A 229,441-nucleotide genomic window follows, 5' to 3' on the forward strand; every position below is an offset into this window, starting at 1 on the left:
GATATCTCGGCTCACTCGTCCAGACAATCAGTCCAGACGAGTGCACCAATTATCTTGTCAATGCAGGATACGCTTCAAACAAAACATGAAACGCTCTAAGGCTGACGCGGCGGCGTTGGAGTTACAACGATCCATCAACGATCTTGGCTGCAAGGGTGCCGTTCTTTTCGGACGGGTCGGCAACAAAAATCTGGATCATCCGATCTTCGAGCCGACTTTTGCCTGTGCGGCGGAGCTCAATATCCCGCTCATGATCCACCCGCAAATTCCGCAGACGAGCGTGCGCAACTCCTATTATACGGGCTTCGGTGCTCCCGTCGATCTCGCTCTGTCCTCTTTCGCGCTTGGATGGCATTTCGAGGCGGGTGTCCAGTTCGTGCGCCTGATCCTGGGAGGGGTTTTCGACCGCTATCCAACCCTTCAGGTGATCCTGGGCCATTGGGGCGAGCTGGTGCTTTTCTATCTTGAACGGCTCGTCATGCTTGACCGGGTGTCCGAGCTCCAGCGGCCGTTCATCGAGTATGTTCGAAACAATCTCTATCTCACCGCCAGCGGAATGTTCAGCCCGTCCTACTTGCAACAGGCCATCGATACTGTCGGGATTGATCGAATCCTATTCTCGACCGACTACCCGTACCAATACCGTCCAGGAGGCGACGCACGCCGTTTCATAGACGGCCTGGACCTAGACGATCCCAGCAAAGCGAAGTTCGCTTATCGAAACTGGGAGAACCTAACCGCAAGGCGTGTCGAGGTTCGGCCACCATCGCATCCAGGTATTTGTGGCGAGCGGTAATATGGAGGCGTTCGTATCGATGCAAGTACCTAGCCAAGCCATACTGAGCTGGAGCAAAAGTTACCGGCAGAGCTTCTGATCTAGCTACTGAGGCAGCGGCGGCCCCGGTTATTCCAGCCGGATAAGGCCTGGGCTTCGCTCGCCATGCTGTCACACAGGAATTTATAATAAATGGGTCGTTGGTTCCAATCTCATCAAGAACCCAGGATTTGCGGCTCTTCCGTCGCGAGGAGCGACGTCTCAATCAATGCGAATGCCGCCTCGGCGTCAAACGCGGGCTCCCAATCTCCGGCCGCGCCGTCGATGGTTCAGCCAAGATCGACGTTCATGGCGAAGTCCCAGGTGCCAGCGCCGTTTCTGGCCAGGCCGATCATCATCAGGCCGAGCGCTTCCAGCGTCTGGGCCATGTGCAAACCGCCAATGTCAAACGGACGCAGCCCGAGACTTTCGAGGAAGATGGAGACGCGCGCCTTCGCCTTCGCGTCGTCGGCCGCGATGAATGCGTCGAGGTGCCCACCCTTGGCCAGCACGTGACCGAAGATGGTGTTGAACGCCTTCACGATAGGCGCGCCGGCAGGCAGGCCCTTGGCGATCTCCTGCGCACCAGAACTGCCGTGCGGGGTGACGAGGCCCGAAAGATCGGAGGCAACGGGGTTGGTGATGTCGCTAATCACCTTGCCGTCAAGCGAGTCCCCGTAATCGGCGACTACCGCTGCGGCGCTGGTGTAAGGCACGGCCAGGATGACGATGTCCCCGGCCGGGGCCACGCCATAAGTCCCTGTCGCTCCTCCGGCTCCAATCTGCTTGGCGAGCGCCGGCGCCTTGGCGAGATCTCGGCTGACCACCTCGACGGTATGTGCGGCCCTGGCGGCAAGGCCGCCGATTGCCGCGGCCATGCCGCCGGATCCGATGATGCTGATAGTGCTCATGTACGATTCCTCAATCGAACTTGACCAAGTCCTTAAAGATCAGTTGACCCCAGCTATTGCCGCGCGCCTGAACGAGCAGTCCACCTTCCGAAAGGCCGCCAAGATTGATCGGCGAGAAGCCGAGTTGTTCGGCAAGCGCAGCAATCTCCGCTATCGCGCCGTCGTCGTCGCTTGCCAGGAACACCACTCTCCTGCCACCATGTACAGCCGGATCTTGGTCAAGGACGGCGGCAGCCAGATGATTGAAACCCTTGACCAGTCTTCCACCAGAAAAGGCCTGCGCGACGAATTTGGACGACGGCTGCCCTCCCAGTTTCTCAGGGGGCACGCCGTAGGCATTGGTCACATCGACGATCGTCTTCCCATGCCACGTGGGCAATGCCTTCGCGACATCCGGATGCTGCTCGAAGCGGACAGCCAAAAAGATGACGTCTGCCTTGACGGCGTCCGCCAGGGTTGTGGGGATGATTTCCGGTCCGATTGCCGCAGCTTCGGATGCAAAGCTTGCCGGGTCGCGTGTGGCTGCAACGGATACTTCCATGCCCTTGCGGGCGAACGCCCTGGCAATAGCGTGGCCGATCTTGCCGAAGCCGATAATTGCATAGCTCATGATATTCTCCTTCGAATGTTCGGAGCGGTCAGAGTTTATAGCCGCCGCTTGCTTCAATCGTCTGGCCCGTCACCCAATGGCCGTCATCGGAAGCCAGGAACGCCACGACGGCAGCAATTTCCGAAGGCTCGCCAAAGCGTCCCAATGCGATTTCAGCTTCGACCGTCTTGACGAGTTCGGGGTTTTCCCGGATGGCTGCGTTCACGTCCGTTCGCGTGTAGCCGGGCGCGACGGCGTTCGCGGTAATTCCGCGCGGCCCGAGTTCGGCCGCCAGCGCATGGGTGAGGTTGTTGATCGCCGCTTTGGCCATCGAGTAGACGGGCGCGGCCGTCACGGGCTTCGTGGCGGCGGCGGAAGAGATGTTGATGATGCATCCGCCATCGGCGAGACGATCCAGAGCCGCCTGAACGATGAAGAAGGGCGCGCGGGCATAGACCGCGATCAGGGTGTCCCAACTGTCCGGCGTCGCGTCCTTGAAGCCAACCCAGCCGGAGTTGCCGGCGTTGTTGACCAGAATGTCGAGAGCTTTGCTTCCCTTCCGCTTGGTGAACTCGTCGTCGAGTCTCTCGAATAAGGTCGGCACGGTCGCCGGGTCAACGAGGTCCGCGTGGATCGTGAATGCAGTGCCTCCAGCATTCTCGATGGCCGCCACCACCTCGTCCGCGCCAGATTTGGAGGCGTTGTAGGTTAGCGCGACCGTCGCACCATCCTTTGCAAGACGTTCGGCGATGGCGCGGCCAATGCCCCGCGATGCCCCGGTAACGAGAGCGGTTTTTCCTTCAAGGGGTTGTGGCATATCATTTCCTTCCGTGGATGTGTGCGTAATGGGATTACTGAGGTGACCGGCGGGGCTTGGCGCGTCAGAGTTGCGCAAGGCCGCCGTCGACGGCGACTTCGCTGGCGGTCATGAAGCTGCTGTCCGGTGAGGCAAGAAACGCAGCTACCGCTCCGATCTCCGCCGGATCGGCCATGCGCTGGAGCGGTGTCATCACGGCAAAGGCCTTCTGGCCTTCCTCGCCAAGCGCCTCTTTCGCAAGGTCGGTCGCCGTCGCCCCGGGCGACAGCACGTTTACGCGGATGCCGGTGCCCTTCAGGTCCTCGGCCCAGGTCCGCGCGAGATTGCGCACCGCTGCCTTGCTGGCGCTGTAGGCACTGAATGCCGGGGCGCCCGTGGTGCCGGCGCTCGATCCGGTCAGGATGATCGAACCGCCCTGGCTCATCAGCGGTAGCGCCTTCTGGACCGTGAAGATCGTGCCTTTCACGTTGGTGTCGAAAGTCTCGTCAATGTGTTCGGCAGTGATCTTGCCGAGCGGAAGCGGGCTGCCCGCCCCGGCATTGGCGAAGACGATGTCGAGGGTTCCGCGCTCCGCCTTTACCGCCGCATAGAGCCGATCCAGATCCGCTTCGTCGGAAACCGAGCCTTTCACCGCGCGGGCATTCGGCCCGAGATCGGCCACGGCGGCGTCGAGCGCTTCCCGCCGGCGGCCGAAAATGAACACGAAGGCGCCTTCTTCGATGAACCGCTTTGCCGCGGCGAGGCCGATGCCGGTCGCGCCACCCGTAATGACTGCAATCTTACCCTCAAGCTTTCCCATGACTTCTCCTTCTGTCCTGTCGGACAGCGCCTGTTGTCATTTGCGCCCACAGACGCTATCTAGTGGATCACTGATCCGCTTCATAAACGGATCGCCGATCCACATATATGGATCACTGATCCATTTAACAAGGTAATCCATGCGAGCCGACGCAGAAAAAAATCGCAGCCAAATTCTCACCGTCGCGCGTGACGTTGTCGCCGAGCATGGTGTGGACGCGTCGATGCGTGACATTGCCCGCCGGGCCGGAGTTGGGCTAGCCACGCTGCTTCGTCATTTCCCGACGCGGGAGGCGTTGTTCGAGGCGCTGCTGTGTACTCATCTGGACGCACTGACGCGGAGGGCAGCCGAACTCGAACGGTCGACTTCGGCCGACGAAGCACTTCTCTCCTGGTTTCGAGAATTGGTGGAATTCACCCAAAGCTCTAGGGGCGTTGTCGCCATGATGGCGGCCGCTCACACGAACCCCGACTCCGCTCTTTATGCTTCGTGCGCAGCGGTGCACTCGGCAGGGGCGCGACTACTGCTGCGCGCCCAGGCCGAGGGAACAGCGCGCGCCGATATGAATGGGGACGACCTGTTCGCCCTGATAACGGCTCTCGGCTGGGCGGTCGATCAACCTTCATTCGCGCCGCGCGCGGATCATCTCGTTCACCTCGTGACGAGCGCCCTTCTGACAGATTGGCCTCGCAACGCCGTCAAGAAGGCAACAGTTTGAACAAGGTCTGCGCATTTTTCCTGGAATTGTTCTAGGCAACGAAGCGGACTACGCCGCTGTCCGCGCAAAGCTGTCTCTTGGTTGCGAAAGCCTGAAGCAGCTGCCCAAATGCCATGAATGCGGCCGCCAACCCGCATAATTTCTAGTGATCGGAAGGGGAGTGGACGTCTGCACCGCTTCATACGGCGAAGGCCCGATAATACTTGCGGGAAGGATTGCTTTCGCGTCGCGCTAGAAAAACTGCCTTTGGATCTTCGGGTTTCGACACGATCATTTCCGCGACGGGACTGGTGCCCGGTAACGCCAATTTTCGGAGCGAGCAAATGTCGATCAATCGCCGCCACTTCAACCAATTGCTGCTCCTTGGAGGCGCAGGTCTTGCCTTGGGAGGCGTCCCGTCATGGGCAAGTGCGGCGGAAACGCCGGTGAGCGGCGGAACCCTGAATTGGGCCTATTATCCCGATCCGACGGCGCTGATTGCGATCAATACCTCTTCCGGTACGGGGCAGGCGATCGGGCCGAAGATCAACGAGGGGCTGCTCGATTTCGACTATGATCTCAATCCAAAGCCGCTTCTGGCGACATCATGGTCCGTCAGTGGTGATGGCCTTCGCTACACATTTGCGCTTCGCAAGGATGTCAAATGGCATGACGGCAAGGACTTTACCTCCGAGGATGTCAAGTTCACCATCTTTCGCCTCAAGGAAGCGCATCCGCGCGGGCGCATTACGTTTCAGAACGTCACATCGGTCGAAACGCCCGATCCGCTTACTGCTGTCATCGTTCTGTCCAAGCCGGCTCCTTATCTGCTCTCCGCACTCGGCAGTTCGGAATCGCCGATCGTGCCGAAGCATGTCTACGAGACCTTCAAGCCGACAGAGCAGCCGACCCTTGCCCAGACCATCGGCACCGGTCCCTTCATCCTCAAGGAATGGGTGCCTGGAAGCCATCTGATCTTCGACCGTAATCCGAATTATTGGGACGCGCCGAAACCCTATCTCGACCGGGTCGTTCTGCGCGTCATCCTCGATCCGGCAGCAAGGGCCGCAGCACTTGAGACGGGAGAGATCGACATTGGCGCGAACCCGGTGCCGCTTTCGGATATCGAGCGGTTGAAGGCCAATGCCAACCTGGTCGTCGATACCACGACTTATGCCTATTCCGGGCCACAGCAGCAGCTGTTCTTCAATTATGAGAACGAAATTCTCAAGAAGAAGGATGTGCGGCTTGCGATCGCCCATGCGATCGACCTGCAGAAGCTCGTGGACATCGCTCTGTTCGGCTATGCGCAGGTTTCTCCGAGCCCGATCAGCACAGCCTTACCGAAATGGTATGATCCGAGCATCAAGGCGAGAGAACATGATCCCAAGCTTGCCAACAAGCTGCTCGACGATGCCGGCTATCCGCGCGGCGCCAATGGCACGCGCTTTAAACTGCGGCTTGCCTATAATTCATTCCTCCAGCCGTCCTATGCCGACTTCATCAAGCAGTCGCTTGCTGCGGTCGGCATCGACGCCGAAATCCTGAAGCTCGATCTCGCCACCTTCCTGAAGACGGTCTACACGGATCGCGCCTGGGATCTGGTCATCGAATCCCTGTCCAACACGTTTGATCCGACGCTTGGCGTGCAGCGCGCCTATTGGTCGAAGAACTTCAAGATCGGCCTGGTGTTCTCCAATGCCAGCCATTATTCCAATCCGGAGGTCGATGCGGTTCTTGAAGCCGCCGCGGTCGAGCCGGACGAGGGCAAGCGCCGGCAGCTCTGGTACAAGTTCCAGCACATCATTCATGATGATGTCGTCTCCGTCGATCTGGTGGCGGCAGGCGCGCAGATCGTTGCCAACAAGCGGGTGAAGAATTTCGCACCCGGTGCGCAGGGTATCAACAACAGTTTCGGCCAGATATGGCTGAGCCCGAATGCCTGAACGGGTTGGATAGGCTATTCTTTGCCGATTAAGGAGCCGGCTTATCCAAGCCGGCTCAATGCGTTCCTTGCCGCAATCGTGCGGATCATATGGCTTTGCGGCGCATGCGAGCGGGCGGTGATCGCATCGCGATGATGGCGCTCCAGCTGGAAATCGCGATTGAGGCCCGGATTGCCGGCGAGCTCGAGCGCAAGACTGGTGACCGCGACGGCGTTGTCGATGACGACATGGCGAACATGCATGCCGTCCATGCCGATCGGTCTTCCGGCATCGACATCTTCTCCAAGCGAGCGCAGTAGCCGGGCGTTCGTTGCAAGTCGAACCTCTATCTCGCCCAAGCCATCCTGGATGCGCGGTACCGTCGCGATCGGAGTACCAAGGCTCGCGGGCGTGTGGCTCCTGGCGAAGGCGAGAACGCGGTCGCGGGCAGCGCTGGCGACGCCGTGATAGACCGCACCGAGCAGGCCAAAGAAGAAGGCGGCGGCGTGTTCGTTGCGGCGGATCGGTTCCGTCGCGGGCTGTGACTCGATGATATCGTCAATCGGGATCGATACGTCCTCGAGAATGATGTCGTCGCTCGCCGTGGCATGCATGCCGGCCGCATTCCAGCTCTTCTCGATCCGAAAGCCGGCGGCATCGGTCGGCACCAGAAACGAGGCAAGGCGCGGTTCCTCCTCGTCCGTGACGGCAAGAAGCGACACCCATTTCAGCACGGGAATGCCGGTGACGTAGCTCTTATGGCCTGAGATGCGCCAGCGATCGCCGTCGCGGCGCGCAATGGTTTCCGGCAGGGCACCATGGGCGGGCGAACCGATGCGCGGTTCGGCCTGCGCATTGTTGATCAGCGCCACACCCTTTTTGTTTGCCAGAAGCACGCGCTCGGCCAGATGCCGGGGCCATTTGCCAAGGCGGCGGATGGTAAAATGCGAGGTGTAGTGCATGGCAAGCACCAGCGCGGTCGAGGGTTCACCACGGGCGATCTCGCTGATGACAGCCTGTGCCGATGTCAGGCCCCCGCCGTGACCGCCATGGTCTCGGTCGCTGACGAGGCCGAGCAGGCCGGCCTCGAAAAGCCGGTCGAAATTCTCGAAAGGGAAGGCACCCGTTGCATCGTGATGCGCGGCGGTCCGGGAAAAATCCTCGGCAAGGTTTTTCGCCTTGACGATCAAATCATCAATGGTCTCTGTCATCTCGTTACAACGTGGTTCAGGCGACGGCGCGTTCGGCAAAGCCGTCGAGATGGCGACGGTCCACCCATTCGCCAATGTCGAAATCGCCGGCCAGGAAACCGAAGTCACGCAGGAAGTTCTTGTAGTGCTCGACGGCGTCAACCAGATCCGGCTCCAGTCCCAGGCCAAGATGGCGATGGATATCCGGACCGTTGGCGGCAAGGACCTGTTCTTCGGTCGCTCCGGATTCACGCGCCACGAAGCGGCGGGTTTCTTCCGGATGAGCTTCCGCCCAGGCGCTTGCCTTGAAGATCGCTTCGATCAGCTTGCGCACGAGATCGGGCCGTTCTTCCGCCAGCAGTTCGTCGACCGTCAGCACCCGCGGCGAGCCCGAATTGATGCGGATCTTTGGGTCCGGATGGAAGCCGAATTCGGCAACCTGCACCGCGCCGATGAGATTGGCGACGTTGATCCCGGCGGTTCCCTTGACATAGATCGCGTCCACCTCGCGGCGCAACAGCGCTGCGATCTCCTCGCCATAGGCCTGCCTGCGCTTGAGGCCGAAAAGGGATGGGCCTTCCTGGCTCGCGAGCACGGAATCGGCGAGCGCGATCTCGACAATCTCGACATCGTCTTTGGACAGGCCCTCGAGCGAGAGCGCTGAGATCAGCCCCTTGAGCGCCGTGGCGCGCATGAAGTCGACGATCCCCTCCGGGCGGCGGGCAATGCCGAAACGGCGACCCTTGAGATCCCTGGTCGTCTTGATGCCGGTTTCCGGCAGCGTGATGATTGCCTGAAACTCGTCCGTCCATGTAATGCCGACAAGGCGTGTGCGGCGGCCTTCGGAGCGGGCGCGAATGGGCGGCACATTGCCGCCATGGCGGAAGGACCAGTCGAGCGTGTGGTTGAAATGGCTCTGGCGGATATTCCTGTCAGGAGAGTCGATGATGGATTTCAAGGTGACGCCTTCGCTGCGAAAGCCGTCTTCGAGATAGCCGAGCTGTGCGGCCAGTCCCACAGGCGTCGGGACGGGGCAGCGCGTGTACCAGATTTCGGAAATGGCATTGCTGGTCATGATCGTTCCTATCAGTGGCGCAGGCCGGCCTGTTTCATCAGCGGCAGGACTTCCTCGCCGAAGAATTCCAGATCGTCGCGGAAATCGAAGAAGCTGAGCTGCAAGCCGTCGATACCGGCCGCCTTCAGCTTGACGAACTGGTCGACCACCTGTTCCGGCGAGCCGATGACGCGAATATTGCCGCCGATGAAGCGATAGGGATCCTGTGCGTCGCGGCCCTTCCAGGCATGGGCATCGGAATCCAGCGACTGGAAGCCCTTACGGGAACGCTGGTCGGCATGGGCGACGATCCGATCGGCGAGTTCCCATGCCTCCTTCTCGGTCGGACGGCAAATGACCATCGGATTGAGCAGGGTGCGCACGCTGCGTCCGACATCGGCGGCGGCATCCTTCACCCTCTTGCTATGAGCCGGCAGGGAGGCGAGGGCGCTGTCGATGTCCGCGCCGGTCGGGCTGGTAATGAAGACGATATCGGAGTAGCGGCCGGCAAAGGCTATGCCTGCATCGGATCCGGTGGCATTGACGAGGATCGGCCGGCCGAAATTCGGTTTCGGTGTCACGTAGCCGCCGCCGAGCTTCCAGCTGCTTTCGCCTTCGAAGGAGTAGTTCTCGTCGTCGCTCCACAGCCGCTGCACGACCTCGAGAAATTCTGCGGCCAGCTCATAGCGCCTGTCATGCTCGATGCGTTGCCAGCCGAACATTTCGTGCTCGACGGCCCTATGGCCGGTGACGACATTGATGCCCCAGCGGCCGCCGGTGATGTGATCGAGCGTGGCGCCGAACTTGGCAAGGTGCAGAGGATGCCAGGGGCCGTAGAGAACATGCATCGTCGAGATGAGCATGATCTTCTTGGTGAGGCCTGCAAGTGCTGCGGTCGAAACGAAACTGTCGAGTGCGTGGCCGTCGAAGACGCCGCCATAGCCGCCCTTGGGAAGCCATTGCGACAGCGCGAACACCAGATCGAAACCCAGTTCCTCCGCGCGCAGCGTCAGCGCCTTGTTATAGTCGAAGCGCCAGTCGGTCGAGCGCTCCAGGGTCGATTGCGTCCAGCCTCCAGCCTGGATCGGCAGAAAAAGGCCGAGCAGAACCGGCTGCTTCAGAGCCTGCGATAGCGGGCTATCGGGAAAATCGGTCGGCGCGGCGAATTTTGGCAGGCCCACGATGGAGCCGGGACGGTGCTGGATGGACATGGCGTTCCCTTGCTTTCGGTCTTCAGGCGGTTGCGATGTAGGCGTAGGCAAGGCTGCCGGCGATGCCCTCGCCGCCGAGCGTGTGATCGGCAATACGCTTGTTGTAGATGGTCAGTTCCGGCTGGCTGACGATGTCGAGAGCTGGCAGATCCTCGACGAGGATCGTCTGGATCTCGCGCCATTGCTCGACCCGCTTCTGGGGATCGACTTCGATGGCGGCGGCCTCGAGAAGGGCGTCGACCTTGGGGTTGCTATAGGCGGAGCCATTGGAGAAGGGCACGCCTGGCTTGAAGTTCTTGCTCCAATAAAGCCGCTGCACACCGACCGTGGGATCAAAAAGATTGCTCATTCCTTCATAGGCGAAATCGAAATCGCGATCGGTGTAGATGCGCTTGGTGTAGGTGGCGAAATCCTGGGCACGCACCGTCACCTCGACGCCGACCTTGGCGAGCGCCTGGCGGATATACTCCGAGCCGCGGCTGTAGGGTTCGCCGCTTGGCACATAATCGAGATTGAGACGAAACCGCACGCCGTCCGATCCGCGTGGATAACCGGCCTCGTCGAGCAACTTTTCCGCCGCGGCAAGGTCGATCGGATAGGTCTTGAGATCGGCGACATACCATTTCGTCAGGTTGGGATTGATCGGGCCGGGGATCGCTTCGCCATAGCCATAATTGATGGTGTTGCGGATCACCTTGCGGTCGATGACATGCGCGAAGGCCTGTCGGACGCGAATATCCTTGAAAACCGGCCTTTCCAGGTTGAATTCGATACGGCTGACGCCGTTCGCATATTGATAGCCCCGTGTATCGAAGGCGAGGCTCGCCACGCTCTTGAGGCGGTCGAGATCGCTGAGCGGAATGGGGGTCGATGGCGCTAGATCGATCTCGCCGGTCTCGATCGCGATCGAGCGGGCGGCAGCGTCGGGAATGAAGCGGACGATCAGTTGGTCGAGGTAGGGACGGGGCTGGTCCCAATAATCGGGATTGCGCTCATAAACGATATGGCTGCCCCGCACCCACTCCTTGAACTTGAAGGGGCCTGTGCCGACCGGCGCCAGATTGACGGGATTTTCGGCGACCTTCGTACCTTCATAGAGATGGCGGGGAACGATTGGCGATTCCGATGCGGCGAGCGCGGTAATCAGATAGGGGGCGGGCTTGGAGAGGACCAGGATCGCGGTTAGAGGATCGGGTGTTTCGATCTCGACGAGGTTCAGGAAGGTGTTGCGCCCGCGCGGGTGGACATCTTTGAGCGTCTTGATCGAGAAGACGACGTCATCGGCGGTAAAAGGCTTGCCGTCGTGCCATTTGACGCCCTCGCGCAGCTTGAAGGTGTAGCGTAGCCCGTCATCGCTGACGGCCCATTGTTTGGCGAGGAGCGGCTGCGGATTGAGATCGAAATCATAGGTCAGCAGCCCCTCTGTCACCTTCGGCGAAACATAGACCGAGTTGAAGGCCGTATGGGCGATCGTCGTCAGGACCGGCGGTTCGGCCGAAAGCAGAAGCGTCGCGGTGCCGCCACGCGATGGAGCCGCATGGACGGTTGTTCCCGCCACGGCGATTGCACCGAGCGCTGCCGACGAGAGCAGGAAACTCCGACGTGTAATTATAGAAAGCCTGGTCATCTGAAGTTGCCTCGTCTGTCTAAGGTGGCGTTGCCGAGCCTGAACGGTTGCTGGTTTTATGTTCTCTAAGGAAGCGGTTCTCGTAGGTTGCTTTGTTGCCTTGCGCTCACTTCTTGGGAAAATTTATGCAAAAATTGCACGTAATAGCAAATATATTCTAATTTATCTTGTCGATTTGAGAAATTTCAGAAATATCTACCGATATCGATTTGACAAAACCTACAGATTTAGTCAACTACTATTGCGATGCAGCGCTTGAAATTTCGGTGGCGCTGCCGAGGAGTTTCGATGTCGGCTTACATGCGGATAGGACGAACGCTACGCCGGACGGCCGTGCAGGCAGTGCCGACGATGCTTGGCATCGTCATCCTGAATTTCTTCCTGCTCAAGCTGGCGCCTGGAGATGCGGCCGATGTCATGGCAGCCGAAGCCGGTTCGGCAACGGTCGAGACGATGGCGGCGCTGCGCGAGCGCTTCGGCCTGGACAATCCGATCCTCGTGCAGCTTGCGAATTATTTGTACAATCTCGCGCATTTCAGTCTCGGCTTTTCGCCGCGCTACGGCATGCCTGTCGCCGACCTAATCGGCCAGCGATTGCCGGGTACCCTGACCCTGATGGTGGCCGCGCTCGCCGCCGCGATTGCGATCGGCCTGATCCTCGGGTCGCTGATGGCAACATTTGCCGGGCGGCTGCCGGATCGGTTGATCTCGATCGTGTCGCTCCTCTTCTATTCGATCCCGGGTTTCTGGATCGGGCTGATGTTGATCCTGCTGTTTTCCGTCAAGCTCGGCTGGCTGCCGAGCGGCGGCGACAGCACCATCGGTTCGCGGCTCACCGGCCTGCCGGCGTTACTCGACCGGGCGCGCTACATGGTGCTGCCGGCCATATCGCTTGCTCTCTTCTACCTCGCGATCTATGCAAGATTGACGCGCGCCGCCATGCTTGAGGTCAAGTCGCAGGATTTCGTGCGCACGGCGCGGGCAAAGGGCGTTTCTCCGTTCAAGCTGACGACACGGCATGTGTTGCGCAACGCGCTGATCCCGATCACGACCATGGCTGGGATGCACTTCGGCGGTATGCTCGGCGGCGCCGTCGTCGTCGAGACAGTCTATAGCTGGCCCGGCCTCGGACGGTTGGCTTTCGAGGCCGTCATGGCCCGCGACTTCAGCGTTTTGCTTGGCATCCTGTTGCTCTCGTCACTTCTCGTCATCATTGCCAACGCTGCTGTGGATCTTCTGCAAGCATGGCTCGACCCGCGGATCGGAGCAAACCGATGAAAGCGCAAGAACTCAAGATCTATGCGGACACGGCGCGCGATTTCAGTGCCGAGGAGCCCGAAACGGCGGCAAGGGTCACACCCGTTCCCGAACGCCGTTGGACCCACATCCATGCGCCCGATGCCCGCACGACGGCTGTTTCGGCCCCGCGCTGGCAGGGGCGTCAGCGTGAGCTCAGGATCTTTCTTTCCAACCCCAACGCGCTCTTCGGCATTGCCGTTCTGGCTGCCATCGTGTTTGCGGCCCTGCTTGCGCCGATCCTCTATCCTGGCGATCCCCTGGAGATGGTGGCGCGACCCTTCCTTTGGCCGGGGCAAAATCCCGCCTATCCGTTGGGAACGGATTCCATGGGACGTGATGTGCTGGCTGGCATTCTTCATGGTGCCCAGATCTCGCTGACCGTCGGCATTGCCGCGACCCTGCTCGGCCTTGGCGCCGGCGTGACGGTCGGCGCGCTTGCCGGCTATTTCGGCGGCATGGTCGATGACCTCCTCGTCAAGCTCATCGAGATCTTCCAGACCATGCCGAGTTTCGTCCTGCTTGTCGTGCTGGTGGCGATCGCACAGCCGACCACGACGACGGTGACGGTTGCGATTGCACTCGTCAGCTGGCCGACGGTTGCGCGTCTGACACGCGCCGAGTTTCGCGGCATAAAGGAGAAAGACTATGTTCTCGCTGCCCGCAGCCTCGGCTTCGGCCACGCCCGCATCATTTTTCGGGAAATCCTTCCGAATGCTTTGCCGCCGCTAATCGTCACATCGTCCGTCATGGTGGCGAGCGCGATCCTGATGGAATCGGCGCTGTCCTTCATGGGGCTTGGCGATCCCAATCGCGTCTCCTGGGGTTCGATGATCGGCGCGGGGCGCGATGTCATCCGCACCGCCTGGTATCTCACCGCCCTGCCGGGTCTTGCCATCGTCTTCACGGTGCTCTCGCTAAATCTCATTGGCGATGGCCTGAACGATGCCCTTAACCCGCGTTTTTCGGAGGAGCGTCGATGACGGGACTTCTCGACGTCCGCGATTTTTCGGTCGGCTTCGGTAGCGCCCAGCCGGTTAAGGGCGTGAGTTTCACTGCCGCAGCCGGCGAGATGCTGGCTGTTGTCGGCGAGTCGGGCTCGGGCAAGTCGCTGACCGCGCTTGGCCTGATGGGGCTCCTGCCTCGGCATGCGAAGACGGCGGGCGAAATCCTGTTCGACGGCCGCGACCTCCTGAAATTGCGCGAACGGGAGATGCGGAGCATTCGCGGGCACGACATCGCCATGATTTTTCAGGAGCCGATGACGTCTCTCAATCCCGTACTGACGATCGGCAACCAGATCGTCGAAGTCCTGCGCATTCATGAAAAACTGAGTGGTAAGCAGGCGCGCCAGCGCGCGATCGATCTGCTGGATCTCGTCAGCATTCCAGAGGCGGCCAAACGTATCGACGACTATCCGCACCAGCTTTCAGGCGGCATGCGTCAGCGCGTCATGATCGCCATTGCGGTTGCCTGCAATCCGCGGCTTCTGATCGCCGATGAGGCGACCACGGCGCTCGATGTCACGATCCAGGCACAGGTGCTGCAATTGCTCGATCGCCTGCGCAGCCAGCTCAACATGGCGGTCATCCTCATCACGCACGACCTTGGCATCGTCGCGCAATGGGCTGACCGTGTCGTCGTGATGTATGCGGGGCGAAAGGTCGAGCAGGGCCTGCCCGGTGCCTTGTTCGAAACGCCGTATCACCCCTATACGCAGGGGCTGCTTGCGGCTTCGCCGCGATTGAAGGCCGACTATCACTATCGCGATGGTCCGTTGACTGAAATTCGCGGCTCGATCGTTTCGGCAACCGGCGAACAGGGCTGTTCGTTTCGACCGCGCTGTCCGGTGGCGCGAGCGGCCTGCGGGCAGTCCGTGCCGGCACTTGTCGCAGTTTCGGCCAGCCGCGAAGTGGCCTGCCCCTATGTTCCAGTCCTTGTGGAGAGAGCCCATGTCGTTTCTGTCGGTCGATAGGCTTTCCACGCATTATCCGGCTGCGGTCGGAACGGTGCGGGCCGTGGATGACGTATCGCTCGAGATCCTCGAGGGCGAGACCGTAGCGCTGGTCGGTGAATCCGGCTGCGGCAAGTCGACGCTTGGCAAATCCCTGATGCGCCTCGTCGATCCCACCTCCGGCCGGGTCACCTTCAAGGGGCGCGATGTCGCTGCGATGTCGGGCAAGGAATTGCAGGCGATCCGCCGGCATATTCAGATGATCTTCCAGGACCCGTTCGCATCGCTCAACCCGCGCCAGACGATCCGCGCGATCCTGACGGCGCCGCTCGCCGTCCATGGCATCGGTGATCGCAAGAGCCGTGACGCCATTGCCGCTTCGATGATTGCCCATGTCGGCCTGCCCTCGGATTCACTCGACCGCTATCCGCACGAGTTCTCCGGCGGCCAGCGCCAGCGCATCGGGATTGCCCGGGCTTTGATCCTGCAGCCTGAGCTTGTCATCTGCGACGAGCCCGTATCCGCGCTCGATCTGTCGATCCAGGCACAGATCCTCAATCTTCTCGTCGAGATGAAGACGGAGCTTTCGCTCTCCTATCTCTTTATCTCCCACGACCTGTCGGTCGTGCGCTATTTCGCCGATCGCGTGCTGGTCATGTATCTCGGGCGCATCGTCGAAAGCGCGCCGACGGCAAGGCTCTGGAGCGATGCCAAGCATCCCTATACGCGAGCGCTGCTTGCCGCCGTGCCCGATCCGTCGCGGCGCAAGCAGGCGGCACCGATCTCCGGCGATCTGCCGAGCCCGCACAACCCGCCGTCCGGCTGTCGTTTTCATACGCGCTGCCCGCTCGCAACAGACATCTGCCGGAGCGATGATCCGGTCTATCGGCAAATGGGCAGCGGCCACACCGTCGCCTGCCATCACGCACAATGAAATGGAGAAATGACATGGTCGATTATCGTTATCTCGGGCGCAGCGCGCTAAAGGTATCGCCTCTCACCCTTGGGACGATGATGTTCGGCGGCCCGACGCCCGACGACGTCGCCTTCCGCATCATCGACAAGGCTCGCGATCAGGGCGTCAATTTCATCGACACCGCCGATGTCTATCATGATGGCAAGTCGGAAGAGGTGGTCGGTCGCGGCATCAAGGCAAGCCGCGATCATTGGGTGCTTGCGACGAAGTTCGTCAACTCGCACAAGAAGGGTCCCAATCTCGGCGGCCATTCCCGTAAATGGGTGATCGAGACGGTCGAAAATTCGCTGCGCCGCCTCAACACCGACTATATCGACATCCTCTATTTCCATCGTGCCGTCTTCGACGCGCCGCTGGAGGAGCCAGTGCGTGCGATTGCCGATCTCATCCGCGCCGGCAAGCTGCGCTATTTCGGCGTCTCGAACTTCCGCGGCTGGCGCATCGCGGAAATTTCGCATCTTGCCGACCAGCTCGGCATCGATCGCCCGGTCGCAAGCCAGCCGCTCTACAATATCGTCAACCGCACGGCCGAGGCCGAGCAGCTTCCGGCCGCTCATCATTATGGTCTCGGCGTCGTCTCCTATTCGCCGCTGGCGCGCGGCGTGTTGACCGGCAAGTATGAGCCGGGCAAGGAGCCGGCTGCCGATAGCCGCGCCGGCCGTGGCGACAAGCGCATCCTTGAGACCGAATGGCGTCCGGAATCGATCGCCATCGCCCAGGAAATCGCTGCGCATGCCGCCGCCAAGAAGGTGACCCCGACCGAATTCGCCATCGCCTGGGTGCTGAACAACAAGCTGATCACCTCGGCGATCACCGGCCCGCGCACCGAAGAGCACTGGGATGGCTATGTGAGAGCCCTCGATGTCAAGCTGACCGCCGAGGACGAGGCCCTGGTCGATCGCCTGGTCACGACAGGGCATCCGTCCACGCCGGGCTTCAATGATCCGAGCCATCCTGTCGAAGGCCGGGTTCCGGTAAGTGTTGCCGGCGATGCCGGAAATGTCGTGCCGCTTGCTCGCGCCGTGGCCTGATCATCAAGCCCAAGGCCCTGCTTGAGCGGGGCCTTTCCCTTCCAGCGCAAAGAGCCTCTTCATGCCCATAGCAGCTTCATCAGCCGTGCCCTCCGTACCCGTTGAAACCAATCGGGCGACGTTGCTTGCAAGAATACCCGATCTTGCCGCGGAGATCGCAAAAGGCGCTGCGCGTCGAGACCTCGAACGCGAGCTGCCCCATGAGGCTTTCAAGCTGTTCAAGGAGGCCGGCCTTGGCGCGTTGCGCATACCGACGGCGCTTGGCGGCCCGGGTGGATCGGTGCTCGATTATATCGAGATGGTGATGACGCTCGGTGCGGCCGATTCCAATGTTGCCCACGCGCTCCGCAGCCATTTCAATTTCACGGAAGCGCTGCTGCTCAATCCGAACAGTTCGCTCGATCGCACGCAGCTTGCTCGCGTCCTTGGCGGCAGGCTTTTCGGCGGCGCCCACACGGAACAGGGAACGAAACGCCCTGGCGAGGTCACGACGCGGCTCACGAAGACAGGCGAGAGTTACAGGCTCAACGGGCGCAAATGGTATGCGACCGGCACGGCATTCGCCGATTTCGCCTCCTTCAGCGCCAAGGATGATGAAGACCAGCTCGTCAGCGTGCTTTTGCCGGTCGACCGTAAGGGGATCAGCATCCTCGACGATTGGGACGGCATGGGTCAGCGTCTGACGGCAAGCGGCGGCGTGCTGCTCGACGACGTGGAAGTGCTGCCGCACGAGATTTCGAGGCGCGGGCTGAACACGCTGATCGGCAGGCACACGTCCACACTGCGCCAGCTTCATCTCGCCGCATCGATGGCGGGTGCGGTCCGCGGCGCACTGGCAGAAGGCACCGAATATGTACGCAGACAGGCGCGCTCGGCGGCTCACAGTGCCGCCGAGACGGCCAATGCCGATCCTTTCGTCCAGAAAATATTGGGTGAGATCGCGGCAAACTCTTTTGCCGTCGATACGCTGATCCGCGAGAGCGCCCGCGCGCTCGATCGGACGGCTGCCGCTTTTGCGGGCGATGATCCGCAGATCTTGGAGACGGCTTTGGTCGAAAGCGCGCTGACGACGGCGCGCACCCAGATCGTCGCATCGCAGCTCGCACTGGCTGCCGCGACCAATGTCTTCGAGCTCGGCGGCGGTTCGGCGACATCGCGGCATCTCAACCTCGATCGCCACTGGCGCAACATCCGCACGGTGCTCAACCACAATCCTCTTCTGCACAAGGCCCGGGTTGTGGGTGACTATTACATCAACGGCACCACGACGCATCTGGAAGAAGGCAAGGTCTTCTGAGCCATGCACATAGACCTGCATTCCCATCATTCCGTCGTCATCGTCGGCGGCGGCTTTGCCGGCGCATTAACGGCGATCAAGCTGCTCGACAAGACGGAGGTGCCGCTTTCGATCACGATATTGGAACCCCGCGAGGAGCTTGGGCGTGGCGTCGCCTATAGCACGACCGAGGTCGTGCATCTCGTCAATGGCCCCGCCGGCACCTTTTCGCTTCATCCGGAAGAGCCCGACCATCTGGTTCATTGGCTGGCGGAGAACGCGTCGCGTTACGGCTGGACGCCGCCTGCCGATATCGCAAGCAGTTTTCCGCCGCGCTACCTTTATGGAACCTATGTCCGCGATGAGCTGCGCCGGGCGATATCGACAGCGCGTTCCGGATCGACAGTCCGGCATGTCAGGGCTGCAGCGAGCAGCCTGACGTCCGCTCCGCACAGGGTGGAGATCACGACAAGTGAAGGCGAGACTATCGAAGCGGACGAGGTGGTTCTGGCCCTCGGCGTCTTCCAGCCCGATCTCGCGCGACAGGAAGCATCCGTCACCCGTCATCCCGGTTTTGCGGCATCTCCGTGGGATGCCGCAGCCCTCGACCGCCTGGTGGAAGCAGACGAGATCTTGCTCATCGGCTCGAGCCTGTCGATGGTCGATGCGGTCGCGAGCATGGAAGCGCGAGGCTTCCAGGGCCACTATCAGGTCATATCCAGGCGTGGCCAGTTCATAGAGGATCGGCGCAATGCCGCACTGGAGCGTGATTTCCTCGCGGAGAGACCGCTGCCGACCACCGCGCGGTCCTTACTCTCGATCGTCAAGGCCGAACGTCGCGCACTGGCGGCCGAGGCCAAGGATTGGCAGGCGTTGCCGCTCGCCATCCGTCCTTACATTTTGCCGTTGTGGCAAAAGGCTGACGATGCCGAGAGATTACGGTTTGCCCGTCACCTGCGGGCATTCTGGGATGTTACGGCGCATCGCGCCGTACCTGACAGCTATCGTGCCGTCTCCAAGGCGATTGCCGAAGACCGGCTCCGGCACCGGCACGCGCGATTGCTTTCTATGAAGCCGGCCGGCCGTTCGATCGCGGCGACATTGAAAACGCGCTCGGGTACCGAGTCCCATTCTTTCGGCGGCGTCATCGACTGCCGTGGCCACCAGCTGCATGACTGGCGACGCATTTCCGATCCCTTCGTCAGGAGCCTCATCGAAAGCGGAGAGGTTCGCCCGCACAGCACCGGCTTCGGCATCGATGCCACGGAGCAAGGCGATGTCATTTCGGAAGAGGGGCGCGTTCATCGCAACATCAGCGCCATCGGTCATCCGCTGCGTGGTGTTGCCTGGGAGTCAAGCTCGATCTCGGAACAGCGGGTGCAAGCGATTGCGCTCGCCGATCGGATTCTCGGCAAACTGACACCGCTTGCCCTTGCCGCCTCATAAACCGGCATAAAAGAGGGGGGCGCCGCATCGCCCCCTTCAAGCAGAACGGGCTGCTTCTTGGTGTCAGCCTTCACCCTCCTTGATATAGACATCGGCGAAATTCGACTGCACGCCTTCCGCGCCGATCGTGTGGTTTTTGACGCGCTTGTTGAAGACCGTGACGTTTTCGAGTGAGATCAGATTGATGACGGGCAGCTCGCCGGCGATGATCTTCTGGAAGTCGTTGAATTCCTGCTTGCGCTTTGCCTCGTCGACTTCGATCGAGGCGGCCTTGAGCAGCCGGTCGACCTCCGGATTCTGATAGTGGCTGGCATTGGAGAAGGGCAATCCGAGCTTGAAGTTCTTCGACCAGTAGATGCGCTGCACGCCGAGCGTCGGATCGAACTGGTTGCCGAGATATTCCGCCGTGAGATCGAAGGCGCGCTCGGTATAGACCTTCTGGATGTAGGTGGAGAAGTCGTAGGAATCGATCCTCGCATCGATGCCGATGCGCGCAAGGTTCTGCTTCAGATATTCGGCAACGCGCTTGAAGCCTTCATTGTAGGAATTGTGCGTCAGGCGAAGTGAGAAACGGTTGCCGCTGCCGTTTCGCTTGTATCCGGCTTCGTCAAGCAATTGCTCGGCCGCCTTGAGATCGAAGGCATAGGGCTTGATCGCGGTATTCAGATATTGCGGCAGGAAGGTGCTGATAGGAGTTGGCGAGACGTGGCCATAGCCATACCAGACCGTATTGAGGATGACGTTGAGGTCGATCGCATGCGCGATCGCGCGACGCACGCGAACATCCTTCAGATATTCATTGTCGAGGTTGAGGATGAGTTGTGTCTGGTCGCCCTTCGTCTCGTAGCCGCGGGAATCGATGCCGATATTCGGCAGCGCCTTGATGCGCTCGAGATCGGCGAGCGGAATGGGATTATCGCTGCCAAGATCGAATTCACCGGTTTCGAAGCCGGCTGCTCGAGCGGCACCATCGGGCACGAAGCGAACCACGACCTGGTCGAGGTAGGGTTTGCCGGCATCCCAATAATCGGGATTGCGTTCCAGGATGATATGCGAGCCGCGCACCCACTCCCGGAAGACGAAGGGACCGGTGCCGATAGGGGCGCCACCGTTCGGATTGGTCGGAACATCGGCGATCTTGACGCCTTCATAGATGTGTTTCGGCACGATCGGAGATTCGGCCGCATAGAGCGCTTTCAGGAGGTAAGGTGCTGGCTTGGAGAGACGGAATATCGCCGTCAGCGGGTCCGGCGTGTCGACCGCGATGACATTGGCAAACGTGCCTCGTCCGCGCGGATGAACCTGCTTGAGGAGTTCGATCGAATAGGCGACGTCGGCCGAGGTGAAGGGCTTGCCGTCGTGCCATTTGACGTTGGGTCTGAGTTTGAACGTATAGGTGAGACCGTCTGAGGCCACCGACCATTCGGTCGCGAGCTGCGGCTTCGGCACGAGACCGAAATCGTAGGTGAGCAGACCCTCGGTGATCTTCGGGCTGATCTTCTGCGTACCGCCGGCGGTATGAGCGAGTGCCAGGATGGTCGGCGGTTCGGGCTCGACGATGAAATTAAGCGTGCCGCCGCGCGGCGGTGTTTCGGCTGCACGCGCCGCAACGGTTGGCAGAAAGGTTGCTGCGGTCGAGAGCAGAAGCAGTTGATTGAAACGGCGGCGGTTGATGGTCATTCGCTTTCCTTGCCGGCTGAACGGATCGGTCCTTCGGTGAACCGCTGGCGGAGATGTCCGCGATCGGCGCATCTTCGGGTGCCCGGCCTGCAAAACGGAAGAATGTTTTTCTAATCGCCCGAGAAAGAAAAGCTTCGCCAGATGCCTCCGAAACGGGCCGGTCAAATCTTTTGTCTATTAAAAATATAGACTATTTTGCATTTTTAGTTTTTGCTTCCCGCATCCCGGCTAGGCATGGAAGAAAATATCCATCCGCTTGCCGGTAAACGCAAAGCTCGTTCTCGTCTTGAGATGGCCGATTGTGCTGCAATCGGCTTATGAACACGATTGCCGACACACGGAGAAAATCCATTCAGCCGACCTTGGCGCGACTGCCGCCATTGACCTCGCTGCGCGCTTTCGTGGCGACCGCGCGGCATCTGAGTTTCCTTGGCGCTGCTGAGGAATTGCACGTCACCTCGGCCGCCGTCGGCCAGCAGATCCGGCTTCTGGAGGACTATCTGGGGCAGTCCCTGTTTCACAGGGTCCGTGGTCAACTCCAGTTGACGGCCGCCGGCCTGGCACTCGTACCCGGACTGACAAACGCATTCGATGTGGTTCTGGCGACGATGACGCAATTCATCGCCAGCGATCACGATCTTCCGATCCGCGTATCGGTCGCGCCATCCTTCGCCAGCAAATGGCTGATCCCGAGATTGGAGGGTCTGAGGCAAGCAGCTCCCGGCTTGGAGATTCTGGTCGATGCCTCGACGCATTTGACCGATCTGAATACAGGCGACACGGATTGCGCCATCCGGTATGGCAGCGGCGTTTATCCCGGCCTTGTCGTCGATCACCTTTTTTCCGAGGCTGTGGTGCCGATCTGCAGCCCCGATTTTGCCGAGCGGCATTGGCTATGGAACGGCCCACAGGCGATCGAAGGCGTGCCTCTGCTGCACGAGGATGGCGCGGAGCATGATCATTCCTGCCCGGATTGGAATGGCTGGCTGCGGGCTGAAGGATTATCCCTGCGTTTGCCGCAGGGCGGCTTCCGTCTCAATCAATCATCGCTCGTCATCGATGCCGCGCTGACAGGGCAGGGACTTGGTCTCGGAAAAATCCGTTTGGCGGAGGCCGAACTGAAGGCCGGGCGTCTTGTCGCGCCGTTCGGCGGCTCACAAGCCGTGAACTTTTCCTATTTCTTCGTCACGACGCCCGCCAAGGAGTGTCTGATGCGCGTCGAATTGTTCCGCAACTGGCTTCAGGCGGAGGTCAAGGCCCTGCGGACAATCGGCGACATCCTGTCGCGCAACACATTGCGCAGGCTCGACATTGCCGCCGCCGAATAGCCGGCCGATTATTTCAGCCTGAAGCCGAGGCGGCGGGCCGCCACGCCGAGAAGGTGTCGTCCCTTCAGGGCTTCGACGGATCCGATCCTGTTTTTCACCTGCACCGTCCAATCAATGCGCGGCATGCGCTGTTCGGTCTGAAAATCCTGCAGGACGGTATTGTAATGCCGCAGGTCCTCCGACCGTCGGCGGTGATCATAGCGTTCATGGTGCAGTACCGTCGTTTGCGGCAGCCGCGGCTTGACGGCGGCCGATGTGGCGGGATCGGGGTAGCCAACCGTCAGGCCGAAAACCGGAAACACGCCTTCCGGCAATTCCAGTTCGCGCGCTACGGTTTCGGGATCGTTGCGGATGGCACCGATATAGCAGGTGCCGAGGCCCTGCGATTCCAGGGAAACGACGGCATTTTGCGCCGCGAGTGCAGCGTCGATGACACCGAGCAGGAAGCTTTCGACATAGTCGAGGCCATCGGCAGCAGACCCCTGATCCGCCGCGATGCGGCGTGGCCTCGAAAGATCCGCAAGCCAGATCAGCAAGAGCGGCGCCTGTGTGATCTGCCTCTGTGTTCCGGCAACGGCGTTCAGCTTTTCCTTGCGCGTATCGTCCCTGACGGCAATGACGCTCCAGGCTTGGAGGTTGGATGAGCTCGGTGCCGATTGGGCCGCGGCGATCGCGAGGTGGAGGATGTCATCCGGAATGGGCTTGGGCAGATAGTCGCGCACGCTACGGTGGGAGAGTAGCGTCTCGATCGTCTCGTTCCAGTCGGCGCCGATATGATGGCTGTTGCGATAGCGCTCGTTGACGAGAGCGGCGAGCCTGTCATCCTCCGGAAGCCTTGCGGTCGTAGCTGACGTCATGCTGTTTCTCCTTTATTCGGCGGCAATGGCATAAGGGTTGGCCGGCCGGGAAAGGCCGAGATGGTCCCGTAGGGTCCGGCTCGCATAGTCTTTCCTGAACAGGCCGCGGCGACGTAGGATGGGCACCACCTCGTCCACGAAGACCTCCAGGCCGTGCGGCAACACATCGGGCATCAGGTTGAAGCCATCGGCAGCGCCTGCCTTGAACCATTTTTCGATATCATCGGCAATTGCGTCGGGCGTGCCGACGATGGTGCGATGTCCGGTCCCGCCATTCAAGGCGCGGATGAGACCGCGCACGGTCAGTTTCTCGCGCTGCGCCAGGGCGAGGGTGGCGCGAAAGAAAGTGTGGCCACCATCGGCGGGCAGGGGAATATCATCCGGCAGGGGCTCATCGAGTTTCAGTCTGCCTGGATCGACCTGCAGAACGCCGGATAGGCGCGCAAGGCTATATTCCAGCGGAATGAGTTCGCGCAGTTCCTCCTGTCGCCGCCTGGCTTCCGCCTCGGTGCTGCCGATGATGGTGGCGAGACCGGCGAGCACCAAAATGCTGTCCGGAGCGCGGCCATAGCGAGCGCCTCTCGTTCGGAGGTCGCGCGCGTAATCGAGCGACTCCTCCAGGGATTGCGAAGCGGAGAACACCGCCTCGGCGTGCCGGGCTGCCAACTCCCGCCCATCATCCGAGGCGCCGGCCTGCACGATGACGGGATGTCCTTGCGGCGGGCGCGGGACGTTGTGGGGGCCATGAACGGAGAAATGTTTGCCGCGATGGGCAATCGCATGGACCTTGCTGGTGTCAACGAACCGCCCGCTTTCGACATCGCCTATGAAGGCGTCTTCCTCCCAGCTGTCCCACAGGGCCTTGACGACCGATGTAAATTCCTCCGCGCGCTCATAACGGCTTTGATGCGCGACCGGCTTTTCCAGGCCGAAATTCCGGCTTTGCGAGAGATCGGCGCTGGTGACGATGTTCCAGCCGACGCGGCCGCCGCTCGCATGGTCGAGGGTCGCGAAGCGGCGGGCGATATTATAGGGCTCGTTATAGGTAGTGGAAGCCGTGGCGATCAGGCCGATATGCTGGGTATGGGCGGCAACCGAGGCCAGCACGATGGTCGGCTCGAGAGATGTCAGCGGCCGGAAATCGACGCGATCGGAAATGGCGGCCTGATCGGCAAGAAAGATCGCGTCGAAAGTGCCGCGCTCGGCGATCCGGGCGACATTAATGTAGTGATTGATATCGAAGGATGCGCGCGGGTCGCTTCCCTGCATGCGCCAGGCAGCCGGCGAAAAACCGGAATGCAGGATGTTGATGTTGAGATGGAGTTCGCGTTTCCTGGTCACTGGAATATCCCCGGTTCTGGAAACTCGCCGTCCAGGAACCATGTTCCGACATTGCGGGTCTTGTATTCGGCGGGATTGTGCAGCGTGTGGATACGGACATTGCGCCAGAAGCGGTCGAACCCCAGCGGCCTGACGGCCGACCGTGCACCCATGACCTCGAAGATTTCGCTTGTGACCTCAAGGGCGACGCGGCCTGCAAGCACATTGGCTGAGGCGACTGTGATTGCCGCCTCGCCGCGCTCCTCTGCAGTGAGATCCTGCCCTTTCGCATAGACCGCATCGACGGCTGCAAGCGCCCGATCGGCAAGCGCCGTTGCCGCCTGTACCTTGATCCACAGCTCGCCATACTGTCTCTTGATCCACGGATCGTCGGAATGACGCTCGACGCCGGAATAAATCCAAGGGCGGGATTTCGTGACGGTATAGTCACGCGCCGCCGCTAATGCCCCTTGCGCGGAACCGACGAAGACGTTGAGAAGGACGCTCTGCTGCTGCAGGGGTGCCAACAGGGCGATCGGAACCTGCGGCCTGTCAGGCAGGATCTCACTCCCGTCGATCTCGACATTCTTGTAGAGGACACGGCCGCTTCCGGTCTGCCGCTGGCCGATCCCGTCCCAATCGTCGGTGATGGTGATGCCTTTGCGGTCAGCCGGAATATAGGCAAAGCTCCGCTTGTTTGTCGTCTCGTCTTCCCAAGCGACCGTCAGATAGTCGGCGACATGCGAGCCGGAGGCGAACGGCCTGAAACCGTTGAGAATGACCTTCCCATTTTCCTGCCGTCCGAAGAGGCTCTTGGAAAAGCTGTTCGTCGTATTGCCCCAGAACCAGCGACCCGCGGCCGAGCGGCGCAGAATGTCCTGGGATCGTTCATCGTGGAGCGTGGTAACGGCGTTTTGCAGCGGGCTGAAATGATAGCCGTAGAGATGACCGAGCGAGCCGTCCACCTTGGCGAACTCACGCACGATGCGCATGGCAGTGGAGTAGGGTTCGCCTGCACCGCCGAATTCCTTCGGAATCACCAGATTGACGAGGCCGCTTTCCTTCAGGAGCTTGATCTGCGCCTCGGGCCTACCGCCAGCTTGATCTCTCTCGATGGCATCCCGGGCGAATATGTCCCGCAATTCGACGGCCTTGGCGAGATAGGGATTCGATTTATCGGCCTCGAAGAGAGAGGGCAGAGGGTGGGGTGGCTCGAAGCCGTCGGGTTTTATGGTCATGACCCCTCGTCTCTAATGTAGGCGCGGAAAGCCGTGCCGTTCGGCAAGCAGCTCAAGGATGCGATCAGTCGAATTGACGAAGCGTGTTCCGTTCCAGTCACCGGCATCATCAGGCGGGTTTTCCGCGAGAATGAGAAGCGGCAGCGACTGGTTTTCCTCGCCGGCAACATCGATCACCTTTTGCCGCGGTCGCAGGAAGGCAACCCTTTCGACATCAATGGCGGATGCTAGGTCGGGGAACGAGGCGAGCAGTCCCTCGATCGCGTTGCAATAGGGGCAGACGAAGCTGACGCCGGGATGTTTCGGATCGGCAAAGCCGGGTGAAATGAGGAACAGTTTGTCACGAGCCACTTGGTCTTCTCCTATTCTGCTGCGACCGCATTGCCCGCGGAAAAACGATTGGCCGGACGCTTGAGCCCGAGATTTTCGCGCAGCGTCGTGCCTTCATATTCGGTGCGGAACAGGCTGCGGCGGCGCAGCTCCGGCACGACAAGCGTGATGAAATCGGCAAGTCCGCCGGGCATGATCGGCGCCATGATGTTGAAACCATCGGCGCCGTAGTTTTCGAAGCGTTCTTCCATCACGTCGGCGATCTGCGTCGGCGTCCCCACCACCTGCCAATGACCGCGGGCGCCGGCAATGCGAAGATAGAGTTGACGGATGGTCAGGTTTTCTCGGCGCGCGAGATCGAGCACCAGTTCCTGGCGGCTCTTGCCGGCATTGGTGACCGGCGGCTCGGGCGGCACCAGGCCGTCAAGCGGATAGGAACTGAGATCGACGCCGGTCAATTGCGAGAGGAGGTTAAGACCCACTTCCGGCTGGATGAGGTTCTGCAAGGCCTGGAATTTGTCTTCGGCTTCCGCCTCGCTTCGCCCGACGACAGGAAAGATTCCCGGCAGAATCTTCAAGTCGTCGGGCGAACGGCCATATTTGCCAAGCCGGCCCTTGACGTCGGCATAGAAGGCTTTTGCCTCGTCAAGCGTAATTTGTGCGGCGAAGATCGCCTCGGCGGTGCGCGCGGCCAGTTCCTTACCGGGCACGGAGGCCCCGGCTTGGACCACGACCGGGCGCCCCTGCGGCGAGCGCGGAATGTTCAGCGGCCCGCGCACCTTGAAGTGGCGCCCCTTGTGGTCGAGCCGATGCAGTTTTTCGGGATCGAAATAGCGGCCGCTCTCACGATCGCGAATAAAGGCATCGTCCTCCCAGCTGTCCCAGAGACCGAGCACGACGTCGGCGAATTCCTCAGCTCGGTCGTAGCGGTCGGCATGCAGGACCTGTGCGTCATGGCCGAAGTTGAAGGCGGCGTCCGGATCGGAAGAGGTCACGAGGTTCCAGCCGGCGCGGCCGCCGCTTAGACGGTCCAGCGAGCCGAACTGGCGCGCAAGGTTGAAGGGATCGGAAAAGCTTGTCGAGGCGGTGGCGATCAGGCCGATATTGCGGGTGACGCTGGCAAGGGCCGAGAGCAGCGTGATCGGCTCGAACGGATAGATGCCGCTATGCGCCTTCCGGCTTGCCGCATCAAGGTCCTTCAGACGAGCAGCAACACCGTCGGCAAAGAAGATGGTATCGAACTTGGCGGCCTCGGCGAGTTTCGCGAGTTCCAGATAGTTCTCGAACTCGGTCCCGACTGATGCCTCGGGATGCCGCCAGGCGGCGACATGGTGGCCGGTGAAGAGCAGGAAGGCGCCGAGCTTGATCTGATCCTTGCGTCTAGCCATGGGATGTCCTTTCAGCGATACATAGCCGGAACGGGGAATTCACCGGTCAGCAGCCATGTGCCGAGCGTGCGCTTCTTGTATTCGGCAGGATTGTGCAGTGTGTGGGTGCGCACGTTGCGCCAGAAGCGATCGAAACCGTTTGCAGTCGTTGCCGAGCGTGAGCCCATTACCTCGAAAATCTCGCTGGAGACGGCGAGCCCGACCTCACCGGCATAGAGGTTTGCCGTGGCGATATTGATAGCGGCAGCGCCACGATCTTCATGCGTCAGGCCCGGTCCCTGGTTGAAGGCCTCGTCGAGGCTGCGTGCGGCTTTGTCGGCAAGCTCGGTGGCTGCGAGCGTGCGGATGTAGAGATCGCCATACTGCCGCTTGATCCAGGGATCGTCGGTGTGTTTGTCGACACCTGAATAGATCCAGGGTCGGGACGATGCCGTCGTATAGGTCCGGCCTTCCTCCAGCGCTCCCTGTGCGCTGCCGACGAAGACGTTGAGCAGGACGCTTTGCTGCAGCAGGGACGTCAGCGACGTGTAAGGGGTCAGCGGAACCGCCGGAGAGCTGATAAGCTCGTCGTCGGCGATCTCGAGATTATGAAAACTCACCGTGCCGCTACCGGTCTGGCGCTGGCCGATGCCATCCCAATCATCTTCGATGACGATACCCTGGCGATCGGCTGGCACGGCCGCCGTCAGGCGCTCGCCCTCGGCATTTTCGAAGGAGATCTGAATGTAGTCTGATATGTGGGAGCCTGAGGAGAAGGGGCGCTTGCCGTTGATGAGCCAGCCATTGTCGATGCGCCGTCCCGATGATGTTTTCGACATGGCGTTGCCGGAATTGCCCCAGACGAAATTGCCCGCCGCGGAGGCTCTGAGCAGCCGCTCCCGCTGTACATCCGACCCCCGAAACAATACGAGGTTCAGGGGAAGGTGGTGGTAGCCGAAGAGATGTGCGAGCGAGCCGTCAGTGCGGGCAAATTCCCGCACGACCCGCAGGATGGAGAGCCAGGAAGCGCCGCGACCGCCATATCGGGTCGGGATCTGCGCCGAAGGCAATCCGCTCTCCTTCAGCAGGCGGATCTGTTCGGTCGGCCTGCCACCCAATCTGTCGCGCTCGACCGCGTCGCGGTCGAACGCCCGCCGGAGCTCGACGGCTTTTGCGACGAGGGGATCGAATGTGTCTGATGGGAAAGACATGTCTGCTCCACGCCCATGGATTTGAACGGCGCATCGCCGCTTTGAGGCATGAAGGGTTCGGTGATTGCAGACCCAAGTCCAGCAATATCTATTTGATCCGGTGGGAAGAAATTCTTTCCCTCTCTATCGGAAAAACTTGGGCGACCGCAATTTCCAGCCGTTACGAACAGTTGCCGTGAAACGATCTCCGCCGGTTCGGCATGTCGCGTGACGAACAAATCCGAACTGGCGGCGGTAAATAGAATATAATTTCTATAGATTATAATCTTTAACGTTTAGCCTCCTTCCGCAGCGATGATGGAGAAGACGATGGCGGGCAGACAAAGGCAATTGAAGCTCGGGGCTTTCCTTTATCCGACCGGGCACCACATTTCCGCCTGGCGGCATCCGTTGACGCAGGCTGATGCCGGTTCCAACTTCGTCCATTATGTCGAGCTTGCGCAAATCGCCGAAGCGGCCAAATTCGATCTGATCTTCCTGGCTGATGGTGTTGGTACCCGCGGAGACGATACCGAGGCGTTGCAGCGTACAGCGCAGCGCTATGTCGCGCAATTCGAGCCGATCACATTGCTCTCGGCACTGGCGGCGGTGACGAAGAATATCGGCTTCGTGGCGACCGCCTCGACGTCCTTTAACGAGCCCTATCATATCGCCCGCAAATTCGCCTCCCTCGACCATATCAGCGGCGGCCGCGCTGGCTGGAATCTGGTGACCTCCTCCAGCGATCATGAAGCGCATAATTTCGGCAGGGACGAACATTATGCCCATGCCGAGCGCTACGAACGGGCTGAAGAATTCGCGGATGTCGTTCTTGGCCTTTGGGACACCTGGGAGGAGGACGCTTTCCCCCGCAATAAGCAAAGCGGCATCTATTATGATCCGCAAAAGCAGCACATCCTCAATCACAAGGGTAAGCACTTCAAGGTGCGAGGGCCTCTGAACGTGTCGCGCACGCCGCAGGGCCACCCGGTGCTCGTGCAGGCGGGCTCGTCCGAGCCTGGAAGAGAGCTTGCCGCGCGCACCGCGGAAGTCGTCTTCACCGCTCATCAGACCATCGAAGATGCGAGAGCCTTCTACGCGGATATCAAAGGCCGCCTTGCGAAATACGGCAGGGACCGGGATGACCTCAAGATCATGCCCGGCATCTTCCCGGTCGTCGGCAGAACGCGCGGGGAAGCGCAGCAAAAATTCGCCGAACTGCAGGATCTTGTCCATCCGGTGGTCGGCCTTTCCCTGCTGAATGGCATGGCAAGCGGTGTCGATCTCTCCCAATATCCGCTCGACGGTCCCATTCCGGCTCTGCCTGAGACCAATGGCAGCAAGAGCCGCCAGAAATTGCTGCTCGATCTCGCCAGGCGCGAAAACTTGACGATCCGGGAACTTTATCTCCGCATCGCCGGCGCGCGCGGGCATTGGCAGATCGTCGGAACCCCGACTGAAATTGCCGATCAGATGGAGGAGTGGTTCAAGACGGGTGCTGCCGACGGCTTCAATGTCATGCCGCCGCAGCTGCCGACCGGTCTTTATGATTTCGTCGAGCATGTATTGCCGGAACTGCGGCGCCGCGGCCTTTTCCGTAGCGATTACGAAGGTTCGACGCTGCGGGAAAATCTCGGATTGAGAGTGCCTCTACATCCGGCGCGGCATGCCGTTGCTGCGGAGTAATCGGCTATGGGCAATTCCCTGCATCTCCAAATCAGCCACGTCACCCGCCAGTTCAAGGTGAATGGCGAGATATTGACCGCGCTGGACGATGTCAGCCTCGATATCGCCGAGGGCGAGTTTGTCACCATCGTCGGGGCGAGCGGCTGCGGAAAGTCGACGCTTTTGCGCCTCGGTGCCGGCCTTGATCTTCCGACATCAGGATTCGTTGGTCACGCGGGGCGGCCCGTCAAGGAGCCGAGTCTCGACCGTGGCATCGTCTTTCAGGAGCCGAGGCTTTTCCCCTGGCTGACCGTCGCCCGCAATATTGCGCTCGGGCTGGAGAATTCCGGGCTGCCCAAGGCAGAGAAGAACAGGCTCGTCGAATCTCACCTCGAACTTGTCGGGCTTTCCGGTTTCGCCAAAGCCTATCCGCACCAGCTTTCCGGCGGGATGGCGCAGCGCGCCGGCATCGCGCGCGGATTGGTCAACCGTCCCAATGCTTTATTTCTCGATGAACCTTTCGGAGCGCTTGACGCCATCACAAAGGCAAGGCTGCAGGACGAGTTGCAGACGATCTGGGCGAAGGAACGCATCACCATGGTTCTGGTGACGCATGATGTCGAGGAAGCCGTCTATCTTGGCGATCGCGTCGTCGTCATGTCACCCCGGCCGGGTCGTATCCGTGACATCGTTCCGGTGGACCTGCCGCGCCCGCGTGATCGCACGTCTCCCCAGCTGGTCGAAATCCGCAATCGGGTTCTCGAGAGCCTCAACGCCACGACGTCAACGCCTCGCCCGCCATCGAGCATTGCAAGTCCGGCGGTTGAAACCCGGCCTGCCGTCGTCGCCGCAGAATAATCACGGAGCAACAGATGAAACTGTCCATTATTTCCCGCTTGGTCGCCGGTGCGGCGGTCGCCCTGAGCTTGTTATCCGCCTCGGCCTGGGCGCAGGATCCCCTCGTCATTCACGTCGGCTACGCCGCGATTGGCGTCGACAACAAACCCTATGCCGAGGGAACGTCGGCTGCGACGGCTCGCGCCGGCGAATTTCTGGAAAAGGAATTTGCCAACGATCCGAACGTCAAGATCGAATGGACCTTCTTCAAGGGCGCTGGCCCGGCGGTCAATGAAGGCTTCGCCAACGACCAGCTCGACTTTGCCTATCAGGGCGATCTTCCCGCACTGATCGGGCGGGCAACCGGCCTGAAGACGAAGTTTCTGCTGGCGAGCGGCGCGCGCAAGCCGCTCTATCTTGCCGTCGCCAAGGGATCCGGCATCAAGACGATCGAGGATCTGAAGGGCCGCAAGGTCGCGCTGCAGCGAGGCACCAACGGCCACCTCTCCGCAATCAAGATCTTGCAGGCACATGGGCTGACCGAGCGTGACATCCAGGTCGTCAATCTGGATACTGCCGGCACCGTTGCGGCCCTGACCAGCAAGGATATCGATGCCGCCTTCGGCGACACGCAGCTCATCAATCTGGCGGCGAAGGACAGCGCCGACATCATCTATACGACGAAGGGCGACGATCCGCGCTTCGGGCGCAATGCCGGCGTCATCGGCCGTGAAGCTTTCATCGAAGCCCATCCGGAGATCACCCAGCGTGTCGTCGACGCTTTCGTCAAGGCGGCGCAATGGTCGTCGGAAGAGCAGAACCGCGCAGCCCTTTTCGAACTCTGGCACAAGTCCGGCACGCCCGTTCCGATCCTGGAGGAATATTTCCGCAACGATACGCTCACCTATCGCAACTCGCCGCTGATCGATGATCTCCTAGTCTCGCAGTACAAGGAGCAGGCGATCAAGAGCAAGGAATACGGGCTGATCCGCCGCGATGTGGATCTTAACGGCTGGTTCGAACCGAAATATCTCAACAATGCGCTGGAAAAGCTCAGGCTGACGAAATTCTGGCAGCCCTATGGTGCCGACGGAAAGCCGGTTGCCTCCTGATCGGAGACGCGATCAAGACAGGGAGGCTGGCGTGAGCGCTGTTGTCGAAACTACCGGTCGAGCCGGCTTGCCGCTATCATCGGCAAGGCTCCAGCGCTTTGCCGTCCTCGTGACCGGCTTGATCTTTCCGTTTGGCCTGTTTGGCCTCTGGTGGGTTGCCTCCGCCAGAGGCTGGCTGCCGGAGCAGATCCTGCCGCCGCCGGCCTATGTCTATCAGACCGGCCGCGACATGATCCTGAGCGGCGAGCTTCTCTATCATACCGGAGTGAGCCTTGGCCGTGTCGTCATCGGCTTTGCCATAGGTGCCGGGCTCGGCCTGTTGCTCGGCATCGCCATGGGGCTTTCCGAAACGGTCGAGGACTATGTAAAGCCGCTCTTCCTCGCCTTCGCCCAAATCCCGACGCTCGGATGGATTCCGCTCTTGATGCTGCTTGTCGGCATCGAAGAAACCCTGAAGATCATCATCATCGCCAAGGGCGCCATCGTGCCGATGACGATGAATACGCTCGCCGGAATCCGCGGCGTCTCGCCGAAATATCTCGAGGTCGGCAGAGCGCTGCGCTTCAGCCGCTGGCAAACCCTGCGTCTGATCGTGCTGCCGGCTGCCGTTCCCTCTATATTCACCGGTATCCGTTATGGCCTTACCCATTCCTGGACATCGCTTGTCGGTGTCGAGTTGCTCGCCTCTTCCGAAGGGCTCGGCTATCTTCTGGTCTGGGGGCGGCAGATGTTCTGGCTCGATACCGTCATCGTCGCGATGATTGCCATCGGGCTTGTCGGCTTCGTCATGGACAAGGGGCTGGATCGCACTGAACTGCTGATCCAGCGGTGGAAGCGGCAGGAGCTTTGACAATGGCAAGAGCAAGCCCTTTCGTACGTTTCCGGAGAGGCATAACGTTGCCGATCCTTCTCCTTGTGGCCTGGGAGGTTTCAAGCCGGACGGGTCTTGTGGATGCGCGCTTTCTGCCGTCGCTGGAGGATGTCGTCGGCACGGCCAAACGTGAGCTGATCGACAATGATCTTGTGGGCGAACTGGGTTTCAGCCTGATGCGCAATATTGCCGGCTTCCTGATTGGGTGCGTGCTCGGTGTCGCTTTTGCGAGCCTGCTGGCGCTCTCGCGGATTGCCGACCGGCTGATCATGCCGACCTTCAACGGACTGAAGCAGATCTCCCTTCTCGCCTGGATACCGCTGATCTCGGTCTGGTTCGGCTTTGGCGAACAGGCGAAGATCGTCTTCGTCGCGCTCGCCGCCTTCATTCCTATCGTTCTCAATACCTATGACGGCATGCGCGAGGTCCCGGCCGAACTGCTCGAGGTCGCAAGGGCGCTAAGGTTCAATGCGCGGCAGAAGGCATTGCGGATCTATATTCCGGCGGCAATGCCATCGATCGCAACCGGCGTCCATCTGGGCCTCATCTATGCCTGGCTGGCGACGGTCGGTGCAGAATATTTCCTGGCTGTCGGCCCGGGCATCGGCGGGCTGGTCATCGCCGGTCGGGAGCGGTTCGACATGGCGCTCGTCATGGTCGGCGTTTTCGTGCTCGGCTTCGTCGGCTTCACCCTAAACCGTCTCGCTTATGCGCTTGAAGCTTATTTGTTGCGCTGGCGGCCTAAGCAGACCGCCTAGGCTGCAAATCTCATGCTCGATGTATCAAGCGGCTAAACCCGCTTGCTCGGTTACTTCTATCGGAACCGTTCCCGGTCTTGTCCCTGCCAGACAAGTTTAATCGTCCGATGCTGACGCAATGGCTGGCAGGATCACAGTTCCTACGGCTTTTGTCTTGCTTGCCCTCGGGCTTCGGACAAGACACATGCCGGCGGACGCCATGAAAACTCTGGCGTCCGCAAACTTCGAGAACTAGGCATCGATGATGTAGACGATCGTGAATGTCGAAGGATCGACGATGACGATTCGCCCGTCTGCAAGGACGAAGAAACGATACGCCTTGTATTGCGGAACGATCTGGACGATGCGCGGCGGCAGTGGCTCCAGCTGAATCTTCCGGGGAATGGCTGAGCCTACCGATACCGAGAAATCCGTCTCGCGAACGGGAGCGACATGGACTTCTTTAACCACCTGCCGGATCTGTGTTTGTTGCTCGACAGATACCTGGACTTGCGAGCCGCTCTGCGTATTTGTTTTTGTCGTTGTTTTGCTTCCCGTCTCACTTCCGGTCGTGTCTGTTTGCTGATCCTGCTTCGTGCTGTTGGTGGATTTCATATTGCCGCCCGAGCTTCCCGTAGAACCCGCTTTGTTGGTATCTGTACCACCTTGACCTGTCCCTTGCTCATTGTTCGAGCTGTTGGTGCTGCGGGATTGCGGAGATGCTGAGTTTTTGTTCGATCCTCCCTTGGCACCATTGTCCTGTTGGGTTTGAGCCCCGGATTGGCCTCCTGTCTGGTCTGTTGATCCGGTACCTGTCGAGCTGCCGCTCTGGCTGCCATTCGACTTCGAATCCTGCTTGCCCGGCGTAGATTGAGCCGGTGCCTGGCCGGAGGAACCATCTGAATTTCCCTTCAAGTCTTTGGTGGATGTTCCGGACTGTGGCTGTTGCTCGCTGGTCGATGGCTTGCTGTCGCGCGCTGTGCCGTTCTTGGGGATGACCTGGGTATCCTGCGCGCTTACGGGTGTGATCGCTGCGAAGGAAACACCGATTGAAAGGGCCGTCATCAGGACGGCAAGTCTATTGGTCGTCTTCATGATTTTCTCTCTTCTTGCTGTTGAGTACATAACGGCGTGTCTCTGCCGCTATAGGACGAACAAGGTGACGGGCCCCATGTTCCGGCATTGGACTTCAGTCGCACGAGCATGCGACTGAAGGCTCGGTCGTTAGTTTCCAACATGCTGCAGCTATTATCTACGGTGGCGAAGCCCTCTCGGGCTGTGTCGGCATGGTGCAACTTTTGATCACTCCAAGCGGGCTCTTCGGAGGAACTTTGCAACGCGATCGGCATTCCCTTCTTTGTTGTTTGCGTTCTGAAACAGTCTGAAACCCCTTTTGAAGGAGGTCCCTGTGATCAAACCCCTAATTCTATTCGGTCTTGCGCTGATGCCGACAGCGGTTTTCGCACAGTCGGCCGATCTTGAGGCAACCTGCAAAATCGTAGCTAAGAACTTCTTCCTGTCGGATAGCCTTGCAATCGGCGCTATCCAATCCTTTCCGGAACTGAAGCCGCCTGGTGTGCGCATGGCCTATTCCACCCGTCAGGGAACGTCTCCCGCGGAAATGACCGACACTTTCGAATGTGAATTCGACAAGCCTGACAAACCCCATAATCTCGCTAAGTTCTGCGTATCAACCACTTGCTATACGCCCAACGAGAGCGATGCGGACCGCAAGCGACGGTTCGAGGAAATGCGCGTTCTCTTGCAGCGGGCAGAAAAATAGTCGTGTGAACGGTGAAAGAATGCAGCACGGCGGGGAAAGGGCTCGACGAGTTCGCTCTAACGAAAGCTCGAGGTTGGATGGACTTCGCTTGCAGCCTTGGCAAGAACCGCGGCGGAACATTCGGATTGCGGTGCCGTTTTGCCGTAAGAGGACAATCATGACACAACAATTGTGGAGCAAGCCAATCACCGTCGAGACGCGCAAACCCGGTCAGCGCCTGACGATCGCTAACACGGAGACTGCCACCTACTACTTGCTGCGGAACTGGCCGGCAAAGTCGCATGGAATCGCCTTCAAGAATGCGAAGCGAATGTTGATCAGCGCCCACGAAGGTCACGTGGAGGCGCTCGTAGCAAGAGCCGCATTCCTCGCTGCGCTTGAAGAAAGCGGAATCCAAATATTTGAAGCATGATGGGCGACTCGCGATCGATCCGACTTTGAACCTTGCTGGCAGCCATATTCTCAGCGGCCATTCGCTCCTTTAGGCTACACGAAAGAGCACGTGTTGTTCACGGTGCTACCGGACTGACAATCAGGCAAACGTCTGTCAATCCGAAAGGCGCTGCTTTCCATGAGCCAAGTTGCCTTTTGGTGCAGGCCTTTGGTCATCCAAGAGGCGCAGAAGAAGGTTCCGCCTTTTCCCGCGTTGGGCAAGATCAATGTCGCTGACAAGCATTGCGCCACCCTCGCGTCGCTCCAGCGTGATCTTGCGGCTATGGAAGGCCTCCAGCTCAGCTCTGTGGCCGACGCTGATGATGGTGACCTTCGGCAGTTCGCGGATCACCATCTCCATCATCTTGTCCTGGCTCTTTTCATCGAGCGCCGATGTCGCCTCATCCAGGACGATGATATCGGGATTGTGTAGCAGAAGACGTGCGAATGCGAGCCTCTGTTTCTCGCCGCCCGACAGTGTCTGGTCCCATGGCGCTTCTTCCTCAATTCTGTCATTGAGATAGTCAAGGCCGACCTTCTCAAGGGCCGCTTTGATCTCATCCAGGGTCCAGTCCTCGGCCGCTCGGGGATAGGCGACGGCGCGGCGAAGTGTGCCGGATGGGATATAGGGTCGCTGTGGCAACATGAACAATCGGCTATCGGGATGAAAATTGACGCTGCCATGGCCCCAGGGCCAAAGACCGGAAATTGCCCGTACGAGTGTGCTTTTGCCCGTGCCGGATTCTCCGGCGACCAACACACGTTCACCGGGATCTATCTCGACCTCCGTTTCCTTGACCACGGAGGTACCGTCGTCGAGCGTGACGGAGAGGTCGTTTAGGCGCAACATCGCCTTGCCTTCGGTTTCCCCATGCTTGATGCGTCCAAGGGAGTCGCTCTTTTCGGCGCGCTCCAAGCCGTCAAGGGACGTCATGAGTGAGGCGACGCGATGTGCCGAGGCATTCCAGTCGGCAAGCCGCGGATAGTTGTCCACCAGCCATCCGAACGCGCTCTGGACGATGGCGAAGGCAGAGGCAGACTGCATCACTTGACCGAGCGTCATGCTGCCTTCGAGGAATTTCGGTGCGCAAAGCAGGACCGGCACGACGGGCGCGATCAGCATCGATCCCTGCGAGATAAGCGTCGTGCGCATGTATTGGTGCGCCAGCCGCGCCCATTGCTTCAGCACATTGCCAAAAGTTCTTTCGAGGTCATTACGCTCCTCCTCTTCGCCGCCGAGCAATGCGATGCTCTCGCCGTTTTCGCGCACATGTGTCAGCGTATAGCGAAATTCGGCTTCCACCTGATTCTTAACCTCGGAAATCTCGACAAAGTGCCGGCCGATGACTGCCATCGAGGTGGATGTGACCACAGCATAGAGAACCGCGGTGACCACAAGAAAGCCGGGAATTGTGATGACCGAACCAGCGATCTGGAACGTCAGGGCCCCGCCGATCGTCCACAGGACCACGATGAAGGTCGATGCTGACACGAACGCGGAAATGACGCCGGCCAGGAAATCGACCGGGGACTCGGTAGCGATCCGCAAATCCTCGGAGAGGCGCGCCTCGGGGTTCTTGTGGCCTTCACCGCCGATCAGATTCAGCTGATAATAACGGCCGTTCGCGAGCCAGCGAGCGATGAGCCCGTTCGTCAGCCAGGACCGCCATCGCCTCTGGATCATCATGCGAATGTAGACTTGCACCGTAACAAGGGCGACACTTCCGAGCACCAGCGGCAGAAATACTGCACTCAGGACATAAACGGTGTGGGCGTTGCGTTGCTCAATGGCGTCAAAAATCGCGCGGTTCCAGATATTAATGCCATACTGGATGCAGACGTTCAGGCCGATAAGCGCAAGTAGCCCAATCGTGCACGGCCACGCAAAGCCGTCTCCGCGGCGACTCCAGTAGCCACGGGCGCTGATCCAGAAACGTGCAAGCAAGTACCCTTTGCGTGCCCGTTCTGCCTCCTCAGGCGTCATGTTCGGATCGGGTTCAATGATATTTGCTGGTGGCTCGACATCAACGGTCGGGGCTTTCTCCTGGCGCGATCTCTCACGCCCAGGCGACTTGGCGCCATCGACCGATTTCGGATTGGGTTTAGCGTCGGTCATAAGCACGACAACGGACTAAAATTCAAAAAGTTTCACAATATGAATGTCGTCGATGGTGGAGGCCATGTGTCGGGAAAATAAGGCAGCCGTTGCGCGAACCATCGTCAAGTAACGGCAGGTACATATAAAAGCATAAGTGGTGTGATTACTTTATCTTATCCTCGAAGAATGAAAGTTCACTCTCGGCGCTGGAAGAATGTACCCCATGGGTGGATCGCGCGCCCTTACCCCGTATTATCAGGCGCTATCGCGCAGATCGTAGCGCCAATGATGAGATGGCTTGAGGGAACCCGTCCATCGTAAATGGCGTTTCAATGTCAGGAGGAATTCATCATGTGCCCGCAAAAGCCAATCACAGCTTCGCTTTTCGCACCCGCGCTTGGGCTGCCGAATCCGATACAATACTACCCCGAGCAATCGCCCCGTCTTCCCGCTTCAGAGAGCGAAAAAGAAGCGTATGAGGAGGGAGTCAAGGCGGGGAAATGCGAAGCCGAGAACAGAAAGAACCCTTATCCTGACAACAGCGAACAGGCCAAGGCCTACGAGCACGGTTATCTCGATGGTCAGAAAATCCGGTCGTAGCCACACGGCTTTTGAATGAAATGTCATAGAGCCGCGTCGGACGACGATCGATGCGATGGGCGGCGGTGAAAGCGCTCCGTACGCCCGGCTTTTCCAATGACTACGTCTTCTGATAGTGGGAACATAAGGGGTCTCTGCTTGTTGGACCGCCACGCGCTTTGATGGCGCGCGACAAGTGGAGACGGATCATGGCAAAGACAGTTGGCGACTTTATCGTGCAGCGCCTTTATGATTGGGGCGTGCGGCGCATCTTCGGCTATCCCGGAGATGGCATCAACGGTCTCTTCGGGGCCTTGAACCGGGCCGAGGGAAAGATTGAATTCATTCAGGCTCGTCACGAGGAGATGGCCGCCTTCATGGCATCGGCCTATGCCAAATTTTCGGGCGAGCTTGGCGTTTGCGTCGCGACGTCTGGACCGGGTGCCACGCATCTGGTGACCGGGCTCTATGATGCACGGTTGGATCATCAGCCTGTATTGGCGCTTGTCGGCCAGCAGGCTCGTCGGGCGCTCGGCGGTCACTATCAACAGGAAGTCGATCTCGCATCGCTCTTCAAGGATGTTGCAGGCAACTTCGTCCATCAGGCATCGGCTCCCGCGCAGGTACGCCATCTGGTCGATCGTGCCGCGCGCATCGCGCTGGCGAACAAGACGGTCACCGCCGTCATCCTGCCGAACGACCTGCAGGAGATGCCCTATGAGACGCCGCCGCGCAAGCATGGCTCCGTCATGTCGGGCGTCGGCTATGTAGCTCCGAGAACCGTGCCGCACGAGATCGATCTGAAGCGCGCCGCTTCGGTCCTGAATGCGGGAAAAAAGGTTGCGATGCTGGTCGGTGCCGGTGCGCTCGGCGCAAGCGAAGAGCTGATCGCGGTCGCGGACCGGCTAGGAGCAGGAGTGGCGAAAGCCTTGCTCGGCAAGGCCGCCCTACCGGATGATCTGGCGTGGGTCACCGGCTCCATCGGCCTTCTGGGTACCGAACCGTCCTGGGACCTGATGCGAGACTGCGATACCCTGCTGGTCGTCGGATCCGGTTTTCCCTATTCGGAGTTCCTGCCCGAAGAAGGCGATGCAAAAGGGGTCCAGATCGATATCCGGCCTGACATGCTTTCCCTGCGTTATCCCATGGAGGTCAATCTTGTCGGCGACGCCCGGGAGACTTTGCAGGCACTGCTGCCGCTTCTCAAGCAGAAGCAGGATCTCTCCTGGCGCAAGGAGATCGAGACTAATGTCGGCGAGTGGTGGCGAACGCTGGAGGCGAGGGCGCACGCGGAAGCCAATCCGGTCAACCCGCAGCGTGTCGTCTGGGAGCTTTCGCCGCGCCTGCCCGACGGTGTCATCGTCACGAGCGATTCCGGCTCGTGCGCCAATTGGTACGCGCGTGATTTGCGCATGCGCCGCGGCATGATGGCGTCTTTGTCCGGCGGTCTCGCATCCATGGGGGCGGCGGTGCCCTATGCGATCGCCGCGAAAGTCGCGCACCCTGATCGGCCAATCGTCGCTTTGGTCGGTGATGGCGCCATGCAGATGAACAACATGGCGGAGTTGATCACCGTGACGAAATACTGGCGCAAATGGTCCGACCCGCGCATGGTCATCTGCGTCTTCAACAATGAGGATCTCAACCAGGTAACTTGGGAGCAACGCGTCATGGAAGGCGATCCCAAATTCGATGCCTCGCAGCGGATTCCCGATGTCCCCTATCATCGCTTCGCCGATATGATCGGCCTTCAGGGCATTTTCGTCGACCGACCGGAGGCGCTTGGCGCCGCTTGGGATGAAGCGCTTGCCGCCAATCGGCCTGTCGTGCTCGAGGTCAAGACAGATCCCGAAGTCCCGCCGATACCGCCGCACCTGACTTTCGAGCAGATGCGCAACCTGACCGCCGCCCTGCTGAAAGGGGATCCTGAAGAAAGCGGTGTGGTCAAAGGGACGCTGAGACAGGCGCTGAGTGCCATCCTTCCCGGTCGCGCCAAATAGGTGAACGACAACAGGCAAATGGCGGCCGCGATGAGATGCTGCGGGAACCAATGTGGGGAAGGGTGGTTTGGATCGATATCAATCGATCAAGCAGGTTCCGAGAGATGTGAGCATGGCCCGAGACGGCGAGGTGCTCCGGACGCAGCGACAGGCGACAATGTCAGGAGGTGTGAGGTGGAAACCTATCATAAATATCGCAAGAACGACGTGCCGCCAGGCTCCATCGTCATCAAGTTCTACCATTCCGGCGATCAGATCCGAGGATTCCTGCGCAAGGTGATGTCGCCGGGGGAAGATGACACGATTTTTCCGGGTGAGGAAATGGAGCCAGATGACGCCTTTCGGGCCGCTCGCAACAAGATGTCCGATGAACTTATGCGGCCCATCTATGTCGAACTGTCGGAAGGCGTGAATTGGAATCCGGCCTGGGGGCGGCTTGAATAAGCATGATGCCGCCGCATACTCTTCCTTATGGGCTCTTTTGCCAGACCAGGCCACGATACCGGCTGAGCCGCTGCGCATCGGCCGGCGCCCGCACCTTCACATCATTATCGAAATAGACATAGACATCGCGGCCACGTCGTGACCGCTTCAGCGGCTTCAGGACACGATTGGCATTGTCCGGCTCGCGCCCATGCGCCCAATCGTCGATGCGCTCCGCCCATATGCTCAACGCTTCGTCATCATAGCCGCTGACATATAGCTCCTCCGAACCATGCAGACGGCAATAGACAAAGTCCGCGGTGACATCCATCAGCAACGGCCATTCGACGGTATCGGCGCAAACGAGCCCGATTCGATGTTTCCGCAAGAGTTCAATGAAGTCGGCGTGCACGAAGCTCTCATTGCGGATTTCGAATGCATGCCGGATCGGTCTCCTTTTGTCCGCTATCAACCAATCTCGACCGTTCAAGCGCTCATCATGCCGCTTGGCCAGAGAAAGTGCTTCATCCGTGTCCTTTGGCAGCATGTGAATGAAATTGGAGAACAGTTCTCGATCGAACCGCAGCCGGGGAGGAAACTGCCAGAGGATGGGACCGAGCTTTGCTCCCAGCCGCAATAGGCCGGAAGCCATGAAATTGGCAAGCGGCACCTCGATATCGCGAAGCCTTCGCAAATGGGTTATGTAGCGTGATCCCTTGACCGCAAAAACGAAGTCATCCGGAGTTGCGTCTCGCCATCTTGCGAAGGTCTCGGGTGTCTGTAGGCTATAAAATGTACCGTTGATTTCGATGGATGGAAATTGCGAGGAGGCGTAGGACAACTCGTTTTTCTGAGCCAAGCCCTTCGGATAGAAAACGCCGCGCCAGGGCGGGTAGGTCCAGCCGGAAATTCCGATGCGGATCGTTCCAGTTTTTACCATGTTTCATACCGCGTCCGGATCGGCTTGCCTGTGCAAGAGACGATGTCGGAATTCACTGTCTATCGGTCCTATCATGTAACGTTGATGGACGGCAGGAACGACATGACCTCGTTGCGTTGCCTTGGTGCCAGGCTTTCGATCTCCCTTTTCCAAAAGGTTTCAGCTTCAGGCGGATCAGCCTCCCAGCTGTTGGTCGACAGGATGTTGTCATCCATTACCAGAAGTCTTTTTCCACCGAGTCTTAGATATTCCTCGGCAAGTTCCTGGGCGCCGTTCATCATGATTTTTCTCCTTGATCGTGCTGCCTGCTGCCGGTGACCCACACCACGGACACCGACAGCCAGGAGGCGTGCGAAATGCGGGTAGCAATCCCGATTTCACACGCCGCTATTATTGCGGGCAATTCTTGCTGGACGTGCTGTCGCTCGACTGGCTATTGCTTTGCGTATCCGTGCCTTGCGTCGTGTTCTTGCCGGTTTTCATGGCATTGCAGTCCTGGGACTGGCCGTTGGAATTTGGAGTGCCATTGGTTCCAGTCGTATTGCTATTGGCGCCTCCATTTCCGTTGGAGGTGCCATCGTTCTGCGAACCGGTGCCGGCGCCGTTACCACTTCCGGAACCCCCCGTGCCTGTTCCGCCGGAGCCTGATTGCTGAGCCATGGCTGCCGTGGCCATGCCGATCGAAAGGGCACAGACTGCGATCATTCTCGTCAACATTGGTATTTCCTTTCTTTAGCTTTGCTGCCTTCCAACTCGAACGGCGGGCAGTTGTTTCCGGATTTTCCAATATTTGCTCGCCGAAATCAGATCAGGGGTGTCGGGATAACCGGTGGACACCGCTGGCCGCCGATGGAGGCGGTCGGCGATGTCAAGAGAGATTGCCATCAGGCGAGCATGCGGATACGGGGCTCGCGGTCCCAATAGCGCTTGGGCGCGGCACTCAGGAATGAGGCGAGATCCACGACGCCGGCGTCTGGTTGAATGGCCGCCTTGTCGAGCAGTACCTTGGCGGCAGCGTCATGACCGATCGCCTTTAGATGTCCGAAAGCATCCATCACCCATTGTACGGCTGCCGCCTCGTTGAGGAGCGAGGCTGCGCCGTCCTTCGAGAGGATGACGGCAACGGCATCGAAGAGCTGCGAAGGCGAACCAAGGAGCTGTCCGTCGGCACGGATCGTATTTCCGTCGGAAAGCTTCGTCTCCCCAACCTTGGGAGCGACGATAAAGGGCCTCGCCTTGGCGTCGTTCAGGGCGCCGACGAGATCGGAGATCGCCTTGGCGTCGCTTCCGCCGGCGATCAATATGCCGATCTGCCGTCCTTCCAGCGTCTCCTTCATGTTTTTATGAATGGAAAGAGCGGCGGATGCGTCGAGATCGATCGGTTCACGCGCCGGCAAATTCCTGGTCGGGTTGACGAGCCCGAGACCCGCGGCGACCCTGTTGGCGAGCCCTGTATCGACATTCATGAGGTTTCCGACCATGCGGGGTGGCACGTGCTGAAGCTGCACCTTCGATAATTCGAAGACGAAGGCTGATGCGATGTGAGCCTGTTCCGATGGTGTCTGGGATTTCCAGAAAAGACGCGCCTGGCTGTAATGATCGGCGAAGAGTTCACCGCGCACGCGCAGCTTGTCGCCCTGTTCTTCCTTCCCAGCCTGATGCTCGTAGGTGCGGAAACCCGTCACCGGACATTCGCGCGGGCCGCCGGTTTCGCTGTTCTCGCTGAGGCTATTCGGTTCGTAGTTCGCGCGGCCTTTCGGTATTTGCATTTGCATCTGCCCGTCACGCTGGAAGTTCATGACGGGACATTTGGGTGCATTGATCGGCAGCTGATGGAAGTTTGCGGTCCCGAGGCGGGATTTCTGCGTGTCGAGATAGCTGAAGAGTCGACCCTGCAGCAAGGGATCATTCGTGAAATCGACGCCGGGGACGATGTTTGCCGGGCAGAACGCCACTTGTTCGGTCTCCGCGAAGAAATTGTCCGGATTGCGATCGAGAACCAGTCGCCCGACGATCTTTACCGGCAGTACCTCTTCCGGGATAATCTTCGTGGCATCGAGGACGTCGTAGGGAAGGCTTTCGGCAAAGGCATCGTCGAAGAGCTGAAGGCCAAGTTCCCATTCCGGAAAATGCCCGGCCGCGATCGCCTCGAAAAGATCACGGCGATGGTAGTCGTTATCGGCCGCCTGCAGCTTCAATGCCTCATCCCAGACAAGCGATTGGATGCCGAGCTTCGGCTTCCAGTGGAATTTCACGAATGTGGATTTGCCGGCATCGTTGACGAAGCGGAATGTGTGGACGCCGAAGCCTTGCATCATGCGCGGTGAGCGCGGAATGGCACGATCGGACATCGCCCACATCAGCATATGCGTGGATTCCGGCATCAGCGACGCCCAGTCCCAGAACGTATCATGGGCGGTAGCCGCCTGCGGATACGCGCGGTCAGCTTCCATCTTCACGGCATGCACAAGATCGGGAAATTTCATGGCATCCTGAATGAAGAAGACGGGGATGTTGTTGCCGACAAGGTCCCAGTTGCCCTGCTTGGTATAGAATTTCACCGCGAAGCCGCGCACGTCACGCGGCGTATCCACCGAGCCGGCACCGCCGGCAACCGTCGAAAAGCGGACGAAGACCGGCGTCTTTTCACCCTTGCGCTGAAACAGATCGGCGCTGGTTACATCGGACAGCGATTCATAGAGCTCGAAGAAGCCGTGCGCGGCCGAACCTCGCGCATGCACGATCCGTTCGGGAATGCGCTCATGGTCGAAATGGAAGATCTTCTCCCGCAGGACGAAATCTTCAAGCAGCGTCGGGCCGCGGACGCCGGACTTCAGGCTGTTCTGATTGTCCGACACCCGGATGCCCTGATTGGTGGTCAGATGCTCCGCATTGCCATGAGAGCCGCTTTCGGGAATATGCTGGTGCGTCTCACCGCCTTCGCCGCGCGAGGTTTCGAAGCTCGTGTCCTTCGCCATGATATTCTCCTTCTGCCGTTGGAACTGCTGATCGAACCTTGTTCGGCCGGCAATGTTCCGATTGGCTGGAGGTGGCGGCTGGTGGTCTCAAAGTTTGATCAGCGCGATGCCGAGATCCTCTTGATGCCGGCGCTGCAATTCCGCCGGTGTTTCGACAATGGTCGCTTCCAAGGTCGGATGCACGATACCGTCGAGGAAGTGGCCGCCGCGTGTCGAGCCATCCTTCAGGCCGAGGACGGCATGAAGATGGAGGCTCGCTCCGCCATCCTCGCCTGTCGCAATATCGCCGATCAGGCTCAGCACCTCGCATTGCTCGGTAATAGGGATCTTGCGGTAGCTTCGCTCGCTGAAGTCGAACCAGCCGACAGTCGCCCGTTCAAATGCGCCGATTGCGGTGACCGAAGCAGCCTTCAGATCCTGATCCGTGGCGAAGCGCGCGAGCGTCGAGAATGCTTCCTCATTCGCATCGAGCACGACGACATAAGTCTTGAGGCCGTTCCGCAGGTCAACTTTCTTGAAATTCATCGTACTCGTCTCCCTTTCAATCCTGTGCCGGCTGGCCGTTGGAGGCGGACACGCCACCATCGACGGCGATGTTGGCGCCGGTAACGAAGCTTGCATCGTCGCTTGCCAGAAAGGCGATGACGGCCGCAACCTCTTCCGGCTCGCAGACACGACCGAGTGGAATGCGCTCCTTGAACTTGGCAACGAGGGCTTCGTCCTTAAGCATGTCTTCCGTCATGCCGGTGCGCGTGAGGCTCGGGCACACGGCATTGACGCGAATTCCCTTTCGTCCGAGATCGAGCGCCAGGGCGCGGGTCAGATTGACGATGGCGCCCTTGGCGGCGTTGTAGGGGCTCATACCCCAATCGCCGCCGGTGCCGGAGACAGAGGCAGTGGTGATGATCGACCCCTTGGTCTTTTCAAGATGCGGGATGGCTGCTCGGCAACCGAAAAACACGCCATCCAGATCGGTCGCGATGACGGCATGCCATCGTTCATCGGAAATGTCAGCGGGCGCGCCACCCTCGTGGATGCCCGCATTGTTAACGATGACATCAAGGCGACCGAACCGTTCCACCACTGCCGAAACCATCGCGGCAACCGCGGAAGATGCCGATACATCCACCACCTGCTTGAGGCTGCGTTCGGTTGGCAAATCCGCAACGACCTTTTCCAGCGCTTCCGTACGGCGATCGACGAGGGCGACATTCGCGCCTTCCTGGGAAAACCGTCGCGCTGTCGCCTCTCCCATTCCCGATGCCGCACCCGTTACGATGACGACCTTTTCTTCGAAGCGATGCATCGGGCTGTCCTTTCAAAATCGGTGAAACGGGATCTATCGAAACTTAAAGCGCGTCGCGATCTTTCAGATCCGCTTACCGCGCTTTAGGTCGTTGATTTTGCGCATGTCGTTATCGCAAAATCGCTACACACTTTTGCGCGACATGCTCTAGGCTCCGATAGGAACCATTACCGGACTTGAATGTTCCTGGACGCATCCCGCAGATAATGTGCCGTCGATGGAACCGAAAGCGAGTGAGGAGGTTTGGAGTGACAATGCAATCATTACCGGAAGAACATCATGACACATCCACAACCGCCATTTTCGCCGCAGCAACAGCCCATGCCCGGCTATACCGCTGCCATGCATCCCGCGCCCGATCATGGGGAGGCGACCTATCGCGGATCGGGAAAGCTTAATGGCAAAAAGGCTGTCATCACCGGCGGCGACAGCGGCATTGGCCGCGCTGTCGCAATCGCCTTTGCCCGCGAGGGCGCCGATGTTCTGATCGCCTATCTGAGCGAAGATGACGATGCTTACGAAACCAGAAAATGGGTTGAGGAGGCCGGCCGCAAAGCGGTATTGATGGCCGGCGATATTCAGGATCCCAAACATTGTCGCGATATCATCGACAAGGCCGTCGCCGAACTCGGAGGGATCGATATTCTTGTCAACAATGCTGCGCATCAGGCGAGCTTTCAAGATATCGGCGATATTACTGACGAGGAATGGGAATTGACCTTCAAGGTCAATATCCATGCCATGTTCTATCTGACCAAAGCGGCCGTACCGCACATGAAGCCGGGTAGCGCCATCATCAATACGGCGTCCATCAACTCGGATACTCCAAACCCGACATTGCTTGCCTATGCCACCACCAAAGGGGCTATCCAGAATTTTACCGCAGGGCTGGCGCAATTGCTCGCGGAAAAAGGCATTCGCGCCAATGCCGTCGCGCCCGGACCCATTTGGACTCCATTGATCCCTTCGACGATGGCGTCGGAAGCGGTCGAGAATTTTGGAAAGCAAGTGCCGATGAAGCGGCCGGGTCAACCGGCTGAGCTGGCAACGGCTTATGTCATGCTTGCCGATCCGCTCTCCAGCTATGTTTCCGGCACGACCGTCGCGGTTACCGGGGGCAAGCCTCTCCTTTGACTTCAGCGCATTTGCGCGGGATGTCAGCGAACGGCGCTCATTCGCGGAACATTCTGGGCTGAAGTTGGTTGGATCCGGGCGGCCAATGTCGGAACGGCCGCGAGATAAATCGCCCGCAGCTTCTGGCAAAGCAATGACAGGAGAAGATGATGAGCAGCAAACCACCACCGGTTCCCGAGGAAAATCGAAGCGACAAAGGTGTTGGTGACCACGCCAAACCATCGATATCCGATCCCCATAAGCCTGACATGACGGTAGATCCAGACAAGAAAGGCCAGCAGGGAAATAGCAGGATCAATACCAGTCACCAGGGGCATCAACAGGATCGATAGGGAGGTGCCAATGTCCACATCGACCAAAACACCGGCTAGTATTCGCCAAGGCGGCCCGGGAGCATCCCATGAAAATGCCAAGGCGCCCTTGAACATTCCAAAGCCGCCGGCCGAGCCCGATAAGCGGGACCGCAGCAAGGTTTCCGGCGGCGGCGGCGAACGAGATCGCCATCATAGCCATGATCCCAAGCGGAAAGGTGGCCACGCGGCAAGTTGAGGCTGAATTTCCGCTCGTGTCGAAAAGCCGAGCGGAAAGCCCGAAGCAGTCCTCAAGGTCCCAAATGTTTGCCTGGAACAAAACAAATCGATAAATGTTTGGCCGGTGCTCTCAGGAATATTGGAGACACCGCCATGGTCGCTCAAGACCTTCACGCTGCGCACCCTCTTCCGCCCCGCCCTCTTCACTCGCTCATCATTCCAATCCCGATGGTTTGCTTCCTTGGCACATTGGCGACGGATGTGGCCTATTGGGGAACCGCTGAAATGATGTGGGCGGATGCATCTGCATGGCTGCTTACGGTTGGCTTGTTATTCGGCTTGCTTGCTGTCATTGCCATGATAGTCGATGCACTTGGCAGACGCCTTTCCTCGATGCGCGGACCGGTCTGGCTATATTCGATCTGTAACGCTCTTATCTTCGTCTTGTCGTTCTTCAACGCGCTGGTCCATAGCCGTGATGCGTGGACTTCAGTCGTTCCGACCGGCCTTATTCTTTCATCCGTGGTGGTCGTTCTCGTCCTTTTTAGCGGCTGGATAAGGCGAGCATTGATCTATCGCAGAGGGCCGGGAGCCGAGAGATGAAGAGCACGATAGGTAAGTCGACTGTGCCGTCCTCCTTTACCGCACTTATCTGCGGCACGGCCCTCATTCTCTCCGGCTGCAATCAGAACGAACAGGATCCGAAGGATCAGGTCGGACCAAACCCGACATTGCCGGCCCAGACGCAATATCTCATCCCGCCGATGCATGTCGCCAAAGTGATCGGCTGGCAGAACGGCGATAAGCCGAAGGTTCCGGACGGGTTGCAAATCAAGGCGCTCGCAACGGGATTGAAACACCCGCGCTCAGTTTATGTGCTACCGAATGGCGATGTTCTTGCTGTGGAATCTGTTGCGCCGCCTGCGGCATCGATCAAGCGGCCCAAGGACCTGATCATGGGCTGGATCGAGTCGATGGCGACATCTGCCGGCAACAATGAAGGAAGCAACCGTATAACCTTGTTGCGTGATGCCGACGGGGATGGGGTTGCGGAAACGAAGAGCGTTTTTCTCGATCATCTCGACTCCCCTTTCGGTGTCGCTCTTGTCGGTAGCGACCTTTATGTCGCGGAGACGGACAAGATCATGCGTTACCCATACAAGACGGGCGAGACGAGCATCCCCGATCCGGGAACGAAACTTACCGATTTGCCAGGCGGACCCATCGATCACCATTGGACCAAGAGTCTGGTGGCGAGCCCCGATGGGACGCTGCTTTATGTCGGTGTCGGGTCGAACAGCAATATCACGGAAAACGGCATACAGGCTGAAATGGATCGCGCCTCCATCTGGGAGGTCGATAGGGGAACGGGCCGCCATCGCATTTTCGCGGATGGGTTGAGAAATCCGAATGGTCTTTCCTGGGAGCCGCAAACGCACGCCCTCTGGGCAGTCGTCAATGAGCGCGACGAACTCGGTCCCAATCTCGTGCCGGACTATATGACTTCCGTGAAGGAGGGTGGCTTCTATGGTTGGCCATACAGCTATTTTGGCAAGAACATCGATCCCAGGGTCATGCCGCAGAGACCAGACCTAGTAGCGAAGGCAATCGTTCCGGATTACGCGCTGAGTTCGCATGTCGCGCCCTTAGGGATGGTCTTCTATACCGGCACCAATTTGCCGGAAGCGTATCGTGGAGGGGCCTTCGTCGGTGAGCATGGGAGCTGGAATCGGCACCAATTCAACGGTTACAAGGTGGTCTTCGTCCCATTCGCAGACGGCCGGCCCAAAGGTCTTCCGCAGGACATTGTGACCGGCTTTTTAAATGGCGACAACGAGGCGAGGGGACGGCCGGTAGGTTTGGCAGTCGACAAGCTTGGCGCTCTGCTGATTGCCGATGACGTAGGCAACACGGTTTGGCGCGTTACCTCGGCAGCGCCATGACCCGTTCCCAACACCGTCGAAAAACGGTGCCTAACCATGTTCCGTGCCATATCGGCGGATTGAGAGGCGCGTTGAAGCGCCAGCATAAGTCTCGCTCATCATAGCAAAGCCGCCCTCACCAAAGTCAATTTGCGTGCATCATGATGTGTTCATTCGGTTTCAAGTCGGATGTGGCTGACTTAATCAGCCACCATCGCGCTTCATTCTTTTCCGCACGGCTTTGCGATGTCTGCTGATGGCCTGCGCCTTTTCCCGGATACGCCGTTGGGACGGTTTTTCGTAGGCCCGTCGTTCCTTCATTTCACGAAACAGGCCTTCGCGCTGCATCTTTCGTTTCAGAACTCGGATTGCTTGTTCGACATTGTTGTCTCTTACCAGAACCTGCATTTTGTTCTCCTCATTATTGGTGATGAATTGCAAGCGTCAGCCGAGTTGTTCGGCGATCAGCTTCCGAAGCTCCTCGCGGGTGAGCAAACAGGGATAGGGTTTCCAGTTCTTGTCGGGGAGCTGGTTGATGGGTTGATCGCATTCGCGCGGTTTCACCGCCGCGAGCGCGTCGATTGTGTTTGATTTTTTCAACAAAATCTCCTGCGCCGGCCATTAAGCCAGCGCTCATGTCAATGGATGACGGAAGCGCCCGTCACGTCATCGGACGGAGGGCAAAGAACGGGCCGCCAAATGGGTCGGGCGATTAAGGCCTGGACCAGCCATTGCAATGCAACGGGCGAGCGGAACCGCATATCTCATGGCGGTAAATGGGTATCGAATCCCGATGTTACAAGGGACAAAATCTTCGGAGCGTCGAGGGCATATGGAGGCCGCGTATCACGCATCGGGGGGAATATGGGAATCGACACCGGTTGTTTTCAGATTGTTGCGAACCTTGACGACACCAGGCGTAGACAGCCCGAGCGCTTCCGCCTGTTCGGCAGCCGCCTGCGTTTCGACACTGCCTTCCAATGTTACGATGCCGCCATCGGCATGAACCTCGATGCTGTCTGCATCGATTTCTTCGCTCTCGATGAATCGTTCGGTAATGGCCGCTTCCAGTTCATCGTTATCGATGCGGCTGGGTGGCAACGGCCCCAGCGTGTGGGCCGTGTCTTCCTCAAGCCCGTTCGTGTCTGCGTTGTCTCCGATCAGGCCAGAGGGAGTATCTTCGTCAAAATTCGCTGGAGTGGTGCCGTATTCTCGATTTTCCGGTTCGGTCGAACCCAATGCACTTTCGTCGGAATATGGCCATCCTTCGCGGGTATCGCGATCCTGATAGTCGCGATAATCCTCTTCTCGCGACAGCGCTTTCTTCTTTCGAAACTGTGTCATAACCAATCTCCTTCGCTCTAGCTCAAGAAACACAATCAGCTCCGATTCTGCTTCTCGGGTGCCTATCCGGCTTCGCCGATCCGCTAGTGGTGCTTGAAGTATTGCACTTCGCGCTCATGCTTTTCGGCCGCCTCGCGGGTCTTGAATGTCCCGAGATTCTTGCGCTTGTGTGTCTTCGGATCGAGCTTGCGTGAGTAGAGACGATATTCGCCCGATTTCAGTTTGCGGATCATGAGGGCTTCTCCTTTTGCTATGGATATAACCCCCGTCGGCAGCCCTGGTTCCGATCGTACCAAGCCGCGATAAAGCCCATCCGAACGAAGAACGTCCGTATCGAGGAAGGAAATCTTTCCGCGCCTCATTCGTCCGCGCTATTTCTCTGCCAAAATACGCGAACCTTTGTCGCTTGGCGTGGCCTTCGGAACTGCCGTGAACTGCCTTACCAGCCATAGCTGAAGGTAGCGCCACTGCCATTATCCCCATCCTGCACCACGTCGGTTTCCGTGTTTCGCCCATACTGGAAAATGCCATAGGCATTGTTGTTGCCGTTCTGTCGCAAGGTTGCGGAATGACCATTGCCCTGCTGCTGGATGAAGCCGAGATTGCCTCGGCCGGTCTGGGCGATGCCAGCCGCATTACCCCGGCCCAGCTGCCGAATGTCGGCGTCTTTCAGACCGCGGTAGAGTGAATAGACGCGCAATCCGGTCGAGAAAAGATCTGAATCCTCGGCATTATCAGGCACAAGGTTGAACGAGATCCGCCCGCCCGCATAGGCCGGCGCGGACAAGGCGACTTGTCCCAGGCTCCCGACAAGAAGAGTGACAGTAAGGATTTTAAACACGTTGCGGGTCATCCTGATCTCCATAGGCCGGCTGCTTTAGCCGATGACCAACTTTCGCACTTTTAAGCTGAACCCAGTCGAAATTGCCCGTTCAGTTGTCGTTCAGTCGTCGAGGGTAATTCCAGGAAAAATGCGCAGCGGTTTCCCGTCCGGAATTGCGTGAAACCAAAGAGATAGAGGGTCCAGAGGCTCCGTGGAAAAACTGAACTACTCTAAACCTGATCGAAAGCAAAAGGGCGCCAGAAACCGGCGCCCTTTTAAAGGGATTTGCAGAGTGTGGAGACCGATTAATCGTCGCCGACCTGCTTCGTGCATCTGAAACTCTTATCCCCGATCACAATATCCAATGTTGCCTTGTATGCGGCTCCTTTGGAGCCGAGCGAGACGGAGCTGAGGATTGCCGCATGCCCCGCTATGGCATCAAAATCGCCACTCTGGTTGATCGTGGAACTTCCACCATCTCCTGATTTCTCGACACGGAACGTGTAAGCCCCGCCAACGTGCTTGTCGGCGTGGACGAGCGCATCCAGTCTCACCATACCTGCTCCAGGCGTGGCTTTGATTTCGCAAAGCCCCGCATCGTCAGATTGGTTGGCAGTCGTCATGGCCGCAACGGCGCCGACGGGAAGCAGGACCAGCGCGAGGATCGTCATAAGACGGCGCGGATGTTTGATGCTATTTGGCATGGGTCATCTCCCCAAATGGTCTGCGGTTGCGTTTCTGACTTCTTTCAGGTTATCGCGCAGCTGCTTACGGGCAGGCCTGGACGAAGGCGGCGACATTGCCGTTGCCGCCCTGGCTGACATTGGCGCTGCAGCCATGGCCGACCTGGACGCCAGCCGCGATGTTGCCATTGCCGTCCTGGGTAAGGATGGTCGTGTGGTTGGAGCCAAACTGGCCGATGCCGGCTATGTTGCGGTCACCGTTTTGATAGGTGGCGCCGTAATTGTCATTGCCTTCCTGGCCGACAGCCGAAAGGTTATGGCGACCATATTGATGGCCGACAATGCGGTTGTAGCCACCGTTCTGGTAGGTTCTGATGCGGTTTCCGTACCCTTCCTGTGCACCACCGGCAGAGTTCGACCAGCCATATTGTTCGATACGCACATCGTTGGCCATGGCGGGGGCTGCAGCGGTGAGGCCGACGAGAGCGACGAGTGCGGTTGCAATGAAAGACGTGCGGATCATGACTGTGTCTCCTCAGGCGGATAAGACCGCGGTTGAACGTCTTTCTTTTAGACGCCGCCTTCGGAACAGAAGCTGAAAGCATCATTCAGCCCGGGTTCATTCGCAGAGATCGGTGCCAGCCCCTCACAATTGACCTAGCCTATCATTCAAAGATGGCGGGCTGATCTCCAATGCCATCAAAACCGTTTAGCGGCGCTGCCGGGCGCGCAGTCCATCAATGTAAAAATCGAGATGCCTGTGCGCGAGCGCGCGCTCCTCGCTCGAAGGCAACCCAACTGCGAGTGGTCGAGCAAAGCGGATCAAGGCGAATATGATATCGCGATCAGAGAGATCGCTGCGGAGCGTGCCGTCCTGGGTGGCGCGGCTGACGATAGACTTCATGAGCCTGCCGGCTCGGGCGAGAAGATCGGGCCAGTCTCGCGTCTCCAAAAGGGGGTGAATGATGTTGACCACACCAATCCCATTATCCAACGCCATGTGCATGTATTGGCGCAGGACATCGCCCTCGTCAGGAGCGGTTCCAACCAATGCCTCTCCAGCACTGATGCTTCTTTCCAACACGCAGCGGACGACGGCATGAAGAAGTGACTGCTGGTCGGGAAAGTGCCTGTATAGGGTTCCTATGCCGACGCCGGCGCGCTCTGCTATGGCGTCACGCGAGGGTTCACCGCCGACTTTCAGAATCAGTTCGACCGTTACATCTATCAGTCGTTGTCGATTTTTTTGCGCATCCGCCCGCATCGGGTTTCACATCTTCGATCGTCTTGATACTGCCATAAACGGAGTATATTCCTCCGTTTCTGATGTCAAGATTCCAGCTGACGAGTCCGCTCATGAAAGTGACAGTTCGCCTCTCTGAGGTTGACCGGAATCAAGCTTCGTTGGTCGGTGGGAAGGCCGCGAACCTTGGGGAGCTGGCAAAAGTCGAGGGCGTAGTCGTTCCGGCCGGCCTTTGCGTAACAACGGATGTATTTTCTGCGGTCCTTGCGGGCTCGCCCGAGGTTGGCGCCGCTATAGGCCGGCTCGATCTTGCGCTGGGTGGCGAAGGCGCTACCAATGCCGTCTTGTGTGCTGAAGTCCGCCTACTGATCGAGCGGTTGACGGTTCCCAAGTCGGTCGTGGCCTCGATTTCCGCGTTGCTGGCCGAGGGCGGAGGGGCTGCGGCTTGGGCTGTTCGCTCGAGCGCGACGGCTGAAGATATGCCAACCGCCTCCTTTGCCGGCCAGCATGAGAGCTATCTCAGCCTATGCGGCATTGGCGCTATCGTGGATGCCGTGCGCCGCTGCTGGGCCTCTCTCTTCACCGAGCGAGCGGTAACTTATCGTCGGCACAACGGAATCGGCCATGGTGGTATCAAGATGGCCGTCATCGTGCAGCAAATGGTGTCGGCCGATGCCTCGGGCGTAATGTTCACGGCCGACCCCGTGTCGGGAGACAGAACGATCGTCGCGATCGAAGCCTGTGCCGGAAGCGGCGAGGCGCTCGTCTCGGGTTCCGTCATTCCGCAAGGCTTCAGGCTTCGGGGCGCGCAGGTCGTCGAGACGGCGGCAGGCGATTGCGCCATACTGGCTGCCGAAGAGGCGCGGGATCTCGCTGCCGTCGGTCGACGCATCCAGGCGCATTTCGGCTGTCCCCAGGACATCGAGTGGTGCCTGTCCGATGGTGCGTTTCAAATTGTTCAAAGCAGGCCGATCACCACCTTGTTCCCGGTCCCGCCCCATGACGACGGCAAGCGACATGTCTACCTGTCGGTGGGCCATCAGCAAATGATGACCGACGCGATACGGCCGCTCGGCCTGTCCTTCTGGCAGAGGCTTGCGGCCCGTCCCATGCACGAGGCAGGCGGCCGCCTGTTCGTCGATGTCACCGAGCAACTTGCCTCCCCCGCCAGTCGCGCGGCTCTGATGGTTATGCTTAACCGGGATCCACTCATCCGCAGTGCGGTCGATGCGCTGCTGGAGCGAGGATTTGTCGCCACGCGTCCCGAACAAGACGCAAATGCCTCGGCATCCGCGCCCAAGGCTGTAGGTGAGAAGAATACCGCGACCAATCTCGACCCCGCAATCGTAGGCAAACTGATCGCGCAAAGCGAGATGGCGGTCGAGGAGGCACGGCTACATCTCGCGGCGAAATCCGGCAACGAGCTGTTCGACCTCATCGCTGACGATCTTGCCGCGCTGAAACGGCAACTGACCGCGCCGCAAAGCACCCAGGTTCTCATGGCCGGCATCGAGGCGATGTGGTGGCTGAACGACCACATCGCCGAGTGGCTTGGCGAAACGGGCGTGGCCGACACGCTCTCGCAGTCGGTCGACAACAACATAACCTCGCGGATGGGTCTCGATCTTCTCGATGTCGCCGACGCAATCCGACCTCATGCCGACGCCGTCTCATTCCTGCGGCAGTTTGACGGGAGTGCCCCCCTTTCGGATCTCGTAAAGGTCGACGGCGGCCCGGAAGCATTCGAAGCGATCGATGGCTACCTTGCCAAATATGGCATGCGCTGTGCGGGCGAGATCGACATCACCCGAACCCGCTGGCGGGAAAAGCCCGCGGTTCTCGTCCCGATGATTCTGGCCAACATCGACCGCTTCCAACCCGGTGAAGCCAAGCGGCGCTTCGATGCCGGTCTCGCCCGAGCGAAGGCTGCGGAGCAGGACCTTTTATCGCGCTTACGTGCCCTCTCGAATGGTGAGGCGAAGGCTGCGAAGACCAAGGATGCAATCGATCGAATGCGGGCCTTCATCGGTTACCGCGAATACCCGAAATACGGATGGGTCTGCCGCCTCGACCTTCATAAGCAAGCAATGCTGAGAGAGGCGCAGAAACTTGTCGATAGCGGAGTGCTGAACCGGACGAGCGATATCTTCTATCTCCGTTTTGACGAACTACGCGAGGTTGTCCGGACGGGGCAGGCCGATCATGATCTCATCCTTGCGCGCCGTGCCGAGTTTGCGGCTTACGAGCGGCTTGCTTCGCCGCGCGTGCTCACCTCGGATGGTGAAGCGCTTTTTGGCGACTTTAAACGTGATGACCTTCCCGCGAAAGCGCTTCCAGGGCTGCCTGTTTCGGCGGGGAGCGTCGAGGGGCGCGCCAGAATCATCCGCGACTTGGCCGCGGCCGATATTGAGGCCGGAGATATTCTCGTCACCGCCTATACCGATCCAAGCTGGACCCCGTTATTCGTAAGCATAGCCGGGCTGGTGACCGAAGCCGGTGGACAGATGAGCCATGGCGCTGTCATCGCGCGCGAATACGGCTTGCCCGCCGTCGTTGCGGTCCAGGATGCGACCCGGCGCATTCTGGACGGTCAGAGGATCCGCGTTGACGGGACGAATGGCGTGATCACCATACTGACATCCGCCTGAGCAGGCCGCAGACTTCCAACAGCGGTCCGGCAGCAGTGGAGGCTCACTTGGTGCGTACCTCAAGCGCGGCTGACGTCAGGCGACTCTGCTCATAAAGCCAATCGCAGAATTCTCGAGGCCCTGGCCTGACATCATCATTGCGGAAAAGCGCAAAGTGCCAGTCGGGACCGTCAAGCACGTGGTCGAAGGGTGCCACCAATGCACCCGATCGGACCAGGGGTTCGAAGAAGCCGAGCGGTACGAGCGCCACGCCTTCGCCCGCGCAGGCCGCATTCACATTCAGGTCATGGTTCGGATATTCCACGCGGGTGAAGTTCAACTCCGGCGGGACGCTCCCTGTTGCGCTCAGAAACCATCTTTCCCAGTCCGGATGCGGCAACAGCGGCAGAGTTGCGAGCGTCTCGGGGACTTGAGGTTCCAGCAGCGCCGCAAGCGATGGAGCCAGAAGCGGGGTCAGCTGCACAGGAAACAACCGAAAGCCCTCCAGGCCCGGCCAGCTCCCGGCTCCGGTGCGAATAGCAACGTCGAAGTCTGACGGATCACGAATATCGGCCGAAACGTCGAGTTCGATTTCGCAGCGCTGATAGCTCGAAAGGCGCGGCGCGAGCCAACGAGTTGCTAGCGTGGGAGGCGCGGTTACCCGCAGGGGAGGAGATGCTGCCTCGAAAGCGGCCAAGGCGGAGTGAATTTCATCCATACCGCGCCGCACGCCCTTTGCAAGGAGGATGGCTTTCGGCGTGGGCACCACGCGTGGTCCTCGCCGAATGAAGAGTGGTTCACCCAGTTCGTCCTCAAGTGTTCGAATGCGCAGGCTCACCGCGGCGGGGGTAAGAAACAAGCGTTCGGCCGCACGGGCAAAACTGCCGGAAACGACGCAGATCTCGAGGACTTTCAGAGATTCCAGTGAAGGGCGCATATGTAGTTTCGCTTATGATGATAGCAAGTAATGCCCGTTTTTGCTCCAAGATTATAGCGAGTTTAATACTCGCCAGAAATGGAGGCGATCGCGCGTTCCATAAATGGGAGTGCCTCATGGAGCTGCAATCGCGTCCTCTATTTACTCTTTATCTCGAGCTTCATCCTACGATCGATATCGGGCCATGTCCCGCAGGCGCGCGCCGCATTTTTCCGGTATCGGGCGGCCACTTCGAAGGAGCGCGTCTGAAGGGCAAGGTCTCACCGTTGATCGGCTCGGATCTTCTTGTCACCCGCCAGGACGGAACATTTCAGCAAGATGTGCGGGTTCTGCTCGAGGCTCAAGATGGCGCCCATATTCTCATGACCTATCGTGGTGTTCGCCACGCGTCGGTCGAAGTTTCCGAGCGTTTGGGGCGCGGCGAATCTGTCGACCCTTCGGAATATTATCTACGAACGACGCCGTATTTCGAGACTGCCTCGCCCACATATGCGTGGATCAATGCGATCGTCTGCGTTGGAAAGGGCGGCCGCTTTCCAGGCGGCGTCAAATACGAGCTCTTCGAGATTCTCTGACGAACAGAAAAACGGTCGGGAGCGAGGTTTCTTCACGAGAATGGGATCTTTTGTTTCAAAGCTGGTTTGGCTGCGGAGACTTCCGGTGTGCGTGCGATCGCGGTTCAGGGCGTGTGTGGGTGAACCCGCTGATCTCAGCTTCCAGTGGATCTTTCGGCGATCGCGTAACGCCCTCCTCATGGAGGCTGTGTTTTCACCGTCTGGGGCAATGACGGGCCATTGCGTCGCTTCCCTTCAAGAGCCCGTGCATCATAGCAATCACTCGCTTTGAAAAAGAACAAGGTGGCCAAAACTGGCCGCCTTGTTCTTTTGGCTTGCAATCGGTCAAAGACCGACGCCCGCCCCTGAAATTAGAACTCTTCCCAGGATGCCGCTGCACCGGAACCAACGAATGCGCCGGCGATCTTGGAGCGCAGCGAGCGTGCCGGCGAGGCGGCAGGGCGGGATCGCTCCGTCGCAGCTGCCGGCCGCGCATGGCTGCGGCCGTTTTGCAGATCGAATTGTCCGAGCAGCTCGTTCAGGGCCGTCACTTCCTTGGCAAGGCTGTAGCTTGCCGCGGTGGATTCCTCGACCATGGCGGCATTCTGCTGCGTTCCCTGATCGATGCTGTTGACGGCTGTGCTGATCTCCTGCAGGCCGGTCGCCTGCTCGCGGGCGGCCTCGACGATCGCTCGCACGTTGCGGTCGATTTCTTCGACTTCCTTGACGATCTGCTGCAGCGATTGCCCTGTCTTGGTAACGAGATTGACGCCGCTGTCGACCTGCTGGCCCGATGTCGAAATCAGCGCCTTGATCTCCTTGGCGGCCGTGGCGGAGCGCTGCGCAAGCTCCCGGACTTCCTGTGCGACGACGGCAAAGCCCTTGCCCGCTTCGCCCGCACGCGCTGCCTCGACGCCTGCATTGAGAGCAAGCAGGTTCGTCTGGAAGGCTATATCGTCGATGACGCCGATGATGTTGGAAATTTCGCCCGAGGATTTCGAGATCGCCTCCATTGCTGAAATCGCTTCCTGCATGACTTCGCCGGATTTTTCGGCGCCGATGCGCGCTCGTCCGACGAGCGAGCTTGCCTCCTCCGCGCGCCGGGTGGAATCCTTGACGGTCGTGGTGATCTCCTCGAGTGCGGCCGCCGTCTCCTCGACAGAGGCCGCCTGCTGCTCGGTGCGCTTGGAGAGATCATCGGCTGCAGACCGGATCTGGCTGGCACCGGCGGCAATGGCCTGACCTCCCTGGCCAACGGAGCGCAGCGTTTCCTCCAGCTTCGCCATCGAGGCATTGAAGTCCGCCCTCAGGCGGTCGAGGTGATCGACGAAGGGCTGTTCGATGCGATAGACCAGATTGCCATTCGAAAGCTCGGCCAGACCGCTTGCAAGGCCATCGACGGCAAATTGCGTGTCCGCCGCATCCTTGGCTTTCTGTGCTTCGCGTTCAAGCCTTTCCCGTTCGGAGAGACTACGATTGGCGCTCGCCTCCTGTTCGAGTCTTATCCGCTCGATGGCATGGTCGCGGAAGATGGAGACGGCCGCAGCCATCTGACCGACTTCGTCTTTGCGCCCAATGCCGACGATCTGCTCATCGGTATTGCCGTCGGCGAGGGATACCATGCGCGCCCGCAGCCGTTCGATCGGGGCCGCGATGCCGCGCGTCGACACGAGAATGGCGATCGCAATGGCGGCGGCAAAGAGAACGCCAAGCGCGACCAGAGCATTTGTAATGGTGCTGCTCGCGTGTTCCGCCAGCATGTCACTCTTGTCATTGATGTTCTTATTGAACGTATCAAGCCACTGGCGAACTGAGACTACCTCGTCATCGATCATCGGATCCACCTGCTTCAAGAGCTTGGCGGCGGTGTCGTTGTCATCGATCAGACCGGCTTTTACGGCTTGATCCGTAAGGACGATGATATCATTGGCCCTCGAGGCCAGCTTTTCCACGGCATCCGCTTCAGCAGGAATCAACCGTTTAACGTTCGCGAAACGCTGCAGAAGAATTTGCTTATTCTCCTCATAGTCCTTCGAAAACTTCGTCGTCTGCGGATCCTTGGCTGGATATTGCAGGATCTGATAGGCATTGTAACTCATGGCGGTCAAGCGCTGGCTGGCCCTCGACATTTCCACCGCAGCCGCTTCATTCTTGGCAATAAAATTCGAGTAGGTGGCAACCGTGTTCCTATACTGGCTCGATACGACAAGGACACCTGCGATCCCGATCAGACAGATCGGAATGATGATGGAGAGCACTTTCGTGCGGATCTTGGCGTTCTGGAGAAATGACATGGTGGCTCATTGGTTTTTAGCGAGCTGGCAGCTGCCCACACGATGAAAATGAATATAGGCCTGCGATTGTCTGCTCTGAAGATCGGAAACATCGCAGGTAAGGAGCATTCTGCTCGACGCATTTGGCGCTGCAATGCCAATGAAGTCAGATATGTCTGAGAAAATAATTAACGACAACCAGAACTGCGCGATTTTTATTAAATAATTCAACGGCTTGGTCTGTAACTGCAAATTGCATGATGCAAGAATGTCTGCCAATCAATAGTAGATTCCTGACCGCAAGGACGCGTATCTGTGTGCAACATACCGCGCAGAATGGCAGGCTTGCATAGAAATGCAGTCTTTGATTGCGGTCATTGCGCAAAGAAGCGAATAAACTGCAATCGCCGCCTTGCATAAGCGCATGCGTTACGATCTTCGACCCAAGGCCGCCTTGGCACGATGTGATGTACAAGAACGCTCGTAGGGCGGATTTTCCATATCCCAGCCCGCATGCATGCGAAGCCCTGCGGCCCGCCTCCCTTGGATCAAGATCAATGTGGCTCGCCGCTATGAAAATCTGTGTTCCTTGCCGGTCAAAGGCGTGGCGAATAAAGCCTCGCCAATCTGGATCGGCCGATCGCCGTCGGTGCGTGCGACAAGCGATATCAGTTCGGGAACATCAAGATGAACGACCGTGTCGGCGCCGAGCCGCTCGATGTGGCGCACGCGCCCTTGCCATTTTCCTTCCGTTGCGGAAAGTGCGATATGTTCCGGCCGGATTCCGTAAGTCCGGCACCCCTCTCTGGCAGCGACTTCGCCGTCAAACAGGTTCATCTTCGGCGATCCGATGAAGCCCGCAACGAAAGGCGTGGCCGGGTTATGATAAAGACCCATCGGCGTTCCGATCTGTTCGATCCGGCCACCATTCAGCACGACGATCTTGTCTGCCATCGTCATCGCCTCGACCTGATCATGGGTGACATAGATCATCGTTGCCCCGAGCTTGGCATGAAGTTCGGTCAATTCCATCCGCATCTGCGACCGCAAGGATGCATCGAGATTGGAGAGGGGTTCGTCAAACAGGAAAACCTTTGGATTGCGAATGATCGCCCGGCCGATCGCAACACGTTGCCGTTGACCGCCGGATAGCGCCTTCGGCTTTCGGTCCAGCAGATGCGACAGCTGGAGAATATCGGCAGTCTGCCGAACCTTTTCCTGAATCTCAGCCTTGGGGCGCTTGGCGAGCGAAAGACCGAAGCCGATGTTTTCGCTGACCGTCAGATGCGGATAGAGCGCGTAGGACTGAAACACCATCGCGATGCCGCGCTCCGAAGGCTCGGCGTCCCTCACGTCCTTGCCGTCGATGGAGATCCTGCCCGAGGTCGAGGTTTCCAATCCCGCGATCATGCGCAGAAGGGTGGATTTTCCGCAGCCGGAGGGGCCGACGAAGACACAGAATTCCCCAGCTTCGACGGTCAGATCGACACCATTCATCACGGTCAAACTGCCGAAGTCCTTGCGGATATTTTGAAGAACGACACTTGTCATGGCTCATCCCTTTACTGCGCCGGCCGTCATGCCTGCCACGATCTGCCTATTGAAGAACACGAAGACGATGAGCGGCGGGATCGTCACCAATAGAATATTCATGAACAGAAGATTGTACTGCGTTTGAAACTGTCCCTGGAAATTATAGAGTGTCAGCTGCACTGTTACGTTTTCTCTGCCCGGCAGGTAATAAAGAGGGTTCGTGAAGTCGTTGAAGATGGCGATCGACTGCACGACGATGATGGTCACGGTCACCGGCTTCAGCAATGGCAGCACGACGCGAAAGAAGATCTGCAGCGGCTTTGCTCCATCGATGATTGCCGCTTCGTCGAGATCTCGCGGGATTGTTGCGATGAAGCTACGGAACATGAGGACGGTAAAACCAAGGCCATAGGCAACCTGAATAAGTATCATTCCCGAGATGGACTTGAACAGGCCGATCGACTGTAAAACCCAGATGGTCGGTACAACGGCAGGGGGAATCATGAGACCGGCGAGAACACAGCCGTATATGATTCTATTCCAGCCGGATGGACGACGCTGCAAGATATAGCCGACCATGGCACCAAGCAGAACAAGCAGTGAAACGGCGGCGACAGTGATGATGGTCGAATTGAAATATGCCAGAAGAAGCATATAATTGCGGGTTTGAATAACCTCGATGAAATTCTGCAGCAGGCGCCATTCCTGAGGCAGGGTAAAAGTCAACGACGCGGCATCCTGCTTTGTCTTGGCGGCAGTTATGAAAATGAACAGGAAGGGCAAGACGAATATCAAGCCACAGGCAACCAGGGACGCTATGCCGATATAAAGCTGACGGCGGGTCAAAGATCCACCTCCTTGCGGTTAAACCAGGCTGTTATCGGTAGAATGATCGCAGCGATGAGGACGAACAGGATGACATTGCCGGCTGTCGACAAGCCATAAAATCCGGCCTGGTACTGTTTGTAGATAACGCTTGCCAGCACATCCGACGAGAAACCAGGCCCGCCGCGCGTCATTGCCCAGATCAGGTCGAAGCTGCGCAGCCCACCGATCAACGATAAGGTCATGACGGTAATTGTTGCCGGTTTCACCAGTGGAACGGTGACACGGAAAAACATCTGGCGGCGTGTCGCACCGTCGATCCTGGCGGCTTCATAATAGTCGGGGCTGATCGAGGCGAGACCGGCGATATAGATGACGGTTGCGAGACCAATGCCCTTCCAGAGATCGACGAAGACAATCGAATAGAGCGCCAGAGCGGGATCCGTCAGCCAGCCTGGTCCGTGAATGCCCATGGCAGCGAGCGTTATGTTGATCAGGCCGCGGGTCGGATGCATCAATACGGAAAAGGTGATGCCGACGCCGATCGTCGATACGAGAACCGGAAAGAAGATCACGGTGCGCAGCAGACCCTGCGCCCAGATGCCCGAAGTCAAAAGAACCGCCAGCAGCAGACCCAGGATCGTCTTTGTAGCGGAGGTCGTCACCGCATAGATGATCGTATTGATCAGGCCCTGGATCAGAAATGGTTCCTGGAAGAACTGGCGATAATTGTCCAGGCCGATGAACTGGGTGGTAAAGAGATCCCAGCGTGTCAGGCTGAACCAGAAAGAGGCGGCAGTCGGCAGCAGAAAGAGAACTGTGAATATCACGGCTGCCGGCAGGACGAACCAATAGGGATAGGGTGATTTACGTGTGGCCATGGAGCTACCTTGGACCCCTACCCGGACCGATGCCGGGCAGGGGATCGGCTGGGAGGTTACCAGTTGGGCAGCCCAAGTTGTTTGGCCTGCTTTTCGACATCCTGATCATAGAGCGCCGCGGCGTCCTTCGCGGAGCGAATTCCGGTCCCGACTTCGACGGTGATTTGCTCCAGGGCTGGCCCTTTGACCGGTGATAGAAACTCCAATGCCGGGGTCGCATGCCCCTCCGTTTCGAAATAGGGCAACATGTCGGAAACGACGGGCGGAATATCCTTCGGCAACTCGCATCCCCTGACGAGATAGGGGCCGGAGGAAACTACCTTGGCCATCAGGTCGCAGGCTTCTTTGGAGCCGACCCAATCGACGAATTTCTTGGCCTCCTCGACATGTTCCGATTTCGCGGAGACATAGAGTGCGGCAGGCATCCAGACGGTGAGACCGTTCTTGGCCGCATCTGCTCCGGGGAGTGCAAAGAAGCCGAGGTCTTTCAGATTGTCTGGAAAATTCTGCTGTATGTTTCCAATGCCGAAAGTGAGGTTTGGATAGTGCGCGGCCTCGCCCGTGGCGACCATGCGCATGCCGTCGTCGAAGGTTGCCGCGCCGAAATCGGCGTTGAAAAATCCGCCTTTTGCGACCTCTTCCAGATGTTCGAACCCCCGCAAGGCAACGGGCGTATCGGCGTATTTCTGCTTGTTGGCGGTGTAGTTGGCGGCAAAATCCGGGATCTCCGCCTGAACATTGTGGAAATCGGCGAGCACGAAAAGCTGCGACGTCCAGGTCGTGCCGTAGGTTTGCGCGATCGCCACCTTGCCGGCCGCCTTGATCTTCTGGTTGTTGGCCATGAAATCCGCCCAGGTCTTGGGCGGAGTAAGGCCGAGCTCGGCATAGATCTTGCGATTGTAGAAGATTCCGCCCCCCATGGCCGGGCCGAACGGGATGCCGCGAACGTGGCCATCCGGGCCCGTGACGACCCTCTTGAAACTATCGAGAATTCCGGCTTCGGAGGCGAGGTCGCTGAGGTCAGCCATTGTTCGCTCCGGCTTCAAGGCCTGGAATAGCGAGCCGGCGTTGTATTGAAAAATATCGGCCATTTCGCCGGTTGCAAGGCGTGTCTTGATGATGTTGTCGCCTTCCGATCCGCCGGCACGCTGTTCGACATCGAAGCTCACGTCCGGATGCTTTTCCATATAGGCCTTGGAGACGGCATCGAATGACGCGATGGATTCGGGGTTGGTGTCAATCAGGACGCTGAGCGTCACGTCGGCATGTGCGACGCCCGCCGTCAGCGACATTGAAATTGCCGCGAGGACGCACTTCATCATTCTCATAGTCATTTCCTCCTCCTGAAGACCGGAATGAATTGAGCTGTCTGCTTGCGGGATGAGATGCCGCAAGCTGTATCAGATGGCAAAGCTGATCGTATGTTCCCCCTTGCTCAGTTTGAGTTGTCTGCCTGGTTCGATCTCGGCGCCATCCACCTTCAACGATTTTCGATTTTCTCCCGCTGCCAGGCGGGCCGTTATACCTTCCGGCAGCAATAGACGGCATGTGACGGTTTCTTCCTTCACCGCCCATGCGGTCTCTATGCGGCCGAACCGTGTGTCATGCCAGGCCGAGACCGGCGATAGTGCCGGCAGGATGGCAGGGTCGAATGAGATTTCTTCGAAGCCTGGCGCGTCCTCCAGCGGCTTGATTCCAGCCACATCCTCAAAGAGCCATTGGCATACGGCTCCATAGGCATAGTGATTGTAGCTGTTCATGTCTGGATCGTAGATCGTGCCGTCCTCGGCAAGCGCGTCCCATCGCTCCCATATCGATGTCGCACCTTGATCAACCTGGTATAGCCAGCCCGGCACCTTGCGATTGAGGAACATCTTTTCGGCAAGGTCATGCATGCCGAGCCGCGTGAGAGCCGGAAGCAGCGCCGGGGTTCCTATGAAGCCAGTGCCGATGACACCGTCGGTTTCTTCGGCCACGCGTCGAAAATAGGCGCGGGCGGCCTTTTCATACTCCGGTGGAACAAGCCCATATAGAAAGGCCAGCGCCCATGATGTCTGATCGTTGTGCGCAATACGGCCTGATGGCGTAAAGAATTCGGTCGCGAAGGCGGCCCGGATCTCTTCCGTGCGAGCTTCCATGCGCTCCGCCTCGCCACGGTCACCCAGGATGCGGGCGATCTTTGCCGTCAACTGGGTAGAAATGAAATGATAGAGGGTCGCTGCGCAATCATCCGCAACCGTAGGCCGTGGCTTACGATTGTCGCCAATGGGCTGCAGCCAGTCGCCGAAGGTGAAGCCATTCGCTCCCCAGACGGCCGGGGGGCGAATGATCGGTCCGTTGGAAATGCCCCACAAGTAGTCGAGCCAGCGCTGCATGGCCGGGAAGCATTCCCTAAGCACGCCGGTATCGCCATAGTGGAGATAAAGCTGCCAGGGGATGATGACGATGGCGTCTCCCCAGCCGGTCGATCCCGCCCAGTCGCCTCGGCTATCGATCGGGTGAAGCCGTGTCGGGTCCGGCGAGAAATGCGGGATTGCCCCATTGGCACGCTGATCATGCATGACATCGCGGAGGAATTTCCGTAGGAAGGATTGGCTGTCTGCCAGCCAGCACGCCGTCCCGGCGAAAACCTGCGCATCGCCGGTCCAGCCCAATCGTTCATCGCGCTGGGGGCAGTCTGTCGGCACTTCGATGAAGTTGGAGCGCTGCGACCAGATGGTGTTTTCGACAAGGCGGTTGACCGCCCCGACGCCGCAGTTGAAACCGCCGGCCGCCACGGGAACGGATGATATCGGGACCATGGCGATGCCGACCAGTTCAGCCCGGCCGGTGATGTGGACGCGCGCATAGCGGAAGCCCATGAAGGTGAAGAGCGGCGCATAGACCTCTTCTCCTTCGCCGGCGAGCGTATAGATGAGTTCGGCGCGCGCGCTGCGATAGTTGCGATTGTCGAAAAATCGCCCCGGACCGAGCACTTCTGAATGTTCGATGCGAAGCTTGGCACCTTTCTCACCTTTCACGCGGATGCGGATATAGGCGCCGGCATTCTGGCCGAAATCGTAGACGTTGCTGCCGCCGTCCTCGATCCAGCTGTCGATCGGTGTATGCTCGGGGAGTTCCTTGACGGCGCCCGTCTCGTGCGGAACGAGCAATCCCTTGTCGAAGGCGAGAACGTCGACGCCATGGCTATCCTGCGGCGTGATGCGGGCGTCGTAATCCTCTCCATAGTAGATGCCGTTGCGGGTGACCGGTGTGAAACCGCTCTTCCAGCTGTCGTCCGTCTTCAAGAGCAGTTCGCCGTCGGCGTTCAGCTCCGCAATCGCTGCCGCCCGTTCGCCCCAGCAATTGAAGACCGGGTTAAGTGCCCACATCAGCTGGCTGCGGTACCATCCATCCCCCAGCCAGATCTCGATGCGGTTTTCGCCGGTGCGCAGATGCTCGGTAACGTCGTAGGTCTGGTAGGCGATCCGGTCATCGTAGCAGGTCCAGCCCGGCGTGAGCAGATCGTCGCCCACGCGCCGGCCGTTGATGAAGGCGCGATAGAGCCCCAGCGCAGAAATGCGCAGCGTCGCTTCGGTTGGCAATTTTTCCAGCGTGAATTGCCGGGAGACGAATGTTCCCGCGGTTCCCTGACCGGCATCGCACGCCGGCGCGATCATCGATGCAGCAAATTGGAGTGCGGAATCGACACAGGTCTTGGCCACGGCGGGGCCGTGGTCTGAGCGAATTGTCATTGCATGCCTCCTCAGCCGCCTGTCCTCCGGCGGGATACGATTTTGTGTATCGTTCTATGTATATCATTCTACACAATCGATTGCGGCGCAAGAGTTTTGTGCCTATAATTTGCCCAGATCGGGGATTGAGACAGTTTATGACGAAAAATCAGATCGTTAACGCGGCGCAGGAGAGGGTAACCATCCGGCATGTGGCAGAAGATGCAGGTGTGTCTGTTGCGGCGGTATCGAAAGTCTTGCGCAATGCTTATGGCGTCAGCGACAGCCTGAGAGGCAGGGTCGAAGCCTCGATCGAAAAGCTTCGCTATCGCCCATCGGTTGCCGCGCGAGCGATGCGTGGGCGGACGCAGACCGTTGGTGTTCTGGTGATCGAACTATCGAACCCGTTCCTTCCAGGCGTGATCGAGGAGGCCAATGCCGCCCTGTCGGAAAATGGCTTCAAGGCATTGATCGGCATTGGGCGTTCCGCGAGCTCGATCGAAGCGTCAATGATCGAATCGATGATCGACAACCGGATGGATGGGGTCGTGATCATCGCCCCGCGCATATCCGGCAAGATTCTGGAGCGCTATGCGCGGCAGATTCCGATCGTGGTCATCGCGCATCACGAGCCGCATGCCGAAACCTATGACACCGTCAATTCGGACGATCGCCGAGGCGGATATCTGGCTGTCGAGGCCGCCCTGCATGCAGGCTATAGGGATATCGCCATGCTGAGCTATGACCTCCTGGATTCGCCGGCGACCATCGTTGCCGTACAGCGCGAAGAGGGCTACCTCGATGCCATGAAGCAGGCCGGGCTTGAGGGACGCATCATCCGGCTGCCGCCGGTCGCTGTCGATCGCGAGCGGGCGATCCGGAATTTCCTCGATTCAAAGGACCGGCCGCGCGCAGTTTTCGTATGGTCCGATCTCGATGCCGTCCCCTTGCTCAATGCGGCGCGGACAAGCGCAATTCGCGTGCCTGAAGATCTTGCGATCATCGGCTACGACAACTCTCCGATGGCCGCCATACCGCTTGTCGGCCTGACGAGCGTCGATCAAAATCAGATGCAGCTCGGGCGGACGGCTGCGGAGGTGCTGCTCAGCAGGATCGATGGCCGGCGCGACGCCAGACATTTGCTGATCGAGCCCCGCGTGGAATTACGCGGCAGCACTTGACGCGTAATCCGGACAAAAAGGCAGAACGACGGGCCTGGCCGCGTCCGGCTCCCCTGTTTCGGCATGGGTACAGCCGGATTTTCGCTCCAGCCGGATAGCTGGTTTTGTTGCGGTGGCGAAAAAGCACTGGGGAGTATCAGAAGATGCAAGGCAGACGGTTCGCAGGAAACATCCAACTGAAATGAACCTATGCGATCAGCGGTCTTCGGTCGTCCCCAAGCACAGGTTTGGCCGCGAAGCGAGGAAATCGATGAAGGTTCGAACCTTTGCGGAAAGGTATTTCCTGCTGGGATAGACCGCATGCAGCGTGGCATCGAATGTCACGGCTTTCGGCAGCACCATCTCCAATCGGCCATCAGAGATATCGTTTTGCGCCATCCACATCGGCAGAAAAACCAGCCCCATGCCCTCAAGCGCTGCCAGATGCAGCATGATCTCGTTTTCGCTTTGCATGACGGGACGGAAGTTCACGGTCTGAGTGCCGTCCTGCCCGGCGACGGCTATGCTGCCATTCGCGTTCATGCCGCTATAGGCCAGCAGCGCGTGACCATTGAGATCAGCGAGCTCTCTCGGACGGCCTGTACGGGACAGATAGGCCGGAGATCCGACGAGATGAAAAGCAACGCGCGTTAACGGTCGGGCGATGAGATTGGGATCGAGCCGCTCGGGGGAAGTCGCCCGCAGGGCGAGGTCGAAGCCCTCATCAACCAGATTGACGATCCGACCGCTGAGATCCATGTCGAAGCGCACGTCGGGATAGCGCTGGTGGTATTCGGCGATCATCCGGGCGACGAGCGTGTTCGCTGCCCATACCGGTGCGCTGAGCCGCAAAGTTCCACGCGGCATGACCGTGACGTTGCTGACGGCCGCTTCCACCTCGTCCAGTCCATCGAGCATCTGCCGGGCTTGATTGAAATAGAGCATGCCGCTTTCCGTCATGCTGACATGCCGGCTGGTTCGATTCAGCAGCCGGGTTCCCAGCCGGTTCTCAAGGTGCATCACATGTTTGCTCGCCATTGCCGGCGAGAGGCCAAGCCGATCCGCCGCCGCTGTAAAGCTCTTGAACTCCGCCACTGCGCAAAAGACCCGCAAGCTCGTTAGCGTATCCATCGATCATCAACTCACAGGAAATGTTTCTTCAATATAAGCTGTATTGATCAATAAATGAGAAAAGTTAGTTTGGCCAGATACACGACCGGCCTCCATCATTCTCTCCGGTCTCGAGTTGGATGATGGGTGCCCCGCGACAAGGATGAACACGTGAACAAGCTTCGTCTTCCGACCTACTTCATCAGTCACGGCGGTGGCCCCTGGCCCTACATGAGTGGTGAATTCCGCAATAATTTCGACAAGCTCGAACAGTCTCTGATCGAGATGCGTGCCGAGCTGGGGAATACGGTCCGGGCGATCCTGGTTGTCTCGGGCCATTGGGAAGAGAAGGGCTTCTCCATATCCTCAGGAGCCCATCCTGGGATGGTCTACGACTATCATGGCTTTCCGGAGTATCTCTATCATATCAAATACGGCGCTCCGGGCGAACCCGAGCTTGCCAAGCGGGTACAGGCTTTGCTGCATGCGCGCGGGATCGAGGCCGGGCTCGATCCGACCCGCGGCTTCGACCACGGGACTTTCAGCATTCTGAAACCGCTTTATCCGGAGGAAAGCGTTCCGGTCGTTCAGCTGTCTCTGGATGCCGGATACGATCCGGCCTTGCATCTCGAGGTTGGGCGTGCGCTGGCGTCGCTGCGCGACGAGGGCGTGCTGATCATCGGAAGCGGCCTCAGCTATCACAATCTGCCCGCCATGCGCGGGAAGGAGGGCTACGAGCCGTCCCGTCAGTTCGACGCCTGGCTCCAGCAGACGCTGATCCACTCATCACCCTATGAGCGCGCAAAGCTTTTGCTCGAATGGGAACGGGCCCCTTCGGCCCGCGCAGCGCATCCGCGCGAGGATCATCTCATTCCGTTGATGGTGGCCGTGGGTGCCGCAAGCGACGAGCCCGGCGCCGTCACCTACCATCAGACTGATTTCGCCGGCGGGCTGACGGCATCCAGCTTCCGTTTCGGCGACGCCCCCTCAGGCCGATGATGGCGCTCTGGAAGGAAAATTTCGAACTCAAAGGCACAGCCGCCTGATGATCTGGCGGCCATTCAGGAGAAATACCATGTTGAATACCACGAAATGGACCCCTCATGTTCTTGCGATCCTGCGGATCGTGACCGCATTGCTGTTCCTCGAACATGCGACCATGAAATTCTTCCAGTTCCCGGCAGCGATTCCGGGCGTGACCTATCCATTGCCGGCCATCATGCTTGCTGCCGGCGCAATCGAGATCGTCACCGGATTGCTGATGACCGTCGGCCTCTTCACGCGCATCGCCGCTTTCGTCGCTTCGGGCGAAATGGCAGCCGCTTACTGGATGGCGCATGCTCCGCAGGGCTTCTGGCCGGCACTCAATATGGGTGAGGCAGCGATCATGTTCTGCTTCATCTTCTTGTTCATCGCCTTTGCCGGTGCCGGTAGCTGGGCTTTGGACAATATCCTGCGTCCGTCTTCGAAGCAGATGTCGCTGATTGAGGGCGCATAAGGCACATGCGCTCTCGTCTTGAGACGAGAGCGCATCGCTAAGGCCGAGCCCTGACAACTGGTAAAGCCGTAGCTGCCGATAAGACTGGGCCTTCGTTCCGAGCGTTGCAGTCGTTCCGCGGCAGGGCTGACTTGCGTGAGACCAGTTGAGGCGGTCAGCGACGCGTTGAGCAGGCCATATTGTGGCTTGCAGCCCCCGGTTTATGCGGAGCTTTGTTACTAGGCCGATTCCCGTAGCATGAGGTCAGCGGACAATAAAAATCGCGCAGGCGAGGTCTCTTCGACTCGATCCTCGCTCTCGTCATTGTCGCCGAGCATGCTGAGAAGCATATCAACTGCCCGCCTGCCGATTTCGCTGACATTCTGCGCGACCGTCGTGATCGGCGGACAGGCGTATCGCGACAGGGGATGATCGTCATGCCCGGCAATGCGGATGTCGGACGTCGCGCCATGTCCAACTTTGAGGCCCATCTTGTAGGCAGCGGCGATCGCACCGAATGCAATTCGGTCGTTTGCGCAAAGGATGGTTTTCGTCGGCAATCGTTTCAGGTCGACGAGGCGCGTCATCTCGTCGAACCCGAATCTTTCGAAATCCCACGTTCGGATTTTTGTCGAAGGCAGGATGTGCGGTGTCAACGCGAATCGCGTCATCGCGTTGACATAGGCGGCTTCGCGCGTACGCGCGTTCGTGTTCACATCGGGCATGCCGAGATAGCTCGGAGGCTCGCCTGAACGGCATAGATAATCGACGATTAGTCCAAAGCTTTGCTGGTTATCGGTACCGACGAAAGCGGACGTGTCATCCAATGGCGAATCCACATAAACAAGCGGAACGCTTCTGCCGTATTCTGCCAGAGTTTGCTGGTGGGACTCCACGCCGAGCGGTGCGATGATCGCGCCGGCCACGTTCAACGATTTGAGGGTGCGGATCGCCCTGTCTTCAAGGTCGGGCTGCCCATCCGTCGACAAGACAAGCGGAAAGAACCCCGCCTCTGTCGCCAGCGCTTCGATCCTTCGGGTGAGCGCCATATAAAACTGGTCGACCGAGTTTGGAATCACGATCCCGACGATATTGGTCCGGCGCCGATTGAGGTTGACCGCAAAGAGGTTTGGCCGAAATCCCGATTTCTTGAGCGCAACTTCGATAGTCTCGCGCGTTTTCTTTCGGACTGAATTCGGATCGTTGAAGTATTTGGAGACCGTGGGGCGAGAAAGGCCGACAAATTCCGAAAAGTCCTCCATTGTCTTGATCGGTTTCGGCACGATGTTGTCTCCAGACTCTATAGAAAAGTGTCTATCCGACTCTTTATCGAGGGAAAAGAGAGTTCCTCCGCCAGGGAGGAACCGAGGTTATTCCGCGGCAAATTGCACCTTCATCGTGGGCGTAGCGCCGCTCTTGGTGAAAAAGGGCAATACCTCCTTGAGCGGAAGCCGATGGGAGATCAGGCGTGCCATCGTGCCGTTGTCCTTGCGAAGCAAATCAAGGGCTGCAGGCAGGTTCTGATTCAATGAGTGCGAGCCGGCAATCGTCAACTGACGCCGAAAGATGTCGAAGGGCGATATCGAGACCCGGACACCCGGCGCGCACACGCCGAACACCAAGATCGCACCGCCGTCCTGTGCAAATTCCGGCATATTCTCCACGACGGTTGGAACACCCGTCGCATCGGCAACAAGATCGAAAGATCGTTTACGGCCTTCGAGTTCAGGGGACGCAGGGTGCAGGGCCTCCAATCCCAGCTCGCTGGCAAAGCTCAGACGGCTTTCATCGATATCGGCAACGACGACGTCGCTGACGCCCTGCGCCCTGATCGACAGAGCAAGCAGAAGCCCGATCGGACCGCCGCCGAATATCAGAGCGTTTTCCGCGCGCCGTACTCCGGTTGTCAGGCCGATATTGCCGAGCCCGTTGAGGACGCAGGCGAGCGGCTCGGCCAAAGCCGCGACATCGAATGAAAGATCGCCGATATCGTGCAGATGAGACACTCTGACGATGCTGTATTCGGCAAAACCGCCATCTTGCGTGACGCCGTAAGCCTCCAGCTCCTTGCAGAGATTTGTCAGTCCCTTGCGGCACAGACTACAGGTGCCGCAGGGCAGGTTGGGGTCGACGGCGACCCTCGCACCCGGCCGCAAGCCCGTGACGTCTTCGGCGACCGCCTCGACCAGGCCTGCATATTCATGGCCGGGTATCAGCGGAAAGCACCCTTCGCCGTAGCGGCCGTGGAGAACGTCGATATCCGTGTGGCAAAGTCCGCCAGCCTTCACGCGGATGAGGGCATGTCCCGGCGCCAAAACGGGCAACGGCATATCGGCCAGCCCCGCGACGCCCTTTTCCGTGAAGCATATTGCTTTCATGTCGGATCCCTCAGCTCATCCAGTTGCCGCCATCGACATTGTAGGTCTGTGCGAGAATGTAATCGCTGTCCGAGGATGCAAGAAACACTGCAAGACCCTTGATATCGTCGGGCGTTGCGAACCGTCCGATCGGAACGGACTTGGCGACGGTAGCTTTCTTCTCGCCCGGCTTCAGGCCTTCCCATTTCGCGAAATGGGCATCAACGATATCCCAGTGCTCGCCATCGACCACGCCAGGTGCAATGGCGTTTACGTTGATGCCGTATTTCACCAGGCCCAAGGCCGCCGATTGCGTTGCCGAGATGATGGCTGCCTTGGATGCGCAATAGAGCAGCACCAATGCTTCCCCGCGCCGCCCGGCCTGGCTTGCCATATTGATGATCTTGCCGCCGCGGCCGCGGCCAATCATGACATTCGAAACGGCCTTCATCATGAAGAGAGGACCCTTCAGATTGATCGAAAAGACCTTCTCGTAACTGGCCTCGGTGATCTCGTTGATGGGAGCCATGTCGAAGATGGCGGCATTATTCACCAGAATGTCGATACCGCCATAGGCCTGGTCGATCTCCTTGACGACAGCGTCGATGGCATGGAGATCGGTGACGTCGAGTTTCATCACCTTTGCGTTCGGCCCGAGGTTTCTGGCCGCCTCGGATGCTCTTTCGATATTGATATCGACGATGACGACTTTCGCGCCTTCCTTGATATAGGCCTCCGCAAAGCCAAGCCCGATACCACGCGCACCGCCTGTAATGAGTGCGACCTTGTCTTTCAGCTTCATGATATTCCTCCCTGACAGAGCTTGCGCCTAATGCGCAACGTTGGTGGTGATATAGGGGCTTCGAACTTGTGCAGCGCGATGCCGTTTCATTGAAAAGATGGCCGTCTCCGCCGAATGAATTCACGCGAAATCGTTGTCATCGAAAACCTCTTCGCCGTGCCTCGGGCGCCGGACGACAGCGGTCGGAGGACGCGATTGGGAAGGAAGGCAAGCCGGAATTCCGACAGCCGACGCTGCCGGAACCCTCCGGGAGGAGGCCCGCGGTCGCGACACCGCGGGCGAGCCGGCTACCTCACTTGGGGTAGCCGGCCTTCTTCATCTCGCGCTCGACCTGCTTCTGGGCATTGTCGAGAGCGGCATTGACGGTTTGCTGGCCCGCAAGCGCCGACGCGATCTGTTGACCGACGATCGTTCCGATCCCCTGGAATTCCGGGATCGCGACAAACTGGACGCCGGTGTAGGGAACCGGATCCTTGGTCGGATGTGCCGGGTCGGCGGATAGGATGGCCTTCTCGACGGTGGCGGCAAATGGCGCAGCTTTCTGATATTCAGGCAGATCGTAGGTGGATTTGCGAGTGCCGGGCGGAACGGCAACCCAGCCCTCCTTCTCGCCGACCATCTTCACATATTGTTTGGAAGTGGCCCACTTGATGAAGGATTTTGCCGCCTCTTCCTTGGTGGAAGAGGTTGGTATCGCGAGGTTCCACGACCATGACCAGCTCGATCCGTTCGGGGTCACGTTGACCGGAGCGCGCGTGAAGGCGATCTTGTCGGCCACCTGGCTCTGCTTGGGATCATAGACGCGACCGGCTGCGGAAGTAGCGTCGATCCACATGGCGCAATGACCGGTCGAGAACAGGGCCTGGTTCTCGTTGAAGCCGTTTGAAGTCACGCCGGGAGGGCCGTCCTTCTTCATGAGGTCGACGTAATCGCTGATGGCCTTCTTCCACGGTTCGGAATTGATCTGCGGCTTCCAGTGCATGTCGAACCAGCGGCCGCCATAGGTGTTGATCATGGTTCCGAGGAAAGCCATGTTCTCGCCCCAGCCCGGCTTGCCGCGTAGGCAAAGGCCATATTGCCCCTTGGACTTGTCGGTGAGCTTGTCCGCAAACTCCTTGATCTGATCATAGGTCGGCTGATCGGGCATCTTGAGACCCGCAGCGTCGAACAGGTCCTTGCGATAGAGGGTAAACGAGCTTTCGGTGTAGAACGGTATGGCATAGAGCTTGCCGTCGACAGTCAGGCCGGATTTGATGGGCGCAAGCAGGTCACCATAGTCATAATCATCGCCGAGATCGTCGATCGGCTGAAGCCAACCCTTCTTGCCCCAGATCGGCGCCTCATAGCCGCCGATGGTCATGATGTCGTATTGGCCGCCCTTCGTCGCGATGTCCGTCGTCAGCTTCTGGCGGAGCACGTTTTCTTCGAGAACGACCCAGTTGAGCTTGTTGCCCGTCTGTTTTTCCCACTCGGGAGAAAGCTTTTGCATGATGATCATATCGCCATTGTTGACGGTGGCGATGGTCAATTCCTCAGCCTGAGCCAAACCTGCGGCCAGCGTGCAGCCGGCCGCCGAAGACAGCATTACAGCAAGAATCCTCTTCATCGTCTCGCTCCTCCTTACGAGCGTTGGCGCACAAGATTACGTGCGTAAATATTAAATTCTCCAGCGTGGGCTCAGAGTCAATCGATAATTATTGACAGGGAATGATGCGCTTTGGCGATATATCACTAAGCAATTGAAAATAAAACCTATTATCATCAATTTCATATCAATGTGCCTGTTTGCGATTAAAATACGCACTTTCACAGAAATTTTCATGCGTAAACTTATGATTGACGCGAGCCTTTGGAAGACGTACCTGCTCAATGCAGCAGGGAGGATGAGCACGATGACGGTTCACAATGGGCGCATAGCCCCGGAAAGCTTCGGCCCGACGATCACGGTCGGGGAGGTACTCGTCGAGATCATGGCGAGCACCACCGGGTCCGGATTCAAGGAGCCTCAGGCGCTCATCGGCCCGTTTCCGAGTGGCGCACCGGCAATATTCATCGATCAGGTCGCTCGCCTCGGCGGCGCGGCAGGCATCATCGCAACGGTAGGGGCCGACGATTTCGGCGCTGTGAACATAGAACGCCTCACGCAGGACGGCGTGGACACGTCGGCCATATCCATCTCGCCCGATCGACCGACCGGAAGTGCGTTCGTCCGCTATCGCGACGACGGATCGAGGGACTTCATATTCAACATCATGCATTCGGCGGCGGGCTCGATAACCCTCAACCGCTCGGCGGAAATCTTGATTGCGAAGGCCGGACACGTGCATGTGATGGGATCCGCATTTGCAATTCCAGGGGCAGATAAGGTTATCGATGCCGCCATCAGTTCGGTTCGTTTGCGCGGCGGATCGGTTTCATTCGATCCGAACGTCCGCAAGGAACTCCTCGGGTCGGGAAATTTCCAGCGTCAGTTCGAAACCATGATCCAGAATGCGGATCTTCTGCTGCCGTCCGGCGAAGAGCTTTTTGTGGCCGCGGGAACGGACGGGGAGGCCGCGGCCATCAGGGCGCTACAGGCCCGTGGTGTCGGCGAAATTGTATTGAAACGCGGCGAGAAGGGAGCGACCTTCTTCGGGGCCTCGGACGCGAGATATGATTTCCATGGGTTCGAAGTTGATGAAGTCGATCCAACCGGCGCAGGAGATGCCTTTGGCGCGACTTATTTGACGTCGCGCCGGCAAGGCCTTGGCCCGGAAGTCTCCTTGGAGCGGGCCGCCGCAGCTGGGGCTTATAACGTGACCCGGATGGGCCCTATGACCGGTCTGCCCGACATCGCACAGCTTGACTTTTTCCTGTCCACCAATCCACGGAGAGCGGCATGAACCTCTTCCTCAAAAGCCTTGCAGATGCGCGCCGCGCGGGCAAGCCGGTCGGAATTACGTCGGTGTGCTCGGCGCACCCGCTCGTGCTTGAAGCGACGATGTCGCTGGCTCGGCGGGAGGGCGGTCCCGTCCTGATAGAGGCTACCTGCAACCAGGTTAACCAGTTCGGCGGCTATACCGGAAAAACGCCGGCGGATTTCGCCGGAGATGTTCTCGCGCTCGCCGAGGCCAACGGAGTGGCGACTTCCGACGTCATCCTCGGTGGCGATCATCTCGGACCAAATCCCTGGCGGCGAGAGAGCGCCTCCGCGGCGATGGCCAAAGCCGAGGCCATGGTGGCTGACTATGTGAAAGCGGGCTTCACCAAAATCCATCTCGACGCATCCATGGCATGCGCCGATGACCCATCCGCCCTCGACGATGCGATCGTGGCTCAAAGGGCGGCAAGGCTTGCCAAAATTGCCGAGCAGGCTGCGCGGGAAGTGGGCACCAAGCCGCTCTACGTGCTGGGGACGGAAGTCCCGGTGCCGGGAGGCGCGGACCACGCGCTCGACGTCGTCGAACCGACCGGGGCGGAAGCCGCCAGGGCCACTATCGAGATCCATCGCGAGATTTTCGCAAGAGAGGGGCTGGCGGAGGCATTCGACAGATGCATTGCCTTCGTCGTTCAGCCGGGCGTAGAGTTCGGCAATGAAAACGTGGTTAGCTACAGACCTGAGCTCGCGAGGAAACTGACCAGCGTGCTCGATCATGAAGTGGGTCTGGTTTTCGAAGCGCATTCGACAGACTACCAGTCGGAAGGTGCGCTGACCGCGCTGGTGCGCGATGGATTTCCAATTCTGAAGGTTGGGCCTGGATTGACGTTTGCGCTGCGAGAAAGCCTCTTCGCGCTCGATTTGATCGCAACGGAACTTGACCCGGACTATGACCGTAATCTTGCCGTCACCATGGAGCGCCTAATGTTGAAGCATACAGGCGACTGGGCGGGACATTACCGTGGCAGCGACGAGGCTATCCGGCTTCAACTTCGCTACAGCTACAGTGACAGAATCCGTTATTACTGGGGTTATCCGGAAGCTGTCAGCGCCGTTCAAAAGCTCACCGATACACTTCATGGCCGTGAAATCCCGCCGACGCTGGCAAGCCAGTTCCTCGGGCGGATGGCAGACAGGATCGCCGCGAAGGACAGTGTAGGCGCGATCGCCAAGACGTTTGTCGGCGATGTCCTCGAAACGTACGGCCGTGCGTGTCGGCAAGTCGGCTGAGTGATCCGGAAATGGCTCTCTTGATCAATCCCGCCTAATCGGTCACCGGCTCGCCGAGCGTATGCATCAGGCGGTTTGCCCAGCCGAAGATGGCTGACGACAGGACGAGGTCGAGGGATTCCAATTCAGAGAAGCCGACATCGGCCAGTGCCTGCGCATCGGCTTTCGTAGCTTCGGGCGGCGTTGGCGAGAGGCGTGCGGAAAAGTCGAAGATCGCCTGCAGGTGCTCGTCGAGTTCCGCATCGAGGCCGTCCGCGAAGATTGCCTCGATCACGTCGGTTCTTTTGGTCTGGCTGATGAACCGGGAGGCGTGAACCGCGGCGCAGTAGACGCAGCGGTTGACGACGGATGCGGCCGTCGCGCCCAGTTCTCGCTCGCTCGAAGCAAGCCCGTCCTTTCCGTACATGATCAGATTGAACAGGGGAGAGCGGACGGTGAGCGATTCCGGATCGTGCGCAAGCGTCAGAACATAGGGTGAAATGCCTTTGTTGGACGGCGTTACCTGCATGGCCGCGCGCTGTTCCTCGGTCGCAGTCTCCAGGTCGACCGGAACGACATAGGGCTGCCAACGCGGAATTTTGGTGGTGAAAGCGTGGACGACTTCGCTCATTGTCTTGCTCCGATCAGTGCCAATCCCGCGATGACGCGCACCTGGTAGTTCACGAAGGCCGCCAGTTCGGAGAGCCGGACGATGTCGGCATCGGTCACGCCGCTGGCGCGCAATGCTTCTATGTTCGCGCGGGTTGCCTCCCTTGGTGCGACGGTCAGCCGGTCAGCGTGACGAACGATCTCGGCGACGCGTGGGTCCTGCGCCGTCGTGCCCGGTGCGGAGAGCGGGGCAATCGCGGGTTCGCCCGCCCGTTCCACGAGAGCATCATAGTGGCGCGCGAGCGCCTCGTTTTGATTTTGCCGGGCCATGCGGGCGGCAAGCGCTGCCCGAAGTCCATAGGAGAGACCGCCGGGATCACGCGGCAGCAGCACGGCGTCATGGGCTGCTTCGCTCAGGCGCAGGATCTCCGCGCGCTTTTCCATGGCTTCGGCGAGCGCCGAGCCAGGCTTCACGGAGACTAGGGTTTCGATGAGTGTCAAAACAGGCTCCTCGGTGCGTCTGTGGGATAGCATCTAGGTAGGCGCGACATGTCATTATGTCAAATAATAATGAATGAGCGATCTTGATGAGAAATAATTATCTAATTCCGATCGTCAAGTGAGAATTCCTATGCTTTACTCACATTAAGAGGAGTGTTTCATGTCATTTATGCATTCTAACTCTTTCGATATTCGGCAACTTGAAGCCTTCGCAGCCGTGATTTCCGCAGGCAGCGTGACCGGGGCAGCGCGCCTGCTGGGCCGATCTCAACCGGCGGTCACCAGGCTCATCCAGGATCTGGAAGCCGATATCGGCTATGCGCTCCTGCATCGAAGCGGTCCGCGGATCACGCCGACCTCGCGGGGGGTGCTGTTTCATTCCGAGGTCGAGCGTCATCTCGCCAGCCTCACACATATCCGCGAGCGTGCCGAGGCGATCGGTCGTGATGAGCCCCCCACGCTGACGATCGCGGCCACGCCTTCGCTTGCTGCGGGCGTTCTGCCGCAGGCGCTTGCGGCTGTTGCCCCGGATCTGATCCCACGTCATCTGCATGTGCAGGCGCTTGCGGCCGAAAACGTCGTTCAGGCCGTGCTCGCCCGCTCGGCGGATTTCGGGATTGCAAGCCTGCCGCTCGAACATCCCGGCCTCGAAATACACTGGATCGCGGAGGCGCCATGTGTCGTCGCTATCGGCGCGAAGGATCCGCTTGCCGACCGCGACGTGGTGCGTCTTGCCGATCTCGCCGGCCGCCGCATTATCACCCTGGCAAACCCATATCGCTTGCGTCACCGGGTCGATGAGGCGCTGGAACGGGCAGGGATTTCGCCGGACCGGATCATCGACGTCAATGCGTCACTGACAGCGCTTTCGTTGGTGCGGGCCGGGCTTGGGGTTGGCATCGTCGAGCCGGCGACCGTGGTCGGCGTGCCGCTTGACGGTGTCGTGATGCGCGTGCTCGATCATACCATCCCCTTCCTGTTCGGTGCGATATCGCCCGCCGCGCTGCCGCTCACTTCGACGATCACCGCGGTGATCGAGGCGGCGCGCGCGGTGGCTTTGGCGATGCCCGGCTGCCGCCTGTTCGACTCGAGCGGTGCGGAAGCTCTGGCCGATACCGTTTACGGGCAAACTCCGCGACCCGAGGGAGCGCCGATATGAGCGACCTTTCCATCTTGCCGGACGGTCTCGATGCTCTTGAGGCGCGGCTGCGGCAGGATCTCGCCTGGCTGGAACTGCCGGCCAGATCCTGGGTGCCGCCGCGCGTGGTCGGTGGTCAGCCTGTCGTCGATGTCGTCATCATTGGTGCAGGCATGGCCGGGCTTGTTGCGTCCGGTATGCTGAAGCGTCTCGGGGTCGCCAACCATCTCGTCCTCGACAAGGCGACTGCTGGTCAGGAAGGGCCGTGGGTCACCTTCGCCCGGATGCGAACGCTGCGTTCTCCGAAGCAGCTCACCGGTCCGGCGATGGGGCTGCCCGCTCTGACGTTTCGTGCCTATTACGAAGCGCGTTTCGGCCACGAGGCGTGGGTCGAGCTTGACCGCGCGCCGCGTGAGACGTGGATGGAATATCTGATCTGGTACCGCAAGGTGCTTGAGCTTCCCGTCCGCAACGGTGTGACGGTCGATGCGATCCTCCCACGCGAGGACGGAATGCTTGATCTTGTCTGCATCAAGGATGGCCTCAAGGAGACGATCATTGCGCGTCATGCGGTGTTGGCGACCGGCCGCGATGGTCTGGGCGGCCCGTTCGTGCCTGATGTCGCAAAAAGCATCGGCCGCAAGTGCTGGGCGCATACCGCTGACGATATCGATTTCGCGATGCTGCGCGGCAAGCGGATTGGCGTGATTGGTGCCGGCGCCTCGGCGATGGACAATGCCGCGACCGCTCTCGAAGCCGGTGCGGCGCGCCTCGACATGTTCGTGCGCCGCAGGGAGCTGCCGCGGATCAACAAGTTCACTGGCATCGGCAGCCAGGGCGTCGTGCACGGATTTGCCGGCCTTCCCGATGAGTGGAAGTGGCGCTTCCTCAATTATGCCATGGGCCAGCAGACGCCGCCGCCGCGGCCGAGCGTCTTGCGCGTCAGTTCCTTCCCGCAAGCCCATCTCCATCTTGAGAGCCCGATCAGCGGGCTGGAGCAGGAAGGCGACCACGTCATCGTGACGACGCCAAGGACCAGCTATCCCGTCGACTTTCTGATCTTTGGAACGGGCTTCAAGATCGACCTGAGCAATCGACCGGAGCTTGCCGCCTTCGACCCCCATATACGCCTGTGGCGCGATCGCTTCCCGGTGCCGGCGGGAATGCCGAACGCCGAACTCGAAGGATCCCCCGATCTCGGAGAGGCGTTCGAGTTCCTCGAAAGGGAGCCGGGCTCGTGCCCGACGCTGGCAAAGATCCACTGCTTCAATTTTCCGGCGACACTCAGTCACGGCAAGCTCACCGGCGACATCCCGGCAATCAGCGAAGGCGCCGACCGCCTGGCGCGTGGCATTGTCCGCGCCCTTTTCGTCGCCGACCGCGAGACGCACTTTGAAAACCTTCAGGCTTTCGACACGCCGGAACTCCTCGGTGACGAGTGGGCAGACGACGATACCGAAGAGCCTTCCGACCTATCCTCCGAAAGGACCTGAGACACGAAATGCTTGAGATCAAGAACCTAAAGCTGTCCTACGGAAGCACGCAGATCCTGAATGGCGTCGACCTGTCGGTGAAACGCGGCGACGTGGTATCGATCATCGGCCCGAGCGGCACCGGCAAGACCACGCTTTTGAAGTGCATCAACCATCTGGCCAAGCCGTCCTCCGGCTCGATCGCGTTCGATGGCATCCGCATGGATTACGGACGCCCCGACAAGGCGGCGGTGCAGGCGATCCGTCTTCGCACGGCGATGGTTTTCCAGCAGTTCAACGTCTTCAAGAACATGACGGTCATCCAGAACGTCATGGACCCGCTTGTCGTCGTTCAGCGAAAGCCGAAGGAAGAAGCCCGAGCGATCGCCCTTAAGGAGCTTGAACGCGTCGGTCTTGCCGACAAGCTCGACAATTATCCCTCCCAGCTCTCAGGCGGTCAGCTCCAGCGGACCGGCATCGCCCGCGCCCTGGCGGTCAAGCCGGACGTGATGCTGTTCGACGAGCCGACCTCGTCGCTCGATCCTGAACTCGTGAACGAGGTTCTGAAGGTGATCAAGGATGTGACATCCTCGGGCATCACCTCGCTCCTCGTTACCCACGAGATGCAGTTCGCCAAGAACATCTCGAACCGCATCGTCTTCATGGACCGCGGGGTCGTCGCAGCCGACGGAAGCCCTGCCGAAATCTTTGACACACCCTCCAACCCGCGCCTCGCTCAGTTTCTCAATTCCGAACGCGCGATCCAGTAGAAAGGATGCCTGAAATGACTTCCATGAGTTCAATCTCGCGCCGTGGCCTCGGTCTCGCCGTAGCAGGCGTCGCGATCGCCTTTGCAACCGCCTCGTTCGCCGAGGAGGTCCGCACGATCAAGATCGCCACCGCTGCCGAATCGAAACCGCTCTCCTGGGGCGCGATCGGCGTCGAGCCGCAGGGCTACGAACCCGACGTGCTGAAGGCGATCAACGCGAAGCTGCCCCAATATAAGTTCGTCATGGAAGGTGCAGCCGACATCGCGCAGGAAACCGGCCTTGCGACCGGCAAGTACGACATCGCGACGGGCGGCTATTACCGCGCACCCGCCCGTGAAAAGCAGTTCCTCATTCCCGACGCGCCGATCGGTGCGAGCCTGATCAAGATTTACAGCCGCAAGGATAGCGGCATCAACGAGATGAAGGATCTGGTCGGCAAGAAGATCGTGCCCGTCACCGCCGGCGGCGGCATCTACAAGTTTGCCACGGCATGGCAGGAGCAGAACCCGACCTACAAGATCGAGATCACCGCCTCAAGCGCCGGCGTTCCCTATCCGGACCGGTTGAAGGAAGTGCAGAACGGCAAGTACGATGCGCTCGTACTGCCATCCAACCTTGGCGAGCAGACCGTGATCGACCAGCAGAAGCTCGACATCAAGACAAGCGAGCCGGTCGCGATCAATGAGACCTTTGTCCTGATCCATCGCTCCGAGGAGAATAAGGCCCTCGCCGATGGCATCGACAAGGCTCTGAAGGAGCTCAAGGCCGACGGCACGCTTGCCAAGCTCTCGCAGAAGTGGTTCGGCGAGGACATCACGACGTACATGAAGTAACGCCGCCCTCCGGTCCCGGCGATCAGGCCAAAGACTGAAAGAAGGAGTGTTCCGAAGTGGACCTTTCCGTAATGATCCCAGAGCTGCTTTCGGCCCTGCCGCTGACGCTCGCGATCACGTTCACGGCCATGATCGCCGGCTTCGTGCTGGCGTTGATTGCGACGACATTTCGGGTTCGCAGGATCCCGGTGATCAGCCAATTGGCGGATCTCTACGTATCCTACGCCCGCAGCGTGCCTGTCGTCCTTCAATTGTTCGTCGCCTTCTACGGGCTTCCCGTGCTTGTGGGTGCGTTCGGCGTCGCGGACTTCGTGTCTCCGACCATCGCCGCGATGCTGGGCTTGAGCCTCTATCACGGCGGCTATCTGTCCGAGGTCATGCGGCCGGCCTATCTCGCCGTCGAACGTGGCCAGCATGATGCGGCGGACAGTCTCGGCTATACGTTCCGCCAGAAGCTCACGCGTGTTCTCGGCCCGCAGGCGGTTCACATCGCGCTCCCCGGCTACGGCAACTCGATCATCTACCTGATCCATAACGTCGCGCTCGTCATGTATATCGGCGCGGCTGACGTCATGGCGACCGCCCACCTTGTGATGGAGCGCGACTACAATCAGTACCAGTTCGAAACATACCTCGTGCTGGCGGTGCTCTATTCGCTGCTTTGCCTGGTCGCTTGGTCCGTCGTCCGCTTTTTCGAGCTTCGTTCCGCGAGATTTTCTCCAGGCGCGAAGCGCGGCAGAACCACCCTGATGGCAAGTGGCTGATCGAAGGAGTTGCTACATGTTCGATATCGACGTTCTTCTCCCCGATCTTTGGGACATACTGGGTGCAGTACCCCTCACGCTTGCGATGGCGCTTGCGATCTTCGTCCTCTCGACGATCATCGGCAGCCTGTTCGCCATGGTCGAATATCGGCGGATCCCTGTCCTGCGCCAGCTTGTCGTCGCCTATAAGGTCGCGTTCAAGGGCGTGCCGATGGTCGTGGTGATCTTCCTCGCCTATTATGGCCTTCCCTCGACCCTGCAATTCCTGACATCGCTGGTTGGCGTGGACTATAACGGCCATTCGACGCCAAACTGGGTCACGCTCATCGTCGCCCTGACTGCTTGCGTCGCCGCCTTCCAGGCGGAAGTCGTCAAAGGTGCGCTGAACTCCTTCGACACCGGGCAGGCCGATGCGGCCTATTCGCTCGGCTACAAGAAGAGCCAGCTCTTCCGCCGGGTCATGCTTCCACAGGTCATCGTCGCCGCGATACCGGATCTTGCCAATTCCTTCATGGTCATCATGAAGGCGCTTTCCCTGGGGTTCGCCATCGAGGTGGTCGATATCTTCGCGCAGTCGCAGCTGACCGCCGCGCTGAACTTCTACTATCTCGAGGCCTTCCTGGTCGCGGTCGTGATCTACATGGTAATAGCCTATGCCGTAACCCAGATCGCGGACAGGACGGAGCGGGCGCTCAGGGTGCGGACTTGAGCTCGACCCCAATGCTTCCGCCCTTGCAGGCCGAGACAGCATCCATCGGCTGATCGCCTTTGAAAACCGCAGCCAGGGATGAGCGCCCGCTCTGTGCACTCTTTTCCCTCGCGATCCTCTTTTTTGGAAATTCATTTCTCCTCTTTCTCATTAGTCCACTTAATTTATAGACAAAGGTCTAATTGGAGAGAGTGGTAATGAGCATCGAAAAGTCCGATAGCGGTCTGGGAAGACGGGATTTGTTGAAATTATCCGCAGCGGCCGGAGTTGCCGTCGCCGGCGCTTCCCTGATCGGGCAGAAGCCAGTCTTCGCCGGCGACGGAGAACTGTCTCTGAAAGGCAAGCGCATCGCCATCAGCGCGACCGGAACCGACCACTTCTTCGACCTGCAGGCCTATAATGCCCAGATCGAAGAGGTGAAGCGCCTCGGCGGCGAGCCGATCGCCGTGGACGCAGGCCGCAATGACGGCAAGCTGGTCTCGCAGTTGCAGACGCTGATTGCCCAGAAGCCGGATGCGATCGTTCAGATCCTCGGTACGCTGAGCGTCATCGACCCCTGGCTGAAGAAGGCGCGCGATGCCGGCATTCCGGTTCTGACCGTCGACGTCGGCTCGACCAATTCGATCAACAATACCACCTCCGACAACTGGGGCATCGGTAAGGACCTGGCGCTGCAGCTCGTCTCCGATATCGGCGGCGAAGGCAATATCGTCGTCTTCAACGGCTTTTATGGCGTGACGCCCTGCGCGATCCGCTACGACCAGCTGGTCAATGTCGTCAAATATTTCCCGAAGGTGAAGATCCTCCAGCCGGAACTGCGCGACGTCATCCCGAACACCGTACAGGACGCTTTCACCCAGATCACCGCGATTCTGAACAAATATCCGGAAAAGGGATCGATCAAGGCGATCTGGTCGGCATGGGACATCCCGCAGCTCGGCGCGACCCAGGCGCTTGCCGCTGCCGGCCGTACCGAAATCCGCACCTACGGCGTCGACGGCAGCCCCGAAGTGCTGCAGCTCATCGCCGATCCGAAATCGCCCGCCGGCGCCGATGTCGCTCAACAGCCGGCAGAAATCGGCCGCACTGCCATCCGCAATGTCGCGAAGCTGCTTGCCGGTCAGACGCTGCCGCGCGAGACCTACGTTCCAGCCCTTCTGGCCAACAAGGCCAATGTCGGCGAGGTCACCAAGAAGCTCGGTATTGGCTGATAGTCCGCGCCGGGCGATGCTGCCATGGCTGGATCGCCCGGAATATGTCCGCTGGAGACCGAGATGAGCGCTATTTCTTTCAAACAGCCCGTGACGGCAAAAGACGACATCGTCCGCTTCGAAGGCATCGTTAAGCGCTTCGGCGGAGCGCAGGCGCTGGCGGGTGCGTCACTGAGCGTCAGGCGTGGAACCATCCATGGTCTCGTCGGCCAGAACGGCGCAGGCAAATCGACACTGATCAAGCTGCTCGCCGGTCTTCACCAGCCGGATGACGGGCGGATCGAGATCGAGGGGCAAGCTTTCGACAGGCTGACCCCGCATCTCGCAGAAGAGCTCGGTATTCATTTCATTCATCAGGATCGCCTGCTCGTGCCGACTTTTACGGTCGGCGAAGCCCTGTTTCTCGGCCGGGAGCCGCGCATACCAGGCACGCCATTTCTCGATCGCCGGCTGATGCAGCGCCGTGCATCCGATATCCTCAACGATTATTTCGGCGTCCGGTTGCCGAATAGCGCGCTGGTCAGCGAATTGTCGACGGCCGAAAAGCAGATCGTGCAGATCACCCGCGCGCTTCTCAACCAGCCTAAGGTGCTCGTCTTCGACGAGCCGACGGCGGCATTGGTGCGTCGCGAGGCCGATATCCTCTTCCGCTTGATCCGTCGTCTGCGCGATGAAGGCGTGACCATCATTTACATCTCGCATTACCTGAACGAAATCGAGGAACTCTGCGACCACGTCACCGTGCTGCGTAACGGGCTGGACGTCGCTTCGCTGCCGATCGGGGATACATCGGCTGCAGCGATCGCGCGGCTGATGGTCGAGCGCGACATCAAGGACATGTTTCCGAAGCCGGTGGTCGCACTCGGCGACGAAATCCTCAAGGTCGAACAGCTTTCGGCGCCAGGAAAATACGAGGATGTCAGCTTCACGCTTCGCCGCGGCGAGGTGCTGGGTCTCACCGGTCTGCTCGGCTCCGGGGCAAAGGAGCTGGTCCGCGCCCTCTTCGGTCTCGATAGGCCGGCCTCCGGTCGTATCGAAATCGGCGGCAAGGCCACCCGTTTCGCCAATCCCAGCCACGCGACAGACCACAGGATCGCCCTGGTGCCCGAAGATAGGCGCCGCCACGGCGTCGCGCTCGACCTCAGTGTTGGGGAAAATATCAGTCTTTCCAGTCTCGATCGCTTCACGCGCCTCGGCTTTCTCGACCGCAAGGGCGAAAGGCGCGAAATCGATGCTCTGATTGAACGGCTGCAGGTGAAGACCAGCGGGCGTAATGCCTTGCTCCGCACGCTTTCAGGCGGCAATCAGCAGAAGGTGGCGATTGCCAAATGGCTCAGTCGCCATTCCGAGGTCTATCTCCTCGACGAGCCGACGGTCGGCGTCGACATCGGCTCTAAGGTCGAGATCTATACGCTGATCGGCGAACTGGCGGCGCGGGGCGCCGGTATCATAGTCCTCTCTTCGGACCTGTCGGAACTCATTGGCATCACGGATCGCATCCTTGTGCTCTTCCGTGGCCGGGTGGTCCGGGAATTCATATCGTCGGAGACGACGGCGGATGCTGTGCTCGCTGAAGCGACAGGATCGTCGGAAGGGCAGCGCCATGTCGGCTGAAGTAGAGTTTGCGCCTTCCGGATTTTCGACCGTAGAAGGGCCTGCCCGGCCGACCGGCAGTGTCGCGGCCGCGGCATTGCGCTTCGGGTCGCTGATCGCCTTTGCGGCCATTCTGATCGTCTTTTCGCTGACAGCGCCTTATTTCCTCAGCATCGGCAATATCGGCAATGTGCTCGGCCAATCAGCCATCTCAGGCGTGCTCGCGATCGGACTGACGATCGTCCTCATCGCCGGCGGCTCCAATGTCGTCACCGGCGGCATCGACCTGTCGCTCGCCGCCAATATGGGCCTCAGCGCCGCCGTCTATGCCAGCCTGACGCAACTCGGTTTTGGAGACGCCACGGCGATCATGGCATCGATCCTGACTGGTACACTGATCGGCGCGGTCAATGCCATCGCCGTCGTCTATGCCGGTATCGTGCCGCTGCTCGCCACGCTTGCCGTCATGAACGTCGTTGCCGGCCTGGAACTGGTGCTGACGGGGAATACCGTCCTTCCGGCTTCCACGCCGTTCCTTTCGGCGCTTTCTGCTTCGGACGCCTTCGGCATGCCGATCCTTGCCTATGTGCTCATCGGCTTCACGGCAATTGCAACGGCGATTGTGCAATATACGCCGCTTGGTCTCCGCCTTTATGCCGTCGGCGAGTTTCAGGATGCTGCGCGCGCCGCCGGACTGCCGCTTCGTCGCCTGCTTGCCGGTGCATTTGTCGCCAGCGGCCTATCCGGCGGCATCGCCGGTATCCTCTCTGTTTCCTACCTGAGCGGCAGCACGACGGGCTCCGGCGAGATGCTGTTGCCTGTTGTTGTCACCGCTTTGCTCGGTTCGGTCTTTTCGCGCCGGCTAGTTCCGACCGTGACTGGAACGTTGCTCTCAGCTTTGCTGGTCGGCTTCCTCACCAATGGTTTTCAGCTGCTCAATATTTCGAGCACGCTGGTCAGCGGCGTTCAGGGTCTGCTCATTCTCGTCGTGGTCTCGGCGACCACCCTGTTGCGCCGGCGGGAGGCCTGAACATGTCGCTCCACACTTCCGCACACGCCACGGCTGGCTTGCCGCGCCTGATTGCGGGCCACCTCGTGCGCTACGGGTTGATCCTCGCCTTGGTTGCGGTCTTTGCCGCCTTTTCCCTGATCACGCCGACATTCCTGACCCTTGCCAACCTGCAGAGCATCCTGGTCAACAATTTCACGCTGCTTGCCATCGTTTCCATTGCCATGACCTTTGCCGTTGGATCCGGTGGCATCGATCTTTCGGTGGGGACGGCGATGGATTTCGCAAGTTTTGCCTTCGTCTCGCTCGTCCTTGCCGGGCAGCCGGTGGCACTTGCGGCGTTTGCCGGATTGGGAGCCGGGGCGCTCGTGGGCGCCTTCAATGCGCTGTTGATCTCAGGGATCGGCGTATCGCCGTTCCTTGCGACGCTCGGCACGCTGTTCATCGGCCGCAGCATCCAGCAACTGCTGACCAATGGCGGCAATCCCGTCTATCTGCCTCCGAACGGCGTGCCGGAGGCTTTCCGTTTCCTTGGCCACGGTACGATCTGGGGTTTCCCTGTGCCGCTTGCAACCGCCATCGTCATCATCGCGATCGCTGCGGTTATTTTTGCCCGCACGCGCTTCGGCCGCATCATCCTGTCAATCGGTATCCAGCCGGGCGTCGTACGCTATTCCGGCATTGCGGCTCCCGCCTATATAGCGGCCACCTTCGTACTGGTTGGGTTGATCGCAGCCGTCGCCGGCCTCATTCTGACTGCGACCGTCACCGTCTATATCCCATCTTCCGGCAATGCATTTCTGCTGAACGCCATCGGTGCAACCTTCATCGGTACGACGCTCAGCCCGCTCGGGCGGCCGAACGTTGCTGGCACCGTGCTGGGTGTGCTGCTGCTCAGTATCGTGGCCAATGGGCTCTTACTGACCGATCTGAATTTCTATTGGCAGCAAGTCGGTACGGGAACACTGATCTTTGCCGTGCTCGCTCTGAGTTTCATCAACCGGCAAGCAGCTGGCCGCGCGTAAGGCGGGCCGTTGAGGATTATGGAAATCCGGCCCATCCGACCGCTGCCTCCGCCGGAGCAGTGTTCAGCAACAGGTTTCCCTCGCCGGATCGTACGAAAAAAGGCCCCGGAGGGCCCTTCTGATTTCGCATGCGGAAAATCAGCGCTGGAGATTGACCAGCACGTCCAGCAGGTCGGAGCCCGTCTGGAAGACCTTGGAGTTGGCGGTATAGCTCTTCTGCGCCTGGATCATGTCGGTGAGTTGGCCCGCCAGATCGACGTTCGAAGCTTCCAGCGAGTTCGACTGGATATAGCCAAGGCCGTTGCTGTTGGCGAAACTGGTGACCGTTACGCCGGAGTCGGCATTGGCCTGATAAACGTTGCCGCTCATCAGCGTCAGCTTATCTGGGCTTGCAACGGTTGCGAGCGGGATCTGGTAGATCGCCTTCGGATCACCTTTAGCATAGTTCGCGTAGACGACGCCGTTCTTGTCGATGGTAACGCCGGTGACCGCCGCTGCCGCCTGCCCATTGGTCGAGCCGGTCGAGGCGAAATCAGAGGCCTTCTGCGTCATCTTACTCAGATCCATGGCGATCGATCCAGCGGTCGTCGGATCGGTGATCGTAAAGCTGCCGCCACTTAGCATATTGCCGCTTGTATCGAACGTCATCGTGCTTGTCGCAACAGGGCCGGATGAGTAAGGGAAGGATGAACCGGTACCCGTCGCGGCGTCGGCGTTGCGGTAGACGGCGACTTCCCATGTACCAGAGGTCGCCGGGGAGGCCGCGACCGGCGGGGTAGCAGTGGGATCAGCGGCGACCGCAGGCTTGGCATCCGCCGTCTTGGTATAATAGATGTCATACATGACGGTATTGCCGAGCTTGTCGTAGCCGACAACCGAGCTTTTCTGGGTATTGGCGGTTGTTGTCGCTTTGTTGGCGCTCGGCAATGTTTCGGTGGAGCTGGGTACAACAACCGTCGCGTTCGAATTGAGATTGCCCGTGAAGCTGCCTGAGGTCGAAGGGGAGTTGGCAAGGCCGCTCTGGTTGACGTTGATCGGCACCAGGCCGTCGAAGCCGTTGACGACGACAGCCGGCGCTCCCGAAGCATAGGAGTAGCCCATCAGCGTATAGCCAGCGGAATTCACGAGGTTGCCGTTTGCATCCGGCGTAAAGTCGCCTGCGCGGGTCAGAACGGTCTTGCCGTCGGCGCCCTGCACGACGAAGAAGCCGGCGCCCTGGATCGACAAGTCGCTGCTCGACGAGGTGGAGACTGTATCGCCCTGCTGCGAGACCGAATAGCTGACGTTGGTTTCGACGCTGCCGGAGTTATAGTTGCCGCCGCCCGAAGGGAGAATCAACGACGAAAAGCTGGTGGTCGCCGACTTGTAGCCCGTTGTATTGACGTTCGCGATGTTGTCCGACACGGTGCTAAGCTTATTTGCCTGCGCGTTCATGCCGGAAACTGCCGTTTTCATGCTACCAAAGATGCTCATTGGTTCCTCGCACGTTGCTGATGCCGGGATGGTAGCGATAATGACTTGTGTGAAGCTGGCTTTTTGGCGCGCGCTGCCGGTTTGAATCAGTCCAAAACATTCGAGGCTCCTTGAGCCGAGCCATAGGCGGGCGTGCGCTTCAAGCCCTCTTGAGGCGTTCTCTGAAAGCAAGCAGGATCAGACCGGCCACGGACGCAAAAGCCGCGCCGGCGACAAAGGTGCTGTCAGGCCCGATCCATTCCCAGAGTCCACCGGCAAGGATGCTGGCGCCCAATAGCGCAACTCCGGAAACGAGATTGAAGACTCCGAAAGCCGTTCCCCGCAGATTGCTCGGAGAGGCGTCCGCAACCAGTGTTGCAAAGATCCCTTGCGTGAAGCCCATATGCAAGCCCCAGAGCAACACGCCAAGAGCCAGACCGGGTAGCCCAGGAACGAAAGCCAGCGTCAGATCAGCTGCGACCAGGAGCCCGACACCGATCAAGAGCAAGGTGACGCGATCGACCCGGTCGGCAAGAACTCCGACCGGGTATGCGGATATCGAATAGATGAAATTCATGCCGATCAGCACAAGCGGAATTAGCATGACGGGCAGATCGAGGCTCTGGGCATCGAGCAACAGAAAGGCTTCGCTGAAGCGCGCAAGCGTGAAAATCGCCGCTACCCCGGTCACAAGCCAATATGTGCTTGGAAGACGCAGGAGATCGGATTTTCGTAACGGGAATGTCGGGCTCTTATCGCTGGGCGCTTTTGAAGGTTCCTTGACGAAGAAAAGAATGAGGCCGACCGCAACAAAGGCGGGGATGACGGCAATCCAGAAAACCGTGCCGAACTGGTCCGAAGTCCACCACATGAGCAGCAGCGCGATCGCTGGGCCGAGGAAGGCGCCGACCGTATCTAAGGATTGCCGCAGTCCGAAGCTTGCGCCGCGAACTTCGGGAGGCGAAATATCTGCAATCAGGGCATCTCGCGGAGCACCGCGAATGCCCTTGCCGATACGGTCGATAAAACGTGCTGCTACAAGCCAGCCGATCGACGGCGCAACCGGAAAAATCGGCTTGGTCAGTGCAGCCATCCCATATCCCAGAAGGACCAACAGTTTTCGCTTGCCGAGCCAATCGCTTATGGCCCCGGAGAATACTTTCGTGATCGCGGCGGTGGCTTCCGCGATGCCCTCGATGATGCCGACGGAAAGCGTCGAGGCCCCCAGAACGGTCACCATATAGACAGGAAGCAGGGCGTGGATCATCTCGGAGGAAATGTCCATAAAAAGCGAGACGAAGCCCAGCGCCCAGACGCCACCGGGTATGGCTGGTACCGGTCGACGGCTTTTCGCGTTGACATCGACCATTGGCGGATCCTTTCGGCGCATCTTGTTCAGCCGGTTTTATTCTCTTCGTTGGCTTCGAAAACCTGGCGCGCATAATCGTCGAGCAGGGCCTCGCACATCTTGAGCTTTTCGGCAGCCGACGTTGCTAATTGCGCCCCGTAGAAATCGAGCTTCTTGATCCGCTCGAACCACTCCTGAAGCTTCCTAAGGTCCGTGTCTTCTTCTTCGAGTTCGGCATAGGTGAACTTCTGTTTCGATATCTCCTTTGCGATTTCCTTCTCGAAATCGTCGCAGCGTCCGATGAATTCCTGGTAGAGTTCAGCACGATCCGCATTGAAGCGTTCGATCACTTTGTTGAGTTGGGCGTCATCGAGCGGTGCCGAATCCAGCAACACGGATTCGCCACCCATCTCGGAGATATCGAGTTCCGACATCTTCAGCCGTCGCAGGTTTTCATCGGTGCGGGGGAGGAGGCAAACCCCATTCTGGAGATAGATAGCTCCCAAGCCCTTGAGGCGCCGCCACAATGCGACCCTTCGAGCTGCAGGCTCCGAAGGCACCTTGTAGGTGAGCAGTATCCATTGGCCCAAAACGTTTTTCTTTATTGTTACGGTCGTTACATTTGTCCATACCATATCGGCCATGAAATGGAACTTCAATCGGGCGCGCTTTTTCCGCAGCCAGAGTTTCTCATCTGCGACGAGCCCACCTTAGCTCTTGGTGACGACCAATCTGACCTGACCTGCTGAAATTCCGCGGCGCGCGGTCGGCTGCGCCGGCGTCGCGGGATTTTGTTGACTTCATGGCTGACGCCTCGAGCAAGCGTTCCAAACCAGGGTTTCAGCTTTACGTCAGCCAACGAAGCTATTTCTCAAAAGCGACACGCTGCGGCTGTATGCCAGTGTTGTCAGTTTTGGAGAGTTGAATTTGAATCTTGTTGTTAGGCGCTCGTCTTCTGGGGTGCCCGTTTCCGGATACGAGTCTGGCGGCTTCACCTATCGCCGCGATATCGACGGCCTGCGCGCCCTGGCGATCATTCCGGTCGTTCTCTATCACGCGGGCATCCCCGGCTTCCGCGGCGGTTTTGTCGGCGTCGATGTGTTTTTCGTCATTTCCGGCTTCCTGATGGCATCGCTGATCTCCAAGGAAATCGCGAAGGGCGAATTCAGTCTCGTCCGATTCTATGAGAGCCGTATCCGGCGGATTTTTCCGGCATTGTTCGCTGTCCTGGCCACGTCTTCGGTCGCGGCATGGTTCCTGCTGATGCCGGCCGAATTCGCCTATTTCGCGCGCAGCTTGAAAGCGGCGGCCCTGTTCACATCGAATATCCAATTCGACAAGGAGAGCGGATACTTCGATATCGGCGCGCAGATGAAACCGCTGCTGCACACATGGTCCTTGGCCGTCGAGGAGCAGTTCTACATTCTGTTTCCCTTGCTGCTGTTGGTTCTCAGCCGATTTGCCCAACGGTATATAGCACCGATCCTGGCTGGATTGCTGGCCGTGTCGTTCGTGGCGAGCACGTGGACGCTGTTCCGGTCGCAGCCCGACGCATTTTATCTGCTGCAATTTCGTGGCTGGGAGCTGCTCCTTGGAGCGCTGCTGGCCCTCGGTGTCCTGCCGGTGCCAAAGCAATCCAGGGTGCGAGCCGGATTGGCCTCCGCCGGCGTGCTTTTGATCGCGATTGCCGTCTTCGGGTTTAGCGAGCAGACGCTCTTTCCCGGCCCGGCAGCTCTGCTACCCTGTCTTGGTGCGGCACTGGTGATCCACGCGCGAGACGAGCTCGGGCCAGCGAGCAGAGTTCTGCAATCACAGCCGATGGTCTTCGTCGGGTTGATCTCCTACTCGCTTTATCTCTGGCATTGGCCGCTCATCGTCTTCAGCCGGGAGGTGACAGGACGAGAGCTTTCGCCGATGCAGGGCAGCCTGATCGCGCTGGCGTCGCTCGCCATGGCCATCATCTCATGGCGCTTCATCGAGCGGCCGTTCCGTGGACACGGCAGCCTCGTAAAGCGCTCGCCGTTATTTGCCGGGGCACTGACCGTCGTGATCGCCGCTGCCGTAATGGGAGACTATGTCGCCCATCACGGCGGCATACCCGGTCGACTGCCAGCGGATGTGCAGCGGGTTTATGCTTCCACTTACGATCAGAGCCGCTTCAGCCTGCCGCCGTGCTTTGCGGAATCCGACACGGCGGCGCGTTCGGCTGCGGATATTCGTGCAGGCAAGCTTTGTCCGCTCGGGCCGGAGGACGTAGCGAAACCCGCCTTTCTCGTTTGGGGCGATTCCCATTCCGGCGCCATGGCGCCTGCCATCGATGCGGCGGCGAAACAGGTTGGGATCAGCGGTCTCTTCGCAGGCCATTCCTCGTGCCCGCCTTTGCCAGAGGTTCAGCTCACGCCGCGCGGCGATACCGAACTCTGCGGTGATTTCAACGGCGCGGTGCACGACCTGATTAAGGCCCAGCATATTCCACTGGTTTTCCTGGTGGCCTATTGGCCCAAATATGTCCACGATGCCGAAATGCCCAATGAGGGGCCGTATTTCGACCCTTCCGTACCGCCCCCGTTGGAGGATAGATCGGCGTTGGTCGTCCAATCGATGGACCGCCTGATTGCCGAGCTGACCAAACAGGGAACCAAGGTCGTGCTGGTCTCGGATGTCCCTGAAATGGGACGCTATATGCCCGAGGCCGTCGCCAAGGCGATGATGCAAGGCACGTCAACGGAGGTTGCTCCCCCATTGGAGTATATCAAGAAGAGGCAGGCGCTCTCACATGTGATCCTGAGCCGTGTGGCTGCAAAATATGGTGCAACGATCATCGATCCGCTGCCAGCCATCTGCAGCAGCGATCGTTGCGATGCCGTGCGAAACGGTCTGCCGCTCTATAAGGATGCCGATCATCTCACGGCGGCGTTCGCACCGACCCTGAGCTCGCTCTACGTCCCCGTACTGTCCGAAGCTCGTCAATTGCTGGGGGCGGCCGGTTCCAGTCATTAATCGTCAATTACTTATCCTCGTCTCGATTGACAGGCTAGAATTCCATCCAGGCTAAATGACATAGCGATATTACCTTGCTGACGTTCATGAGTTCCGCCGTCCGAAGCGCCTGCCGTAGGCTGCACAACGATCATGCGGCGCCTTTCGCCGAAAATCGATTGTCAATTATCCTGACTTTGGATCGGTTACTTGCGCAAAGGATCGCAGTTTCTACCGGTTGAAATCTCGATCTACTTCGAACATCCAATGGCGCATATGATCGAGCAAAAGTGCGATGTCATATCGCCATTCCAGCATTAGAAGCTTCAAGTCCATCCTGCCGCGTCGAAGATGCAAGTCAAGCGCGTGCCTGAGATCCATAAGTTCGTCGGAGGTTGGCGAATGCTGCAGGGTGTTCTTGGGCTTGGCACCACGGGCCAGACGCTTGGCAAACAGTTCCAAATCCAATGTTGTATCTCGGGTCGTCTCCATCATGACTAATCCTCCAAGCTGCAAATTATATCGTAATACGATATAATTCAACAGCACGGCAGATTTTTGTCGGCGCGGGATTTAACTCATACTGGCGCTACGGGCCAGCGCGAACCGGTAGGATCGCATCGGCAGCCTCACCGGAAAAAGGGTTGGCTGCCGTAGTACGCGATGCAACCCGTTGCCGATGACATTGGCGCGCAGGTCAGAGATCGCCACTCCTTGGGGAAAAGGCCATGAAATCCAGGTTGTTCGAATGTTGGTTTTGGCGCTACGCCAGCGAAGTCATAGACTTGTCGCCAGCGCTTCCATCCAGATCGCGACCGCTGCTGCACCACCGTCTTGGGTGCCGAGAGCTCTTTCGCCGAGATAGCTCGCGCGGCCGAGTTTCGGTACCATATCCGCCGTGCGGCGGGCGCCTTCGGCTGCGGCTGCGGCCGCCTGCTTCCAGGCTTCGGCGGCGGGCACCTTGATGCCGGCTGCCTCGAGCGCTCTTAAGGCCGGGTCGAGTGCATCGAGCATGGTGCGGTCGCCCGGCTTTGCTCCACCGATCTCGCTAATGGCAGCGATACCGATCGCGAGGGCGGTGCGAAAATCTTCAGGCGAGAAGCGATTACTCTCGCCGAGATGGCGCCCAGCTCGCGTCAACGCGATCGCATAGAAAGGCCCGGAGCTTCCGGCGATCGCCCGTCGCAGCGCATTGCCGATTGCGACCAGAGCGTTGGCGGGGTTGATCCAGGCGCTTTCGGGGAGTGCGCGAATGGCTTCGGCGCCACGAAGCATGCTCGCGCCGAGATCGCCGTCGCCGGCCTTGCTGTCGAGTTCGGTCAGATGGGTTTCGGACACTTCCAGCGCATCACAGACGGCAAAGCCGATGCGGCGCAAGTCGTGAGGGGCGAACCGGCCCGCATCGCCGAGCGGGGCTTCGTTCTCCGGTATGTTCGGCACCCGCACGATATGGGGTGCTTCCGAGATCGCGCCGCCCCGCGGCCATGCGGTTGCAGATGTCTCGGCATCCAGCAGTTCGATATCGCCCTCATTCAGATCCAGGAGTGAAATCGAGCAACCCGGCATTTCGAGCGCCGTCAGGAAATTGCCGCTCCATGCTCGTTCGATCCCGAGGCCACGCGAACGCAGCGATGCGATCGCGCAACGGGCGACGACTGCCAGCTCCATGGGCGGCGTTGCTCCGAGACCATTGATGAGCAATGCGACCCTTGAGCCTGAAGCAAGCTGCATGTCCGTGACGATTTGACCGATGATCCTGTCCGTGATGGCGTCTGCGGGTAGATGCTTCGTGCGCTCGACGCCCTTTTCGCCGTGGATGCCGAGGCCAAGTTCGATTTCATCATCGGCCAGCGTGAAACCGGCCTTGCCGGCGGCCGGTACGATGCAGGCGCCGAGCGCAACGCCCATCGTGCCGAGGCGCGATGCCGCCGACTGAGCGATGGCGGCAACCTCCTTCAGGCTCTTTCCGCTCGCTGCGGCTGCGCCCGCGATCTTGTGGACCAGCACCGTTCCGGCGATGCCGCGGCGGCGGTCGCGCGGTACGAGACCGGAAAGTGCCACATCATCCGCCACGACGACAAGCTCGGTCGGGATACCCTCGATGGCGGCGAGTTCTCCGGCAAGGCCGAAATTCAAGCGGTCGCCGGTATAGTTCTTCACGATCAGAAGTGCGCCTGCTGGGCCGGCACTGGCGCGGATGGCAGCAAGCACGGCGTCGACGCTCGGCGAGGTGAAGACTTCGCCGGTAACGGCCGCAGTCAACATGCCAGGTCCGACATATCCGGCATGGGCCGGCTCATGTCCGGCACCGCCACCCGAGATCAGGGCGACCGGCCGGTCCGCGATCACGGGCAGGTCGGCGCGCAGCACGACATTCTCCTTGTCGAGCAGCGCAAGGCCGGGTGCGAGAGCGACAATGCCCTCCAGCATTTCCCGCACCACGTCAGCGGGTCGATTGATGAGCTTCTTCATTGTCCTTCATCCTATTGCTGCTTGCACAGAAACGCTTCCAGTCGCTTCGCGCCTTCCTCGATGAGCGCAGGATCAACGGCAAAACACACACGCGGGAATTCTTTCCCGCCCGGCCCGAAAGCCGAGCCGGGTGCGATCCCCGCGCCTGCCTCCTCCAGGATCCTGCGCGCCATATCATAGTCACTATTCATGCCGTGAATGGAGAAGAAGAAATAAAAACTTCCGCCAGGCCAAAAGACGCGCACATTCGGCAGTCTATCGAGTGTCGAGCAGATGATTTCGCGCCCGCGCGTCGATCGAGCGATGCACACGGCTTTGCTGATCGCTATTGTGCCAGCATATCCGTGAGCGCATGCCGCATGGATTCGCTCGAAATGCCGAAGAGACCGCCATAGGGAAGATCAAGATCCAGAATGACAAACATGACGCTTGCCACCGACACGATGGCGACGGCGACGATGGAACCCGTGAGCGGGTTTCTGGGAGCTTGAAGACCAAAGCTTAGGAATACCAGCATGAGCCAGAAGATCAGGACACCGAGAAAGGGTGCTGAAAGCGCGCCGTGCGCGTCCTCGATCACGGTCCATCGCGCTGCCAGGAGATTGCCGAAGAGCTGATTGCAACGGGTCACGAGCAGATGATGCAAGGCATCGGTTGGCTGCTCGCGGGCGATGCCGAGACCGATATTGTTGAGAATTGCTCCAAGAGCAGGCGCTTCGCCAGTCAAAGGCAATTTTGATATGTCAGGATATGTCACCTCTGTTGGAACTGGCTCACCCGGCCATGTGCTGGCGATGACGGCGGTTGTGTAGCTGCGCAGAAGTCGTCGCTCATTATCCAATGCCGGTCCGTAATTCCTCAGACAGCGGTCCATCTCTGCCAGACTTGCGGCGTAGCGGTTGCGATCGTGAGACGCCGTTGTGAATGCGTTCAGTTCCGATGCCAGAAGCAAGCTCATGACGAGGGCGGCAAAAGTGACAAGAAGGGCTGTGACGACGCGGAGGAAGTCTATCGTCTCGTTGCCGCGATGTGGGGCAGGTAATCTCGCACGCAATATCGAACCGGCCGCGGCACTAAACACTAGGAGAACAAACAAAGCCAGCGTCCACACCGCTTCGCGCTGCATCGAAAAATGCTCCTGCTGCATGGCCGTTGATTATGTCATGTATCTCGAGAAAGCGGGAGGATAAAAGCTCCGTGATCTTTCATGGGTGTTCGCTTGGCCCGGCAACCCGGTATCCTTTGCAGCTGGGCAGCTTTGAATCAGCTATCGTATGCAAGTCGGCAGAATGGATCAGGTGCATACCGCGATGCAAACGGACAGCCAGATCAAGGCGACCCCCAATGCCAATGCGCGCCTGGCTCCGACAACTTTCTCGGCCTCTTCTTCCGCTACGGGCGTCGTTACGATCCAGGGCACGGAACCGAGAGCCGCAAATCCGATAATGGCCAAGGCCACAACGAAATAATCGGATATGCGCCAGGGCCCTTGGTCATACACTCCCCAGTAGCCCAGAAAGGCCATTCCCACCGCAAACATCGTCGCGGACGCGGAGCAAAGCCCCGTAACGGAGCCCGCAGGTGCTCGCAACTTGCTTTTTTCCGGTGTTGACCCGTTCATAACGCCATATCCACGACGGCAAGTCGCCTTTCCGCATATATGTCAGGAATTGAGCGCGACGTGAAGCGATTGAAATCACCAACGGCCAGATTGCAGAATGGCGCTGGTCGTGTTCGATCTCCGACCTGCAGTTCGTGTACAGCGACTTCGGGAGCCTGCATCATTTCAGGCCCCTTCCACTCTTTATCTCTTCACACCTTATCCGGATCGGGAGTGAGCGGTGGGTGCGGGCGGGACGTCGGCGCCCGCACCCTTCTCCTCGGCCGGTCTCTTGGTCCGGAGGAGGGACAGTACAAAGACGAAAAAGACCGGGACGAAGAAGACGGCAAGGACCGTCGCGGAAATCATGCCGCCGAGGACGCCGGTGCCGATCGCGTTCTGGCTGGCGGCACTGGGACCCGTTGCAATCGCCAGCGGCACGACGCCGAGCGTGAAGGCAAGCGATGTCATCGCGATCGGGCGGAAGCGGACTCGGGCTGCCTCGGTCGCCGAGTCCAATAGGGACTTGCCATGTGCGTAATAATCCCTTGCGAACTCGACGATCAGGATGGCGTTCTTCGCCGACAGACCAATGATCGCAATAAGTCCGACCTTGAAATAAAGATCGTTCGGCATGTCGCGCAGCATCGCCGCCAGCACGCAGCCGATAATGCCGAGCGGCACGACGAGCATGACCGATAGCGGGATCGACCAGCTCTCATAGAGGCCTGCCAGCAGCAGGAAGACGAAGAGGATACTGAAGGCGAAGAGGACCGGCGCCTGGTTGCCGGAGGCGATTTCCTCGCGCGACTGGCCGGACCACTCGTAGCCGAAGCCGTCGGGAAGTTCGGATGCGAGGCGTTCCATCTCGGCAATGGCGGCCCCCGAGGACTTGCCGGCTGCTGCTTCCCCGGTAATGCGGATCGTCGGAAAGCCATTGTAGCCGACGATCTGCGGATCGCCCTTGCGCCAGTCAGCGGTCGCAAACGACGAGAGCGGCACCATTCCGCCGGTGGTGTTGCGGACGTTCAGCTTCATCAGGTCTTCAACCTGCATGCGGCTGCGGCCGTCAGCCTGCACGATGACCTGCTGCATGCGGCCCGCGTTCGGATAGTCATTGATATAGGAAGAGCCGAGGTTCGCGGTGATCGCATCGTTGATGTCGGTGAAGCCGACGCCGAAGGTGTTCGCCTTCTCGCGGTCGATCGCAAGGATGATCTGCGCCGCTTCCTGCATGCCCTCGACGCGGACGTTGGTCACCGCACTGCTCTTGGCCGCTTTTGCCATCAGCTCTTCCGCCGCTTGCTTGAGCGCTTTCTGTCCGCGCCCGGCGCGGTCCTGTAGCCTGAAGGAGAAACCGTTCGTCGTGCCGAAACCTTCTATTGGCGGCGGCGAAAGGGCATAGGAGGTAGCATCCTTCAATCCGGCGAGCTGTGCGTTGACGCGCGCAGCGATTTCCGGCACCGAACTGCCCGCAGGCCGGACGGCCCAGTCCTTGAGCGTCACGAAGGCGATGGCCGAGTTCGGGCCATTTCCGGAGAAGCTGAAACCCTGGACGGCAAAGACGTTTTCAACGGCCGGTTCGGCCTTGAAAATCGCCTCGATCTGCTTCAGCGACGCGATCGTACGGTTGGCGCTCGCCTCCGTCGGTCCCTGGATGTCGACGATCAGGATGCCCTGGTCTTCTTCCGGCACGAAGGAGCCGGGCAGGTTGACGAAGAGGTAGCCGAGGCCGATGACGAGCGCGAGATAGACGCCCATCATGCGTCCTGACCGGCGTGCAAGGCCGGCCGTGGTCCTGGCGTAGCCCGCCGTCATTCCGTCGAACTTGCGATTGAACCAGCCGCCGAGACCTTTCTTCTCATGGTGATTTCCGTCGATCGGCTTCAGGAAAGTGGCACAGAGCGCCGGCGTCAGCGACAGCGCCAGGAAGGCAGAGAACATGATCGAGACGACCATGGTCAGCGAGAACTGGCGGTAGATGATGCCGGAAGCACCTGGGAAGAATGCCATCGGAATGAAGACGCAGGACAGCACCAGCGTGATGCCGAGGATGGCGCCGGTGATCTGCTTCATTGCCTTCTGCGTCGCGACTTTCGGCGGCAAACCCTCTTCGGCCATGATGCGCTCGACATTCTCGACCACGACGATCGCATCGTCGACAAGGATACCGATCGCCAGAACCATGGCAAACATCGTCAATACGTTGATGGAGAACCCCGTCACATACATGATGGCGCAGGTTCCGAGCAGTGCGACAGGCACGACGAGCGTCGGGATGAGCGTATAGCGGAAATTCTGCAGGAAGACGAACATCACGATGAAGACAAGGACGATCGCCTCGATCAGCGTGTGCACGACCTTCTCGATCGAAGCATTGACGAAGGGGCTGGTGTCATAGGGTATCGAATACTCGACGCCCTTCGGGAAGAACTTTGACAGCTCGTCCATCTTCGCCTTGACGGCCCCCGAGACGGCGACGGCGTTGCCGGTCGAGGAAAGCTGGATGGCAAGGCCGGCGCTCGGATTGCCGTTGAGCCGGCTTGCGGTCGAATAGGTTTCCGCGCCATCCTCGACTCGGGCGACGTCGCGCAGGCGCACGGTCGAGCCATCGGGATTGGCACGGAGGATGATGTCACCGAATTGCTTCGCACTGTTGAGTTGGCCTTCGACGATCACGGTCGCGGTCAGATCCTGGCTGACCGGATTGGGCGCGGCTCCGATCTGACCGGCTGCGACCTGCGCGTTCTGGGCGGCGATCGCCGCGCTGATGTCGGCCGCCGTCAGATGGAGGCCGACCATCTTGTCCGGGTCGATCCAGACGCGCAGTGCCCGCTGCGAGGCGAAAACCTGAGCCCGGCCGACGCCCGGCAAACGACGCAGCTCTCCGAGGACATTGCGGTTGATGTAGTCGCCGAGCGCGATCTCATCCATCTTGCCGTCGGTCGAGGTCAGGGCCGCGATCAGCAGGAAGCCGGCGCTGGCTTCCTCGACCTGAATGCCTTGCGTGCGGACCGTCTGCGGCAGCCGCGCCTCGATGCGTCGCACCGCATTTTGCACGTCGACGGTCGCCTTGCCGATATCTGTGCCGGAGACGAAGGTGGCGTTGATGCTCACCGAGCCGGAATTGTCGGAGGTCGATTCGAAATAGGCGATGCCATGGACGCCGTTCAGCTCCTCCTCGATCAGCCGGGTCACGCCCTGATAGATTTCCTGCGGGGAGGCGCCGGGGTAGGAGGCGGAAATGGAGAGCTGCGGCGGAGCGACGGCGGGATATTGTGCGACCGGCAATAGGGGGATCGTAATGATGCCCGCGATCATGATGAAGAGTGCAAAGACCCATGCGAGGACGGGTCGCCTGATAAAGAACTGTGCCATGATTTGGTTACTTTGCGGCCTGGTCTGAGGTGTTCGGCTCGGCATTTTGCGGTGTCCATGGTTCGGCGACGACCTTGCCACCGGGCGTGACCTTCTGGACCCCGTCGGCAATGATGGTTTCGCCGTCGTTCAGGCCGGAAACAACGATCCACTCGGTGCTCAGAGATGCGCCGAGAACGATGGTGCGCACCTGCGCCGTTTGGTCGGCGGCGACCACGAGAATCTGAGGGTTGCCTTGGGCGTCCCTCATCACCGCCCTTTGCGGAATGGTGATGCCGCTCTTCTGGACTGCCTGCTCGATGCGCACGCGGACATACATGCCCGGCAGGAGATCGCCATCGGGATTGGGAAATTCCGCACGCAATGTGACCTGTCCCGTGTTGGGGTCCACATTCGCGTTCGAAAACAGGAGCTTGCCTGGCTTGGAATAGCTCTTTCCACCGTCGAACACGAGCTCGACGGATGCCTGCCCGGGTGCCGGGCTCTGCAGCTTGCCTTCGCTGACGGCACGCTTCAGCGCCAAGAGGTCCTGCGCGGATTGTGTGAAATCGGCATAGACCGGATCGATCTGCTGGATGAGCGCGAGGTTGGATGCGCCCTCGGCTGTCACGAGCGTTCCCTCGGTCACCAGAGCGCCGCCGATGATGCCGGTGATGGGCGCTCTGACCTTAGTATAGTCCAGATTGATTTCAGCTTCGTCGAGGGCGGCTTGCTGAGCCGCGACATCGGCGTCGGCCTGTGCAAGATTGACGGCGGCTGTATCATAGTCGACGGCGGTCGAGACGTTGCGCTCACGGAGCGAGCGCTGCCGCTCAAGTTGCTGCCTGGCATTGGCCTGTACGGCTTTGGCTTTCTGCAAGGCCGCCTTGGCGCTCGCCACCCGCACCTGAAACAGCTTCGGATCGATCCGGTAGAGGACGTCGCCCTGATGCACCAGGCTGCCCTGTTGAAAAACGCGCTCCTGGAGAATGCCTGAGACCCGAGCACGCACTTCGGAGATCCTTGTCGCGGCGATGCGTCCGGGGAGCTCGCTCATGACGGGTACCGGATGCGCCTTGATTTCCAGGACGCCGACCGCGGGCGGGGGCATTTCGCCGCTCTCCTGGGCACCAGCGTGGCTGGAAACCAGCACAAGCATTGCCATTGCCGCCAATATCGCCTTCCCGCAAGGCAGTTCGAATGCAGATCGCATAGATGTATTCCCAATTGACCGTGGAGCGAGGAGATCGCCGCTCCGCGTCCCGACGAGGTGAACCCATTCGAAAGGGGCCGCTTCAACGCCGCGCGCGAATGGCACTTTCGTCCGAGCCTAAGCAAACATTGGGATTGTTGGCCTTCGGTCGACGTTTTGTGGAGGTTTTATGGAGGAGGGCGGAGGAATGTTGACGCGCGGGCCCTGTCTGACGTTTCTATCCGGTAAAGGAGCCTTGGATGGAAAATGCACTGATATTGATCGTCGAGGACGAGCCGGAGATCTCCGATATTCTCGAACGCTATTTTGAGCGCGAGGGGTTTCGCGTGCTGACGGCCTCGGATGGCGAGATCGGGCTTTCCCATCACCAGCGGCTGCGGCCCGATCTCGTCGTCCTCGACGTCAAGCTGCCGAAACTCGACGGCCATACCGTGCTTGCCACCATCCGCCAAAGAGGCGATACGCCTGTCATCATGGTCACGGCGCTTGCCGACGATCTCGACAAGCTGCATGGGTTGCGTTCCGGCGCCGACGACTATGTGGTGAAGCCGTTTAACCCGGTCGAGGTGGTCGCCCGGGCGCGGGCGGTTTTGCGGCGGGCGATGGGAAGTGCTGCGAACAAGGTGCTGCGCGTCGGCAGGCTTGCAATCGATCCGATCGCGCACATGGCTGTCGTCGAAAATGGCGAAAGCCGCATGCCGCTGAACCTCACCCGAACCGAATTCCGCATCCTCGAATATATGGCGGGGTTCCCGAACAGGGCTTTCGAACGTGGCGAGATCGTCGATGCCTGCCTTCCCGAAGGTGATGCACTCGACCGCACCGTGGACAGCCACATGAGCAAACTTCGCCGCAAGCTCGATGCCGCCGGTGTCGGCGACCTCCTCAATGGTGTCCGGGGAGTGGGTTACCGCCTTGGCGATTTCGGTTAGCAACAGCCTTAACAGGCAGATCATCTGGTCGACGACGATCGTCGCCTTCGTCGCCCTGTCGGTGATGTTTTTCGGGTTCCTGATCTACGGCTATGTCTACGAATGGCTGTTCAATGACTCCGCTCCGCCGGACGATTGGGCCGTCAGCGATTTCGTCGTGCTCGGCATCAACGTGGCGATCGGCCAGGCCGTCGGCGCTTATGTCGGATGGCGGCTCGCCAGGCGCCTGGTCAAGCCCTTGACGGCCGTGACCGAGGCTGCCCGCCTCATTGCGGATGGAGACTTTGCAGGCCGGGCGACGGGCGAAGGCAATTTCGGCGAAGCGGACCGCCTGATCAACGATTTCAACCGGATGGCGGAAGAGCTGCAAAGAGCGGAAAAGGAGCTCCAATATTCGAATTCGGCTATCGCGCATGAATTGCGCACGCCGCTGACGATCTTGCGCGGCCGCATGCAGGGGCTGGCGGATGGGGTGTTCGAGCCAAGCCAGGAGGTATTCCGCGGATTGATCGGTCATATCGATGCGCTGACCCGCATCGTCGACGATCTGAAGACGCTTTCGCTAATGAATGCCGGGCGCATGGAGCTGCAGCAATCGCGTTTCGACGTTAGTGAAGAAATCGGAGACATAATCGATTCCGTTGGGCCCTCGCTTGCCAGCCTCAGCATCAGGGTCGAAACCGACTTGCAGAAGATGGTTGTGATTGCCGACCGGGCGCGTATCCGGCAGGCGGTGCTTGCGCTCATCGACAATGTCGCACGCTATGCTCCGGGCTCGACGCTGCGTGTAGCCTCACAGGAGGCCAGCAGCCTGTGCGTCATTATGGTTTCCGATGACGGCCCCGGCATGACGGCTGCGGAAAGCGAACGGGCCTTCGAGCGGTTCTGGAGGGCCGACGATGCGAGAACGCGAAGAGGCGGTGGGTCAGGCCTCGGTCTTGCCGTTGTGAAGGCGATCGCCGAGGCGCATGGCGGCCATGCCACGATCGACAGCCGCAAAGGCGGAGGCACGACCGTCGTGCTGACTATCCCGCGCTGCTGAGATCGTGTGGATGGCGGCAAACAACTGTTCCAGGGCATTGCGACATTCTCATGCGCTGAGAATTCGCCGCAACACTTCTGCCAATTCGGTTGTGCCCCGGCGGATTTCACCCACATCTTTTTCAACGTCTATTCGGCCCGCATTATGGGCGGTATAAAGTTCAACCAGGAGTCGCCCATAGTCTTCGGAAAGCCCCGCCCGCATGAGTGCGGCCTGCCACTCGGTCTCGGGAAGCGGCTGGGCAAGGACATCGCGACCGGTCAGCGAACCAATGGCTGCCGCAACATCGTTCGGCGTATAGCGCCGAGGGCCTTCGGCATGAACAATCCTTAGAGCGACGCCCTGCTTTTCCAGAAGCAGTTCGGCAGCAATCGAGCCCACGTCATGGGCGGAGATCGTCGGAAGAAGCTTGGTCAGCGGATGGTAGAAGCTCGGCAATCGGCCGCTCTCTGCCGCTACCTTTGCCAGACGCGCCCAGTTTTCCATGTGTTCGGCCGACCGCAGCAGGATAAGTCTTCTGGCCTCCAGCTGACGCAGCCGCGCTTCGAGGGCGTGGAAGATTAAGGTGACGCCGGTGCCAGAGCTATGCTGCGCGCCATAGTCGGAGATGGCGAGAATGGTTTGCGGTTTGGCAGCTGCCAGGGCCTCGCCAAGGCAATCGACCAGTCGTCTCATGCGGGAATTTGCCTGCGGGGCGCGAACATCGACCGGGCAGATGATCTGGACGGCGCTTGCCCCTTCGAATGCTGATGTCAGCGCCCGATGGTCATGCACATCGGCAACGGCGATCTCGCAGCCGAGATCCGAAAAAGCCTGTGCTTTCGATCCATCGCGCAGAATTGCGCGGACGGGAACGTTGGCCTCGCGCAGGGCGGCGATAGTCGTGCGGCCAACCTTGCCGGTGGCGCCCAGAATTGCATGCATTGCATCTTCTCCTGTCGATTTTCCTGCAGCCTAGCCAAGTATGCTCGCCGCATCGCACAGGTCCGGATGGTCAATTGCAGGTTCGGACGACAATCGAAGTCATGAATGCATCCGGCTCAGCATGCCGGGGGTGAGGCCGAGGATGCGCCGCATCCAGTGCGTCATGTGGCTCTGATGGGCAAACCCCGTCGCCAAAGCGATTTCAGCGAGCGCCATGTCGGTAGAGAGAATGAGCAATCTTGCGCGCTCGACCCGGCGTGTCAGCACATAGTGATGAACCGGCATGCCGAAAGTGGCGCGAAAGAGTGGCTTCAAATGCGATACGCTGAGGCCGACCGTCGCGGCGAGATCGGCAAGAGACAGCGACCGATCGATATGGGCTTCGATAAAATCCACCAGGCGTCGCTGATGGCGGTTTGTCAAAGTGGCCCCTGTCGCGGCTGTCCCGACCGAAGTCTGTTCGCTGCCTTCCACAAGACGGATCGCCAGCGCCAATCCCAGCGCTTCCGCATAGGTTCTGTCCGACGCAACGGACGACTCGATTTCGGCCTTGATCGCCCAGGCGATCGATTCGAGCCGGGGATCCCGAAGCTGGAATTTCGGCGCCAGAGAAACGGTATCCGGATTTCTGCCGAGTGCTTCCGCGGCCGATTGAAGGAGTTCGTGCTGGATATTCAGGCGCAGAATAGTGCAGTCCTCGTCATCCTCCCACCAGCCATCCAGCCCGGCAGGAACGATGTCGATATCGCCATGCGCCTGACGACGCCGGTGCTGGCGGCCGTCGCATTCACAAAAAGCATTCACGGCCCGCCCGAAATGAATGCCGAGCCGATGCGTCTGCGATCCCGGCACATGGGTGCGGCCAGCTTGAATAAGAAGGAGGTTCGCCTCCAAGCCTTTCCAGCCACGATCTTTGCTGGAGAGAAGCGTCGTGGCGGCACTGTTGAACTGGTCCATGATTGCGCGCTTCTGCCAAATCTATCGCCCGGATTGGAGGCGACCTCGATCAGAGGATTATACGGAGACCGGCGTCTCGGGTCGAGCCAATCTTCCCTGGTGTGCCATAGCCTCAAGATGTAGATCGTCGACTGTTGAAGTTCGTAGCGTATCTCGTAGTGGCCGATGAGAAGCCGCCGGACCTCGCGTGGCTCGAATTCGAACAGCCTTTCTCCAATTCGCGGATTGGCCAGCAGAACGGTCGGCGCCTTGGTCAGAAACTGCACTGGGCGAACAGCCGCCGGCTTGTTAACAGCGGTCAGAAATTCATGCAGGCGAGTGAAGCCGGATAGCGCCTTGCTGGTCCATTTTGCTTCCATCAGGGTGGGGCCGGCAATGGATCGTCAGTGCTTAAACTATCGACCCATGCCTGCACGGCCTGATGGTCGATCACATTGCCATCGTCGACGTCGGAGAGAGCTTCGCGGGTCAGACGCTCGCGCTCTTCCTCCTGGTCGAGCCACGCGGTCAGAGCCTGCTTCATGATCCAGCCGCGGGAACGCTCGAGCCTCTCGGCCATCAAATCGAGTTTTTCGGCCAGCGAAAGCGGTACATGCGCAGTCAAGACTTTGGTCGCCGAGTTTGCCACACGATCATCCTTTCTGAGAGGGCTCCAGATCTTGGAATGAACGGGCAAAGGACGCGGCCTACTTATGAACCCGCGTCCAACACTGCCAGTCGAACGTCACTTCCAGCTCGTATAGTCCGAGGCAGTGCAGCCGAAGGGGGCGCGTTGATCACCGAAGCGCTTCTTCAACTGATCGCAGCCCCAGCGGTTGAGAGGCGCCGGCATCATATTGTTGAGGTCCATGGCGGGCGAGGTGAACTGCGAGCCGGCGCTGGTCACATACCAGACCCAGTAGCCGAAAATACCGGCGATGAAGAGAAGTATGATCAGGAAAACCCTGCCGAGCCGCGTCATGATGGACGGCCCTTTCTTCCCTTGAGCAATGAGTTCCGGCGGCTGGCCGCCAAGTTCTGCCGTCAGCGGCGCGAGAATGCTTGCGCGTTCTTCCGCCGTCATGTCGATCCGCTCCAGTCGGCTATCCAAAAGCACCGGGAGAGCCGTATTTCCGTGCCAGACGGCGAGCGCCACGGCCTTGCCGTCCTTTGCACCGACGACCAGAGGTTCCTGTCCTGGCTGGAAGTTCGTATGGGCCGCTCGTCCGGTTTTTCTTCCGGCGATCTTGTCGGTATAGGTCACCGTCAGCCGCTTGCCTCGGCGCTGGAAGGCTGTGATTTCCACCGGGACCGGCTCGAGCTGTGCAGCCGTGTGCAGTTGCCCGCGGACACGCCAGACACGCAGGATCTGGAAAATCATCGCGATGCAGGCGCCGCCAAGAAGGGCGACGAAGACGGCAAGCGTTATGATCCGGTTCCAGAGCATATCCAGCCCGAGGCTGAGGGTCGCCAAGTCCGGATGGTCGCCGGAGATGACGAGGTCCGTGTCATAGTCACCGGCGTGGATGTCGACGAACATGATCTCGACATCCCTGTCGTAGGTCTGGCCATTGTAGGCGTAGTTGAGGCGCGCCTCGCAGGTTGTGAAGAAGCCCTTCCGGGTCGAGCATTTTCCATCGCGGATATCGCCGTTGACGAGCTTGACGGGATTTTGGCTGATCGTCCAATCCCTCAATATGCCCGGCGCTTCGGAAATAGCCATGAAAACGGTCAGGCCGATCAGGATCGGCAGCGAGAAATAGACGGCCTTCGGCATTGTAATAAGGCTTTGAGCAAGCCTCAGGGCTCTTTCGGGAAGTTTGATCGTCGGGAATGTCATTGTTCTGCCCTGAAACTCCGAATGGTTGCGTAGACAGCCGCAAGGCGAGGAGCGAAGCATATGCTTCGCAAAATCCTGGGGGTATTTGGCGCCCACAGCTGAAGCGCGAGGAAATAGACACTCAACCCGTCAGCTCAATACCCGGTTGTAGGCCATTCGACGATTTCATGGTGATGCCCACAGCAAACCTGCATGGGTGTGACTTTTTTGTACCGCAACTTTGACCGGTGCAGGCGAGCCCGTTTAAAGCGCGTCGCGATCTTTCAGATTTGCTTCTCGCGCTCGAGATTTTTGATCTCGGGCATATAGTTGTGACGCCGAATGAACTGATCGAGCGACTGGAGCGCTACAGCGGTATCGCGTTAAAGAAGGCTTTTGCCATTCCGGATTTCGACCGCGAGATCAAGTGGCACCCCAAATATGCCCGGCAGAACGGTATTCACGTTTCCCGACCTTCATGATCGACGGGCTGGTGCAGGCCGATATGAGCAGCGGCGATGATGTCGAAGCCTGGGTGTTTCCACCTCGTGAAAGAGAGAGGGCAAGGCGCCGATGTCCCCACCTCGGCGCCTTGCCCCTTTTAGGTTGCCCTCAATCTTCTACGTTCGGCAGCAGGATCGTCAAAAGTCCGATCAGCGGCAGGAAGGCGCAAAGCTCGAAGACGAACTCGATGCTGGTGTGGTCGGCTAGGACGCCGAGCGCTGCGGCTCCGATGCCGCCCATGCCGAAGGCGAAGCCGAAGAACAGGCCGGACACCATGCCGACGCGGCCGGGCAGCAATTCCTGCGCGTAGACGACGATCGCGGAAAAGGCCGATGCAATGACCGTGCCGATGATCGCGCTGAGGATGATCGTCGTTTCGAGATTGGCGTGAGGCAAGACGATGGTGAAGGGCAGGATGCCAAGGATGGAGGCCCAGATAACTTTCTTTCGGCCGATGCGGTCGCCCACGGGGCCGCCGACTATCGTGCCGACGGCGACCGCGGCGAAGAATACGAACTGGCAGAGCTGAGCCGTTCGTTCCGTCACGCCGAACCGAGCCATCAGATAGAAATTATAGTAGCTGGTGAAGCTTGCCAGATAGAAATATTTCGAAAAGATCAACGCGATCAGGACGGCGATGGCAAGACCGACGCGGGCACGTGACAGGCTCAGCGCCTTATGAGGCTTGCCGGATTTTGCCGGGGCGCGCAGATGGCTGCCATTCAGCTGATACCAGCGGCCGAGGCCGCCGAGAATAAGAATGCCGGCAAAAGCCAGGCTCGCAAGCGCCGCCATTCCATGCTGACCATGCGGCAGGATGAAGAAAGCTGCGAGCAGCGGGCCGAGTGAGGTGCCGAAATTGCCGCCGACCTGGAACAGGGACTGGGCGAAGCCGTGCTTTCCGCCCGATGCCAGGCGGGCGATGCGAGATGCTTCCGGATGGAAGATCGAGGAGCCGAAGCCGAGCAGTATCGCGCCCATCAATAGTGTTGGGTAATTGGGCGCCAAGCCGAGCGTGATCATGCCGGCGCAGCTGCAGATCATGCCGAACGGCAACGAATAGGGCTGAGGCCGTCCGTCCGTGTACCAGCCGACGAAGGGTTGGAGGATCGAGGCCGTGATCTGGTAGACGAATGTCAGCACGCCGAGCTGAGCGAAGCTCAAGTCAAAGCCGGTCTTGAGCACCGGATAGCTTGCCGGCAGCAATGCCTGCGTGACGTCGTTGATGAAATGGCCGAGGCTCGCCACCATAATGACTGGATATATCGTCGTAGCCGCACGGGGCGGATTCATCACCTGGCTCATGACCGTCACTTTTCAATGTTCTGTCGCGCTGATATTAGAAAACAAAATTGCCCGCTACCGCGACAGGGCGTAATTCTTACGAGACTGGGCCAGAATGGTCAGGAACAGCCGCATAGATCCGTTCATCGATGTCGATCGTCCCCTCATTGCCCTCGGCAATGAATATGGCGACGGCCACCGCGTCGAACCGCATCAGCATCGCCGTGCCCAACTGCTCTACGGTTTTTCCGGCGTAGTGGTCGTGACCACGCCTGACGGCACGCTCGTCATGCCGCCGGAGCGTGGTATGTGGATCCCTCCGGGTGTGATCCATAGCGTGCGCATGCTCGGCAAGGTCAGCATGCGCAGTCTCTATATTGAGCCGGAAGCGATCAAGACGATGCCGGATCACTGTCAGGTGGTCGAAATCTCGCCCTTGCTGCGCACGCTTATTGCCGAAGCCGTCGATATTCCGGTGGATTACGACGTCAATGATCGGGCCGGCGCTTTGATGGCATTGCTTCTGCACGAACTGGCAAGGTTGAGGCCGCTGCCATTGTCCCTGCCGATCCCGCGCAACAGCGCGCTGGCTCAGAAATGCCAGGATTTCCTCAGGCGGCCGGCAACGCATGATACGATCGATCTGTGGGCCAGCCACATGCGCATGAGCCGTCGCGCATTTACCCGCATGTTTCGCCTGGAGACGGGGCTGAGTTTCGTCAAATGGCGCGAGCAGGCCTGCCTGCATGCCGCGCTTCCGCGGCTTGTTGCCGGCGTGCCAGTGACGACGATCGCGATTGACCTTGGCTACAAGAACCCGGCCGCCTTCACGACCATGTTCAAGCGCGCCTTCGGTTATTCGCCACGCGAAATGGCGCGCCAGCACGCGGGACGCGACTCCGCTGTTGCAAGCCCCGGCCATGAACATCATGTCGCGTCGAGATAGGGCTTCAATGGCATGTCGTCGTGCCTGGGCACCGTCTGCCGTTCGATCATGTGGTGGATGACGGGCGGGCGGTCGCCGCGATGCAATCTGTCTAGGTGTTCGGCGACCTCGACGTCGGCATGCGTCTGGCGTTGGCTGTGGCGAACATAATCGATCCAGGTCGGCAGATGGTAGCTTTCCGTCCAGGTGTTCGGTTTTTCCAGATCGCGTAACAGCGACCATTGCTTTGCCCCGTCGCGGATTCTCATCCGGCGACGCTGGGCCATGACGGCTAGAAATTCCGCCACATCCTCCTGATCGATGTCGTAGTCCACCATGACCAGGATGGGGCCGCTTCTGGAACGCAGGTCGAGCTGCAGTTGTGGTTCGCTGAAGGTGTTCGTCGGATCGAGATTGAGGGATTCGAAATCCGGCTGGCGCAGCAGCAGGCCAAGCAGGCCGCCTATTGCCAGGCCGACGCTTGCGATGAAAAGCGCGCCCGTGACGCCGTGAGCGTCCGCCAGTTCGCCCCAGAGCCAGCTTCCGACCGCCATGCCGCCAAAGGTGGCGGTCTGATAGAGCGACAGAGCGCGGCCGACCACCCAGCGCGGCGTGGAGAGCTGAACCGTGACATTGAAGAGCGAGAAGGCCTGCACCCAGGCGACGCCGGCCGGCATGAGAATAAGACAGCTCAGCCATACCTGGTTGCTTAGCGCAAGCAACAAGCAGCTCACCGCCAATGTGAAGAAGGCACCGCGGATCACCCATTCATTGCTCAGTATATCGCGGATGCGGCCGATCAGCATCGCGCCGCAGATGGCACCGAAGCCGAAGAAGCCGAGCATGATGCCGTAGGTGATCGCCGTGCCGTGGACATGATCGCGCGCAACGAGAGGCAGGAGCGCCAGGATAACGATTGCCGTCAAGCCGAAGACGAAGCTGCGGCACATGACCTTGAGAAGGTTCGGCGACATCAGCACATAGCGAAAGCCTGCCGACATGGCACTGCCGAACGGCTCGCGCGGCAGCGTATCGCGGGCGGGCGCGGTCTTCCAGCGCCATAGGGTGATGATGAGGGCGAAGTAACAGAAGACATTGAAGAGGAACGCAAAGGCGGCACCGGCCGCCGCGACGATGACGCCGCCAATGGCAGGCCCGATGCTGCGCATCAGGTTGTAGCTCATACTGTTCAGCGCGACCGCACCCGGCAGGTGCTCGCGTGGCACGACATCGCCCATCGACGCCTGCCACGACGGATTGTGAAGCGCGCCGCCGCAGCCGATCAGGAAGGTGAAGCAGAGCAAAAGCCACGGGGTCAGCGCATTGCTGTAAGACAAGATCGCCAGCGTCGCCGAGACCGAGAGCATCAGCGTCTGCGCAATCAGCATGATCCGCCTGCGGTCGTAATTGTCAGCCAGCGCTCCGGCCGCAAGCGAGAAGATCATGACGGGCAGGGTGGTGGAGGACTGAACGAGTGCCACCATGCCATGTGATGTCGCAAGGCTGGTCATCAGCCACGCGGCACCGACGCCTTCGACCAATCCGCCGAGATTGGAAATGAGCGTTGCCGACCAGAGAGAGCGGAAAGTCTTCGACTGGAACGCGACGAGCGGAGAGGGTCTATTGGGCATGTCGGCTTTTCTTCGCAGGATTATCTCGATCGGCGATGCAGCGAGCTCGCTCAAAGCGTGTGCGCAGCCGAGTCGAAATCGAGCCTATAGTGATTTGCTAACTTTCGAAACGATTTTGGAATAATATTCTCGCCAATAAAGGCGGAATTCAGCAGTTGCATGAGGGAAGCCTCGGACTGCAAAAGCTGCAAAGCACGATTTTCACTCGAGCAACGCGCCAATTCGATCGGGGTCGGGAGAAACGAAGATGATCGCGGCCTTCCCGGAAACATCCTTCGCAGAAACAAATCCGTTTTCGCCGAACTGATCTGGAAAACGGCTGTCGACAGAATTGTGCCTGTTGTCGCCCAGCACGAAATAATGACCAACGGGTACTTCGAATGGACCTGCTTCGTCCTGGCCGGCGACCGCTTGATCCGTCATCGAGGTTCTGTAGCGTCGTCCTTCCGGGGTCGTCTCCTCAAGAATTCTAGCCGTCTTGCCGAAGAGATCCGTCATAGTGCGATCCGTCGGCGCCACCGCGAAGGCCTTGCCGTCGACGAAAACCGTGCCGTCGCGCAATTCCACTTTTTCACTGGGAAGGCCGATCAGCCGCTTGACGTACAAGACCGCCTTATCCGGAGAGGCGTAGTGCCCGCTGGAAAAGACGATGATGTCGCCGCGCTTGGGCGCGGTGTCTCTATAGGGCTTCATCATCAAGACTTCTTTTTCCTGGATGCTCGGCGCCATGGAAGATGCAGGCATCGTTCGCATGGACATGCCGCAGAAATCGCGCCGGAATCCGGCAGCGTCGCAATCAGCTGGAGCCACAGCCGATAGAGCTCTGGCTGCCTTACCCGCCAGCTCCTGCATCTCGGCCGGATCTGTCTTCCACAGACCAGCCTTCGCAAGAAGAAGCGGATAGGCTGGGCCGATAAATCGCATGAACTCTTGTTCGCGCGCATCATCGACCGCTATAGCTTCTCCCGCGATGAGGAGAGCCGACAATCCTGCTACCAGCACACTACCGCGAAAAGAGAAACTCACATTGTCCTCGCAAGTCACGAACCGAACATGAAGCGTCAAGATTGCGCATGGGGCGGCAAAGGCAAGGGTGAAATGATATCGAGCGCGCGCTCACCAGCGTAGTTTCGAAAATGACAATCCATTCGGAGGCAGTGAAGGTGCCGCCGGCCTTGCCAAACCTGCAATCGATCGATGCTGCACGATCAACACAAAGGAATTGCTGCTACCCGCCTTCCAATCCAATTGGGTAGCTCACCTAAATCTACGGTAGATGCTAATATTCTAATTACCGGTCTGAATGCCACCCTCGGGCCGGACAGTGCAGCGTCCGACGACTGCCCCCATCCTTTGTCGTCGGACGCACCCTTCAGTATTGGCATCAGCTTTGAACGGCAGGTCGCTTTCCGCTAGGACGTGTCACTCACCCCTCAGGTCAATGTCGCGCAGTCGGCGATGGGCTAGTATTGCCCGTCCGCAGAATCAGCGTCTGCAGCCTTCTCAGAACTTTTGTCTCTGCCAGGTTTGGGGCTTCGACCGTTTGGGGCTCCGCTGGTATCGCTGTTCTTCCGGTTGATCATGGCGCGGAATTCTGCTTCCGGGACAGGCGGGCTGAAGTAATAGCCCTGGCTCTCCGAGCAACCGGCCTTGATGACCATGTCGAGCTGGGTCTGCGTCTCGACGCCCTCCGCCGTGGTCAGCATCTGGAGATTGCGACCGAGCGTAGCGATGGACTGGACGATGGCAAAGCTGTCGGGCCGGTTTTCCAGATCGCGCACGAAACTGCGATCGATTTTCAACTTATCGAAGGGGAAGCGCTGCAGATAGTTCAGCGAAGAATAGCCGGTGCCGAAATCGTCAAGCGCGACGGTCAAGCCAAGCGAACGCAACCGGTTCAGGACCTCGATGTTCGCGGCATTGTCCCGCAAGAGTACCGACTCGGTGATTTCCAGTTCCAGCCGCCGCGCATCGAATTCGGTAAATTCCAGCACGTTCTTGACCATATCGACCAGATCCGCCTGACGGAACTGAACCGGAGAGAGGTTGACTGAGACGCGCACGTCCTCGGGCCAGTTAAGGGCATCTTCGCATGCCTGTTGCAGCACCCATTTGCCGAGCGTGTCGATGAAGCCGGTTTCCTCTGCCAGCGGGATGAATTCGGCCGGCGGGATTAGCCCGCGCTCTGGATGGCGCCAGCGCACCAGTGCCTCACTGGCAACGATCTTGCGGGTCTTGTGCGAAATCTGCGGTTGATAGTGAACCTCGAATTGCCCAAGCTTGATGCCGTGACGCATATCGGCCTCCAGAATGCGCCGGTTCTGGAGATCCTCTTCCATCTGCGGGGAGAAGATGCGGTAGACTCCCTTACCGTCGGCCTTGGCCTGGTATAGTGCCAAGTCGGCATTCTTCATCAGCTGGCCGGTATCACCGCCAGCGCGCGGTGCGACTGCGATGCCGATGCAGGTGCTGACAACGATCTCGTTGCCATCGATGCGGTAAGGCCGGCTGATGCTGGCAATGAGGCGCTCCGACAGATCGCGGGCACTGTCGAGTGTGGAATCCAGACACCGGTGCAGCACGGCAAATTCATCGCCGCCCAATCGCGCCACGATGTCATGTTGTGATGCGGTGTTGCGCAGCCGCCTGGCGACCTTGCGCAGCAACACGTCGCCGACAGGGTGGCCCAGCGTGTCGTTGACTTCCTTGAAGCGATCGAGATCGAGATAGAGTATGGTGAATAATTGGCCGCCGGCCGCCAATCCGCGCAATGCGTGACCGACGCTTTCCCAGAATAGCAATCGATTGGGCATGTCGGTCAGCGCGTCGTGATGAGCCATATGCACCACACGATCCTGCGCGCGATGACGCTCGCTGACATCCTCGAAAGTGCAAACCCAGCCGCCTTCACCCGTAGGCTCGTGCGATACGGCCAGCACCATGCCGTTCGCGAGATGATGGATATGGTCGCTGAGCACGGCGATGTCGTTCCGGACACGAGCCTTATCGCCGACAATGCCGCGCGGCCCCGTGGTTGACAATCCAGGAGGCAGCAATTCGGGCGCGATGAGATCAGCCAAGGGAGTGCCTATCCGAGCCCGGACTTCGTCCAGACCGAACAGCGCCAGGAAACGGGGATTATGAACGATGACGCGATATTGGTCGTCGAGCAGGCAGAGACCGAGCGACATGGCCTCCATTGCAGCATCGAACCGGGCATTCTGGATCGCCAGGGTCTGCTCCTTGGCCTGCAGGATCTTCTGCGCCCGGCCCAGAAGGCCATTGTGAATGAGCAGCAGCAGAATCAGCAGGCAACCGCCGATGAGCATGCCGACGGTGACCCAGGTCAGGGCCAATTGCAGCCCGAGGAGACCGCGCCGATCTTCGGCAATGCGCGCCGAGTACCACATGTTGCTGTCGCTGGAGAGCCGCGCCAGCTTCGGATAGATCGGCTCCAGAATCGCCAGGATCCGCGCCGGCGTACCGGGCACTGAAAGCTGGCTAAGCAGTGGCCGGGTCTGGTTGAGCGCCTCTTCGAGGTCGTCGAGGGTCTCGCCGATATGCGGGTTGGATTGTACGAACTTCTCGACCCCGTTCGACCGAAGGGTCTTGAGGCGATTGACGACGATATCGAAGCGCAGCCTGACTTCGTGGGCATCGACCTGGCCATCGTTCATGCCGATGGCACTGACGCGCTGTTCGAGCCTGGTGAACTCACTCGGAGCTTGGGCTATCGTCCAGGTGATATTGCCCAAGCCGACATCTTGTAGTGCGGTCTGGCGCTGGAAGACCAAGGCGGAAATATAGATCGCCGAGGTGATGAAACCCAGGATCACAATGATCAGCGCTGTGCGGAGGTAGCGCATGCGGTCCGGGGCTATTTCACGGAGATTGCCTTGACCTGCCAGACAGCACGACCGTGATAGGGCTGTCCCTGCAGGATGGGGTTGCTGTCGAATGGATACATCACAAAGAACGGGCCCTGATCGTCGATAGGCATGTATGCCCCATTGCGCTTGACGGCGAGGATCGTGCCGAACTTGGTGAAATCGCTGGTCGGGATATCGACGCTATAATCATTGAGGGCAATGACCGTGGCCGTCGCACCTTGGGCCTTGGCCTTTTCAAGCAACAGCGCCATCGGCACGCCTTCGAAGTTGACGACACCGGCATTCCAGGGCGTCGAAGTCTTGATCGACACGAGGCCCATCGCCTCAAGCTGATTGCGATCGAACGTCACCGAGCCCGAGGAACCGGTAATCGTCACCGACGGCACGTCCTGTGCCAGGGCGGGCGCGACGAACGCAGCAAGGACTGCAAAAATAATTGAGGCAAGAAGACGCATTGAGGGTCCGATGCTTTCGGGTATGGGCCTTGCCCGTTCTATCTCCAGCCTGCACAACTGGCTGTTAAAGATCGGTTAAGTTCCACAGGGCAATGGAAACAAACTTAACAGCTCAAGATTGGGCGTAGCATTTATCGGAACTCACTGATCTATTTCCAGGTCGGTAAGCTCCGGCTTGCGTGCCGCTGATCTGCACTTTTGCTATGAAGTCGACGAGTGCCGATATGGATTTTCCCGGCAGCTTCGGCAGTTGTAAGGATACTGCGATTTCACCCCCCTATTCATCATACCGAAGACACGCGATGACCAGATCAAAAAATTGACTGGCGCAACAGCGCTTTCTCCTTGCTACTCCTCGATAGTGAGCAAGTGCAACAAATTCATGATAGTTTCGATCCCCTGCTTGCCCGCAACGGTTGGCCTTGCCGGCAAGAAAAATAGTCAGCTTTTTGATGAACTCATACGCTTTCCAACCGCGCCGCTCAATACAGAATGCGTCACGCCATCGGCTGCGTATTCTCCCACTCGCTCGATCGGCAGGCGGAGATGATCCTATTGCAGCAGGATGGCGCGGAAGTCGTTGACATTCGTGCCGGTCGGACCGCTGACGAAGAGGTCATCGAGAGCTGCGAAGGCCGACCAGCTGTCGTTACGATCAAGGAATTCGGACGCATTTTTTTCGAGCTCGGCGAGCCGCGAAATTGTGGCGCCATCGGCAAAAGCGCCGGCATTGTCCTCGGAACCGTCGATACCGTCCGTGTCGGCGGCGAGCGCTGAAATGCCCTCCTGGCCGGAAATGGCGCAGGCGAAGGACAGGAGGAACTCGCTGTTGCGGCCACCTTTGCCCTTGCCCTTGATCGTTACCGTGGTTTCCCCGCCAGATAGAAGAAGCATGGGGTCTTGCGACGCCAGACCCCGCTGCAGGATCTTGGCTACGATCGCCGCATGCTGGCGACCGACCTCCGATGCTTCGCCCTCGATGGCATCGGACAGCACGATGGTCTCGACGCCGGCCTTGCGGGCGACATCGGCAGCGGCATCCAGTGCGATGGCCGCCGAAGCAACGAGCTTCACCTGGTTGCCGGCGAAACGAGGGTCTGAGGGTAGGGGTGGTTCGTCCCTGTCATCTTCGAGATGACGCATCACCGCGTCAGGCAAAACGAGACTATAATGTTCTATGATCGCAAGTGCATTGGCGCGGGTCGTCTCGTCGGGAATGGTCGGGCCGGAGGCGACCAGGGCGGGGTTGTCGCCGGGAATATCGGAAACGACGAGGGAGACGACCTTTGCCGGATGGGCAAGGGCCGCCAGCCGCCCTCCCTTGATGCGCGAGATCTGTTTGCGCACGGCATTCATAGCATCGATCGGCGCGCCGGAGGCAAGCAAGGCCCGATTGACGGCGATCTCATCGGCAAGCGTGAGATCGCCGGCCGGCGCCGGCAACAGTGCCGAGCCGCCGCCGCAAATAAGGGCGACGACCAGATCGTCTTCGTTAAGACCGCTGACAGCTGCCATCAACCGCTTCGCTGCGAGCCGTCCGCTTTCATCCGGGACAGGGTGAGCGGCTTCGAGAACTTCGATACGCTCGCAGGCAACGGCATAGCCGTAACGCGTAACAACGACACCGGAGAGCGGTGCATCCCAGAGACGCTCAAAGGCGCGTGCCATCTGTGCCGCCCCCTTGCCGGCACCGACCACCACCGTCCGACCCCTAGGCTTTTCCGGCAAATGAGCGGCCAGCGCCTTGTCCGGATCGGCGGCAGCGACCGCCGTATAGAACAGCTTTTCCAGAAAGGCGCGGGGATCGGCGATATCAGGCATCGGGTCTCTCACATCTTACGCGACGGGATGGTTCGCCATGCGCTCCAGCGCCTTGACGAGACCGGAATGATCAAGCCCGCTATCGCCATTGGCGGCGCATTGGTTGAAAAGCTCCTGCGTTGCCGCTGTGTTCGGCAGCGACACGCCAAGCGCCTTGGCACCCTGGAGCGCAAGGTTCAGATCCTTCTGATGCAGCGAGATGCGGAATCCCGGTTCGAAGGTGCGCTTGATCATCCGTTCGCCATGCACTTCGAGGATGCGCGAGGAGGCAAAGCCGCCCATGAGGGCCGAGCGCACGCGCGCCGGATCGGCACCGGCCTTGGAGGCGAAGACAAGTGCCTCGGACACGGCCTCGATCGTCAACGCGACGATGATCTGGTTGGCGACCTTGGTGACCTGGCCGTCGCCGCAATCACCGACGAGCGTGATATTCTTGCCCATCAGCTGGAAAAGCGGCAGCGCCCGCTCGAAGCTGGCTTCAGAACCGCCGGCCATGATGGAGAGCGAGGCGTTCTTAGCCCCGACTTCGCCACCGGAGACGGGCGCGTCCATATATTCGGCGCCGGTCTCGCGAACTCTCCTGGCGAACTCCTTGGTCTCGATCGGCGAGATCGAGCTCATGTCGATAACGAGTTTGCCTTTCGAAAGGCCGTAGGCAACGCCGTTCTCGCCGAAGAGTACATCCTTGACCTCGGGGGTATCCGGCAGCATCAGGATGATGATGTCGACGGTTTCGGCCAGCGCCTTCGGTGTTTCGACGAATTGCAGGCCGTTGTCGAGCAGCTCCTGGCGCGGTGGTATCGAAAACTTTGATGTGACGACGATGTGGCCGGCATTTTGCAGGTGGCGCGCCATGGGGGTTCCCATGATGCCGAGGCCGATGAATCCGATATGTGCCATGCTGTTTAGCTCCTGATATTGAGAATGGCGGCGCTTCCGGCGTGGCGGCCGGCTGCGGCAAACCAGCCGAGCCCCGCCGCAGTCGTGGTTCGCGGCTTGTATTCACAGCCGATCCAGCCGTCGTAGCCGAGCGCATCGAGCGTTTCGAAGATAAAGGGGTAGGCGATCTCGCCGGTGCCCGGTTCGTTGCGGCCGGGATTGTCGGCAAGCTGCACGTGGGCAATCTGCGCTTGATGCTTCTTGAAGGTGCCGATCAGCTCGCCCTCCGTACGTTGCTGATGATAGAGGTCGTACTGAATGAACAGGTTGTCGCTGCCGACTTCGGCGATGATCGAAGCGGCTTGGCCCGGCGTGTTAAGGTAGAACCCCGGAATGTCGAACCGGTTGATCGGCTCGATCAGCAGACGAATCCCGTGCTTGCCAAGCTCTTCCGCCGCATATTTGAGGCTGACGACGAAGGTTGTCCGCAGCACTTCATCGGGCATGCCGGCCGGCGCGATGCCTGAGAGGCAGTTGACCTGGCGGCAGCCGAGCGTCATCGCATAGTCGATCGCCGAGGCAACACCGCGGCGGAATTCGTCGATACGATCGGGCAGGATCGCGATCCCTCGCTCGCCGCCGGCCCAGTCGCCGGCGGGCAGGTTGTGCAGCACCTGGGTCAGGCCATGACGATCGAGTTCGGTGCGCAGCGCTTCCTTCGCAAAATCATAGGGAAACAGATATTCGACGCCCTCGAAGCCCGCCTTGGCGGCCAGCGCGAAGCGATCCAGAAACGGTGCCTCCGTGAAAAGCATGGTGAGATTGGCCGCGAACTTCGGCATGTTATTTCTCCTTCAGTCCAGCAGAGCAAGGATTGCGGTTGGGGCATCCTCGCCACGTTCGGCAAGCTCCTCGAACTCGACGACCGCATTGATGTCGGCGCCCATGGCGATATTGGTGACGCGCTCCAGGATGAACTCGATGACGACGGGAACCTGATGCTCCGCCATCAGCTGCTTTGCTGTCGTGAACGCTTCCTGGAATTCGTTCGGGCTGCGCACCCGGATCGCCTTGCAGCCAAGCCCTTCGGCAACGGCGACATGGTCGACGCCATAGCCAGGTTCGGTATTGTCCGTGGCATTGATGTTGTCGAAGGCGAGGCTGACCTCGAAATCCATGTTGAAGCCGCGCTGAGCCTGGCGGATGAGGCCGAGATAGGAATTGTTCACGACCACATGCAGATAAGGAAGCTTGTGCTGCGCCCCGACCGCAAGTTCCTCGATGAGGAACTGGAAGTCGTAGTCGCCCGATAGCGCAACGATCGAGCGATCCGGATCGGCGGCGCGCACGCCAAGGGCTGCGGGCAGGGTCCAGCCGAGCGGGCCGGCCTGGCCGCAATTGATCCAGTTGCGCGGCTTGTAGACATGCAGGAACTGTGCGCCGGCGATCTGGCTGAGCCCAATGGTCGAGACATAACAGGTATCGCGATCGAAGGCCTTGTTCATCTCCTCGTAGACGCGCTGCGGCTTCAATGGCGTCTGGTCGAAATGCGTCTTGCGCAGCATGGTGCGCTTGCGGTCGCGGCATTCCTCCGCCCAGGCCGACCAGTCGCGCAGCTTGCCTTCGGTCTTCCATTCCGTCGCAACGTCGAGGAAGAGCTTCAGCGCGGCACCGGCATCCGAGACGATACCGAAATCAGGAGCGAAGACACGGCCGATCTGGGTTGGCTCGATATCGACATGAACGAAGGTGCGACCCTCGGTGTAGGTCGAGACATTGCCGGTATGGCGGTTTGCCCAGCGATTGCCGATGCCGAGGACGAAATCGGAGGCAAGCAGCGTCGCATTGCCATAGCGATGCGAGGTCTGCAGCCCGCACATGCCGGCCATCAGCGGGTGGTCGTCCGGGATCGTGCCCCAGCCCATCAGCGTCGGAATGACCGGAATGCCGGTGATCTCGGCAAATTCCACCAGCAGGTCGGAAGCATCGGCATTGATGATGCCGCCGCCTGCGACGATCAACGGCCGCTCGGCCGCATTCAGCATGGCAAGCGCCTTTTCGGCCTGTGCCCGCGTCGCCGAGGGCTTATAGGGGGCGAGCGGCGCATAGGTTTCGATGTCGAACTCGATTTCTGCGAGCTGAACGTCAACGGGCAGATCGATGAGAACCGGGCCAGGGCGACCCGAGCGCATCGTATGGAATGCCTTCTGGAAGACGTAAGGGACGAGCGCCGGCTCCATGACGGTCACGGCCCATTTGGTAACCGGGGCCGCGATCTTGGCGATATCGACAGCCTGGAAATCCTCCTTGTCGAGGCGCGCGCGCGGCGCCTGGCCGGTGATGCAGAGGATCGGGATCGAATCGGCAGAGGCCGAATAAAGGCCGGTGATCATGTCGGTGCCTGCAGGCCCAGACGTTCCGATACACACACCGATATTGCCCGCGCGGGCACGGGTGTAGCCCTCGGCCATATGGCTTGCACCTTCGACATGACGGGCCAGCACATGGCGGATAGAGCCGCGCGCTTTCATCGCCGAGTAGAAGGGGTTGATCGCAGCACCGGGAACACCGAAGGCGCAATTGACGCCTTCCTTTTCCAGAACCAGCACTGCGGCATCGACTGCACGCATCTTCGCCATGGGATTTCCTCCGTTTCTGGATCGAAGGTACCGCATAGGTGAACGAGTGCAATCTTAAAATGGAAATCAATCCCATCATATGGAAATAAACATTTTCAACGAATCTGGAACAATCGAGGCTAAGCGGATATGTCATGAAGCCAATCATGGCGCGCTAGCTGCGCGGTGCGCCTTCAGTCAAAAGTGAGCGTCATGGCGGAAAATCGGGAAAAGACGAGGGGCAGACCAGGCCGGAAACCGGCGGAGAATGCTGCAGCCTCGTCCGTGCAGGTGCTCGATCGCAGCCTGAAGCTGCTGGAGCTGGTGGCCGAAGCCGATGGCGCGGTTCTGACCGATCTCGCCGACAGATCGGCCATGGCGCCCTCCACCGTTCACCGGCTGCTGACCTCTCTCGCCCAGCACGGTATGGTGGCGCATGACGATGAGACCGGCGCCTGGACGATCGGGGTGAAAGCCTTCGAGATCGGAACGGCCTACTTACGCTTCCGTAAGCTTAGCACAATCAGCCGGCCTTTCCTCAAGCAATTGATGGAGGATAGCGGCGAGACCGCCAATATCGCCATCGAGGAAGATGGCGACGTCGTCTTCATCTCCCAGGCGGAAAGCCATGCGCCGATGCGCGCCTTCTTCCGCCCGGGCCGGCGCGGGCCGATCCATGCTTCGGGTATCGGCAAGGCGATCCTTTCCACCTGGTCGGACAGCCAGATAGAGGCTTTGCTCAAAGGGCGGTCGTTGCAGCATTTCACCGATAAGACCCGCGATACGCTGCCCATGCTGCTCGCGGATATGGCCGAGATCCGTTTGCGCGGCTGGTCGATCGACGATGAGGAACATACGCTCGGCATGCGATGCGTGGCGGCGCCGATCTTCGATGAATATGGCGAGGCTGTTGCTGGCATCTCGATTTCAGGCCCGGCTGTGCGGCTGCCGGATGAAAGGGTTGCTGCGCTTGGTCCTGCTGTGCGGGCCGCGGCGGAAGAATTGACGAAGGCGATGGGCGGACGCTCGAAGCGGGCTTGAACGTCTTCGCCGCCGTCTCCTATTCGGAGACGACGGCGCTGCCGGTCCGCCACATTTATTGGTTAGGCGAGCTGCAATTGCTCGCGTACGATCGTGTCTGCTTTCTTGCCCTTGGTCTTCATCGCCTTGCCGGCGACATAGACTTCGGCAATGCAACGATCATCGCCCATGGTCTGCAGGATAAAGAGTTCCTCGGCCAGCGCCGTGGCGGTGCGCATGCGAAATTCCATCGCCGACCTGGCGCTGGAATCAAGCACGACGATATCGGCATCCGCACCCGCATGGAGCGAGCCGATCTTTGTTTCCAAACCGAGCGCCAGGGCGTTGCCGCGCGTCATGCGATAGAAGGAATTAAACGGCGTCAGCCGCTGTCCCTGCAGGTGCAGCACCTTGTAGGCCTCGTCCATCGTTTCCAGCATGGAGAAGCTGGTGCCGGCGCCGACATCCGTGGCAACCGACCAGCGCGCGCCAAGCCTGTCAAACTCCGCGGCGTTGAAGAGCCCGGAGCCGAGGAAGAGGTTGGAGGTGGGGCAGAAGACGCCGACCGCGCCAGTTTCGGCGAGCACCGCGACTTCCCGTTCGCTCATATGGATGCAATGGCCGAGCAGCATGCGGTCGTTGAGCAGGCCGTAACGGGCATAGATATCCGTATAGTCCTTCGCCTCGGGATAGAGAGAGGTGGCAAAGGCGATCTCATCGCGATTTTCGGAGAGGTGCGTCTGGACGTAGCAGTCCGGATGCTCGGCGACGAGTGCCTTGCTCATCTCCATCTGCTCAGGCGTCGAGGTGATGGCAAAGCGCGGGCTGATCGCATAGTGGCCGCGGCCGCGGCCATGCCATTTCTCGATCAGCCGCTTGGTCTCGTCGTAGCCGCGCTGCGGCGTATCGCGCAGTGCATCCGGCGCATTGCGATCCATCATGACCTTGCCGCCGATCATCAACATGCCGCGCGCTTCAGCGGCAGCAAAATACGCATCGACGCTTTCCGGGTGCACCGAACAATAGGCGACGGCCGTCGTCGTGCCGTTCGACAGGAGTTCGTCCATGAAGCGGTCGGCGACTTCGGCCGCATGGGCGGCGCGGGCGAACTTCTGCTCCTCGACGAAAATATAAGTATTCAGCCATTCGAGCAGCTGCGCGCCATAGGAGGCGATCGCCTGCGTCTGCGGGAAATGCAGGTGCGTGTCGATGAAGCCCGGCAGGATGAGGTTCGGGCGATGGTCCGCGATCCGGATACCGGCATTGGCCAGCTTGCGAATGTCGCCATAGGAGCCGATTTCCACGATCTTGCCATCGCGAACGAAGACAGCGCCGTCCTCGATATAGTGATAGGACGCGGCATCATCGATGCCTTGCGGCTCGGCAAGGAAGGTCAGCACTCGGCCACGGATCAGGATCTCACTCATTGGGTCTTCTCCCCATTGATGGCACTTTCGTACCAGGAGACGAGCAGGCGGCGCTCCTCGTCGGTAATGTGCGAGGCGTTGGCCGGCGGCATGGCGTGGCTGCGGCCGGCCTGCAGGTAGATCTCGCGCGCATGGGCGGCGATATCGCGATCGGTCTCGAACATCACCCCCTTCGGCGGAGCGAGGATGCCCTCCCAGCTCGGCTCCTTCGCATGGCACATGGAGCAGCGACCCATCACGGTATCGCGGACCTTTGGGAAATCCTGTGCCGTGATGAAGGGCTGCTGGATGGCAGAGACCTTCGTTGTGGGTTCGCCCGTCAAGATCTTCGGCACTGTGGAAAGCCACATGATGATGATGAACAGCACGACGGTGGCAAGCCAGGTCCAGGTCGGGTTGCCGGCATTGGCGTGGCGGGTGTTGAACCAGTGGCGGATTGTGACGCCCATCAGGAAGACGAGCGAGGCGATGATCCAGTTGAACTGCGTGCCGAAGGCCAGCGGATAGTGGTTCGACAGCATCAGAAACAGCACCGGCAGCGTCAGGTAGTTGTTGTGGGTTGACCGCTGTTTGGCGATCCTGCCGTATTTCGCATCTGGCGTACGCCCGGCAAGCAGGTCTGCGACGACGATCTTCTGGTTCGGAATGATGATGAAGAAGACGTTGGCCGACATGATCGTCGCGGTGAAGGCGCCGAGATGCAGGAAGGCGGCACGGCCGGTAAAGAGATGGGTATAGCCCCAGGCCACCGCCACCAGAATGAAATAGAGCGCCACCATCAGCCGCGTATTGTCGTTGCCGAAGGGCGATTTGCAGATCAGGTCGTATAGGAGCCAGCCACCGGCAATCGAGCAGAGCGAAATGGCGATCGCCACCGGCTTGGAGACGTCAAGCACCGCCGGATCGATCATGTAGAGGTCGGCGCCGGCATAATAGACGAGACAGAGCATGCCGAAGCCCGACAGCCAGGTGACGTAGCTTTCCCATTTGAACCAGACGAGGTGGTCCGGCATATTGGCCGGCGCCACGAGATACTTCTGGATATGGTAGAAGCCGCCGCCGTGGACCTGCCACTCCTCGCCATAGGCTCCCGGCGGCAGTGCCGGATGCTTTTTGAGGCCTAGGTCAAGTGCTACGAAATAGAATGACGAGCCAATCCAGGCGATGGCGGTAATGACGTGCAACCAGCGGACGGCAAAAGTCAGCCAGTCCCAGGCGATGGCATATTCATACATGGGAACTCCCTCCCGCTCTTCATGGGCCCGATCTCTATTGGGAGTGTTTGCCATTGCTCGATTTTCTCGAAAATCCCGGTTAATCCGCCAACACTTTCAAAAAAATCTATAAGATGACCCCTGGTTTGTTCCGCGTGCCGATGTGGTAGAAAGGTGCCATGTCCTATCTCGATAATGTCCGTGTCTTCGTTCGCGTGGTCGAACTTGGTACCCTTTCGGCGGCGGGGCGCGACCAGCGCGTCACGCCTGCGGTTGCGAGCAACCGCATCAAGGAACTCGAGCGCCATCTCGGCGTGCGCCTCTTCAACCGCACGACGCGTAAGCTGTCGCCGACCGAACATGGCCGCGTCTTCTACGAAAAGGCAGTGAAGATCATCGAGGCCGTCAATGAGGCGGAAGCGGCGATTGCCGATCTCTCACGCAATCCTAAGGGTTCGCTGAGGATCACTGCGCCGCTCGGCATCGGCCGTCGGCTGATCGCCTCGGGCATTCCGGAGTTTCATGACAAATATCCGGATATCGAGGTACGCGTCCGCCTGTCAGATCACAATGTCGATATCCTTGCCGAGGGTGTCGACGTCGCATTCAAGCTCGGCGTCTTGGAAGATTCCAACCTGCGCATGCGTGGCATCCTCAATTGCGAACGCGTGCTGTGCGCATCGCCAACCTATCTGGCGCAGCGTGGCGTGCCGCCGACCGCGGACGCTTTGATCGCCGACAAGCATGACTGTCTTCTGCTGCGCTATCCGGGATCGAAGGAATATTATTGGACACTGATGACGGCGGAAGGCCATCGCAAGTTCGAGGTCGCAGGCCCCTATGACAGCGACGACGGCGATGTGCTGACCCAATGGGCGCTGGAAGACCGGGGCATCATCAACAAGCCGCTGTTCGAGGTAAAGGGCTATCTGAAGGAAGGGCGATTGGTAGAGATCCTGAAGGAGAGCCCTCCGGCCCCGGTGCAGCTTGCGGCCATCTATCCGCACAAGCGTTTCCAGGATCCAAAGGTCCGGCTGATGATCGATTTCATGGCCGAGCGCTGTCAGCGGCTGATTGGCAAGCTGCTCGAGGACGAGCCGGCGGCTGCGGCCTCGTGATCCGAAGGCGACGGATTGATCTCCGCTTGAATTAAGCCAATAAAATCATATATGACTATCGGTGGTCATATGGAGAGGCGGCATGAAGGAAATCCAGCTCAAGGATGCAAAGGCGACGCTTTCCGCTGTAGTTGATCAAGCCGTGGCCGGCGAGCCGACGGTTATCACCCGCCATGGCCGCAAGGAAGCGGTGCTGGTTTCCTTCGAGGAATGGCAACGGGTTTCCAAGGTACCGGACTTCGCCGATCTGCTTTTGGCCTTCCCCGGCGAGCCGGCGGATATTCCCGAACGATCGCGAAAGCCCGCCCGTGCATCGCGTGAAGACGGCGTTTGATCTTGTATCTTCTGGATACCAATATCGTATCGGCCGATGCGCCGACCAAACGCCACGTCGGCGTCGACGAATTCACGGCCTGGCTGCGTGCGAATAGCGACCGGCTTTATCTTTCGGCCATCACCATCGCTGAGATTGAGGCCGGCATCGCCAGAGCGACAAGAATCGAGGCGACGACGAAAGCAGGGCACCTACGCCGCTGGCTCGCGGCGGTCGAACATTTCTATGCCGGCCGTATTCTGCCCTTCGGCATCGAAGAGGCGAGACATGCCGGCCCGATGCTTGATAAGGCGCGGGCTCACGACCCGGGTTTTGAAGACATTGCCATTGCCGCGACTGCCGTTGCACATGGCCTGACCGTTCTGACGGCCAATGAGCGTCATTTCGCGCCGCTTGGCGTGCCGTTCGCCAATCCCTTCAAGCAGTTGCCCGTTATCCGATAGCAGGTTTTGCTGTGGCCGGCTGGGCTGCAGCCGTCCAGGTCAGCGCCGCGGTCAGGATCTCTGCGGCCGCAAGCGTTGCGATAACCGTGGGACGCTTGTCTTTCACCGCCGTCCCGCCGATCGGGCATATCAGGCGATCGAAAAGCTCTGCCTGGCCGCTTTCGCGCGACAGCCAGTTGCGGAAGGTGGCGCGCTTGGTCTTGGAGCCGATCATGCCGACATAGGCGGCATCCGAACGCTTGAGCGCTTCTGCTGCAATCAGGAAATCGAGCGCGTGGTCATGGGTGAGGATGACGAAGCTGCTGCCGGCCGGCGCATCGCGCACGACAGCCTCGGGCATGGCCGTGAGACAGGTCTCGACGCCCGGCACGGTACTGGCGACGAGCTCTTCCTCTCGCGTATCGACAAGCACTACGCGCAACGGCGCTAGCGAAAGTGCCAGGGCGAGTGCATCACCGACATGGCCCGCTCCGAAAACATAGACATGCGGTCGCGCGGCCATTTCCCGGTCGCTGCGGGCGATGAGGTCGTTTACAAGGTCAGGATTGAGCGCTGTAAAGGCGAGGCCGACCCGACCGCCGCAGCATTGGCCGATCTCCGGACCGAGCGGTACGCTCATCGGCTCAGCCGCGAAACCCGAGCGTAACGCCCGACGCGCCTGATCGATCGCCATATATTCGAGTTGCCCGCCGCCGATCGTTGCAAAAATCGCTCGTTCGGACACCAGCATCCAGGCATCGGTATCGCGTGGCGCCGAACCTGCGACACCCGTGACCTCGACGAGCATCGACATCGGCTCCCGACGCAGGAAATCGCGGATGTCTTCGCGGGCAGGCATTACCTTCACTCCTTTTGCGCAGCCTTGAGGCGCTCGATTGCCATCAGCACCCGCTCGGGCGTTGCCGGCGCGTCGAGACGCGGGCAGATCTTGTGGTCGGCGACGCTCGCCACGGCATCCGATAGAGCGTGCAGAACGGCAAGGCCAAGCGGCAGCGGCGGCTCGCCGACCGCCTTGGATCGATGGATCGTCGGCTCATAGGCCTCCGACCAATCGGTCAGCGCTACATTGAAAATCTTCGGGCGGTCGGATGCAAGCGGGATCTTGTAGGTCGAGGGCGCATGAGTGCGCAGCCACCCCTTGTTATCCCACCAAAGCTCTTCCGTCGTCAGCCAGCCCATGCCCTGAATAAAGCCACCCTCGACCTGGCCGATATCGATGGCCTTGTTGAGCGAGCGGCCGGTATCGTGGAGGATATCTGTGCGTTCAACGACATATTCGCCCGTCAGCGTATCGATCGATACTTCCGAGCAGGCAGCACCATAGGCATAGTAGTAGAAGGCATGGCCGCGGCCGGCCTTGCGATCCCAATTGATCTTCGGCGTCTTGTAGAAGCCGGCGGCCGAAAGCTGGACCCGCGCCATATAGGCCTTCTTGATGAGCTCCGGGAAGGACATCTCGATGTCGCCGATGCGTACGCGGTTGGGCAGGAAGAGAACCTTATCACGCGGCACCTGATGGCTTTCCGCCGCAAAGGCGATCAGCCGGTCTTTGATCTGGCGCGCGGCGTTCTGCGCCGCCATGCCGTTCAGGTCCGCACCTGAGGAGGCCGCAGTCGGCGAGGTGTTGGGGACCTTGGCCGTCGTCGTTGCGGTGATCTTCACCCGGTCGAGATCGATCTGGAATTCCTCCGCCACGACCTGCGCCACCTTCAGATGCAGGCCTTGCCCCATCTCCGTGCCGCCATGATTCATGTGCACGGAACCGTCGCTATAGACATGCACCAGCGCGCCGGCCTGGTTCGATTCCGTCTTGGTGAAGGAAATGCCGAATTTCACCGGGGTCAGCGCGATGCCGCGCTTGACGATGCGGCTCTCCGCATTGAACTCGGCAATTGCCTTTCGGCGCCCGGCATAATCCGCGCTTTCCTCAAGCTCCGCGACGATGCGCTGGATGATGCAATCCTCGACCTTCTGGTGATAAGGGGTGAGGTTGCGTTCGCCTTGAACGCCCATCGCATCATAGAAATTCAGCTTGCGGATTTCGAGCGGATCCTTGCCGACGGCGAAGGCCACCTCGTCGATGACACGTTCGGCGCCGACCATGCCCTGCGGGCCACCGAAGCCGCGGAAGGCCGTGTTGGAAACCGTATTGGTATAAAGCGGCGCCGACTTCGCATGAATATGCGGGAAGAAATAGGCATTGTCGCAGTGAAACAGTGCGCGATCGCCGACGGGGCCTGAAAGGTCGGCAGAGAAGCCGGCGCGCAGCGCGAAGGTGTAGTCCACGGCGAGGATGCGGCCTTCATCGTCGAAGCCGACATCGTAATCGATGGCAAAATCATGCCGCTTGCCGGTCGCCACCATATCTTCGTCGCGGTCGAGCCGGACCTTGACGGCGCGCTTCAGCTTCTTGGCGGCGATCGCTGCAATGGCGGCGCACTGGTTCGCCTGGGTTTCCTTGCCACCGAAGCCGCCACCCATGCGCCGAACCTCGATCGTGACAGCATTGCTCGGCACGCCGAGGGCGTGAGCGACCATGTGCTGCGTCTCGCTCGGACCCTGCGTTGAGCAATAGACCACGACCTCGTCGTCTTCGCCGGGGACGGCAAGCGAGACCTGGCCTTCGAGATAGAAATGGTCCTGGCCGCCGAGCCGCATGCGGCCCGTCACGCGACGCGGAGCATTTGCAAGGGCAGACGCCGCGTCGCCTCGCTTCAGCGTCAGCGGCGTGACGACCTGCCTATGGGTGGAAACATCGAGATCCCAGATGTCGATATCAGCAGGCAATTCCTCGTACTCGATCTTTGCCAGCCTTGCGGCGCGGCGAGCCTGCTCGCGTGTTTCGGCGATCACGCAGAAAATCGGCTGGCCGTGAAACTCGACCTTGCCGGCGGCAAGCACCGGGTCGTCGTTCATGTAGGAGGGAGAGATGTCGTTGACGCCAGGCACGTCCTCATGGGTGAGCACGGCGACGACGCCGGGAGCGGCCTGCACGGCTGAGAGATCGACGGATTTCAGGATGCCGTGCGCGACGGTGGACAGGCCGAGACCGGCGTGAAGCGTACCGGTTGGTTCCGTTATGTCGTCGATATAAACGGCCGTACCGGAGACGTGCTTATGAGCGGAGTCATGACGAGGGCTGGTATGAACCCCGCCGACGATGGTTTCGGGCTTGAGATCGGAAGCGTGTTTGTTCATGGCTTATGCAGCCTCATATCTGGACACCTGAGCCGGTGCCACGCTGGAGGTCGTTTCCAGATAGAAACGCAAGAGAAGATTCTTCGCGGCGAGCGCCCGATACTCTGCCGTGGCGCGCATATCGGTCAGCGGCGCATAGTCCTCAGCGTATTTTTCCATCGCCGCTTCCACCGCTGCCTCGTTCCAAGGCTGTCCGAGCAGTGCTTTTTCAACTGTGAAGGCCCGTTTTGGCGTTGCCGCCATGCCGCCATAGGCGATCCGGATTTCTGCAACCGTCCCGTCGGCGGCAAGTGCCAGCCAGAAGGCGCCGAGCGTTGCGGTAATGTCCTCATCCCGACGCTTTGTCACCTTGTAGACCGCGAATTTCTCGTCTGCCGCTGGAACTGGAATATGCACTGCCTCGACGAACTCGCCCGGCTGGCGGTCCTGTTTGCCATAGGCAATGAAGAAGTCTTCAAGCGGGATGGTGCGCCGGACGGCGCCCTTGCGTAAGGTCAGCGATGCGTTGAGCGCGATCAAGGCCGGCGGCGTATCGCCGATCGGCGAACCGTTGGCGATATTGCCGCCGATCGTTCCCATATTGCGCACCTGCTGGCCGCCGATGCGGGTAATCAACGGCCCGAGCGCCGGGATATGTTGCGACAGCGTCGCGATCGCCTCCGAATAGGTGGCGCCGGCGCCGATGGTGACGAGCCCGTCTTTCACTGTGATTGATTTCAACTCCTGCAGCCCGGCAATGAAGATGACCGGCGTGATGTCGCGCATGTGCTTGGTGACCCAGAGGCCGACATCGGTGGAGCCGGCGACTACGGTTGCCGTCGGCGATGCCTCCAGAACCGAAGCGAAATCATCAAGGTTCGCCGGCACGATCAGGCGATGGCGACCCTCGCCGATTTCGACACGAGCACCATCGGCAAGAGCCTTCAGCCGCGCGATTATGGTGTCGCGCTCGACAAGCAGGGGATCGTTCTGCGTACCGCCATAGTTGGAGATTGCGCGGGCCGCGCGCAGGATCGGCTCATAGCCGGTGCAGCGACAGAGATTGCCCTGGAGCGCCGTTTCGATCTGCTGATCCGTCGGGTTCGGCGTCTGCATCCAAAGTCCGTAGAGCGACATGACGAAACCTGGCGTGCAGAAACCGCATTGCGAACCGTGAAAGTCGACCATCGCCTGCTGCACTGGATGTAGGTGCTCTTCGCTCGAGGCGAGATGCTCGACGGTGACGACATGGCAGCCGTCGAGGGAACCGAGGAAGCGGATGCAGGCGTTGACGCTCTCATAGAGGAGGCTGCCCGCAGGCATCAGCCGCCCTACAAGCACCGTGCAGGCGCCGCAGTCACCCTCGGCGCAGCCTTCCTTGGTGCCCTTCAGCGAGCGGGAGAGGCGCAGCCAGTCGAGCAGCGTCTGGTCCGGCGCGACGTCGTTAAGGACAATGTCCCGGCCGTTGAGAATGAAACGAAGTTCGGAGCGGATTCTTGCAGCGGTCATCGGTCAGCTCCCGCGATAGGTGGAGTAGCTGTAGGGCGAGAGGAGGAGCGGCACGTGGTAATGGGCGCCTACGTCGGCAAGACCGAAACGGATCGGGATGATGTCGAGAAACATCGGGCCATCCGATGTGCGGCCGAGATAGTCGCCGGCATGAAAGCGCAGCTCGTAGGTGCCGGCCTTCATGGTTTCGCCTGATAGCAGCGGCGCATCGCAGCGACCGTCGTCGTTGGTCTCGGTAGACTTCAGGAGGTGCAAAGCATCGCCCTCGATCCGGTAGAGTTCGATGCGCAGGCCCCGGGCGGGCTTGCCAAGCGCCGTATCCAATACATGGGTCGTGAGCCGTCCGGCTCCTGGCGAATGAGACTGCATATTCTTCTCCCGAACCTAGCGCTCCTGTCTCCACTATCCGCCAGGCCCATTCCCATGAAAAGCAGCTGTAACGTTCGAGACTTTCAAATTTTCCAGGGGGAATGGCGCGTGCGATTTGCGGTTAGACATTGGGTATCGAAAACGTTTGGAGGAACGTTTCATACGATGTCGCGGCGGGACCGATGAGCTCGGCCTGCGCACTTCGCATGCACCGAGCGGCGAAATGCGTGCCGATATTGCGATATGCATTTCATGAAAAGGCAGGTTTCCGACGGTCTCGCTGCATGGCGGAAGTGATGAGTGCGCCGATTTTCGGCTGGCCCTGATGGGTATCGGGTCGACGCGCTTGGCTGCAGAAACGCCTTGCCGCAGCTAGCGGGAAACCGATGTCGCGGTCTTCGCGATCATCATCGGCAGTGATCGACCATGGAAATAGCCGCCGCGTGCCGACTGTCGGAGTGCGAGCCGCGCTCCGGTCGATTTCCGCCGTCCGCACCGCGGGTCAGGCATCGAACTCACGCGAACATATCGTCGATCGAGGAAAAGGTGACTTCGGAGAATGGAAACGGGAGACCATGAATGAAAGTGATCGAAATTCAACCACTGACGAGAGCCGCATTCGCGCCTTTCGGCGATGTGATCGAAATGGAGGGTGCACACAGCTTTCCCATCAATGCCGGCAAATGCGTTCGCTACCATGACCTCGCAAAGGTCGAAGCGATCGGCGAGGAGGCACACACGATGATCAGCTGGCTGCGCGGCGAGCCCTATGCACTGCCGCTGGAACTGAAGATGGTCGAGCGGCATCCTCTGGGCAGCCAGGCCTTCGTTCCGCTGTCCAGCCATCCGTTCCTCGTCGTTGCGGCGCACCAGACTGACAATGGGCCGAGCGAGCCCGTGGCCTTCCGCACCAGGCCCGGACAGGGTGTCAACATCTGGCGGAATGTCTGGCACGGTATTCTGACGCCCCTCGACGGCCTCTCCGACTTCATCGTCGTCGATCGTGGCGGCAAGGGGATCAATCTCGAGGAGCATTTTTATAAAGAGACGTTTCTCATCCGCTGAAAGGAGCTGGGACCGGTTCAGATATTGGAAGGGGCGCTGCCATCGCAACGCCCCTTATTTGCTAGGGTAAATTCCCGTTTTCACCAGCCGGCAAATGCAGAAAGATCGGGTCGACTAAGAGAATGACCCGATCTTGCATTTATACCTGTGTCAATCCGCGAAGAAGGCGAAGCGCACGACAAACAGGGCGGCGACAATCTGCGTTGCCGGATGCAGCATCGACCAACGGCCGGTGAAGACCTTCACGGCGACATAGGTGATGAAGCCGAAGGCAAGGCCGTTGGCGATCGAGTAAGTGAAGGGCATGGCAAGCGCGGTGATTGCCGCCGGTGCGGCTTCGGTCAGGTCATCCCATTCGATCTCGGTCAGCTCGCGCATCATCAGGCCGGCGACATAGAGCAGCGCTGGGGCCGTCGCATAGGCAGGAACGGAGGCTGCGAGCGGCGAGAAGAAGAGAGCTGCGATGAAGAGGGCGGCGATGGCGATCGCGGTCAGGCCCGTACGGCCGCCGGCCTGGACGCCGGAAGCGCTTTCCACGAAGGCTGTCGTGCTGCTGGTGCCCATCAGCGAGCCGGCGACGATGGCGGCGCTATCGGCGAGCAAAGCCCTGCTCAAGCGGTTCGGCTTTCCGTCCTGGATCAGGTTCGCCCGCTTGGCGATACCGATCAGCGTCCCGGTGGCGTCGAAGACTTCGACTAGCACGAAGACGAGGATGATATGAACCAGACCGCCATGGAGAGCGCCGACGATGTCGAGCTGCAGGAAGGTCGGCATGATGGATGGTGGTGCCGAAACGATGCCATGAAACTCGCTGACGCCGAAGATCCAGGAGAGGATGGTAACGCTGAGAATGCCGATGAGGATAGACCCCCTGACCTTCAGTGCGTCGAGAACGGCGATGACGAAGAAGCCGAAGATTGCGAGAAGTGGGCCGGTCTGCTTCAGGTCGCCGAGGCCGACGAGCGTTGCCTTGTTGGCGACGACGATGCCGGCGCTCTTCAGCGCGATGATCGCCAGGAAGAGGCCGATACCGGCAGCAATCGCGCTTCTGAGCGAATGCGGAATGCCGGCGATCAGCCAGCTGCGCACGCCTGTCACCGTCAATAGGACGAAGATGGAACCCGAAATGAAGACCGCGCCGAGCGCCTGCTGCCAGGTAAAGCCGAGAGCCGAAACCACGGTGAAAGCGAAGAAGGCATTGAGCCCCATGCCAGGTGCCATGCCGATCGGCCAATTGGCGACGAGGCCCATGACGATCGAACCGAGCGCGGCTGCAAGACAGGTGGCGACAAAGACCGCGTTGCGATCCATGCCGGTCGTCGACAGAATGTCGGGATTGACGAAGATGATATAGGACATCGTCAGGAACGTCGTCACGCCGGCGATGAGTTCGGTGCGCACGGACGTGCCGTGTTCACTCAATTTGAAAAGTCGTTCAAGCATTGTTCCTCCCTAAGCGTTCCCGACGCTCGTGAAATCATGGGGCTTGCCTCGCATCTCCTCCAGATGCGGGCCGCGAGAAGCGGCTTTCGACGCTTCGTGGCGAGGGGGGATTGTGCGCTTTTAATGGCTTTGCGCGCTAGAGCCGGATTTCCCCGCAATTCGCGAAAGACCTTCTAGATTTTCAAGCTATTTCGGCGCGAATTTCTTCTGAGTTGGGCGCCGTTATTGGGTGGCCGAAGCCATCGCTCTGTCCTCCGCAATCGCTCGATGCAGCTGAGGTAAGGAGATACGCATGATATCTATCGCGGCAAGGTGACAAAGCCAAACTATTTCCGTCGTATGGCCAAACCTGCCCATACGGCGGCAGTGGAGTGACGCGGCAAGCCTCCATATCTAAAATGGAGGCCGACCGAAATTGTAAGTTCCAATCCGAACGGAGCGCCTGATCATATTTGTCCGGCGCGATATTGATCGGCAATGTTCCTGCATGCGCGGATGGTCAGGGCCATCACGGTCAGCGTTGTGCCGGCAATGCCGCTGCCCGGAAAGGCGGAAGCATCCGTCACGAGCAAGTTGGGTATGTCCCAGCTCTGGTTATGGGCGTTGAGGACAGATTCCTGGCTCGATGTCCCCATGCGGGCACCGCCGGTTTCATGGATGGCGGCGCCCATGCACATGGTCTTGCGGAACCATGTGCGGAACATGAAACGGCTGAACGGATCGGCATTGGGAAAGGCACCCCGGCCCATTTCCCTAAGGCCAGTAGGCGAGCCGATGAATTCTAGTTCACCGCCGACGCCACGCACCATGTCGATCAGTACCTCTTCCTGCCGGCGCAGCAGGGTATGTTCCTCCTCGCCCATGGCGCATCGGATATGGGGGACAGGAATCCCCCAGGCATCCTTGCGCCCTGTATCGAGCGTGATGCGATTGTCGGCATAGGGCAGCATGCGGCCAAAGCCGAAGAAGGCCAGCCGCGAAGGCTCGTCATCCGGTGTCGGCGCTCGGCCGATGCTTCCCTGATAGTCGAAATCGTCGCGGCCTGCGTCGCCTTCTCCAAAGCGCGGCACGAAGATGCCGCCGGAGGGATTGTAGAAGGGGTCCACAGGCGCGGAATCGTCTGCCGCCCATCCCTTTGCCTTGGAGAAGGAGCCGAAGGCAAGGCATGGCAGCTGGTCCATGAAATAGCGCCCGAGTGCGCCCGAGCTGTTGCCAAGGCCATGTGGGTGGCGAGCGCTGGACGAATTGAGAAGCAGCCGCACGCTTTCGATCGGCGACGCCGAGAGCACGACGATGGCGGCGCGGGCGATTTCGACCTTGCCGGTCGCGCGCTCGATGAACTCGGCTCCCGTCGCCCGGCCGCCGGCATCGTCGGTGGTGATACGACGCACGATGGCATCATGGCGGATCGCCAGCCGCCCGGTCGCCAACGCCTCGCGCAGTGGCTTCGGCGTCCGTTCGGCATCGGGTGCGATATAGCGCCAGGAAACGACGTGACGCTTCGGCCAGCGTTCTTCGACTTCCGTCTTGAAGATTTCTTCGGCCGGCGTCAGCTTAGCCGGATGGGCATAGACACCGTCCGGCAATGTCTCTACGCCATCCTCGTTGCCATAAAGGCCAAGGCTCGTTTCGACCTCGGCATAAAAAGGCGCGAGCTCGTCATAGGAAACCGGCCAGTCGACGCCCTTGCCGGTCTTTGAGCGGATCTTGAAATCATCGTCGGTCCAGCGCAGCAGCACCCGGCCGAAACTGTGCAGGCGACCGCCGCCCTGGCGGCCGCGTATCCATAGGAACGGTGCATCCTTCGGCGTCGTATAGGGGTTCTTGCGATCGTTGACGAAGAAATGGCTGAAGCGCTCGGTAAAGAAGGCGGCGCGCGCCTGGATGGGCTGGCCGTTCAGCGTGGCGCGTGCGCGCTCCCAGATATTGATGCTGCTGGCCGGCGCCTTCTTGCGATCCGGGTCGAAATCTTTCTGGGTCACCGCCGGCCCCGCTTCGAGCAGCAATACGGACAACCCTTGGGCGGTCAATTCCTTGGCGGCGAAGGAGCCGGCGGCGCCGGAACCGATCACCAGCGCGTCATAGACAGTCTGAGACATAAATAATTTCCGTAAGCTGTAGAGGTGGTCTTAGAGGCGGGTGCCATCGGCGCCGAAGAGGGAGGCTTTGGCGATATCGAGGCCGGGCGTGATCGCCGTACCCGGCTGCAGGGCGGCATCTCCCATGATGCGATAGGAGAGGCTTTGGCCTCCCCAGTCGAACCACAGCACGGTGTCGGCGCCCATCGGTTCAACGACCGAGACGGTGCCGGGAATCGTAGGCCAACCCACGTCCGCGCCATTCGGCGCGATATGCTCCGGCCGGATGCCAAGCGTCGCGGGACCTGTCTTGGGGGCGCTGAGGAAAGAATAGCCCGCTAGATCGATGGCAAGCCCGTTGCTTTCGAAGACCGGTGCATTCGCCTTAAAAACAATTTCGCCCTCGATGAAGTTCATCGCCGGCGCGCCGATGAAGCCGGCAACGAAGAGATTGGTCGGGCGATGGTAGATTTCCGACGGGCTGGCGAGCTGCTGGATCACGCCGTCCTTCATGATGGCGATGCGATCGGCAAGGGTCAGTGCCTCGACCTGATCATGCGTGACATAGATCATCGTGTTGCCGAGGCTCTGATGCAGCTTCTTGATCTCGACGCGCAACTCGTTGCGCAGCTTGGCATCGAGATTGGAGAGCGGCTCGTCGAACAGGAAGACGTTGACCTCGCGCACAAGGGCGCGGCCGATTGCGACACGCTGGCGCTGGCCGCCCGACAGTTCCGAAGGCCGGCGATCGAGCAGCTTGTCGAGGTGCAGAAGCGAAGCCGTGCGGGCGATACGCGCCTCGATCTCGGCTTTGGGAAGACCCGCCACGCGCAGGCCGAAGGAGAGATTCTTGCGTACCGACATGCGGGGATAGAGCGCATAGGATTGGAAGACCATGGCGATGCCGCGATCCTTCGGTTCGGCCCAGGTGACGTTCTTGTCCGATATCCAGATTTCGCCGTCGCTGATGTCCTGCAGGCCGGCAATGGAGTTGAGCAGGGTCGATTTCCCGCAGCCGGATGGTCCGAGCAGCACGAGAAATTCGCGCGGAGCGATGTCGATCGACATCTTGTCGATGACGGTGTGATCGCCATAGGCGATCTTGAGGTCCTTGACCGAGACGGCAGGCTGCATGGCATTACCCCTTGACGGCGCCGGCAGCGACACCACGCAGGAACCAGCGGCCGGAGAAGAAATAGATGGCGAGCGGAACGACGGCGGTCAGAATGGTGGCGGCCATGTTCACATTGTAGGCGCGCTCGCCCATGGTGGTGTTGACGATGTTGTTGAGCTGCACCGTCATCGGCAGATTGTCGCGCCCGGCAAAGACCAGGCCGATCAGGAAGTCGTTCCAGATGCCGGTAAACTGGAAGATCGAGGCGACCACGATCATCGGAATAGACATCGGCAGCATGATCTCGAGGAAGATCCGCCAGAAGCCGGCGCCGTCGACGCGGGCTGCCTTGCAGAGCTCCTCGGGAATGGCGACGAAGTAGTTGCGAAACAGCAGCGTCACCAGCGGCAGGCCGAAGATCACGTGAACGAGGACCACGCCTGCCACCGAATTATAAAGGCTGAGATTGGCGAGCAGCCGCACCAGCGGATAGAGGAAGATCTGGTAGGGGATGAGGCCGCCGGCCATCAGAAGCCCGAACAGCAGGCTCGAGCCTCTCGGCCGCCAGAAGGAGAGGGCATAGCCATTGATCGCGCCGATAAAGACGGAGATAGCTACGGCCGGCACGGTGATCTTGACCGAATTCCAGAAGCCGATGCGCACGCCCAGGCATTGCGTGCCCATGCAGGCGCCCGACCAGGCCGTCTTCCAGGCGGTGAAGTCGATAGTGTCAGGCAAGGCGAAGATGCGGCCCTGGCGGATCTCTTCCATCGTCTTCAGCGAGGTGACCAGCATCGTATAGAGCGGCAGCAGGAAGAACAGCGCAGACAGGATAAGGAAGGCATAGAGCCCGACCTGGCCCGTCGTCAGCCGCGATGGCTTGCGGCCGCGGGGATGAAGAGCCGCCATCAATGTGCTCCCCTTCTGGCGCGCATGTGGAGCGCATAGCGAAATGGGGCGACGGCCATGACGACCGAAAGCACGAGCACGGTGGCGCCGGCACTTGCAAGGCCGAGGTTCTGGCGCTCGAAGAGATTGTCCATGATGAATTTTGCCGGCACTTCGGTCGAATTGCCGGGGCCGCCGCCGGTCTGCGCGACGATGAGGTCATAGGTCTTGATCACGCCCATGGAGAGCAGCATGCCCGACGCGGCAAGCGCCGGCCCAAGCTGCGGCAGGATGATCGAGGTATAGATGCGCCAGACCGGAATGCCGTCGATCTGAGCCGCTTTCCATTGTTCCTCGCCGATCCCGCGCATGCCTGACAGTGCGATGACCATGACGAGACCAGCACCCTGCCAGACACCGGCAAAGACCACCGTGTAGATCGCCATGTCGCGATTGACGATCCAGTCGAAGACGAAGCTTTGCCAGCCGAGCGCCCTGACGGTCGCCTGAATGCCGAAGGTCGGGTTCAGCATCCACTGCCAGATGAGGCCGGTGACCACGAAGGACATGGCATAGGGATAAAGAAAAATCGTGCGAAATACGCTTTCGAAGCGAACCTTGCGATCGAGCGCAGCGGCGAGCACGAAGCCGAGAGCAAGGCAGCCGGCGACATAGAGAACGCCGAAGATCAGCACATTTTCCAACGATGCCAGCCATCGCGATGTCCGAAACAGCTTGGCATATTGGGCAAAGCCGACATAGTTGGACGACGGGAAGATGGTCGAATCCGTGAAAGACAGGCGCACCGACCAGACCATGGTGCCGATATAGACGAAGATCGCGGCAATCCATGTCGGCAGCAGAGCAAAGGTCGCAGCAAGGGGACGTCTGCGCTTGGTTTGCATAGGCAAACTTTCTCGAAAGATGGGCGGAGCCGATCGACAATTCCAGCGATCGGCTCGCTGGAAGGTCTATTCGAAGATCGCGAAGAACTTCTCCGCGCCTGAGGCGCTGCCCTCGGACGGATTGGTCCAGAACTCGTCGACGAAGTCGTTGAGGGCGCCAGCCTGCTGCGGCGAAAGGATCAGAGCCTGATCCGGTACGATCTTGCCGGCACTCATCAGCTCAAGGCCTTTTTGCGCGCAGACGTCGAGCTTCGATTTGTCGACGTCGGTACGCATCGGCACCGAGCCCTTCTTCAGCGAGAATTCGACCTGCACGGCCGGATCCATGGCGACCTCGGCGAGCAGGACTTGCCCCTTTTGTGCGGCCGCGCCGGCGATTTTCGGGAAGGAGAAGGAGTCGGCGACATAAACCATGCCCGGCGATTGCGGCACAAGCATACAGCCATAGTCCTTGCCCAGCTCCTTGCCGGCGGCGACGAATTCGCCCTTGGCCCAGTCACCCATGAACTGCACGCCGGCTTTGCCGGTGATGACCATGGCAGTCGCGTCGTTCCAGTTGCGGCCCGCAGCACCCTCGTCGACATAGGCGCGGAGCTTGCCGAGAATATCGAGCGTCTTCTTCACGCCCGACGTCGAGGCGTCGCCCTTGTCCTTGTCGACATAGATCTTGAGGAAGCCGTCAATGCCGACCTGGGTCAGCAGGATCATGTTGAAGACCTTGGATTCTTGCCAGGATTGACCGCCCCAGGCGACGGGCTGAATGCCTGATGCCTTTAGCTTGTCGAGGGCCGAGAAGAATTCGTCCCAGCTCTTCGGTTCGTCGGTAAGGCCAGCCTTGGCAAAAGCATCCTTGGAATAGAACACCCAGCTCTCGCCATGGGCGCCGGTCGGAGAGAGATAGACCTTGCCGTCATAGGAGATGAGATCGTAGATTGATTTCGGCAGGACATCGGCCCATTTGCCGGCTTTCGCCACATCGTCGATCGGGTTCATAAGTCCCTGATTGACGAAATCGGTGTTGGCAAGGCCGAGCACGGCCTGCTTGGCAGTCGGCGGGTCGCCTGCGACCAGACGGTTCTGGAAAGCGGCATCGGCCGCTCCGAAACCGGCGATAGAGGAGTCTTTCCAGGTGCCGCCGCGCTTTTCGAACTCCTGTTTGACGACGCCGAGGGCTGCAGCTTCGCTGCCTGATGTCCAGGAGGTCATCACCTCGGCTTCCGGCTTATCTTCCGCATGGGCAGGAATGGAGGCCGCAAGGAGTGCGGCTCCCATCAATAGCAATTTCACTGTATCTTTCATCGTTCCACCTCTTCATGAAAGCCCTCTTGGCGGGGCTATTCGTTTTCGGATTGTTGGTATCAGCGATAGATCGGCAAGAGCGCCTGTCTGACCAGCGTCAGGCCGTTGGCGATATCGCCGACCGGATCGGGCGCTGCATCCAGCTCGAGAATGGCCCAGCCTTCATAGCCACGGTCGCGCAGTAGTCTGGCCCAGCCCGGCCAATCGACCCGGCCGAGACCGAAGCCGCAGAAATAGGGGCGATGGCGGTCATGGATATGCTCATCGATGACGGTATCGGCGGGCATCGGACCCAGCGCATCCTTCCAATGAGCGATGATGACGCGCTCATGGTGACGATCGACAAGCTGCAGCGGATTGGAGCCCGCAACGATGATATGCGCCGTATCCGGGCACATATGCACGTAGGCGGGATCGGTCAGCAGCATCAGCAGATCGACATCACGCGCTGCCGCGAAGATCGAATGCGCCTCGGTGTGGAGAGCGAGCCGCACACCCTCGGCGTAGAGAGCGGCACCGAGACGATTGAGGAAATCGGCAATCTTGCGCGCCTGCTCGAAATCGAAGAACCGCGCCGGCTGAGCGCCGAGCGTCTGGCGAAGCGGCGCACCGATGACCATGATATCGCTGCCGCAGGCCTTGAGGAACTCGGCATATTTTTCGGCTTTGTCGATGATGGCGGCCTGTGCGGATGCCTCGGTGAAATCGCCGGCGGCTTCTAGTTCTGCAAAGAAGCCGCTCGCAAGCGTCAGCCCGCGGCTGGAAAGCTCTGCGGCAAACTTCTCGACCGAACCATAGGTCTTCGTCGCATCCTGCCAGTTGAAGGGCGAGAAGGTCAGCTCCACACCGGTGACGCCGGAGGCTTGCACCGCATCGAGTATCTTGTCCCAGAAGGCGCGGGGCTCGTTGCGCGATAGCGCGATGATGCCGTCATAATCCTCTACGCCCCAAAATCCGGGGTGGAAAAAGGTGACGAGATCGACACCAAAGCGCAGCCGTTCCGTAGAGGTCATGAGACTATCCGTTCTTAAGGCACGAAAAATCGCTCGCGGAACCATGATCCACGGCAAATAATCCATAATGATTTCAATGCACTGCGATTGGCAAACGTTTGCCGTGCCTGAATAGTAGACAAGTCGCTTTTTTATGCAAGCGATTTTTGGCAAACGTTTGCTAAGCAGTCGGGATTGCCGTAGCATTGCGTGTAAGAGGAATGGGGATGGACACCAAAAAGTGAAGAATAACAAGGATCTGCCGGCAGAAGAGCATTCCGGCCCCCTGATGGCGGATGTCGCTCGGCTGGCAGGCGTCGCAATCTCCACGGTGAGCCGGGCGCTCGCCAATCCCGGTCGGGTGAACCAGAAGACGCGCGCCAAGATCGATGCCGCCGCCAAGCAGCTCGGCTATACGCCCAATGCCATGGCGAGGGGGCTTCGTGTCGGCAAGTCCAACGTCGTCATGATCATTCTGCCGGGCTCGCTCTATTACGGTGTCTCGCAGGTCATTCCATTGGTTCTGCAGGGGATAAACCGCTCGTTGAGCCAGAATGGCTACCATCTGATGATTGCCAACCTCGATCGTGACGAGGCTTCGGAACGCCATATCCTCGATCTGGCTTTTGGTGGCACGGTGCGTGGTGCCATCATTCTCTCTTCGGATCTTCCGGTCGATGGCAGCCGCTCGTTTAAGGATTCGGCTCTACCTGTCGTCTCGCTTCTGTACGATATGAGCCATGCCGCCCTGCCGAGCGTCGTGACCAATGATCGGCAGGCCGTTCGCGAGGCCACGGCCGAATTGGTTGCTCTCGGCCACCGGCGTTTCCTTTATCTTGCCGGTCCGGAGGGCAATTATCACGACAGAGAACGCTATCTGGGTGCCGTTGAAGCGCTTGCCGCTGCGGGTCTGCCGGAGGCGGCGATCGTCAGGTCCGGCGGCAGCCTCGACTATCAGCATGGTTTCCAGATCGGCGTCGCTGCGGCGGCGGAATTTGCCGATCTCATCTTGAAGCCGACGGCCGTCATTGCCACGAGCGACGACATGGCGATCTCCTTCATGAGCTGCGTTCAACGCATGGGTTGGAAAATTCCGACCGACCTTTCCATCGTGTCCTTCGACGGCGCTCCAGTCTGTGAATATTCGCTGCCGCCGCTGTCGACCATCGAACAGCCTGTCGAGGAAATGGGTCAGATGGCCGTGAGCTTGCTGATGGAACGGATCGATGCGCCGGATAAGGCAGCGGCCCTGCGTCACGTCATCGAAAGCAAGCTCATTCGGCGCGAAAGCTTTGGTCCGGCGCCGTCAAATGTTTAGGGACGGCATTGCATCGCTCTCATCGCCTTCATCCCGTCCGAGCGACGAGCGGAACAGTCTCGGCGTTGTTCCGGTCCGCCGTTTGAAGATGTCGTAGAACCGGCTGCTGGAGCCGAAGCCGCAATCATAGGCGATCTGCAGGACCGGGCTGTTGGTTTCGGCGAGCTGCTGCATCGCCCGGGCCAGGCGATAACGCGTCAGATATTCGTTGACCGAGATGCCCAATACGCTGTGAAAGATCTTGTTGGCCGTGCTGGGATGGATGCCGGCGAGCCCGGCCAGCATCGGCAGGCTTACCGGTTCGCAATACCGGGTATGGATAAGGTCGGTCAATGTTTCGGTGCGCTGCACGGCAATACTGGCGGCCGGTGCCGAGCGCCGTCGGGCAAAGTCATGATCGTCGTCGGGAGCATCGAGAACGAAACGCCGTATTCTGAGCTTGACTTCGTCGAGGATCAGCCGACGCCGAGCCATGTCGCCGTGCTCCCAGTCGGCCACCCATTGCGGCAGGAGCACTGCGTCGGCGGGGTAGGGGCGGCTATCGGCCGAAAACCGTCCCTGCATGATCGCCTGCCGCACGTTGCGATCGATCGGCAAACTCAGGAAGTCGACGAGCGGAAGATAGATGCAGATGAGCGGAGCATTGGAGGTGACCGCAATCGTCTTGTGCGGAATGGCGGCCCAGAACAGCACCAGCCGCCCCGCTTCCACCTGCTCCTGCCTTCCGTTGAAAATATAGGTCATCTGCCCTTCCATGAGGAAGTTCAGCTCGACATGGCCGTGCCAATGCGCAGCGCTCATGGCATCGGCGATGTGCCGCTCGATCAGAAAGCCGCCGGCGGATGTGATGAGAGCTTCGCGCTCGACGGAATTGCTAGGTTTCGGCATGGGACCATCTGGTAGCGCGAATCCGGGAATAATTTCATTGATAGCAGGAGGAAATTCCGAATTGAAAGAGGCATGAGGTTCAAAGCCATTCCATGCGGAGATCCCTTCATGCCAAAGATCTGCCTGATCGGTGCCGGCAGCACCGTCTTTGCCCAGAATATTCTGGGCGACGTCCTTTCCAGTCAAGGTGGTGGCGACTACGTCATCAGCCTCTTCGACATCGATCCGGAGCGCCTGAAAACATCTGAAATCGTTGCACGGCGCATCTGCGAGGCGCTTCATCTCGACAAGGTGCACGTCGAGGCGACGCTCGACCGCAGGCAGGCGCTGCGGGGTTCGGATTTCGTCATTCTGATGATGCAGGTCGGCGGCTATAAGCCGGCCACGGTGACGGATTTCGATGTCCCGAAACGGTACGGGCTCCGGCAGACCATTGCCGATACGCTCGGAATCGGCGGCATCTTCCGCGGGCTTCGCACCATTCCGGTTCTCGAAGCGATCTGCCGCGACATGGAAGAAGTCTGCCCGAATGCCTTGCTCATGCAATACGTCAACCCAATGGCGATCAATTGCTGGGCGATCAAGGAGATTGCTCCGAGCATCCGGACCGTTGGTCTCTGCCACAGCGTGCAGCACACGGCCGCCCATCTTGCCGATTGCCTTGGCGAGGATGTCGCCGACATCAATTATCTCTCGGCCGGCATCAACCATATCGCCTTCTTTCTCAAATATGAAAAACTGCACGCCGACGGCAGCCGCGAAGACCTCTATCCGCGTCTGCGCGCTCTGGCCGAAGAACGACGGATTCCCGCTGACGATCAGGTGCGTTTCGACGTTCTGAAAAGACTTGGCCACTTCGTCACGGAATCGAGCGAGCATTTCTCGGAATATACATCCTGGTATATCAAGGAAGGCCGCAACGATCTGATCGAGCGGCTCAATATTCCCCTGGATGAATATATCCGCCGTTGCGAGGTCCAGATCGCCGAGTGGCACGAGTTGCGCCGCGACCTTGAAGGCGGCAAGCCGATCGATGTCTGCCGGAGCAATGAATATGCGGCCGGTATCATTCACGCGGCAGTCACCGGCCGGCCCGCGCTGATCTACGGAAATGTCCCGAACAACGGACTGATCCAAAATCTGTCTGACGAGTGCATTGTCGAAGTTCCATGCCATGTCGATCACAACGGCGTTCAGCCCATGCGCATCGGGCGGATGCCTTCGCAGCTCGCCGCCGTAATGAACTTGAGTATTTCCGTGCAAGGACTGACGGTCGAGGCGGCACTGGCGAAGAAACGGGATCGCATCTATCAGGCAGCCCTACTTGATCCGCACACCTCGGCGGAGCTGTCACCCGATCAAATATGGACGCTTGTTGACGATATGATTGAGCAGCACGGCAATCTTTTGCCCGCCTACCACTAGCCCACCACGTCTTGAGCGACGGTAATTGATGAGCGCGGTCTCTTCGAGAGAAGAGGCCGCGCGTTTGCATTTTAGGTTCAAGACGAATCGGAAATTAAATCAAAAAAAATCAGAATTATGATTGACATTGATCTTTTTGAGTGGAAACTTGAGCGAAATAGAAGCCTTCATGGGACAGGAGTTTTCGTTGAGCCAAGCTGGAGGAGTCAAAGTCGATCGTCTCGACGCTATTCGCAGCCATCTGTATGCGAATGGATTTTCGACCATTCAGGCGCTCGCGGATGCCATCGGTGCTTCCTTGGCAACGGTGCGCAGGGACTTGCAGGTTCTCGAGCGGGAAGGCGCCATCGACCGCGTGCATGGCGGCGCCCGGATCGCCGAGGGATCGTCAGTGGAGCTTGCCTTTCAGGAGCGGGCCAAGCGGCATCTGTCGGCCAAGCGCGTGATCGCAACGGCTGCCTACGATTTGCTGGCGCCGCGCACGGCCATTTTTCTCGATGCTGGTACGACGGTTCTGCAACTGGCACGGCTCATCCGTCTGAACCCGATGCCGCTTCGTATCTTCACCAATGGCCTGACGGTGGCGCAGGAATTCCTCAACATCCCCAATCTGGAAGTCGTCTTGCTCGGTGGCCAGCTTCGCAGTGAAAATGCTTCACTCGTCGGGCCGCAGGCCGAAGCGATGCTTGAGAGCATCTGGTTCGATCAACTCTTCCTCGGCGCAAGCGCCATCAGTCCGGATGGCGCGATCTATAGTGTCGACAGCGCCGAAGCGAGCCTCAACAGATGCATGCTCAGCCGGTCGGCGCACCGCTTCGTGCTCGCCGATTCCTCGAAGTTCGGCACGATGGCGACCTATAAGGTCGCCCCCTTGAGTGCAGCGAAGGTGATTACCGATGCGGGCCTTTCCGCGCATTGGCGCGGCGAGCTCGTCAATCTCGGCGTCGAGACGACGATCGCGGACCTCGGAGCGCCGGAATGAGCGACGAGCTGATCCTCGGCATCGATGGTGGCGGCAGCAAGGTGCTGGCGGCACTTGCCGACAGAGCCGGCAACGTGCTGCTTATGTCGCGCAGCGGCGGCGTCAATCCGATGGATAATCCGAACTGGCGGCGCGAACTGGATCTTGCGCTGCGCCCCTTCCTGGAGCGGGAGCAGCCGGCCGCCGTCGCTGCCGCGCTGCCGGCCTATGGCGAAGTGGCACACCTGTCGGAACAGCAGCGCGAGGCGATCGAAAGCAGCTTCCCCAAGGCCAAGCGGCATATTCTCAACGATGTCGATGCGGCTCATCTTGGTGCCTTTGCCGGCAAGCCCGGTATTCTCATCCTGTCCGGGACGGGTTCCATGGCCTGGGCACGCAACAGCGCTGGCGCATCTGCGCGCGTCGGCGGATGGGGCGATGTCATCGGCGACGAGGGCAGCAGCTATTGGATCGGACGGGCAGCTCTCAGCCTCGTCAGCCAGAGCCTCGACGGGCGGGCAGGTCCGACCGCGCTGGCGAAGGCCGTGTTCGAATTCCTGAACCTCGACAGCATCGACCCGGTCAATGCGTTGGGAGGATGGGTGAGCGAACTCGAAAACCCTCGCGCCAAGATCGCTGGCCTATCGATTCTCGTCGATCGCGTTGCGCGCTCTGGTGACCGAGCAGCGAAACAACTGATCGAACAGGCCGCATCCGAACTGGCAAAGCATGTTGAAGCCATAGCGCCGCATTGCGATCCGGCGGCAGACTGGACCTATGCCGGCGGAACATTTGCAAGCCGCGCCCTGCTTGCCGCGCTCGAGCGGCACATCGGCCGTCCAGCCGTGAGCCCGAAGCTTCCTCCCATCGGCGGCGCCCTTCTGGCGGCCGCCTGTTTTCTCGACTGGCCGGTGGATGACGGCTGGATCACGCAAATCGCCGCGACGGCAAAGACCGCAGCGGTGCATTCAGGTGAAGCAGACCTCAATAACAAGGAAAGAAGGGAACATGCGTAAATTTACTTTGCCATTCGTCGCTTTGGCGGCGCTCGTTGCCGCCGTTCCGGCTCTCGCTCAGGATGCGAAACCGCTTGCCGGACAATCGATTACGGTGCTGATGCCTTCGCCGCAGGCACCGAACATTCCCGGCGACTTCGAAGCCGAGACCGGCATTCACGTCAATATGCAGACACTCTCTTGGGACGATATCCGCCCGAAGCTCGTCACCTCGCTGATCGCAGGCACAGCACCGGCCGATGTCACCGAGTTCGATTGGTCGTGGACGGGCCAGTTCAGCGCCGCGGACTGGTATCTGCCGCTCAACGACGTGATCGATGCCGATACGGTCAAGGATATCGGCGTCTCCAAGATCTTCACGGTCAACGGCAATCTGCTCGGCGTGCCCTATACCAACGACTTCCGCGTCATGCTGATCAACAAGAAGCATTTCGCCGATGCGGGCATCACGACAATGCCGAAGACACTCGATGAGCTTGTCGCCGCCGCCAAGCAGATCAAGGAAAAGAAGATCGCGACCTATCCGATCGGCCTGCCGCTTTCGGCGACCGAAGGCGCGTCGACCAGCTGGTATCTGCTGACGAAAGCCTTTGGCGGCGAACTGTTCGACAAGGATTTCAAGCCGCTCTTCGTCTCGAAGGATTCCGCCGGCTACAAGGCGCTGGCCTTTGAATTGATGCTGCTGAAGGAAGGTCTCGTCGATCCCGCCTCCACCGGCCTCAAGGACAGCCAGATTAATGAGAGCATGTTTGCCCAGGGTGTGACCAGCATCATGATCTCAGGCGAGCCGGGCAGGATCGGTCAGATGAACGATCCCAAGCAGTCGAAAGTGGCAGGTCAGATCGAGGCGATCCTGGTGCCGACCGCAAGCGGCGAGACCCGCAGCTTCGGCCTTCCCGAAGCGCTCGCAATCCCCCGCGTTTCGCAGAACAGGGAAGCCGCCATCGCCTTCATCAAATGGTTCACGAGCAAGGACTTCCAGAAGAAGAACGCGGCCAATGGCGCATTGCCGACCCGCACATCGGCGCTTTCCGAACTCAATGCCGCCGGCCAATTGCTGAGCGGTGACACGCTTGTCGCGCAGTCGAAGACCGTCGAGCCTCTGTTTCCGCAGGGTACACCCCCTTGGTATCCGGAATTCTCAAGCGCGGTAAATACGGCCATCAATAGTGCGGCGAAGGGCCAGGTCACCGTCGATCAGGCCATGCAGAACATCGCCGAAGCGGCAAAGCAGGCATCGGCGCAATGACAATCGCAGTCTCTGCCGGTGGCAGGAGCAGGCGTGGTGCCGGCGTCAAGGCCGACACCATGCTGGGTATCCTGCTGGTTTCGCCGATCCTGATCACGATGGCGGCTCTTGTCTTCTACCCGATCGGAAGAACGGTGTGGGACAGCCTGCACAGGGTCAATCCGATGCAGGCGGGAACGCCCTTTGTCGGGCTGGAAAACTACACGCGCATGCTCTCCGACGGGCAATTGGGCACGACCTGGGTCAATACGTTTCTCTACGTTGTACTCGCAGTCGTGGCCGAGACGGTGTTCGGCGTGCTTGCCGCCGCCCTCATCAATCAGGTCAAGGTCGGCCGGCAATGGCTGCTCGCGGCCGTGGTCCTGCCCTGGGCGCTGCCCGGTGTCGTCAATGCGGTGATCTGGCTCTGGATCTACCAACCCGGTGCGGGATTGCTGAACGGCATTCTCTCGGCGGCAGGCTTGCCTTTCGAGAACCATGTCTGGTTCAACGATCGCACTAGCGCCATCATCGCAGTCACGGTGGTTCACGTCTGGCGCATGATGCCCCTGACCGTCGTCATCGTGCTGGCCGCCATGCAGAGCATTCCCGCTCATCTCTATGAGGCCGCGCGCATCGATGGCGCAACGCGCACACAGATGTTCGCCCTTGTTACGCTTCCGCTGGTGCGCAGCGCCATTGCCGTTGCCATGACCAACGCGACCGTCAATGCATTCAACCTCTTCGACGAGGCCTGGGTCTTGGCGGGTTCCAGCCTCGAGACGCGGCCGGTTCTCGTCCAGATCTATCTCGAGACCTTCCAGAACCTGCGCTTCTCCTATGGCATGGCCTTGTCTCTCGTGATCACGTTGGTCTCGCTGCTGGTCTCGCTTGTCTATGTCCTGCGCGTCTATCGCAACACCCGGTTTGACTGATGAAACAGAGCCTTTCCTATCGTTTGTTGATCTGGGCCGGCGTTGCGGTTCTCTTGATCTGGTCGCTCGGGCCGATCTATTGGACGCTCGCAAGCTCCATCACGCCGACCGAGGATTTCTCGGCCCGACCCATCCATTTCTTTCCGCAGCATTTCACGCTGGATCATTTCTCGCGCCTCTTCGGCATCGATATTGCCAGGATCGGCGGAGTCCAGGTCTGGTCGCAGTTTCGCGCTGCACTGATCAACAGTATCGTAACTTCGGTGGCTGCAACACTTCTTTGCGTGGCTATCTCTGCGCTCGGCGCCTATGCCTTCACGCGGATCCAGTTTCCCGGCCGTGGCTTTCTGTTTGCCGCCGTCGTCGCGACGCTCGCAATTCCCGGTTATGCGGTGCTCATTCCGCTTTATCGGATCATGATCAGCCTGCATCTGGTCGACACCTATGTGGGCGTGGCGCTGATCTATGTCTCGGCTTACCTGCCCCTATCACTCTGGCTGTTGCGGAGCGTCTTCGAGGCGTTGCCGATCGCGCTTGAAGAGGCGGCACAGCTCGATGGCGCCGGCAGGCTCTACATCTTCTTCAACATCGTTCTGCCGCTCGCCGGTCCCGGCCTGACGGCAGCGGCAATTCTGACCTTTCTTGGCGCATGGGGGCAGTATCTCGTCCCGCTCATCTTCTCGCCACAGGCGACAAAGCCCCTGACGGTACTGATCCCGGAATTCGTCACTAAGAACTTCATCGACTATGGGCTGATCACGGCAAGCGGATCGATTGCCATCATCATTCCCGCCCTGGTCGTCATCTTTCTCAATCGATACCTCGTCAGCGGTCTGCTGGCCGGATCGGTCAAGTAAATCGGAGCTAGTATGAATACGACGGAAAAGGTGATCTTCGAGCAATTTCCTTATTGGGAAAAGGCGATCGGACCGGTCTCCGCCCCGCATGATGCCGAACTGACGGTTTTTCTGGGCTGCGGCACATCCTACAATCTCGCTTTGTCGCTTGCGGCTCACGCCAATCTTGCCGGCTATCCGGCGATTGCCGCGCCGGGTGCGGAATGGCTGAACCGGCCGGCCGCCTTCTGGCCGCGCTGGCAGAAGGTCCATCTGGTGGCCCTTTCGCGCAGCGGGGAGACGACGGAAACCGTTGCCGCTGCCAAGGCAAGCCGCAAAGCCGGCGTTTTCGTCACCGCCATCACGGTCGAGCCTGAAAGCTCGCTTGCTAGGAATTGCGACCGGCTGATCGAAGCGGCGACCCACAGCGATGAGGGCATCGTCATGACGGTCTCGGCGAGCCTCATGCTGCTTCTGGGCATGCAGATGGTCGGCGTGGAGATCCCGCCATCGATCGCCCAATCCGCACGCCGTCTGGTCGATCAGCTCGATGCGGCTCTTCCGAAGATCATCGAAGGTCGGTCGCATTTCGTTTTCCTCGGCAGCGGACCGCTCTACGGCATTGCCCTGGAAGGCGCCTTGAAGTTGATGGAGATGAGCCAGATCATCACGCAGGGCTTTCATCCCCTGGAATACCGGCACGGACCGATCAGCCTCGTCGATGGCAACACGGCGGTCGTCATGCTCTACAGTGCCGATCAGAAGGCTGCGGAAGTGTTGCTGGTCGAGGAGCTACGGCAAAAGGGTGCGGCCGTCATCGGCTTTGGCGGCCCAGGCGATCTGGAACTCGTTGTCGATTGCGATCCGGCACTCGCGGGCCTCTGCGCGCTGCCGGCTCTGCAGATCCTCGGCGAACGTGCAGCGCAGTCGAAGGGTGTCGATACGGTATCGCCCCGCCACCTGACCAAGGTCGTGATGCTCGGATGAACGCCTTCGTCGAACACAATCGTGGCATTGCGCTGAAGAAGCTTCTCGGCGATCGCGTCAGGGCACTGCCGCGCGGGATCACATCGGTCTGCTCCGCGCATCCGCTCGTTATCGAGGCGGCACTGAGGCGTGCGGCCTTAGATGAGGCGCTCGCGCTGATCGAAGCGACCTGCAATCAGGTCAATCAGGATGGTGGCTATACCGGAATGACGCCACGCGACTTCCGCCGTTTCGTCGAAGACATAGCCGCCGCAGTCGGCTTTCCTGTCGACCGCATCATCCTTGGCGGCGACCATCTTGGGCCGAACCCGTGGAGGAAGCTGCCCGCAGAGGAAGCGATGGCGAAGGCCGAGGCGATGATTGCGGCCTATGTCGAAGCAGGTTTCGAAAAGATCCACCTCGATACATCGATGGGCTGCGCCGGCGAGCCCATAGCGTTGGCCGACGAGCTGACGGCGGAACGCGCCGCGCGGCTTGCCCGCGTGGCGGAACAGGCTGCTCTTCGCTCCGGCCGCCGGCCACCCGTCTATATTATCGGAACCGAAGTGCCGCCGCCGGGCGGCGCCACCCATGCCCTCGACGAGCTTGAGGTGACGCGACCCGAGGCGGCGATAAACACACTGGCAGTGCATCGTGCCGCCTTCGCCAAGGCCGGTGTCGAAGGCGCTCTGGAGCGGGTGATCGCCATTGTCGTCCAGCCCGGCGTCGAGTTCGGCAATGCCAATGTCGTCCTTTACAGACCGGATCGTGCGGATGGTTTGGTTGGCGCTCTCGACCAGATGCCCGGCTTGCTCTTCGAGGCGCATTCGACGGACTATCAGCCTGAGGACGCGCTTGCCGCCCTCGTGGAGGGCGGTTTCGCGATCCTCAAGGTCGGGCCAGGCCTGACCTTTGCCCTGCGTGAGGCGCTCTATGGCCTCGATGCTATCGCGTCGGTTCTCGCCGGAAGGGTTCTGTCTGATGCGATCTATGCGACGATGGAGGCCGTCATGCTCGAAAGTCCGGGTCATTGGAATTCCCATTATGGCGGCTCGGCTGAGGAACAGCGCTTGCAGCGCCATTTTAGCTATAGCGACCGCATGCGCTATTATTGGCCGAACGAGAAGGCCGCCGCGGCAGTCGAGGCTCTGCTTGCGCGCTTCGAGGGCGATATTCCGGAAACGCTCATCAGCCAATATCTCGGCCGGGTCTATCCGGCAGTGGTCGCGAAGAAGGTTCTGCCTCGGGCGCGTGATCTCTGTATTGCGGCGATCGACGCGGCCCTGGAACCTTATTCTGCAGCCACGATCGCATAGGTCACCTTGGCGCGCTGCCCGGCCCTGGTGGTCGGCAAGGGCGTTGGCGATCAGACACACGCTTTTCTAATTGGAGATCATAATGGCATCGGTCAGCGTGACGAGTGTCCGCAAGAGCTACGGTCACTTCGAAGTTCTGCATGGGGTGGATATCGATATCGAGGACGGCGAATTCGTCATTCTCGTCGGCCCTTCGGGCTGCGGAAAATCGACACTTCTTCGCATGATCGCCGGACTGGAGGAGATCAGCGGCGGTGATGTCGCGATCGGCGGCCGGGTGGTCAACGATGTCGAACCCAAGAGCCGTGACATCGCCATGGTGTTCCAATCCTACGCGCTCTATCCGCATATGACCGTCGAGGCGAATATGGGCTTTTCGCTTCGATTGGCCAAGGCGCCGAAGGAAGAGATCCGGCAGCGCGTGCGCGATGCGGCGCAGATCCTCGGTCTCGAAAACCTGCTCGACCGCTATCCGCGCAACCTGTCCGGCGGCCAGCGCCAGCGTGTCGCCATGGGCCGTGCGATCGTGCGTCAACCGCAGGTGTTTCTTTTCGACGAGCCGCTATCCAACCTGGATGCAAAGCTGCGCGTACAGATGCGCTCCGAAATCAAGCAGCTGCATCAGCGCCTGCGTACGACCACCATCTACGTCACTCACGACCAGATCGAAGCCATGACGATGGCGGACCGGATCGTCGTCATGCGTGACGGCTATGTCGAGCAGATCGGCTCGCCTCTGGACCTGTACGACCGGCCCGCCAACCTCTTCGTTGCCGGCTTCATCGGCTCCCCTGGGATGAACCTTATCCGCGGCAAGATCAGCAGTACCGGCCCGCTGGAATTCGTCGCCGACGGCGGAGCGCGCCTTCCGTTGCCCGCGGGGCTCGAAGTCGCGCGCGGCGCAGAGATTGTCTACGGCATACGGCCCGAAAATATTGCCATAGGCGAGGGCGGCATCGATGCCGAAGTCGTCGTGGTGGAGCCCACCGGTGCAGAGACCCTGATCGTCTCGCGTATCGGGTCCGACGATCTCGTCATAGCGTTGCGCGAACGGGTCAGCACGCGGGCTGGCGGCCGTCTTTCGTTGATACCTGACCTTGGGCGGCTGCATCTTTTCGACGGGGCGACTGACCGGCGGCTGGAGTAAGCTCATTCGCCATTGCTCGCCGCCACCAGCCTCAAAGTCGGTTTGCGTTGCAGCATCCGAGGGCAGGCGACCCGATCGGTGGTAGCGAGAAGACTTTGGTTTCAGTCGGCAGCCAGCCAGGCTTTAATCCCTGTGAGGCTATGAAAGTCGTCGACTGCACGCACTCTTACCCCAGGTAGCGCGAGACCTGCCATCTCCGCCAGGGCTCGACCCGGCCCCAGTTCGAGGATCGTCGTTGCGCCACGTTCGGCCAAGGCTTCGATCACGCTTGCCCAATCGATCCTCTCGGCCAGTTGCCGCGCAAGCCCCCCGCGGGCGCGTTCCGGATCGACAACAAGCGTGGCACCGTTGGCAGTCATGAGGCGCAGCGCCGGGCGACTCATGACGGCCGAAGCGAGAGTTTTGTCAAACGGTGCCACCGCACCGGCGAGCCGCGGTGTATGGGAGGCGACATGCACCGGCATCGGCGCAGCACGTGCCGCACCTTCTTCCAGCGCGGCGGTGCATAGGGCATCGATCGATTGCCTGGCGCCGCCGAGGATGAACAGGAGAACGGGGTTCACGATGGCGATGGCGCAGTGGAAACGATCGGCAAGCTCCTGCGCCGCCGCCATTGGCAAACCACGCACATAGCCAAGCCCGTCATCCGGCCCACCGGCAGCGTCCATTTCCCGCGCCCGCTGATCGACCAGCCTCAAAGTGTCCATGGGCGACCAGATCCCAGCCACCCCCCACGCCGCCATTTCACCGACGCTGTAACCGGCCACCATCGTTTCGCTTGGCGCGCCGGCCGGGAAAAGGGCGCGAGCAATCGCAAGCGCACGCGTCACGCACAGGATCTGACCTTCGCGGTTTGCGTGCAACGCGGCTTCGGGTACGGTCCGGCAGAATTCCGTTGGGTGCGTCCCCAGCACAGCGGTCGCGGCTTCGAAAACGAGCTGTGCTTCGGATTCTGCCGCCAGCAGCCGGAACATTTCCCGGCTCTGGTGACCTTGGCCCGAACACAGCAGCGCAAGGGTCACGATTCCAACACCTCGGTAAACAGCGCCATGGCAAGGAGATCGGCGCAACCGCCCGGGCTGAGATTGCGCGCCACGAACGCCTGGTGAATAGCCTTGGCATCCCATCGCCAGTTCGCGCGCGCGACCCCGCCATCAGCCAGGAAGGCGCGGGCCTTCTCACGCGCGAAATTCAACCCTTCCGGGCCGGCGCGATAAAGCAGATTGCTGTCGTCGACCACCGCGATCAGAGCCATGCAGGCATGAACCCTTGCGGCTTCTTCGTCACCCGTGGCCAGGCGACGCCCTTCGGCAAGCGCCGGACGGGCGATATCGTAGACGCATGGCATACCGGCGGCCGCCTCGGCCCGCGCACCGCCGACCTGGTAGCGTCGCGCCACGATGCCGCCGTGACTGTCGTGCTCCGGCGCCTTTTTGAGGATGTCGCGTCCCCAACGCTGTGCGACAAGGGTGCCGAGCGGTGCCTGCCAGGCACAGGTCGCCGCCAGGCCGGCCGCCGCCGCCAGCAGGCCGAGGCCGAAGATGGCGCCGCGATGGGTATTCACCCCTGCCGTCGCATCCCGCATTGCCTTTTCCGCCTCAATGCCGATTTGCCGCAGGCGATCCATGCCCATGTCCATGGCGCCGGCCTCGGCAAGCGCGATGAAGAATGGCTCCAGCGTCCGGGCGCTCAGGCGCAGAAGATCCGCATCCATATCGGCATGAGCGCCGTTGTCGATATGGCTGACCAATCCAGGCTTGGGCCAGGTCTCTACCTCCAGGATCAGCGCTTGTGCGGCATACCGCCCGATCAGCCCGGGATCGCAATGCTTGACGATGACAGGGCATCGTTCAGCCAGCAACGGAAACGTCATGCAAAGAGCGCCTCCCGCGCAATCAAGGCCGATCCGATATGGGATTTGATCAAGATCTCCGGATTTCCCGACAGCCATTCCCGCCACTGGACGGCCGTGCCGGAAGGCGTGATCAATTCGGCGTCGATCCGCATCGGCGCGCATTCGGCAATATCATTCAGCAACGCCGTTACTTGCATCGCATCGGCGTCCGAGCGGCACTCGACCAGAAGATCGAGATCGGAAGTATCGGTCAGATAGGAGAGGCCGGTCAGGTATTGCCAAGCCAAACTTCCGAAACAGCGACAAGAGGGGGCTGACTCCAGAAGCGCGCCAATGGCCGGGCCCCATTGCGCCGGCGCCGCGGGCAGCGCATCCCTTAATAGAGGAGGAGGTGTGGTCCGTATCACGGCAGCGGGCGGACAGGCGAGGGCAAGCCGTTTGCGTCCCATGCCCGGAGGAAGAGGCAGCCCCAGGGGCACGATGTCCGCCGCGTCGCTGCAGGTCCGACGACGGAAGATTGCTGGTCGCCCCAACGCCGCCCAAGCCATCAGATCGGGCTCCATTTCGCCCTTGATCTGTCCATGGAGCAGGCCCGGCCAGGCTTCGGAGCGCACATAGGCAAGATCGTGGCGGCGGAGGGCGGCAACATCAACCATGGAGCAAAGCCAGCCGTTCTACTTCGGCCGCAATCATGGCAGCCTTTAGTCGGCCGCCCCGATCAGCGCCCCATTGCGCGCGTAGATCACGCGAAACAGGCTTGGTAAGAAGTGCGGCAAGTTGAGCGTTCAAGGAGGTGGCCGGATCCCAGACTTCCGCTATCGCGCCGGTTGCAAGCAGATTATCGAGGCCGGGCGCGAAAACGGGCGTCGTCTCGGCCTTTTCCTTCAGGGTGGTGAGCGGCAGCTTGGTCACCCTAGCCATGGATGGTAGGTCCATGACTTCGGGCCAGGCCGTGGGCAAAGCAACAAGCGATCCGCAGGCCAGCGCGGTAGCGATAAAGGCGCCGGCAGCGCTGCCGCCATAGAGAAGGCCGATCGTACGGTGTCCCGCATGCTCAGCCTGCCACAGGGCCTTTGCTAAATGCGCCAGTGCCTCGCTGAGACCCAGCAGTTCATCACGCCGGCTCATGCGTTGACTGCCGGAGTCGACCAGGAACAATAGGGGCGAGCTGTCCGGCCGCCGCGCGACTGACAGGATATGCCCGGCCAGCGCTATCGCCTCATCGACGCCTGGATAGGTCTTGTCGGTAACGCCGATCAGATCGATCCGGTTTTGTTGGTCCAACCGGCCCCAGCCGGTAACGAGCCCATCCGCCTGCGTTATCTCATGGCCGGCGGGAAAGAGTGAGGACAGGATATCAGCGAGCTGCATCGGCGTTCTCCCGATGGATATTGGCTGTGGTGAGGAACGCCCCGATGTCCCGCTCCGGTATTTGCCCGGGGTCGTCAACATGCAGCCGCGCCCATATCTCGATGGCATCATGGGCATCGCCAAAATGGCGCAATCGATGTTCGAGCCGCGTCTGTTCTGCTTGCAGCACCGTCAGGTCCAAAGTGGCTGGCCGTTGCAGCGCGGCAATCGCACCGGCCCGGAAGGCGGCGATATCGTCTTCGACGAAGACATCAACCCCGCCAATGAGGTAGCGATGCTTGCCGCCCATGGTTCGCCAGACGAGTGCCCGATCGCGCGAGTCGAATTCTTCCACGCCTTTGTTCGTCTCGATGACCTCCGGCCCGGACACGGATAAACGACCCTGCTCGGAAATGACGAGCGCCGAACAGCAGCCGGCAATCAGGCTGCCGCCGCCATAGCAGCCCGCCCGGCCGCCAAGAAGACCGATGACGCGCACACTCTCGGATCGCGCGTCCAGTACGGCACGCATGATCTCGGAGATTGCCAATTCACCGGCATTGGCTTCCTGGAGGCGCACGCCGCCCGTGTCGAAGAGAATGACGATATCCCGCCGCATCTTAGCTGCAGCATGCAGCAGGCCCGTCAGCTTGGCCCCGTGCACCTCGCCGATGGCGCCGCCCATGAAGCGCCCTTCCTGGGCGGCCACCAGTACGGGGCGGCCGTCGATGCGGCCGGCTCCGACGATGATGCCATCGTCGAACTGCCGGGGCAAATCGAAGAGTGAAAGGTGAGGGCTCGTCTCCCGTCGTTCCGGGCCCAGGAATTCGGTGAAGCTGTCGGCATCGAGCAGATGCAGCAGCCGGCCACGGGCAGATTCTTCATACCAGCTTCGGCGCAGCGTGCGGGGATCGGTCATTCTGGCTTCTCCATCAGCCGCACGCCCTGGGCCAGGCGTAGCGCCACCATGTCCGGCCGGGCGCCGCCGTCATTGATCGTGATGCGCAGACCGCCGGCAGCAGCGCGCGCCGCGAAATCCTCGGTGACTGCCGCCCAAAGCTCGGCGAAACCATGGGCCGGCGTCGCGATCTCGATGACGCAACGGCCGGGCGCCTCCCGCCGTTCAAGCAATATCTCGAGGTTGCCCGAAGCGACGACGCCCACCAGAGCCACGGCGCGGGTTCCGCCGGTCTGCGTCGATTTCAATTCGTAAAGCAGATTTTCCATGACGGTGGCCTACCAATTGCGGAACCGGGAAGGCGGCCTGTACAGGCCGCCGGAGGCAAGCATCAGATCCTTGATGGAATGCGCAGCCAGCAGGCTGCGATCGGCATCCAAGGGATCAATTCCAAGGTCTTCGGGACGCTGGATGACTTTGCGCTGACGTAGGTGCTCCACCATCTTGCGGTCTCGGGCACGGCCGACTTCGGTGTAACCGGCAACGCCGCGGATCGCCTGTTCCCGCTCTTGCCCGTCATGGCACAGCAGCAGATTGGCGATCCCCTCTTCCGTCACGATATGGGTCACGTCATCACCGTAAACCATCACGGGGGCCAGATCGAGCTGCAGCTTGTCGGCCAGATCCAGGGCGGCCAGACGCTCGACGAACATCGGCACCATGCCATCGCCGAAGGTTTCGCCGATCTGGACGACCAGTTTGCGGCCCCGGCGCAGGGCAGGGGTAGCTGCGGCGGGGTCGGCTTCGCGGCCCGCACGCAGCCAGGCTTCGCTCGGATGGCGCCGGCCCCGCGCGTCCGATCCCATATTGGGGGCGCCGCCAAAGCCGGCGACCCTGCTGCCGGTCACGGTCGAACTGTTGCCGGAAAGGTCGATCTGCAGCGTCGAGCCGATGAACATGTCGCAGGCATAGAGGCCGGCGGTCTGGCAGAAGGCGCGATTGGAACGCAGCGAGCCGTCAGGCCCGGTGAAAAAAATGTCGGGGCGGGCCCGCATATAGTCTTCCATGCCCACTTCGGAGCCGAAGCAATGGATCTGCTCCACCCATCCGGCCTCGATGGCGGGGATCAGAGTGGGATGAGGGTTCAGTGCCCAGTGCGTGCAGACCCTGCCCTTCAATCCCAGTCGTTCGCCATAGGTCGGCAGCAGCAGTTCGATGGCCGCGGTGTTGAAGCCGATCCCATGGTTCAGACGACGCACGCCATAGGGCACATACAGCCCCTTGATCGCCAGCATTGCCGTCAGGATTTGCGTTTCGGTAATCGCCGCCGGATCGCGCGTGAACAGTGGCTCCACATAGAAGGGCCGCTTGGCATCCACGACGAAATGAACCTGGTCGGCGGGAATGTCGACGCGCGGCACGCGATCGACGATCTCGCCCACCTGGGCGACGACCAGTCCCTTGCCGAAGCTTGTGGCTTCCACGACCGTTGGCGTGTCTTCCGTATTCGGCCCGGTGTAGAGATTTCCCGCCTTGTCCGCGCTGACCGCGGCGATCAGCGCGACTTGTGGCGTCAGATCAATAAAGTAGCGGGCGAAGAGTTCCAGATAGGTGTGGACCGCACCCAGTTCGATCTGGCCGCCGAACATCATACGCGCGATGCGGGCCGACTGCGGGCCGGAATAAGAAAAATCGAGCCGCCGGGCAACGCCGCTTTCGAAAATATCGAGATGCTCCGGCAAGACCACACCCGATTGCACCATATGCAGGTCGTGTATCTTCGCGACATCGACCTTGGACAGCGCCTTGGCCAACAGGTCGGCCTGCTTCTGATTGTCACCTTCGAGGCAAACACGATCTCCAGGCTTCATGATCGCTTCCAGAAAGGCGACGAGCTGCTGCGGGTCGACGAGCTTGCCGGCGGAGAAGCGCTGGCCGGCTTCGAGACGCGCCAGCCTGTCGCGACCTTTTGTATTCCAATCAAGCATTTGATTGCCCTTTGTATGCGCAGGAGCGTGTTCCTGGAAATATAATGTACACACAATTGCGAAAACAGCAACAACGTGTATTTTAAAATCGTCGTGCGGTTTATCTGTATGCATTGGAGGAGGAAAAATGTTGAGCTTGTATTTCTATGGAAGCGCATGCGGGGAGGATCGCTCATGATGATCTCCGGTGTCGCAATGCTTGCCCTTTGCACCCTCTTGGGGAGCATTCTCGGTGATCTCCTGGGGGTGGCGCTTGGCGTGAAGGCGAATGTCGGCGGTGTCGGCATTGCCATGATCCTGCTCATCGCCACGCGGCTTTGGCTGAGCAGGCGGGGCTTGTTGACGCTGCCGCTCAAACTCGGTGTCGAGTTCTGGGGCGCCCTCTACATTCCAATCGTCGTTGCCATGGCCGCTCAACAGAATGTGCTGGTGGCCGCGCGCAGCGGTCCGCTGGTGCTGATCGCCGGCATCGTGACGGTGTTCGTTTGTTTCGCGACCGTCGCCCTGATGAGCCGCATCGGCGAGAGAGGCGAAACGATGGACGAAATCGAAGCGAAGGCCAGGGGTGAGCTTGCCACCTCCGGCAATCCGGTCTGAGGGAGGCCGCGCCATGGAGATCTTGAAGCATGACTTGACCGCCAACAGCCTCCTCACCGCATTTGCGATCGTTGGATTGGTCATGTGGCTGTCCAATGCCATCTCGAAACATGTCCTGTTTGGCCGCGTCCACGGCTCGGCCATAGCAATCGTCCTGGGGCTTGCTGCGGCCTTTGCTGCAGGTCTGTGGACCGGGGGCGAGAAGGGGGTGGTGGATATTCCCATCCTCAGTGGCATCGGTCTGATGGGCGGAGCCATGCTGCGCGATTTCGCCATCGTCGCCACGGCCTTTGAGGTTGATGTCGGCCAAGCACGCAAAGCTGGCGCTGTCGGTGCGCTTGCCCTGGGCCTCGGCACCGTTCTTCCGTTCATTGTCGGCTCGTTGCTGGCGGTCGCTTTCGGTTACACGGACGCCGTATCCATAACGACGATCGGCGCCGGTGCCGTTACCTACATCGTGGGACCTGTCACAGGAGCAGCTCTGGGCGCAAGCTCGGCCGTGATCGCGCTGTCGATTGCGACCGGTGTTTTCAAGGCAGTCCTTGTCATGGTCGGAACCCCGATCGTGGCCAAGGCGATCGGTCTCGACAATCCCCGCAGCGCCATGGTGTTCGGTGGCCTGATGGGAACCGTCAGCGGCGTGTCCGGCGGCTTGGCGGCGACCGATCGCCGTCTCGTCCCCTATGGCGCACTGACGGCCACCTTTCATACGGGGCTGGGCTGCCTCGTTGCGCCTTCGATCCTCTACCTTGCCGTACGGGCGATTGCCGGCGGCTGAAACAATATGGGAAGCCCGTCGAACCGGTGCAGGAGAAGGCTCTTAGACGCCGCATCCTGCACGGGAACGCCAGACACGATTCGGCGCGCTCGGCGATACCTCAACACTTGCCGATCCGGCTGTTGTCGATGACCTTCTCGCCAACAGGCAAAACAGGCCGGATGCGGCGTGATGCTTCATATCGATTGCTATCTGTCGAATTGGATGGTGTAAAACTGAATTGTTGCCCGCCAAATCGGAAACAAGGTTTGAAATGACGGAATTTGACGAAGCTGGATCGATCGGTCAGCGCATTAAACTTGTGCTGATGGATGAGATTTCCTCCGGCGCCATAAGGCCCGGCACAAGCCTGGACGAGGCAACGCTCAGCAGCCGCTTCGGCGCATCCCGCACGCCGGTAAGGGACGCTCTCCGTCAACTGGAGGCGATCGGCCTGGTCGAGATTCGCCCGCGGCGAGGCGCAACCGTCCTGCCGCTGACCTTGCCGCGGCTGATGGAGATGTTCGAAGTGACCGCCGAGATGGAATGCATGTGCGTCCGTCTGGCGACCCATCGGATAACGGGCGTGGAGCGCGCGGTTCTGACCGAAATTCATGAGCGTTCCGAACTCGCGGCGAAGGCAGACGACTTCGAACAGTATGACAAGCTCAATTTGTCCTTCCACGAAACGCTGTATCGCGGTGCGCATAATGAATTTCTGTTTGATGAATTGATGAGGCTGCGGGCCAGACTTCTGCCGTTCCGCAGGACTCAGCTGCGGCAACCGAAGCGATTGACGGCTTCATTCCTTGAGCACGAGGCGATACTGCGCGCCATGATCCGGGGCGATGCGACGGAAGCAGCCCTGGTCATGCGCGAGCACATGCTGAATGCGGCTCTGGCATTGGCGCGCTATATGGAAATCGACGAGGCAGCCGAATGAACAGCCAAACGATTCCACCGTCGCGTAAGCTGTCCGGATCTCAGGATGCATCCGGCAGGCTGCTCAATCTATCCCAATCTGATCCCGCCCTAAAAGCTCGGGTCAATCACAGGAATTGCTACCGCCGCAGCTGGTTGATTTTAGCGGACTGAGCAGCATCCGAAGCACTTCCCAGTCTGCTGTGGCTCGTCGGCCTTCGAGGTATTTCGAGCGTAATGGTAAGGCCGCTGGCAGCGGGCAGTGACGCAAACACGCGACCGCCATGGCGCTCGATCGCCTGCCGGGCAATTGCAAGACCAAGACCGTATCCGTCTCCGGTCACGGCGTCGTTGCCGCGTGAAAAGGGCTGAAAGATGCGCTCCAGCTCGTCTCGCCTGACGCCCGGTCCCTGATCGGCGACGCGAACAGTGAGGACGCCGTCCTTTATCTCGCAAAGCACGGCTACGTGTGAGCGGGTATCCGTATATTTGACCGCGTTTCGCACGACATTTTCCAGCGCCCTGTAGATCAATTCCCCCTCGACTTCAGCCGGGAATGCGCCGCCGATGCTGGTGGTGATCGAAACATCGCGAGTCTGGGCCTCGAACGTCGCATCGGCCAGGATTTCGTTCAGGAGTTCGATGACATCGAGGGATTGGGTTTTCAACGGCATGCTTGAGGTGGCGGTCAGCCGGGCAAGTGTCAGGATTTCACCCACCAGCACATCAAGGCGCTCGACCTCCCGGTCCATACGGTCCAGCATGGCATCGAGTTTCGCGGGGCTCTGCCGCAGGACCCCTACGGCGGCCTGCAGGCGGGACAATGGCGAGCGCAATTCGTGAGACACATCGTGAAACAGCTGCTGCTGTGCGTCCTGAAGCTCCTGCAATCGCGCGGCGCTGGCATCGAAGTCATGCGCGAGCGCCGTGACCTCGTCCGTTCGTCCCGCCATCTTGTCGCCGATGCGGAAGTCGAAGCGGCCATTTGCAAGCGCGCTCAGGCCGTTTCGCAGATGCACGACAGGGCGGATGAGATATCGGGCGAGTGCACCGGCCGCGATCGTGCTCGAAATCAGGATCGTGAGCCACGGCAATATGGGAGCAAGGTTTTCAAAGGTGAAACTCATCGGCGTCGCTGCGAAAATTCGGTAGCAACTCCCGTCCTTCAAAACCGATCGTGTGTCCGCCGCGTTCTCCTGGGGGCATATATTGGCGTTCGCGGTCGTCGACACGGAAAGGCCAATCGGTTGCGTTTTTTCGCTGGTGAACACGAAACGTCTGGCGGCGTCCTCGCCATCCTCGGTCAGGATGTTTGCAGCAAGGTTGACGAGGAGCGCCCGCCTGTCCTGTTCCAGCTCACGTGCGAAGGGGACCGCCTGAATGAGCTTGACTGTAATTATCACGGCGCCCACGGTTGCTGCGAGCGTCAGCCAGATGATCGTGAAGAACTTCCAGAAGAGTTTTGGCATGGTCAATCCACGAGCAGTTGATAGCCCAAGCCTCGCACGGACTGGATCCAGGATTGCCCGTCCTCTCGCAGGCCGAGTTTCTGACGAACGCTGCTGATATGAACATCGATGCGGCGATCGAAGGGCGTAAGCGGCTTTCCGAACGCCTGCTTGGAAATGTCCTGCTTTGACACCAGCTGGCCGGCGTTGCGAGCAAGGACTTCCAGCAGACCGAACTCCGTGCCGGTCAACTCGAGCGGCTCGCCGCACCATTCGGCGCTTCTTTTGCCCGGATGGATCACGAGCCGACCTGCTTTTACGGCGTCAATCGACGCAGCTGCCGGCTGATGCGTCCGCCGCAAGATCGCACGCAGCCTCGCCGCAAGTTCGCCCGGCGAGCACGGCTTCGGGACATAATCGTCGGCACCAAGGTTCAGACCGGATATCCTGTCGATGTCATCGCCTCTTGCCGTCAGCATCAGCACGGGGATCTGGCTGAGCTTGCGGATACGCTGCAGAACCTCGATCCCGTTCATCCGGGGCATCATGATATCGAGGACGATGATGTCGACCGTATTTGCCGCGGCGGCCGCAATAGCCGCGCGCCCATCCGTGTCGGTTGCGACATCATATCCTTCCTCGGTGAGATATTCCTGCAAAAGCATCGTTAGCTCGACATCATCGTCGATGAGAAGAACCTTGCTCATTCATCCTGTCCATCGTTCATATCGGCAACGCATACAGTATAAAGGCGGTGCTCAGGCCAAGTTTTACATAACTTAACACTCACTTGACCGCACTTAACATTCGTTCGGCTACTGATTGACGCCGATGAGCTGTGATCGATTGCTCGATCGGAACAGCTCGCGCTCCTGTCAGGAATCGCAAGGAATGCATTGTTGAAAAAGCCGTCCATAGGATTCGCAGCCGCGTTCGTCGCGGCTGCGCTTCTCCTTTCCCTTCCCTTCCGAAATGCCGCGGCGGAACAGGCCGCAGCGCCCGCTCTTACCGTTTCCCTCGCCGCACCAGAGCTGCGGAGCTGGCCTGAAACCGTCCCGGCGAGCGGCTGGCTGAAATCATGGCAGGACGCAATCATAGCCTCGGAAACGAGTGGCCTGCGCATCACGGACGTTCTGGTCGATGTCGGATCCGTGGTGAAGAAGGGACAGACGCTGGCGCGGCTATCGCAGGACAGTGTTCTGGCCGAGCTTCGCAAACAGGAAGCTGCTGTGGCGACGGCCAAGGCTAGTCTTGCCAAAGCCACGGCCAATGCGGATCGGGCGCGGCAGCTTCGCACATCCGGTGCCTTGTCGGCCGAGAAGATCACCGAATATTTCGCTGACGAGCAGACCGCAACCGCAAGCCTTGCATCCGAGGAAGCGGCGCTCGACAGCGAAAAGATCAAGCTTGGGCAAACGACGATTACCGCCGTGGACGATGGCTTGATAACCTCGCGTTCAGCCGATCTCGGTGCGGTCGTCTCCACCGGCACCGAGTTGTTTCGCATGGTTCGCCAGCAGCGTGTCGAATGGCAGGCGGAAGTGTCGGCACGCTACCTTCCTAGCATTTCGGAAGGCTTGAAGGCCATCATCAACGGCCCTGACGGTCGCCGGATCGAGGGCAGGGTACGGCTGGTCGGGCCATCGGTGAGCACCGATACCAGCCGCGCAACCATCTATGTCGCGCTACCCACAGATATGCAGCCGCGGATCGGATTCTACGTCACGGGCAGCATAGAGCTGCGGACGACGCCGGCCATGACTGTTCCTGAAACGGCGATCGTTTTCCGTGACGGGCTCAATTACGTTTTCACGGCCAGCGATGACAGCCGGGTGCGGCGGATACGGGTGGAAACAGGCCGTCGCAACAATGGCGAGGTCGAGATCGTGTCCGGCCTGGACCGGTCTGCAAAGGTCGTAACGTCGGGCGGCGCGTTCCTGTCGGACAATGATCTTGTCAAGATTGCGGAGACGAACTGATGAATTTCTCAGCATGGTCTATTCGTAATCCCGTGCCGGCGATTTTGCTGTTCGTGATGCTTGGCTTCGGTGGACTCTGGGCATTCAAGCAGCTGGCGATCCAGAACTTCCCGGACATGGATCTTCCGACCATAAATATCTCCGCTACGCTCGATGGTGCTGCACCGACGCAGCTCGAGACGGAAGTCGCCCGCACCATCGAGGACAGTCTTGCCACGCTGAGCTATCTCGATCACATCACGACGACGATCACCGACGGCACCGTATCGATCAAGGTCTCCTTCAAACTGGACAAGGACAGCGAGGCGGCTCTCAACGAGGTCCGCAATGCCGTCGATAGCGTCAAAGCAGATTTGCCGGCGCAAATGGAGACGCCGAGTGTCACAAAGAGCACCGTCCAAAGCTCCGCGCTAGTCACCTATGCCGTCCGCTCGACCAATCTTAACGAGACCGAGTTGTCCTGGTTCGTCGACAACGATCTGACCAAGGCGCTGCTATCGGTGCCGGGGGTCGGTCAGGTCAACCGTATTGGCGGCATAGATCGTGAAGTTCATGTGGATCTCGATCCATCGACCATGGCATCGCTCGGGGTTACCGCGGCGACCGTGTCGTCGCAGCTCAAGGCCGTGCAGGCCGATACGTCGGGCGGTCTTGGCGAAATCGGGGAAGCGCGGCAGACCCTGCGAACGCTTGGAAACCTCCCGTCCGTCGAAGCGCTGAGGGCGCTTAGGATTCCGTTGGCAAACGGGCAAGCCGTGCGTCTCGACGATATCGCATCGGTCAGGGACAGTTTTGCGTCTCGAACGTCGATGGCCTATCTCGATGGCAAACCGATCGTGGCGGTCGAGATCAAGCGCTCGAAAGGCTTTTCAGATAGCGGGGTCGCTGCAGCTGTTGATGTGGCGATAAAGAAATTCACCGCAGCTCATTCCAATGTGCAAATCGATCAGGCCTATAGCACGATCGGACCGATCATGGAGAATTACCATGGCTCGATGCACATGCTCTACGAGGGCGCCATCCTCGCGATCGTCGTTGTCTGGATTTTCCTTCGGGATTGGCGCGCGACAATTCTGTCGGCGGTGGCGCTGCCCTTGTCGGTGATTCCGACATTTCTCGCCATGTATTTTGCCGGTTTCAGCCTCAACATCATCACGCTGCTTGCCCTATCATTGGTGGTCGGTATCCTCGTGGACGATGCCATCGTCGAAATCGAAAACATTGCCCGCCATCTGCAAATGGGCAAGCGGCCGATCGATGCCGCGATGGAGGCCGCCAACGAAATTGGCCTCGCCGTCATCGCAACCACCTTTACGCTCGTTGCGGTCTTCCTGCCGACGGCTTTCATGGGCGGTATTCCGGGGCTTCTGTTCCGGCAGTTCGGGATTACCGCTGCGGTCGCGGTCCTTGCCTCTCTTGTCGTCGCTCGCCTGCTGACGCCTATGATGGCGGCCTATTTCATGAAGGCCTATCCATCCGAGGAGAAGGACGGCCGCATCATGCGCACCTATATGAGGATCGCGAAGGCTGCCCTGAATTACAGAAAGACCACCGTTGCGATAACGGTTGTCATCGTCGGGCTTTCGCTTTCGACCATTCCCTTCCTGAAGTCCGGTTTCCTGCCCGCTTCGGATGACGCCCGTACGCAGATCACGCTGACGATGCAACCCGGCTCCACCATCCAGCAGACCGCTGCAATGACCCGCAAGGCCGCCGATATTGTTGGCGAGCTGCCTGATGTCACGCATGTCTTCTCCTCGGTTGGTTCTTCATCTTCCGGTGGCGGGATCGACAGCAGTTCCACGAGTGATGTCGCCTCCTCGACGATCGTGGTCGTCCTGACGCCGATCTCCGAGCGGGATCGAAAACAGTCGGAAATCGAGAACAATATCCGGCAGGCACTGTCGGCCCTTCCGGGAGTACGTGTGGAGGTTGGCAGTGGTGGTAATGGCACCAAGCTCGAAATCACTCTTGCCGGTGATGACGCCGGCGTGCTCGACAGCGCGGGCACGGCGCTGGAGGAACAGCTTCGCACGCTTCGGGGGATCGGCGCGGTCACATCGACGGCGGCCAGACAAGCCCCTGAAATCCAGATTACGCCCGATTTTGCACGCGCCGCCGCGCTCGGCATAACGTCCAACGCGATCGCCAGCGCCGTACGCGTGGCGACGAACGGGGAGTATTCCTCAGATCTGCCGAAGCTCACCTTGCCGCAGCGTCAGATCCCGATCGTCGTTCGTTTCTCGCCGGAAACGCGCACCAATCTCGACGATATTAGGAATATGCGTGTGGTGGGGACGAATGGCAGCGTCGATCTCGGATCGATAGCCGACATCCGCATCGGTGGCAGTCCCTCGGAGATCGACCGGATCGACCGCATGCGCAATGTCACGGTTTCCGTCGAGCTCAACGGCCGCATTCTGGGCGACGTCAACCGCGAGGCGCAGGCATTGCCGGCGCTCAAGCATCTGCCGCAGGGTGTCACGCTGGTGGAGCAGGGGGAGTTGCAGCGCAGCTCGGAGCTGTTTCAGAGTTTCGGCCTTGCCATGGCGATCGGCATCTTCTGCATCTATGCGGTCCTCGTCCTGTTGTTCCACGATTTCCTGCAGCCGCTCACGCTTCTGATGGCCCTGCCGCTCTCGCTTGGAGGTGCGCTGTTGCCACTGGTGCTGACGGGAATCAGCTTCTCGATGGCGGCCGTCATCGGGTTGCTTATGCTGATGGGCGTGGTGACGAAGAATTCCATCCTGCTGATCGAATATGCGATCATGTCGCGACGGCAAGGCATGTCCAGGTTCGACGCGCTTATCGATGCATGTCACAAGCGCGCGCGGCCGATTGTCATGACAACCGTTGCCATGGCGTCGGGCATGCTTCCCGTCGCCCTCAGCCTGACGGGCGGCGATTCAAGCTTCCGTCAGCCGATGGCGATCGTCGTGATCGGCGGCGTGACGATGTCGACGCTGCTCAGCCTCATCGTCATCCCCGTCATTTTCACCTTCGTCGATGACCTGGAAACAGTCCTGAAGCGGCTCCTGCGTCGGATCGGCCTATCCCCCGAAAGTGCCACAGAAGCTCCTGCGCCCGTGGACCGCGGAGCCGTTGCATTCCGGCCCGATCATGCACGGCGCGGACATGGTCATGGCTGACCGTCGCTTCCGGAGAACCGCGGCTTGAGCCGCGGTCTTCGGCAGTTCTTGGCGATCATCAGTTTGAGCGTCGGCAATGACCGCGATAGCCGGATTGGCGATAGAGGAAATTCATGAGTTTAACGATCGTCCCCGATATCTTGGTCGTTGATAACGACGACAAGATTCGCCACCTTCTGAGCGAACACCTTGGCGACCAAGGCTTCCGCGTCAGGACGGCAAGCAATCTTCATGGGTGCAGGGAGATTCTTGCTCGGTGTCCTCCCGATCTCATAATTTTGGAGGTCATGCTGCCCGACGGATCGGGTCTCGATCTCTGCCGCGATTTGCAGAACCATCACAGTCGGGTTCCCGTCATCTTGTTGACAGTGCTGAAGGAGGACATCGATCGTATCCTCGGCCTCGAGATCGGCGCCGACGATTATCTCTGCAAGCCGTTCAATCCTCGCGAGTTGACGGCGCGCATCCGTGCCGTGTTGCGTCGCATGAATTTTAGAGCGCCACCGGCGTCTCAGGCGAAGTGTTTTCAGTTTGCGGACATCATACTTGATCCGCAGCGTAGCCGGATAACAAGGAGCAACGGCGAGCCGATCGCGCTGACCGGAGCCGAATTTGATCTTCTCAGGGCCTTTCTGGAGCGTCCCGGCCGGCTGCTGTCGCGTGATCAACTGCTCGACCTGACACAGAGACGTGACCGCGATCCAGCCGACCGCTCGATCGATGTTCTGATCAGCCGGCTGCGCCGCAAGCTCGGCGAAACGGCCGACGAGCCGATATTCAGAACGATCCGCAATGGCGGTTATCAGCTGACGGTCGCGGTAGCCGCGATCGTCTCAGATTTTGAACCTGAAGTTCTCATCTGACACGCTTGCCATGCCGGCATCATCATTGCCGTTCGTATGACTTCAGCCTCTTTCCCGAAGGGCATCGATGACGACGGAGAATGCGCGAAGATTCTGTCGGCGGCTGGGATAATAGAGATAATAGCCGGCGAATTTCGGACACCAGTCGACGAGAACAAGCTGAAGCCGCCCCGCCTCCAGGTGGTGCTCGACATAGCTTTCCGGAACGTAGGCAATTCCGTGTCCGTCGAGAGCGGCCGATATCATCTCGCGGTCGGTATTCAACGTGAGCTGGCCTTCGACCCTGACCCGAATCTCCTCTCCGTCCTTCTCGAACTCCCAGGCATAGAGACCGCCGATGCGGTCGAGGCGTCGGCGAATGCAGTTGTGACGCATCAGTTCCTGTGGGGTCAGCGGTGCTGATCGGGTTCTAAAATACTCTGGTGAGCCGACCGCCACCAGCCTCCAGTCGGGGCCGATGCGTACCGCGATCATGTCCTTCTCGAGGCTTTCGCCAAGCCTGACGCCGGCATCGAACCCGTCTTTGACGATGTTGCGGAAGCTGCCATCGACGCTGAGCTCAAGCTTGATATCAGGGTAATCGGCAAGGATGGACGACAATTTCGGCCACACGACACTTTCCATGGCGTGGTTGGAAAGGGTGATCCTGACGGTTCCGGCCGGTCGTTCCCGATAGACGGTCAACGCTTCGATGTCTGCTTCGATCTCGGCAATGCGCGGCGACAGGGATTGTTGCAGCCGTTCGCCCGCCTCGGTCAGCCCGACGCTTCTTGTCGTGCGTGTCAGCAGGCGCATGCCCAGACGTTCTTCAAGTTTCTTCACGGCATGACTGAGCGTCGATTGGGATGTGCCCAGCTTCGCGGCCGCCTTCGTGAAGCTCCGTTCCTCGGCGACGGCCAGGAATACCAGCAGTTCGTTGAAATTTTCCCGTGGCATAACCCTGTCCTATCCCAAATTCGTGGCGCATATTAATGTCAATTTTCGATAGGTTCATGCAAATTACCGTATCTAATCCGATTTATCGACCAGTGCTATCTGTTCTCCCGAATAGGAAACAGACAGGCGCAGTGCGCCCCGACGGGAGACCATGCCATGCTCGGAACAGTCCTTCATGCCCCCGGTGACATTCGTTGCGAGGAAGTCCCGGAACCGAAGATCGTCAAGCCGACCGACGCCATCATCAAGCTCTCGGCGTCCTGTGTCTGCGGTTCCGATCTCTGGCCGTACCGCGGCATCCAGGCGGTAACAGGCCCGCAGCATATGGGGCACGAATATTGTGGGGTGGTCGCGGAGGTCGGCAGCGAAGTGAGGACGATCCGGCCAGGCCAGTTCGTCGTCGGCTCGTTCTGCCTTTCGGACAACACATGTCCGCACTGCCGGTTTGGCTTTCAGTCTTCTTGCGAGCATCGCGAGTTCATGTCTGCTGCCCAGGCACCCTATGCACGGATCGCGCTTGCGGACGGAACCCTGGTTGCGACCGACACCATGCCGTCGGATGACTTGATCCCGAGCCTTCTTGCGGCCTCTGATGTTCTGGGCACGGGGTGGTATGCGGCGGATGCGGCACGCGTTACTCCGGGATGCACGGCGGTCGTGGTGGGCGACGGCGCTGTCGGGCTCATGGGTGTGCTCTCCGCCAAGCAGATGGGCGCCGGGCGCATCATTGCCATGAGCCGCCACAAGCAACGCCAGGAACTTGCGCTCGAATATGGTGCGACCGACATCGTCACCGAACGCGGCGATGCGGGCGTAGCGAAGATCAAGGAGCTGACAGGTGGGATCGGCGCCGATTCCGTTCTTGAATGCGTCGGTACGCAGGAATCCATGCTGCAGGCGATCAATAGCGCCCGACCCGGTGGCTCGATCGGCTATGTCGGCGTTCCGCATGGCGTCGAGCTCGACGGGCAGATGCTGTTCTTCCAGCAGAAGAACCTGCTCGGCGGCCCGGCTCCCGTGCGTCGCTTCCTCCCCCACCTCATCGATCTCATCATGACCCGTCAAATCAATCCCGGAAAGGTCTTCGATCTGACGGTTCCGCTTGCCGATGTCGCGCATGGTTACAAGGCCATGGATGAGCGCCGGGCCATCAAGGCGCTGCTCAGGATGTGAGGAGCTGGCCATGAAGAAAAGACAATTCATCGCCGCGGCGAGCGCCTCAGCGACCATCGAAACTATCCGCTGAACAGTGCGTTTCGAGCAACTTTGGACAATTGATATGGAAACCACCTATGACCGCGCCGTCGAGCGTGCGGCCAGCCCATGGGCCGCGATCATCTGCATGACGCTGATGACCTTCACCCTCGTCGCTTCCGAGTTCCTGCCCGTCAGCCTATTGACCCCGATCGCCGACGAGCTCGGCATTACCGCGGGCCAGGCGGGGCAGGCGATTTCCGTGTCCGGATTTTTCGCGGTCGTCACCAGCCTGTTCAGCAACACGGTGCTGTGGCGGCTGGATCGCCGGACGGTGGTCCTGTCCTATACGATCGTGATGGTGCTCTCGGGTCTGGCGATCACATTCGCGCCCAACTATCTCGTCTTCATGCTCGGCCGCGCGCTGATCGGCATCGCGATCGGCGGTTTCTGGTCGCTGTCCACCTCCATCGTCGCGCGCATCGCTGCCGAACAGGACGTTCCAAAAGCTCTTGCCATGCTGCAGGGCGGCACTGCTCTGGCTACGGTCATCGCTCAGCCGTTGGGAAGCTTCCTCGGCGGATTGATAGGCTGGCGCGGTGCCTTCTTCATCGTCGTTCCGGTCGGCATCATTGCCTTCGTCTGGCAGATCTTCGCCTTGCCGCGGATGCCCGGCGGTTCGAAGAATGCCGGGAGCGGTCCGCTCGGGTTGCTGCGAAACCGCATCTTTGCCATCAGCATGGCCGCCATGTCCTTGTTCTTCATGGGCCAGTTCGCACTATCGACCTATCTTCGGCCGGTCCTTGGGGAGGTGACGAGGCTCGATGTGAACGAGCTGTCGGTCGTTCTCCTCGGCATCGGCCTGTTCGGCCTGCTAGGCACCTCCTTGATCGGCTTCCTGCTGCGAGCGCATCTGGATGCCGTCCTCGCCGGATTCCCGGCGGCGCTCACTGCGATCGCTCTGCTGCTGATCCCGTTCGCACCTTCGGGTATTGCGGTTGCCGCACTCCTCTGCCTGTTCGGGTTCTTTGCCACGCCCATTCCGGTTGCCTGGAACACATGGATGACCCGCGCCATCCCGGACAAACTCGAGGCTGGCGGCGGGCTGCTGGTGGCGCTGATCCAGGCGGCAATCACCACCGGTGCCTTCACAGGCGGGCTCCTGTTCGACGGCATCGGCTGGTGGAGCCCATTCGCCTACAGCGGCGTTCTGTTTCTGGCGGCCGCCATCATTCCGTTCACCGCAAGACGGACCGAGTGACCTGGGACAGATGTCCAGGCCGGGATCAGCCCGCGACGTGCAACATGCGCCTTTATTCAGGCTGTGGTCGATATCAGCTATGACTGCAAAATATGCCTGCGGGTCAGCTCCTTGAGCATATCGACGTCGCGCCTCTCTATTGCGTCGATCATCTGCTGGTGCTCGCGGCCGGACTGCTCGATACGAGCTCGGGTGCGCCATTGTGACACCGGTGCCGATGAGGTACGTTGCCGGATTTCGGTGATGAGCTCGACAAGCTCCTGATTTCCTGCAAGTACCAGCAGGTACCGGTGAAAAGCGAGGTTGGCTTCGTAAAGTTCGAGCATGGTGCCGTTGAGCACCAGATCGTCGAAGCGCGAAGCCAGCCTACGCAAATTGGCAATATCCGCATCGCCGGCATTGGCGACGATACGATCGCTGATCGCCACTTCGAGGATCACGCGGATATCGCTTACTTCCTGAGCGCGGCGCCCGTCCTGCTCGTGCACGTGATAGCCGCGATTGGGAATGTGCTCGACAAGCCGCTTCTGCACGAGGCGGTCGAGCGCCCGCCGCACCTGCGGCCTCGTACAACTGTACCGACGCTCCAGATCGATCTGCTTCAGCCATGTTCCTGGTGGGAGCCTGCCCGCGAGGATGTCCTGGAGAATGAGCTCGGTCACGTCGGGCATATCTTCGTGCGACGGCGCTGCCGCCTCAGCTTCCAGCGAGTTCATGCAGCTCTCCCACACCTTTCCAAGTTGGCGATGACTATCATAGGTCCGCATTTTTCAACAACGACGCTCGTCATTGTTGCTGAAAAAATATTCATGCTCATCTCTTGCGCATCCGTTCTTATTGGCACATAAATTGGTACCAATTTAGTATCCATTATACGAGGCGGATGGCAAGTCCATGCAAAATTCCGATGCGGTCTGGGACATCGTCGAAAAGAAAAGCGCCGAATTCTTCGCGCTCAGTGATCGGATCTGGGACATTCCGGAAACGAACTACCTGGAATACAGATCCGCAGAAGAACATGCCGAGATGCTGGAACGTCAGGGGTTCCGCGTCGAGCGCGGCATCGCCGGCCTGCCGACGGCTGTCATGGGCGAGGCGGGCGAGGATGGCCCGGTCATCGCGATCCTCGGCGAGTTCGATGCACTGCCCGGATTGAGCCAGGAGGCCGGTGTCGCGGAAGAGCGGCCGCTGATCGACGGCGGCAATGGTCATGGCTGCGGCCATAACATGCTGGGCGCCGGCTCGATGCTTGCCGCGGCTGCGGTCAAGGATTTCCTCGCGGAAAACGGCCTGAAGGGCAGGGTGCGCTATTACGGCTGCCCGGCCGAGGAGGGTGGCTCCTCCAAGGGCTTCATGGTTCGCGCCGGCGTTTTCGACGATGTCGATATCGCGATCTCCTGGCATCCAGCGGCCTTTGCCGGCGTCAACAATCCCATTTCGCTTGCCTGCAACGAGATCAATTTCCACTTTTTCGGCCGTGCCTCGCACGCGTCGGCAACGCCTCATCTTGGCCGCAGCGCGCTGGATGCGGTCGAGCTGATGAATGTCGGCGTCAACTACATGCGCGAGCACATGCCGTCGACGGCGCGCATCCACTATGCCGTCACCGATGCCGGCGGTGCGGCCCCCAATGTCGTGCAGGCGCGCGCCACCGTGCGTTATCTCGTGCGGGCACGGACCCTGCCGGAACTCCTTTCGCTGGTCGCCCGCGTTAAGAAGGTTGCCGAGGGTGCCGCCTTGATGACGGAGACGACGGTTCGCAGCGAGATCATCAGCGGCGACGCCAATCTCGTCGGCAATACACCGCTCGAGGAATGCATGTTCGCGCAGCTGGATCGGCTCGGGCCGCCCGTGTTTGACGACGCGGATCGCGAGACCGCGCTGAAATTTCAGCAGACCTTCAGCGCAGAGGATATTGCCGCTTCCTACGGCCGGTTTGCGCTGAAGCCGAAGAAGGGCCAGGCGCTCTGCGAGGAAATCTTTCCGTTGAACGCCGGCGACGGCACGCTGGTCGGTTCGACCGATGTCGGAACGGTCAGCTGGGTCGTCCCGACCGTGCAGATGCGCGGCGCCACCTATGCGATCGGCACGCCCGGCCACTCCTGGCAGCTCGTCGCGCAGGGCAAGCTGCCTGCCGCTCATAAGGGTACCGAACATGCCGCCAAGGTGATGGCGAGCACGGCCGCCGAACTCATCCGCAATCCCGCGCTCATCGCGGCCGCCAAGGAAGATCACAAGGCACGACTCGAAGGCACGCCCTTCGTCAATCCGATCCCGGACGATGTCGAGCCGCCGCTGCCGGAGAAGGCCAATGGCTGAGGCCGGTCTGAAGCCCGATCGAGCGCGCTTGATGGCGCATATCGGCGAGTTCGCGCGCCGGGTAAAGCTGTCGGGGACGGCCGAGGAGCTGGAGAGTTTCCGCTATCTCCAGGCTGAGATGGACGGCTTTGGCTATCGCACGCAGCTTCTGACGCATGATGCCTTCATCAGTCTGCCAGGCGCCGCCACGGTTGGGATCGATGGCGGGAGCCTTCGTTGCATCACGCATTCCATGTCGGTCTCGACTTCAGCTGCGGGGGTAACCGGCAATCTCATCCATGTAGGCGAGGGAACCGAAGCCGATTTCGCGGGCAAGGATGTTGCGGGCAAGATCGTTCTGGTCGATGGTATCGCCACCGAAGAAGTGGCCGCTCTTGCGAGTGCTTTCGGGGCGCTCGGCGAACTTCACATCAGCCCGAACGAGCATCTCTACGAGATGTGCGTCTCGCCGGTCTGGGGCAGCCCATCGCAACACACGCGCGATAGGCTGCCGACGACGGTCATCTGCTCGATCGCGAGGGGTGATGGCGACCGCCTGCGCGACAGGCTTGCGCGCGGAGAGGCGGTGACTGCAACGCTATGCGCGGACGTCGATACGGGTTGGCGCAAGACGCCGCTGCTTGTTGCCGAGCTTCAACCGAAAGGCGACGATGCGCCTTTTGTCCTGTTTTCCGGCCATCACGATACCTGGCATTTCGGGGTCATGGACAATGGCGGCGCCAACGCGACGATGCTCGAGGCGGCGCGCCTGCTCGCGCTTCGTGCCTCAGAATGGCGCCGGGGCTTGCGGATATGCTTCTGGTCCGGTCATTCCCATGGCCGCTATTCCGGCTCTGCCTGGTACGCGGACGAGTATTTCGACGAGCTCGATCGCCGCTGCGCCGTCCATGTCAATGTCGATTCCACCGGCGGCGAAGGCGCGACCGTCCTCACCAATTCCGGTGTGATCGACGAGCTCAGGCCTTTGGCTGCAGATGTGATCGAGCGCGTGACCGGACAGAAACACGCCGGCAGGCGTCATGGCCGCGCTGCGGATCAGTCCTTCTGGGGCATTGGTATTCCCTCGATGTTCGGCAGCCTCAGCCATCAGCCGCCAGGGCCTGTCAAAATGCTGACGGCGCTCGGATGGTGGTGGCATACGCCGCACGACACCGCCGAACATATCGATCCGGACAATCTTTGCCGGGATACGGCCATTGTTCTCGAGGTTCTCTGGCGGCTGCTGACTTTGCCCGTCCTGCCGCTGGATTACACCCAATATGCCGCCTCCCTCGACGAGCAGGTCGGGCAATTGCAGGCAGCGCTTGCCGGTCGTCTCGATATCTCCGGCCTAGCCCAGGCTGTCGAAGACTTGCGCGTCAACGCAAATTCGCTTCAGCAGGTGAGGGATCCCACGCCGGAAAGAGCGGCGCGGATCGGTGCTTCGCTGATGCGCGCAGGGCGGCATCTGGTGCCGCTGAACTATACGAGCGGTGAACGCTTCCATCCCGACTCCGCGCTGCCGCACGTCGCCTGGCCATCTCTGGAGGGGCTGCGCGCGCTAGCGAGACTGGATGAGGGCTCGCCGGATACCGCCTTTTACGTCGTTCACGCGCGTCAGACGAGAAATCGCATCGCTCACGCGCTGCGGGAGGCCAATGCCGCCCTGCGAGCGGCTCTGGAGAACTGACGCCGAGAATACCGGATCTGAGAAAAGGCCGCTTAAGCGGCCGAAAAGGGGAACGAACATGAAAAACAGAAAAATGCTTGCCATCGTATTCGGCATGATTGCCTTCCTTGCTCCGCTGACCGCCGGCGCTAAGGATTGGACCCAGGTGAAGGTCGGCATCGAAGGCGCATTCCCGCCGTGGAACCTGATGGATTCGAGCGGCAAGCTTGCCGGCTTCGACGTCGATCTCATCAACGATCTCTGCAAGCGCGCCAAGGTCGATTGCGAGCTGATCGCCGGCGAATGGAACGCGATGATCCCAAGCCTCAACGCCGGCAAATTTGATCTTGTGATGACGCTCGGCATCAACGAGAAGCGCAAACAGGTGGTCGATTTTACCGTGCCCTATGCGAGCGGTGTCGCGAGCTTCCTGCTCGTGAAAGATGGATCGGTTTCACCCTTGCCGATGACGGGTGAGCGGCTCAATCTCAACGACAAGGCGAAGGCGGATCCGGTGATGGCGGAGATCGGCAAGGCTTTGAAGGGCAAAACGGTCGGCGTCGTCCAGTCGACCAGCCAGGAGCAGTTGATCAATTCCTATTTCGGATCCGATGTGACGGTGCGCGCCTATAAAAACTCCGGAGAGCGAGATCTTGATCTGAAGGCAGGCCGCATCGATGCCGGCTTCGATAGCGGCGTCTACGAAACCTCCGTGCTTGGTAAGCCGGGCAACGACGATCTGATGATGTCCGGTCCCCTGGTGAAGGGGGCGATGCTGGCAACGGAGGTCGCTCTCGGCATGCGCAAGGGCGAGACCGATCTAAAGGCGAAATTCGACGATGCCATCAAGCAGGCGGCCAAGGATGGCACAATCAAGCAGCTCTCGGAAAAATGGAGCAAGATCGACCTGACGCCGACCTTCGAGGCCAATTGAGCGCGTCCCACATCCATCGTTCCTGGCCGAGGCTAAGACCATGACTTCCCTTGCCCACATCCATTCTTTCAGGTCAAGCGCATGAACCAGCCAACCCTATTCGAGCTTGCTGGCTTCGGTCCGGATGGCTGGGGTCATGCTCTCCTGGCCGGCGCCTGGATGACCATTCTTGTCGCAATTGTCGGCTATGCAGTCGGCGCCTGCATCGGAACGCTCGGCGCGTGGGGCAAGATCGCCGGCAATCGGTTTGCCCGCGCCACGGCGGACGCCTATACGACGGTTCTTCGCGGCATCCCCGATCTGCTGGTCATCTATCTCTTTTACTTCGGCGGCAGTGCGGTCATCACGACCATCGGCAAGATGTTCGGAGCGGAGGGCTTCCTCGGTTTTCCAGGTTTCCTGGCTGGTTCCCTTGCTGTCGGCGTCACGTCCGGTGCGCAGTTCACCGAAGTGCTGCGCGGCGGGTTCAAGGCCGTGCATCCTGGTGAGATCGAGGCCGCCATCGCCTGCGGAATGCCGCGCTGGCTGCGCCTGCGCCGGATCATCGCGCCGCTGACCTTGCGTCATGCGCTGCCGGGGCTCGGTAATGTCTGGCAGGTCGTCCTCAAGGAGTCGGCGCTGGTCTCGATCACCGGCGTCGCCGAATTGCTGCGTCAGGCGCAGGTCGGCGCGGGCTCCACGGGACTGCCGTTCGATTTCTACCTGATAGCAGGGGTGATCTATCTGATGATCTCGACCCTATCCAGCCTGATCATCCAGCAGGCAGAGCGCCATCTGTCGCGCGGTGTGAGGAAACGCTGATGGATTGGCAATTCCTTGAAGAGACTTTCGTGAGCCTTGTCGCGGCGATCCCGTTGACGATCGAACTTGCGGTGACGTCGATCTGCCTCGGTGCTATCCTCGCATTGCTTCTGGCGCTTGCGCGTCTGTCGGGCGTCACCGTCCTCGACTGGTTTGCCCGGCTCTACGTTTTCGTCTTTCGCGGCACGCCGTTGCTCGTCCAGATCTTCCTGATCTACTACGGTCTCGGCCAGTTTCCTGCCATCCGCCACAGCATTCTCTGGCCGTTCCTGCGCGATCCCTATTGGTGCGCCGTCCTGGCGCTGACACTGAATACCGCGGCCTACGCCAGCGAAATCATCCGCGGCGGTCTGCTCTCGGTGCCGCATGGGCAGGTGGAGGCTGCGCGAGCCTGCGGCATGCATCGTCTCATGATGTTCCGGCGCATCATCCTGCCGCTTGCCATCCGCCAGGCGCTGCCAGGCTATGGCAACGAGATGATCTCGATGGTGAAGGCGACATCGCTTGCCTCGATCATCACGCTGATGGAAGTCACGGGCGTTGCGGCGAAGATCATTTCGGAGACCTATCGCGCCATCGAGGTCTTCGTCGTCTCAGGCGCCATCTACCTGGCGATCAACTTCGTGCTGACGCGCCTCATCCAGTTTGCCGAATACCGGCTGAGCCCGCATCTGCGCCCGCCCGTGCCGGTGATGCGCGATACCGCCGCTGCGGCGGCCCCTGTAGGAGATCCACAATGACCGTCATGCCAATCGCACTCAGCGTGCGCGACATGCATAAGAGCTTTGGGCCGGTCGAAGTGCTCAAGGGTATCTCGCTCGATGCGCTGGAAGGCGATGTCGTCTCGATTCTCGGCTCGTCAGGCTCTGGAAAATCGACATTCCTGCGATGCATAAATTTGCTGGAGACGCCCGATTCCGGTGAAGTGACCGTGGCGGGCGAAACGATCCGCATGCAGCGCACAGCCCGTGGCATCCATCGCCCGTCTGATGGAAGGCAGGTTGATCGCATCCGTTCCCAGCTCGGCATGGTGTTTCAGAGCTTCAATCTCTGGTCCCACAAGACGGTGCTGGAGAACGTGATCGAAGCGCCCGTCTACGTCCAGGGCCGTTCGCGCGCCGAATGCGTCGAGGAAGCGGAAGCGCTGCTCGCCAAGGTCGGTATCGCCGACAAGCGCAATTTCTATCCGGCTCATCTTTCGGGGGGACAGCAACAGCGCGCGGCCATCGCGCGTGCGCTCGCCATGCATCCGAAGGTCATGCTGTTCGATGAACCGACATCGGCGCTCGACCCCGAGCTTGTGGGCGAGGTTCTGAGGGTCATGCGTGCGCTCGCCGAGGAGGGACGCACCATGCTCGTCGTTACGCATGAGATGGGCTTTGCGCGCGATGTCTCGAGCCGCGTCATCTTCCTGCACAAGGGCGTCGTCGAGGAAGACGGCAAGCCGCAGGATGTCTTTGCCGGTTCACGGTCCGAACGCTTTCGCCAGTTCATCAGCCAATAATTTCAAGCTCAATTACAATGGGGAACTCGATCATGAAATACCTGACCGGACTTCTGACTGCGATCATGATGGTCGCCACCCTCGCGACGGCGAGCGTCGTGCACGCGGAGGACAAAAAGTGGACGCATATCACCATCGCGACCGAAGGCGCCTTTCGCCCATGGAATTTCACCAAGGCGGACGGCAGCCTGGACGGATATGAGATCGAACTGATCAAATATCTTTGCGATCACATGAAAGTCGAATGCACGACCGTCATCCAGCCCTTCGACGGCATGATCCCGGCGCTCAATGCAGGTAAATTCGACGCGATCATTTCCGGCATGTCGGCAACCGCAAAGCGGGAGGAAGTCATTGCCTTCAGCGATTCCTACGGCACGACCGGCCAGACTTTCGCAACGCTGAAGGATTCCTCGCTTGTCGATCTTCCCATGAAGGGCCAGGTGTTTTCTTTGGCAACCGATGAAGCCGGCGCGGTCAAGGCGCTGAAGGAACTCGAACCGATGCTCAAGGGCAAGACGATCGGGGTGCAGACGGCATCGATCGCGGCAACCTTCCTTGATAAGTATCTGAAGGGCGTTGCCGATATTCGCGAATATAAGACGACCGAGCAGCACGACCTCGACCTGAAGGCCGGCCGTGTCGATCTCATCATGGCGTCCATGGCCTATCTGTCGACGGCGGCGGCAAAGCCCGGCAATGAGGACATGACCGTGACCGGACCGCGTTTCCAGGGCGGCCTTCTCGGCCGCGGCAGTTCCGTCGGCCTGCGCAAGGACGACACCCAGCTGAAGGCGATGTTCAACGATGCGATTGCAGCGGCGAAAGCCGACGGCACGATCGCAAAGCTGTCTCAGAAATGGTTCGGCTTCGACGTGACCCCGAAGTAAATCCGGAACGAAGATAAACCGAAGGCTTCGTTGCACGGCCTTTGATCGTGCCGGGCAAGGGCGGAAAATGCTCTGCTTCCTTGTAAAATATTCTTCTTGCGACGAAGCCATGCTCCGCGGCCTGCGAGGTCGCGGAGTTGCGCGATTCCAATCGATGCCGACAATCTGAAATCATTGCGCCACGAGTCTGGCGACCAGATGGGGTGGCTCAGCGAGACGCTGGATATCGATGCAAGCGTTCGTGCTTGAGCACCCCCCATGACTGGCTCTTGCCGTGCATGACGCTCGCCGTGCATCATGGCGGCGCAGGAACCACGGCCGCCGCCTTCGCCGATCAGTCCACGCTCAGGACGATTTTTCCCTGGACGTGCTCATTTTCCAGGGTTCGTTGCGCGTCGGCGGCCTTATCAAACGGGAAGACCTTGTGGAGGAGGACTTTGACTTGCCCTTGCTCTATCAGATCAGCGATTTCATGAAGCTGGTCCGCATTCGGCTTGGCCATATAGCCGGCAATCCCAATATTATCGGATACGGTGTCTGGGCGTTCCGGCTCGCCGAGCGTCGAGACCAGAATTCCTCCGTTCTTGACAACTCCGAACGAACGTTTTTGCGTTTCACCCCCGACAAGATCGAAAACCATATCGACCGGATCAAGCGCCTCCTCGAAACGTTCGGACTTGTAGTCGATGACCTGATCCGCCCCAAGGCGCCGGGCAAGATCGATGTCCAGCCCTGACACAGTCGTTGCAACCCAGGCTCCCTTGGCCTTTGCGAATTGGATCGCGAAATGGCCGACGCCTCCACCCCCTCCATGGATCAAAACCCGCTGACCGCTTCGAAGGCGGCCATGATCAAACAATCCCTGCCATGCGGTCATGGCGGCGAGCGGAATGGCTGCGGCCTCCTCGAAACTGATCGAGGATGGCATTTTCGTGAGCAACGCAGCCGGAACGGCGACATATTCCTCGTAGCCGCCACGCTTCATGTCGAGGAACGCGATTACACGATCGCCGCTGGCAAAGCCGGTTGCCTCGCGACCAAGTGCCTCGACGGTGCCCGCAAGATCGCGTCCGGGAACGATCGGCAGATCACTTTGCTTGACGGCGGGATAGCCGCCCTTGCGGATCTTCCAGTCGACCGGATTGACACTTGCTGCCGCGACCTTGACCAAAACCTCGTTTTCACTGGGGGAGGGGCGTTCGATCTGATCAAGCCGCAATACATCCGCATCGCCGAATTCATGCATTCTAATGGCCATCATCTTGGGCATGTTAAACCGCCTTTCCGGGAATTATGGATTCGCAGCGGCATAAGCCAGCCTTCGGCATCACGACCGATTGAGGAACTTATTGAAGCGACTTTCGCGACCATCCTCCGTCTCTTCCTGATAGAGGAACGCCAACTTATTCTCGTCGAAGATCCGGAAGAATTCGTCCCAGCCGATTTCTTCGAAATTTTGCTCGGGCTCACCAAAATCGATCCGCAAGAGGCTGCCATTTCCGCCGGCGCTTTTCACACGTGATGGACGTCCGTCTCTTGCTTCCACCCATTGACGGATTGTTTCGTGGTCTGTCGTTGTTTTTGATGCAGACATGGCGTCATTCCTTCGATGATTTCTGGTTCAGGTCTGCGAATGCGCTCCACCGGGTCTGGAGATTTCCGCGAGCGCGGGGCCGGCGGACCCATCGGCCATGGAAACGGCGAGATCTCCGAGCGAGAGTATGCCGACCAGCCGCTTGTCACGGTTGAGCACCGGCAGCCGCCGCACCTGAATGTTCCCCAGGTTTGTCATCACGTCGTCGACATCGTCATCCTCGAAGCAGTATTTGACTTCTGCCGACATCACGTCACCGATCCTGGTGTCGGGTCCCTTGCCGCGTGCGACTGCACGTACTGCAATGTCGCGATCCGTGATCATGCCCACGAGCTTGTCGTTTTCGGCAACAGGAAGAACGCCGGCATCGAGATCGGCCATCATGACCGCGGCGTCGCGAATGGAATGGTTGGGATTTGCGACGCGCACGTCGCGCGTCATTGCTGCGTTCACTTGCATGTCTCTGTCCTCCTTGAAAGAAAGACCCCAACTCGCGTGGGCATCCAGAGTTCCTTCATCGGAATAAAAGCAGCTGAAAAACGCATCGCCGACCACCAAAGCGGAGCTTTCGGCCATGCCTCCTGAGCTTGCGCCAATATCCTAGATGTGCGGTTCCGGGCGGATGAGGCATTTGCCCTGTCGATTTCAATTGAAGTCGAAAGCTGAAAATCCGGCACTCGATTTTGATACAGGACTTCGGATGACCAGGAGGGGTTGTGAAAATGCCGCTCTTTGGCACATCGACTGACCGCAACGCCGTGTTTCGTGGCCTCGTGGAAGCAGCAACATAACCCGAGCGCCTCTCGCTGACCTCGACCCGGCCCAAGCCGTAAGCTCAACCGCAATGCCATAGCGTCTACATAATTCTTGCTGGCGGAGTAGGAGCATACGTAGCGCTACTTCCTTTGGTCATGACGCGGCCCAGTTTGCCGAATTGAGCCGCAGGGATGGACAGGCCTAATATTTCCGCATGAAGAAACTCCAGATGACTTTGGTCCAGATGCTCCTCACGATGGTCGGATTGCTGGCCACCGTAGCGCTCGCCATGGGCATCCCGGATGTCCCGTCGGGAACAAGTCATCACGAGCTTTACCAGGTAATGGCGATATCCGCCGCGCCGTGTAATTTGCAGGATTGTGGCCAGGCTGACCGCAGCGACGGAAGCAAACAGACGCATCATCACAAATGCCGCAAAACCGTCGCCTGTTCTGTCTTCGGCATCATCACTTCGCCGCTCCAGGTCACAGGTCCTGAGATCGTACGGACATTCCTCGTACGGTATTGGCCGCCACTGTCTTCTTCCGATCCCCAAGATCTTCTTCGTCCTCCAAAACGCCTTCTTGCCTAACTCCGCCAGGCGTCTCTGCATTCGGCAGGACAAGTCGTTCCTACCACGAAACGCGAAGCTCAAAGCCGGTCGACACATCTGCGACAAAGGCCGCCGAAAATAATCACGTCTCAGGACGTGGATCTCGGCAAGCTTCACGTGAGGTCAGCCCGGCGGTTCGCAAGTTGCCCTAAACCAATTCGAGTCCTTATTGCCCGCCCGATCTCCGCAGGAGCCGGCGGCATGTTCGAAGGAGTTATCGATGTCGACCACCATGACCGGTCTAAACACCCTACGTCAGACCCCTCGTCGCCTTTGTCGCGTGTTCTGGGAGTCCATTCCAAGTCCATTACGGCGAACGCCGTTCATGTTCCGTACCGGACGATACATCTACCGCAGATTCACCAAGAACACCGCACGGTTTCAGTCCCACTATACCCATTTCATGCGCAACCCACCGCTGCTGTCCGTGATCGGAATGCTCACGTCCGGATATCCGCGCAATGGCGATGTCAAGGTCGCGTCGATCGGCTGCAGCACGGGAGCCGAACTGTACTCGGTCCTCTATGCGATCAAGAAGGCCCGGAGTGATCTATATGTCACAGCGCATGGCGCAGACATATCCGGCGTAGTCGTGGAGGTTGCGAAGCGGGGCGTTTACTTTCCGAATGTTCCGGCCGCTGAAGGAAGCTCCTACGCCGCGGGCAGAGCGGAAGTCGCAAGCGCCGACCTGCCGTCGCTCGTCGAGATTCTGCAGCCTCTTCCAGATGGATCCTTACAGGTGAGGGACTGGCTCAGACGTGACATTACCTGGCTCACGGCCGATGCTACGGATGTCGAATTGCTGGACCTTGTTGGACGGCAGGACTTCCTGTTGGCGAATAATTTCATGGGACCCATGGACGACCTCATGGCTGAACGGTGCCTGCGCAACGTGATGAGGCTGGTCGCTCCGGGCGGATATCTGATCGTCGACGGAATCGATCTCGACGTCAAAACCAAAGTATTGAAGACATCTGGCTTCCGGCCCGTGGTGACCCGGCAGTACGAGATATGGGCGTCTGAGGCATGGAAGAATGGCTGGCCATGGCTTCGCTGGGCGCGGGAGCCTCTGGATCGCAGCGCGCCTGACTGGGCTTGGCGATATTCGGTCATCTTTCACCTTGCAACCGATAGCGCGTAGATCGGCTCATGGTGGCCGCCGAAGTCTGCCCATCGGGCAGACCGAAACCAGTGATCTGCCAGTATGGAACGTTGACGATGCTTTCACCTGTCGAAGATGCCAAACCCCGGGAACACCTGGAGCGACCGCTATCGGTCGGAGCTGGCCAACGTCAGTTCAAGCCGGCGATCGTATCCGGCGGAGTTTGGATCGTCACCGCGAAGATTGTTTCGCAGCTTTCCCAGGTCGCGATGTTCTTCGTTGCTGCGCGCCTGCTGAGCCCGGCGGAGTTCGGGCTCTTCGCATTCTTTTCCGCCATTGCCATGCTGCTCGTGGTCGTGGCGGAGGGCGGGTGGGCGGAATTCATGATGAAAGCCGGCGATGAGGACGATTGCTTTGATCAAGTCACCACCATCTCGCTTTTTAGCGGCTGTTTATTCACCGCCGTCGGCGTGGTTGCCACCGCCGTCTTCTACTGCTTCACGGGCGACGAAAAACAGAGTGCGCTTCTTGCCCTGTTCAGCTGCTGGATGTTGCCTGCGGCATTGACCGCGGCTTTCGATGGAACACTTGTCGTCTCCGGCCGCCTGCGTCAACGTGCGATCGTCAGGATTGTGGGAGAAACGTCTGGCCTGATCGCCGCAATGGTGTTGCTCCATCTTCATGCGCATGCATCGGCGCTGGCGGCAGCCAAGGTAATTTGCCAGCTCGTTCTCCTTATAGGATCGGTGCGGGCCACGAGGCGGCTGCCGCGTCTGCGCGTGACGAAGCCAGTTCTTGCCGAGGTCATGGCGTTTTCGCGCCAGATCGTCGGCAATCGTCTCGTCGCGTTTCTCGGCTCGTATTCGGGCACGCTCGTCGTCGGAAGTTTTCTCGGAATAGCGGACGCCGGTTTCTATCGTGCTGCCGAGCGTATCGTCGCCGTTGTTTCGGAATTGCTGGGAGAGCCGGCAAGGTCGTTGAGCTGGGTTGTTTTCCGGCGCGCGCATCTGCAGCCTGGCGCGCCAGCTCGATCGGTCGGCCATGCCGGCATCCGGTTCCTACTCGTTCTCCTCGCCATCGCCGCGCCCATGTATCTCGGACTGGCGCAGGTATCCGACGCTGTCGTGCGGCTGACGCTCGGCGAGGTATGGATACCTGCAGCTTCCATAATCCCCTTCCTTTGTCTGCGGCAATTGCTGCTTTCGCCAGGTTACATCAATGAAGCGTCGCTGTCTGTGGTTGGTCACATTCGGTACCGGCTCCCCGTAACACTGTTGAACGTCATCGTTTCGCTTGTGGCAATTATCGCAGCCGCCCGGTTCGGACTGTGGGAATTGGCGATCGTGCAATGCTTCACAGCGGCGTTCGCGCTGGCGACCTGCATTGGATTGCAGTCAAAGTTCGTGGGTGTGAACTGGCTGGAAATTGCGCGGGGAGTCGTCCTGTTGATCATGCCGGCGAGCATCATGATGGTCGCGGCCGTGGGACTGGTCCGGCAGTATTTTTCCGAGGACTTGTCCTGGCGGCCCGTTCTTGTCCTTCAGATCGGCGCAGGCGTTCTGGCCTATGCCGCCGGACTGATGGTCGCGGTTGGACTAGGCACGCGTCTACGCTGGCTGACGTTGAAATAGAGGGAACGCCGAGGACCATGCGTCACATCGAGCCTCTCCGATTCTCACCCGACGCCGCAGTCTAAGGCAGTTCTCACGGCGTTGATCCTCACTGGACAATTTTCCACCTGTGGGCCTGGTAATGGTCGCTTCGGTCGGCAACACGCTGTGAGGTATGGTAGGTGGTCGCTGCTTCAGTCCCGGATGCCGATCTTCGGAGACCCTCGACGGTGCTCGCAGCTGTTTTGCGAGAGCGGTTGCTGCCGCTCGCGCTTCTCGTTTTCGTGGCCAAGACCGGGCGCTCCGTTGTCCCGCGAACGGCTTGCGGATTTCCTCCAACAGCGGGATCTCAGGCGGCGGTCGTTAGCGCAACCGCGAAGTCGCGATAGCTGTGCAGTGGACGAGCCAAAATCGCGGTCAGCCGTTCGATGTCGCCGGTCTCGGGGATCATGCCGTCGCTGACGTAGCGTTCCGCCATCAGGCGCATCTCAAAGTAACGGTCTGCAAGCGTGGCCAGATATTTCAGCATCGACAATCCTTATCATGGATGCATTTTTAGGCGCTATGCATTCCGCCAACTTCAGATTGATGTAGCGCCGATTTCCGCAACGAAGATTAGGGATTTTGCGGTGAAGGTATGGGTTAACCAATCTCGTCAGGAATAAAGCCACCGGTCTGATGTTTCCACAGACGGGCAAAGAGACCATCTTTTCCCACCAGTTCGTCTGGCCCGCCTTCTTCCACGATACGTCCCCGATCGAGGACTACGATCCGATCCATCTTCGCAATCGTGGAGAGGCGATGTGCGATCGCGATCACGGTCTTTCCCTCCATCACGAGGTTCAGCCTTTCCTGGATCGCGGCCTCGGATTCGCTGTCCAGCGCCGAGGTCGCTTCATCGAGCACCAGGATCGGTGCATCCTTCAGGAGCACGCGGGCTATGGCCACCCGCTGGCGCTGACCGCCCGACAATTTTATGCCTCGATCGCCGACGAAGGCGTCATAGCCTTTGCGGCCCTCGCTGTCGGCGAGGTCGGCGATGAAGCCATCGGCGCTCGCCATCTTCGCCACCCTTTCGACCTCTTCCTGCGTCGCCTCCGGTCGCCCATAGCGGATATTGTCACCGACGGAACGGTGCAGCAACGCGACATCCTGGGCGATGACGCCGATCGCGCGGCGAAGGCTTGCTTGCGTCACCGCCCGAATATCCTGCCCGTCGATCCGGATTACGCCGTCGTTGATATCGTAGAAGCGCAGGAGCAGATTGGCGAGCGTCGTCTTGCCGGCGCCTGAGACGCCGACAAGACCGACCTTTTCACCCGGCCGCACGGTCAGCGAAAGATCATCGATGATGGGCTTGCCAGATTTGTAGGCGAAACGAACGTTCTCGAAGCGGATTTCGCCAGTCGGGACGACAAGGTCCTTTGCGTCCGGCCCGTCGGTGATGGTGGGTGGGGTCGTCATGACCGGCATCGCGTCCTTGATCGTGCCGATCGCCTGGAAGATTTGCTGGCCCATCTGCAGGAAAGTAAACGTGTGACCGGAGAAGCGGTTGAGAACATAAACGGCGGCCGTGAATTCGCCGATCGTGACGAAGCCATCCACGAGCCCGGTAAAGCCGATCGACAGGATTGCTAGCCAGTGCATCATGTTGAGGACGACGACGATGACCTCAGCGGTACGGTAGATGCGCTGTTCGCTCTGCTGCGCTTCGATCGCCTTGTCGATTATGCCTCTGATAGCGCCGGCCTCGCTGTCTTCCGCGGCGAATTGTTTGACCATCTGCATATTGGCGTAAAGATCGGTGACAGCACCGGAAATCAGGCTGCGACGTTTGGCCGAGCGGCGAGAGCGTTCAGTGAAGACGGGCGCCAGCCTGATGGCGAGAAGCACGTTGAGCGTGATCCAAATGATGGACGGAAGGGCAAGCTGCCAGGAGAGCGCGCCCAGAAGAATGACGGAGCCGATCATCTGCATGATAAAGCGCGGAATGGATTGGAAGGCTGAAATGACCTGCTGCTGCACGGCTGAAGCCACCTGCTGCAGGCGCGAGGCGACCTGGCCGGCATAGAGATCATGGAAGAAGGCGAGGTCCTGCCGCTCCACCGCCCTGTGCCCTTGCCATTGAATAGCGGCCGGCATGCCGATGCCAAGCGTATGCGAGTTGAGCGTATTGACGAGGAAGGAGCCGATCGGGATGCAGGGGAAAAGCATCACGCCGAGGAAGATCAGCAGCATCCGGTCGTTGTGCAGGAAAGCGGCAGCGCCCTGTTGCGTGACCCCGTCAACAATGACGGACAGGCCCCAAACGATGGTCAGGCTCATGACTTCAATCGCCATGGTGCAAAGGGCGAGCGTGACCAGGATGCCACGAAACATCAGGACGAAGTGAAGAAGAACGGCCCATGGCCCGTTTGACGGCAGCGGCCGGTAGGGAATGTCGAGCGGCCGGATCAGGCCTTCGAAGGGGCGGTAGATCACATCTGAAATCGACATGGGTGCTCGAACTCTAAATGGAAGACGGGCGAGGACTCAACTAACGGAATAGGATCACCTTCCGCCTACAACATCAATTAGAACATCTCAGTAAATGTCAGGAGTTCCGCGACAGCATGATTGGCGAATTGCTGCTTAAGCATCGGCCAAGCACCAGCGCGGAAGCGCGAACCCGACAAGGGCTCTGCGGATAGCGACACCTCTATCCTTGATAAGCGAAGGGATCGTCGCACGGGCGAAGGGCCTCAGACGCTGTTCGCTTATTTGGAGGCGGCCTCTGTCATTCGTGTGCGCTCGCCAGAGGCAAAACGCCAGAAGGTCAGGCTCGCCGCCAGCGAACCCGCCAGATAGGCTTCGAACGGCGGCTGTCCCCGCGAAGCCTGAAGTAACTGCGGCAGATGCCCATGAAGTTCCCAATAAACCGAGATCGCTAGCGCAACGCCGGCAAACATATAATAGTAGAAGCCAGCCATCAGGAACTCGCCGATTGCGATCAGAACACTCGCCGGCACGATCGTGAAAAAGAAAAAGAACACGCAAAGCATAACAGGCCCGAATAAGGCCATCTCGAGGTTCTGCCAGATCGATTGTTGTCGCAGGGCGGCAGCTTCAGGCACCATAAACTCGCAATAGAACAGGAACATCGCCGCGCCAACATAGTAGGCATAAAGGAATGCGCGGGTAAGCGTCACCATCCGCATTGGCCCTGTTTCTGTGCAGATCTTTTCTTCGCTCATGTAGTTCCGTCCAATGCCGTCTCCCGGCAGCGCATACCGGCAGAATTAAAACACTTCCGGCTGGCTGACCAGCGCACTCTCATTGGTGACGTTAGTCGATCCATAGGGCTCGCGGGATGCGACGATCAACTTATCATCCGGCAATGGCTCTTCATCGAAGCCGGCAATATCAATGGCATCGCAGACATCGCGCTTGCCGGTATAGGCTTGGAGCCCGATGATGGTGTAGCCTCCGGTGTTGAAGATGGGACCTTACTTGAGGAAGTGCACATGGCTGATGAGGAGACAGTCATAATCGGTGCAGGCCCGGCGGGGTTGGCATGCGCCGCGGCGCTCCGTGCAAGTGGCTGCCGTTCCATCATCCTCGAAGCAACGAACAAGCTTGGCGCGTCCTGGCGGCGGCACTACGATCGTCTTCACCTCCATACTGACAAGAGCCACTCAGCCCTTCCCGGAAGACCGATGCCCGCCGGCTTTCCGAAATATCCGTCGCGGCTGCAGGTCATCGACTACCTCGAAAGCTATGCGCGGGAAAACAACCTTCGAATTCTCACCGACAAGACCGTGGCGCGCGTAGCCAAAAAGACGGATTGGAGTGTCGAGACCACCGACGGCGATGTGTTCGAGGCGAGAGCGGTTATAGTCGCGACCGGTCTGTCGAGGACTCCCATCAGACCGCATTGGGCCGGTCAGAACAATTTTCCAGGAAATATTATTCACTCTTCCGAATACCGGAATGCTTCTGCCCTCGGCGCCGGTCGCATCCTGGTCGTCGGCTTCGGAAACTCGGCAGGAGAGATTGCGCTGGAATGTGCCGAAGCGGGTCTTGACGTCGCCATGTCGGTCCGCGGTCCGGTCAATATCGTACCGAGGGAGATTTTTGGCCTGCCAAGTGCGACGATCGCCATCGCTCAACAACATTTTCCGCACAGAATGGTCGACGCGGTAAACGCGCCCATTCTGCACTTGCGCTACCGCGATATTGAGGAATTCGGTCTGCAGCGCTCCCGGCAAGGTCCTCTGACCACGATGATAGAGCGAGGCCGGACTCCTTTGATCGACATTGGTACCATCGCGAAGATCAGGGATGGTCGGATTAAGGTGTTTCCCGGCATCGAAATGTCGGGCGGCGCCAACGTGTTCTTCGTCAATGACCGATCCGTTGAATTCGATGCGATTGTGCTGGCGACCGGCTATAGACCATCTCTCGAAGCATTTCTGCCGGATTTGGCAGAGCGGTTTTCGAATGCCGGGAAGCCGGCAAGGGACGAGCTTCAGCCGGGAAAGGACAATCTATACTTCTGCGGCTTCAATCCTGCCACCACCGGCCTGCTTCGCCAGATTGGGATCGAGGCATTGCAAATCGCAAAGTCGATTGCGGCAACGACCCGTGCGCAAAGTGTTTCATCTGGGCGGAGTTGAAGTGGCACAAACTAATAAGGTGTCGCCGCTGCGCAGTCCCGCCTCCACAGACTCTCTTTAAATGCGTGGCAATGCCCCTTTGATCGCTTCCGAAAGATGACGGCAGCACCGGCCAGGATGTGAAAAGGCTTCGCACCATACTCGGCCATCAGGCGAGGAGGGTGGAACATTATTCCGCTTTGCCAGTTGATCATGAGGGAAATTAAGGAGGATACGCAAATGCGAAAGATAATTGTTGCCTGTGCGGCCATCGTTATCGGTGCTGGTTTGCCTGCGGCTGCGGTTGCAGAGGAGGTAATCGTCGATGGGCCTACGTATGATCAAGGCTATCGTCATCATCGCCATCACCATCCATATGTGGCGCTAAGCGATCGGGGCATCGCTATCGGATCGGGTCGCGATCGTGACCGTTACGATCGTTATAATGATCGCGGCGGATGCATGACAAGGACCGTCACTCGCACCGATGAAAACGGTGATCAGATCACTAAAACCATCCGGCGCTGCGATTAGCAGCGCCGATACGCGTGCTCTCTGCCAGCTCGCATCTATCCTTATAACGTCCGCGGGTGAGACGGTCGTTGATTAGACTTTGACTGAACCTCTTAAGTGCGCAATGGGCTGGCGAAGACCTCTAGGCCGCGATCCGGACGGCAACTAAACCATCAAGATAGTTCCTCGACTTGACGGGAGAGTACATTGCCAAAGACTGCACGAATTCCTGACGTTGCGCCGCATGATGATCACGTCGTGACGGCGAAAGAAGCGCTTGAGGTTTCCTTTCTTAAACTGGAGCAGGAGGTGGAGGTTCGCCTGGTCGCCGCGGCTTTGCGGGCGGGGTGGTCAGCGGATGAGGCGCTGGATGCCATCGATCAGCTCCGGGCCGAGGGCGGTGGACGGCGGACAAATTGAGGTGCGCGCGCGCCCGCAGGGCTCCCTTCCAGCGGCAATCAGGATCCCAAGGTACCACTTCCGACTGATGTCTTCCGAGAATTTTTTCCAGCGCTATGGGTAATCATGAATGCTGATCCACGCCCGAAGGAATCTCGAAAGAGGTAATCGAACCACATCCATCGCTATCAGGAGATGGGCCGCGCGAAGCCCGGAATTGCAGCTTTCGGAGTAACGCCGCCTGTTCAATGGAGAGCCGGTTGGCGATAGGTTGATATCGCCGCGGCGCTGACCAGCGTCTTCTCAACCGGGAAGCAATTTGGATCTAAAGAAGAGCTGGCTACGGGCTGCTCGCAGCGTCACGCCCAAGCAGAGACTTGTACGCCTTAAAGTTCTGATCCTGAAACTCTTCAATCTCCGTCCAGATCCGCTCGCGGTCCGTCACGGCTATTTCCGCCGCAGAGAGAACACGGGACAAAATCGTACACAGCCGATTGATCCGAATTATCTGACGTCCCAACTCGTCCGCGGTGACCGGCCGCAACCCCTTGTCGAAGTCCAGCGCAATACTCTCAGGGCCGAAGTCATTTGCTTCCCATTTCGCCATTCGACACGCCTTTCCGTCAACAAATTCATCACGCCAGCAACGGCGATTTCAGTTCGTTGTCGTTGACCCGCAACCGAACTCTTCACCCAAGTGCGGGACAGCACCACGGTTCGCCTCTTTCGCTGGATACTATTGTCAAACTCCGTTTGCGCACTCTAGCAGAGAGGATCAAATTGGCGAGCATAGAGCGCTTGGTGTCTCTGTATCGTGGATGTAAGTTCGCGGGCATTGTAAGGGGAGGGAGCCTGATGCCCGTCGACGATCAGCATCACGTTCGTGTCCGGAAGGGCGGCCGCATCGTCCTGGGAATCGGCCTGCTCCTGCTGGTGCCTGGTATCGTGGCCTTCGCGCACGGCTTGGGTTTCGCTATGCGGGCACAGCGGGCCGAGGCCAGCTTCGAGGGTGCTGTCGAGCGCAATACCAGCTATGGGGTCATGTACTATCCCAGATTCACCTTTCGCACGGCCGATGGTCGGGTGGTGTCGTTCACATCCGGCGTCGGTTCAACCTCTCAGGAATATGCATCCGGTTCCAAGCTGGCGATCCTTTACGACCCCGCTAATCCAAACCATGCGCAAGCAGACTCGCTCTCCGGCGTCTGGCTCCAATCTATCGTCCTTCTGCCGCCTGCATTCCTTGTCATCGTCATTGGGGCCGCCATTCTGCTCCGCTAGGAAACTATGTTATTTTCCGAAGTGGAGATAATAGGCTTGCCGATCGCCGCCGGCTCACGCTCCTCCGCCGCTGAGTGACGTGCTTCAGTTCGGCTTTGACAGGCGCAAAGCCCTGAAGGTGCGGCAAGGCGGGTTTTGACTCGCGGCGTGAATCCACCGCAACTGCGACAAGCTCCAGACAGGATGCGGTCGCATCATGCGTCGAAATGGTGTGGATTCGCGCATTATACTCCGCAAAGTAGAAAAAACGAGTTGGCAAAGCCGAATTAGTCCGATACAGAAATCCCATCGCTGCAAATCAATCAAAGGAGGCGTTGTATGACATCAGCATTCATCGAAACGCCTCCGTCCGGAATGATCCGACACTAGGTCATTTCCGTTCGTCTCCCGCCACGGGCACGACGGCATGCGGTTTTTCGTTTCCTTCACAACTCAACCAATCTGCCGGGGTTAGCTCGTCTTCCGCTCCGGCCGCGTCTATTAACTCTCGATTTTGGGGCCGGCCGCCGAAACACGGAGCCGGACTGGTTAAAATGACTCGCAAGAAGTTCGACTTCCGTGCCGATGCTTATCGCAATGTGCTCGGCTTTGTTTTTCGTCAGTGGACTCATCGTCCCGCTCTGGTAGGGACCATCATCCTGTTGGTAATTGCCAGCACGTTGGCCGAAGTTCTGGTGCCGGTGTTTTCCGGCCAGATCGTCGACGCGATTGCCAGCGGCAGTGCGGCTGCTGACGCCATCCGTGCCTTCGTCATCGTCGTAGCCCTTGGCTTGACCAGCGTTACACTGCGCTGGTTTATCTTCGACGGGATCATCCGTCTGACGCTGCGCATCATGGCGGACGTGGTCAATAACGGCTTTCACAAAGTGCAGCGCTTCTCGACCGATTGGCATGCCAATAGTTTCGCCGGCTCGACCGTCCGCAAGATCACTCGTGGCATGTGGGCGCTCGACTCGCTCAACGACCTCCTCCTGATAGCCTTGCTGCCCTCGATCATCATGCTCGTGGGCGCCAGTATCGTGCTCGGCAGTTATTGGCCGATCATGGGTCTGATCGTGGCTACAGGATCGCTGATCTATATCGGCGTGACCGTCATGCTCTCGACGGGGTACGTGTCGCCGGCGGCAAAGCTCGCTAACGCATGGGATACCAAGCTGGGTGGCGCGCTAGCGGATGCCATCAGCTGCAACTCGGTCGTGAAGGCTTTCGGCGCCGAAAACCGCGAAGAGGAACGTTTGCGCCATGTGCTGGCCAAATGGGACAGTCGAACACGGCGGACGTGGAAGCGCGGGACACTGAACGGCACGATCCAGGGTTTCATGATGGTCTCCATGCAGGCCGGTATTCTTGGCACTGGCCTTGTCATGTGGCAGCAGGGGCTGGCGACGCCGGGCGACATCACATTCGTGTTGGCGATGTTCTTCGTCCTGCAGGGATATCTGCGTTCGGTCGGACAAGACATTCGAAACTTACAGCGCGCCGTCAACGATATGGAAGAACTTGTCCTGCTCGACAAAACGCCGCTGGGTATTGAGGATAAGCCAAATGCGAAGGCGATCTCGATCGGTAGGGGCGAAATCGTGTTCGATCGCGTTACCTTCCAGTACGGGGCTCATCCTACACCGCTCTATGAAGATTTCTCGGTTGACATTAAACCGGGCGAGCGGGTCGGACTGGTGGGCCATTCCGGTTCCGGCAAGACGACCTTCGTCAAGCTCATCCAGCGCCTCCATGACGTTAAGTCTGGATCGATCCGAATTGATGGACAGGATATCGCGCATGTCACGCAGTCTAGCCTGCGCAGCCAGATTGCCATCGTCCAACAGGAGCCGATCCTGTTTCATCGCACGCTCGCCGAAAATATCGCCTATGGCCGGCCGAACGCGTCACGGCGCGAGATCGAGAATGCGGCGAAACAGGCCAGTGCGCATCACTTTATCATGGATCTGCCGAAGGGCTATGAGACGATGGTAGGCGAGCGCGGCGTCAAATTGTCCGGCGGCGAGCGTCAGCGTGTCGCTATCGCCCGAGCCTTTCTGGCTGATGCACCCATTCTCATTCTGGACGAGGCGACCTCAAGCCTTGACAGCGAGAGCGAGGTGCAGATCCAGCAGGCGATGGAACGCCTTATGGAGGGCCGCACGACGCTGGTGATCGCGCACCGACTTTCGACGGTGCGGGCGCTGGATCGTCTATTGGTCTTCGACAAGGGAAAGATCGTGGAAGAGGGTGACCATCAAGCGCTCATTCGCCTCAATAACGGCATTTACCGCAGGCTGTTCGAACGACAGGCACTCGAACTTACCAAGGGGCTGGTGGCATGAGAGCAGGTGCCGATATTTTGTGTCCAGTTGCTCGATACAAACCAGGTCTTGAACTCCGCTGTCACCGCCTTCAGTCCAGGTCGGCCGCCGTCAACCCAAATCGGTCATTCCGTGCAGGCCAAGCCGACCTCCACTGCTGATGAGGAGTTCAAACGGGTAGTCCTGAAGCAACAGGGTCTTTCGATTCATCTCTCCTCGGGAGCGTATTGTGTTTTCAACAAATCAGCGCCGAGGTCGGGCTGTGGCTCCCCACACTAGGTGACAGTCAGCTACCATTTGATATTTCGGGGTCAGGTTCACTTTTTGAGAAAGATCGCCAGTTCCCGGGCCACCGTTTCCGGATCTTCCCGCTGTGGGAAGTGCCCGACATTCTGAAGGACGATCCGGTCGAAGGGACCGGAGAACTTCTTGTGCAGGTCTTCGGACAGTTCCGGTGGATTGACGCCATCCTCGATGCCCTGAAAGTAAACCGCTGGAAGAGAAAGGGATCGCGTCTCCCTGATGCGATCTTCGAGCCAGACGCTTTGCAGATCGGGCTCGGCCTCGCCCCACCGAACTCTGTAGCTGTGGAGAGTAATGGCCACCCAGTCCGGATTGTCGAAGGATTTCGACACGGCGTCGAACGTCTCCTCGTCGAACCAGCCGTCGGGGCTCCAGTTTTCCCATTGAATCCGTGCGAACCCGTGCGGATCCCTTTCGATCGCGTCGGCGCCGCGCTTCGTTGCCATGAACCAATGATACCAATAGCGCTGCGCCTGCCGGAAGGGCGGCGTCTTCAGTCCGCCAAAGCGCGGCAGCGAGGAAAGAAGCGCCATCCTGTCGACGCGGCCCGGCCATCCGATGGCAAGCGCTTCGGCGATATTCGACCCCCAGTCGTGACCGACGACGGAAAACCGCTCGATGCCGAGACCGTCCATAAGGGCGATCGCGTCCATTGCGAGAACCGCGCCGTTCGCGGTGCGCAACACCTTGTCGTTCCGGAAAACGGTTCCGCCGAAGCCGCGAAGGTAAGGCGCGACGAGACGAAGGTTTCGGTGCTGCAGGTTTGACGACACAGCTTTCCAAGTGGAGGCGTCGTCGGGCCATCCATGCAGCAAGAGAACTGGATGACCGTCGCGTGCTCCCGATTCTTCGAAAGCAATCTGCAGGTCACGGGTGTGGAGGTGCGGCATGACAATACTCCTGGTTCGACAAGGCAACACGCAGAGCCGGCGCTTGGTTCCGGTGAATGGAACATTACAGCGCCCCGGTGCCTCGGGCAGAAAACGCCCCACACGCCGAAGGTGGCAGTCATGAAATTCCCGCACCCATTTTCGATCGGCGGACACTCCATCCTCGCCGCCGCAAGCGCAACGCTCGTAGCACCGGTCCTTCCCTGCGCCGCGTGATCGGCTTCGAACAGCAGGAGAACACGCAGATGGACGACCCGACAACGAAGTAGCAGAAGCCACCCTTCCAGGACGCACCGGCCTATTCCATAGTTTCAAGAACGCTCGGCTTTGCTTGTGCCGAGGTGCGTCAAGCACGCCACTATCGCGAACCCTTCTCCGGCAACGAGGATGCCGGCTGATGTTCAGTCGAGAAATTCAACAACTACGCCCGGCTTAACCATTCCTGCGAGCTCTTCTACATCCCAATTTGTCAGGCGGACGCATCCATGAGAGCCGACCTTGCCGATGAGTTCTGGATCCGGCGTTCCGTGGATCCCATAGGTGGGTTCCGTCAGATCGATCCAGACTGTACCGACAGGATTGTTCGGCCCGCTCGGTAGCTTTAACATCCTCTTATTATGACCCTGCTGAAAGTTGATCTTCGGATTATAGGTGTATGTCGGCAACCGCGCGACACCTTTGACCTTGTGTCTGCCGGAAGGAGAAGGTGATTCCTCGCTGCCGATCGTGGCTGGGTAGGCTGCCAATAATGATCCGTCTTCCGCAAATGCGTATACTTGGCCCAACTTTCTATGGACTTCGATTCGTTTCACCGCGCCGCTCTTTGCAGCGCCAGATACCGCAATCGAGATTGTTTCACCGGGGGTGAAGGAAGCGCTCGGATTGAGTGTCTTGAGGAGGGCAATGCTCATATGGAAACGTTCGGCCAATTTCTCGGCAATGCTGGTATAACCGAGATGCCGCATCTTTGCCTGCAAGGCATAGTCCTTGGGGATGTTCGGTACGAGGTCCTTCCCGTCGTCTGCTGTTATTGAATAACTCTGAATGACCGGGATTTGGTCATCGAGCCGCGCAATTACGGCGGCATCGGGTTTTTCACTAACGGGAAGTCCTTGCAAATCTTCAAATCCGGCAATTGCCTTGTCGAGGTTCTCCCCGCGAAAGCCGTCGATCGCGCCCGGTGAAGCGCCGGCTCGATCTAGCAAAATCTGGAGTTTTACGATCGCCGCGTCAGGATCCTTCGGCTTGGCGCTTGGCGCTTCGATCTGTATGGACGAAATGGAAGCTGTATTCACATCTTGTGCGGTTATCGCCGCAGCGACAGCCGGATGCCATGATGTCAAAATGATCGAGATCGCAAGGTAACAGCAGCGCGCATTGGCCATAACTGGGAAATAGCCATCCGCGCAAGTTGTTCCATCCGAACGGATGATTGACGATTATTCCGCCTCATCGCTCATCGCTCATCGCTCATCGCGACGTGAAAATCATCCAAGGCTTCTTTTAGCCAGATATTGAGGTGTTCAATCGTCCTGTACCTACGATTGAGGATGAATGCAGTTCGGCACGCCCCGGTCATCGTTCCGTCCCCGAAACTCGATGTCGGCGATCAAGGCGGGCTGTGCGAAGCCCAGGTTCTCGCCCTTGAGGGGAATTTCTTGGTAACAAGGTCGTGGGTTCGATTCTCTTCAAGAGCGCCCGGGGCAATCACCAGAAAAGTCCTGCGACGCTTCCGGCCAGCAAGACCACTTGACGTGTCTTTGGGTCGAACTTCCCGTTAGATGCTACGCTTTCCAGGCCAGGCCGTGAGTGCGAGGTCGATCAGCCGTTTCAACAGGGCGTTGCAGGCGCCGTCGCAAGCCTGAGCGGACATGCCCTGGATGATCGCACCATAGAAGCGCGCGAGCGTGTCGGTGTCGGTGTGTGAAGGCAGTTCGCCTTCCTCAACGGCACGGTCGAAGCGGGCTTTGAGGGTCTGCATCGACGTCTCGCGCAATGCTGCCGTCATCCTTGCCACGGATGCATTCTCTTCCGCATGTTGCAGGACAGCCGTCGAGACCATGCACCCGCGCGGCTTGTCGGGCTGCGTGTCTCCGTCGGCAATATCGTAGAGATAGAGCCTCAGGGCTTCGTGAAGCGGGCGATTGGACTGCAAGATTTCCAATCGACGGCTGTTTTCGCGGGCAACGCTGAAGTCGAGCGCCTGACGGTACAATTCCTCCTTCGAGCCGAACATCGAATAGAGCGTCGGCGGATTGATCCCCATGGCCTTTGTGAGATCAGCGGTCGATGTTCCCTCGTAACCGCGTTCCCAGAACAGCCGTGCCGCGATGTCAAGCCCAACGTCGCGATCGAGCACACGTGGCCTGCCTCGTTTGCGGACTGGCTTCTCCATTAAAATAGTGATCCCTATTAAATTATTGACCAGATGCATTTCGCCTCTTATTGTAGGGATCACTATTTATTTTGGCAACGGAGTGATCAATGTCCAAACGACTCGCAGACAAGATAGCCCTCATCACTGGAAGTTCGCGCGGTATCGGCCGGGCGGCTGCCCTTGCTTTTGCCAGGGAGGGTGCCGCGCTGATTGGCGTGCACTACACCGCCAATGCGGATGCGGCCAATGCCACGGTGCGCGACATCGAAGCGCTCGGCGTCAAGGCCGTCGCTGTGAAGGCCGATCTCAGACAGGGCAAGGACGCGGCCGACGATCTCTGGGTGCAGTTCAGTGAAGCCACGCGTGCTGAGACGGGCTCGTCCGCTCTCGACATTCTGGTGAACAATGCCGGTATCGCGCCCGCCCTGCCGTTGAAGCAGACGAGCGAAGCCGCTTTCGACGAGGTGATGACGATTAATTACAAGGCGCCGTTCTTCCTGATCCAGGTCGTGGCCGACCACATCCGCGACAACGGCCGCATCATCAATGTTTCGACCGGGTTTACACGGATCGCGGCACCGACGCATCCCGCCTATGCCGCCTCAAAGGGCGCGCTGGAGACATTGACATTGGCGCTGGCACCGGAATTTGCGGCTCGGGGGATTACGGTCAATGCCGTGCTGCCGGGTGTGACGGAGACGGATATGAATGCAGAGTGGCTGGCATCGCCTGATGCGCGCGCCGGCGCCGAAGCCCTCTCGGTCTTCTCCCGTGTCGGCCGAGTGGAGGACGTCGCCGACGTCATCGCCTTCCTGGCATCGAACGATGCGCGCTGGACCACTGGCCAGATGATTGATGCAACAGGTGGAGCCCGGATCTGATCGATCCCGAGACTCCGCTATGTTTGCTGCCGTTCAAACCGCGAGAGAGGACGTGTCTTGCTGAGCATCTGTTGTGACGTTGATCAACGAACGCGCCGACAATAAGCTGGTCCCGGTCCTAAACGTTCATACTGGACCCAGTTCGCGATCATTGCGGTTTGCCCTTCAGGTCCAATGCCCGCACGGAAAGTGCGGGTGTTGGCCGGCTATTCAAGAAACGGACTCCGCACACGACTCCTACCTTGCTCATCTCTTATTGTCTCGCGTCCACATAGGACCAGCAAGATCAGCTTATCTTGCTGATATCCCGAAGATCGGGGAAACACCGGCGCGCCTTCCATGATCCACAGCATATCGGCCGTGATAAATGGAGGCACACCCTTCAACACGATAATTCCCTCGCAAGAAACCTCCTGTGACGGACAGTGAGAAAAAACGATTGCGCAAACGTTTCGATGACGCTAGCGTGGCCATATTAGCGGATCCTGTGGAGGCCTCTTGGAGGTTGGAATTCCGCTTGGGAGGATACTTTGAAAAGCCTGTTTGTTGCGCTGCTGGTGAGAGCCGGAGTGCGCTAGTGACGACTATTTCTGCAGTGGCAAAGGCGGCCGGGGTCTCGGTCTCCACGGTTTCGCATGTTCTCAACAAGACGCGCTACGTCTCGCCCGAGAAGGTGAAGCTCGTGATGGATACCGTGGAGGCGATCGGCTACATCCCCAATGCCCTGGCTCGCTCGCTCAAGCTTTCCTCCACGGGCACCATCGGGCTCGTAATATCGGCGATTTCGAATCCTTACTTCAGTGACATTATCTGTGCGATTGAAGCCGAATGTTCCAAGCGAGGCTTGATCGTGTTCCTGTGTGACACGCAGGATGACCCGGATCGAGAACTGGAGCTGGTCCAGCATCTGCATCAGCGTCGGGTCGACGGGATTATTCTTGCCCCTTCGGGCGATCCTAAGAGGTCGCTGGATTACCTCATCGAAGCCGATCTTCCCTGTGTACTCGTTGACAGGCTGTCCGACAGCCGTTTCGACCAGGTCGGGACCGATAACGTCGCTGCCATTCGCATGCTCGTGGATCATCTCGTGACGCTCCATCATAAGCGAGTTGGGATCATTCTTGGGCAGCCCGGTTTTGCGACGACCGTGGAGCGAATGAATGCCTTTCGGGCTGCAATGACGGAAAATGGAATAGAGGTGCCGGACGACTTGATTAGCGACAGCAATAATAACACCGCTGACGCCACTGCTTCGACGCATCGTCTGCTCGAATTGACGGAGCCTCCGACGGCCATTCTTGCATCGAACAATCTCACCATGATCGGCGCAATGAGAGCGATCCGGGAACGGGGACTTCGCGTTCCTGCGGACATTTCCGTGCTGGGGATCGATGATTTCGAATGGGCAGACTATTTCGAACCGCGCCTGACGCTGATAGCTCAGCCTTGCGACGAGATTGGCAGGAAGGCCGCGGACCTGCTCATCGAGCGGATCGGCAATAAGTGTCGCCCGCGCGAAACCATCCGGCTGTTGCCTCTGTTGCGGGTGCGCGAATCGTGTGGGGAGGCGGCATGAGCGAGATTGTTCTTTCTGCGAAAGGTGTCTCCAAACGTTTCGGTGGGGTTCAAGCGCTGCGTGGCGTCGACTTCGAGTTAAAGGCCGGGGAGATTCATGCGCTGCTGGGCGAGAACGGTGCCGGAAAGTCGACGTTGATGAATCTGCTGTCTGGTGTGCATACACCGGATGAGGGTGAGATATTCGTCGGCGGGAAGCCTGCGCTGTTCCATAGCCCACGCGATGCACAAGCAGCGGGCATCGCAACGATCTTCCAGGAGCTGGATCTCGTTCCAAGCCTAAGTGTGGCTGCCAATCTCTTTCTCGGGCACGAGCTTGTTCGTCCGCATGGCATGCTCGACAGCAAGGCAATGCTGCACGCGGCGCGCGAAAGACTGGACACGATCGATCGGTCTATCAATCCGGCCCAGCTTGTGAGTGAGCTTTCCATCGGTCAGCGTCAGGTCGTCGCGATCGTCAAGGCGCTTTCCTACGCGTCAAGAGCGCTCATTATGGATGAGCCGACGGCTGCCTTGACCGTCGGCGAAGTGGACCGCTTGTTCGATATAGTGCGCAGCCTGGCATCGTCGGGAGTTGGCATCATCTATATCTCGCATCGTCTCGAGGAGGTCCCCCAGATCGCCGATCGTGTAACGGTCATGCGGGATGGCAGAGTGGCTGGCGTAACCGAACCGGATGCGCCGCAGGGCGAACTCGTCCAGCTTCTCGTCGGACGTCCCTTGAACGAGCTTTATCCGCGTCGCTCAGACAATGTTGGTGATGTACTTCTGCGGATGCGGCAGGCTTCCTTCCATCCATATCGTGCGTCTCCCGGTTGGCAGGCTCCGATCAAGGTCGATCTGGATGTTCGGCGTGGTGAAATCGTCGGGCTCGCCGGCGTTATGGGGGCGGGTCGCACCGAGCTTTTGAGCGCTCTCTACGGAGCAGGCGTGCCGGGCTATTGGCAGGGTGAGATTGTGCTTGGCGGTAGGCCGGCTAAGCTCAAGTCGATCGCGGCCGCTCGTAGGGCAGGGTTGGCATTCGTAACCGACGATCGGCGAGGGGCCGGTCTCATGCTGCGCATGTCGGTAGGCCTCAATTTGGTCATGTCGGTCATCCGCCGGATATCACCCAATGGCTTGCTGTCTGGGCGACGCCAAGAGGAAGCGATCAAGAGTTCTTTCGGCCAATTCGACATCCGCCCAAAGAATCCCGGTGTCGCGGTCGGAGCTCTCTCAGGGGGAAATCAACAGAAGGTGGTCCTTGCAAAGGAAGTGCTGGGCAACCCGCGCCTATTGCTTCTCGATGAGCCAACGCGAGGCGTCGACGTCGGCGCAAAGGTGGAAATTTATACCCGCTTGCGCAACCTTGCTTCTGAGGGATTGGGCATTCTTGTCGCGTCGAGCGAAATGCCTGAGCTGATCGGCCTTTGCGATCGAATAGTGGTTTTGCGCAACGGCTGCAGCGTTGCTGAATTTTCTGGCGGCGTCGACGAGCATGCGGTCCTAGTGGCCGCCAACGGGAGGGAGGTCTGATGTCCGAACAACAAATCACGTCCAGTCCAGCGATCGAGCCTGCCAAGCGTATTGATCCGCTTGCGGTGATGGTCCGCTTCCAAAGCCTGATCGGTCTTGTACTTGTCTTCGCCGGTGGCATCATTTTCTCGCCGCGTCGGCATGGTGTCATCCTGTTTCTTCAACCCGACAACATTGCCAACGTTGTCCGCGCCGTATCCGAAACTGGTATCATAGCGATCGGGATGACGTTCGTGATCATCACCGCTGGAATCGATCTCTCGGTCGGGGCGATACTCAGCCTTGCGAGCGTCGTTACAGCAACGCTCATGGTGTCTGGCGGCTTTGGATTGATAACAACGGTTCTGGCGGTGCTGCTGATGGGCACCTGTTTCGGATTGGTCCAGGGAGCGATCTCGAGCAAGTTTCGGCTTGAGGCATTTATCGTCACTCTTGCCGGTTTGCAGGCCGCGCGTGGGCTTGCACTTGTGGTATCGGGAAATCAGTACATCAACATTTCCTACGGAGATGGACCTGGGCTCGCGCCGCCAAGTTTTGCAATTCTGGGAGGCCGGCTCTTCGGTAACGTCGTTCCCGTTGCCACGATTGTCTTTCTGATCTTTGCCTGCATTGCGACGCTCATCCTAAACACCACCAGGTTCGGCCGGTATGTTTATGCTGTCGGCGGCAACGAGCGTGCTGCCCGCATCTCGGGTGTTCCGGTATCGGCAATCAAGATCGCCGTTTATGCCATCACAGGCTTCGCATCCGCGCTGGCTGGCATCGTTCATGCGGGGCAGTTCAATTTTGGAAGCGCCAACGACGGCACCGGCTATGAACTGACGGCCATTGCGGCGGTTGTCATCGGGGGGACGAGCCTCTTCGGCGGCTCGGGATCGATGGTGGGAACAATTGCCGGTACGATCATGCTGGGCGCTCTGGCAAATATTCTTCAGCTCAACAACATCACGCCGGCCATGCAGCTGCTTGCGACAGCGGCGATTATTGTCCTGGCGGCAGTCCTCCAATCCCTCGTTCGCCGCCGCGAAGGATTGGGAAGGTAGTTTGGTGGCATCTCCCGGAAGGTGGAGCCGGGATTAACGTGGAGGAGAAAGCAATGACAAATGCACTTCGATTCTCGAATGCCTGGCGCATTGGCTTGCTGGCGAGCTCTTGTCTGGCTATCGTCAATGTGGCTCAGGCTGCTGATCCGCTCGTGAAAGCCTGTGCCAAGACCGGCGAATTCGTGATCGGCTTTTCGCAGGCAAACAATGCGGAACCCTACCGCCAGCATGTCAACGATGAACTGCAGGCAGCCGCCAAGGCCGTTCCGCAGTTCACGCTGCAGATTGCCGACGGCGCCGGCAACGTCAACACGCAGACATCGCAGGTCGACAATTTCATCACGCAAAAGGTCGACCTTCTGTTGATCTCGCCCTTCGAGGCGGCGCCCCTTACACCCGCCGTAAAGAGAGCAATGGACGCGGGTATTCCGGTGATCGAGCTTGATCGGAAGACCAATGGTGAAGCCGGGAAGGACTACACTGCGTTTATCGGAGGAGACAACTACAAGATCGCTCTGGCGGCGGGTCAATATACAAGCAAGACGCTTCTGCCCGATGGCGGCGAAGCTGCGGTGCTGGAGGGGCTCCCGAGTTCAACGCCTGCAGTCGAGCGACTGAATGGCTTTAAGGATGGCGTAAAAGCTAATCCCAAGATCCAGATCGTGGCGGAACAAGCGGCTGACTGGTTGCCGGACAAGGCGCAAACAGCTTTCGCCGCTATGCTTCAGGCACATCCAGATATCAAAATGGTCTATGCCAGCAACGATATGATGGCGGCGGGTGCTCTGCTTGCCGCAAAGGGTGCCGGAAAGAGCGTGAAGATCATCGGCACTGACGGATTGCCCGGCCCAGCTGGCGGGATTGAAGCGGTCGCCAAGGGTGATTGGTCCGCGACATTCACGTATCCGACGGGCGCGAAAGAAGCGATCGATATGGCAAAGTCGATATTGCTGGACTGCGTGTCCTCGGTACCTGCAACGGTAACGGTCGACACAACCGCCATCACGCCTGAGAATGCAAAGCAGATGACCGGTAAATAGAACTCTGCAACCAATCCGGCTGGACATAAGATCCAGCCGGATTGAGGGGATCGCAAGGCGACTGCTGTCGCGGCATATACCTTCCGGCGTCACCGTGCCAATGCCTGTCACCTTGACGCTGATAAAAGAAGCTTGTGGCTATTCGACCTATTATGTTCTTGCCGCGGACTGAGCCAAGCTTGCTGGACGCCTCACACAGGCCGGAAAAAGCTTTCCAATTCAAAAGGTAGTGCGGTCGTCGATTTGGATGGCCGTTAGTTCTGACCCGTGCAAGAGCGAGGCTAAATTGCGTGCTTGAGTACGCCTGTGCCAATTATATCGTCTACGGTCTCGCCGCGCCTAAATATTGATATCTCAAATGCCGGCATACCATTCGTAGCCACGATCTTCCCAGAACCCGCCATTGCCGCCCCAGAGATCATCGAACCGGTCACGGATTTCGATACGCATGACGTATTTGGCGTGTTTGTAGCCAAGATGGCGCTCGACGCGCAGGCGCAAGGGGGCACCGTGTTCGACTTCCAGATCCTTGCCATTGAGTGAGTAGGCGAGGATCGACTGCGGATGAAAGGCGTCGATCAGGTCGATACTCTCGTAATAGCGGCCGCTGCCATCGAGCGTCTGTTCCAGTTCATCCGCACAATAGAAGACGGCGTAGCGAGCGCCTGGCTTCAAACCGGCAGTCTGCAGGATCAGCCCGAGAGGAACACCCTGCCATTTACCGATGGCACTCCAGCCTTCGACACAGTCGTGGCGGGTGATCTGGGTGCGAGAAGGCAGCTTCTTCAGATCAGCCAACGAAAATTCCATCGGCCTATTGACCATGCCGTCGATCTTGAGCCGCCAGTCGGCAAATTGGGTTTCGACCATCTGGACATATTCGGCGCTGTTTGGCTGAATTGACCCATTCGGATGAAAGTTCGGCGAAATGTCCGCGTCGGTATATTCCCGGGCAAGCGTCTGCGGCGAAACGATGAGCCGCTGTGTGCCCATGGTCACCCGCTCCGCCAGAGCGAGCACCTTCTGCACATGCTGGTTCTGAGAAATGTCATCGCATCCGGTCAGGCCCACGGCGCCCAGACTGGCGGCCGAGCCGATGAGAAAACGGCGGCGAGTGAAGATGGAGCTCATCGGTCGGTCTCCTCGTTGATGATAGCGTAGCGGCCGGTCACCATCGAACGTATGTTGTTCCAAAGGCCGGAAAGAATGACCATCGCGATATGCACGACGACGAAGGCCACCAGGCTCCAGGCGGTGATGAAATGAATGGAGCGGGCCGATTGGCGACCACCGAAAATATCGAGCAGGAAGGGGTAACCGGCATCTATCGCGGGTGACATGGTCAATCCCGAACCAATCATCAGCGGTAGCAGGATGAAGATGACGATGAGATAGGTCAGCTTCTGCAACGCATTGTAGTGTCGCGCCTTTTCGCCCTGCGGGAAGCGCAACCGGGCATGATCTTTGATTTCATGCCAGATATTCCCAGGCGTGATATCTTGAATCGTCGGCGCCAGATCGCGGCGGAAATGACCGCCGATCAGGCCGTAGGCCATGTAAACGAGCCCATTGATGACAAACAGCCACGCGAAGAAGAAATGCCAACGCCGGCCAGCCGCAAGATCCTGGTAGCCGGGTATCGTCCCCCAAGCCGGGAATGCGCGCGGCATCATTTCACCGTTGGCCGTGGAAGCACCGAGTATGCCGGTGGTGGTCATCGAGAGACGGCCGATGCGCAATATTCCGGTGATGCTATCGCCATCCTGATTGCTGGCGATTTCGAACCACGATGGATCTTCAACTGCTCCGTAATTTCCCCAATGTAATTGTGGATCGGCATTGAAGATCTGCATGCCACTCATCAGCAGCAAGGTCAGACACAGCACATTGATCCAGTGCGTTATCCGCGTAAGAGCCGAATGACGGCGAATGAAGATCTTGACCGGGGGAGATGGCGGCGCGGTGCCGATCTGCTCGATGCTTGCCATGGATAATTCTCCTGACGTGCCGCCGGAAGGCGGTGTCCGAAATCATTATGCTGCGACGCTATTGCCGCTCATTGAGCTGCCCGGATGCGATCGGCAACCGGGCAGTCCCGTGATGTCGGCATAGATGCGTCACATTGGCGGGATGACGCCGTTTATGCCGACCACGACACGGTCGGATTCAACCGTATTGTCTCCATCGGTCGTGCCGTTGATGATGACTCCTGCGCCGGGTTTGATGTCGTCCTTCGTCGCCTTGCCGAAGGTGACGACCGGCGTGCCCGGCGGGATCGAGATCTTCTTCTCGCCGCCCTTATAGGTGAGCGACAGGGTTGGGCCGTTGACCGAGGTGACGGCGCTGGCAACCGTCGCATTGGTCATCGAGCTCTTCGGCTTCAGATCCCAGCCGTAATCGCCCTCGCCGGTGCCTTTCATTGCGGCTGGGAAGATCAGCACTTCGAGCGCTCCGTTGATGCCGCTGTCGGTCGGAACGGACGCGATGCCGACGAAATCCCCAGGCTTGATGTCTGTCACGGAGGCGTTGACGATGCCGTTAACGGCCCAGCCGGATTTCAGCTTGATCGTCACGTCCTTGCCTTCGCGCGATTTGACCATCAGCGTATCGCCGCTGAGGCTTTCCACGACGCCGCGAACGCGCGCCTTATCGGCAGCCTGCGCGGATAGTGTGGTCACGGCTCCAAGCGCCAGCACCATACCCATGATCTTCAACTTCGTGAGCGACATACTGCTCTCCATATCTTGCATATTTTCGATATGATGCCCATCCGGCTATCTGAAGCAGGTAGGGCGATCGCTTTGGAAACGGGGCAAGGTGGCTATCGCGTCCTGTCGCCAATAGCAGATTGTCCCTCAGTTCCGCACCCTCATTCGGAGCCCGTGCGAATGCGTTACAGCGATCACGCCGTTGTGATTACAAGAAAGGCGACAAAAAATCGGGTTCAGGATGTAACAAGTAGCGCTCGTCAACGAATGACTGCCCGTGGATGACGAAATCGGTGTCGGAACAAGTCCTGAAAGGCTTGATGCTTCTATCGCTTGATGGCGATGAAGCTGCATACAGACGCTTGCTCGTTATTTTGCGGGATCTGCTTTTGGCCTTTTATCGGCGGAGGCTTGGGTCCAACGCCGACCGCGACGCTGAGGATCTGGTCCAGGAGGTGCTTCTGGCGGTGCATAGCCGGCGCATCACCTATGATCGGGAACGGCCGTTTACCGCGTGGTTTTTCCAAATCGCGAAATACAAGTTGATTGATCATTTCAGGGCAAATGGCAGCAAAAGTGGTGTCGAAATAGCATTGGGAGACGAGATCGCGGCTGAATTTCGAGAGGAGGCGCTGTTTGCTCATCTCGACGTCGACCGTCTTCTCGATCAATTGCCCGCCAAACAGAAGGAGCTTCTGCGGCAGGTAAAGATCGCCGGAAAGACCACTGCTGAAGCCGCGATCGAGAGCGGGCAGTCTGAAGCAATGGTTCGCGTCAGCATTCACCGAGGGATGCGCGCGATTGGACGCAAGCTGGGTTTTGCCAATGACGAAAAATGATGAATTCATCGAGGTTCTGGTAAGCGATCTTGCCCCGGTTCGCCGTCATGCGCTGCGAATGCGGCTTGCGCTTACGATCGTTGTCGGCGTGATCGGCGCGGCTGTTGCGCTGCTGATATCGCTCGTCTTTCGCCCGCATCTGCATCATGTGACGGTGGCGGCGTTTTGGGTGAAGTTTTTATACACAGCCGTATTGATGAGCGCGACGATCGTCGCCCTTGACCGGGTTGCGCGGCCGGAGGGTTCGATTGGGAACATGGTTCGGGTTCCGGTCGTGGCATTCAGTATCGTCATTCTTCTGGCGATCGCTCAACTCTGGCTGTCGCCGGCTTCATCCTATCCGGGTTTGATCGTTGGATATTCGGCGTCCTTTTGCCCGTTCCTGATCGTGGCTTTCGGCATTCCCGCTTTCTGTGCCAATATCTGGTTTCTCAGACGTGCAGCCCCCACGCGTCCTATGCTTGCCGGCTTCGTCGCAGGTGCTTGCGCCGGGGGCGTCGGCGGCTGGGTATATTCCTGGGCCTGTGTCGAAAACGGTATCCCATTCATCGCGATATGGTACACGCTCGGCATCCTGCTGAGTGGGCTGGTCGGAAGCCTGGTCGGCAAAGTCACCCTGCGCTGGTAGCTTCGTTTTGACTTGCAGAGGTGCTGCAGGCATGCGGCCGATCTGAAGCCTTTCCCATTTTTTTTGATGGTGATGGTCAGCGTGAGGGCGATCGACGGGAGACGATCGGGCATTTTCGCGTTATGAATGGTAGTCATTGATCCTACCAATCAGACGCCGAGGTTCTTCACATGGCTTTGAACGTGCTTTTCATTGGCGGTACCGGCCAAATCTCATATCCCTGCGTCGAGCGTGCTGTTGGCCAGGGGCATCGCGTCAGTGTCTACAACCGCGGCCTGAGGGGCGACCCGTTGCCTGCGGGTGTGACTTCGATCACAGGCGAACTCGGATCGGCTGCCTATGCCGATCTCGCCAGAGCCAACTATGACGTCATATGCCAGTTCATCGCGTTCACGCCGGATCAGATTGCGCGAGACATCGAGGTGTTTGCGGGCAATTGCGGCCAGTACATCTTCATCTCTTCGGCTTCGGTCTACCAGAAGCCGGCACGCCACTACGTCATCACCGAAAAAACGCCGGCCATCAATCCCTACTGGCCCTACAGCCAGGCCAAGATCGCCTGCGAGCAGCTGCTCATGGCGTCAAAGGGGCTGGCCTGGACGATCGTCCGTCCCAGTCACACCGTGCGCACCGGCCTGCCGATCATGATGGGTGATAGCGACATAGTGGCGAGGCGCATGCTGGATGGCGAGCCCACGATCGTCGCAGGTGATGGCCATACGCCGTGGACACTGACGCGCTCGGTCGATTTCGCAGTGCCTTTCGTCGGGCTTTTCGGCAAGCAGACAGCCCTGACTGAAATCTTCCACATCACCTCCGATCGCGCCCATATATGGGATGATATTCAGAAGGCGATCGCCAGATTGCTGGGTGTCGAGGCGAAAATCGTCCACGTGCCGACGGATACGCTCATCAAGTATAATCCGGATTGGGTCGGCCCCTTGGTCGGCGACAAGGCCTGGACCGCGATCTTCGACAATTCGAAGGTCAAGCGCGTTGCCGGTGACTTCACCTGCGCCGAGAACCTGGACGAAATCCTCGCCGAACCGATCATGCATTTGAAGCATCGCCTCTCCAAAAATCGTCCCCCAAAGGGCGAGCTCGATGCTCTGATCGACAGAATTTGCGCAGCGCAAAACGCTTTGGGATAGGACAGGCATTTCTTGAGCGCCGCTTGGGGCGCTGCCTGTTGATTACCAGCTGAAAATGATCCACTTGCACATTTTAGATCACCCGCTGCGCACTCGCAACTTCTTGAAACCGTTGGCTTTGTTTGCTTCTGTCAGATCGGATTGAAATCCTCACATCCTGGTGGCAACTGGACCGCCTTCCGGAGCAACGTCGCATGCCGTGGCTGAATGGTGCAAAGGACATTCTGGGCTGGTGACAACGAACTTGCCGGCATTCTGGAGCGGAATGCGGCACGCCCTCTGGTGATACAGCCGGCGACTCTCAGTCGCAGTGCTTTGGTGCCTTAAGCGTCTTCACCATCCTGTCAATCACCGGCCCGAACCGCTTCCGCTGCGTGGCGGGATACTCGAGTGTGAAGTTTCCCATTGCGTCATCGCAGAGCGCGATCTGCCGCATGTAGATGATCCGGTCGCCCTTGGTTCCCGAAAAGCTCGCCCATGAGGCACCGCGCTTCTCGTAGGTGAACTTCCAGCCGTCCTCGGTCTCGAACTTCTTCCGAAGGTCACTCTCCTGGCTGAAGCCGCCTTCCGTCAGATAGTTGCCCCAGACCGACAGCTTCGCCGTTCCGTCCGCGCTCTCAAGACCGATCCCGTCGCCGTTGTCGGGCGTCTGAATCGTTTTGAAGTCTGCTGGAAGGTCGATCACGTACCCGAAGCGGCCGTTTTCATACGGTTTGAAGTCCGCGGCAACAACAGATGTGGCAAATACACATGCGGCGAAGATGGTGGAGAAGCGATACATGGCAGCCCTCTGATGTGTCTCGCGCCAGAGGAAGTCACGAACACCGATCGGAGGTCAACAGATATCATGCCGTCTCAAGGGCGTCGTTCCGGAATGACACGAGATCTTCATCGGCACTGACGCAGCAGCCTGCCCTGTGAACGCTTATAGTCCATTTGGTGCGGAGCCAAAACCTACCATGAATGAGATCGAAATCGCTAAGAATGGCATGGCTAATTCAGGTCGCGCGCAAGAAGAATTCGGTTGGAGTCTTGCCATGTTTCCCGGTTGCGGACCGGTGGTGTGGTTCATCCGAATGCCTCTGGTTGTCCGCTATCAGCATGTCGTCCTCATCCAGCCGCTCGACGACTAAGTAAACATGGTCGGGTCCGGGAGGGTCTGGATCCAGATCGTAAGTTACTCCGACGTCGCCGGCTTGCTGGGAGCGAACCTCAATGCGCTGCCAGCCTCGCCTTTCGAGCAGTCGCGCCAGATTGCCTGCTCCGACGGTCATCGGAATGTCGATTCCGGACTCTTGAAGGAGTGCGCTTAGGTGCGCGGCGCATCCGTTGTGTGGAAATTCCGGGAGGACTTTCGAAGCGGTCTTCCACGCTTTCGTAAGTCCCTGCGGAGATTTTCCATTCTCGATCAGTTCTGGGATGTGGACCTTGTCGTTAGAGGGGCTTGCCCCCTCGACCGATGCCGCTTCTTCCGCAATTACGACGTCGTAAGGTTGGAATTCTTTCCGAAAATTCCCAACATGCCGGTCGGCCCGCTTTGATCCCGAATCCGCATAGTTTTTGAGTTTTTGATAGAAGATTTTGGTTACCTTGCGGAAACCGAGGTATACCGGATGGAGTTCGTTTGCCCACTCGTCTCTGGTAAGTGTCCCTTGTGTATTGATGAGGTGATAGTTGTTTCCTTCGACTGCCTCAAGGCTTAGGAGCATTTTTCGAAATCGCTGTAGAGCATCCTTAGCTATACGCTCTCCATCGATTTGCGACCAGTTATTGAGATCGAGAGCGGGTTTCAGCCATGGCCCGGCACACAAGGGATGCACATAGCTTGGAATCGGAAAATCGTAATCGTGACCGAATATCGGGACTCCCGGAGCGTACCTGTCTCTAAGTTCGAAGAGCGACAGGTACGATTCCTTCACAATGCCGAGGGCCTTCGCAAATCGATCATTATTCAGACCGGAATTCTTACCGTTGTTGAATTCGAGGAACATTCCAAATCTGCCAACGACGTCGTTTCCGCCGGCCGACACTAAGATGCCATGCGGCTTGCCTCCGATCCAGTTGGCTCCGTCCCTGAGTTGAGCAATCATTCTTTCTTGCTTCGGCCCTGACATCATATCGGTGGACGCATCGCCCCAGTGGGCAAGGTTCAACACTGTTACCGGATGCGTCCCATAGGTTTGAAGTTGGAAAATTACGTCGGTTTGTTGGAAGGCGGGACCGTTGTTCAATAGCGGATAGTCGAACCAGGAATCTCCCACGGACATCATGACGAAGGGCGGTGCTATCGCCTTTGCGGATAGTCGCGCAGCAGCCTGTCTTCCGGCGGAAATTCGTGCGATTGTCTTTTGGTGCTCCTTGATGCGCTCACGAATGTCCGCATCGATCCGATCTTGCAGATTGTCGATGGGTAACTTATCCATTGGCATCGTCGCTCCTCCGATGCTTTGGGCACAACCTAGCCGGATACTGGGTCCAAGAGGTTAGCCGATCAATTCCCCCTTAAGCGGTAGATCAGTTGGCATTCGATCCTCTTCAGAGTGTTGGACGGCTAATAAACCCGGTCTGAAGCGATTGACGTCGTCTGGAGGGCATGAACCTCTTCCAGGCGCTCGACCATTTCACCAATCGTCACGTTCCGACGATCTTAGACCGTCTTGACGACGAACTCCTCCTGTGTGTCAGAGCGAATATGTTTGAGACCATGCGCTTGATGATGTCGTCTGCACATCCAATCATTGGGTCCTAAGCCAAGCGGAAATCAACGTTGTGGTTGCTCGCGTTGTTTCCCAACAACTCCGAACGGACTGTAAATCGTGTGATGCATGTTGCGTCGGCAATGAGCCTGCCTCAAATCCTTCGAGCTCGGCAACCCTGAATAGCCGCTCTTTTTCGAGTGTTTTGGAAAAGATCCTGCAGGTCATATCATTGTAATTATTTTTATAAGTTCCCTTTTCAGAAGAAATATAAAGAAAATCGTCGCTAAAATACACACGTATTTCATCGAATGTTAATCCAGTAGTAGCATAATATACATTATTATAATCAGAAATTGTAATTTGTATTCAAAAATATATTGTGATAAAACATGGATAAGCTTGGGGAGGGCGCGGTGTTTTATCTCCGTCACGCCATGACCGTTGTGTTGAGCGCCATGCTGCTCGCACCATTGTCTTTGAAAGCCGCCGAGCAGGTCGGCCAGGCGGTGCTGATTAAAACCGAAGTTACGGGTGCTGGCGGTGCGCTGGCGGTCGATGATCCCGTTCATCGGGACGAGCAAATTCGCACCTCGATTTCGGGTCTCGGACAGTTCACATTTCGCGACGGCACGAGATTGGCCGTCGGAGCCGGATCGTCCGTTACCATTGACAAATTCGTGTTCGATGACTCGGGCGCAGTGAAAAAGCTGACCATAAATGCGGCAAAGGGCAGCTTTCGTTGGATGAGCGGAAATTCGAACCACTCAGCCTATCAGATCGTGACGCCGGCCGGAACGATCGGCGTGCGCGGAACCGCGTTTGATTTTTATGTCGGAGCCAACGGCACGACTGCGGTCGTTCTGTTGAACGGCGCCGCGCAATTCTGCGGCGCGGGTGGCTGCAGGCAGCTGAAACAGCAATGTGATTGCGTCGTTGCGAAGCGCAACGGTCAGATCAGCGAACCTCGCCGGGTCAATCGCGACGTTCTCAAGACGCTGGGCAACCAGCGGGCTCTGCCGTTTCTGTCGGGGGATCAGCAACTTTCAGGGCGAATGGGTTTTGTCGGTGGCGGTGGTTGTGGTCTGTCGATGGCGACGAGGAGCCAGCCGAACGGGATCTCTCCCCGCAGCGCTCCCGCGAATAATCCTGCACCGGCACCGCACGATACGCCGAGCACACCCAGTCCCCAGCAATCACCACACGCCGATGCGCCTGCCGCACCACACGAAACTCCCAGTACGCCGGATGTCTCGAATCCGCCAAGCGCGCCCGACAAATCAGGCAAACCGCACGAGCATGATGGCGACGAAAGCGAGCATCACGATCGCCATGAACATCACGACAATCATGGCAGAGGCGATCACGGATGGGGTGATCATCAAGGAGATGACGGGGATAGCCAAGGCGATGGCGGCAACCATGGCGGTCACGGTGGTGGGCATCACCAGCGATAGCGCCGTGAGTTGCGCAGGATGGCTTCAAACCAGATAGACGATTTCCGCTTTTCTTCGAATCGCGAAAACGCTCTATCTTCTTGTTTTTACGCAGTTCCGGACGCAAAATCGCTCGGCACTTTTGCTGGAACTGCTCTAGATGTCGGCTGCCTTGTCCTCCGCGGTCTCGTCGACGAAGTGTCCGCCCCGTCGCGAAATCTGGCTGTAAAAATCCTGCAATAGTCCTGTTGCCGCGGCTTGCGCCTTAAGTTTGGCGGTGCTGATGAGTTTGCGGCTGCCTGTCGAGCGTACCCGAAGAGCATTGACAAGCTGCCTGTGCGTAGCCTGCAGTTCGACGAATCCGGCGGATCTTGCCACGCTTTCATCGCCGACCACCGCAAAGAGTTTGGTTCGCATACTCTTACCCTTCAGCGTCAGCGCTCCCGCTTCGAGCAGAGCGCAATCGGCCAGCAAACCTGCCGTCGGTTCAGATACCAGAATGTCGAAATTGACGTCCTTGCAGGCGGATTCGATACGCGCGGCAATGTTGACGGCATCGCCGACTGCCGTGAAATTGAAACGGGTCTCGGCCCCCATATTGCCGACGCATGCCAGCCCCGTGTGGATGCCGATCCCTATTCCGACCCGCCGCGCGTCTCCGAAACCGAAGGCATCGTCGCCATTGAGGCGGGCGAGTGTTTCCCGCATGCCGAGAGCCGCACGCACGGCCTTGCCTGCGTGATCGGAGACATCGACGGGGGCATTCCAGAAGGCCATGATCGAGTCTCCGATGAACTTGTCGAGCGTGCCGTCATTGGCGATGACATGGTGGCTGAGCGCATCGAGCAGCGTGTTCAGAAAGGCGACGACGGCGCTCGGGCTCATCTCCTCGCTGATCTGGGTAAAGTTTCGCACGTCGACGAACATGACCGTCAGTTCGCGTTCATCTCCCCCGAGGCGTAGTGCATTGCGCGTATGCTCGATGCGATGGAGCAGCGATGGCGAGAGGTAATGGCCGAAAGCCCGCCGCACGTCGCGCCGCTCCCGATCCGTCACGAGAAAGCGGAATGCCGTTGCAGCGAAGTGCGTGATCGATCCCGAGACGATCGGTGCCAGCGGGTCGAAGAGAAGTCCCCCATAAAGAAAGGCGGCCCAGGAGGCCACAAGGGCAAAAAAGGTAATCAGCAGGCCACAGGCGAGGGCTGCGGCCGGATTGACGAAGGTGGTGACGATCACCAGAAGGCTGCCTAAGACGGCGATGGACAGGATTTCCAGTCCGTCTGCCCAATCCGGCCGGGACAGGAAACGGCCTGTAAGGATCTGCTCGACGATCTGAGCGTGGATGGAGACACCAGGCACGTTTTCACCAAGGGCCGTTGTGCGGACATCCTGGAGCCCCGAAGCGGAGGTTCCGACGAAAACGATACTGCCTTCGATGGCGGCTCTGATATCGGTGGAGGCGCCTCCGGTCGCGAGTATCTTGCTCGCTGAAATATATCGCTCGGCGGTGTCGCGGCTGACATAGAGCCACAGCTCGCCCGCTGCCGTTACCGGCACGACGAAATTGCCGATCTTGACCCGGGTGAGGGTATTGGGCGTGTGCGGCGCAGCGTCAAGCACGTAGGTGGAGCCTCCCTGTGCGACACGAAGCGCCTCGAGCGCTAGATTGGGATAAAGCTGCTTGCCGTCGCCGAGGAAAAGCGGAACCGCGCGCACCACTGCCGATGATGCGCCAGGATTGAGGCTGATATGACCGAGCCCCGCAGCATTGGTTTCCAATTGCGGCTGCAGTGGCGTGGCGGCCTTGATCCTCGGTGGCGCACCGGAGGGATCTTCGCCGGTATAGGCAAATCCTGCCTTGACCGGCGGCAGATAGTTTCCCTCGTTGGAGAGGCCGAAGCCCAGGACCACCGGCCTTCCCGACAGCGATTGGGAAAAAATCTCATCGTTATCCGGTAGTTTGCCAAGCAGTGACGGATCGATGCCAATGACATCGCGAATGACGTTGCGCGGCGACAGGCGGTCCGGCTCGGCGAAGAGGATATCGAAAGCGATGGCGGCCGCGCCCAGATCGGAAAGCCTGTCGACAAGCGCGGCAATCCGGTTTCTTGGCCAGGGCCATTGACCGAACTCCCGCAGCGACGCCTCGTCTATGTCGACGACCCGGACAGGCTGGTTTTCGAACGTCCGGGGCACCAGGCGCTGATACTGGTCGAATGTCAAATCGCGGGCGAGCCTTAGCAACGGAGGATCGCTTGCCCGCAGGGTCGTCAATGCCGTGACGAAGGTCAGACCGATAACGACGCCAATTTGCTGCGCACGCGTCACCATTATGGTCTCAGCCCCTTTGCCCTCCATCCCCGGCAATAAGTGACGGTTCGAAGAAATACAAAAAATCTATCGGTCTGCTGCACCAAGGAAGAATACGCTGCCTTGTTCCCGTGCACGATGCAATGATCAAAATATCGGAGCGATAGAGAACAGAATTTTTGCACGGCGGTAGCCGAGGCTATGCCGGAGGTTAGCGAAGACTTCGTGAAATACAGCGTTTCAGCCAGGAATGAGCCCACTCCCGGGAATCGAACATGGCTATTCGGGCTCACGAGACGTTTGTAACGGTGGCCACATATGTGCCACTCTGGGTTTCTCAGTTCAGAGGGCATCTTGGATGAGCCGATTGGCAATCGGCATCACTGACCAGCAACATAAGAGCCTAAAGGCTTTGGCGGCTGTCGTTTGGCATTGAGTCGGATTCTTCCTCAATTTCTGCTGGGCCGGAGTTGAGTTCGATTCTCTTCAGGTGATCTCATGGACGATATAGTATTACTTATCAGATCTGTCTTAATGTATATTTTCTCATCGACGTCAAAGATCAACGCTTAGCGGTATGTACCAAGATAGGTACTATCATATTAGTTGTATTTTGATGATTTGCGCGTAAATTTCCGGAGATTGACATATTTTGACGGATAATTAACGACGATCCCACATCCTTTTCTTGAGGAAATATTGGGATATGTTTCATGGCATCGATCCAGCAGAAAATCATCCTTGCAAGCGTTGCAATATTCGTGATTGCGGGCGGCGCAACTGGTGTAGGCATATGGTCTGCCTCGACCCTGACGCAGAATGCCGAGAAAATAGCAGGATCGGCTCAGGTTCTGCGTAATCACATGCAGGCGGATATGATGCATGATGCTTTAAGAGCGGATGTGCTGGCTGCATTGCTTGCTTCCGATCCCGCATCCGGCATCCGCTTTGAAACGGTCAACTCGGATCTTTCGGAACATGTCACCTCGTTTCGCGAGATGATTAAGGCCAACAAGGCGCTCGCGGCGGATCCGGAAACCCAAAAGGTGCTTGCCGGCGTCGAATCTCCGTTGCTGGCCTATATCGACAACGCAACCAAAATGGTGGCGACGGCGGAGAAGAATCCAGCCGGCGCCTTGAAGGCATTGCCCGATTTCATGAAGCAGTTTTCCACCTTGGAGGCTGCCATGGAAGAAGCGGGCGATCAGATACAAAAGGTATCGGAATCGATCTCGGCGGAGAGTACCCGCACAGCAAATTCCATTCGCGACTTCATGCAGGGGCTTCTCGGGCTGACGGCGCTGTTCTCCATCATGCTCTTCGTATTGTTCCGCAGGACCGTGTGCAAACCCATCCTGGCGCTTTGCGCGGATATGGCCAAGCTCGCGGGCGGCGAGACCAATATCGCTTGTGCGGGCATCGGCCGAAGGGACGAAGTAGGGACGATGGCACAAGCCGTCGAAGTATTCCGAAAGGCAGCGATCGCAAATAACCAGCTCGAAGCGGATGCCGCAAGGGACCGTCAGCAGGCGGAAGCCGACAGGATCGCTACCCAGCAGCAGGCGGAAGCCGATGCCGCGGAGCGTCTTCGGGTCGCAACTTCCGGTCTTGCCAGGGGGCTGAAGAGATTGGCATCGGGCGATCTTTCCTTTCAGCTTGATGAGCCATTTGCCCCCGATTTCGAAGCTCTTCGGCATGATTTCAATACCTCGCTGCAGCAATTGAGCAGCACATTGTGCGCGATTGCCGAGAGCATTGTATCGATTGACAGCGGCACGCAGGAGATCTCTTCCGGAGCCAACGATCTTTCCCGCCGAACGGAGCAGCAGGCAGCATCGCTTGAAGAGACCGCCGCCGCTCTCGATCAGATTACGGTCAATGTAAGCAATTCGAGCAAGCGGACGGAAGAGGCGCGGGCGGCAGCGACCGCCGCCGATCATAGCGCTACCCGGTCGGCTGATGTCGTTAGCAGGGCCGAGGAAGCCATGCAGCGAATAGAGAGTTCTTCCCAGCAGATTTCCAACATCATCGGCGTGATCGATGACATTGCCTTCCAGACCAACCTATTGGCGCTCAATGCCGGTGTGGAAGCGGCGCGTGCCGGAGATGCCGGCAAGGGTTTTGCAGTCGTCGCACAGGAAGTGCGGGAATTGGCGCAGCGCTCCGCTGCGGCGGCAAAAGAGATCAAGGTGCTGATCAATGCTTCTTCGGCCGAGGTCGATGGTGGAGTGAAGCTCGTGCGTGAAACGGGTGTCGCGTTGAAGGAAATCGGTGAGCGCATCTCCGGCATAAACCAGCACATGAACGCCATCGCCGCATCCGCCAAGGAGCAGTCGACTGGCCTTGCCGAGGTCAATGCGGCTGTCAATACGATGGATCAGACGACGCAGCAGAATGCGGCGATGGTCGAGCAGTCGACGGCAGCCTCCGCGGCACTTGCCGCTGAGGCCAGCAAGCTAAGTGAACTCGTATCTCAATTCCGCCTCGAGGCCGCGGCCTCTGCCAGTTCTGCGATCTTGCGGCAGACGGCGCGCGCCATGGCAGAGCCGGTTGCGCAAATGGCGCGCAGAGCGGTCGCCGCTGGCGGCAGAGCCGCTTCCGAGTGGAAGGAGTTCTGAGCGCTCCATGGGGCTTGGCGGCAGAGGGGCGTTTGTTCGTACCCTTTGTCATGTGACAGCAAACCGAAACCTCAGCTAAGGCATGTCGCGCAACGCCATGTACATCCGCGGCCCTAATGTTGGCGATGAAGATGCGGCGGTCTCTCCCGCAATGAGGCGCGGCGTGCGAGCTGACTGGATCTCTGGTAAAGATCTAAAAGATCGACCGCCGATGATCATTTTGGCAAAGTGACGCCTGAGATCTTCTCGCAAATGGCGATGAGGCGGTCTTGAAGCGCTGAATCATGCGCCTGCGGATTCGCGGTTCGGCGCTTCAGATGATAGAAGTATTCTCCCGTGACATCTGCTCTCGGATCGTCGCCGGCTGCCAACCAGGCTTGAGTCAGATGGGCCTGAGCCATGTCGTCGGGTGCGCCAGGGCCGCCCATCTTGGTCGGAACCCAGCCGGGCTCCAACGAATTCGAGAATGCGTCCTTCCAACGCCGCGCGATCGCGAACGCAAGCATCGCATCGTGCAGCTTGCTTTCGGCATAGGCCTCCGATCCGTTCCACCGGCGCTGTCTCCAAAGAATATCATCGAGATTGGCATCCGCATGATGGTGCATGCCGGAAGACAGGTAGACCAGTCGTTTCGGTGGTTCGACAAGTGCGGTCAGGATGTAGGCCGACAGCGTGTTTATGGCGAAGACATGCGGCAGTCCATCGGAGGTGAGGCGATGAGCTTCGCGATAGCCGACGGCAGCATTGTGGATCACCGCGTCGAACCGGCCGAGCTTGTTGACTTTGGCAGCCACATTTTTTGCGCCGGCGATTGTCTCGAGATCGCCGATCACGACCGCTTCCGCCTTCGGAAGGGCGCGCTGTGCATCGCTGGCGCGAGCCGGATTACGCGCATGAAGCACGACCTGGTGGCCTTGCTCGGTTAGACGTTCAGCCGCCATAAGGCCGAGGCCGGTGGACGAGCCGGAAATGAAGATGCGGGACATGAAACTCTCTTTTGGTAGCTAGCAAACAATGCTCACAGCCAATGTGGAACAATGGTCAGGATTGTGAAGAGCGGGGTGGTTAGGCACACCGTATGCCGCCAATTGATATTGTGGCGACCGCGGCGGCAAACGCCTTTAATGCGATATGCGGCGCTTGGGGTCGGTCAAGACTCTTCCCAGCTATCGTTGCCAACGGCCAAGGCAGCGGAGCCCTGTGTCTGGAATTGCGGCCGAACGCGTCGGTCAGCGGCTTGAACGGGTGGATGGGCTGGACGATTGAGCGGCTTGGCCGGTTGGGCGGTTCGCACCGCCTCGCCATATTTGAATTGCCCGAGCAGCTGAAACAGCGCAGCCGCCTCGCGTGCGAGACTGTGACTGGCCGCCGTCTGCTCTTCTACCATGGCGGCATTTTTCTGTGTGCTTTGATCGACTGTATCGACTGCCTGATTGATCTCGCCGAGAGCGGTCGACTGTTCTCTTGCGGCTTCGACGATGGCCACGACGTTGGTGTCGATCTCCTGGACTTGGGCGGCGATTTCCTGCAGGGCCCCGCCGGCATTGGTAACCAGGGCGACACCATTGGCGACCTGAGCGCCGGATGCCGTGATCAACGTCTTGATCTCTTTTGCCGCCTTTGCCGATCGTTGAGCGAGTTCGCGAACCTCTTGTGCCACAACGGCAAAACCCTTGCCGGCATCTCCGGCCCTCGCGGCTTCTACTCCCGCATTCAATGCCAAAAGGTTGGTCTGAAAGGCAATCTCATCGATAACGCCGATGATGCTGGATATCTCGCGCGAAGAGGCCTCAATCTGATCCATGGCACCGATGGCGTTGCGCACGACGCCGCCCGAATGCTCGGCGTGGGCTCTTGCTCGCGCAACAAGTCTTCCTGCCTCTTCGGCCCTTTGGCTGGAATTCTTCACTGTCGTGGTGATCTCCTCAAGGGCGGCAGCGGTCTCCTCGATGGAGGCTGCCTGCTGCTCGGTGCGCTTGGCAAGATCATCTGCAGCAACCCGTATCTCATTCGATCCGGAGGCAATCGCATGGGCGTTCTCCGCGACCGTTGCCATCGCCAGCTTCAGCTTGTCGGAGGCACTGTTGAAATCGGTTCGCAACCGCTCCAGCGAAGGAATGAAAGCCTTCTCGATCTCTTGCGAGAGATCGCCCTCGGCGAGATTTGTCAAACATCCGGCCAGTTGATTGACATTTTCAACGCGGCTGGTCACGTCGGTCGCGAACTTGACCACTTTGAAAACCTTGCCGTTAAGATCGAAAATGGGGTTGTAAGACGCCTGAATGTAGACCTTTCGGCCAGCTTTCCCGAGCCGCATGAATTCGTCCGCAACCAGATCACCGGCAGCGAGCTTCTTCCAGAAGTCTTGATAGGCGCTCGATGCCGTGTAGGACGGTTCGCAGAACATTGAATGATGCTTGCCTTGAATCTCCGTCAGTGAATAGCCGAGCGCCGACAGGAAGTTTTCGTTGGCCGTCAGGATCTCGCCGGTGGGAGTGAATTCTATCACAGCCTGCGCTCGCGATAGGGCCTCGATCTTGCCAGAGTCCTCGGCTGTCCTCAGCTTGCTTGCCGTAATATCGGTAGCAATCTTGACGACCTTGACTGGCTTTCCGCGGCGAAAGACCGGATTATAGGAGGCTTCGATCCAAACCTCCCTTCCGCCCTTACCGATGCGCTTATACTGCTGCTGATCGAAATGGCCGGCCGCAAGTTTTGACCAGAAGGCTTTGTACTCCCGAGAGCCCGCATAAGCTGGCGCGACGAACATGCTATGATGTTTCCCGGCGATCTCCGCCAGTTCATAGCCAAGTGCTAGACAAAAGCGTTCATTGGCAGTGAGGATCCTGCCGGCAAGATCGAACTCGATCATGGCCTGCGATTTTGACAATGCGGTAAGAACAGCAATGGCATCTGAGCCACGATCAAAGATAACCATTCGATCATTCCTGTATTTGTTCGGAATATCCGAAGTTAAATTGTAGTAAAACTTACTGTAAACTGTTTAAAATGCTATTAACCATAATCTGAATCTGCTAATATTATATTATAGTGATCTGGGAGGGCGAGAAGTTCGAGCGCCGCGGATCTGATCATCCTTTTGAAGTAGCGCCGACACCAGAAGGTGGGGAGAAGCGGCGGGAATCCGTGCCGGTGCTGCGTTTCATCTACCCCTTTATGGTGAGTTTCCAAGCTACAGATAATACAATGGTGGTATTTAGCAAAATAATTGATCTTATAAGTTGTATCCGGCCGGTTTCGCCGAGGTCCGAGAAGCCAAAGATGCACAAATAAGCCACATGTTTCACTTGCGTGCGATGGGCTTCGATTTTTGCCGTAGTGGGTATAACGGCTGCTATTGTAGTGGGATGGCCTGAGAGGCTGATCCCAATCCGGAGATGGCCCTTTTGGATTGCTGATCAATTATTGGGCAACCTGCGGGTCAGGCGCTCGCACAATCTTAGCTATATTGCGGCGCACAAAAAACCGTGCCACGATCCATGAATTCTTTCGGGAGGAAGAATATAGCGCATTCATCAAAGGATCTATGGCTATGTTTCCCTTTCGAAAAAGCAAAGATGGCAGAAATAATGATGCGTCGGTGAGATTGGCATCTTACGCTGTACTTGGTATCATGGGTACAGTATTTGCCTCATCCGCATTCCCTCCATTCTTCACGTCGACTTCTACTCGCGCTGTGATCAACGCACCGCTTGTGCCGCTGACAACGCCGATCAGCGGCAAGGTGACGTCGCTCGGCGCGGCTGGCGAAATAACGGTCGAGAACGATCGCGTCGACAATTCGACCTTGATCGGCCTGAAGGTTCAGCTTGCCGCGCTGCGCAACGAGATGGAACAGAAGAATTCGATCGTAGGGGATTATGCCCAGCGTATCGGCGACCTTGAAAACGACCTTTCAGGCCAGCAGGCGGCACTCCTCGTCAGGATCACTGCTGATCTCAAGGCCGCCGAGGCGGCTCTTGAGATGGTGACCTATTCGTCCCGTATCGCGAAAGCCGAGGCGGCCCGTAAACTCAGGCTCATGGCTCGGGGTATTGCCGCCGGCAGCGAAGGCGAGGTCGCCGATATGGTTCGTCTGGAGGACACCAAGCTGGAAGCCGCCAAGCTCGCCGTTGCCAAGCTTGCCTCGGAACTTGATTTTGCCCGCCAGGGTGTCTATGTCGGCGCCGACCTGCAGTCGCTGCAAAATCTCCAGCAGGAAATACGCACGCGCAAGGCCGACCTCCTGCAGATCAAGTTGCTGATTGCGACGATGCGCTCGAAGGAGACCGAGCTCGGCTCGCTCGTGACGACGGAGGCGTTGCGGGTCGACAGGCTGGCGCGGGCCGATTTGCATGTTCCCTCGACGAGCCAGCTTTACAAGCCGGTGGCTGCATCCGGACGCGAAGTCACGGCCGGCGACACGCTTGCTGAAACGCTCGACTGCCGAGACGCATTTGTCGTCGCAATCTTTTCCGAGCGGCAGGCGCAAGCCCTCGCCGTGGGATCGAAGGTTGATGTCAATGCCGAAGGTTGGTCGCAAGCGGCAAGCGGCGTCGTTGAGCGGCTGGTTCCTCGTACGACCGACAGGGTGGATCTCGATTACGCCGTTCCTTTCCCGCCGACGGAGCGTCGCGAGCTTTATGCGTACATCCGGCTGACAGAGCCCGGCCAGGCAGATTTGCGAGACAGCCGGTTCTGCTCCGTCGGCACGTGGGTCGACGTGACGATGCCGCAGGAATGGCTTCAAAAAACGCAGCATTATATACGCGAGGCATCGACCTCGCTCATTGGCATAGCCCAGGCATCCGCCGCGCAATGGCCCACCGCCAAAACGGAACTGACCGGTCTCGTCCGGCGGTCGGCCGAACGGTTCGGCGTGCTCAATCTGGAGGAGCGCGTTGCAAAGGGCCCTCGGGACATGCGCGTCAGCTGGAGGATCCTCTATCCCCAGCCTCGGCGTGCCGAGGCGCATGCCGTCGAGCTCCTCAACGACCGAATGAAAGCTGCGCCGGTGAAAAGCTGACGTAAGCCGCCGCGGCACCCGGCAGCCCGTGATGGATCGCATCCAAGCTGAAGTCAGGGAGAAACAGATCGTGTTCTTTGATTCCGACGACGATTTATTCAGCGTTCTGACCTTCGATCTTGTCATCGCCGCTTGCGCGATGCTGTTCGCAATGCTCGCGAACCCGAAGAGACCGTTCGAGCGGGCTGCATTCAGTCTGCTCATGCTCTTGTCGCTCGGGCTCTACCTTTCGTGGCGCGCCCTCGACACGCTTCCGCCTTTCGAGCTTTCTGCCGAAGTGCTCTGGAATTATGTTTACTTCCTCTTCGAGGCGGTGTCGGTGCTTTACGCCATCGGTTCGATCCTGATCCTTCTGAGAACGAGCGACTGGACGAAGGAGGCCGATCGCGGTGAAAAAGAACTGGCGGCCACGGCGGACATTCCTTCCGTCGACGTGTTCATCTGCACTTACAACGAGCCGCTGAATGTCCTGGAAAAATCGGTCATATCTGCCCAGGCGATGAACTACCGCAGGCTTCGGATTTTCGTCTGCGACGACACCCGTCGCCCGGAAGTGCGCGACTATTGCGCACGCGTCGGCGTGAATTATCTGACGCGCCCGGATAACAAGCATGCCAAGGCCGGCAATCTGAACAATGCCTTGAACCATACGAACGCGCTCGCCGAGATTTCCGATTTCATCATGGTTCTCGATGCGGATTTCGCCCCTCAGGCAAATTTCCTCAATCGCGTCATCGGTCTCTTCAAGGATGGGAAGGTCGCCGTCGTGCAGACGCCGCAATTTTATTTCAACAGCGATCCGATCCAGCACAATCTCGGCATCCGGCGCTCCTTCGTCGATGACCAGCGCGTCTTCTTCGACACGTTCCAGCCGGCCAAGGATGCCGTTGGATGCGCGTTCTGCGTCGGTACCAGCTTCGTGGTACGCCGCGCCGCCGTCAATGAGATCGGCGGCTTTCCGTATGATGCACTGTCCGAGGATATGCTGCTCACCTATCGCCTGATGGAGCGGGGCTACGTGACACGTTGGCTGAATGAGAAGCTGAGCGTCGGCTTGTCGGCCGAAGGCGTTCCCGAATATATTACGCAGAGAACTCGCTGGTGTCTCGGCACTATTCAGATCGGCCTCTTGCACGATGGACCGCTCTGGCGCGGCAATTTCACGCTCATCCAGCGTCTGCATTATTTGCACGGGCTGTTCTGTTGGCTGTCGAAGCCTTTCATCCTTTGCCTTTTGCTGGCGCCGTCCGTCTATTGGCTGACCGGAGTTCCGGCGTTGCAGGCCGATGAACTGCTTTTCATGAAATACGGCCTCAGCTCGCTCTTCCTGTTCTGGACCTATTCGACGTGGATCTCCGAAAGGCGCACGCTGCCGCTCTTCACCGAGGTCACCCATGCCTTGACGGCCGTGCCGATCACGATCA

The 229,441-nt window shown here is 59.4% G+C and carries 208 protein-coding genes and 4 pseudogenes (1 of these 212 cut by a window edge); 100 read left to right on the plus strand and 112 right to left on the minus strand.

Annotation, left to right across the window (positions count from 1 at the left end; genetic code table 11):
- The first annotated feature begins 85 nt into the window (after window positions 1–85).
- The gene (locus PH562_RS00005) at window positions 86–796 is read left to right on the plus strand and encodes an amidohydrolase family protein (RefSeq protein WP_285170711.1); all 711 of its coding nucleotides are present in this window, start codon (window positions 86–88) and stop codon (window positions 794–796) included.
- A gap of 308 nt (window positions 797–1,104) precedes the next feature.
- On the opposite strand, the gene PH562_RS00010 is transcribed toward PH562_RS00005, so the two are convergent.
- From PH562_RS00010 to PH562_RS00025, 4 genes are all read right to left on the minus strand, one after another.
- Window positions 1,105–1,725 (minus strand): NADPH-dependent F420 reductase, encoded by a 621-nt coding sequence (locus PH562_RS00010; RefSeq protein WP_285170712.1) that lies wholly within the window; start codon window positions 1,723–1,725, stop codon window positions 1,105–1,107.
- Window positions 1,726–1,735: 10 nt separating this feature from the next.
- The gene (locus tag PH562_RS00015) at window positions 1,736–2,374 is read right to left on the minus strand and encodes an NADPH-dependent F420 reductase (RefSeq protein ID WP_374822382.1); all 639 of its coding nucleotides are present in this window, start codon (window positions 2,372–2,374) and stop codon (window positions 1,736–1,738) included.
- On the minus strand, window positions 2,364–3,131 hold the full coding sequence (locus tag PH562_RS00020; RefSeq protein ID WP_285170715.1) for an SDR family NAD(P)-dependent oxidoreductase: 768 nt from the start codon (window positions 3,129–3,131) through the stop codon (window positions 2,364–2,366). The genes PH562_RS00015 and PH562_RS00020 overlap by 11 nt, the downstream gene beginning before the upstream one ends.
- Window positions 3,132–3,195: 64 nt before the next feature.
- Window positions 3,196–3,930, minus strand: coding sequence for an SDR family NAD(P)-dependent oxidoreductase (locus PH562_RS00025; protein ID WP_285170717.1), 735 nt, complete (start codon window positions 3,928–3,930; stop codon window positions 3,196–3,198).
- 139 nt (window positions 3,931–4,069) lie between these two features.
- Here PH562_RS00025 and PH562_RS00030 point away from each other — a divergent pair, with 139 nt between their 5' ends.
- Window positions 4,070–4,648 carry a TetR/AcrR family transcriptional regulator gene (locus PH562_RS00030; protein ID WP_285170718.1) on the plus strand — a complete coding sequence of 193 codons (579 nt, stop codon included), beginning with the start codon at window positions 4,070–4,072 and terminating at the stop codon, window positions 4,646–4,648.
- Between the two features lie 323 nt (window positions 4,649–4,971).
- A complete protein-coding gene (locus PH562_RS00035) occupies window positions 4,972–6,573 on the plus strand; it encodes an ABC transporter substrate-binding protein (RefSeq protein WP_285170720.1) in 1,602 nt (533 codons plus the stop codon).
- Between the two features lie 41 nt (window positions 6,574–6,614).
- Here PH562_RS00035 and PH562_RS00040 read toward each other — a convergent pair whose 3' ends face one another.
- From PH562_RS00040 to PH562_RS00055, 4 genes are read right to left on the minus strand one after another with little or no spacing between them, the layout of a single operon-like run.
- A complete protein-coding gene (locus tag PH562_RS00040; RefSeq protein WP_285170722.1) occupies window positions 6,615–7,763 on the minus strand; it encodes an acyl-CoA dehydrogenase family protein in 1,149 nt (382 codons plus the stop codon).
- A 16-nt stretch (window positions 7,764–7,779) separates the two neighbouring features.
- Window positions 7,780–8,817: an ABC transporter substrate-binding protein gene (locus PH562_RS00045; RefSeq protein WP_285170723.1), complete on the minus strand. Its 1,038-nt coding sequence runs from the start codon at window positions 8,815–8,817 to the stop codon at window positions 7,780–7,782.
- An 11-nt stretch (window positions 8,818–8,828) separates the two neighbouring features.
- The gene (locus tag PH562_RS00050; RefSeq protein WP_285170724.1) at window positions 8,829–10,007 is read right to left on the minus strand and encodes an LLM class flavin-dependent oxidoreductase; all 1,179 of its coding nucleotides are present in this window, start codon (window positions 10,005–10,007) and stop codon (window positions 8,829–8,831) included.
- 22 nt (window positions 10,008–10,029) lie between these two features.
- A complete protein-coding gene (locus PH562_RS00055; RefSeq protein WP_285170725.1) occupies window positions 10,030–11,634 on the minus strand; it encodes an ABC transporter substrate-binding protein in 1,605 nt (534 codons plus the stop codon).
- Between the two features lie 288 nt (window positions 11,635–11,922).
- Between PH562_RS00055 and PH562_RS00060 the strand changes: the two genes are divergently transcribed.
- The 7 genes from PH562_RS00060 (at window position 11,923) to PH562_RS00090 (ending at window position 19,613) form a co-directional block, all read left to right on the plus strand.
- Complete coding sequence (locus PH562_RS00060) at window positions 11,923–12,912, plus strand: ABC transporter permease (RefSeq protein ID WP_285170726.1); 990 nt, start codon at window positions 11,923–11,925, stop codon at window positions 12,910–12,912.
- Window positions 12,909–13,913 (plus strand): ABC transporter permease, encoded by a 1,005-nt coding sequence (locus tag PH562_RS00065; protein ID WP_350223763.1) that lies wholly within the window; start codon window positions 12,909–12,911, stop codon window positions 13,911–13,913. Before PH562_RS00060 ends, PH562_RS00065 begins: the two co-directional genes overlap by 4 nt.
- Window positions 13,910–14,905, plus strand: a complete 996-nt coding sequence (locus PH562_RS00070; protein WP_285170727.1) for an ABC transporter ATP-binding protein — start codon at window positions 13,910–13,912, stop codon at window positions 14,903–14,905. Before PH562_RS00065 ends, PH562_RS00070 begins: the two co-directional genes overlap by 4 nt.
- The gene (locus PH562_RS00075) at window positions 14,883–15,818 is read left to right on the plus strand and encodes an ABC transporter ATP-binding protein (RefSeq protein ID WP_285170728.1); all 936 of its coding nucleotides are present in this window, start codon (window positions 14,883–14,885) and stop codon (window positions 15,816–15,818) included. The genes PH562_RS00070 and PH562_RS00075 overlap by 23 nt, the downstream gene beginning before the upstream one ends.
- Window positions 15,819–15,832: 14 nt before the next feature.
- Window positions 15,833–16,891, plus strand: coding sequence for an aldo/keto reductase (locus PH562_RS00080; protein WP_285170729.1), 1,059 nt, complete (start codon window positions 15,833–15,835; stop codon window positions 16,889–16,891).
- Window positions 16,892–16,952: 61 nt separating this feature from the next.
- Window positions 16,953–18,188, plus strand: a complete 1,236-nt coding sequence (locus PH562_RS00085) for an acyl-CoA dehydrogenase family protein (RefSeq protein WP_285170730.1) — start codon at window positions 16,953–16,955, stop codon at window positions 18,186–18,188.
- A gap of 3 nt (window positions 18,189–18,191) precedes the next feature.
- The gene (locus PH562_RS00090) at window positions 18,192–19,613 is read left to right on the plus strand and encodes an FAD/NAD(P)-binding protein (protein WP_285170731.1); all 1,422 of its coding nucleotides are present in this window, start codon (window positions 18,192–18,194) and stop codon (window positions 19,611–19,613) included.
- 63 nt (window positions 19,614–19,676) lie between these two features.
- On the opposite strand, the gene PH562_RS00095 is transcribed toward PH562_RS00090, so the two are convergent.
- Window positions 19,677–21,293, minus strand: coding sequence for an ABC transporter substrate-binding protein (locus PH562_RS00095; protein ID WP_285170732.1), 1,617 nt, complete (start codon window positions 21,291–21,293; stop codon window positions 19,677–19,679).
- 317 nt (window positions 21,294–21,610) lie between these two features.
- Between PH562_RS00095 and PH562_RS00100 the strand changes: the two genes are divergently transcribed.
- Entirely contained in the window at window positions 21,611–22,621 is a 1,011-nt protein-coding gene (locus PH562_RS00100) for a LysR substrate-binding domain-containing protein (protein ID WP_285170733.1), read from the plus strand.
- A gap of 8 nt (window positions 22,622–22,629) precedes the next feature.
- On the opposite strand, the gene PH562_RS00105 is transcribed toward PH562_RS00100, so the two are convergent.
- From PH562_RS00105 to PH562_RS00130, 6 genes are read right to left on the minus strand one after another with little or no spacing between them, the layout of a single operon-like run.
- Window positions 22,630–23,478, minus strand: coding sequence for an NADPH-dependent oxidoreductase (locus PH562_RS00105; protein WP_285170735.1), 849 nt, complete (start codon window positions 23,476–23,478; stop codon window positions 22,630–22,632).
- A 12-nt stretch (window positions 23,479–23,490) separates the two neighbouring features.
- Window positions 23,491–24,819, minus strand: coding sequence for an LLM class flavin-dependent oxidoreductase (locus tag PH562_RS00110; RefSeq protein WP_285170736.1), 1,329 nt, complete (start codon window positions 24,817–24,819; stop codon window positions 23,491–23,493).
- Window positions 24,816–26,036, minus strand: a complete 1,221-nt coding sequence (locus tag PH562_RS00115) for an acyl-CoA dehydrogenase family protein (RefSeq protein ID WP_285170737.1) — start codon at window positions 26,034–26,036, stop codon at window positions 24,816–24,818. The genes PH562_RS00110 and PH562_RS00115 overlap by 4 nt, the downstream gene beginning before the upstream one ends.
- 12 nt (window positions 26,037–26,048) lie before the next feature.
- Window positions 26,049–26,387 (minus strand): DUF3088 domain-containing protein, encoded by a 339-nt coding sequence (locus PH562_RS00120; RefSeq protein WP_285170738.1) that lies wholly within the window; start codon window positions 26,385–26,387, stop codon window positions 26,049–26,051.
- Between the two features lie 11 nt (window positions 26,388–26,398).
- Window positions 26,399–27,754, minus strand: a complete 1,356-nt coding sequence (locus PH562_RS00125) for an LLM class flavin-dependent oxidoreductase (RefSeq protein WP_285170739.1) — start codon at window positions 27,752–27,754, stop codon at window positions 26,399–26,401.
- Between the two features lie 11 nt (window positions 27,755–27,765).
- Entirely contained in the window at window positions 27,766–28,944 is a 1,179-nt protein-coding gene (locus PH562_RS00130; protein ID WP_285170740.1) for an acyl-CoA dehydrogenase family protein, read from the minus strand.
- 309 nt (window positions 28,945–29,253) lie between these two features.
- Between PH562_RS00130 and PH562_RS00135 the strand changes: the two genes are divergently transcribed.
- From PH562_RS00135 to PH562_RS00155, 5 genes are read left to right on the plus strand one after another with little or no spacing between them, the layout of a single operon-like run.
- Window positions 29,254–30,609, plus strand: coding sequence for an LLM class flavin-dependent oxidoreductase (locus PH562_RS00135; RefSeq protein WP_285170742.1), 1,356 nt, complete (start codon window positions 29,254–29,256; stop codon window positions 30,607–30,609).
- A 6-nt stretch (window positions 30,610–30,615) separates the two neighbouring features.
- Window positions 30,616–31,446, plus strand: a complete 831-nt coding sequence (locus PH562_RS00140; RefSeq protein WP_285170743.1) for an ABC transporter ATP-binding protein — start codon at window positions 30,616–30,618, stop codon at window positions 31,444–31,446.
- Between the two features lie 14 nt (window positions 31,447–31,460).
- Entirely contained in the window at window positions 31,461–32,537 is a 1,077-nt protein-coding gene (locus PH562_RS00145; protein ID WP_285170744.1) for an ABC transporter substrate-binding protein, read from the plus strand.
- 31 nt (window positions 32,538–32,568) lie between these two features.
- The gene (locus PH562_RS00150; protein ID WP_285170745.1) at window positions 32,569–33,387 is read left to right on the plus strand and encodes an ABC transporter permease; all 819 of its coding nucleotides are present in this window, start codon (window positions 32,569–32,571) and stop codon (window positions 33,385–33,387) included.
- 2 nt (window positions 33,388–33,389) lie between these two features.
- Window positions 33,390–34,166 (plus strand): ABC transporter permease, encoded by a 777-nt coding sequence (locus PH562_RS00155; RefSeq protein ID WP_285170746.1) that lies wholly within the window; start codon window positions 33,390–33,392, stop codon window positions 34,164–34,166.
- Window positions 34,167–34,397: 231 nt separating this feature from the next.
- Here the strand turns inward: PH562_RS00155 and PH562_RS00160 are convergent, their stop codons facing one another.
- Window positions 34,398–35,240, minus strand: coding sequence for a DUF1236 domain-containing protein (locus PH562_RS00160; protein WP_285170747.1), 843 nt, complete (start codon window positions 35,238–35,240; stop codon window positions 34,398–34,400).
- A 313-nt stretch (window positions 35,241–35,553) separates the two neighbouring features.
- Between PH562_RS00160 and PH562_RS00165 the strand changes: the two genes are divergently transcribed.
- Together PH562_RS00165 and PH562_RS00170 are read left to right on the plus strand one after the other, a co-directional pair.
- Window positions 35,554–35,928, plus strand: a complete 375-nt coding sequence (locus tag PH562_RS00165; protein WP_113232622.1) for a hypothetical protein — start codon at window positions 35,554–35,556, stop codon at window positions 35,926–35,928.
- Window positions 35,929–36,085: 157 nt separating this feature from the next.
- Complete coding sequence (locus PH562_RS00170) at window positions 36,086–36,340, plus strand: DUF982 domain-containing protein (protein WP_113406996.1); 255 nt, start codon at window positions 36,086–36,088, stop codon at window positions 36,338–36,340.
- 135 nt (window positions 36,341–36,475) lie between these two features.
- Here PH562_RS00170 and PH562_RS00175 read toward each other — a convergent pair whose 3' ends face one another.
- Window positions 36,476–38,476, minus strand: a complete 2,001-nt coding sequence (locus PH562_RS00175) for an ABC transporter ATP-binding protein/permease (RefSeq protein ID WP_285170751.1) — start codon at window positions 38,474–38,476, stop codon at window positions 36,476–36,478.
- A 333-nt stretch (window positions 38,477–38,809) separates the two neighbouring features.
- Between PH562_RS00175 and PH562_RS00180 the strand changes: the two genes are divergently transcribed.
- The 3 genes from PH562_RS00180 to PH562_RS00190 all read left to right on the plus strand — a co-directional run bounded on the left by PH562_RS00180 (window position 38,810) and on the right by PH562_RS00190 (window position 41,481).
- Entirely contained in the window at window positions 38,810–39,058 is a 249-nt protein-coding gene (locus PH562_RS00180) for a hypothetical protein (protein WP_095438999.1), read from the plus strand.
- A 188-nt stretch (window positions 39,059–39,246) separates the two neighbouring features.
- On the plus strand, window positions 39,247–41,037 hold the full coding sequence (locus tag PH562_RS00185; RefSeq protein WP_113232575.1) for a thiamine pyrophosphate-requiring protein: 1,791 nt from the start codon (window positions 39,247–39,249) through the stop codon (window positions 41,035–41,037).
- Between the two features lie 174 nt (window positions 41,038–41,211).
- Window positions 41,212–41,481, plus strand: coding sequence for a hypothetical protein (locus PH562_RS00190; RefSeq protein WP_113232574.1), 270 nt, complete (start codon window positions 41,212–41,214; stop codon window positions 41,479–41,481).
- Between the two features lie 25 nt (window positions 41,482–41,506).
- On the opposite strand, the gene PH562_RS00195 is transcribed toward PH562_RS00190, so the two are convergent.
- The 6 genes from PH562_RS00195 to budC all read right to left on the minus strand — a co-directional run bounded on the left by PH562_RS00195 (window position 41,507) and on the right by budC (window position 46,684).
- Window positions 41,507–42,400 carry a DUF72 domain-containing protein gene (locus PH562_RS00195; RefSeq protein ID WP_285170754.1) on the minus strand — a complete coding sequence of 298 codons (894 nt, stop codon included), beginning with the start codon at window positions 42,398–42,400 and terminating at the stop codon, window positions 41,507–41,509.
- Window positions 42,401–42,471: 71 nt separating this feature from the next.
- Window positions 42,472–42,681, minus strand: coding sequence for a hypothetical protein (locus PH562_RS00200; RefSeq protein WP_285170755.1), 210 nt, complete (start codon window positions 42,679–42,681; stop codon window positions 42,472–42,474).
- Between the two features lie 109 nt (window positions 42,682–42,790).
- Window positions 42,791–43,117: an oxidoreductase gene (locus PH562_RS00205; RefSeq protein ID WP_285170756.1), complete on the minus strand. Its 327-nt coding sequence runs from the start codon at window positions 43,115–43,117 to the stop codon at window positions 42,791–42,793.
- Between the two features lie 167 nt (window positions 43,118–43,284).
- Window positions 43,285–45,378, minus strand: coding sequence for a catalase (locus PH562_RS00210; RefSeq protein ID WP_285170758.1), 2,094 nt, complete (start codon window positions 45,376–45,378; stop codon window positions 43,285–43,287).
- An 87-nt stretch (window positions 45,379–45,465) separates the two neighbouring features.
- Window positions 45,466–45,903: a PPC domain-containing DNA-binding protein gene (locus PH562_RS00215; RefSeq protein WP_285170760.1), complete on the minus strand. Its 438-nt coding sequence runs from the start codon at window positions 45,901–45,903 to the stop codon at window positions 45,466–45,468.
- A 16-nt stretch (window positions 45,904–45,919) separates the two neighbouring features.
- Complete coding sequence (budC, locus tag PH562_RS00220; RefSeq protein WP_285170761.1) at window positions 45,920–46,684, minus strand: meso-2,3-butanediol dehydrogenase; 765 nt, start codon at window positions 46,682–46,684, stop codon at window positions 45,920–45,922.
- A gap of 279 nt (window positions 46,685–46,963) precedes the next feature.
- On the opposite strand from budC, the gene PH562_RS00225 reads away from it, so the two are divergent.
- From PH562_RS00225 to PH562_RS00245, 5 genes are all read left to right on the plus strand, one after another.
- Window positions 46,964–47,818, plus strand: coding sequence for an SDR family oxidoreductase (locus PH562_RS00225; protein WP_208409432.1), 855 nt, complete (start codon window positions 46,964–46,966; stop codon window positions 47,816–47,818).
- A gap of 149 nt (window positions 47,819–47,967) precedes the next feature.
- Complete coding sequence (locus PH562_RS00230; protein WP_113232567.1) at window positions 47,968–48,150, plus strand: hypothetical protein; 183 nt, start codon at window positions 47,968–47,970, stop codon at window positions 48,148–48,150.
- A 10-nt stretch (window positions 48,151–48,160) separates the two neighbouring features.
- On the plus strand, window positions 48,161–48,367 hold the full coding sequence (locus PH562_RS00235) for a hypothetical protein (RefSeq protein WP_095438688.1): 207 nt from the start codon (window positions 48,161–48,163) through the stop codon (window positions 48,365–48,367).
- A 134-nt stretch (window positions 48,368–48,501) separates the two neighbouring features.
- Complete coding sequence (locus PH562_RS00240) at window positions 48,502–48,951, plus strand: DUF2231 domain-containing protein (protein ID WP_113232566.1); 450 nt, start codon at window positions 48,502–48,504, stop codon at window positions 48,949–48,951.
- A complete protein-coding gene (locus PH562_RS00245; RefSeq protein ID WP_113232565.1) occupies window positions 48,948–50,291 on the plus strand; it encodes a PQQ-dependent sugar dehydrogenase in 1,344 nt (447 codons plus the stop codon). The genes PH562_RS00240 and PH562_RS00245 overlap by 4 nt, the downstream gene beginning before the upstream one ends.
- 183 nt (window positions 50,292–50,474) lie before the next feature.
- Here PH562_RS00245 and rpsU read toward each other — a convergent pair whose 3' ends face one another.
- The 8 genes from rpsU to PH562_RS00285 form a co-directional block, all read right to left on the minus strand.
- Window positions 50,475–50,678, minus strand: a complete 204-nt coding sequence (rpsU, locus tag PH562_RS00250) for a 30S ribosomal protein S21 (RefSeq protein WP_113232564.1) — start codon at window positions 50,676–50,678, stop codon at window positions 50,475–50,477.
- 36 nt (window positions 50,679–50,714) lie between these two features.
- Window positions 50,715–50,870 (minus strand): hypothetical protein, encoded by a 156-nt coding sequence (locus PH562_RS00255; protein WP_285170770.1) that lies wholly within the window; start codon window positions 50,868–50,870, stop codon window positions 50,715–50,717.
- Between the two features lie 246 nt (window positions 50,871–51,116).
- On the minus strand, window positions 51,117–51,614 hold the full coding sequence (locus PH562_RS00260; protein WP_285170772.1) for a BON domain-containing protein: 498 nt from the start codon (window positions 51,612–51,614) through the stop codon (window positions 51,117–51,119).
- An 83-nt stretch (window positions 51,615–51,697) separates the two neighbouring features.
- Entirely contained in the window at window positions 51,698–51,847 is a 150-nt protein-coding gene (locus PH562_RS00265) for a hypothetical protein (protein ID WP_095438695.1), read from the minus strand.
- 206 nt (window positions 51,848–52,053) lie between these two features.
- Window positions 52,054–52,467 carry a curlin gene (locus tag PH562_RS00270; RefSeq protein ID WP_285170783.1) on the minus strand — a complete coding sequence of 138 codons (414 nt, stop codon included), beginning with the start codon at window positions 52,465–52,467 and terminating at the stop codon, window positions 52,054–52,056.
- Between the two features lie 275 nt (window positions 52,468–52,742).
- Complete coding sequence (csgH, locus tag PH562_RS00275; RefSeq protein ID WP_113232560.1) at window positions 52,743–53,141, minus strand: curli-like amyloid fiber formation chaperone CsgH; 399 nt, start codon at window positions 53,139–53,141, stop codon at window positions 52,743–52,745.
- A gap of 64 nt (window positions 53,142–53,205) precedes the next feature.
- The gene (locus PH562_RS00280) at window positions 53,206–53,643 is read right to left on the minus strand and encodes a curlin (RefSeq protein WP_113232559.1); all 438 of its coding nucleotides are present in this window, start codon (window positions 53,641–53,643) and stop codon (window positions 53,206–53,208) included.
- A gap of 186 nt (window positions 53,644–53,829) precedes the next feature.
- Window positions 53,830–54,384 carry a TetR/AcrR family transcriptional regulator gene (locus PH562_RS00285; protein ID WP_113232558.1) on the minus strand — a complete coding sequence of 185 codons (555 nt, stop codon included), beginning with the start codon at window positions 54,382–54,384 and terminating at the stop codon, window positions 53,830–53,832.
- Window positions 54,385–54,476: 92 nt separating this feature from the next.
- On the opposite strand from PH562_RS00285, the gene PH562_RS00290 reads away from it, so the two are divergent.
- The gene (locus PH562_RS00290) at window positions 54,477–57,011 is read left to right on the plus strand and encodes a phosphoenolpyruvate synthase (RefSeq protein ID WP_285170793.1); all 2,535 of its coding nucleotides are present in this window, start codon (window positions 54,477–54,479) and stop codon (window positions 57,009–57,011) included.
- A 43-nt stretch (window positions 57,012–57,054) separates the two neighbouring features.
- Here the strand turns inward: PH562_RS00290 and PH562_RS00295 are convergent, their stop codons facing one another.
- The gene (locus tag PH562_RS00295) at window positions 57,055–57,927 is read right to left on the minus strand and encodes a LysR substrate-binding domain-containing protein (RefSeq protein WP_285170795.1); all 873 of its coding nucleotides are present in this window, start codon (window positions 57,925–57,927) and stop codon (window positions 57,055–57,057) included.
- 116 nt (window positions 57,928–58,043) lie between these two features.
- Between PH562_RS00295 and PH562_RS00300 the strand changes: the two genes are divergently transcribed.
- Entirely contained in the window at window positions 58,044–58,502 is a 459-nt protein-coding gene (locus tag PH562_RS00300; RefSeq protein ID WP_285170797.1) for a DUF3237 domain-containing protein, read from the plus strand.
- A gap of 350 nt (window positions 58,503–58,852) precedes the next feature.
- Here the strand turns inward: PH562_RS00300 and PH562_RS00305 are convergent, their stop codons facing one another.
- The 6 genes from PH562_RS00305 to PH562_RS00330 form a co-directional block, all read right to left on the minus strand.
- Window positions 58,853–60,775, minus strand: coding sequence for a methyl-accepting chemotaxis protein (locus PH562_RS00305; protein ID WP_285170799.1), 1,923 nt, complete (start codon window positions 60,773–60,775; stop codon window positions 58,853–58,855).
- A 549-nt stretch (window positions 60,776–61,324) separates the two neighbouring features.
- Complete coding sequence (locus PH562_RS00310; protein ID WP_285170801.1) at window positions 61,325–62,305, minus strand: ABC transporter ATP-binding protein; 981 nt, start codon at window positions 62,303–62,305, stop codon at window positions 61,325–61,327.
- 3 nt (window positions 62,306–62,308) lie between these two features.
- Entirely contained in the window at window positions 62,309–63,133 is an 825-nt protein-coding gene (locus PH562_RS00315) for a carbohydrate ABC transporter permease (protein ID WP_285170803.1), read from the minus strand.
- The gene (locus tag PH562_RS00320; RefSeq protein ID WP_285170805.1) at window positions 63,130–63,993 is read right to left on the minus strand and encodes a carbohydrate ABC transporter permease; all 864 of its coding nucleotides are present in this window, start codon (window positions 63,991–63,993) and stop codon (window positions 63,130–63,132) included. The genes PH562_RS00315 and PH562_RS00320 overlap by 4 nt, the downstream gene beginning before the upstream one ends.
- Before the next feature lie 56 nt (window positions 63,994–64,049).
- The gene (locus tag PH562_RS00325) at window positions 64,050–65,321 is read right to left on the minus strand and encodes an ABC transporter substrate-binding protein (protein WP_483315305.1); all 1,272 of its coding nucleotides are present in this window, start codon (window positions 65,319–65,321) and stop codon (window positions 64,050–64,052) included.
- Between the two features lie 72 nt (window positions 65,322–65,393).
- Window positions 65,394–67,727: an alpha-L-rhamnosidase gene (locus tag PH562_RS00330; protein WP_285170813.1), complete on the minus strand. Its 2,334-nt coding sequence runs from the start codon at window positions 67,725–67,727 to the stop codon at window positions 65,394–65,396.
- Window positions 67,728–67,864: 137 nt separating this feature from the next.
- Between PH562_RS00330 and PH562_RS00335 the strand changes: the two genes are divergently transcribed.
- Window positions 67,865–68,887: a LacI family DNA-binding transcriptional regulator gene (locus tag PH562_RS00335; RefSeq protein ID WP_285170816.1), complete on the plus strand. Its 1,023-nt coding sequence runs from the start codon at window positions 67,865–67,867 to the stop codon at window positions 68,885–68,887.
- A 195-nt stretch (window positions 68,888–69,082) separates the two neighbouring features.
- Here PH562_RS00335 and PH562_RS00340 read toward each other — a convergent pair whose 3' ends face one another.
- Complete coding sequence (locus tag PH562_RS00340) at window positions 69,083–69,997, minus strand: LysR family transcriptional regulator (protein ID WP_285170819.1); 915 nt, start codon at window positions 69,995–69,997, stop codon at window positions 69,083–69,085.
- A gap of 150 nt (window positions 69,998–70,147) precedes the next feature.
- Between PH562_RS00340 and PH562_RS00345 the strand changes: the two genes are divergently transcribed.
- Window positions 70,148–70,975 (plus strand): DODA-type extradiol aromatic ring-opening family dioxygenase, encoded by an 828-nt coding sequence (locus PH562_RS00345; RefSeq protein ID WP_285170821.1) that lies wholly within the window; start codon window positions 70,148–70,150, stop codon window positions 70,973–70,975.
- Window positions 70,976–71,051: 76 nt separating this feature from the next.
- A complete protein-coding gene (locus tag PH562_RS00350) occupies window positions 71,052–71,474 on the plus strand; it encodes a DoxX family protein (RefSeq protein WP_285170823.1) in 423 nt (140 codons plus the stop codon).
- Window positions 71,475–71,692: 218 nt separating this feature from the next.
- On the opposite strand, the gene PH562_RS00355 is transcribed toward PH562_RS00350, so the two are convergent.
- From PH562_RS00355 to PH562_RS00370, 4 genes are all read right to left on the minus strand, one after another.
- Window positions 71,693–72,715 (minus strand): LacI family DNA-binding transcriptional regulator, encoded by a 1,023-nt coding sequence (locus tag PH562_RS00355; protein ID WP_113232620.1) that lies wholly within the window; start codon window positions 72,713–72,715, stop codon window positions 71,693–71,695.
- Between the two features lie 108 nt (window positions 72,716–72,823).
- Window positions 72,824–73,831, minus strand: a complete 1,008-nt coding sequence (locus PH562_RS00360) for a zinc-dependent alcohol dehydrogenase family protein (protein ID WP_285170825.1) — start codon at window positions 73,829–73,831, stop codon at window positions 72,824–72,826.
- A gap of 10 nt (window positions 73,832–73,841) precedes the next feature.
- Window positions 73,842–74,612, minus strand: a complete 771-nt coding sequence (locus PH562_RS00365; protein ID WP_285170827.1) for an L-iditol 2-dehydrogenase — start codon at window positions 74,610–74,612, stop codon at window positions 73,842–73,844.
- Between the two features lie 292 nt (window positions 74,613–74,904).
- Complete coding sequence (locus PH562_RS00370; RefSeq protein WP_285170830.1) at window positions 74,905–76,218, minus strand: ABC transporter substrate-binding protein; 1,314 nt, start codon at window positions 76,216–76,218, stop codon at window positions 74,905–74,907.
- 277 nt (window positions 76,219–76,495) lie between these two features.
- Between PH562_RS00370 and PH562_RS00375 the strand changes: the two genes are divergently transcribed.
- Together PH562_RS00375 and PH562_RS00380 are read left to right on the plus strand one after the other, a co-directional pair.
- Window positions 76,496–77,494, plus strand: a complete 999-nt coding sequence (locus PH562_RS00375; protein ID WP_285171161.1) for a tagatose kinase — start codon at window positions 76,496–76,498, stop codon at window positions 77,492–77,494.
- A complete protein-coding gene (locus tag PH562_RS00380) occupies window positions 77,491–78,759 on the plus strand; it encodes a D-tagatose-bisphosphate aldolase, class II, non-catalytic subunit (RefSeq protein ID WP_285170831.1) in 1,269 nt (422 codons plus the stop codon). Before PH562_RS00375 ends, PH562_RS00380 begins: the two co-directional genes overlap by 4 nt.
- Window positions 78,760–78,793: 34 nt before the next feature.
- Here PH562_RS00380 and PH562_RS00385 read toward each other — a convergent pair whose 3' ends face one another.
- Entirely contained in the window at window positions 78,794–79,369 is a 576-nt protein-coding gene (locus PH562_RS00385; RefSeq protein WP_285170834.1) for a peroxidase-related enzyme, read from the minus strand.
- Window positions 79,366–79,848: a CMD domain-containing protein gene (locus tag PH562_RS00390; protein ID WP_285170840.1), complete on the minus strand. Its 483-nt coding sequence runs from the start codon at window positions 79,846–79,848 to the stop codon at window positions 79,366–79,368. The genes PH562_RS00385 and PH562_RS00390 overlap by 4 nt, the downstream gene beginning before the upstream one ends.
- Window positions 79,849–80,008: 160 nt before the next feature.
- Here PH562_RS00390 and PH562_RS00395 point away from each other — a divergent pair, with 160 nt between their 5' ends.
- The 10 genes from PH562_RS00395 to PH562_RS00440 all read left to right on the plus strand — a co-directional run bounded on the left by PH562_RS00395 (window position 80,009) and on the right by PH562_RS00440 (window position 90,372).
- A complete protein-coding gene (locus tag PH562_RS00395) occupies window positions 80,009–81,007 on the plus strand; it encodes a LysR family transcriptional regulator (protein ID WP_285170841.1) in 999 nt (332 codons plus the stop codon).
- The gene (locus PH562_RS00400; RefSeq protein WP_285170843.1) at window positions 81,004–82,479 is read left to right on the plus strand and encodes an NAD(P)-binding domain-containing protein; all 1,476 of its coding nucleotides are present in this window, start codon (window positions 81,004–81,006) and stop codon (window positions 82,477–82,479) included. The genes PH562_RS00395 and PH562_RS00400 overlap by 4 nt, the downstream gene beginning before the upstream one ends.
- A gap of 8 nt (window positions 82,480–82,487) precedes the next feature.
- Window positions 82,488–83,228, plus strand: a complete 741-nt coding sequence (locus PH562_RS00405; protein ID WP_285170844.1) for an amino acid ABC transporter ATP-binding protein — start codon at window positions 82,488–82,490, stop codon at window positions 83,226–83,228.
- A 14-nt stretch (window positions 83,229–83,242) separates the two neighbouring features.
- The gene (locus PH562_RS00410; protein WP_285170845.1) at window positions 83,243–84,061 is read left to right on the plus strand and encodes an amino acid ABC transporter substrate-binding protein; all 819 of its coding nucleotides are present in this window, start codon (window positions 83,243–83,245) and stop codon (window positions 84,059–84,061) included.
- 56 nt (window positions 84,062–84,117) lie between these two features.
- Complete coding sequence (locus PH562_RS00415) at window positions 84,118–84,825, plus strand: amino acid ABC transporter permease (protein ID WP_285170846.1); 708 nt, start codon at window positions 84,118–84,120, stop codon at window positions 84,823–84,825.
- A gap of 16 nt (window positions 84,826–84,841) precedes the next feature.
- Window positions 84,842–85,534 (plus strand): amino acid ABC transporter permease, encoded by a 693-nt coding sequence (locus PH562_RS00420; RefSeq protein WP_285170847.1) that lies wholly within the window; start codon window positions 84,842–84,844, stop codon window positions 85,532–85,534.
- A gap of 197 nt (window positions 85,535–85,731) precedes the next feature.
- Window positions 85,732–86,745 carry a sugar ABC transporter substrate-binding protein gene (locus PH562_RS00425; protein WP_285170848.1) on the plus strand — a complete coding sequence of 338 codons (1,014 nt, stop codon included), beginning with the start codon at window positions 85,732–85,734 and terminating at the stop codon, window positions 86,743–86,745.
- A 63-nt stretch (window positions 86,746–86,808) separates the two neighbouring features.
- A complete protein-coding gene (locus PH562_RS00430) occupies window positions 86,809–88,359 on the plus strand; it encodes a sugar ABC transporter ATP-binding protein (protein ID WP_285170849.1) in 1,551 nt (516 codons plus the stop codon).
- Entirely contained in the window at window positions 88,349–89,368 is a 1,020-nt protein-coding gene (locus PH562_RS00435; RefSeq protein ID WP_285170850.1) for an ABC transporter permease, read from the plus strand. Before PH562_RS00430 ends, PH562_RS00435 begins: the two co-directional genes overlap by 11 nt.
- Window positions 89,369–89,370: 2 nt before the next feature.
- Window positions 89,371–90,372 carry an ABC transporter permease gene (locus PH562_RS00440; protein WP_285170852.1) on the plus strand — a complete coding sequence of 334 codons (1,002 nt, stop codon included), beginning with the start codon at window positions 89,371–89,373 and terminating at the stop codon, window positions 90,370–90,372.
- Window positions 90,373–90,510: 138 nt separating this feature from the next.
- On the opposite strand, the gene PH562_RS00445 is transcribed toward PH562_RS00440, so the two are convergent.
- From PH562_RS00445 to PH562_RS00455, 3 genes are all read right to left on the minus strand, one after another.
- Entirely contained in the window at window positions 90,511–91,845 is a 1,335-nt protein-coding gene (locus PH562_RS00445; protein WP_285170853.1) for a flagellar hook protein FlgE, read from the minus strand.
- A gap of 139 nt (window positions 91,846–91,984) precedes the next feature.
- A complete protein-coding gene (locus PH562_RS00450) occupies window positions 91,985–93,193 on the minus strand; it encodes an MFS transporter (RefSeq protein ID WP_285170854.1) in 1,209 nt (402 codons plus the stop codon).
- Window positions 93,194–93,219: 26 nt separating this feature from the next.
- Complete coding sequence (locus PH562_RS00455) at window positions 93,220–93,816, minus strand: Chromate resistance protein ChrB (protein ID WP_350223764.1); 597 nt, start codon at window positions 93,814–93,816, stop codon at window positions 93,220–93,222.
- 283 nt (window positions 93,817–94,099) lie between these two features.
- Between PH562_RS00455 and PH562_RS00460 the strand changes: the two genes are divergently transcribed.
- Entirely contained in the window at window positions 94,100–96,172 is a 2,073-nt protein-coding gene (locus PH562_RS00460) for an acyltransferase family protein (protein ID WP_285170855.1), read from the plus strand.
- Between the two features lie 210 nt (window positions 96,173–96,382).
- On the opposite strand, the gene PH562_RS00465 is transcribed toward PH562_RS00460, so the two are convergent.
- The 6 genes from PH562_RS00465 to PH562_RS00490 form a co-directional block, all read right to left on the minus strand.
- Window positions 96,383–96,646 carry a hypothetical protein gene (locus PH562_RS00465; RefSeq protein WP_285170857.1) on the minus strand — a complete coding sequence of 88 codons (264 nt, stop codon included), beginning with the start codon at window positions 96,644–96,646 and terminating at the stop codon, window positions 96,383–96,385.
- A 282-nt stretch (window positions 96,647–96,928) separates the two neighbouring features.
- Window positions 96,929–98,623 (minus strand): dihydroxyacetone kinase family protein, encoded by a 1,695-nt coding sequence (locus tag PH562_RS00470; protein ID WP_285170858.1) that lies wholly within the window; start codon window positions 98,621–98,623, stop codon window positions 96,929–96,931.
- 325 nt (window positions 98,624–98,948) lie between these two features.
- Window positions 98,949–99,749, minus strand: coding sequence for a bestrophin-like domain (locus PH562_RS00475; RefSeq protein ID WP_285170859.1), 801 nt, complete (start codon window positions 99,747–99,749; stop codon window positions 98,949–98,951).
- Between the two features lie 168 nt (window positions 99,750–99,917).
- Window positions 99,918–100,244: a hypothetical protein gene (locus PH562_RS00480; RefSeq protein ID WP_095438722.1), complete on the minus strand. Its 327-nt coding sequence runs from the start codon at window positions 100,242–100,244 to the stop codon at window positions 99,918–99,920.
- 198 nt (window positions 100,245–100,442) lie between these two features.
- Window positions 100,443–103,601, minus strand: a complete 3,159-nt coding sequence (locus tag PH562_RS00485; RefSeq protein WP_285170862.1) for an efflux RND transporter permease subunit — start codon at window positions 103,599–103,601, stop codon at window positions 100,443–100,445.
- Window positions 103,602–103,608: 7 nt separating this feature from the next.
- Window positions 103,609–104,793: an efflux RND transporter periplasmic adaptor subunit gene (locus tag PH562_RS00490; protein ID WP_483315300.1), complete on the minus strand. Its 1,185-nt coding sequence runs from the start codon at window positions 104,791–104,793 to the stop codon at window positions 103,609–103,611.
- A 239-nt stretch (window positions 104,794–105,032) separates the two neighbouring features.
- On the opposite strand from PH562_RS00490, the gene PH562_RS00495 reads away from it, so the two are divergent.
- Both PH562_RS00495 and PH562_RS00500 read left to right on the plus strand, forming a co-directional pair.
- Window positions 105,033–105,725, plus strand: a complete 693-nt coding sequence (locus PH562_RS00495) for a response regulator (protein WP_285170863.1) — start codon at window positions 105,033–105,035, stop codon at window positions 105,723–105,725.
- Window positions 105,709–106,767, plus strand: a complete 1,059-nt coding sequence (locus PH562_RS00500; protein ID WP_285170864.1) for a sensor histidine kinase — start codon at window positions 105,709–105,711, stop codon at window positions 106,765–106,767. The genes PH562_RS00495 and PH562_RS00500 overlap by 17 nt, the downstream gene beginning before the upstream one ends.
- 48 nt (window positions 106,768–106,815) lie before the next feature.
- On the opposite strand, the gene PH562_RS00505 is transcribed toward PH562_RS00500, so the two are convergent.
- The 5 genes and pseudogenes from PH562_RS00505 to PH562_RS00525 all read right to left on the minus strand — a co-directional run bounded on the left by PH562_RS00505 (window position 106,816) and on the right by PH562_RS00525 (window position 110,467).
- Window positions 106,816–107,691: an NmrA family NAD(P)-binding protein gene (locus PH562_RS00505; protein ID WP_285170865.1), complete on the minus strand. Its 876-nt coding sequence runs from the start codon at window positions 107,689–107,691 to the stop codon at window positions 106,816–106,818.
- 99 nt (window positions 107,692–107,790) lie between these two features.
- Complete coding sequence (locus PH562_RS00510) at window positions 107,791–108,648, minus strand: AraC family transcriptional regulator (RefSeq protein WP_285170867.1); 858 nt, start codon at window positions 108,646–108,648, stop codon at window positions 107,791–107,793.
- Between the two features lie 89 nt (window positions 108,649–108,737).
- Window positions 108,738–109,007 (minus strand): annotated as a pseudogene (locus tag PH562_RS00515) (type II toxin-antitoxin system RelE/ParE family toxin); the annotation flags it as partial.
- A complete protein-coding gene (locus PH562_RS00520; RefSeq protein WP_285170868.1) occupies window positions 109,007–109,276 on the minus strand; it encodes a CopG family ribbon-helix-helix protein in 270 nt (89 codons plus the stop codon). The gene PH562_RS00520 and the pseudogene PH562_RS00515, both read right to left, overlap by 1 nt.
- 96 nt (window positions 109,277–109,372) lie before the next feature.
- On the minus strand, window positions 109,373–110,467 hold the full coding sequence (locus PH562_RS00525; RefSeq protein ID WP_285170869.1) for a hypothetical protein: 1,095 nt from the start codon (window positions 110,465–110,467) through the stop codon (window positions 109,373–109,375).
- A gap of 311 nt (window positions 110,468–110,778) precedes the next feature.
- Here PH562_RS00525 and PH562_RS00530 point away from each other — a divergent pair.
- Window positions 110,779–110,984, plus strand: a pseudogene (locus PH562_RS00530) (thioredoxin); the annotation flags it as partial.
- A 74-nt stretch (window positions 110,985–111,058) separates the two neighbouring features.
- Here the strand turns inward: PH562_RS00530 and PH562_RS00535 are convergent.
- Entirely contained in the window at window positions 111,059–112,255 is a 1,197-nt protein-coding gene (locus tag PH562_RS00535) for an MFS transporter (protein WP_285170871.1), read from the minus strand.
- A 94-nt stretch (window positions 112,256–112,349) separates the two neighbouring features.
- On the opposite strand from PH562_RS00535, the gene PH562_RS00540 reads away from it, so the two are divergent.
- Window positions 112,350–113,180, plus strand: a complete 831-nt coding sequence (locus PH562_RS00540; RefSeq protein ID WP_285170872.1) for an AraC family transcriptional regulator — start codon at window positions 112,350–112,352, stop codon at window positions 113,178–113,180.
- On the opposite strand, the gene PH562_RS00545 is transcribed toward PH562_RS00540, so the two are convergent.
- The 8 genes from PH562_RS00545 to gcl all read right to left on the minus strand — a co-directional run bounded on the left by PH562_RS00545 (window position 113,162) and on the right by gcl (window position 124,474).
- Complete coding sequence (locus tag PH562_RS00545) at window positions 113,162–114,790, minus strand: MFS transporter (protein WP_285170874.1); 1,629 nt, start codon at window positions 114,788–114,790, stop codon at window positions 113,162–113,164. The genes PH562_RS00540 and PH562_RS00545 overlap by 19 nt on opposite strands.
- A 201-nt stretch (window positions 114,791–114,991) precedes the next feature.
- The gene (lepB, locus tag PH562_RS00550) at window positions 114,992–115,816 is read right to left on the minus strand and encodes a signal peptidase I (protein ID WP_285170875.1); all 825 of its coding nucleotides are present in this window, start codon (window positions 115,814–115,816) and stop codon (window positions 114,992–114,994) included.
- Window positions 115,817–116,253: 437 nt separating this feature from the next.
- Window positions 116,254–118,656: a putative bifunctional diguanylate cyclase/phosphodiesterase gene (locus PH562_RS00555; protein WP_113232511.1), complete on the minus strand. Its 2,403-nt coding sequence runs from the start codon at window positions 118,654–118,656 to the stop codon at window positions 116,254–116,256.
- Window positions 118,657–118,667: 11 nt separating this feature from the next.
- The gene (locus PH562_RS00560) at window positions 118,668–119,135 is read right to left on the minus strand and encodes a putative pterin-binding protein (RefSeq protein WP_285170877.1); all 468 of its coding nucleotides are present in this window, start codon (window positions 119,133–119,135) and stop codon (window positions 118,668–118,670) included.
- Between the two features lie 552 nt (window positions 119,136–119,687).
- Window positions 119,688–120,956 carry a glycerate kinase type-2 family protein gene (locus tag PH562_RS00565; RefSeq protein WP_285170879.1) on the minus strand — a complete coding sequence of 423 codons (1,269 nt, stop codon included), beginning with the start codon at window positions 120,954–120,956 and terminating at the stop codon, window positions 119,688–119,690.
- Window positions 120,957–120,971: 15 nt separating this feature from the next.
- Window positions 120,972–121,856: a 2-hydroxy-3-oxopropionate reductase gene (gene glxR / locus PH562_RS00570; RefSeq protein ID WP_285170881.1), complete on the minus strand. Its 885-nt coding sequence runs from the start codon at window positions 121,854–121,856 to the stop codon at window positions 120,972–120,974.
- Window positions 121,857–121,861: 5 nt separating this feature from the next.
- On the minus strand, window positions 121,862–122,677 hold the full coding sequence (hyi, locus tag PH562_RS00575; RefSeq protein ID WP_285170882.1) for a hydroxypyruvate isomerase: 816 nt from the start codon (window positions 122,675–122,677) through the stop codon (window positions 121,862–121,864).
- Window positions 122,678–122,689: 12 nt separating this feature from the next.
- Window positions 122,690–124,474, minus strand: coding sequence for a glyoxylate carboligase (gene gcl / locus PH562_RS00580; protein WP_285170884.1), 1,785 nt, complete (start codon window positions 124,472–124,474; stop codon window positions 122,690–122,692).
- A gap of 192 nt (window positions 124,475–124,666) precedes the next feature.
- Here gcl and bhcR point away from each other — a divergent pair, with 192 nt between their 5' ends.
- Entirely contained in the window at window positions 124,667–125,494 is an 828-nt protein-coding gene (bhcR, locus tag PH562_RS00585; RefSeq protein ID WP_285170885.1) for an HTH-type transcriptional regulator BhcR, read from the plus strand.
- Between the two features lie 62 nt (window positions 125,495–125,556).
- Here bhcR and guaD read toward each other — a convergent pair whose 3' ends face one another.
- Both guaD and PH562_RS00595 read right to left on the minus strand, forming a co-directional pair.
- Window positions 125,557–126,900, minus strand: a complete 1,344-nt coding sequence (guaD, locus tag PH562_RS00590; protein WP_285170886.1) for a guanine deaminase — start codon at window positions 126,898–126,900, stop codon at window positions 125,557–125,559.
- A complete protein-coding gene (locus PH562_RS00595; protein ID WP_285170888.1) occupies window positions 126,897–128,135 on the minus strand; it encodes a urate hydroxylase PuuD in 1,239 nt (412 codons plus the stop codon). The genes guaD and PH562_RS00595 overlap by 4 nt, the downstream gene beginning before the upstream one ends.
- A 158-nt stretch (window positions 128,136–128,293) precedes the next feature.
- Here PH562_RS00595 and PH562_RS00600 point away from each other — a divergent pair, with 158 nt between their 5' ends.
- From PH562_RS00600 to PH562_RS00610, 3 genes are all read left to right on the plus strand, one after another.
- Window positions 128,294–129,232, plus strand: a complete 939-nt coding sequence (locus PH562_RS00600) for a LysR family transcriptional regulator (protein WP_285170889.1) — start codon at window positions 128,294–128,296, stop codon at window positions 129,230–129,232.
- A gap of 82 nt (window positions 129,233–129,314) precedes the next feature.
- Window positions 129,315–129,566, plus strand: coding sequence for a type II toxin-antitoxin system Phd/YefM family antitoxin (locus tag PH562_RS00605; RefSeq protein WP_285170892.1), 252 nt, complete (start codon window positions 129,315–129,317; stop codon window positions 129,564–129,566).
- Window positions 129,567–129,568: 2 nt separating this feature from the next.
- On the plus strand, window positions 129,569–130,009 hold the full coding sequence (locus tag PH562_RS00610) for a type II toxin-antitoxin system VapC family toxin (RefSeq protein ID WP_285171164.1): 441 nt from the start codon (window positions 129,569–129,571) through the stop codon (window positions 130,007–130,009).
- Here PH562_RS00610 and xdhC read toward each other — a convergent pair.
- The 4 genes from xdhC to uraH are packed head-to-tail and all read right to left on the minus strand — an operon-like array spanning window position 129,999 to window position 135,064.
- Window positions 129,999–130,847, minus strand: coding sequence for a xanthine dehydrogenase accessory protein XdhC (gene xdhC / locus PH562_RS00615; protein ID WP_285170893.1), 849 nt, complete (start codon window positions 130,845–130,847; stop codon window positions 129,999–130,001). The genes PH562_RS00610 and xdhC overlap by 11 nt on opposite strands.
- A gap of 5 nt (window positions 130,848–130,852) precedes the next feature.
- Window positions 130,853–133,207, minus strand: coding sequence for a xanthine dehydrogenase molybdopterin binding subunit (gene xdhB / locus PH562_RS00620; RefSeq protein WP_285170894.1), 2,355 nt, complete (start codon window positions 133,205–133,207; stop codon window positions 130,853–130,855).
- A 3-nt stretch (window positions 133,208–133,210) separates the two neighbouring features.
- Window positions 133,211–134,695, minus strand: a complete 1,485-nt coding sequence (gene xdhA / locus PH562_RS00625; protein ID WP_285170895.1) for a xanthine dehydrogenase small subunit — start codon at window positions 134,693–134,695, stop codon at window positions 133,211–133,213.
- Between the two features lie 3 nt (window positions 134,696–134,698).
- Window positions 134,699–135,064 carry a hydroxyisourate hydrolase gene (uraH, locus tag PH562_RS00630; RefSeq protein ID WP_285170896.1) on the minus strand — a complete coding sequence of 122 codons (366 nt, stop codon included), beginning with the start codon at window positions 135,062–135,064 and terminating at the stop codon, window positions 134,699–134,701.
- 579 nt (window positions 135,065–135,643) lie between these two features.
- Here uraH and PH562_RS00635 point away from each other — a divergent pair.
- Window positions 135,644–136,129, plus strand: coding sequence for an ureidoglycolate lyase (locus PH562_RS00635; protein ID WP_285170898.1), 486 nt, complete (start codon window positions 135,644–135,646; stop codon window positions 136,127–136,129).
- 150 nt (window positions 136,130–136,279) lie between these two features.
- Here PH562_RS00635 and PH562_RS00640 read toward each other — a convergent pair whose 3' ends face one another.
- The 7 genes from PH562_RS00640 to PH562_RS00670 all read right to left on the minus strand — a co-directional run bounded on the left by PH562_RS00640 (window position 136,280) and on the right by PH562_RS00670 (window position 144,869).
- Complete coding sequence (locus PH562_RS00640; protein WP_285170899.1) at window positions 136,280–137,572, minus strand: NCS2 family permease; 1,293 nt, start codon at window positions 137,570–137,572, stop codon at window positions 136,280–136,282.
- Between the two features lie 446 nt (window positions 137,573–138,018).
- Window positions 138,019–139,671, minus strand: a complete 1,653-nt coding sequence (locus PH562_RS00645; protein ID WP_285170900.1) for a GMC oxidoreductase — start codon at window positions 139,669–139,671, stop codon at window positions 138,019–138,021.
- Between the two features lie 30 nt (window positions 139,672–139,701).
- Entirely contained in the window at window positions 139,702–140,784 is a 1,083-nt protein-coding gene (locus PH562_RS00650) for an ABC transporter ATP-binding protein (RefSeq protein ID WP_285170902.1), read from the minus strand.
- Window positions 140,785–140,788: 4 nt separating this feature from the next.
- Complete coding sequence (locus PH562_RS00655; protein ID WP_285170903.1) at window positions 140,789–141,673, minus strand: carbohydrate ABC transporter permease; 885 nt, start codon at window positions 141,671–141,673, stop codon at window positions 140,789–140,791.
- Entirely contained in the window at window positions 141,673–142,557 is an 885-nt protein-coding gene (locus PH562_RS00660; protein ID WP_285170905.1) for a carbohydrate ABC transporter permease, read from the minus strand. Before PH562_RS00660 ends, PH562_RS00655 begins: the two co-directional genes overlap by 1 nt.
- Window positions 142,558–142,623: 66 nt before the next feature.
- Complete coding sequence (locus tag PH562_RS00665; RefSeq protein WP_285170907.1) at window positions 142,624–143,856, minus strand: ABC transporter substrate-binding protein; 1,233 nt, start codon at window positions 143,854–143,856, stop codon at window positions 142,624–142,626.
- A 59-nt stretch (window positions 143,857–143,915) separates the two neighbouring features.
- The gene (locus PH562_RS00670; RefSeq protein WP_285170909.1) at window positions 143,916–144,869 is read right to left on the minus strand and encodes a sugar phosphate isomerase/epimerase family protein; all 954 of its coding nucleotides are present in this window, start codon (window positions 144,867–144,869) and stop codon (window positions 143,916–143,918) included.
- 220 nt (window positions 144,870–145,089) lie between these two features.
- Here PH562_RS00670 and PH562_RS00675 point away from each other — a divergent pair, with 220 nt between their 5' ends.
- Window positions 145,090–146,166, plus strand: a complete 1,077-nt coding sequence (locus PH562_RS00675; protein ID WP_285170910.1) for a LacI family DNA-binding transcriptional regulator — start codon at window positions 145,090–145,092, stop codon at window positions 146,164–146,166.
- Here the strand turns inward: PH562_RS00675 and PH562_RS00680 are convergent.
- Window positions 146,155–147,054 carry a helix-turn-helix domain-containing protein gene (locus PH562_RS00680; RefSeq protein WP_285170912.1) on the minus strand — a complete coding sequence of 300 codons (900 nt, stop codon included), beginning with the start codon at window positions 147,052–147,054 and terminating at the stop codon, window positions 146,155–146,157. The two genes, PH562_RS00675 and PH562_RS00680, sit on opposite strands and share 12 nt — an antisense overlap.
- 108 nt (window positions 147,055–147,162) lie before the next feature.
- On the opposite strand from PH562_RS00680, the gene melA reads away from it, so the two are divergent.
- From melA to PH562_RS00725, 9 genes are all read left to right on the plus strand, one after another.
- Window positions 147,163–148,479 carry an alpha-glucosidase/alpha-galactosidase gene (melA, locus tag PH562_RS00685; protein WP_113407054.1) on the plus strand — a complete coding sequence of 439 codons (1,317 nt, stop codon included), beginning with the start codon at window positions 147,163–147,165 and terminating at the stop codon, window positions 148,477–148,479.
- A gap of 187 nt (window positions 148,480–148,666) precedes the next feature.
- The gene (locus tag PH562_RS00690) at window positions 148,667–149,461 is read left to right on the plus strand and encodes a DeoR/GlpR family DNA-binding transcription regulator (RefSeq protein ID WP_285170914.1); all 795 of its coding nucleotides are present in this window, start codon (window positions 148,667–148,669) and stop codon (window positions 149,459–149,461) included.
- Window positions 149,458–150,456 (plus strand): N-acetylglucosamine kinase, encoded by a 999-nt coding sequence (locus PH562_RS00695; protein WP_285170915.1) that lies wholly within the window; start codon window positions 149,458–149,460, stop codon window positions 150,454–150,456. Before PH562_RS00690 ends, PH562_RS00695 begins: the two co-directional genes overlap by 4 nt.
- Window positions 150,449–151,705, plus strand: coding sequence for an ABC transporter substrate-binding protein (locus tag PH562_RS00700; RefSeq protein WP_285170916.1), 1,257 nt, complete (start codon window positions 150,449–150,451; stop codon window positions 151,703–151,705). The genes PH562_RS00695 and PH562_RS00700 overlap by 8 nt, the downstream gene beginning before the upstream one ends.
- Window positions 151,702–152,619, plus strand: coding sequence for a carbohydrate ABC transporter permease (locus tag PH562_RS00705; protein ID WP_285170918.1), 918 nt, complete (start codon window positions 151,702–151,704; stop codon window positions 152,617–152,619). The genes PH562_RS00700 and PH562_RS00705 overlap by 4 nt, the downstream gene beginning before the upstream one ends.
- Complete coding sequence (locus PH562_RS00710) at window positions 152,619–153,476, plus strand: carbohydrate ABC transporter permease (protein ID WP_095438757.1); 858 nt, start codon at window positions 152,619–152,621, stop codon at window positions 153,474–153,476. The genes PH562_RS00705 and PH562_RS00710 overlap by 1 nt, the downstream gene beginning before the upstream one ends.
- 12 nt (window positions 153,477–153,488) lie before the next feature.
- Window positions 153,489–154,442 carry an SIS domain-containing protein gene (locus tag PH562_RS00715; RefSeq protein ID WP_285170924.1) on the plus strand — a complete coding sequence of 318 codons (954 nt, stop codon included), beginning with the start codon at window positions 153,489–153,491 and terminating at the stop codon, window positions 154,440–154,442.
- Window positions 154,439–155,737: a D-tagatose-bisphosphate aldolase, class II, non-catalytic subunit gene (locus tag PH562_RS00720; protein WP_285170927.1), complete on the plus strand. Its 1,299-nt coding sequence runs from the start codon at window positions 154,439–154,441 to the stop codon at window positions 155,735–155,737. The genes PH562_RS00715 and PH562_RS00720 overlap by 4 nt, the downstream gene beginning before the upstream one ends.
- An 82-nt stretch (window positions 155,738–155,819) precedes the next feature.
- On the plus strand, window positions 155,820–156,884 hold the full coding sequence (locus tag PH562_RS00725; RefSeq protein ID WP_285170929.1) for an ABC transporter ATP-binding protein: 1,065 nt from the start codon (window positions 155,820–155,822) through the stop codon (window positions 156,882–156,884).
- A 101-nt stretch (window positions 156,885–156,985) separates the two neighbouring features.
- On the opposite strand, the gene PH562_RS00730 is transcribed toward PH562_RS00725, so the two are convergent.
- From PH562_RS00730 to mdcA, 7 genes are read right to left on the minus strand one after another with little or no spacing between them, the layout of a single operon-like run.
- Window positions 156,986–157,906 carry an ACP S-malonyltransferase gene (locus PH562_RS00730; protein ID WP_285170931.1) on the minus strand — a complete coding sequence of 307 codons (921 nt, stop codon included), beginning with the start codon at window positions 157,904–157,906 and terminating at the stop codon, window positions 156,986–156,988.
- Window positions 157,903–158,757, minus strand: coding sequence for a triphosphoribosyl-dephospho-CoA synthase MdcB (gene mdcB / locus PH562_RS00735; protein ID WP_285170932.1), 855 nt, complete (start codon window positions 158,755–158,757; stop codon window positions 157,903–157,905). The genes PH562_RS00730 and mdcB overlap by 4 nt, the downstream gene beginning before the upstream one ends.
- Window positions 158,754–159,395, minus strand: a complete 642-nt coding sequence (gene mdcG / locus PH562_RS00740) for a malonate decarboxylase holo-[acyl-carrier-protein] synthase (protein ID WP_285170935.1) — start codon at window positions 159,393–159,395, stop codon at window positions 158,754–158,756. The genes mdcB and mdcG overlap by 4 nt, the downstream gene beginning before the upstream one ends.
- Window positions 159,388–160,110 (minus strand): biotin-independent malonate decarboxylase subunit gamma, encoded by a 723-nt coding sequence (locus PH562_RS00745; RefSeq protein WP_285170937.1) that lies wholly within the window; start codon window positions 160,108–160,110, stop codon window positions 159,388–159,390. Before PH562_RS00745 ends, mdcG begins: the two co-directional genes overlap by 8 nt.
- Window positions 160,097–161,008 (minus strand): biotin-independent malonate decarboxylase subunit beta, encoded by a 912-nt coding sequence (locus PH562_RS00750; RefSeq protein ID WP_285170939.1) that lies wholly within the window; start codon window positions 161,006–161,008, stop codon window positions 160,097–160,099. The genes PH562_RS00745 and PH562_RS00750 overlap by 14 nt, the downstream gene beginning before the upstream one ends.
- Window positions 161,005–161,316 (minus strand): malonate decarboxylase acyl carrier protein, encoded by a 312-nt coding sequence (gene mdcC, locus PH562_RS00755; protein ID WP_285170941.1) that lies wholly within the window; start codon window positions 161,314–161,316, stop codon window positions 161,005–161,007. Before mdcC ends, PH562_RS00750 begins: the two co-directional genes overlap by 4 nt.
- A gap of 9 nt (window positions 161,317–161,325) precedes the next feature.
- Window positions 161,326–162,975: a malonate decarboxylase subunit alpha gene (gene mdcA, locus PH562_RS00760; RefSeq protein WP_285170942.1), complete on the minus strand. Its 1,650-nt coding sequence runs from the start codon at window positions 162,973–162,975 to the stop codon at window positions 161,326–161,328.
- A gap of 174 nt (window positions 162,976–163,149) precedes the next feature.
- On the opposite strand from mdcA, the gene madL reads away from it, so the two are divergent.
- From madL to PH562_RS00775, 3 genes are all read left to right on the plus strand, one after another.
- On the plus strand, window positions 163,150–163,572 hold the full coding sequence (gene madL, locus PH562_RS00765; protein ID WP_095439008.1) for a malonate transporter subunit MadL: 423 nt from the start codon (window positions 163,150–163,152) through the stop codon (window positions 163,570–163,572).
- A 13-nt stretch (window positions 163,573–163,585) separates the two neighbouring features.
- The gene (madM, locus tag PH562_RS00770; RefSeq protein WP_113232473.1) at window positions 163,586–164,350 is read left to right on the plus strand and encodes a malonate transporter subunit MadM; all 765 of its coding nucleotides are present in this window, start codon (window positions 163,586–163,588) and stop codon (window positions 164,348–164,350) included.
- Between the two features lie 253 nt (window positions 164,351–164,603).
- Window positions 164,604–165,272, plus strand: coding sequence for a GntR family transcriptional regulator (locus tag PH562_RS00775; RefSeq protein WP_069614115.1), 669 nt, complete (start codon window positions 164,604–164,606; stop codon window positions 165,270–165,272).
- Between the two features lie 118 nt (window positions 165,273–165,390).
- On the opposite strand, the gene PH562_RS00780 is transcribed toward PH562_RS00775, so the two are convergent.
- Both PH562_RS00780 and PH562_RS00785 read right to left on the minus strand, forming a co-directional pair.
- A complete protein-coding gene (locus PH562_RS00780; protein WP_285170952.1) occupies window positions 165,391–166,719 on the minus strand; it encodes a HAMP domain-containing sensor histidine kinase in 1,329 nt (442 codons plus the stop codon).
- Between the two features lie 2 nt (window positions 166,720–166,721).
- The gene (locus PH562_RS00785) at window positions 166,722–167,405 is read right to left on the minus strand and encodes a response regulator (protein ID WP_285170957.1); all 684 of its coding nucleotides are present in this window, start codon (window positions 167,403–167,405) and stop codon (window positions 166,722–166,724) included.
- 192 nt (window positions 167,406–167,597) lie between these two features.
- Between PH562_RS00785 and PH562_RS00790 the strand changes: the two genes are divergently transcribed.
- From PH562_RS00790 to PH562_RS00800, 3 genes are all read left to right on the plus strand, one after another.
- Window positions 167,598–168,677, plus strand: a complete 1,080-nt coding sequence (locus tag PH562_RS00790) for an efflux RND transporter periplasmic adaptor subunit (protein WP_285170963.1) — start codon at window positions 167,598–167,600, stop codon at window positions 168,675–168,677.
- Complete coding sequence (locus PH562_RS00795; protein WP_285170965.1) at window positions 168,677–171,826, plus strand: efflux RND transporter permease subunit; 3,150 nt, start codon at window positions 168,677–168,679, stop codon at window positions 171,824–171,826. Before PH562_RS00790 ends, PH562_RS00795 begins: the two co-directional genes overlap by 1 nt.
- Window positions 171,827–171,939: 113 nt before the next feature.
- Window positions 171,940–172,689: a response regulator gene (locus tag PH562_RS00800; RefSeq protein ID WP_285170967.1), complete on the plus strand. Its 750-nt coding sequence runs from the start codon at window positions 171,940–171,942 to the stop codon at window positions 172,687–172,689.
- Between the two features lie 42 nt (window positions 172,690–172,731).
- On the opposite strand, the gene PH562_RS00805 is transcribed toward PH562_RS00800, so the two are convergent.
- Entirely contained in the window at window positions 172,732–173,625 is an 894-nt protein-coding gene (locus PH562_RS00805; RefSeq protein WP_285170969.1) for a LysR family transcriptional regulator, read from the minus strand.
- 156 nt (window positions 173,626–173,781) lie between these two features.
- Here PH562_RS00805 and PH562_RS00810 point away from each other — a divergent pair, with 156 nt between their 5' ends.
- Window positions 173,782–174,798 (plus strand): zinc-dependent alcohol dehydrogenase family protein, encoded by a 1,017-nt coding sequence (locus tag PH562_RS00810; protein ID WP_285170970.1) that lies wholly within the window; start codon window positions 173,782–173,784, stop codon window positions 174,796–174,798.
- A 106-nt stretch (window positions 174,799–174,904) separates the two neighbouring features.
- Window positions 174,905–176,080 (plus strand): MFS transporter, encoded by a 1,176-nt coding sequence (locus PH562_RS00815; protein ID WP_285170971.1) that lies wholly within the window; start codon window positions 174,905–174,907, stop codon window positions 176,078–176,080.
- Between the two features lie 77 nt (window positions 176,081–176,157).
- Here PH562_RS00815 and PH562_RS00820 read toward each other — a convergent pair whose 3' ends face one another.
- Window positions 176,158–176,796: a GntR family transcriptional regulator gene (locus tag PH562_RS00820; protein ID WP_285170972.1), complete on the minus strand. Its 639-nt coding sequence runs from the start codon at window positions 176,794–176,796 to the stop codon at window positions 176,158–176,160.
- Between the two features lie 178 nt (window positions 176,797–176,974).
- On the opposite strand from PH562_RS00820, the gene PH562_RS00825 reads away from it, so the two are divergent.
- The 7 genes from PH562_RS00825 (at window position 176,975) to PH562_RS00855 (ending at window position 184,176) form a co-directional block, all read left to right on the plus strand.
- Window positions 176,975–178,399, plus strand: a complete 1,425-nt coding sequence (locus tag PH562_RS00825; RefSeq protein WP_285170973.1) for a M20 family metallopeptidase — start codon at window positions 176,975–176,977, stop codon at window positions 178,397–178,399.
- A complete protein-coding gene (locus PH562_RS00830) occupies window positions 178,392–180,068 on the plus strand; it encodes a M28 family peptidase (protein WP_285170974.1) in 1,677 nt (558 codons plus the stop codon). The genes PH562_RS00825 and PH562_RS00830 overlap by 8 nt, the downstream gene beginning before the upstream one ends.
- A 58-nt stretch (window positions 180,069–180,126) precedes the next feature.
- Entirely contained in the window at window positions 180,127–180,981 is an 855-nt protein-coding gene (locus PH562_RS00835; protein ID WP_285170975.1) for a transporter substrate-binding domain-containing protein, read from the plus strand.
- A gap of 81 nt (window positions 180,982–181,062) precedes the next feature.
- The gene (locus tag PH562_RS00840; protein ID WP_095438780.1) at window positions 181,063–181,782 is read left to right on the plus strand and encodes an ABC transporter permease; all 720 of its coding nucleotides are present in this window, start codon (window positions 181,063–181,065) and stop codon (window positions 181,780–181,782) included.
- A complete protein-coding gene (locus tag PH562_RS00845; protein ID WP_113406930.1) occupies window positions 181,782–182,522 on the plus strand; it encodes an ABC transporter permease in 741 nt (246 codons plus the stop codon). The genes PH562_RS00840 and PH562_RS00845 overlap by 1 nt, the downstream gene beginning before the upstream one ends.
- Window positions 182,519–183,286 carry an ABC transporter ATP-binding protein gene (locus tag PH562_RS00850; protein ID WP_095438782.1) on the plus strand — a complete coding sequence of 256 codons (768 nt, stop codon included), beginning with the start codon at window positions 182,519–182,521 and terminating at the stop codon, window positions 183,284–183,286. The genes PH562_RS00845 and PH562_RS00850 overlap by 4 nt, the downstream gene beginning before the upstream one ends.
- Window positions 183,287–183,318: 32 nt before the next feature.
- On the plus strand, window positions 183,319–184,176 hold the full coding sequence (locus PH562_RS00855) for a transporter substrate-binding domain-containing protein (protein ID WP_285170977.1): 858 nt from the start codon (window positions 183,319–183,321) through the stop codon (window positions 184,174–184,176).
- Window positions 184,177–184,510: 334 nt separating this feature from the next.
- Here the strand turns inward: PH562_RS00855 and PH562_RS00860 are convergent, their stop codons facing one another.
- From PH562_RS00860 to PH562_RS00875, 4 genes and pseudogenes are all read right to left on the minus strand, one after another.
- Window positions 184,511–184,915 (minus strand): zinc-binding dehydrogenase, encoded by a 405-nt coding sequence (locus PH562_RS00860; protein ID WP_285171165.1) that lies wholly within the window; start codon window positions 184,913–184,915, stop codon window positions 184,511–184,513.
- A gap of 243 nt (window positions 184,916–185,158) precedes the next feature.
- Window positions 185,159–185,446: pseudogene (locus PH562_RS00865) on the minus strand (alcohol dehydrogenase catalytic domain-containing protein); the annotation flags it as partial.
- Between the two features lie 57 nt (window positions 185,447–185,503).
- Window positions 185,504–185,770, minus strand: a complete 267-nt coding sequence (locus tag PH562_RS00870) for a hypothetical protein (RefSeq protein ID WP_285170978.1) — start codon at window positions 185,768–185,770, stop codon at window positions 185,504–185,506.
- A gap of 27 nt (window positions 185,771–185,797) precedes the next feature.
- Window positions 185,798–186,229 carry a CBS domain-containing protein gene (locus PH562_RS00875; RefSeq protein ID WP_113232613.1) on the minus strand — a complete coding sequence of 144 codons (432 nt, stop codon included), beginning with the start codon at window positions 186,227–186,229 and terminating at the stop codon, window positions 185,798–185,800.
- Window positions 186,230–186,755: 526 nt separating this feature from the next.
- Here PH562_RS00875 and PH562_RS00880 point away from each other — a divergent pair.
- From PH562_RS00880 to PH562_RS00890, 3 genes are all read left to right on the plus strand, one after another.
- Window positions 186,756–187,118, plus strand: a complete 363-nt coding sequence (locus PH562_RS00880; protein ID WP_285170981.1) for a hypothetical protein — start codon at window positions 186,756–186,758, stop codon at window positions 187,116–187,118.
- 241 nt (window positions 187,119–187,359) lie between these two features.
- The gene (locus PH562_RS00885; protein WP_285170982.1) at window positions 187,360–188,280 is read left to right on the plus strand and encodes a CheR family methyltransferase; all 921 of its coding nucleotides are present in this window, start codon (window positions 187,360–187,362) and stop codon (window positions 188,278–188,280) included.
- An 11-nt stretch (window positions 188,281–188,291) separates the two neighbouring features.
- A complete protein-coding gene (locus tag PH562_RS00890) occupies window positions 188,292–189,872 on the plus strand; it encodes an oligosaccharide flippase family protein (protein WP_285170983.1) in 1,581 nt (526 codons plus the stop codon).
- Between the two features lie 328 nt (window positions 189,873–190,200).
- On the opposite strand, the pseudogene PH562_RS00895 reads toward PH562_RS00890, so the two are convergent.
- From PH562_RS00895 to PH562_RS00905, 3 genes and pseudogenes are all read right to left on the minus strand, one after another.
- A pseudogene (locus PH562_RS00895) lies at window positions 190,201–190,344 on the minus strand (NmrA/HSCARG family protein); the annotation flags it as partial.
- Window positions 190,345–190,493: 149 nt separating this feature from the next.
- Complete coding sequence (locus tag PH562_RS00900) at window positions 190,494–192,347, minus strand: ABC transporter ATP-binding protein (protein WP_285170984.1); 1,854 nt, start codon at window positions 192,345–192,347, stop codon at window positions 190,494–190,496.
- Between the two features lie 260 nt (window positions 192,348–192,607).
- Window positions 192,608–193,084, minus strand: coding sequence for a hypothetical protein (locus PH562_RS00905; RefSeq protein WP_285170985.1), 477 nt, complete (start codon window positions 193,082–193,084; stop codon window positions 192,608–192,610).
- Window positions 193,085–193,354: 270 nt separating this feature from the next.
- Here PH562_RS00905 and PH562_RS00910 point away from each other — a divergent pair, with 270 nt between their 5' ends.
- From PH562_RS00910 to PH562_RS00920, 3 genes are all read left to right on the plus strand, one after another.
- Window positions 193,355–194,506, plus strand: a complete 1,152-nt coding sequence (locus tag PH562_RS00910) for a flavin-containing monooxygenase (protein ID WP_285170987.1) — start codon at window positions 193,355–193,357, stop codon at window positions 194,504–194,506.
- 219 nt (window positions 194,507–194,725) lie between these two features.
- The gene (locus PH562_RS00915; protein ID WP_285170989.1) at window positions 194,726–195,019 is read left to right on the plus strand and encodes a hypothetical protein; all 294 of its coding nucleotides are present in this window, start codon (window positions 194,726–194,728) and stop codon (window positions 195,017–195,019) included.
- A gap of 186 nt (window positions 195,020–195,205) precedes the next feature.
- Window positions 195,206–195,418, plus strand: coding sequence for a hypothetical protein (locus PH562_RS00920; protein WP_113232448.1), 213 nt, complete (start codon window positions 195,206–195,208; stop codon window positions 195,416–195,418).
- A gap of 319 nt (window positions 195,419–195,737) precedes the next feature.
- Here the strand turns inward: PH562_RS00920 and PH562_RS00925 are convergent, their stop codons facing one another.
- Window positions 195,738–196,004, minus strand: coding sequence for a hypothetical protein (locus tag PH562_RS00925; protein ID WP_113232447.1), 267 nt, complete (start codon window positions 196,002–196,004; stop codon window positions 195,738–195,740).
- A 248-nt stretch (window positions 196,005–196,252) separates the two neighbouring features.
- Here PH562_RS00925 and PH562_RS00930 point away from each other — a divergent pair, with 248 nt between their 5' ends.
- On the plus strand, window positions 196,253–196,678 hold the full coding sequence (locus PH562_RS00930) for a DUF3592 domain-containing protein (RefSeq protein ID WP_285170990.1): 426 nt from the start codon (window positions 196,253–196,255) through the stop codon (window positions 196,676–196,678).
- A gap of 533 nt (window positions 196,679–197,211) precedes the next feature.
- The gene (locus PH562_RS00935) at window positions 197,212–199,002 is read left to right on the plus strand and encodes an ABC transporter ATP-binding protein (RefSeq protein ID WP_285171166.1); all 1,791 of its coding nucleotides are present in this window, start codon (window positions 197,212–197,214) and stop codon (window positions 199,000–199,002) included.
- 296 nt (window positions 199,003–199,298) lie between these two features.
- On the opposite strand, the gene PH562_RS00940 is transcribed toward PH562_RS00935, so the two are convergent.
- Window positions 199,299–200,174 carry an alpha/beta fold hydrolase gene (locus PH562_RS00940; protein ID WP_285170992.1) on the minus strand — a complete coding sequence of 292 codons (876 nt, stop codon included), beginning with the start codon at window positions 200,172–200,174 and terminating at the stop codon, window positions 199,299–199,301.
- A 56-nt stretch (window positions 200,175–200,230) separates the two neighbouring features.
- Between PH562_RS00940 and PH562_RS00945 the strand changes: the two genes are divergently transcribed.
- Window positions 200,231–200,443 carry a hypothetical protein gene (locus PH562_RS00945; protein ID WP_113232443.1) on the plus strand — a complete coding sequence of 71 codons (213 nt, stop codon included), beginning with the start codon at window positions 200,231–200,233 and terminating at the stop codon, window positions 200,441–200,443.
- A gap of 132 nt (window positions 200,444–200,575) precedes the next feature.
- Here PH562_RS00945 and PH562_RS00950 read toward each other — a convergent pair whose 3' ends face one another.
- Both PH562_RS00950 and PH562_RS00955 read right to left on the minus strand, forming a co-directional pair.
- Window positions 200,576–201,559 carry a L,D-transpeptidase family protein gene (locus tag PH562_RS00950; protein ID WP_285170996.1) on the minus strand — a complete coding sequence of 328 codons (984 nt, stop codon included), beginning with the start codon at window positions 201,557–201,559 and terminating at the stop codon, window positions 200,576–200,578.
- Window positions 201,560–201,951: 392 nt separating this feature from the next.
- On the minus strand, window positions 201,952–202,569 hold the full coding sequence (locus tag PH562_RS00955) for a TetR/AcrR family transcriptional regulator (protein WP_113232441.1): 618 nt from the start codon (window positions 202,567–202,569) through the stop codon (window positions 201,952–201,954).
- An 89-nt stretch (window positions 202,570–202,658) separates the two neighbouring features.
- On the opposite strand from PH562_RS00955, the gene PH562_RS00960 reads away from it, so the two are divergent.
- From PH562_RS00960 to PH562_RS00980, 5 genes are all read left to right on the plus strand, one after another.
- Window positions 202,659–203,432, plus strand: a complete 774-nt coding sequence (locus PH562_RS00960; protein ID WP_113232440.1) for an SDR family oxidoreductase — start codon at window positions 202,659–202,661, stop codon at window positions 203,430–203,432.
- Between the two features lie 577 nt (window positions 203,433–204,009).
- Window positions 204,010–205,008: a LacI family DNA-binding transcriptional regulator gene (locus tag PH562_RS00965; protein ID WP_285171000.1), complete on the plus strand. Its 999-nt coding sequence runs from the start codon at window positions 204,010–204,012 to the stop codon at window positions 205,006–205,008.
- Window positions 205,005–206,522 carry a sugar ABC transporter ATP-binding protein gene (locus tag PH562_RS00970; RefSeq protein ID WP_285171002.1) on the plus strand — a complete coding sequence of 506 codons (1,518 nt, stop codon included), beginning with the start codon at window positions 205,005–205,007 and terminating at the stop codon, window positions 206,520–206,522. The genes PH562_RS00965 and PH562_RS00970 overlap by 4 nt, the downstream gene beginning before the upstream one ends.
- Entirely contained in the window at window positions 206,522–207,565 is a 1,044-nt protein-coding gene (locus tag PH562_RS00975) for an ABC transporter permease (RefSeq protein ID WP_113232437.1), read from the plus strand. The genes PH562_RS00970 and PH562_RS00975 overlap by 1 nt, the downstream gene beginning before the upstream one ends.
- A 53-nt stretch (window positions 207,566–207,618) precedes the next feature.
- A complete protein-coding gene (locus PH562_RS00980; RefSeq protein ID WP_285171003.1) occupies window positions 207,619–208,605 on the plus strand; it encodes a substrate-binding domain-containing protein in 987 nt (328 codons plus the stop codon).
- A 354-nt stretch (window positions 208,606–208,959) separates the two neighbouring features.
- Here PH562_RS00980 and PH562_RS00985 read toward each other — a convergent pair whose 3' ends face one another.
- From PH562_RS00985 to PH562_RS00995, 3 genes are all read right to left on the minus strand, one after another.
- Window positions 208,960–209,736 (minus strand): molybdopterin-dependent oxidoreductase, encoded by a 777-nt coding sequence (locus PH562_RS00985; protein WP_285171004.1) that lies wholly within the window; start codon window positions 209,734–209,736, stop codon window positions 208,960–208,962.
- The gene (locus tag PH562_RS00990) at window positions 209,733–210,593 is read right to left on the minus strand and encodes a cytochrome b/b6 domain-containing protein (protein WP_285171005.1); all 861 of its coding nucleotides are present in this window, start codon (window positions 210,591–210,593) and stop codon (window positions 209,733–209,735) included. The genes PH562_RS00985 and PH562_RS00990 overlap by 4 nt, the downstream gene beginning before the upstream one ends.
- A 129-nt stretch (window positions 210,594–210,722) precedes the next feature.
- Window positions 210,723–211,334, minus strand: a complete 612-nt coding sequence (locus tag PH562_RS00995; RefSeq protein WP_112342907.1) for a hypothetical protein — start codon at window positions 211,332–211,334, stop codon at window positions 210,723–210,725.
- A 260-nt stretch (window positions 211,335–211,594) separates the two neighbouring features.
- Here PH562_RS00995 and PH562_RS01000 point away from each other — a divergent pair, with 260 nt between their 5' ends.
- From PH562_RS01000 to PH562_RS01010, 3 genes are all read left to right on the plus strand, one after another.
- Window positions 211,595–212,152 (plus strand): sigma-70 family RNA polymerase sigma factor, encoded by a 558-nt coding sequence (locus tag PH562_RS01000; RefSeq protein ID WP_285171006.1) that lies wholly within the window; start codon window positions 211,595–211,597, stop codon window positions 212,150–212,152.
- Window positions 212,139–212,780 (plus strand): NrsF family protein, encoded by a 642-nt coding sequence (locus tag PH562_RS01005; protein ID WP_285171008.1) that lies wholly within the window; start codon window positions 212,139–212,141, stop codon window positions 212,778–212,780. The genes PH562_RS01000 and PH562_RS01005 overlap by 14 nt, the downstream gene beginning before the upstream one ends.
- Before the next feature lie 170 nt (window positions 212,781–212,950).
- Window positions 212,951–213,931, plus strand: a complete 981-nt coding sequence (locus tag PH562_RS01010) for an SDR family oxidoreductase (protein WP_285171009.1) — start codon at window positions 212,951–212,953, stop codon at window positions 213,929–213,931.
- A gap of 301 nt (window positions 213,932–214,232) precedes the next feature.
- Here PH562_RS01010 and PH562_RS01015 read toward each other — a convergent pair whose 3' ends face one another.
- Together PH562_RS01015 and PH562_RS01020 are read right to left on the minus strand one after the other, a co-directional pair.
- Complete coding sequence (locus PH562_RS01015; protein ID WP_113232429.1) at window positions 214,233–214,712, minus strand: hypothetical protein; 480 nt, start codon at window positions 214,710–214,712, stop codon at window positions 214,233–214,235.
- Between the two features lie 217 nt (window positions 214,713–214,929).
- Window positions 214,930–216,354, minus strand: a complete 1,425-nt coding sequence (locus tag PH562_RS01020) for a hypothetical protein (protein WP_285171011.1) — start codon at window positions 216,352–216,354, stop codon at window positions 214,930–214,932.
- Between the two features lie 689 nt (window positions 216,355–217,043).
- Between PH562_RS01020 and PH562_RS01025 the strand changes: the two genes are divergently transcribed.
- On the plus strand, window positions 217,044–218,084 hold the full coding sequence (locus PH562_RS01025) for a FecR family protein (RefSeq protein ID WP_285171167.1): 1,041 nt from the start codon (window positions 217,044–217,046) through the stop codon (window positions 218,082–218,084).
- A gap of 135 nt (window positions 218,085–218,219) precedes the next feature.
- On the opposite strand, the gene PH562_RS01030 is transcribed toward PH562_RS01025, so the two are convergent.
- A complete protein-coding gene (locus PH562_RS01030; protein ID WP_483315301.1) occupies window positions 218,220–220,394 on the minus strand; it encodes a CHASE2 domain-containing protein in 2,175 nt (724 codons plus the stop codon).
- Between the two features lie 337 nt (window positions 220,395–220,731).
- Between PH562_RS01030 and PH562_RS30705 the strand changes: the two genes are divergently transcribed.
- Both PH562_RS30705 and PH562_RS01035 read left to right on the plus strand, forming a co-directional pair.
- A complete protein-coding gene (locus PH562_RS30705) occupies window positions 220,732–220,809 on the plus strand; it encodes a hypothetical protein (protein WP_350223765.1) in 78 nt (25 codons plus the stop codon).
- A 277-nt stretch (window positions 220,810–221,086) separates the two neighbouring features.
- Window positions 221,087–222,991 carry a methyl-accepting chemotaxis protein gene (locus PH562_RS01035; RefSeq protein ID WP_285171012.1) on the plus strand — a complete coding sequence of 635 codons (1,905 nt, stop codon included), beginning with the start codon at window positions 221,087–221,089 and terminating at the stop codon, window positions 222,989–222,991.
- A gap of 215 nt (window positions 222,992–223,206) precedes the next feature.
- Here the strand turns inward: PH562_RS01035 and PH562_RS01040 are convergent, their stop codons facing one another.
- A complete protein-coding gene (locus PH562_RS01040; protein WP_285171013.1) occupies window positions 223,207–223,977 on the minus strand; it encodes an SDR family NAD(P)-dependent oxidoreductase in 771 nt (256 codons plus the stop codon).
- Window positions 223,978–224,141: 164 nt separating this feature from the next.
- Entirely contained in the window at window positions 224,142–225,929 is a 1,788-nt protein-coding gene (locus PH562_RS01045; RefSeq protein ID WP_285171014.1) for a methyl-accepting chemotaxis protein, read from the minus strand.
- 759 nt (window positions 225,930–226,688) lie between these two features.
- On the opposite strand from PH562_RS01045, the gene PH562_RS01050 reads away from it, so the two are divergent.
- Window positions 226,689–228,017, plus strand: a complete 1,329-nt coding sequence (locus tag PH562_RS01050; protein ID WP_285171016.1) for an HlyD family secretion protein — start codon at window positions 226,689–226,691, stop codon at window positions 228,015–228,017.
- Between the two features lie 31 nt (window positions 228,018–228,048).
- Window positions 228,049–229,441, plus strand: the 5' portion of a protein-coding gene (locus PH562_RS01055; RefSeq protein ID WP_483315302.1) for a glycosyltransferase family 2 protein. It continues 611 nt past the right edge of the window; only the first 1,393 of its 2,004 coding nucleotides appear in the window; the start codon lies at window positions 228,049–228,051; its stop codon lies beyond the right edge, outside the window.

Origin of the sequence: Rhizobium centroccidentale (assembly GCF_030182565.1) — a bacterium.
Taxonomy (GTDB): Bacteria; Pseudomonadota; Alphaproteobacteria; order Rhizobiales; family Rhizobiaceae; genus Rhizobium.

What these genes read in the sequence shown, in the direction of transcription:
- PH562_RS00915 (WP_285170989.1), top strand. Translation starts at nt 194,726, where the DNA reads ATGCGAAAGATAATTGTTGCCTGTGCGGCCATCGTTATCGGTGCTGGT.
- PH562_RS00240 (WP_113232566.1), top strand. Translation starts at nt 48,502, where the DNA reads ATGGTCGCTCAAGACCTTCACGCTGCGCACCCTCTTCCGCCCCGCCCT.
- PH562_RS00195 (WP_285170754.1), bottom strand. Translation starts at nt 42,400, where the DNA reads ATGGTAAAAACTGGAACGATCCGCATCGGAATTTCCGGCTGGACCTAC.
- PH562_RS00145 (WP_285170744.1), top strand. Translation starts at nt 31,461, where the DNA reads ATGAAACTGTCCATTATTTCCCGCTTGGTCGCCGGTGCGGCGGTCGCC.
- PH562_RS00975 (WP_113232437.1), top strand. Translation starts at nt 206,522, where the DNA reads ATGTCCGAACAACAAATCACGTCCAGTCCAGCGATCGAGCCTGCCAAG.
- melA (WP_113407054.1), top strand. Translation starts at nt 147,163, where the DNA reads ATGCCAAAGATCTGCCTGATCGGTGCCGGCAGCACCGTCTTTGCCCAG.
- PH562_RS00130 (WP_285170740.1), bottom strand. Translation starts at nt 28,944, where the DNA reads ATGTCTTTCCCATCAGACACATTCGATCCCCTCGTCGCAAAAGCCGTC.
- PH562_RS00750 (WP_285170939.1), bottom strand. Translation starts at nt 161,008, where the DNA reads ATGACCGATCCCCGCACGCTGCGCCGAAGCTGGTATGAAGAATCTGCC.
- PH562_RS00815 (WP_285170971.1), top strand. Translation starts at nt 174,905, where the DNA reads ATGGAAACCACCTATGACCGCGCCGTCGAGCGTGCGGCCAGCCCATGG.
- PH562_RS00270 (WP_285170783.1), bottom strand. Translation starts at nt 52,467, where the DNA reads ATGACCCGCAACGTGTTTAAAATCCTTACTGTCACTCTTCTTGTCGGG.
- PH562_RS00330 (WP_285170813.1), bottom strand. Translation starts at nt 67,727, where the DNA reads ATGACAATTCGCTCAGACCACGGCCCCGCCGTGGCCAAGACCTGTGTC.
- PH562_RS01045 (WP_285171014.1), bottom strand. Translation starts at nt 225,929, where the DNA reads ATGGTTATCTTTGATCGTGGCTCAGATGCCATTGCTGTTCTTACCGCA.
- PH562_RS00725 (WP_285170929.1), top strand. Translation starts at nt 155,820, where the DNA reads ATGGCATCGGTCAGCGTGACGAGTGTCCGCAAGAGCTACGGTCACTTC.
- PH562_RS00820 (WP_285170972.1), bottom strand. Translation starts at nt 176,796, where the DNA reads ATGAACTCGCTGGAAGCTGAGGCGGCAGCGCCGTCGCACGAAGATATG.
- PH562_RS00805 (WP_285170969.1), bottom strand. Translation starts at nt 173,625, where the DNA reads ATGCCACGGGAAAATTTCAACGAACTGCTGGTATTCCTGGCCGTCGCC.
- PH562_RS00095 (WP_285170732.1), bottom strand. Translation starts at nt 21,293, where the DNA reads ATGACCATCAACCGCCGCCGTTTCAATCAACTGCTTCTGCTCTCGACC.
- PH562_RS00010 (WP_285170712.1), bottom strand. Translation starts at nt 1,725, where the DNA reads ATGAGCACTATCAGCATCATCGGATCCGGCGGCATGGCCGCGGCAATC.
- PH562_RS00125 (WP_285170739.1), bottom strand. Translation starts at nt 27,754, where the DNA reads ATGGCTAGACGCAAGGATCAGATCAAGCTCGGCGCCTTCCTGCTCTTC.
- PH562_RS00835 (WP_285170975.1), top strand. Translation starts at nt 180,127, where the DNA reads ATGAAAAACAGAAAAATGCTTGCCATCGTATTCGGCATGATTGCCTTC.
- PH562_RS00380 (WP_285170831.1), top strand. Translation starts at nt 77,491, where the DNA reads ATGAACCTCTTCCTCAAAAGCCTTGCAGATGCGCGCCGCGCGGGCAAG.
- PH562_RS00490 (WP_483315300.1), bottom strand. Translation starts at nt 104,793, where the DNA reads ATGCGATCTGCATTCGAACTGCCTTGCGGGAAGGCGATATTGGCGGCA.
- PH562_RS00470 (WP_285170858.1), bottom strand. Translation starts at nt 98,623, where the DNA reads ATGAAGAAGCTCATCAATCGACCCGCTGACGTGGTGCGGGAAATGCTG.
- PH562_RS00100 (WP_285170733.1), top strand. Translation starts at nt 21,611, where the DNA reads ATGAACACGATTGCCGACACACGGAGAAAATCCATTCAGCCGACCTTG.
- PH562_RS00660 (WP_285170905.1), bottom strand. Translation starts at nt 142,557, where the DNA reads ATGCAAACCAAGCGCAGACGTCCCCTTGCTGCGACCTTTGCTCTGCTG.
- PH562_RS00775 (WP_069614115.1), top strand. Translation starts at nt 164,604, where the DNA reads ATGACGGAATTTGACGAAGCTGGATCGATCGGTCAGCGCATTAAACTT.
- PH562_RS00065 (WP_350223763.1), top strand. Translation starts at nt 12,909, where the DNA reads ATGAAAGCGCAAGAACTCAAGATCTATGCGGACACGGCGCGCGATTTC.
- PH562_RS00435 (WP_285170850.1), top strand. Translation starts at nt 88,349, where the DNA reads ATGTCGGCTGAAGTAGAGTTTGCGCCTTCCGGATTTTCGACCGTAGAA.
- PH562_RS00030 (WP_285170718.1), top strand. Translation starts at nt 4,070, where the DNA reads ATGCGAGCCGACGCAGAAAAAAATCGCAGCCAAATTCTCACCGTCGCG.
- PH562_RS00325 (WP_483315305.1), bottom strand. Translation starts at nt 65,321, where the DNA reads ATGAGAATGATGAAGTGCGTCCTCGCGGCAATTTCAATGTCGCTGACG.
- guaD (WP_285170886.1), bottom strand. Translation starts at nt 126,900, where the DNA reads ATGAGTGAGATCCTGATCCGTGGCCGAGTGCTGACCTTCCTTGCCGAG.
- PH562_RS00260 (WP_285170772.1), bottom strand. Translation starts at nt 51,614, where the DNA reads ATGACACAGTTTCGAAAGAAGAAAGCGCTGTCGCGAGAAGAGGATTAT.
- PH562_RS00075 (WP_285170728.1), top strand. Translation starts at nt 14,883, where the DNA reads ATGTCGTTTCTGTCGGTCGATAGGCTTTCCACGCATTATCCGGCTGCG.
- PH562_RS00365 (WP_285170827.1), bottom strand. Translation starts at nt 74,612, where the DNA reads ATGAAGCTGAAAGACAAGGTCGCACTCATTACAGGCGGTGCGCGTGGT.
- PH562_RS00980 (WP_285171003.1), top strand. Translation starts at nt 207,619, where the DNA reads ATGACAAATGCACTTCGATTCTCGAATGCCTGGCGCATTGGCTTGCTG.
- PH562_RS00940 (WP_285170992.1), bottom strand. Translation starts at nt 200,174, where the DNA reads ATGCCGCACCTCCACACCCGTGACCTGCAGATTGCTTTCGAAGAATCG.
- PH562_RS00405 (WP_285170844.1), top strand. Translation starts at nt 82,488, where the DNA reads ATGCTTGAGATCAAGAACCTAAAGCTGTCCTACGGAAGCACGCAGATC.
- PH562_RS00445 (WP_285170853.1), bottom strand. Translation starts at nt 91,845, where the DNA reads ATGAGCATCTTTGGTAGCATGAAAACGGCAGTTTCCGGCATGAACGCG.
- PH562_RS00560 (WP_285170877.1), bottom strand. Translation starts at nt 119,135, where the DNA reads ATGCGTCTTCTTGCCTCAATTATTTTTGCAGTCCTTGCTGCGTTCGTC.
- PH562_RS00595 (WP_285170888.1), bottom strand. Translation starts at nt 128,135, where the DNA reads ATGTATGAATATGCCATCGCCTGGGACTGGCTGACTTTTGCCGTCCGC.
- PH562_RS00995 (WP_112342907.1), bottom strand. Translation starts at nt 211,334, where the DNA reads ATGTCGCTCACGAAGTTGAAGATCATGGGTATGGTGCTGGCGCTTGGA.
- PH562_RS00955 (WP_113232441.1), bottom strand. Translation starts at nt 202,569, where the DNA reads ATGGAGAAGCCAGTCCGCAAACGAGGCAGGCCACGTGTGCTCGATCGC.
- PH562_RS00990 (WP_285171005.1), bottom strand. Translation starts at nt 210,593, where the DNA reads ATGGCAAGCATCGAGCAGATCGGCACCGCGCCGCCATCTCCCCCGGTC.
- PH562_RS00360 (WP_285170825.1), bottom strand. Translation starts at nt 73,831, where the DNA reads ATGAAAGCAATATGCTTCACGGAAAAGGGCGTCGCGGGGCTGGCCGAT.
- PH562_RS00295 (WP_285170795.1), bottom strand. Translation starts at nt 57,927, where the DNA reads ATGCGCCCTTCACTGGAATCTCTGAAAGTCCTCGAGATCTGCGTCGTT.
- PH562_RS00205 (WP_285170756.1), bottom strand. Translation starts at nt 43,117, where the DNA reads ATGTTGACGAGAATGATCGCAGTCTGTGCCCTTTCGATCGGCATGGCC.
- PH562_RS00135 (WP_285170742.1), top strand. Translation starts at nt 29,254, where the DNA reads ATGGCGGGCAGACAAAGGCAATTGAAGCTCGGGGCTTTCCTTTATCCG.
- PH562_RS00140 (WP_285170743.1), top strand. Translation starts at nt 30,616, where the DNA reads ATGGGCAATTCCCTGCATCTCCAAATCAGCCACGTCACCCGCCAGTTC.
- PH562_RS00355 (WP_113232620.1), bottom strand. Translation starts at nt 72,715, where the DNA reads ATGGAGGACTTTTCGGAATTTGTCGGCCTTTCTCGCCCCACGGTCTCC.
- PH562_RS00285 (WP_113232558.1), bottom strand. Translation starts at nt 54,384, where the DNA reads ATGCGGGCGGATGCGCAAAAAAATCGACAACGACTGATAGATGTAACG.
- PH562_RS01005 (WP_285171008.1), top strand. Translation starts at nt 212,139, where the DNA reads ATGACGAAAAATGATGAATTCATCGAGGTTCTGGTAAGCGATCTTGCC.
- PH562_RS00545 (WP_285170874.1), bottom strand. Translation starts at nt 114,790, where the DNA reads ATGCCCAATAGACCCTCTCCGCTCGTCGCGTTCCAGTCGAAGACTTTC.
- PH562_RS00800 (WP_285170967.1), top strand. Translation starts at nt 171,940, where the DNA reads ATGAGTTTAACGATCGTCCCCGATATCTTGGTCGTTGATAACGACGAC.
- PH562_RS00105 (WP_285170735.1), bottom strand. Translation starts at nt 23,478, where the DNA reads ATGACGTCAGCTACGACCGCAAGGCTTCCGGAGGATGACAGGCTCGCC.
- PH562_RS00555 (WP_113232511.1), bottom strand. Translation starts at nt 118,656, where the DNA reads ATGCGCTACCTCCGCACAGCGCTGATCATTGTGATCCTGGGTTTCATC.
- PH562_RS00970 (WP_285171002.1), top strand. Translation starts at nt 205,005, where the DNA reads ATGAGCGAGATTGTTCTTTCTGCGAAAGGTGTCTCCAAACGTTTCGGT.
- budC (WP_285170761.1), bottom strand. Translation starts at nt 46,684, where the DNA reads ATGCATCGCTTCGAAGAAAAGGTCGTCATCGTAACGGGTGCGGCATCG.
- PH562_RS00440 (WP_285170852.1), top strand. Translation starts at nt 89,371, where the DNA reads ATGTCGCTCCACACTTCCGCACACGCCACGGCTGGCTTGCCGCGCCTG.
- PH562_RS00045 (WP_285170723.1), bottom strand. Translation starts at nt 8,817, where the DNA reads ATGACCAGCAATGCCATTTCCGAAATCTGGTACACGCGCTGCCCCGTC.
- rpsU (WP_113232564.1), bottom strand. Translation starts at nt 50,678, where the DNA reads ATGCAGGTTCTGGTAAGAGACAACAATGTCGAACAAGCAATCCGAGTT.
- PH562_RS01040 (WP_285171013.1), bottom strand. Translation starts at nt 223,977, where the DNA reads ATGTCCCGCATCTTCATTTCCGGCTCGTCCACCGGCCTCGGCCTTATG.
- PH562_RS00185 (WP_113232575.1), top strand. Translation starts at nt 39,247, where the DNA reads ATGGCAAAGACAGTTGGCGACTTTATCGTGCAGCGCCTTTATGATTGG.
- PH562_RS00060 (WP_285170726.1), top strand. Translation starts at nt 11,923, where the DNA reads ATGTCGGCTTACATGCGGATAGGACGAACGCTACGCCGGACGGCCGTG.
- PH562_RS00855 (WP_285170977.1), top strand. Translation starts at nt 183,319, where the DNA reads ATGAAATACCTGACCGGACTTCTGACTGCGATCATGATGGTCGCCACC.
- PH562_RS00695 (WP_285170915.1), top strand. Translation starts at nt 149,458, where the DNA reads ATGAGCGACGAGCTGATCCTCGGCATCGATGGTGGCGGCAGCAAGGTG.
- uraH (WP_285170896.1), bottom strand. Translation starts at nt 135,064, where the DNA reads ATGCAGTCTCATTCGCCAGGAGCCGGACGGCTCACGACCCATGTATTG.
- PH562_RS00510 (WP_285170867.1), bottom strand. Translation starts at nt 108,648, where the DNA reads ATGGACCAGTTCAACAGTGCCGCCACGACGCTTCTCTCCAGCAAAGAT.
- PH562_RS00085 (WP_285170730.1), top strand. Translation starts at nt 16,953, where the DNA reads ATGCCCATAGCAGCTTCATCAGCCGTGCCCTCCGTACCCGTTGAAACC.
- xdhC (WP_285170893.1), bottom strand. Translation starts at nt 130,847, where the DNA reads ATGCCTGCCCGCGAAGACATCCGCGATTTCCTGCGTCGGGAGCCGATG.
- PH562_RS00535 (WP_285170871.1), bottom strand. Translation starts at nt 112,255, where the DNA reads ATGAGCCAGGTGATGAATCCGCCCCGTGCGGCTACGACGATATATCCA.
- PH562_RS00020 (WP_285170715.1), bottom strand. Translation starts at nt 3,131, where the DNA reads ATGCCACAACCCCTTGAAGGAAAAACCGCTCTCGTTACCGGGGCATCG.
- hyi (WP_285170882.1), bottom strand. Translation starts at nt 122,677, where the DNA reads ATGCCGAAGTTCGCGGCCAATCTCACCATGCTTTTCACGGAGGCACCG.
- PH562_RS00225 (WP_208409432.1), top strand. Translation starts at nt 46,964, where the DNA reads ATGACACATCCACAACCGCCATTTTCGCCGCAGCAACAGCCCATGCCC.
- PH562_RS00480 (WP_095438722.1), bottom strand. Translation starts at nt 100,244, where the DNA reads ATGAACGGGTCAACACCGGAAAAAAGCAAGTTGCGAGCACCTGCGGGC.
- PH562_RS00385 (WP_285170834.1), bottom strand. Translation starts at nt 79,369, where the DNA reads ATGAGCGAAGTCGTCCACGCTTTCACCACCAAAATTCCGCGTTGGCAG.
- PH562_RS00745 (WP_285170937.1), bottom strand. Translation starts at nt 160,110, where the DNA reads ATGCAGCTCGCTGATATCCTGTCCTCACTCTTTCCCGCCGGCCATGAG.
- glxR (WP_285170881.1), bottom strand. Translation starts at nt 121,856, where the DNA reads ATGGCACATATCGGATTCATCGGCCTCGGCATCATGGGAACCCCCATG.
- PH562_RS00410 (WP_285170845.1), top strand. Translation starts at nt 83,243, where the DNA reads ATGACTTCCATGAGTTCAATCTCGCGCCGTGGCCTCGGTCTCGCCGTA.
- PH562_RS00880 (WP_285170981.1), top strand. Translation starts at nt 186,756, where the DNA reads ATGACTTTGGTCCAGATGCTCCTCACGATGGTCGGATTGCTGGCCACC.
- PH562_RS00450 (WP_285170854.1), bottom strand. Translation starts at nt 93,193, where the DNA reads ATGGTCGATGTCAACGCGAAAAGCCGTCGACCGGTACCAGCCATACCC.
- PH562_RS30705 (WP_350223765.1), top strand. Translation starts at nt 220,732, where the DNA reads ATGAGCCGATTGGCAATCGGCATCACTGACCAGCAACATAAGAGCCTA.
- PH562_RS01015 (WP_113232429.1), bottom strand. Translation starts at nt 214,712, where the DNA reads ATGTATCGCTTCTCCACCATCTTCGCCGCATGTGTATTTGCCACATCT.
- PH562_RS00375 (WP_285171161.1), top strand. Translation starts at nt 76,496, where the DNA reads ATGAGCACGATGACGGTTCACAATGGGCGCATAGCCCCGGAAAGCTTC.
- PH562_RS00395 (WP_285170841.1), top strand. Translation starts at nt 80,009, where the DNA reads ATGTCATTTATGCATTCTAACTCTTTCGATATTCGGCAACTTGAAGCC.
- PH562_RS00305 (WP_285170799.1), bottom strand. Translation starts at nt 60,775, where the DNA reads ATGTCATTTCTCCAGAACGCCAAGATCCGCACGAAAGTGCTCTCCATC.
- PH562_RS00485 (WP_285170862.1), bottom strand. Translation starts at nt 103,601, where the DNA reads ATGGCACAGTTCTTTATCAGGCGACCCGTCCTCGCATGGGTCTTTGCA.
- PH562_RS00175 (WP_285170751.1), bottom strand. Translation starts at nt 38,476, where the DNA reads ATGACCGACGCTAAACCCAATCCGAAATCGGTCGATGGCGCCAAGTCG.
- PH562_RS00025 (WP_285170717.1), bottom strand. Translation starts at nt 3,930, where the DNA reads ATGGGAAAGCTTGAGGGTAAGATTGCAGTCATTACGGGTGGCGCGACC.
- PH562_RS00080 (WP_285170729.1), top strand. Translation starts at nt 15,833, where the DNA reads ATGGTCGATTATCGTTATCTCGGGCGCAGCGCGCTAAAGGTATCGCCT.
- PH562_RS00505 (WP_285170865.1), bottom strand. Translation starts at nt 107,691, where the DNA reads ATGCATGCAATTCTGGGCGCCACCGGCAAGGTTGGCCGCACGACTATC.
- PH562_RS00830 (WP_285170974.1), top strand. Translation starts at nt 178,392, where the DNA reads ATGGCTGAGGCCGGTCTGAAGCCCGATCGAGCGCGCTTGATGGCGCAT.
- PH562_RS00310 (WP_285170801.1), bottom strand. Translation starts at nt 62,305, where the DNA reads ATGACAAGTGTCGTTCTTCAAAATATCCGCAAGGACTTCGGCAGTTTG.
- mdcC (WP_285170941.1), bottom strand. Translation starts at nt 161,316, where the DNA reads ATGGAAAATCTGCTTTACGAATTGAAATCGACGCAGACCGGCGGAACC.
- PH562_RS01010 (WP_285171009.1), top strand. Translation starts at nt 212,951, where the DNA reads ATGGCTTTGAACGTGCTTTTCATTGGCGGTACCGGCCAAATCTCATAT.
- PH562_RS00155 (WP_285170746.1), top strand. Translation starts at nt 33,390, where the DNA reads ATGGCAAGAGCAAGCCCTTTCGTACGTTTCCGGAGAGGCATAACGTTG.
- PH562_RS00495 (WP_285170863.1), top strand. Translation starts at nt 105,033, where the DNA reads ATGGAAAATGCACTGATATTGATCGTCGAGGACGAGCCGGAGATCTCC.
- PH562_RS00400 (WP_285170843.1), top strand. Translation starts at nt 81,004, where the DNA reads ATGAGCGACCTTTCCATCTTGCCGGACGGTCTCGATGCTCTTGAGGCG.
- PH562_RS00710 (WP_095438757.1), top strand. Translation starts at nt 152,619, where the DNA reads ATGAAACAGAGCCTTTCCTATCGTTTGTTGATCTGGGCCGGCGTTGCG.
- PH562_RS00370 (WP_285170830.1), bottom strand. Translation starts at nt 76,218, where the DNA reads ATGAAGAGGATTCTTGCTGTAATGCTGTCTTCGGCGGCCGGCTGCACG.
- bhcR (WP_285170885.1), top strand. Translation starts at nt 124,667, where the DNA reads ATGGCGGAAAATCGGGAAAAGACGAGGGGCAGACCAGGCCGGAAACCG.
- PH562_RS00845 (WP_113406930.1), top strand. Translation starts at nt 181,782, where the DNA reads ATGGATTGGCAATTCCTTGAAGAGACTTTCGTGAGCCTTGTCGCGGCG.
- PH562_RS00475 (WP_285170859.1), bottom strand. Translation starts at nt 99,749, where the DNA reads ATGCAGCGCGAAGCGGTGTGGACGCTGGCTTTGTTTGTTCTCCTAGTG.
- PH562_RS00290 (WP_285170793.1), top strand. Translation starts at nt 54,477, where the DNA reads ATGAAAGTGACAGTTCGCCTCTCTGAGGTTGACCGGAATCAAGCTTCG.
- PH562_RS00565 (WP_285170879.1), bottom strand. Translation starts at nt 120,956, where the DNA reads ATGCCTGATATCGCCGATCCCCGCGCCTTTCTGGAAAAGCTGTTCTAT.
- PH562_RS00335 (WP_285170816.1), top strand. Translation starts at nt 67,865, where the DNA reads ATGACGAAAAATCAGATCGTTAACGCGGCGCAGGAGAGGGTAACCATC.
- PH562_RS00810 (WP_285170970.1), top strand. Translation starts at nt 173,782, where the DNA reads ATGCTCGGAACAGTCCTTCATGCCCCCGGTGACATTCGTTGCGAGGAA.
- PH562_RS01000 (WP_285171006.1), top strand. Translation starts at nt 211,595, where the DNA reads ATGACGAAATCGGTGTCGGAACAAGTCCTGAAAGGCTTGATGCTTCTA.
- PH562_RS00070 (WP_285170727.1), top strand. Translation starts at nt 13,910, where the DNA reads ATGACGGGACTTCTCGACGTCCGCGATTTTTCGGTCGGCTTCGGTAGC.
- PH562_RS00605 (WP_285170892.1), top strand. Translation starts at nt 129,315, where the DNA reads ATGAAGGAAATCCAGCTCAAGGATGCAAAGGCGACGCTTTCCGCTGTA.
- PH562_RS00420 (WP_285170847.1), top strand. Translation starts at nt 84,842, where the DNA reads ATGTTCGATATCGACGTTCTTCTCCCCGATCTTTGGGACATACTGGGT.
- PH562_RS00650 (WP_285170902.1), bottom strand. Translation starts at nt 140,784, where the DNA reads ATGCAGCCTGCCGTCTCGGTCAAGGACCTCAAGATCGCCTATGGCGAT.
- PH562_RS00005 (WP_285170711.1), top strand. Translation starts at nt 86, where the DNA reads ATGAAACGCTCTAAGGCTGACGCGGCGGCGTTGGAGTTACAACGATCC.
- PH562_RS00640 (WP_285170899.1), bottom strand. Translation starts at nt 137,572, where the DNA reads ATGCTTGAACGACTTTTCAAATTGAGTGAACACGGCACGTCCGTGCGC.
- PH562_RS00905 (WP_285170985.1), bottom strand. Translation starts at nt 193,084, where the DNA reads ATGAGCGAAGAAAAGATCTGCACAGAAACAGGGCCAATGCGGATGGTG.
- madM (WP_113232473.1), top strand. Translation starts at nt 163,586, where the DNA reads ATGGAGATCTTGAAGCATGACTTGACCGCCAACAGCCTCCTCACCGCA.
- PH562_RS00055 (WP_285170725.1), bottom strand. Translation starts at nt 11,634, where the DNA reads ATGACCAGGCTTTCTATAATTACACGTCGGAGTTTCCTGCTCTCGTCG.
- PH562_RS00795 (WP_285170965.1), top strand. Translation starts at nt 168,677, where the DNA reads ATGAATTTCTCAGCATGGTCTATTCGTAATCCCGTGCCGGCGATTTTG.
- PH562_RS00700 (WP_285170916.1), top strand. Translation starts at nt 150,449, where the DNA reads ATGCGTAAATTTACTTTGCCATTCGTCGCTTTGGCGGCGCTCGTTGCC.
- PH562_RS00780 (WP_285170952.1), bottom strand. Translation starts at nt 166,719, where the DNA reads ATGCCAAAACTCTTCTGGAAGTTCTTCACGATCATCTGGCTGACGCTC.
- PH562_RS00645 (WP_285170900.1), bottom strand. Translation starts at nt 139,671, where the DNA reads ATGTCTCAGACTGTCTATGACGCGCTGGTGATCGGTTCCGGCGCCGCC.
- xdhA (WP_285170895.1), bottom strand. Translation starts at nt 134,695, where the DNA reads ATGACCGCTGCAAGAATCCGCTCCGAACTTCGTTTCATTCTCAACGGC.
- PH562_RS00245 (WP_113232565.1), top strand. Translation starts at nt 48,948, where the DNA reads ATGAAGAGCACGATAGGTAAGTCGACTGTGCCGTCCTCCTTTACCGCA.
- PH562_RS00050 (WP_285170724.1), bottom strand. Translation starts at nt 10,007, where the DNA reads ATGTCCATCCAGCACCGTCCCGGCTCCATCGTGGGCCTGCCAAAATTC.
- PH562_RS00035 (WP_285170720.1), top strand. Translation starts at nt 4,972, where the DNA reads ATGTCGATCAATCGCCGCCACTTCAACCAATTGCTGCTCCTTGGAGGC.
- PH562_RS00950 (WP_285170996.1), bottom strand. Translation starts at nt 201,559, where the DNA reads ATGGCCAATGCGCGCTGCTGTTACCTTGCGATCTCGATCATTTTGACA.
- PH562_RS00900 (WP_285170984.1), bottom strand. Translation starts at nt 192,347, where the DNA reads ATGTCGATTTCAGATGTGATCTACCGCCCCTTCGAAGGCCTGATCCGG.
- PH562_RS00930 (WP_285170990.1), top strand. Translation starts at nt 196,253, where the DNA reads ATGCCCGTCGACGATCAGCATCACGTTCGTGTCCGGAAGGGCGGCCGC.
- PH562_RS00280 (WP_113232559.1), bottom strand. Translation starts at nt 53,643, where the DNA reads ATGATCCGCACGTCTTTCATTGCAACCGCACTCGTCGCTCTCGTCGGC.
- PH562_RS00340 (WP_285170819.1), bottom strand. Translation starts at nt 69,997, where the DNA reads ATGGATACGCTAACGAGCTTGCGGGTCTTTTGCGCAGTGGCGGAGTTC.
- PH562_RS00040 (WP_285170722.1), bottom strand. Translation starts at nt 7,763, where the DNA reads ATGACAGAGACCATTGATGATTTGATCGTCAAGGCGAAAAACCTTGCC.
- PH562_RS01035 (WP_285171012.1), top strand. Translation starts at nt 221,087, where the DNA reads ATGGCATCGATCCAGCAGAAAATCATCCTTGCAAGCGTTGCAATATTC.
- PH562_RS00985 (WP_285171004.1), bottom strand. Translation starts at nt 209,736, where the DNA reads ATGAGCTCCATCTTCACTCGCCGCCGTTTTCTCATCGGCTCGGCCGCC.
- PH562_RS00235 (WP_095438688.1), top strand. Translation starts at nt 48,161, where the DNA reads ATGTCCACATCGACCAAAACACCGGCTAGTATTCGCCAAGGCGGCCCG.
- PH562_RS00540 (WP_285170872.1), top strand. Translation starts at nt 112,350, where the DNA reads ATGGTCAGGAACAGCCGCATAGATCCGTTCATCGATGTCGATCGTCCC.
- PH562_RS00350 (WP_285170823.1), top strand. Translation starts at nt 71,052, where the DNA reads ATGTTGAATACCACGAAATGGACCCCTCATGTTCTTGCGATCCTGCGG.
- mdcB (WP_285170932.1), bottom strand. Translation starts at nt 158,757, where the DNA reads ATGACGTTTCCGTTGCTGGCTGAACGATGCCCTGTCATCGTCAAGCAT.
- PH562_RS00215 (WP_285170760.1), bottom strand. Translation starts at nt 45,903, where the DNA reads ATGAATTTCAAGAAAGTTGACCTGCGGAACGGCCTCAAGACTTATGTC.
- PH562_RS00715 (WP_285170924.1), top strand. Translation starts at nt 153,489, where the DNA reads ATGAATACGACGGAAAAGGTGATCTTCGAGCAATTTCCTTATTGGGAA.
- PH562_RS00115 (WP_285170737.1), bottom strand. Translation starts at nt 26,036, where the DNA reads ATGACCATAAAACCCGACGGCTTCGAGCCACCCCACCCTCTGCCCTCT.
- PH562_RS00720 (WP_285170927.1), top strand. Translation starts at nt 154,439, where the DNA reads ATGAACGCCTTCGTCGAACACAATCGTGGCATTGCGCTGAAGAAGCTT.
- PH562_RS00825 (WP_285170973.1), top strand. Translation starts at nt 176,975, where the DNA reads ATGCAAAATTCCGATGCGGTCTGGGACATCGTCGAAAAGAAAAGCGCC.
- PH562_RS01030 (WP_483315301.1), bottom strand. Translation starts at nt 220,394, where the DNA reads ATGGTGACGCGTGCGCAGCAAATTGGCGTCGTTATCGGTCTGACCTTC.
- PH562_RS00945 (WP_113232443.1), top strand. Translation starts at nt 200,231, where the DNA reads ATGGAACATTACAGCGCCCCGGTGCCTCGGGCAGAAAACGCCCCACAC.
- PH562_RS00670 (WP_285170909.1), bottom strand. Translation starts at nt 144,869, where the DNA reads ATGACCTCTACGGAACGGCTGCGCTTTGGTGTCGATCTCGTCACCTTT.
- PH562_RS00525 (WP_285170869.1), bottom strand. Translation starts at nt 110,467, where the DNA reads ATGACATTCCCGACGATCAAACTTCCCGAAAGAGCCCTGAGGCTTGCT.
- mdcG (WP_285170935.1), bottom strand. Translation starts at nt 159,395, where the DNA reads ATGGTTGATGTTGCCGCCCTCCGCCGCCACGATCTTGCCTATGTGCGC.
- PH562_RS01020 (WP_285171011.1), bottom strand. Translation starts at nt 216,354, where the DNA reads ATGGATAAGTTACCCATCGACAATCTGCAAGATCGGATCGATGCGGAC.
- PH562_RS00090 (WP_285170731.1), top strand. Translation starts at nt 18,192, where the DNA reads ATGCACATAGACCTGCATTCCCATCATTCCGTCGTCATCGTCGGCGGC.
- PH562_RS00875 (WP_113232613.1), bottom strand. Translation starts at nt 186,229, where the DNA reads ATGCAAGTGAACGCAGCAATGACGCGCGACGTGCGCGTCGCAAATCCC.
- gcl (WP_285170884.1), bottom strand. Translation starts at nt 124,474, where the DNA reads ATGGCGAAGATGCGTGCAGTCGATGCCGCAGTGCTGGTTCTGGAAAAG.
- PH562_RS00910 (WP_285170987.1), top strand. Translation starts at nt 193,355, where the DNA reads ATGGCTGATGAGGAGACAGTCATAATCGGTGCAGGCCCGGCGGGGTTG.
- PH562_RS00635 (WP_285170898.1), top strand. Translation starts at nt 135,644, where the DNA reads ATGAAAGTGATCGAAATTCAACCACTGACGAGAGCCGCATTCGCGCCT.
- PH562_RS00665 (WP_285170907.1), bottom strand. Translation starts at nt 143,856, where the DNA reads ATGAAAGATACAGTGAAATTGCTATTGATGGGAGCCGCACTCCTTGCG.
- csgH (WP_113232560.1), bottom strand. Translation starts at nt 53,141, where the DNA reads ATGCCAAATAGCATCAAACATCCGCGCCGTCTTATGACGATCCTCGCG.
- PH562_RS00265 (WP_095438695.1), bottom strand. Translation starts at nt 51,847, where the DNA reads ATGATCCGCAAACTGAAATCGGGCGAATATCGTCTCTACTCACGCAAG.
- PH562_RS00160 (WP_285170747.1), bottom strand. Translation starts at nt 35,240, where the DNA reads ATGAAGACGACCAATAGACTTGCCGTCCTGATGACGGCCCTTTCAATC.
- PH562_RS00600 (WP_285170889.1), top strand. Translation starts at nt 128,294, where the DNA reads ATGTCCTATCTCGATAATGTCCGTGTCTTCGTTCGCGTGGTCGAACTT.
- xdhB (WP_285170894.1), bottom strand. Translation starts at nt 133,207, where the DNA reads ATGAACAAACACGCTTCCGATCTCAAGCCCGAAACCATCGTCGGCGGG.
- PH562_RS00210 (WP_285170758.1), bottom strand. Translation starts at nt 45,378, where the DNA reads ATGGCGAAGGACACGAGCTTCGAAACCTCGCGCGGCGAAGGCGGTGAG.
- PH562_RS00455 (WP_350223764.1), bottom strand. Translation starts at nt 93,816, where the DNA reads ATGGCCGATATGGTATGGACAAATGTAACGACCGTAACAATAAAGAAA.
- PH562_RS00840 (WP_095438780.1), top strand. Translation starts at nt 181,063, where the DNA reads ATGAACCAGCCAACCCTATTCGAGCTTGCTGGCTTCGGTCCGGATGGC.
- PH562_RS00180 (WP_095438999.1), top strand. Translation starts at nt 38,810, where the DNA reads ATGTGCCCGCAAAAGCCAATCACAGCTTCGCTTTTCGCACCCGCGCTT.
- PH562_RS00230 (WP_113232567.1), top strand. Translation starts at nt 47,968, where the DNA reads ATGAGCAGCAAACCACCACCGGTTCCCGAGGAAAATCGAAGCGACAAA.
- PH562_RS00925 (WP_113232447.1), bottom strand. Translation starts at nt 196,004, where the DNA reads ATGGCGAAATGGGAAGCAAATGACTTCGGCCCTGAGAGTATTGCGCTG.
- PH562_RS00430 (WP_285170849.1), top strand. Translation starts at nt 86,809, where the DNA reads ATGAGCGCTATTTCTTTCAAACAGCCCGTGACGGCAAAAGACGACATC.
- PH562_RS00885 (WP_285170982.1), top strand. Translation starts at nt 187,360, where the DNA reads ATGTCGACCACCATGACCGGTCTAAACACCCTACGTCAGACCCCTCGT.
- PH562_RS00465 (WP_285170857.1), bottom strand. Translation starts at nt 96,646, where the DNA reads ATGATGGAGACGACCCGAGATACAACATTGGATTTGGAACTGTTTGCC.
- PH562_RS00960 (WP_113232440.1), top strand. Translation starts at nt 202,659, where the DNA reads ATGTCCAAACGACTCGCAGACAAGATAGCCCTCATCACTGGAAGTTCG.
- PH562_RS00655 (WP_285170903.1), bottom strand. Translation starts at nt 141,673, where the DNA reads ATGGCGGCTCTTCATCCCCGCGGCCGCAAGCCATCGCGGCTGACGACG.
- PH562_RS00850 (WP_095438782.1), top strand. Translation starts at nt 182,519, where the DNA reads ATGACCGTCATGCCAATCGCACTCAGCGTGCGCGACATGCATAAGAGC.
- mdcA (WP_285170942.1), bottom strand. Translation starts at nt 162,975, where the DNA reads ATGCTTGATTGGAATACAAAAGGTCGCGACAGGCTGGCGCGTCTCGAA.
- PH562_RS00300 (WP_285170797.1), top strand. Translation starts at nt 58,044, where the DNA reads ATGGAGCTGCAATCGCGTCCTCTATTTACTCTTTATCTCGAGCTTCAT.
- PH562_RS00870 (WP_285170978.1), bottom strand. Translation starts at nt 185,770, where the DNA reads ATGTCTGCATCAAAAACAACGACAGACCACGAAACAATCCGTCAATGG.
- PH562_RS00200 (WP_285170755.1), bottom strand. Translation starts at nt 42,681, where the DNA reads ATGATGAACGGCGCCCAGGAACTTGCCGAGGAATATCTAAGACTCGGT.
- PH562_RS00935 (WP_285171166.1), top strand. Translation starts at nt 197,212, where the DNA reads ATGACTCGCAAGAAGTTCGACTTCCGTGCCGATGCTTATCGCAATGTG.
- PH562_RS00425 (WP_285170848.1), top strand. Translation starts at nt 85,732, where the DNA reads ATGAGCATCGAAAAGTCCGATAGCGGTCTGGGAAGACGGGATTTGTTG.
- PH562_RS00170 (WP_113406996.1), top strand. Translation starts at nt 36,086, where the DNA reads ATGACACAACAATTGTGGAGCAAGCCAATCACCGTCGAGACGCGCAAA.
- PH562_RS00320 (WP_285170805.1), bottom strand. Translation starts at nt 63,993, where the DNA reads ATGGCCACACGTAAATCACCCTATCCCTATTGGTTCGTCCTGCCGGCA.
- PH562_RS00705 (WP_285170918.1), top strand. Translation starts at nt 151,702, where the DNA reads ATGACAATCGCAGTCTCTGCCGGTGGCAGGAGCAGGCGTGGTGCCGGC.
- PH562_RS00680 (WP_285170912.1), bottom strand. Translation starts at nt 147,054, where the DNA reads ATGCCGAAACCTAGCAATTCCGTCGAGCGCGAAGCTCTCATCACATCC.
- madL (WP_095439008.1), top strand. Translation starts at nt 163,150, where the DNA reads ATGATGATCTCCGGTGTCGCAATGCTTGCCCTTTGCACCCTCTTGGGG.
- PH562_RS00785 (WP_285170957.1), bottom strand. Translation starts at nt 167,405, where the DNA reads ATGAGCAAGGTTCTTCTCATCGACGATGATGTCGAGCTAACGATGCTT.